This window comes from Shewanella sp. 553 (assembly GCF_059338375.1).
Genome location: NZ_CM181701.1, coordinates 3,285,782 through 3,516,467 on the forward strand (window position 1 = coordinate 3,285,782; position 230,686 = coordinate 3,516,467).

Below are 230,686 nucleotides of genomic sequence, written 5' to 3' on the forward strand. Positions count from 1 at the left end.
TAAAAATACCGAACCGACTATGAAAGATTTTGTGTACGCTCCGCCCACCACACCTTGGCTAGATGTGGTGCATCAAGATAAAGACATCATCGTGATCAATAAACCCTCTGGGCTGCTCTCAGTCCCGGGGCGCGATCCCGCCTATCATGACAGCATCTTTGCCCGCGTACTCAGCCAACACCCTAACGCCCAGATAGTACATCGACTCGATATGGCGACCTCTGGCATTATCGTCGTTGCCCTGCGCCGCAGCGCCGAGCGTGAATTGAAACGCCAATTTAGGGACAGAGAAACTCATAAAATCTACTACGCGCGCGTCGCAGGCCATGTTAAAGCCCAAAGCGGCACCGTTGAACTGCCACTGATCTGCGATTGGCCAAATCGCCCCAAGCAGAAAGTCGATCACCGATTAGGTAAGCCCTCGACCACCCATTTCGAGGTGATAAGCCGCGCGAAACGCTCAACCTTGGTTAAGCTCACTCCTATTACTGGCCGCTCTCACCAATTGCGAGTACATATGATGGCCTTGGGACACCCCATTCTTGGCGACAATTTTTATGCCGATGCATTAGCCAAACGACTCGCTCCCAGATTACTGCTGCATGCCCAATCGCTAACCATTAACCACCCTTACAGCGGTGAGCCGATGACCTTTAGCACTGACATCCCTTTTGCAACGCCTAGCGAACAGCAATAGTGACTCATGGCACCCTAACTAGGCTGTTGTTAACTATTGAAATTGGCATTAATTGAGCTAAAAAGTTAGCCGTTACGCAAAAAATATCGTAGATTAGCAAACAATATTAATCATAGAGCGGTATTGACTAGTGGATAGTTCATTTCAACGTGATCAATTAGATAATCAAATTCTGTCGGCATTAATGCAAGAGGCTCGCACCCCTTTTGCCGAGCTTGCTAAGCGATTTGGTGTCAGTGCTGGCACCATTCATGTGCGAGTAGAGAAGATGAAGCAAGCGGGCATCATCACTGGCGCACAGATCACCGTCAACCCTAAGGCGCTCGGCTACGATGTGTGCTGTTTTATCGGCATTAACCTAAAGAGCGCCGGTGACTACCCTGCCGCCATCGCTAAGCTTAATGCGTTAGAAGAGGTGACCGAAGCCTATTACACCACAGGCAACTACAGTATTTTTGTCAAAGTGATGTGTCAGTCTATCGATGGTTTGCAGCATGTGCTGATTAACCGCATTCAATCTATTGATGAAATCCAATCCACCGAAACCTTAATTAGCCTACAAAACCCGATTATTCGCGCCGTTAAGCCATAAGGCTTACCAACAACGTAGCAGCGATGCCCACGATACCTAGTACCAACATCTGGCATCGCTAGCGCCTAAAACCCATGACGCTTTATACCTCAAATTCCTATGATTCAAAAGCCTAAGACCTATGCGTTACAGCTCAAATACATGGGTCATCACTTTATACAGCTCGGTGCCTTGATAAACCGAGGCCGAAGCAAAATGCAAAATCGGCACGCAGGCTTGCGATAAGCATAAAGGGGTTAATGCAGAGCTATTGCCATACTGATCCACCCGCAAAATAGTCGCTAAAGGCGAACCTGCGGCTAATGGCTCGCCTAACTTGGCCGTATACTCCACCATGCCACCCATGGGGGAATGGTATTTTTTATAGTCACGAAGATAACAGCCATATCGCGCCATTTTAGCGGGCATAATGGGGTCGGCAACCACACCGCGATGACTCAAATACGCCATGATCCCATCGGCATCGAGGCGTGCATCGGCGAGATCGATATGCTCTTGCGAGCCCAGCTCCAAGGTAAACGCAGAGACAGGTACCACTAATTCTCGCCCCTGCGCTGCTAGGTACTGACACAATTGCCACCATGGATAAAATATTGATTCATCCATTGCCCCACCAAACTCATTAGGCATAAATAGCGTGTGGGCTATCGAAAATAGCCTCGCGGCCTCACTATCATATTCGGGACAATACAGATGTTTGCAGGCCTTGGGCCCAGTGTGCAGATCCAACACGATATCCGCTTGATGCCCTAAATGTTGCAGAGTGACCGCTTGGCGATGCCCCGTCGTCACGCCCCACTCATGCTGTAGACGCTGCTGACAGCTATCAATCAACATGGCGCGATAAGCCGCCACCAAGGCGCTATCGTCTAACTCGGCATGCTGTCGATACCAAGCGGCCATATCGATATGATGATGTAAGTATTCGCGATTCCAATTCACCCCGGTTATCGGGTCAAAACGCCCAAGGGTAAACTCACCACTTTTTTGGTTAATCCCCAAAGGATTGGCGAGTGGCACCAAGGTGACACTGCCAAGCAACTCGCAGTTTTCCAGTTGCTGCATTAACTGGTAAATCACCGCATTGCCTTGTACCTCGGCGCCATGCACATTCGCCTGAATATAGACACTCGGCCCACGAATAACGGCTGGCGTAAACTGAAAAATGGGCAACTCGAGATCTTGCCCTGTCGCCAATTCGCCAATTTTCAACGTGCTACGGCTCGGTTTCATCGTTCGCCTTCAAACAGATTTTCATGTAGCGAGCGTACCACCTGCGCCGCCTCACTTTCGGCGACCAATACACATAAGTTGTGTGGGCTGGCCCCTTGGCAGATCATGCGCACATTATGTGGCTCTAGCACCTCAAACACTCGGCGGCACACCCCTGGTGTAGAGGCAATTTTATTACCCACTATCGCCACTAAGGCTAAATTATCTTCCACACGCACCCGGCAATGCTGCGACAGTTCTTGTAATAGCGCTTCGCTGAGCAAATGATTGCCAGCCGAATCTGAGCCCGTTTTATCTAAGGTCAGCGATACGTTAACTTCCGATGTTGTGATCAAATCGACACTTATTTTGTGCCTTGCTAGCGTAGCAAAGGTCTCCGCCAAGAAACCTTGCGCATGCAGCATCTGCAAACTGTGTAGATTCAGTAAGGTTTGATCGCGGCGCACGGCCACGGCGCGGTAAATAGGCTCATCACTCACTTGATGACGGATCCAAGTACCGCCACGTTCAGGCGCTTTGCTCGAACCCACAAACACCTGAATTTTTTGCCTTACCGCAGGTAAAATGGTCGCAGGATGTAGCACCTTAGCGCCAAACGTCGCCATTTCAGCAGCTTCATTAAAACTAATTTCAGCGATGGGCTGTGCATTGGGGGCCAAGCGCGGATCGGTAGTGTAAATCCCGGCCACATCGGTCCAAATTTCGACCGCTGATGCCCTAAGCGCCTCGGCCAATAACGCCGCCGAGTAATCGCTACCGCCGCGCCCTAAGGTCGTGGTGGCACCCTGCGCATCGGCACCAATAAAACCTTGAGTCACAATACGCTGCTCGGCCAGCAGCGGGGCTAAATGCGCCGCACATAAGGCTTCAACCTGCTCAACTTGAGGCTCGGCACGGCCAAAATGACTGTCGGTGCGCATCACTTGGCGCACATCAAAGGCTGACGCCACCTCACCTTTTTCACGCAGCACAGCAGCAAATAGCGCCGCAGAACATTGCTCTCCTTGCGCTAACAACTCGTCCATGGTCGCTTTGCAACGTTCACGGCTCAGTGACTCACTTAACATATCAATACGACTGAGCACGCTATCGAGGTGAGCGGCAACCTCAGCTGGACGACCGAGTCGGTCAAGGATTTGATATTGGATTGAGGCAATCTGCTTGAGCAGTTGTTGACGCTGCTCATCATCGAGTTGCGCTTGAGTCAACGCCACCAATAGGTTGGTGACGCCGCTTGAGGCACTCACGACCACAATACGTGTATTAGGATTGGCAATAATGATGTCGGCACAACGACTCATTGCTGGATAATCAGCAACGGATGTACCACCGAATTTAGCGACAACAATCGACATTAGCCCACCTCAACGAGATTGAAGCGGTTACAAGACACGACAAGAATAGATAACATGATAAACCTCCGAACTGACTTCGTTCGAAGAGCCTGGTGCAAAGATTACGCACCCCAAGACGGGAAATAGCGATCACCACCAGAAGCTCTCCACCAAAAAACAGGTGACAATCGACAGGATTCAGCCATATCGACCGATAAACAAACGAAACCAAACACTTGTCTATCTCGGCGTTAATCTCCATCATAAGCAATCGTCAGAGTTTGGCCTCTTCATGCTTACTACCTAGTTAACGCTCCTCTTCTGTATCTCAAGCGTATTGACGCAGTAAGATGGTTGAAAATTAGCAAATACCCGCCTAATAAGTCAACGATATTTATTCAATATGAGTAAATATTATTTCAAGGTCACTGCCACCTTAGTAAAACAAGATTAAGATTGAATATCGGGTAACTCATTGACTAGGCGCACCCGCGCCGAAAAAGCGCCTATGGTCAGCTCGGGATAACTAAGCAGGCAAGGCACCAATTGTAACTGGTCGCCCTCGACAAAATAGATCGCATTTTGGTTAAACTGTGTGCCCAATGCCACCGCTAATGGCTTTTCTATCGGGACAGCCCAGCTTTTTTCCATATGACGGCGATCATAAGAGGCCCCGATGATGGCGCGATAAGGACGCTTAAGTTCGATGATATGTCGCTGTAATTGACTATCTAACAGACGATTTTGAGGCGCTGACAACAGTTCGCCCCTGGGGTTGTACGCCGTAAGAATGGCAAAGGATAAAGCCGGAGAAAACCCTTGGGTCAATAGAAATTGGGTATGCTGATAACTGTGCCAAAAATGGTCATCTATACTACTCATTCGCCGAACATTCCTAAATTAGCGTACGATAATTATAGCTAAATCATCTTATCTGCCTAGAACAAACAGATTATATCTCTGTTAAATTATAATTAATGACCATAAAATCAAAAGATTAGCCATAAAAAATTGATTAACATCAAATCTAAGCGTAAATTTGTTAACATTTCATTTGTTAACAAATGACTAAAACGAGTACAATACGTCGGTTGATTCACTTCCACTCGTCAAGCATGAACAACTTTTGTTACGCCATGTCTAAATCACTGTAATGAAAAGTTGTCAATTTCCTATAGATATGAGCGATTTTGTCGCTTTTAATATTGAAACTTGAAAATTTCAATAGTTAAAGGAACTATTTCCTACTATTGTTAATCGTAGTGGATACAATTAGCGCATCTTTTTCAATAAAGAGATACGCATACTTTACTAATCATGAAGTGCGTTGCGGTTTCAGTCGTTTTAGTGAAAGCACCTACGTGACTCGGTAATTTTCAACACGACAAGTCAGGGCGCAACCCGCACAGCGCGCCTATGGTTAGCACAGATGTAAACAAATATTAGGTAGATAAATATGCAAAATCCGCACATTCTGATCGTAGAAGATGAAGCCGTTACCCGGAACACGCTAAGAAGTATTTTCGAGGCTGAAGGATATGTGGTAACTGAAGCCAATGACGGCGCAGAAATGCATAAAGCAATGCAAGAAAACAAGATCAATCTCGTCGTTATGGATATTAATCTTCCTGGCAAGAATGGTCTTTTGTTGGCTCGTGAACTTCGTGAAATAAACAATATCGGCTTAATCTTCCTAACGGGCCGTGATAACGAAGTTGACAAGATCTTGGGACTTGAAATTGGTGCAGATGATTATATCACTAAGCCATTCAACCCACGTGAGCTAACAATTCGTGCACGTAATTTGTTAACCCGTGTGAATAGCACAGGTGTAGAAACAGAAGAAAAGAGCGCGGTAGAATATTACCGTTTCAACGGCTGGAGCTTAGAAATTAACAGCCGTTCATTGGTTAGCCCACAGGGCGAGTCATACAAGCTTCCACGCAGTGAATTCCGTGCGATGCTTCACTTCGTTGAAAACCCAGGTAAGATCCTGACTCGTGCAGACTTACTGATGAAGATGACCGGCCGTGAGCTTAAGCCACATGACCGTACGGTTGACGTCACGATTCGTCGTATCCGTAAGCACTTTGAGAGCTTACCAGATACGCCAGAAATCATCGCGACAATCCACGGTGAAGGTTATCGCTTCTGTGGTAATTTAGAAGACGCATAAGCCTACGCTTATGTTATTCAATGAAAAAGCCAGTCTCACGACTGGCTTTTTTTGTGCTCGGAACACTTATGCCGCTGTGGGCTAGACTTCGAATCCAGCTCGATATCATTTCAATCCGGCCGAGTGGCTTTTGGATATGCTGATTTGAAGCTAAAACTTCATGGTTATCCATCGCCTGCCCTGCGATATCTGCAGCACATTTTTGGTTAGATCAGCGAAATCTAACTTAGTATTTATAGACGAAAAACAGGGATTATGAGTACGGTTGACCCTGTCCCAATATTTGCGATTAGCGTCATATTGCAGACCAAGTTACTCCGTAACTACGGTTTGCAACCAGTCCTGTAGCTGCTGTAATTCTTGGTTATTAAACATCACTAGACCAGCATGTGTCCTCCTCTGGGAAAAATGTAACTGCAGGTTTGGCGATTGTAAATGGCTAAAGTAACTTGCTGGAGCTATCGAATCTTGCTCTGATGCTATCAATAAAGTGGGTGTATTTGAACGGGTCAATAAAGGGGCTATTGCCGTATCTTGAAGAGTTATATTGCGTTGCTGCAAAACGGTATCTGTGATCTGGCGTAATTGCTGTTCGCCCAATATTCGGTAATACCATGAATATTCCTGTGCGACGTAATTCTTTAACCCGGTACTAAAGTCATGCATAGGCGCAATTAATACTTGTCCAGTAATGTTCTGTCGTCTTGCGCTAATTTGCGCAGCGACATTGGCGCCAAGTGAATGCCCCAATAAATACACAGGCCCAATTATTTGCTGCTCAGCAAGCAGTAGTTCGATTAACTGGCTAATAATTTTTGCGTCAAGCTTACCATCAATAGCGACCGGTCCTGTCGCTGCACCATGACCCTGTAAGTCTGGTACTATCACCTGAAAACCTAAACTGCGTAGAGCAAAAGCATTGATGATCATTGCACTTTTGTCAGCAGAAAAACCATGCAGTAATACCCAAGTGCCTTTGAAACGTTGCTGTGGAGGGTTTAGGTCTAGTCTGACCTCTTCTCGTTTTGATGAGACAACATGAAGATTAAAATAAGCTTTACTATAGAGGTTAACCCCCGGTGGCTCTGTCGTAGGATCGCCCTCAACAAATATCGGATCTGCAATAAGGTACTCGGTGCAAAAGGAGTGCTGAGGTAAACAAAAATTATCGATGGCAAAATCAAGTGCACTTACGAAGTTGTCCGTCCCATTTTCACGTAGAGAATACTGTTTATCTAACGCATTGTTTATTTTTGACTCTGCCAAAGTGGCACATCCTTGTAACAGTGCTAAACATAGTAACACTGTGGCTTTGATATAAAACATCCTGTTTTCCACGAGTAAGGTGAATATCGGCTGGAATAAGTGAATAATCAAACCAACCATTACAAAACAATAACATAATGTGGTTATGGCCTCGACTCAACCAATATATCGAATTTGGTGCCTTTGTTGGTGGCGCAGGGCTCTAACTCACAGAAGAAAAAGGAAAACAAGAAATTAAAAAGCTAAAACTGGCTAAAAAGGGCATCTGCAGTAAATAAGAATTAGTGATTCCTTTCCCCAAATAGCCCTGTTACTTATATCAAGCAACAGGGCTTGTTGTTCCAACGCAGCGCTAAAAATTACAGTTTATTGTTCATCTTACTGTTTCAGTTGTTTATCCAAGAAATCGGCCAGCGAGCGGTATAGATGCGTTCTCACTTTCTCGCCGCGCATCGAGTGCTTAGAGCCGGGATAGTCGATCATCTGAAACAGCTTGCCCTCATCTTGCAGCGCCTTATAAACCCGCGTGCTGTTTTCAAACAACACATTGTCATCGGCCATGCCATGATACATCAACAATCCCGACTGATAATCTTTGACATAAGGCAGTACACTGCTGGCTTCATAACCTTCGGCATTGCTGCCTGGGTGCGACAAATAACGCTCGGTATAGTGGGTATCATACAAGGCCCAGTCAGTTACCGGCGCTCCCGCAATCGCGGCTTTAAAATGTGTGGGCGCTTTAAATAGGCTCATTAAGGCCATATAACCGCCGTAGCTATGACCATAAATCGCAATATTGTCACCATCGACATAATTTAAACTACGCAAATAATCGACGCCCGCCTTTTGATCGTCAACTTCCGCTTGCCCAAGTTGCTTGTAGATCACATGTTCAAACTGAGTGCCCCTATGGGCCGAGCCACGATTATCGAGCTGAAACACGATAAAGCCTTGTTGTAGCAGGTACTGGGTAAAGTAGTCTTGTTCACTCCAACTATTGACTACCAACTGAGCGTGAGGGCCACCGTACACACGCACCACAACCGGATACTGCTGGGTGGCATCAAAGCCTGTGGGTTTAAAGAGACGATACTGCAAGGCTTGACCATCTTGCGCTTTTATCTGACCAAATTCAGGTAATTGCCATTGACCAAAGAAGGGATATAAGGGATGAGATTCATCGACGTTATTTTGCTCGACCCAAGCCAAGCGCTCCCCTTTAGCACCATGCAGACTCACCTGCGGCGGCTGCACTAGACTATTAAAGTAATCGAGGTAAATAGGCTGATTGTCGGCAAAAACTGGCCCATGCATACCCGCTCGGCGGCTAATTTGCTCTATTTCGCCTCCGGCTAAGGGCACGCGGTATAGGTGCTTTTCGATGACACTGCTTTTGCGGCCCGTAAAGTAGACCCAGCCAGCCTGCTCATCGACATATTCCACCTCATCGACTGCCCAAGCTCCTTTGGTAAGTTGCTTAATAAGCTTACCTTGCAGATCAAATAGGTACAGATGATTAAAGCCATCACGCTCCGAGGCCCAAACCAGTTGTGGCTGCTGTTTCAAGAAATGCAGATCATTGTTTAAATTAACCCAAGCCTTACTGCGATCTTTGATAACCGTTGTAGGTGCCGCGGTACCGTTTAAAGCGGCAATGCGTAGGTCTAAGGTCTGTTGATCGCGGCTTTGCCACTGAAATGACACATGCTGACTATCTGGCAGCCACTTAACTCGAGGCAGGTAACTATCTGGGGTTTGGCCGATATCAATCCAGCGTACGTTTTTATCTTCAATATTGACCACACCCAGCTCAATACTGACATTATTTTTGCCCGCATAAGGGTAACGTTGCTCGGTAAGCTTAATGCCATCGGCATAAATTTCGTTGCGAGTCACTAACTCGACAGCCGACTCGTCGATACGGGTAAAGGCAATAGCCGACTCATCGGGCGCCCACCAATAACCAGTCATGCGGTCCATCTCTTCTTGCGCAACAAACTCGGCCATCGCATTTTTAATCGCGCCACCACCATCTTGGGTTAATGCGGTTAATTGGCGAGTCTCGAGGTTAAGCACATACAAGTTTTGCTCGCGCACAAACGACACAAAATGCCCCTTAGGCGACAATCTGGCGTCGGTAATAAAGCCCTCACCGGTTGGCAACACTTCCACTTTGGCATCGGCAAGCGAGTAGTAATACAAAGCACCAGACGCTGGGATCAATATGGCTTGGCTGTCATCGGCCCAGAAATACTCCATGATCCCTTGACCATAAATGCGTTGACGCTCGCGGCGGGCCTTTTCTTCGTCCGACAGCTCGCCCCTTTTAAGGCGATCGGCATTGAGCAAGATATCTTGCTCGCCGGTGGCCACATCCATCTGCCATAGGTCATATAAGTATTGGTCGTCGACCCGCCCTGCAAGGTAAGTCACCCGTTGACCGTCGGGAGACAAGGTTAACCCCCGCGGACTACTGCCAGCCAATGCCGGCGAGGCATACAAGCGCTCGACCGTTAATGCTGCCTTACCACCTTGGGGTTGATTAAGCTCGGCTTGCGCCGCAGATACACTGTGAGATAAAAGCATAGGCACCACCATTAGCGCAGAACTAATCCATTTTTTTGTCATTATTATGTCCTGGATATAAAACGAGTTTGATTAACTAAGCTGTGATGCATTGTGCCTCAAAGTTGCACAAAATAAAAACGCTGCCACTTGGCCTCCGGCGTAATTAGCCGCTGAAAAAACGATTCATCTACGGTAGAATAGCCGCCAGAATTAAACCCTATAAAAACATGCTGACCTCAAATGTGAGCCTAGCTCGCTATGTCATAGGAAATAACATGCAAACTCTGGCGCAAAACCTCAGTTCACAAGGGATTGAAGCTCCTTTGTCTCAACTCATTCTGACCCTAGCTGACACCTCTAAAGCGATAAGCCATGCCGTGCGTCATGGCGCACTGGCCGGTGTACTCGGTGCCACCGAGCAAGAAAACGTCCAAGGCGAAACCCAAAAGAAGCTCGATGTGATCACCAATGACATGCTTAAAGACGCGCTAAAAGCCGATAGCACGGTACGCGGCTTAGCATCAGAAGAGGAAGATCATATTGTTGAGGTCGGCCAAAGTGGCGATTTTTTAGTGTGTTTCGACCCACTAGATGGCTCATCGAATATCGATATTAACTCACTGGTCGGCACCATTTTTTCGGTGCTACCCGCGCCAAAAGGTGAACTGAGTCAGCAAAGCTTCTTACAAAGTGGTCGCCATCAAGTGGCCGCAGGTTATGTATTGTATGGCCCATCGACCATGCTGGCCTTAACCACAGGTAAAGGGGTGCAGCTATTTACCCTCAACCCAGATACCAACGAATACTTGCTCACCAATGATGCCATGGCCATTAGCAAAGATACTGGCGAGTTTGCCATTAATATGTCAAACCAACGCTTCTGGGAAGCGCCAATGCAAACCTATATTAGCGATCTACTGCTAGGGGAAATCGGCCCACGTGAAAAGTCATTCAACATGCGCTGGATTGCCGCCATGGTGGGCGATGTGCACCGCGTATTGTGTCGCGGCGGACTCTTTACCTACCCAACTGACAATAAAAACCCAGACAAACCTTATAAACTGCGCTTGATGTATGAAGCCAACCCCATGTCATTTTTGGTCGAACAGGCAGGCGGTAAAGCCTCAACCGGCTATGAAAACATCATGGATATTGAGCCCAGCGACATTCATCAACGTGTCGCAGTGATTTTAGGCTCGGCTAACGAGGTCGATGCCTGCCTCGAATATCATGGCGTCGATTACAGCCAAGAGCCAAGCCTGTAGCCAATCAGCTAGCAGCACTCGCAACAAAAAAGTCGCCAAGGGCGACTTTTTTATTGCTTCTAACCATGACCTTTTGATGTAACGATGACTTGCTGAAAATATGTGCCAGCCATTATTAATCAACCTCAGATCGGTTTAACGTAACACTGAAATCACGTTGAATTCTGCTGATGTAATATTGAGTTGTGGCTTATTCTCTTTGAGTTGATAAGCCACTAAACCTCCTATCACATTAAGCATGAAACCATGTACGCTGCGGTGCCGCGTATGCTCTATTTGTGAGATGTTTTTTAGCTGGTCATTGATTGTTTCGATAATAAATCGTCTAGAAAGCATGGCTCTATCCCATAATGATAAAGCCTTTGCTTTCATGTTTTTACGCACGTTATTAACGATAGTTACCCCACGTTCTAATAGGTCGCCTGCTAACGCTTTGCCGATATACCCCTTATCAGCATAGAGTTTATCCATTGATTCAACGACCATACCTTTTACGGGTTTCGTGTCATGCACATTCGCAGGTGTTATTTTGGCTGCAACGATGCCGCCTCGATGGTTCACAATAAGATGAAGTTTAAAACCATAGAACCAGCCCATCGTGCCTTTTCCTCGGCTGGCGAGACCTGCTAGCGTTTTATGCCTTGGAATTCGTAAATTATGACAAACCTTAATGCTCGTTGAGTCAACGAATTCGATGCCTGTTGGGGCGCTTTTTAAAGAGGAAAAATAACTGCACATTGGAATGACTGTACTCGGCATGACTTCAAGAAATCGAGTGTAGCTGAGTAAGTTTGGAAAATCAGATTTGTAGAAACGAGCCAGATATCCTGTGTAAAAATTCTTGAAGTCACGATGATTAGACATATGGAAGGCAATGATAATTGTCATAATTTCACTCATCGTCATTCTGCCAGCGCGCTTACGCTTGCGGGTTCCATCAGTTAGACACTGTTGTTCCCATTGAGGAATAAAAGCATTACAAAAATCATCGACATCACAAAATACATCCACTAAATTATTCATATGCCCTCTGCGTGATTGATTAATCTTGGTCGAGAGATCTGATCACAAAGAGGGCTATTAGTTCAATTTCTTATCCCGAGTTCAGGTTAATCAGTCTCGGTATCAATACGTAGCACCACATGAAGGTGATTCGACATTACGGCAAATGCTGCCACATCAATGGCAAAAGCCGCTGCAAGCTCAAACAACAGCGATTCAATCCAACTGCGGCGATGATCATAATTTTTCCCCGAATAGGCATCATCACCACATAAAAGGCGCGCCTCACTACACGGCTACAACAATGATAATAGGGTGTGTCTTCAAGACTAATTTGGGTACGGCGAGGGCGTGGCATAACAACCTCCTTGTCTAATGCTCCTTCAAAGCTTAGTAGAAGGTCGTTTCTGATGCACATTAACTATGGGTGATGAGATGGACGCTCCCTAAATACGGCGTCAATGCGCCAAACTGATTTTGAACCATACAGTTACTTAAGGAGCGTCCACCATGAAAGTTAGCACTATTTCGATTGATTTGGCAAAGAATGTATTTCAACTATTGGGGATGGATAAACACGCCAAGCAAGTGTTCAGTAAGCGCTTAAATCGAAAACAGCTGAGCGAGTTTATGTCACAGCAACCTGCCTGCGATGTGGTCTTTGAGGCGTGTTTTTCTTCCCATTACTGGGGGCGTAAGTTTCTTGCCATGGGGCATAACGTTAAGCTCATCCCAGCGCAGCATGTCACCCCGTTTGTACGCGGTAGCAAGAATGACAAGAACGATGCCATGACGATTTATGAGGCAAGCCTCAGGCCTAACATTCGCTTTGTGCCGATTAAAACCGAAGCGCAGCAAGAGGTACTGATGCTGCACCGCGTCAGAGAGCGCTTAGTAAAACAAAGAACCGCCTGTACCAATCACATTCGTGGCGTGTTAGTCGATTTCGGTATTTGTTTTTCGCAAGGTCACAGTGCTTTTGAGCGAGCCATGTGGGATATCATCTGTGACGAAGCGCAACGACCACTGATAAAATTAATGGCCAATGATTTTTGGGAAGAATATCAAGCACTCACTAAGCGCCTTGAACGAATTAACTCATTATTAAAGCAGCTGGTCGAGCAAGACCCTAATGGTAAAATCCTATTGAGTATTCCAGGTGTTGGCCCGATTATCGCTTCAGCATTTGCTGCTGCCATTGGCGCAGACCAAGCCTTTAATAGCCCTAAAGAATTAGCGGTCTGGCTAGGGTTAACCCCAACACAATTCGCCTCAGGAAATAAGAGCGTCAATGGCAGCATCACCAAGCGCGGCGACGGCTACTTACGCAAACAACTTATTCATGGCGCCAGAACCGTAGTCAGCCATGCCAGCAAGAAAAGTGATGATTTAAATCAGTGGATAACCCAATTAAGAAGCCGTAAGAGCATTTGTACAACCGTAGTGGCTACTGCTCACAGACTTGCCAGGCTGATATGGATTTTATTGCACAAGCAAGTGCCTATGCGCCGCAATACGGCACTTATCAAGGCATAAGCCATGATGAAAATTAATCCCGTTGTCGCTATCTTGCAAAGCTCGGTCTGGCCAAGGGTAGTTAACCCGACTGGGTGATAAGAGCCGCAAGGTAGCACATTAAACACTCACCAAGGTTGTTGTTAACGATGAAGAAATGGCTCAGTCCAACCAGTGTAAGCCCGAACAGGCCAAGGATAGGATAAACCTAATCCGCATGGGTGTTTCACATTTTTAGGCGCAGTGGTACGGATTTCATTAGGGGCGGCACATTCAAAAGGATGCATGCACAGCCCGTATATATGGCAGTACAACCGCTTCTAGCAGTAAATGAGTCGCATCAAAAACAACGATAAAAGTGAGAATGTTGTACAAAAAACTAAGGCCAAAAAGCCTTCGGTGAGCAGAGTCTTGTCTTGACTCACCGGGAGCGTCCATATATGGCTATTTACTTACCCTACCTTTGGTGAGATAAAGCCTACCACTTTCAGCAGTTGGCTTCTTCTACGCCTCAATTAAGAGTGTCGCAGTTATTATCTGAAATCGGGAGTAATAATCTTTATTTACTTTACTATTTACTTGGCTCACCCTCAAGTGTTAACGTGAAACCAGCATCTCGGCAACATAAAAATGTCGCAATGATAATTTTACGTTAACCCAAAACAGATTATAAGGGAGAGTATATATGAAATGGTTAGCTATTATTTTGATGTTGACATCTTTTAATGCTATTAGCGCAATATCACCACCCGTCACAAATCCAGATATTACAGATGAATTTATTGAGCGGTGCACATCAACTTTCAAGCCGAGTAACACATTATGTTATAAATACTTTAATTATAAAAAAGAAAGTATTTATTTCGGCCAAAACAAAAAAAACTCCGTAACATTAAAATCAGTCACCCAAAATGTTGGAATTGGTGTAGTACTAAAAAGCTTGGGAATTGAATCGATTACTATTTCAAATAGAAATTACTCCGGTTCTTCGACCGACATCATTGAAAAAGAAGCCTATGAAAATATAATATCGTTACTAAACGCTCTAAATGACAATAACGTTTTCAATAGCAGCGGAATCTCTTTTACCCCAAAAACCATGACATCGTTTGGTGCTAGTAAAATAGTACTTGATTTAATTGGGTTAGCCTCTGACCTTACAACATTATCAACGTTTTTACCTGAGTTTGGTTTATTCGCTGACTCTCCCACTTATATCGCCATAGCATGTGATAATAATGACAGGGAATGTTTTTTAGTCGTTGAAACATCAGATGGAGAACCAACAAAAGTAATTACTGAGTCATCTCCTTATTCATCAAATGAGCCTTTTTTAGTTATCGGTGAAGAAGCACGAAAAGAAATTATGTCTTCAATTCTGAAACTTGCAGGTCCGAGCTGCACAGTATCTTCAGAGTCTAGTGAGGTACCCTGCCCAGCTGGAGCACCTAGCGATAGAGTATGTTATGTAATATCAGCTACCATGAATTGCGGTTAATAATTTAAACATTAACAAAAAAGCTCTGGCCAAATGCCAGTCAATTTAACTGACTGGCATTTTCCTTCAGGGTAACTGGTTTGAAATTCATCCAGATGCGACCACGAAAGAGCATTGCTCTATCTCTTTCCAACTCTCATTACCTAGTACAATCAAGCATTGATTAACCGTAGCTCGCTGACCTTCTGGATTGATGAGGAAGCCATCTCCACTTGGAATATCGTGAAAACGAGCCCCCCATTATAAAACAACAACATAATACGCTTTGGGTTCATGTTCAATCGCCGTGCTGTGATTTGGTTATTCTAGGTCAATACGATATGGCCGGAATATCGAGATATGACGACATCAAGCCCGTGAAAACAAGCAGCCCACTCGCTGAAAATATGTGCCAGCCATTATTAACGCCAGTAACCGTAGGCCGTTCCGGCGAGTGAAACGAGCAGCCTGATTACTCTTGTTATATACGCTCTTTCTTAATCAATGTTAACGCTTCTTCTTTTGTAATAACTTCATAAGGGCTATTAGGATGAGCATATAAGAACTGCGGTCCATCTTCCCGAGTAGTCAATTTAGCTTCAATTTTAATAAATGAGCCGATCGGGGTATTTTTACGCATACTAGATGAACATGAAACCCTCATATTCGTGTCCAAGCCTTGACCTTCTATCGGGTTTGCACGGACTGACTTGGATGAACCACCACCAACTCGTTTATGAGTTTGGATTACAAAAGTACGATAAGAACTCATATTACATCCTTTTATGTATAACGTCTTAGTATTTATACGTTGCGCTGTCTGCAAGGCATAAATAGCTTGTTGGACTTGGCCGCTGCCACATCCATGTATTTGGTATGCATGATGCTATAGGAGTTTGCTTTTCTGTGGTAGTCGTTTTTTTGAGCTTAGGTAAGGTAATCAATTGGTCTTCTTTAGTATTTTTATATTTCATTAACGCCTCTTCACGGCAAATACTCGTGATTCACCGTGCTTTTTAAACCATTCATGCCACTCAGGCCACAGGTCTTTGCCTCATTGATTTTCATAGCAAGGTCTTACTGAATCTACGGAGATTGATCGTGCTTTAAATTTGTGTTTTTCGTTCTGTTCTCTCGCAAACATTGGACGCAGCAAAAGCTTGTTAATTTGCAACTCATATCAAATGAAGTTAAATCGAAGAGGCGTTAGAGATAAGTGTAAACGCGGCTGCGGCCTTCGGTTTCAGGGATGAAACCGCAGAGCGGCCATGGATGGCGCACAGCGTGCCGCAGAAGTGTTTACACATTAGGTCGTTCCGTCACATCCATGTGATCACGACATTTGCGCATCCATGCACTGCACCTGCTGCAAGCAATTTCAAACAGTGAAGGTTCGCCCTTCAAACACTTTCAATAAATAAAAATGCAGCCAGCCGCTACTCAAGCAAACTAAAAAAAATGCCACACCTTCATTTCAAGGCCACCAAACTTTGGTATAAATCCCATGTTGAGCAGCCCCGCTCCATCAAGGATGGATATAAAAAAGCCACAGCGGGAGGGCTGTGGCTTTTAGCGGTGATATCCATACCACCTTTAGGTCAAACTGGAACGACGTTATTAACGATAAGTTTAGCTATTAGTTAATGTTTAACGGTTAATTTTTCTTTGAGTATTTCGCAGCTTCTTCACCTGCTAGACGACCAAAGGTGATGATGTCAGAGATGGCGTTACCACCTAAACGGTTAGCACCATGTACGCCGCCAGTCACTTCACCCGCACCGTATAGGCCTGGGATCACTTGCTTTTTAGCGTTCATCACTTCCGCTTTAGTATCAATCATCACGCCGCCCATGGTGTGGTGAACACCAGGGGTCACTTCGATTGCGTAGTAGTTACCTTCGTTGAGCGCACGAGGTAGGTTTGGACGCTCGAAATCAGCATCTTTGCCGCTAGTGACAAAGCTGTTGTAGCGCGCAACGGTTTCGGTCAATGCTTTACCATCGATGCCGACACCTTTGATATCGCCAAGTTTCACTAAGGTATCTGCCGTTGGTGCGACACCTAAACCAATATACTTATCGATTTTGCTCAGTGACTTACGTACAGAGTCATCGAAAATCAAGAACGCTGATTTACCGGTTTGAGCTAAGATAGCCGCCGATGCTTTATCACGAGTGGTGATTTCGTTGACGAAACGTTTACCTTCACGGTTAACTAAAATCGCGCCATTACCACGTACCGCTTCAGTCACCATCACGCCGCCTTTGACTGACAATGTTGGGTGAGCTTGGATATATTCGAGATCTTTCATCGCTGCGCCAGCATTACCGGCAACATCGATACCGTCACCGGTAGCGCCCGGTTGGTTAGTCGAGATAAAGCCTTTTAGCTTAGGATCTAGCTTAGATACGCGATCGTTATTTTTGGCAAAACCACCGGTTGCTAAAATCACCGCATCGGCTTTCACCCAGTAGTAACCCTTGTACATCCCTTTAACTAAGATGCCTTTGACCTTACCGCTATCATCTTTAAGAATTTCGATACCACGGGTGTTCATGCGTAAGTCGATATTACGCTCAACGGCGTTATCATAAAGCACTTGTACCACGTGAGCGCCCACGCCAGCACCGCCAGTAGGACGATGTGAACGGTTAACCGATGCGCCGCCCATACGGCCAACATCGCTAAGATCAGCGCCCATGGCGGTCATCCAATCGACAGAGCCTTTAGAGTGTGAACTTAAGATTTCCACCAACGCGGGATCGTTAATATCACGACCGCCTTTCATGGTGTCTTTGTACATCAGCTCAGGGCTGTCAACAATGTCTTTGGCTTTTTGTTGATCCGTCCATGCGGCGTTCATACCACCGGCGGCCAATTTGGCATTACCACCAATAACGGGCTCTTTTTCGATAAGAATGACTTTCGCGCCATTGTCGTGCGCCGATACCGCCGCAGAGAAACCTGCACCACCAGTCCCCACAACCACTACGTCAACGGTATCGCGAGGTGCGCTAGCAAGTGCCGCTTGACGATCAGATTTATCTTTAGCGAGTTCGGCAATAGTCGGTTCATCACGTTGCCATTTTTTCGCATAAGGCATGTCAAAGTCGAAGCTGTGGCAAGAGTCACAGTAGACCATAGATTTTTCATGCGCGCTGTGACAAGAGGTACAAGCAACATCGCCAGGGAAATGAGAGTCGTGAGCATTATAGTGCTCATGCTTAGTGGTTTCAGCCACTTCAGCCATGGTGCCGTGACACGCGACACACTGTTGGTTTTCATAGGTTAAGCTATCATTTGAAAGCTCACCATCTGGGGTATGGCAGCTGTCACACTCTTGGTTTTGAACATGGAACTCAGCTAGGTTATCTGCGGCAAGCGCATTACCCATAAATCCAGCAGTGCCCATAATGGTAGCCAAACAGGCTGCAAGTTGTAGTTTTTTCATCTTTACTCTCCTTTCCACACTCAACAGCGGTGACGCAGTCAGTCCAGAAACCTTTCATTATAATAATGATCCACGTGTCGCCCAATCGCATTGCGTGGTGGCCGACACTTATGTTGCTCCTAATCATCTTTGTCGATAAATCCAGCGACAGCAAGGTAGACACTCAGGTCTCCACAAGAAATGCCGCCTTAATCACAACACCTAAAATGCACTATGCAAAGTTGCATAACTTGCAAGTGAGATATGCAATTTTGCATAACTCATACAGAGCGAGATCACTCGGGCGATTGCCGCCAGTAAAAGGCGGCTAACGCTAATAGTTCACCGTTTACTAATTCGCGCAGTGCAGCACAGTTTATTAAGGCGTTATTCTCTACACTCAAGCCCATGAGACTGATACTACTTTGCCTAATATGCGCCTCGCTGCCGGTGCTCTCCCAAGAGAGCATAGTGTTTGGCGTACACTCTAATACCGCCCCTTTAGAATGGCGTAACAATGGCGTTGACCAAGGGTTTAACCTTGAGCTCATGGACAGAATTGGCCAGCTTACAGGCAAGCGCATCATAGTGCGGCGCAAAAGCTTCCAGCAGTTGGTCGCGGATGTGCACAACCCAGATAGTGATATCGATGTGATAGCCGTGGTCAGTCCGGTGAACTTTAGCCGTGAGCTAAATCAATCGGATCCTATCTATTCCACCCACGCCAAGGCTTATACCTTGCAAGGCAAAGCGTTTATCAATAACTGGAGCGATCTTGCTGGCAAGCGAGTCGCCATTAAAAAAGGCGCTTTTATCGATGTGTATCTGTCAGATCACCTGCAACAGTTTGAGCGTATTGATGTCGATCTGTATGAAACCGGTTTTCAACAATTGATGGATGATCAAGTCGATGTGGTGTTAGCCGAAAACTTTGTCGCCCGCCGACTACTGCCCTTTTACCCCTCGGTGAGAAGCTCCAGCGATGCACTGATCTACGGCGCCTTTAACTTTGTCTGTAATGGCAAAAAAACCGCGTTAATGCAGCAGATAAATGACGCTCTGCGTCAGCTTAAACTCTCGGGAGAATATGACACATTAGTCAACAAATGGTTTGGCACCGGGCGGGAAAAGGTCGATTTAACCTCGACCCAAAAACGCATGTTTTCTGTGGCCATTTTAGTGGCGCTTATCTCGGCAATCGGAATGGTTTACACCGGGTTTATCAGCGCGAGCCTACGCCGCCAAAAGAGGGCGCTTAAAGAAGAGTTAGAACAGCGCCGGCGCGCCGAAGCCGAGATATCGGTTATTTCAACTCAGTTTCAGTCGGTGCTCGATGGCATTCCCCATGGCGTCACCATCATAGATCAACACCTTAAGCGCCTGTGGAGTAACGATAACAATATCGAGCTGCTGGTTAATCAGCAATTTCACTACCTCGATGGCCAACCCTTTGACCTTAAACAGGCGATCAATAGCGTGCTGACCCAGCAGCGGTCACAAACGGCTGACATGCAGTACCAGCAAGAGTTTTGGCAATTGCAGATCCACCCGATCGCCAGCGATCAGGTGGTGATATTGCTCGAAGAGTCCACCGAGCAACATCGGTTGCGTCAGGCCAACGAAGAGGCCAGCCGCCTAGCCTCCCTAGGTGAGCTTTCAGCCGGCATTGCCCACGAAATCAATAACCCCACAGGGCTGATTGTGCATGCAATTTCACTGCTGAGCGCGGCAATAAAGGATCTAACACCTGCTGCAAGCCACTACCAAAAACACAACCCGTTTTGGCGCATTGCCGGACTGGCACCAAGCGATGCCATAGCCGAGTTGGGCCATAGCTGTCAAACGGTTGAAGAGGCCGCTACGCGCATCAGCCGTATTGTTAACGATCTTAAATGCTACGCCCTGCCAAACTTAGCCCAAGCACATCTGCCTATCGCCCTTAACGATGTGGTGCAGGTGGCGCTGCGCTTAACCAATAATCAGTGTAAGAGCTATCAAATCACCACCAACCTTTGTCCAGCAGATCCACTCATTAACGGCGATGCCCAGCAGCTGCACCAAGTGTTGATTAACCTTATTCAAAATGCCTGTCACGCCTGCGACCCTTACACTGGCGCTATCAGTATCGCCACCGAGGTTGATGCAGACCAAGTGCTGCTCACCGTGAGCGATAACGGCTGCGGCATGGACCGCGCCACCTTAAAACGCATCACAGAACCTTTCTTTACCACGCGCAGAAATAACGGCGGTTGCGGCCTAGGCTTGTCGGTCAGCAGCAGGATAATCAAACAACATCATGCGCAAATGCAGATCCAATCGAGTGTCGACCAAGGCACAAGCATCCGCTTAACGTTTGCGTTAGTACAACAGGATTAACCCCATGAAATTGGCCAGAAACATACTCTTAGTCGACGATGAAGCCTCATGGCTACGCACCTTAGCCGTCACCCTTAACCGCTTAGTGCCCGAAGCTGAAATCGACACCTGTGTCGATAGTCGTCAGGTGATCAATCGCCTACAGGTGGGCGATTACGCCTTAGTCTTACTGGACTTAACCATGCCTTTCGATTGTGGCGAAACGCTACTGGCGATGATCCGCAGCGAGTTTCCTAACACCCGGGTGATCATCGTCACCGGCGTCAATGAGGTCGATACTGCGGTGCGCTGCATTAAAAATGGCGCTTACGATTACTTTATCAAAACCGATAAGGTGGAAGAGTTGGCTCAATCGGTGCGCCGCGCGCTAGAAGTGGTGGGGCTGGAGCGTAACTACCTGCACATTAAAGAGCGTTTCTTAAGTCGCACCTTAGACAATCCACAGGCGTTTAATAATATTTTGACCTGCGAGCCGCAGATGCTCGATCAATTTCGCTATTTAGAGGCGGTCGCGTTTAGTCCTGAGCCTTTACTTATCTTTGGTCAAAGCGGTACCGGCAAGTGTGAATTTGCCCGCGCCTGCCACAGCCTCTACAGCCCACAAGCGCCATTTTTAACCATTAATCTGGCGGGGATCAGCGGTGAGGTATTCGCTCAAAAGATGTGTGGTCAACTGCACCACAATAGCGATGGCCAAATCGATGCCGTAGCCGGTTTGCTGCATCAAGTGGGCGATGGCGTACTCTACCTTAACGAGGTGGGCGCCCTGCCACTGGCGGCACAAATCACCTTATTGGATCTGCTTGAAACCAAGCAATATTATCCATTGGGCAGCGACAGTGCCTATCCGGTGCGATGCAAGTTTGTCGCCTCGACCCAAGATGATTTACTGAAATTACACCAAGCTGGGCAATTTCGTAGCGATCTGCTGTATCGTTTACGCGCCCATAAAATCAAGCTGCCGCCACTGGCCAACAGGCCGCTGGATATTTCGATGCTGATCAACCACTTTATTGCTCAGGCGGCCAGTGAAATGGCGCTGCCAATGCCGCAACAACCGGCCGACTTGGCCGCTAAACTGGCGAATTACAACTTTCCGGGCAATTTGCATGAACTTAAGGGGATGGTATTTGATGCGGTCAGCCGCAGTGATGGCGTCGCGCTGAATATCTCCCCCTTTATGGAGGCGATTAACGAGCATAAATCGCTGACACAAGCGCCATTAGATACGCTGGTTTTTCCTAAGGTGTTGCCTAGTTTAGCCCAGATGAATCAGGCGTTAATTGATGAAGCCATGAGCCGCACCGCCAATAATCAAACCGCGGCGGCGCAGTTACTGGGCATTAGCCAAAGCGCCCTCAGTCGGCGCTTAAAAGGCCATTAAGTCTCCATCATCATGAGTGGCTTGGCACCACTCATGATGATGTATCGCGACTTAAGCGGACTGACTTAAGCAGGCTTGAGCTGCGCCTCTTGCGCCTTAAGCTCCTCGGCTTGATGTTCTTTCTCTGTGGCATCGACTATGGTTAACACCGCCGCATCACCCACTACATTGCACGAGGTCAACACCATATCGATCACCCTGTCGAGCGCCGCTACTATCACAAAGGCTTCGAGTGGTAATCCCATCTGATGGATCAACACGCCAATCATCACCATGCCACCACCAGGTACACCGCCAGCGCCGACCGATAACAAAAAGATACTGAATAACAATGATGGCAACTGCTCCATCATGATGGGGGCACCAAAGGCATTAGCGACAAAGAAAATCGCAATGGTGACATAAATCGACACACCGGTCATATTCATGGTCGCCCCCAGGGGCACGCCAAAACCAGCGACTGCGGGCTTAACCCCCAGCTTTTCTGTTAAGGTGCGCATGGTCACCGGAATGGTGGCATTAGAGCTTGCGGTAGATAAGGAAAACAAAATTTGCTCTTGTGTCTTAGCCCGAAACGCCTTGGCCGACACCGAGGTAAACAGACTAACGGCAATAGGATAGACGGCAAAAATCCAGATCAAGAGCAGGGTAATGATCACCACCATATATTCCATCACGCTGACAAATAAGCTGGCCTCTAACGTGGCGCCTAACTTCAGCATCAAGGCAAACACCCCATAAGGTGCCAGCTTCATCACGACGCTAATCAGCTTCATCATCAACTTGTTGCCCTCTTGAAACCCTTGGTTTAACAAGGGAACGCCATCGCCCATCGACTTAATCACCCCACCGACTAATAGCGCCATAAAGATCACCTGTAGCATATTGCCCGAGGAAAACGCGCTAACGGGATTACTGGGGACGATATCGACAATCAGTTGCATCAAGTTAGGCAGCTCAGTCGTGGCTATCACAGCCTCAGTGCCTGAGGTCATATCGATGCCGGCACCGGGCTCAACAATCAAGGCCACCGCCAGTGCAGTAGAGATGGCGAGCAGCGTATTAATAATATAAAACCCAAAGGTTTTACCACCGAGGCGGCCAAAACTCTTCAGGTCGTCTAGCTCCAGTACACCACAAACAATGCTGACAAACACCAAAGGCACAACCATCAACATGATCATATTGACAAACATGGTACCGACACCGCTGGCGATGTTGACCACCCATGCGGTTAATTGGCTGGCATCAGCCAAACCGTATTGCAAAATAGTGCCGAGTATGACACCCGAAAAGAGCCCGATAAAGATGCGGGTAGAAAGTGATTTTGTCATCTGTTTGCCTATTAAATTTAGCGTATCTACTGCACGCTTTTATCTGTGTATCTCATCGATGGAGATTAAGATGTGAGGCGGGTACTCCCCTGCTTGTGCAGAGATAGTGGATCATGCTAGCAAGCTTTTCAATGGGCTTGGAAAAAAACCTCAAAAACAACAAGCGCATAACAAGATAAAATATAAATACTTAGCCCAATATTAACAAAGAGATATAGAGACTCAGCACCGACACGCGCAACCCAAACTTTTACATTGACCCATAAAAATAAACCTAACCACTTGATTTACAACTGGCAACACCAGTTTTTACCACTAAAAAATAAAACCGAAAAGGCGTATATATCTACAAAAGCAACACCAGGCAAACTAAACCACTACTAGCACAGCGTCACTAGTGAAATACACTAGCCAACGTCGCTGAAAAAAGCGCCGCCCCGTGCTGATAATAAGCAATAAAAAAACCATTAAATCAAAGTGTAAACACTTGATTTAATGGTTTTAAGGACGATTACTTTACTTAAAGGTTATAACTTTTTTGGTCAATAGCGGCTTAGACCCAAGGCGTTATCCTCAGCAGGCTAGGCCAACCAAAGCTCCACATCACGAATAATAAAGTTACCACTGTAAGTGGGGTGCGGCTCACCAATGGGCTCTAATTCAAAATAGCGTCTGTGCTCTTCTGGCAATCCTTCGTAACCGCAGATCACCTGATACAGCCAGCTCTCAGGATCCCACTCCAGCGTTTGCTGTTGATGGTATTGCAATGCCGATTGCCTTAAGCCTGAGTCGATCACCGCACAAAAATAATCATCGACCGCCAACTTGAGGGGGTTAGCGGCAATTTCAAAATCTTCAGCATCAACCAAGGCAAACGCCACATCATGCTCGCGCACTAAGGTGTCACGCTCGACACGGCTAATGGCTTTCACTTGCGCCACCAGCTGTAACAGCTCAGCCTCATAGCCGGTATTACTCACATCAACCGCTGCGGGGGCTAAGAGTGCTTCGGCGCGATTAAACAGAACTGGCAACTGCTTGTGGCTGACATGATCTGCCACCTGATAATCGGGATGTTGATCTGTGTATAACAACCAGCCCTTAAGTAAGCGTGTACGCCCTTGGATCTGCCTAAAACGTCCAAGCAACTCCAATAACCGCCCCTGCACCACACTGAGTTCTTGGGTGCAATCACTCAAGGTTTCTTGCAAGGTGGTGACCAGCAATTTACGCAGCTCACGAATATCACCGGCCAGCTCGCCAAGCTCGCTAAATTGGAACATCTCTAAGCCATTGAGCAGCTCACTGACTTGGCTTTGGGCCAATTCGTTTTCACGAATTTTGGCATTGATGGTGCCGACATAACCAAACTCATTATTAATCCGGCTCCACAATACCCGTATCGAATAACGCAACCCTTCGGCAAAGCTGTAAACGTGCTCACTCAGATCGGCTAAATAGGCTTCACTGGCGCTATAATCTACCGCATGGCGCGCCTCTTTATAGTGGCTCGCCAAGGTTTTGATGGTGGCAAGACCCGAGCCGACATTGGCATCGATTTGCCGATTACGCTCATCACTTAAAGTCTCTTCTAATAGCGCGCGCACTGACCGTTTGAGGCGTAAATCTTGCCCGGGTTCTGGTCGCCACAGGATCTCGGCTTTACGTAGCTTATCGATTGCTGCCGCGTTATCGCCCCCTTCGGCCACTGAGCCCGATAGGTACACGTCCATGATAAGTTCGCTATGCCGCCCCAGTAGCTTAAGTAGCGTTACCCCGGATTGGTGTAAGTTACTACTCATATCAGATTAAGTCCCTTTGGGTGGCAGTTTCGGCCTGAGCTTCAAGGCTTAAGCCTTCAGTCTCGTCGATAAAACGAATAACTTCATAGAGATAATCTAGTTTACCCGTGGCGATGTAGATCTGCTTTTCCACGTTAGGACGCAGCAGATACCCCAGCTCCACCAAGCGTTTAAATACCAACTTAATTTGTGCATCCACCTGAGTACTGCTAGAGCCAAATAAACGGTAGTGGCTGATCTTAGCCAGCTGCTCACGAAACGCGGGGGTATCTTCGATGCGCATCTGCAGTTCGCTTAAACGCACCGCCGCCCCTTCGCAAAGCGGCGCATCTTGACCACTGGCTTCTTGCACCAGCACCAGCCATTCGACCAAAGGGATCAATGCATTACAGATATCGCGAAACTGAGACGATATCACCTTGCGCTCAGTGTCACCGAGCTGCAAGTAACCACAGAAAAACACCTCGCCTTCACCGGCCGATGCCACTGTACGGTTAATGCGGTTAAGGTACTGCTCGACACTGTCGCGGGTTGTCGATGACTTTAACGCACGCCACGCTTCTTCGTTACTGGTGCGGCAGATAAATTCACCGCGCAGCAAACTTTCAATCAATGCGCCTTGGCCGACTAATACGGTTTGTGTGCTATTACTCATTTATCCCGTCTCCTTGGCAAAACGCTGGCTTAACTTGTCGGCAATAGGATTTAATTGCGGCTTCACGACCTGTAATTTCTTGGTCTGTTTATTGATGATATAGCGGTTAACAAATAGATTTAGCACCTCTGACTCAGGGTTAGGAAATGCCCCTAACACGCTGATATTGTTGTTTTCACAGGCATCAAAAATCTTTTTCACGTTACCGTGGTGTAAGGTGCCTAACTCATCGATAGGCCAATGGATGGTCACATCGGCACGGCCACGCAGTAAGCGGGTAAAAGCCAGCAAGAACTTACATAAAATCAGGTAGGCCATACCATGGCTCGACGACTCATTAAGCTGTCGGTCGGTGCGGATGATGAGGTCGCTGTTACCCTCTTTTAGGCGCAGCTCAATCTCTAATAACTTGGCGATGCCACCCGTTAATGCCGCGCGGCCAATAATGTCTAAGGCGCGGCGCATGCTGTTGGTGTAGTGCTCGTCGGGCAATTCGGCAAAGCCGTCGGCTTTCCATTGACGGAACGCCTTAACAAACACCTCAAGCTCTGGCCAAAACTCCAGCTCGCTGATGCGCGAGCGGATACGCACCGCCGACTCGCTCACCCCATCGAGGAACAGCTCTTCACCCACTTCGCGGGTAATACGCGCACTTTGCGAGGCAATACGGCGGTCGATATCGGCTAACACATCGTAAAAGGCGGTCAAATCGATACCAAAATTACGCCCTTGCTCACGCAGGCCCATCACGGCTTGGGGCACCATCACATTGAGCAGCTGCTCAAGTTGTGGCACGAGCTTACGATAATCGAGTAGGCGAATGCCTTTATCGTTAATAAAGCTCGACTCTTCGCGCGCACGATCCCAGATCTCCGACAGACTCGACCCGGACTTACTGGCGATCACCGAATCAAAATGTTCAATATATTGCTTCACCGATCCCAGCAATTGATCGCGGCGCAGTAACTGATCTTCACCTTGACGCAGGCGCTCAGCCAAGCTGCCTTGCAGTTCATCATTGCTTGCGGGCAATTTTAGCTCGGCCAGTTTACGCATCACGCTGCGCAATTTAGTGAGGTTTTCAGACGCTTCCACTTGAATCGCATCCGATTGCTTACGCTGGCTGTCGAGCTCCTGACGTCGCTGCTTGATCTCGTTGGCTTTGCGAGTCAACTGCTGCTCTAGCTCAGCGACCGCCATCTTGACCTTACTCAGCTCAGTTTGCAGCTTAGGCTTACGTGACAACCAGGTGTGCTGGTACCAGTCATCGAAGCGCAGCACTTCACTGCGACGCTGTTCGGCTTTGCTGATGTCACTTTCAAGCTGACGTATCTCCTGCTTGAGCTTAACAATTTTGCCTTCATCGACGCCGCGAGATTTAAGCTCATCTTTGTACCACTGCTCACAGGCTTTTTGCTCTGCTTTGGCGTCTTGACGGCGCTGGGCGATATTGTTTTTCACCTGGGCTAACTGGTTGTCTAAAACGCCGACCACCTCTTGCCAGTAGGCGTTTTTCTCCATGCGGGCTTCGAGCTCTAGCTCTTTTTGCGCCGCTATCCACTCTTGATGCCGGGCATTGAGCTGCTTAATCTCGCTGTCGATACGGCTAAGGCGTTTTTGTGCCTCGGCTTTACGGCCGCTCAACGCTTGATTGATTTTCTCTTGCTCGCTGCGTTTATCATCAAACAGGCGACGCAGATCGTCACGGCTATTCTTATAGGCAGTCTTGGCAAAGGTCAGCTCCCGGTTGAGCTCATCGAGTTCGGCGTTACACGCCACCAGATGCGCTTCGGCCTCGGTTTGCAGCGCCTTGGCCGCCGCCAAGGTCTCTTCGGCCTCACTGTAGCGGCTACGCAGCTCCTGCTCTGACGCGGCATAGTCAGGAATATCAATGGCTTTAAGATCTAGAGCGATACCACAAAAGCTCTCTTGCGGCTCGGTTATGGTTGGGTGTAAGTCGCTGCGATGCAGTAACTCAGGGTTAATCAGCTTACCAATATTGGCTTCCCACCCGTTGACCTCTTTGCGCAGGTATTCAAGCAGGGTGTGAGATTGGGGAAACAACACATGGTGCAACTCGTCGAGGGCAGTTTGACGCTCAATGACCCTCAGTCCCGCTTGGCGCAGGGCTTCGTTGGCTTGATCGCGTTTGGCTCTGAGCTTGCGCTCATGGCTGCTTAGGCGTTCGACCTTGGCATTGCACACCTCTTGTTCTTCGTCAGCTTGGGCGATCCGCTCATCGAACACGGCCAAGCTGAGCTTTTCCGCTTCGCTGTAGGTGACATTGTTAACCTGCATGGTCAACTCGGCGGCCGAGAGCTTTAACTGATAGGCTTGTTCGCTGTGTTTCGCGCGCCCCGCTTCCAGCTGCTCGCGCCATTGTTGCTCTAGTGCCGCTAACTCGTTACGGCCCTGCTCTTGCTGCTTGTCGCGGGCTTCGCGATGCTTATCTTGCTCTTTATCGAGCTGCTCTAATTCGCGGTTAAGGTTGTCACCAATTTTACTGCGACGGGCATTGTAAGCCGCCTCGACATCTTGGTGTTTTTCGGTTTGCAGCTTATGGCGCTCGGTTAAGTTATCTAAACTGGCGCGCCAGCTTGGCAGCTGGTCGAGATCCAATTTAGCCTGCTCTATATCGGCATCGAGAAAGGCACCGTGCTGATCTTCGATTGCGTCTAGCTCGGCTTCAAACTTAGTCACATCGCCCTTGGCGGCGGACAAGTCTTGATTGAGCTCGTCGCGCTGCTCGCGCCACTCCTCGTCGAGTTGGCGCAGCTGCTCCCCTAACGCCTTGGAGCGTTGCTGATTAAGCTCTTGGCGCTCAACCTCGGCGGTTTCATCTTTACTGTAACCACGCTTAAGGCCGCTCAGGCGCTGCTCGGCGCTGAGTAACTGATTAAACTCCTGTTCGAGCTTGTCGTACTCGGGGCGGATCTGCTCAAATCCTTGGATCAACTGGCTTTCACGGATCCAGGCTTCCACGCGCTGTGGATTGAGGCGCGAGCTGGGCGGATTGACCCCATCTTCCTCTAAGATGGCGGCGATCATCGATTTGATGGTCTCCATCTTGCCTTCTTTCGAGTGCACCGCTTTGGCCAGTTTTTCGATATGGCGCAGCGAGTGTTCCTGCTGACATAAGGAAAACTGCCGCGCATAGGCGCGCAGCTCACTGCGGTTACTGCCCGTGCTCAATAAGGTGCGATCGTTTTGTATGATGGCGCGATATTCTCGGGTGTTGAGTAAATTACTCACCGACACGCCGCTGCGTTTCATCTCGCGGCCCAGCTCTGCCATGTTGTGGCACAAAATCGAGTCGCCTTGCTGGGACTTCACATAGTCTGCCAGTTCAAATGCTTTGGCGATAAAACGGTAATTAACCCCTTTGCCATCACCCGCCGATGCCAGCACTGCTTGGCTGTAAAGGCCATCGTCACGCACATATTCATAGATGATGTAACTGGAATCGTGCGGCAGATACCAACGCTCGAAACTATCACGGGTTGAGGGCACGACTCGGCTCGGATATTCGCCATAAAATACTGGCACCAAACGCTGCAAGGTGGTTTTACCCGAGGCGTTGGTCCCACAAATATTGGTGTGTCCGTCGAGGGCGAGTTCAACAACGCCAGGTAGGTGCGTGTTTATCAGCACTATTCGATTCAAACTAGGCATCTTTTTCCTTAATGCAAACGGCGCTAGGGCGGTCATAGCGCGCATAAAAACCTCCCCACGCCAAGGCGTAACGGCAGGCAGCAACAATCTAATGGTCACTAAAGTAAATCAAAGCGACAGGCTTGGCAATCGAGCGGCGCTCGAGGCGCTTTTGGACGTTTAAAAAGCACGCTTACATCGCAAAACCAGCTTAATAATGCGTCAATAAGATGCAGTGAGACGACTTAACCGCGCCCACAAAAAAGCTCGCACTTGGCGAGCCCTTAATATAAAGCTAAAGCGGGTTACTTAACCGTTAAGCACCTTGGTAATCGATGCGCCGCGCTTCATAACGCGCCACCATGGCGTCCATATCTTGCTCTTCAATGGCGCGCAGGCCACTCAGCACTAAAGTTTTAACGCCGGTGCCCACTAACTTATCACCGCAGCGCAGCTCAAATTTAAGGGTAACATCGCCGCGCTTACCGTCTATCACTAAGGTTTGCTCCACCAGCGACAGTTCAATATGGTTAAAGTCCAATGTGACTAAGTCAAAGGCCATGCTTTCGTAGATCACTAATGGACGAGCGGGATTGATCATCACCCCTTGCTCGCGCATTAACGGCACTAATACATGGGTAAAGTTCAGCCCTGAGAAGGCCACATAGCTGCGAATAAAAGATTCGGTTTGCACATCACACAAGGTGCTGTCGCCGCTACGCTCGACGCTTAGATATTGTTTATCTTTATGGTCACGAATAGCAAAACGCTCGCCCACCTGAGGTGGAAACACCAAGGACACCCCATCGCCCACCATGCCTTCGAACTGAAAACGCATCTTTTGGCTCAAGCCATATTGACCAAGTACTAAGGCAAACAAGAGATCGCCAGGCACGCAAAAGCGTTTGGCTGCCACATCATGGATGGGGTTAAAGTCTTGTGCGACCTCTTTGGCAAAATCACTGGCTTGCTGGGCCGATACTGAAACACTTTGCTGTTCTTTTTTAAAATAAGGGCTTAGAAACATATGGGCTCGTTCAATCAGGGTTATCCAAAATGGGGGGCGCTAGTATATACCTGTTTACAAAAAACACTCACCCGATGACTTGAGCGGTGATAAACACGAGTCAACACCGAAGCTCTCAAACAAACTAACCGACTGTTATTAAATAAAAATAAATACCCCCTATTTAAAAAAATGCTTTGCGTCAGCCTTTTCGAGTGCGTAATTTATTGACTCGGACCAAAATCTTAATGATAACTATTTGCATTATCATGATTGATATGTAAAATTGCCCGCATTAAAACAACCCCAATACAACAACTGGGAAAATGATGATGAAGAAAACACTAATCGCAGCAACCTTATTTGGTATTTTTGCAAGCCAAGGTGCTAATGCATCGCAGGACACTCAAGAGCTACGCAAGATTATCGAGCAGCAACAAAAAGTGCTACAAGAATTAGAAAGCCGCTTAGAGCAGACAGAAAAGCGTGTAGAGCAAACTGCTGATGTCGTTGAAGAATCAAGCTCAGCTAAAAGCGCGACCACCATTGGGGGTTACGGTGAGCTGCATTACAACAACATCACTGACAATCAGTCGGGCAAAGATAAAAAAGAGTTCGACTTTCACCGCTTCGTACTGTTTGTCGGCCATGAATTTAATGCAAGCACTCGCTTTTTCTCTGAGCTAGAAGTGGAGCACTCTATCTCAGGTGACGGCCAAAAGGGTGAAGTTGAGCTAGAGCAAGCCTATATCGAACACGATTTCAGTGACGCGCTTACGGGTAAAGCGGGTTTATTCTTGATGCCTGTTGGTATCATCAACGAAACCCATGAGCCACCAGCCTTCTACGGTGTTGAGCGCAATCCGGTAGAAAAAGACATTTTACCCGCCACGTGGTGGGAAGCGGGTCTAAATCTCAACATTAAAGCCGCACCGGGCCTCGCATTTGATGCAGCCGTGACTTCGGGCCTTAATGTGGGTGACGACTATAAGATCCGTGGTGGACGCCAAAAGGTGTCGAAAGCCAAAGCAGAAGATCTGGCTTATACGGGTCGCGTGAAATACACCGCTATTCCTGGTCTTGAACTGGCGGCGACGGTGCAATATCAATCCGATCTAACCCAAGGTAAAGCGGATGTCGATACAGCATCAGCCACTTTGCTTACCGCTCATGCGATCTACAGCATCGACAAATTCACCGTTAAAGCACTGTACGCTCAGTGGGATATTGACGGACAAGAAGCCAAACTACTAGGACGTGACGAGCAGAAGGGTTACTACATCGAGCCTTCATACCGTATCAACGAAAGCTTTGGTGTGTTTGCTCGCTACAATGCATGGGACAACAATGCGGGTAACGGTGATGATACTGAAATCACCCAAACCAATATCGGTGTGAACTATTGGTTACACGAGAACGTGGTATTCAAGGCTGACTATGAAAAAGTGGGCGGCGCTAAAGACGCTGACGGCTTTAACTTAGGCGTTGGCTACCAGTTCTAAGCTACACCTACGTCATAAAACGGTGCGCATGCTGGGTTTGCGCACCGCTTTCCATTAAGGTCGTCACTTGCTGAGCTCAGCGAGTAAGACATTTGTCATAAGCGATGTTACATCAGGGCACCACATGATCACTTTTCGCATTATCGTCACACTACTATTTACCGCGCTATTACTGACGGCAAGCCATGGCGTACTAGCGAATAGTGTCTACCAAAGTAATGATGAATTTATCAGCCAAGCCCTTAATACACCGACGCCAAAAGCAAAAGTCTATTGGTTACAAGATGACGATAAACAGGTTATCGAGCAGATCTTAGCCCACAGATACAATAAAATGCGGGTACGCTACTGGCAGCAAGCCGATGAAACAGTCTGGATTTTAGATGAAATAGGCAAAGAGTCTCCCATTACTGTGGGTATCCATATTAAGCAGCAGGCTATCGCCAAAACAAAGGTGTTGGTATACCGTGAAAGTCGCGGTGACGAAGTAAGGCACGACTTTTTTACGAATCAATTTACCCAAGCCACGCTCAATGCAGATCATCAACTTGACCGTCATATCGATGGTATTACTGGCGCAACCCTATCGGTCAGGGCATTAACTAAATTATCCCGTATCGCCCTGTATCTCGATAGCAAGATCAACAGCTAATTTGACATGCATCTGGCAAATCGTAGGCCCCGAGCTCATTTACAGCGATATTTTTGTAGCGCCATTGTGTATTATGCTGCCTCAATGACATCACCTATAGCCATTTACCGCTAAGTTAGATAAAGATACTCCTTAATGACTCATAAGCCCCCTAAGCGCCGCCACACCTCAAGACTTCACCGGTTAGTCAAATTTTGTCGTCCTTGGCATCGACGCTTAGGCTGTGTTAGCGCGCTACTGGTTATCTTAGTGTCATTAACTGGCATATTAATCAACCATAGCCATCAACTCTCACTCGACAAGCACGGGGTTGAACAACAGTGGCTACTCGATCATTACGGCATAAAAGCGCCATCAAACAGCGAGGTTTTTTCACTCTCGCCATCACTTGCCAGTACCGATAACCTCTTATGGCTCGCAGGTGAACAAGTGTTAGAAGCTAACGGCCCCATTATCAGCGCCCTTGCATACCAAGGCATGCTCGTCGCCATCGATAGCGATACTCTCTACCTAGTATCAATGCAGGGTGAGCTGTTAGAAAAACAAGGCAGCGCAACGGGCTTGCCTGCCAATCTATCTGCCTTGGCTATCTCCCCAGGTACAGAACATAGCCAACTATGGCTTAACAGCAGTCACGGTCAATTTGTGGCTGATGCCGAGCTTATCTCATGGCAATCGGCGACGCCAACGCAGCCCCTGGCTTGGTCAAACACCCTTAATACAGCACAGAGCCACAATCTCATTGAGACCCTCACACTGCGCGCCCGCGCCAGCCACCTCTCTTGGGAGAGGGTACTGCTCGATATCCACAGTGGTCGCATTATTGGTATATCTGGGCCATGGTTAATGGATTTGGTGGCACTTAGCTTAATTTTTATGACCCTCTCGGGCCTTTACCTCTGGCAACAAGCCAAACCCAAAAAACGTCAGTCACATCGCTCGCACTAATGCACCAATAATCTTTCATTTTTCGCTCATGATTTGGTAGCTAAAATCCCTAAGCTGAGTTAGCTTTAGCGGCAGACAAATTCTGCACGGCAATTGGACCCTCTTGGCCTGCACTCTAGGTCTAGGCGATGCCGATTATCGGCATCTATCACCCTCTTTATGAGATTGAACATTCTATGTCTAATGTGGCGCCTACCCTGTCGGCTATCGACACTCAGTTGCATCAGCTTGTTAAAGATATTGATATTTTAGAAGCCGTTAAGCCGCTTAACTACCTGCAACAAAAACAGGCCTTCTTTGATAACCACTTCTCCATTGAGCCTCGCTTTATCTACGCCGACACCTCAATCGATCCGTTTAAACTCAAACGCGATCTGTTTAACCTGCCATTAGAGTCACTCGATGATCCCGATATCTACACCTTATATCTGGACATTGTTGACTCGTATGTGGATAAAATCGATCAGTTTAAATCTATCGGCAGCAGTGAGTTTTTGTATGACTCGCTGCGTTACTATGGCGAGCCCAGCGAAAAAGACTTGCGCAATGCCCAGTTCATTTTGCATCTGCCCGATCTTCAACAAGATGGCGATGAGCCGCAGCTCGACGCGCAGGCAATCGGCGAGTTGTTGCAACAGATGGCGCAGCAAGAAGACTACCAATGGCAGCTGCAGTTTGACGAGACCATGGTAGCCAACGCCTTAGTGTCTGGCACCACAGTGCGCATTAACAGCCATGCCCGCTTGAGTAAAACCGATGCACGAGCCTTAGCGCATCATGAGTTAGGGGTGCATTTAGTCACCTCCCTCAATGGTAAACATCAGCCACTGAAAATTTTGTCGCTGGGCTGTCCACTCAATACCATGACTCAGGAAGGCTTGGCGATTTTAAGCGAATACCTGTCAGGCAATCTTAGCGTTAAGCGCTTAAAAACCTTGGCGCTCAGAGTGATTGCGGTGCGGTCGATGATCGAAGATAAAAACTTTCGCACCACCTTCTTAATGCTTAAAGAAGATTACGGTGTCGAGCCCAACTTGGCTTACACCATTACCGCGCGAGTGTATCGAGGCGGCGGCTATACCAAAGATCACCTCTATCTCAAAGGCTTTAGCATGATCTTAAACGCCTATGAAAATGAGCCGCAGTTTAATCACCTATTGATGGGCAAAACCTCATTGGCTTATCTGCCCATGTTGTCGCGTTTAATTGCAAAAGGCATTTTATCGGCGCCAAAGTACATTACCCCCGCCTATAAAAATCCGGTGGCAAACAGCGCCGTGAACACCTTTATCACCCACGCCATTCGCTAATATTTGCCGCGTGCCATGCAGCTCATGCCCATACAAGAGTAAGGCCCATAAAAAAGGAGGACGCGAGTCCTCCTTTTTTATCATCGATACACGCTGTAACCCTTATCTGCCAGTCAATTTTTGCCACCAAGACAAGGGCTGACCACAGTTACGTATGGGGCGATAACTCTCACGCAGCGCAGGTAAGCCAACCACATTGGCGCAATCGGCCTCTTGTGCCACCCCGGTATCACGATCGAAATAGCCTTGTACCACGCCCTCAACGGGGGTGCGCCTTAAACTGATGGGCGCACGCTGGCGTAAAAACTCCTGATACACCGCCATAGCACCGCTGCTGCCATAGAGTCCAGTTTTACCATTATCGTCACGCCCAACCCAAACAGAGGCGACATTTCGCTCATCGAAACCGGCAAACCAAGAGTCACGAGAATCATTACTGGTACCGGTTTTACCCGCCAGTGTCACCCCAGGAAATGCACGCCCTAAGCGGCTGGCCGTCCCCGACTGCACCACTTGTGTCATGGCGTGTTGCACCAAGAAATCGCTGGCCACCGGGATAGCTTGATGGGTCTTAATGGGGCTGCCCGCTAAGGCCTGATTGTCCATATCGAGCACATGGGTCACCGCACTGAGCTGACGGTAACGCCCATTATCGGCCAAGGTTTGATACACCTGCGCCACCATCAAGGGCGAGCCATTAACCGCGCCCAATAACATTGAGGGATACTCAGATATTTTATCTGGCCAGCCCGCCTTATCTAAGGTGGTGGCCACCGCATCGGTACCGATAGCCATACCCAAGTTAACCGTGGGCACATTCATCGACTTTTTAAAAGCCGTTAACAAAGGCACCTGACCCGAAAACTGTTTATCGACGTTTTGCGGTGACCAGGTTTGGCCATGCTGGTTTGTTAGGGTGATCGGCTCATCTTTTAACGGCGTCGCCAAGGTGTACTTATCAGCTTGAGTCAAGGCGCTGGCGTATACGAAAGGCTTAATCAATGAGCCTATGGGGCGACGTATCTCGACCGCACGGTTAAAGCCATAATAACTTGGCACTTTATCACCTACCATGGCAGCAATACCTGCCGAATACTTATCGGTGACCACCATGCCCACTTGCAAGGCTTTGTCGCGTTTAGCCAGCTGCTTCATGGTCGACTCCACCGCCGTTTCGGCGGCTTCTTGCGCCATAGGATCTAACGTGGTGTACACCTTAATGCCCGATTGCTGCAACAGAGCATCGCCATAACGCTCGCTCAACTCATGGCGCACCACGGCAAAAAATGCCGGTAACTTTTGTTGCACCGATTTATCAAACTGGCGTAATCCCAGCGGCGAGTCGACCGCGACCTTATATTGCGCCACAGACAACTGCTGCGCCTCCATCAACAGCCGCAGCACCAGATCGCGCCGAGCTTGCGCCCGCTCAGGATAGCGCCACGGATTGTAATAAGATGGCCCTTTGATCACCGCCACTAAAAAGGCTTGCTGCGGCAGAGTCAGCTCGGCGATGGGCCGACCAAAATAGAACTGCGACGCCAGCCCCATGCCATGCACGGCTCGGGCCTTATCTTGCCCCATATACACTTCGTTAAGGTAGGCTTCTAAGATCTCATCCTTGTCATACCGAAAGTCGATAATGATCGCCATTAACGCCTCGCGCAGCTTACGCACAATTGAGCGCTCGCTTGACAGAAAGAAATTTTTCGCCAGCTGCTGGGTTAAGGTCGAGCCGCCTTGTACCGTGCGTCCCGCGCTCAGGTTAACTAATGCGGCACGTACAATCGCAAAGGGATTGACGCCGTGGTGCTCATAAAAACTGCGATCTTCCACCAAAATTAACGCATCGACAATCGCCTTAGGCATCTGCTCTGCATCAACAAAGAGGCGATCTTCGCCGTCTCCGGCGATCATTCTGTCCAGTAACACAGGTTCAAGGTGGAACACCGCCAGTTGACGATTATCGCTTTGACGCGCGACCGATTCGACCCCTAGGCTATCAAACGTTATCATCACTCGCTGCTCGGCCTGCGAGCCTTGTGGGTGCAGGAAAGGCCGGCGCCACAGATCGACCCGCGTGCTAGAGGCGGAAAACTCCCCCACCTGGCGCGGATTAGCCACCTTGCGGTAACCGAGTAACTTGAGCTCGGCGATCAATTGGCTATGGCTCACCGCCGCCCCAGGGTAGATCGCCATAGAGCGACTAAACACCTGCGCTGGCAGATGCCATTTTTGCCCTTCAAATTTACGCGCGATAATTTGATCTAAATAGATACTGTAAATAATCAACGCCGCCAGCAGTGCCAAGGATAGCTTCCACACGATGGACCAGATTTTTCGTCCCCAACCGGACGTGGTGCGCGGGGCTGACTTTGACGTATTGCGCGCCTTAGTTTTGGGGCTCGCCTTGGTCGAAGATCGAGCAGGCTTGGCGGCGCGCGGTTTCTTGGGTGTCTCTTTGCTTGTCATCTTAATCCCATAAAAAATAGCTAACGGTGGGTCATTAACCGTTACTTAATGTTTTTTTCTTGGTGAATTTGGTCGGCACCGTATTGGCCGGATCGTCAGGCCACAGGTGCTTAGGGTAACGCCCCTTCATCTCTTTTTTCACCTCAAGATAGGGGCCAGCCCAAAAATTGGCTAAATCGGCAGTCAGCGCCAACGGCCGCTGAGCAGGTGATAACAACGCCATGGTCACCACCAATTTACCTTGCGCCAAGGTCGGGCTTTGCGCCATGCCTAGCGCCTCTTGTAGACGTACGCTCAGTAGCGCGCGCCCCGACGGCTCATATTCTATATTGGCACGGGTGCCCGTAGCCATGGGCCAGTGTGTCGGTAAGTGCTGCGCCAAGGTTTGCTGCAGCTCCCAAGGTAAGAGGTTATGCAACAGGCTATAAAAGTCGAGCGCTTGCAGCTGCGTCAAGCGGCGCACATTATCCAGATAAGGCCCTAGCCAAGTGGGTAAGTCGGCTAACAATGCCTCATCATCCATCGCGGGCCAGTCGCCAGCAAGCTGATACTGGCGTGCCAAGGCCACCCGCTGACGCAGCTGAGTGACTTTGGCATCCAAGTTAAGCACTGCTAGCCCTTTGGCGCGGATTAAACCATAAATGGCCTGTTTAATCTGCGCCGCGTCCAACTGCGCTATCGGCTGCTGCTCAACCACAATCGCCCCAACTCGGCGCTGGCGAAGTGCATAAAAGCGCGCTTGGTTATCATCCCAGCCACAATCAATATGCTCTGTGACGAGCGACTTTAGGCTGTCGTTAAAGCTGGCAGGATCGAGCCGGCTGGCCAGATATACCCGGCCACTACTTTGGCCTTGTGACTCTTGAAAATCGGCCACCACCAGCCAAGGCGCACCACTGAGGCTGTCATCAGTATTGAGCGTCACCCCAACGCCTGCGGCTAATTGATAGCCGCTAACGCCTCTGGCTTTGGCGATTCGGTCTGGAAACGCCAAGGCCAGCAACACGCTAATATCATCGGGATGAGCCTGGCTGATGGCCTGAGCAAGATCCACTTTCCCCCGCCCTTGCCCATCAATACGCGCCAAATAACTGCGGGCTAACTGCGCACTCTCACCATGACGCGCATCGCCCAGATAGCCACTGATATCGGCGCCGCGACGAGCGCGGCTGCGTGACTCAATCACGCCCGCCAGCACTGCCGCTAAGGCCAGCAAAGGTGTACCGCTATTGGCCTGCTGCCACTGCTGCGCTGTTAACAACATATGCGCCAAACGCGGATGGCAACCTAACTGATACGCGGCGCGGCCATGAGCGGTGATTTTACGTTTTTCATCCACCAGCTGCAGTTGTGTTAATAGCGACCAAGCGACCGCTTCATTGGCAGCCGATGGCGGGCTGAGTAATGGCAATTGCGTTAACGCACTCACCCCCCAATAAGCACCGTCGAGCACCATGGAGGTCAAATCGCCGAGTACGATTTCAGGTTCATCGGCTTGCAGCAAGCGCCCTTGCTCCTCTTGGCCCCATAGCCGAATACAATGACCGGGGCACAATCGCCCAGCACGACCGGCGCGCTGGGCCGATGACGACTGGCTGATCCGCTTTAATGACAGCCGAGTCACGCCAGTCTTAGGATTAAAACTGGCTTGGCGTTTATAACCGCTATCCACCACCACGGTGATGCCCTCGATAGTTAAACTCGATTCGGCCACATTGGTCGACAGCACCACTTTACGCCGCCCATCCGTAGCCGGAGCGATGGCGCTATCTTGCTGCGCTGCAGGCAAACTGCCGTAGAGCGGCGCGATATGATACGCCTTAGAGTCGAGGCGGGTCGCCAGCTGCTGGGCTAAGCGATTAATTTCACCTTGGCCGGGTAAAAATGCCAGCAGCGATCCTTGTGGGTGTTGCTGCAAGGCGGTCACTATCACTTGTGCCATATGCACCAACCACTCTTGCTGAGCCCCCACCGCGCGGTATTCGATGCTCACAGGGTAGCTGCGCCCTTCACTTTCGAGGGTCACCGCATTGGGCATCAACTCATGCAATGGCAAACCCGCTAAGGTGGCCGACATTGCCATGATCTTAAGATCGTCACGAAACGAGGATTGTAACTCTAACGCCAAGGCTAAGCCTAAATCTGTGGTGAGGTGCCGCTCATGGATCTCATCAAAAATAATCAGTTCATAGCCACTCAGCTCAGGATCCTGCTGGATCATGCGAGTGAGCACCCCTTCGGTCACCACCTCAAGCCGAGTATTGGTGCTCACCTTAGATTCGCCGCGCACCCGAAAGCCGACGGTATTGCCTATGGTTTCACCGCGCTGCTGGGCAATAAAATGGGCCACATTACGCGCCGCCATTCGTCTTGGCTCTAACATCAATATCTTACCGCTAATTTGCGGCCAATCGAGCAGTGCCAACGGCAAGGCCGTCGACTTACCCGCGCCCGTGGGCGCTTGTAAAATCAGCTGCGATGAGCTGGCCAATGCGCTTTGCAAGGCAGGAAAAAGATGTTGAATGGGTAGTGAGTTCACAAGGGGCTATCTGTCGGCAAAAACTGCGGCAAGTGTACCCGTTATGGGCAAAAAAACAAAATGTACTAGCCCAAGATCAGGCTAGGTCACCATAGTGCAACGCTCGGTGCCAGCCCAGAGCTTCACCTGAGGTCAGCTTCATTAAGGGCGTTGGCTTACCAATGGCATACCCTTGGCCATAATCGACCCCCAGCTTGGCTAAATGCTTGCCTATCTCGATGGACTCGACAAATTCGGCGATCACCTCAAACTGCATGTCGCGCCCCAACTGGCATATGGCCGCCACAATGGCTTGGTCGGCTTTATCCTGACACAGATGACGGACAAACTGGCCATCAATTTTAACGTAATCAACATCGAGTAATTTGAGGTAGGCGAAACTGGAAAAGCCTGAGCCGAAATCATCCAGTGCCAATTTACAGCCCATGGGTTTGAGTAGGTTAATTAATTCGGTAGCCAAATCGAGCTGCTTTACCGCGGCGGTTTCGGTAATTTCAAAACAGAGTTTACGGGCTAATTCAGGCTCGGCTAACAAGCGCATCTCTAGCCAATGCATAAACTCGCGATCGCCAATGGAGAGGGCCGACAGGTTAACCGATACCATAGATAATTCATGCCATAAGGCTAGATGGTTCGCCCCCCAACGCAGCACATTGTCGATCACCCAGCGGTCAACTTTGGCGGCGAGGCTAAATCGTTCGGCGGCGGGTAAAAAGATAGCCGGTGACATCAGCTCACCGTTTTCACAGCGCATGCGCAGCAATATTTCAAAATGTAAACCGCTATTGTTTGCCTGTAGCATCTCAATGGGTTGGTAATATAGCTCAAATCTGTCGTTGGCCAGTGCGCCAATAATATCGACCGAGGCGCTCATGTCGGTATTGAGACGTTCCACCATAGGATCATCGCTGGCATACACATACCACCCGTTACGGCCACTCTCTTTCACGACCCGGCACGCCGCATTGGCACTGCGAAGTAAGTCTGAAATGTTCGCTTGAGCATCTTGGCTTTGTGCCAAACCAATACTGACACTGATGCTGTGTTTGCGCCCTTCCCAGCTAAACTCATGTTGGTTTAACGCCTGACAGATCCGCTCGGCCACTTGCTCGGCAATGTTGCGATCGATATTAGGCATAAAGATGCCAAACTCATCTCCACTGAGCCGCGCAACCACATCGCCTTTGCGCACGAGGCGGGTCAGTCTGGACGACACCTCGCACAGCAGTCTGTCGCCAGCCTGGTAGCCACTGACATTATTGACCACTTGAAAACGGTCGAGATTGATGAATGCAACAAAAGTACTGCGCTTGGGCGCACATGGCTCAGACTCGATATAGAGGGTTTCAAAATAGGCGCGATTGGGTAACCCCGTCAGGCCATCAAAATTGAATACTGCCTCCTGTTGCGGGGCTAACGTCTGCGACACGTCAATGGGTTCGACCATCATCAACAAGGTGCCATCTTCTGCCGATAAGGAGAGAAAGGTCACCTGCGCTTTGCCCTGACAGTGACTATTTTTCATCTGCAGTTCACAACTAGCCTGGGCTAATAAGCCATCGCGCACCAAGGCTAGGGTGGCATAACATTGGCTAACTTCTTGGGGCAATATTAGGCTGGTGATATCTTGCAGCATCTCAACCTTGAGCTCATTGGCGGCGCAACGATTAAAGCGGATCACCCGGTTATCAATACCAACATGCACGCAACAGATCGGCATACGGTACAAGTGCTCAAGGCATTGGAGCTCACTGCTCTTTACCGCTTGGTGTAAGCGGCACGCCTCTTTGGCATAACCCAGCATATTGCCCGCCATAGTGAGCGCATCGAGACTCGATTCACACCAGTGACCATCACTATGGTAGCGATAAGCCACAAAAATATAGTGATTACCCAGCACGGGGATCAGCAACACACTCCCCAGGCGCGATGCGATAAACTGCAGGCTATCGCGCTGTTCAATTTCACTGGATACATCTTGGATAATGGTCGGCTGAGAAAGGGATGCACAGGAGTGCAAGCGGCGGCGATTCGCGACTCGGTTTAGCAGTTTTTGCGCATCACGTTGGCTAAATAAGGTGTCATCATCTTGATGCATCGCCTCAATCTGCACGCTCAAACGGGCCGGAGTGAGTCGCAGCAGCAATAAGCCGTTGCAGCCAGTGATATGGGCAAGCTCCAACAGCGCCGCATCTAATTCATCGAGTAGATCATAATCCGACAGGGCTGTAGCAACCAGCTGCAGCAGTCGGTCTGACGATGTGAGACTCAACTGAGATTGACTTTGTAACATAGTAAGGTCGCTTCCTTATGACCGTTTAGTAAGCACACATAGTTTGAACATCAATATACTCCGAGCCATAAACAATAGGCTTACCGTAGCACAAACCGATATGTTACAACTGACTCGACTTCATTGTTTTGCATATCTGCATCACAGAAAATGAAATTAACTATTACAATTTAAATTCATGAGCTTAAAAAAGAACAGCCGCATTTTAAAGAGAATTTAAGACAGCTGAACTTGGAGTATTTCATTGGCATTGACAGGTCGTCAATGGTTAAACCACAGCTCAAACCAGTGCCATGTATTGGCTAGCAGTATTGGGTAAGATGATGAATTAAGATTCTTTGATACATAAGGAGCTAAATCATGCTCAGCAGACTGTTTATCGGCGTAAGCCCGGCCCCTAAGGACATTCAGCGATTAACATCACTGCAGCAACAGCTGCTAACCGATGGGCAAGCTGTGCCTCGCGCCAACCTGCATATGACCTTGGCCTTTCTCGGCCAAGTCCCCCCAGCGGCCACCACTCAATTAATTGATAAGCTCGACCAGTTAAGTGCGCAGCAAAAACTTCACTCATTTAGCGTCTGCCTGAATGCGCTCACCTTATGGCAAAAAGCTAAAGCCCTGTGCTTAGTGGGTCCGCTTGATGACCCTCATTTAGCCGCGCTGCAACAAGAGTGTCAACAGGTCGCCACAAGCCTTGGTCTGCATCACCAACAGCATCCCTTTACGCCGCACATCACCTTGTTTCGCAAAGCCAAACAATTTACCCCGCTGGCCGTCGAGCCCATCACACTTAATGCCAATACCCTGCATCTGTACCAGTCGGTGAGCGATAACGCCGGCGTGCACTACCCTATAATACAATCATGGCCGTTAGTGGAGCCTCAACCCTAACGACTACAAACGCGCACAAAAAAACGCGCCCATAGGGCGCGTTGTTATTTCATCAGCAAGTCAGAACATTAATCTTCTAATAACGCTGCAATGGTGAGCATGCCGTGGGTCGTCGCGCCCGCCGCCCATAGCTCATTGGCGCTATCGGCAAAGGCCGCAGCCAAATCCACATGCAACCATTTGGCCTCTGGCGATACAAATCGCCACAAGAAACCCGCCGCATTGGATGCACCGCCAGCGCCCCCCCCTTTCATAGGACGGCTGTTAGCAGTATCGGCATAGGCAGATGGACACATCTCTTTATGCCAGGGATCTAACGGTAGCGGCCACACTCGCTCCGCCACTGTCGATGCCTTAGTTTGCGTCTGTGCCAACAGATCACTATTAGGGGAGAAAATCGCATTGTAGTTGCTGCCGACCGCCATGACCGCTGCGCCCGTAAGCGTGGCGGCATCGATAATTAGAGGCGCGCCGGTTTCACTGGCCGCTTGCAGGCCGTCAGCCAGCACCAAACGCCCCTCGGCATCGGTGTTGACCACTTCTACCGAGACGCCATTTTTGTACGTCAAAATATCGCCTAACTTGTAGGCGTGACCGCTGATCAAATTCTCGGCGCAGCAGAGAAACAATTTTACCCGCTTATTCAGCCCAGATTTAATCGCCAGCCCCAATGCTGCCGTAACCGTGGCCGCGCCGCCCATATCGCACTTCATGCCCAGCATCCCTTCTGAGGCTTTAATACTGTAGCCCCCTGAATCGAAGGTGATCCCTTTACCCACTAATGCTGCCGACACTGGGGCATCGGCATCCAAGGGATTAAAGTCCAGCTCAAGTAAGGCGGGCGGGCGCTCACTGCCCCGGCCCACGGCATGAATACCTATCCACTTGTGTTGCAAAAGTGCTTCACCTTCGATGATGCGGTAACTCACCTTATCGCCGCCTACCTGGGTTAACCATTGAGCCGCTTCAGTTGCTAGCGTCACTGGTGCTAAGTTTTCTGGGGTTTCATTAATTAAATAGCGGGCAAAACTAGCGCTATCACGGCGATCATGTAGCGCCGCTTGCATGGTTGCATCGCCACTCCAGAGGATCTCACCCGCCCCTTTGGCGGTGGCAAACCCTTGCGCGAACGCCCACTGACTATTGAGATCCCAGTCGTCGCCACACAACTGCACCGCCGCTACCCCTTGGCCACGTAGTTTTCGGGCCGCTTGCTGTACTTGGCGCAGCTGATCGCCCGCCTGCAGATGGATATGGGCTTGCCCTTGGCTAAAGGTGACATCGGCGCTGCCCCAATGGGCTGCTGGGGCATCGTTGGTCAGGTAGATCTTCATCGTATCGCTCATTATTATTCCTTGTTACGACTGGGTTTATCGACGAGATGTTATGTTCACCGCCGTCATTTTCGCCCAGTATAACCACAAATGGCATCGGGTTTCTAATACCGATATCGGCCTTCATCGATTATGCAATATGTGACATTTCTGACGTTAATGCCAAGCCACGATAAAAATAAAAGCCATAGTCGCCATCGACCTGCTTTGATAGACTTTGCGCCCCGATGCTTAATGGATAAGGTCAGATAATGCTTTTTAGCCCCCCGCTTCAACAGGGCACCTTAATCAAACGTTATAAACGCTTCTTGGCCGACATTGAGCTGTGCGATGGCTCACAGATCACCATCCATTGTCCTAACACGGGCTCGATGCGCAACTGTCTGTTTCCTGGCGAAAAGGTGTGGTTTTCCACCTCAGATAACCCTAAACGTAAATACCCTAATACTTGGGAATTGGCGCAAACCGATGCCGGCCACCTTATTGGCATTAACACCGGCCGTGCCAACGCACTGGCCGCCGAGGCGATAAATGACGGGGTTATCACTGAGCTGCAAGGCTATGGCGAGTTACGCCGTGAAGTCAAATATGGCAGTGAAAACAGCCGCATCGATCTGCTGCTTGAGGACACCAACTTAGGCCGCTGCTATATAGAAGTCAAAAGTTGTACATTACTAGAGCAGCAACAAGGTTATTTTCCTGATGCCGTCAGTATTCGTGGCCAAAAACACCTGCGCGAGTTAATCGAGATGGTTCGTTTAGGTCATCGCGCCGTACTGCTATTTGTGGTGCAACACAGCGGCATTGATAGGGTCAGCGCGGCCCAGCATATCGACCCCGATTACGCCCAGCTGCTGAGTCAGGCTCATCAGGCAGGGGTTGAAATCTTGGCCTATTGCACCGAGATGTCCACCGAAGGACTGCACTTGGCTAAATCCTGCCCTGTTAGCGTATAAATCACCGTTAAAAGTTGAATAAAAAGCAAATAGAGGACATAGTCGAAAAATATCGAACTTTACGGCACAAAAAATTTGCGTGGCAAATAGGTTTCTGATATAGATATCGGCCTTTAAATGACAGCCGCCCTACAACGCAAATGATTAACAGGAGATGCGTTATGCCTGAAGGCACTAAAAAACTTGGCGTACTCGCTATCGCAGGAGTCGATCCTTACCAGGAGAAACCCGGTGAGGAGTACATGAATGACGCTCAACTGAATCACTTCAAAAAAATTCTCGATGCGTGGCGTGGCCAACTTCGTGAAGAAGTGGATCGCACCCTGACTCATATGCAAGACGAAGCCGCGAACTTCCCAGATCCTGTCGATCGTGCAGCTCAGGAAGAAGAGTTCAGCTTAGAGCTTCGTGCACGTGATAGAGAGCGCAAGCTGATTAAGAAGATTGAAAAGACGTTACAAAAAATCGAAGAAGATGATTTCGGTTTCTGTGACTCTTGCGGTATCGAAATTGGTATCCGCCGACTCGAAGCGCGTCCAACAGCCGATCAGTGCATCGACTGTAAGACGCTCGCCGAGATCAAAGAAAAGCAGATGGCAGGTTAATCTGACTTAAGATGAGCGGGGATTATCCCCGCTTTTTTGTCTCTTTCTTAAGTTAAATTGACTCAGTGCAAAGGCTGCATAGTGCATCTTAACACCTACATAGGTCGATTCGCCCCCTCCCCCTCTGGTCCACTTCATTTTGGCTCGCTGATTGCCGCACTTGGCAGTTATTTGCGCGCTCGTACTCAGCAGGGTCAATGGTTGGTGCGCATTGAAGATATCGATCCCCCACGAGAAGTGCCCGGCGCGAGCCAACAGATCTTACATACCCTTGAAGCTTACGGCTTACACTGGGATGGCAGCGTGCTGTATCAAAGTTCACGACTGGACGCCTACGAGGCGCAGTTACAGCAACTGTTGAGCCACAAAAAAGCCTATTACTGTCAATGTACTCGCAAGCAAATTCAAGCCATGGGTGCAGCCTATGATGGCCGCTGCGCGCGGCGCACACCGCGTCATGACCAAGGCGCTATCCGCATTTGTAATACTCACCCCGTGACGCAGTTTTATGATCAGTTACTTGGCGATATCCATGTCGACGCTGACTTTGCTGGCGAAGACTTTATTATTAAACGCCGCGATGGCCTGATGGCCTATCAGTTAGCCGTAGTGATGGACGATGCCTTACAAGGCATTACCGAGGTGGTTCGCGGCAGCGATCTATTAACCTCTAGTGCGCGCCAAAGTACCCTGTACAGCTTATTAGATCACCCCACACCCGACTGGCTGCATCTGCCACTGGCCTGCGCCGAACCGGGGCGAAAACTGTCAAAGCAAAATCATGCCCCCGCCATCGACACCCGCGCGCCTCAGGCCAGTATCAATGCGGCGCTGGTGTTTTTAGGCCAAGCGCAATGTGAAGTGGACGATGTGGATAAGATGCTCGCCCAAGCGGTGAGCCAATTCGATATGACACGGATCCCCAAACAAACTGAGATTTTACTGCCGGGCGCTCAAGGTGGGTAAACCTGACGCGCGACATCACACCGGCAATACGCCGCAAACGCCGCGGGTATACTCTTTAAGCCATAATTAAGTTATGATAGCGGCCTTATTTTAACCCTGATATCCAGATGCATGTTGAGGTGTCCTATTTTTCGCCGTATTAGTCAATTCTGTAAACAGCTTTTTGACGACAATCAAAACACCACAGAAACCACACAAGCGGGACTAAGCTTGGAGATCGTTGCGAGAAAGCACCACGCTATTTCACGCAAGCAGATTAGCGAAAACGCTATAAAGGTACTCTACCGATTGCACAAGGCAGGCTTTAAGGCCTACTTGGTGGGCGGCGGCGTGCGCGACATTTTATTAGGCTTAGAGCCGAAAGACTTTGATGTCGTCACCAATGCCACCCCTGAAGAGATTAAAAAGCTGTTTCGTAACTGCCGCTTAGTCGGCCGCAGATTCCGTCTAGCCCATATCGTGTTTGGCCGCGATGTCATTGAAGTCGCCACCTTACGTGGCCACCATGTCGACAGTACCGAACAGATCTCCAAAACCAATGCTGAAGGTCGTCTGCTGCGTGATAACGTCTATGGCAGCATAGATGAAGATGCCGAGCGCCGTGATTTTACCGTCAACGCCCTCTATTACGATATCAGTGACTTCTCTATTCACAGTTATGGCGGCGGCTTGCAAGACTTGCAATCGCGCACCCTACGCCTGATTGGCGACCCGCAAAAGCGCTACCGTGAAGATCCGGTGCGCATGCTGCGCGCAGTGCGTTTTGCCACCAAGCTGGGCATGACGATCGACAGCGCCGCAGCCGACCCTATCTATGAATTGGCCCCGCTACTGAAAGATATTCCCGCGGCGCGCATGTATGAAGAAGTACTGAAACTCTTCTTCCACGGTCACGCCCAAGATAACTATCACATGATGCGCGAATTTGGTTTATTTAAGCCGTTATTCCCCTTAGTTGAACAGATTCTGGTGGAAGATCCACAAGGGCCTGCCACTAAGATGATAGAAGCCATCATGCGAAACACAGATGATAGGGTCAACGCCGACAAGTCGGTGACCCCAGCCTTCTTCTACGCGGCCATGCTCTGGTATCCGCTGAGTCAGCGCGCCGATGATATCGCTTTAGAAAGCGGTCTCACCACCTATGATGCCTTTTATGCCGCCATGGGCGATGTGATGGAGCAGCAATGCCGCACCATTAGTATTCCGCGCCGCTTTAGCACCCCAGCGAAAGACATTTGGCAGCTGCAACTGCGTTTCGATCGTAATCAAGGCACTCGTGCCTTTAAGTTTATCGAACATCCTAAGTTCCGCGCCGCTTATGACTTACTGCTGCTGCGTGCTGAAGCCGAAGGTGGCAGCATCGCTAAATCGGCAGCCTGGTGGAAAAGCTTTGTTGAAGGCAGCGAAGAACAACGTAGTGTGATTGCGCGCAGCACCCATAAAGGTGGCAAGCATCGCAACACTAATCGTCGTCGCCGTAGCCCAAAGAAACCGGTTAAACCAGCAGAATAATGACTCGCGTCTATATCGCCTTGGGGGCCAACTTAGCGTCCCCTAAAGCTCAACTTGACCAAGCTTGCATCGCCCTTAAAGCCCTAGCAAGTGACGGTCAAGTGGCGGTTTCGCCCTATTACGCTAGCGCCGCCATGGGGGATATCCCCCAGCCCGATTACCTTAACGCCGTAGCGTGCTTCAACACCGCTTTGAGCCCTATCGCGCTTCTTGATGCCTTACAGGCTATCGAACAACAGCAGGGGCGAGTCCGTCATATCCGCTGGGGCGCACGCACCTTAGACTTAGATCTGCTGCTCTATGGCGAGCAACAGATTGACCTACCACGACTGACGGTACCCCACTACGGCATGAAACAACGCAGCTTTGTGTTAGTCCCGTTACACGATCTTGCGCCTGAGTTGGTGCTGCCTTGTGGTACCGCCGTGGCCAGCTTAATTGATGACACCCTCTTAGCTGAAGTGCAACAACTCGGCCCAGATCATTGAACTTAAGCCACAGTTAGCATATAAAGCACACTACTGTGGATATTGAATCCTTTTATTCATTAGATTTAAGACCATCATTATGTCCAAAATAACGAGCGCTACCTTGCTGAAATTTAAGCAAGAAGGAAAAAAATTCACCGCATTAACCGCCTACGATGCCAGCTTTGCGGCGGCTTTCGACAGTGAAGGGATCGATGTATTACTGGTCGGCGACTCCATGGGAATGGTGTTGCAAGGTCATGATGATACCCTGCCCGTGAGTGTTGAAGATATTGCCTACCACACACGCTGTGTGCGCCGCGGTATTAAGCGCGCGTTATTGATCGCCGACATGCCTTTTATGAGCTATGCCACTCCAGAACAAGCCATGACTAACGCCACGACGCTGATGCAGGCAGGTGCCAACATGGTCAAGGTTGAGGGTGGCCATTGGCTGCTAGAAACCGTGACTAAGCTGACCGAGCGCGGTATTCCTGTTTGTGCTCACTTAGGCCTTACACCACAGTCGGTGCACGTCTTTGGCGGCTTTAAGGTACAAGGACGCGATGCCAGTAACGCCCAGCGCATCTTAGATGAAGCCAAAGCACTACAAGCTGCTGGTGCCCAGCTACTGGTATTAGAATGCATTCCTGTTGCATTGGCGAAAACGATTACCGAAGCACTGACCATTCCCGTTATTGGTATTGGCGCAGGTGCTGACACCGATGGACAAATATTGGTGATGCACGATGTACTGGGGATCTCCAGCGGCTATATTCCACGCTTTTCGAAGAACTATTTGGCACAAACGGGCGAAATTCGTAGCGCTATTCGCACCTATATCGACGAAGTGGCTAACGGCACTTTCCCTAGCAGCGAACATACCTTTAGCTAACTCTAAAGGCATTAATACAGGTAGTCGTTAGATGTTTACCACCCAAGATATCGCTCAAGTCAGAGAGCAAATTCGTCTTTGGAAACGCCAAGGCGAAACCGTGGCCTTTGTGCCTACCATGGGCAATTTGCACTTAGGTCATATGACCTTAGTAAAGGAAGCGGCTCAGCGCGCCGACCATGTTGTGGTCTCTATCTTTGTTAACCCGCTGCAATTTGGCCAAAACGAAGATCTCGATGCCTATCCTCGCACCTTAGCCGCCGATCAGGCTGCCTTAGTAGAGGCTGGCGCCGAACTGTTGTTTACCCCCACACCTGCCATCATCTATCCCAAGGGAATGGAGTTGCAGACCTTTGTCGAAGTCCCCAAGATCTCTGATGAACTGTGTGGTGCCAGTCGTCCCGGCCATTTTCGCGGCGTCGCCACCATAGTGTGCAAGCTGTTTAATATCGTTCAGCCCGATATCGCCGTCTTTGGCAATAAAGACTTTCAACAGTTGATGGTGATAAAAACCATGGTTGAAGATCTGTCACTGCCCATTGAGATCGTCGGTATCGACACCATACGCGAGCCATCGGGATTGGCCATGAGCTCACGCAATGGCTATTTAAGCGCTGAACAAAAACAGCAAGCCGCTGCATTAAAACGGACAATGGACGCCATGGCTGAGGCCATATCCCAAGGACAAGCTGTGGAACAGGCAGCGAATGAGGCGACTCTGCAACTGACTCAAGCTGGCTTTAAGATCGATTACTTAAGCGTACGTAATGCAACCAATCTACATCCCATTGGCGCTGATGATAAGCAGTTGGTGATCTTAGCCGCGGCGTATATGGGCAGCACTCGCCTTATCGACAACCTCTGTTTCACGCGCAATTAATTCACAGCCTCCTGCGCCGGTAACAAAAGCTTAGGGTGCGGCGATAACGCCTCACCCTAACGTCACCCTGACGTCCAACCGTCTAATAAACCATCAAAACAGAGCGATAGAACATCGCTTTATTACCGATTGATATGATAAAAAATACCATCTCATCATAAATAACCGGATGACACTTGCAGGCTAAGCTGAGAAATTAAATCACCTGATTGCTCACTTTTCATCGCTAACGCCAGTCTTCAGTAGAGCCTGCTTTGATAATGTCATCATCACTAGTTACAGATGATTTATAGGCTAATGTGTTGAATTAAAATAAAATTAAATACAACAATCTAAAAACAATTGACAACAAAAAAACCACAGTGTGACCCAGATCACCACACGCCGATATTGCTTTATTCCTCGAATCATCCAAAAATGAAATTATTGGATCAGATATTTGCATTTATACGACACATTTCGCTTAAAAAACCAGCTCAAACACTATTTACCGCTAATAAAATGCCATTAACCGCTAATTTGTTATAAACAAGCCCCTACTAAATGTGATATTAATCACAGCCTAATTTAGGCGCGTCGGATGTATCTCACAGCCATCTAACCTAGACTAAAGTAATCGACACAATATGATCTAGATCATATTGGCTTTTATTGAATTAGCGTTTAGTACGCACCTAAGATTAATCGAGTGAGCTAAAATCACTGATGATCCACAAGGCAGCGCTGCACCTTTAGAAGTCAGCTCTAATATATCTAATATAAAAGTTAGCAATAACACAGTTACGACAGTAAGAGGCAATCATGACCCTACTTCAGCTACTCGCCAGTTTAACGCCTGTGATCAGCGTTATGCTATTTTTGGTACTTCTACGGATGCCAGCTTCACGCGCCATGCCCATCTCCATGGTCATGACAGGTTTAGCCGCCGTCTTTATTTGGCAAATGGATACCACCATTCTTGGTGCATCAGTCGTCGAAGGCTTGTTATCGGCGCTGACCCCACTGAGTATTATTTTCGGTGCGGTGTTCCTGCTTAACACCTTAAAATATTCCGGCGCGATGGATACCATTCGTGCCGGTTTTACTAATATCAGCGGCGATGCGCGAGTACAGGTGATCATCATCTGCTGGCTATTTGGCTCGTTTATTGAAGGTTCAGCGGGTTTCGGTACACCTGCGGCTATCGGTGCTCCCTTGCTAGTATTACTGGGCGTGCCACCGATTGCTTCGGCGGTAGTTGCGCTAATTGCCGACTCCACCAGTGTGTCGTTTGGTGCTATCGGCTTACCTGTACTGTTTGGTATGGAACAAGGCTTAATGTCAGGCGGGGTCAGTATGGCAGCTGAACAGATTGCCGAACATGGCGGTCACTTCGCAGACTATGCCCAGTTCATCGCCATGCACATGATCACTATCGATTTGATCACTGGTACCCTCATCCCATTAGTGTTGGTTTCGGTACTCACTGGCTTCTTTGGTCGTAACAAGTCATTTAAAGAAGGGCTGCAGATTTGGAAGTTTGCCCTATTTGCTGGCTTCGCGTTTACCATTCCAGCTTGGTTAATTAACTTCTTCGCTGGTCCTGAGTTCCCATCGGTTATCGGTGCGCTTGTGGGTATGGCACTGGTTATTCCGGTGGCGCGTAAAGGCTACTTACTGCCAAAAACGCCATGGAACGACTTTGCTGAAAATGACAGTCAAGACACCAACAAAGTTGAAACTAAGGTGCAGTTCTCACAAGTTGCAGCTTGGACGCCGTACATCATTATGGCGGCTCTGCTGGTTGTATCGCGTACTGTCGCACCAGTTAAAGCTTGGCTGGTCAGCTATAACATCAGCTGGACGGGTCTCATGGGCACCGAGCTTAAAGCTGGCTTCGCCACTTTATACGCCCCTGGCGCGTTTTTTATCTTGGTGTGCCTATTAGGCTTCGTGCTGTTTAAGATGAAGTCCTCTGCCATTAAGCAATCGATCACTGTGTCGTGCAGCTCTATGTTACCGACGATCATTTCACTCGGCGCCTCTGTGCCTATGGTGAAAATCTTCCTTAACTCTGGCGCCAACGACTCAGGTCTAGAATCTATGCCAGTAGCACTGGCCGATATGCTAGCAGGCTCAATGGGTGCGGTATGGGCTTGGATGTCACCTATCGTGGGTATTTTTGGTGCCTTCCTGTCTGGTTCTGCCACCTTCTCTAACATGATGTTCTCTGGCTTGCAGTACAGCGTCGCCGATAACATTGGCATGAACCATGCGATGGTACTGGCCCTACAAGGCATAGGGGCTAACGCAGGCAACATGATGTGTGTGATGAACGTGGTCGCGGCAGCAACCGTTGTTGGTATGGCTGGTAGAGAGTCGGAAATCATTCGTAAAACCATGCCTATCGCACTGGGTTATGCCTTAGTCGCTGGTACGATTGCGACCCTTTGGGGTGGTTTCTAAACATCAATTATCAGGTGGGCGAGCAAGTGATTGCTCGCCTTTTACCCGTTATAAATAAAGAGTAATGTTATGTCGATTAACTATTCAGCTGTTGTCGCAGACTTAAGAGCCAAGCTTGGCCAAGATGCCGTTACCGACGATGCTGTGCGTCGTTTTGCTTGGTCAACAGACGCGAGTTACTTCCGTATTGTGCCTGAAGTGGTTGTTCATGCCGAAACATTAGCAGATGCCAAACTCACTTTAGAAGTTGCTCGCCAGCATCAAGCCCCAGTCACCTTTCGCGCCGCGGGCACCAGCCTATCGGGCCAAGCTATCGGCGAAGGTATTTTATTGATCTTGGGCCACGATGGTTTTCGCAAAATTGAAGTCAGTGCCGACAGTAAACAGGTTTCACTTGGGGTGGCCGTTGTCGGCGCCGATGCCAACTTGGCGCTCAAGCCATTTAGCAAGAAGATTGGCCCAGATCCTGCGACACTGACCTCATGTAAAATTGGCGGTATCGTGGCAAATAATGCCTCTGGTATGTGTTGCGGCACTGCGCAGAACAGTTACCAAACGATTGCATCGGCCAAGCTGCTGTTTGCCGACGGCTCAGAGCTCGATACCGGTTGTGAAAAGTCCAAGGCCGCCTTTAGTGAAAACAATAAAGCGCTGCTTGATGCGCTCGTTGAGCTGGGCACCATGACCCGCAGCAACGAAGTGCTCGCTAATCGTATTCGTAAAAAATTCTCAATTAAAAACACTACCGGTTACAGCATCAATGCCTTAGTCGACTTTAGCGATCCATTCGATCTGATCAATCACTTGATTGTTGGTTCTGAAGGTACACTCGCGTTCGTTGAAGAGGTCACCTATAACACGGTTGATGAAGCGAAGTTTAAAGCCTCAGCCATGGCGGTCTTCTTCAATATGGAAGATGCAGCCAGTGCGATCCCACCGATCAATGGCGAAAGCGTTGCCGCGGCTGAACTGTTAGACTGGGCATCGATTAAAGCGGTCACCGGAAAAACCGGTATGCCCGAATGGCTCAGCGATCTGCCAGAAAATGCGGCGATTTTGCTTATCGAGTGTCGCTCGAATGATAAACAGACCCTTGAGCACTATACCAAAGATGTGATCGGCAAACTGGCGCACATTGAAACTGAACGCCCAATCACCTTCACCGACGATCCTGCCGTGTTTGGTCAATACTGGGCGATGCGTTCAGGACTGTTCCCCATTATTGGCGGTGAACGTCCTAAAGGCACGTCGGTTATCATCGAAGATATCGCTGTTGAGGTAGAGCACCTCGCGAATGTTGCTAAAGATCTGACCGAGCTGTTTCACAAGCATAATTACCCTGAAGGGGTGATCTATGGTCACGCGCTAGCGGGTAACTTCCACTTCATCATTACGCCTACCTTTGCTTCACAAGAGGATATCAATCGCTTCCACGCCTTTATGCAAGATGTGGCCGAGATGGTTATCGACAAATACGACGGTTCGATGAAAGCCGAGCACGGTACAGGTCGTGCGGTCGCCCCCTTTGTTGAGATGGAATGGGGCGCCGACGCTTACACCTTGATGAAGCGCATCAAGCACATTTTCGATCCACAAGGGCTACTTAACCCAGGTGTGATCCTCAATGATGATGCCAATGTGCACGTTAAAAACATCAAGCCTTGCCCTGTGGTCGATGATTTTGTCGATAAGTGTATCGAGTGTGGTTTCTGTGAAAAAACCTGCCCCACCTCGGCACTTAACTTTACGCCGCGTCAGCGTATCGCCACCTTGCGTGAAATTGCTCGCCTTGAACAATCTGGCGATAAACAAGCGGCCGAGGAGATGCGTGCTGCGGCCAAGTATGACGTAGTTGATACCTGCGCCGCTTGTCAGCTGTGTACCATTGCCTGCCCCGTTGATAACAGTATGGGCAACCTAGTGCGTAAGCTGCGTACGCCTTATATCACCACTACCGAGCAGAAGGTACTGGACTTCCAAGCCAAACATTTTGGCGTGGTTAACCAAGCGATCAGCACCGGCTTCAATGTACTCAACATCATCCACAAAGTGGCGGGTGACAACGTGACCAACGGCCTGATGAAGATGGGTCGTATGGTGTCTAAAGAGGTACCTTACTGGAACCCAGACTTTGCTAAGGGCGCCAATCTGCCTACGCCATCGCCTGCATCGCCAGATAAAGAAACTATTGTCTACTTCCCCGCTTGTGGCGGTCGCACCTTTGGCCCAACGCCGCTCGATCCTGACAATCGCACCCTACCGGATGTCGTCGTCACTCTGCTTGAGCGCGCCGGCTATAACGTGGTCACTCCAGACAATACCCGTCACCTGTGCTGCGGCCAGATGTGGGAGTCAAAAGGTGACTTTAAAAATGCCGATGCCAAACGCGATGAGCTGATCGATGCCCTGAGCGCATTGAGTGATAACGGTAAAGTGCCCGTGGTGGTTGATGCACTCTCTTGTACTTACCGCACCTTAACGGGTAACCCAAAAGTGGAGATCACCGATCTCGTCGAATTTATGCACGACAAGATCTTGCCTAAGCTCACCTTCACCAAGAAGGTTAACATCGCCCTGCACTTTGGCTGTAGCGCACGTAAGATGAAGCTTGAGCCTAAGATGCAAGCCTTGGCCGACGCCTGTAGCATGGGAGTTAAGTTGCCCGAAGGTATCGAGTGTTGTGGTTATGCCGGTGAGAAAGGCTTATACAAGCCAGAGATGAACGCCAGTGCGCTGCGCAACATCAAAAAGCTGATCCCTGTCGATATTAAAGAGGGCTACTACGCCAACCGTATGTGTGAAGTGGGTCTGTCACATCACAGCGGGATCTCTTATCGTCACTTGGCCTATCTGCTAGAAGAGTGTAGCCGTTAATCATAACGACTCAAGACGGTTTAGGTTTTAGATAACCACACCCAAGCAAACTCCGCGATGTAAGTCTTTACATCGCGGTTTTTTATGTCTGCCAAACAAGGGGCACATTGCCCTATCACCATCATTCATAATAAGTCGCGCGAACATCGCCACAATATCAACTTCATAACTTATTAACAGATGAAACACTGGTTTTCGACGCTAACTTACGCCATAGTGTGAGGGTTAAATGCTTGAATTGAGATGTGGCAGCGCTTAGATCATGCATGAGAGGCATGGCAAGCTACATTTGATCGGTGGCAGATAGAGGATATATCGCCAAATGGGAAAATTGTTATTTGTGGCAGCATTACTGGTTCTTGCCCAGCCTGCACACGCCACCAGTATTTATAAATGTATAAAAGACGATAAGATCGTCTTTAGTCAAATCTCCTGCCCAAAAGACTTTAATCAACATAAGCTGACCTATCAGCTAGGTGTCATTACAGAAACCAGCTCAGACACCAGGCATAAAACCCTCGATCCGCTACAGGCGTTACTCAAACAAAACACCATTTCTAAAGATAAGCTATTACAACTTATCGATAGCGAACTCTATCGCCTTAAACAGGAAAACAGCTACTACGATATCTTGCGCGCCAGTGAACGACAAAAAATCGATCGTAAACGCTACTGGCAAAAACAGGCCAAAGACGACCCTGAATTTTTAGCCCAGCTACAAGAGATGAACGCCCATTTTGATGGGTTGATCGACATGAATTTAGCCTCAATCAAGTTACTGACCCAGCACCAAACCAAAATCGAAGCCCAATCGACAGAGAATAAGGCGACGCAAACGGTCACTCATCCCCTGAACGCCAACCCTTAAGTGACAACATTATGCATCGGCTCACAGCAAGTGACGCCATTGAGAGCGCCCTCTCCACTCACCTCAGCCCAAAAAGGTAAACCATGCTCCATTGGCCCATATTGGTTAAACACCCAGACGATAATCAAATTCAACTAATTGAAGATATAGAGCAATGGCACGATGAGCTGCCCTTGCTCGATGCGACGTCGGTGGTGATTATCGACAGCCAAGGCCAGAGTTATCGCTGGCAAGCCCAGCCCTTAACGGCTGCGGGGGAATTTCATTTGAGTACGCCCCACAGCTTAGCGAGCATTGTCGACTGGGTGCGCTTGCATGCCAGCCAAAATGGTCACTGCTGCACCGCCAAGCTGGGGGCAAATAATATTAGCCGTGTGTTTGAGATACTGAAGTATTTAGAAGAGCGCTAGTGCCTCGGCAACTCACCAAGGCACTGCTATTTGATGCATTAGCTTCTTAAGCCAATACCACGGCTGATCAGGTAGTAAGCAACGGCCCATAGGGCACTACAGAACCCCACCATAATCGCAATCGACAGGGGAATGCTGATATCGGCATAACCCAAGAAACCATAGCGGAAGACGTTGATCATATAGACTACAGGGTTGAGCTGCGACACCCCCTGCCAAAAGTCAGGAAGCAAGGTCAAAGAGTAGAACACGCCGCCCAGATAGGTCAGCGGAGTCAGCACAAACGTGGGCACTATGCTAATGTCGTCGTAGGTCTTAGCAAAGACCGCGTTTATCAGCCCACCTAGCGCGAACAAGATGGCCGTTAGCAACACTGTCACCGCCACTAGCCCAGCATGGTGCAGGCTAATGTCGACAAAGAACATCGCCACTAAGGTGACAATCGTGCCCACACATAAACCGCGTGCCACGCCACCGCCCACGTAACCGGCAATCATCACATAATGGGGTACGGGCGCCACTATCAACTCTTCGAGGTTACGCTGAAATTTAGCGCTAAAAAACGATGAGGCCACATTAGAATAAGATGCGGTAATGACCGACATCATGATCAACCCTGGCGCGATAAACTCCATATAAGAGACACCGCCCATCTCACCGATGCGCTTACCGACTAAGTTACCAAAAATAAGGAAGTACAGAGTCATAGAGATCGCCGGCGGCACTAAGGTTTGTACCCAGATGCGAGTAAAACGGGTGATCTCTTTAATCAAGATACTCTTAAAGGCGGTAAAGTAGACCTGTTTCATGCTTAATCCTGCACTCATTTTGCCGCTCCTTTACCTTGTTCAACCAACTCCACAAATAACTCCTCTAAGCGATTGGCCTTATTACGCATCGACAACACTTGGATTTGCTGCGCGCTTAATTGCGCAAACACACTATTGATACTGTGCGCCTTCTCCACGTCCACCTCTAGGGTATGCGGGTCGACTAAGCGACAATTGATGCCGTCAAGCTGCGGCAAGGTGTCGAGGTTGTCGCGCAGATCAAACACAAAGGTTTCCATGTTTAAGCGGCTCAGCAAGGACTTCATGCTGGTGCACTCCACCAACACCCCTTTGTCGATAATGCCGATATTGCGGCACAGCATTTCCGCCTCTTCAAGGTAATGCGTGGTTAAAATAATGGTCACGCCTTGCTGATTAAGCTCAGTCAAAAAAGTCCACATCGAGCGACGTAGCTCAATATCAACCCCAGCGGTCGGCTCATCGAGGATCAACAATTTAGGCTCATGCATTAGGGCGCGCGCAATCATCAAGCGGCGCTTCATGCCACCCGACAAGGCGCGGGCTGGGCTGTTGCGCTTTTCCCACAGATCCAACTGACTAAGGTACTTCTTGGCACGCTCAAGCGCCACTTCACGTGACACGCCAAAATAACCGGCCTGATTGATCACAATCTGCTGCACGGTTTCAAACTGGTTAAAGTTAAACTCCTGAGGCACTAAGCCTATCGACATCTTGGCTAATTCAAGCTGAGTATCGATATCATGCTCAAACACCTTTACCTTACCCGAGCTTTTTTGCACTAAAGAACAGATAATGCCGATGGTGGTCGACTTACCCGCCCCGTTGGGGCCCAGTAGCGCAAAAAAGTCCCCCGCCTTTACCTTAAGGCTTATCCCTTTTACTGCTTCGACGCCGCCCTTGTAGGTTTTTCTCAGCGAGTCGATAACTAACGCATATGGCTCATTGCTCATGAGTAACTTCCGTAATGTTGCATTAAACACCAAACAAAAACTCCCGCACAGGGCAGGAGTTTGCAATCGTATCCGTTCGTGCGATTAATCGAGCGGCACCACTTTAGCAATATAAGGCAGATTACGATATTGCTCAGCGTAATCGATACCATAACCGACAATAAACTCATCAGGAATGGTAAAGCCGATAAAGTCGACCGGCACTTCCACTTCGCGGCGCTCTGGCTTATCCAGTAGGGTACAAAGTGCTAGGCTCTTAGGTGCGCGCAGCAGTAACAATTCGCGGACCTTATTTAAGGTATTACCAGAGTCGATAAGATCTTCGACGATCAATACATCGCGACCTTCGATATCCGACTGCACATCTTTAAGGATCTTCACATCCCGTGAACTGGTCATGGCATTGCCATAGCTAGATACCGACATAAAATCGATCTCCACATGACCCTTAATACGGCGACACAGATCCGCCATAAAGACCACAGACCCTTTTAGCAAACCCACCATTAATAGACGCTCACTGTCGGCGTAATGGGCATTAATTTGGTCTGCAAGGATATCCAGTTGTTGCTCAATCTCATCAGCCGAGATCATCACTTCGGTGGTGTGTTTCATACTACTCTCAAAATTGTCTTAATTGTCGCTATTGCTGGCACTGTGCTTATCATAGCCCCAACGCTTAGTTAACGCGTGGTCTACGCCCAGATGGTCTAAGATCCGGGCGACCATGAAGTCTACCAGATCTTGTACCGATTTGGGATCATGATAAAAGCCCGGCGCCGCAGGCATGATGGTCGCCCCCAGCTTAGACAGCGATAACATATGCTCTAAGTGTATGCTGCTAAAAGGAGTTTCCCTTGGCACTAAGAGCAACTGACCACGCTCTTTTATTACCACATCGGCAGCACGCTCGAGCAAACTGTTGCTCATCCCCGTTGCCACGGCCGCTAAAGTGCCCGTACTGCAAGGGCAGATCACCATCTGCTTAGGCGCAGCCGAGCCAGATGCCGGCGGCGAAAACCACTCCTCTTTGCCCAGCACATGCAGTTCACCATGAATATCAACGCCATTTTCCGCAAACAACGCCAGCAACTGCGCCTTGGCTTTATCGCCATTGGCACTGAGCTGCAAGCCATGTTCGGTCGCCAGCACCACCCGCGCCGCACTGGAGATCATCAAAAACACTTGGTAGTCGGCCACCAGCAAACATTCGAGTAACTTAAGCCCATAGGGCGCACCCGAGGCGCCCGTCCACGCTAAACTGATCGCCTTGGCCTTTCTTGGATAATTCATAACACTCTCTTTAACAGCGGTAACTCGAATAGTCGTCGGCGGTGATCGAACTCAGCACTCAAACGCCACTAGCGTTACGTATCGCTTAACTTAACTCTTCAAGTAACTTGCCATGCAGGCCGCCGAAGCCGCCGTTGCTCATCACTATAATGGTGTCACCGGATTTGGCTTCACTCGCCACCGCCTCGACCACATCCTCTATTTGATACAGTACCGCCACAGGCAATGTCGCCTTAGCCATCGCCGCCTCAACATCCCAATCGATATTATCGGCCTGATATAAAAACGCCGCATCGGCCAGCGCCATCGACGTCGCTAAGGTGTCTTTATGTACGCCACGTTTCATGGTGTTCGAACGTGGCTCTAACACCACTAGGATACGTCCCTCGCCCACTTTCGCCCGGCAACCTTGCAAGGTGGTGGCGATCGCCGTGGGATGATGGGCAAAATCATCAAAGATGTCTATGTCATTCACCCTGCCAATCAGCTCCATACGGCGCTTAGGCGGAGCGAACTTTTCAAGCGCCTCGATAGCCGCTTGCGGTTTTACGCCCACATGGCGCGCCGCCGCAATCGCCATGGTGGCGTTTTCAACATTATGCTGCCCAATCAACTGCCAATCTAAGATGCCTTGGGATTCTCCCTCGAAAAACAGCTCGAATCGGTGACCATCATCGCGTTGCAGCTCGGTATGCCAACCGGTATCGACCGAATTAACACTGTAGGTTTCCTGCTCACTCCAGCAGCCCATATCGATCACCTCACGCACCGCGGCGCTGTCGCTTGGCCAGATGATTTTGCCTTGGCCCGGCACGGTACGTATTACGTGATTAAACTGACGCTGGATCGCTTTTAAGTCATCAAAAATATCGGCGTGATCAAATTCAAGATTATTGATCACTAAGGTGCGCGGTTGGTAGTGGACAAACTTAGAGCGCTTATCGAAAAAGGCGCTGTCATATTCATCGGCTTCGACCACAAAAAAAGGCGAGCCACCCAAACGCGCCGATACACCAAAGTTTTGCGGCACGCCGCCAATTAAGAAGCCCGGCTCGTAGCCACACTCTTGTAAGATCCACGCCAGCATACTAGCGGTCGAGGTTTTACCATGGGTGCCCGATACCGCCAATACCCAACGCCCCGGCAAAATATGTTCGGCTAAAAACTGCGGCCCCGAGGTGTATTTCAAACCGCGATTAAGCACCGCCTCCACACACGGATTGCCCCGGCTCATGGCATTGCCAATCACCACGATATCGGGTGCATCATCTTCACTGTGCCCAAGCTGACTAGGATCAAAACCTTGGATAAGTTCAATGCCCTGCTCTTCGAGCTGAGTGCTCATAGGCGGATAGACGTTGGCATCGCTGCCGGTAACCTTATGGCCATTGGCTCTGGCAAGGAGTGCGAGGCCACCCATAAAGGTGCCGCAAATGCCTAAGATGTGTACATGCATGGGGTTGGCTCTGATGAGGAATAATCAGCTGGTATTCTAACGATTTGGGATGCCATTGTCAGTTAACAATGGTTTAAATTTAGGGCGTGTGGTCTTGCGACCAAGAGAGTTGTTTCAAACTGCGTTTGAATGGCTAGCGCCGAGAGTGCGGCCTTACGGCCGCATAACCACATCAACAATAAATCCATATTAAATTTTGATATCACCAAACTCGGGTTGTGGCTACAAAATTCCCCATCGAAGTTGCCGAAAGGCGTTGGAATAAATGGCGTAAGTCTGGGCTTGGATACCCGGCTAGCTTTCGGCTTTCCCTTAAAAAGAATGGATGTACCATCGGAAGCGTCAGTTATTTTCAAATAGCCGCGTAGGAAGAACAACTTCGTCTGGGGCGGCATGGGGAGATGCAAGAGGGGGATTACAGTTGATCCCCCCTCTTGCCCGGGTGTGGGTAGGAAACCCACGACTTACCTCGGTCGTAAGACCGCAAATTAATGTACTTCCTGATTAATCAGGGCAACCACTGTCCGCTTAAGCCAATCCATATGGGTACTAGGGTGATGTTTGGCAGTGAGCAGGTATAATCTTGGCCGAGACTGAGCAACATACAGTTGCTCGGTGTCAACGGCCGACAAACAGCACACATGCAATCCCGGTAGTAGGTGGCTTTGCTCATACACCCTGTTGTAAGGCACTATGCTGAGGGTTTTGTTATCGGCTAAATAACGGTAGAGATCATGAAACCCTAGGCTGGTTTGCATATTGTCACGTGGTGCAAGATGACACGCGCGTTTATGCTGACGGCAATAGGCCTCAAAAGGATCAAGCTCAGCCTTATCTATCTGATTAAATGCGCTTAAATAAGGGTAACTTGCAATATTGGCCAGGCTGATCTCCTGCTGTAATATGGGGTGATCTAGGCCGCATAAAAGATACAGGTGGGATAATGGTTTCAGCGGCATAACACTAAGTCGTTGATCTTGTTGTAGCGCACTGGCATTAGACTCACTCACAATCGCCATATCGATAAGGCCGTTGGCGGTGTCATCTAATACCGATTCTGAGCCACTGCGCAGTTCAAAACTTATCGGCAGGTGCTCTTCATTAATGGCCGCGCTCAGCTGCTGGGGAAAATGGGCAATTAAGAGATCGCTAACATAGATCACCATGGCCACCTGTGATTCAGCCGCATTAATCTGATTCAATTGATAAAGATGCTCAGAGCATTGCACCAACTCTTTCACAATAGGATATAACTGGCGGGTAAATTCGTTGGGCTCGAGACCATGTTTTTTTCTAATAAAAAGCGGATCATTAAACATCATCCGTGCATGCTGCAAACAACGACTGACCTTAGGGGCAGGTATATTCATATCGATGGCTACTGACGAGGCAGAATGCTTTTCATACAAATTAACTAATATATTGGCGCTGAGCATATCTAAACTATCTAGAGTTATATTTTTCATTTTAAAAATACCTCTACCGATTTAAAATACACCAAATTAAAGTATAGTTAATAACCTACATTCGACAATAACATTATGGGTAATTCATACATTAATTAAATCAGACATAGATCATATTTTTATATTTCATGCATTTACAATGAAAACGTAAGGCGCTAATTTTAAAAGACTAAAAATCAACGCCACCGCTAAACAATAGATATGCACTAATTGAGATTGGCATATCCACCTCACGATAATCTATAAGTTGAAATAATAGAAATTAACTATCAGATCATGCGCTAACTTTTAATAATTTGATTTCAATAATTATTGTAAATATTGTTCATAGGGTAATAATTAAATGGAAAGTTAAAAAGCTAAGCACCCTTGGAGGTTTATCATGAACGCCACCGCTACCGTTATTTTAAGTTATGCATTTATGTACTTTGTTTTATTTATTATTGTGCCTCTCGTTATCGTGACCTTCGTAATGACGTGCATTAAATTCTTTAGATCAAGTGATGTACAGATGGTTGATGCGGCCGTTAGCATTAAACCTCATCTGCTTGACCAAGAGTCTATGCAGTTTCTCAAAAGCTTAAAATCGATCGCGAGCAATCGCTACGATGTGCTGTACGGGGCGTCTCTGGTTAACGTGGTTGATATTGATGATTCAGTCAGAAACCACGAAGAGGTGCAAGACTTTATGGAACATTGCCACCTAGATTATGTGGTCGTCGACAACGAGTCTTCGGCGGTTAAACTGGTGATGAGCGATCCTAATAGCAGCTCACCAGAACAGATTAAGTTTATCGAAAAATGTTTAGATTACATTGGTGTGCAATTTATCAAGTTAGATAAACATAAGCAGTGTGATGAAATACTGCTGCGCAATGCGCTTGCCGCCTAATGGTTAACGTTATCTTAGCTATTATTGCCCAACCGAGCGTCAACCCGATACTTTGGCGCTCTCTCCTCCGCCCGAGGTCATGCTCACCCTAAGGTGTAAGGATACGGTATGTGCCACATCAGCCGTTACATCTCGATACTGCTTACATTTAGCGCCGCCGCATTAATTTGCTGTGTCCTGCCCATTACCAGCGTTAGTGCCGATACCGCCCAGGCCAACACGACCACGACCAACAGCGATACCTGCCTCAAATGCCATAAACGTAATGGCCAAATGCTCGGCCTGCATGGCAATTCTGGCCTAGCCATCCAGTGCCAAGACTGCCACGGTGAAAAAGGCAGTCATCCTAAAAAAGGCTCTATCATCAACCAATTTGGCATCGACAGCCCACAATCAGCCCAGCAACAAGCGACGATGTGTCTTACCTGTCATGATAATGAAACCTTGGCGGCTGCCGACTGGACTCACAACGTCCATGCTGTGCGGGTCAGTTGCGCTCAATGCCACCAGCTTCACCCAGAATCAGATCCTATGTTGTCGTTAAACCGTCAGCAACATAGCCAGTTATGTGTCACCTGCCATAAGGTCAATCCATAGGAGGCATGTTATGCAACGTTCAAAACGCCAGTTTCTTAAAGGATGTGGGGCACTGCTGGCCGGCGCCTCTGTTTATGGCATCACTCAATCTCCGTTAGCCGAGCATAGCGGCGATTCCCCTGAGGCCGATATTAAATACGCCATGGTGCACGATGAAAATGCCTGTATCGGCTGCAACGCTTGCGTTGAAGCCTGCCGTGAGGTCAATCAGGTGCCGGAGGGGGTTACCCGAGTCAAAATTGAGCGCCGTGGTCCTTTTGGTGAATATCCCAACCAGAGTTACCGCTTTAGCCGAGTCTCTTGCCAGCACTGCGAAGCCGCGCCTTGCGTCAGAGTATGCCCCACAGGTGCAGCTTATATCGACCAGCACACCGGCATTGTGGCAGTACATGAAGAGCGCTGCGTCGGTTGCCAGTACTGCATTGCCGCTTGCCCTTATCAGGTACGCTTTATTAACCCTGAGACACGCACCGCCGATAAGTGTGATTTTTGCCAGCAAACCCAGTTAAAGCAAGGGTTGCAACCCGCTTGCGTAATGGCGTGTCCCACCAAGGCATTGACCTTTGGCAACCTTAAGGAAGCCGATTCGGCCTTAGTTCAGCTGCTTAAAAGTAAACCCACCTACCGCGCCAAAGTGGACTTGGGCACCCGGCCTAAGTTGTTCCATATTCAAACCATCGATGGGGAGATAATGCTATGAGTGCTTTTCATTTCGAAGGCCTAGTATGGCATTGGCCTATTGCCATCTATCTGTTTTTAGCTGGCTTATCTGCTGGCGCTGTGTTTTTTGCCATCATGCTCAAACATTTTAAGTTAGCGGGCGAAGCCTACCATTCACCCTTTGTGCAAGCAGCGGCGATCATCGCTCCCTTGGCCGTGTTTGGCGGCTTGGGGATCTTGGTTATCGATTTAACCAAGCCACTGGATTTTTGGAAGATTTTGGTGTTTTACAATATCACCTCTGTGATGTCGATGGGGGTGCTGGTACTCATGGCCTATCAGGTCGTGCTGTTTGCTTGGATAGGCTGCATCTTTAACAAAGCAATCTTGCAATTATTGGGGGCTAGGTTGATGTGGCTGCAGCGCGGACTTCGCTGGCTAGTAGACAAAGAGGCGGCCATTACAGGTATCTTAGTGATCTTGTCGATATCCTTGGGCGCCTATACCGGCTTCTTGTTGTCGGCGCTAATAGGGTTCCCGCTACTGAATAATCCGGTATTACCCTTACTGTTTTTAATCTCGGGACTCTCCTCGGGTGCAGCGGCCACCTTACTGGGCGGCGTATTGCTGCGCGGTAATCCCAATGGGGTTGAGGTGCGCTTTATTCATGGTATTGAGATCCCGATGATCTTGGTGGAAATTGGCCTACTATTCACCTTCTTTGTCGGGCTGATTTTGTCGGGCGGTCAAAGCCAAGTGGCGGCGCTGAACGCTATCGGTTATGGCTTCTGGGGTTGGGTATTTTGGGCCGGGGTTATCGGTATCGGTTTAACCTTGCCACTGGCCTTTAATTTGTGGATGAAGGTATCGGCCGACCGTAAATTTACTTATGTGGCAGTCACGGCCAGCTTTAGTTTAATAGGCGTATTTTTACTGCGTAACTTTATTCTCTATACCGGGCAGATGACCATCGCCTAGGTGATACCATCAGCACTTGGCATAATCCTTATCTCGCCAGTACGCACCATGAGCAGATGCGTACTGGCGCTCATCTTTACCAAACAAGCATTGAACCCCAGTGCGCCGAGCACGTATACTGCTAACGAATAACACCTATGCTTAATGCGTTGATAAATGAACAAATATCATACTATTGCTGGCTTTTTTTTGCTGTATTGCTGCAATGCATTGAGCCTAGATCTGAGCCAATATGAGACCGATGTTGCCGCGTTACTGCGCGAGTATCAACACAACACTCCCCACTTAGCGCCATCGGTATTGGTGCTTAATCAGGCCGAGCAAGAGCACACCTACGTCGACTTTGAACGTGGGCTGATTGTGGTAGAAAGCGTGAATAAGGCCTCACTTAAACAGGCGGTGATTCAGGTGCTGCTGACTCAGATCGATCCCGAGGTGATCGACGCCAAAACCGCAAACGATTTTGGCCTCATCAATAGTAAGCAGAAGCCCTTTTTCTGGGGGCAGGTCCACGATCACGACGGTCAACCCATCGCCTTTCATTGGCGTGCGGCGCGCTTTGCCGACTATCTTATAAACCAGAATCTTAATCAGCAAGGCACTCGCTTGCGGGTGACCATTCGCATGGTTAACAATCACACCCAAATTGCTGGCGGTAAGTATATTGAGTTTGTGCGTCAGTCGGCGCGCACCTACGGGGTTAAGCCCGATCTGATCATGGCGATCATGGAGACCGAAAGCGCCTTTAATCCATTAGCCAAATCACGCTCCAACGCACTGGGGTTAATGCAGATAAAGGCGGCTACCGCTGGGCGGGATTATTTCAACTTAATCAAAGGCTACGCCCATACGCCGTCCGCGGCCTATTTATACCAACCACAAAAAAATATTGAGGTGGCGACGGGCTATTTACACCTGCTCTCTAGCCGTTACCTTAAAGGCATTGACGATCCACAGAAGCGCGAATACGCGGTGATATCAAGCTATAACGGTGGCACAGGTAATTTATGGAAGAGCCTTAATCCTCGCGGCGATCGGCGCCAAGCCTTAGCCCGCATCAATAACATGACTCGCAGCGAGTTTTATTGGTTTTTAACCCAGCGCCATATTCGACAAGAAAGCCGTAACTACCTAAAAAAAGTCACCAGCAAACGCCATAAATATCGCTTATAAGTGCTTAGGTTCGAGCGGTTTGGTTTACTATAGTTGATGCAATTGTGACCACTGGCGCAGTTTTATTTGCTCGCCAGTGGTATAACCAGTGCATTATGGAGGGGTTTAAGCGCATCGATTAGCGAACCGTGAACCTTTCGGTGACCTAAAGCTATCCTCAGGCACCGACAACACAAGGAGCCAAGCTATGAACAAACGGATCAGCCGCTTAGATTATTTTACCTTACAGGTCTTTATCGGCTTGGTTGAGCTTAAGAATGGCATTGCGGTTGCCGAAAAACTGCTGACGACTCAATCTAAAGTCAGTCGTTCATTGATGTGCATGCGTGAGGTGTTAGAAAACGAGCTCTTTATCCGTCAGCAGTATGGCTTCGAGCCCAACCATATTGCGCTGCGCCTCTACCCTATGGTGCAGACGATTCTTGAGCAATACGACAAAATTATTGCGACCACCATAGGCAAAACCTTAGAGCCATTTCAGTTGACGATAGCCACCTATGAGCAGTGGTCATTAATGGTGATGAACAACCTAAAGCACACCTGTCACTGCATTGAAGGTGGGGTCAATATTAATGTAGTGCCTTGGTCCGAAAACATCAGCCAGCGCTTGTGTCAGGGTAAAATTGATTGCACCATCTCCACCGAACCTATCCACCATCCCATGGTGAATAATATAAAGCTTGGCGATATCGATCATTTCTTTATGGTGACCAGAAGCGACCACCCGATCTTGAGCTCGACGCAACCTCTGATCGATCTATTCGACTACAACATCACCCTAGTCAACGCCAACCTACATGAGCAACAGCTGCATGCGATAGAGCAATATGCTCAGGCGCACAATATCGATGTTAATATTGTGCTGCGAAGCCCAAGCTTACGTATGTTAGTCGACCATACCAGCAGAAGTGATGATATCTGCTTGCTGTCATCAGTGATGTCACTGCCCTACTTTGAGCATCGCAGCGACGTGGGATTTATCGATGTCTCCCAGCTGTGGATGTCCACCAGCGGCCTACCTTGCGACAGTTATTATCTCCATTGTCATCAGAGGATCATCGAGCCGTTAGCTAACTGTTTAAAGACTATGCTTATCAATAAACTACACGATATGCAGGCGCGCTACCATCACAGTCATTCACAGCTCAATTACACCAACTTGACACCAGTGTGCAGCGATGGCTGTGGTTGTAGTAGTGGCTCCAGTGATGCGACCGGCGTGCTACCTTCATTTAAAACAGCTGCATTTACACCCGATGAGTCTATGTGAGCAGGCGTAAAGCCCCGATGAGCCTAAGGCGGTGTCAGGTGCATAAAATGCAACCAACAAAAAGGCAAGCTAGAAAGCTTGCCTTTTTATTACACGTCCACTAAAAGCCGTATTATCAGCACTTACATCAAGATATTGATAATCCTCCCATTAGCGCAACACCTTGCTTAAAAAGGCCTGTGTACGCGCCTCTTTAGGGGCACTAAACAGCGCCTGCGGTGAACTGTCTTCCACCACATAGCCACCGTCCATAAAAATAACCCTGTCGGATACATCTCGTGCAAAACCCATCTCATGGGTAACAATCACCATGGTCATCCCCGCTAATGCCAAGGACTTCATCACATCGAGCACATCGCCGACCATTTCAGGGTCGAGCGCCGAGGTGGGCTCATCAAATAGCATTAATTCTGGCTTCATCGCCAAGGCGCGAGCAATGGCCACCCGTTGCTTTTGGCCACCCGATAAGCTCGCTGGATAGGCATTGGCCTTATCTTGCAAGCCCACTTGTGCCAGCAACTCAAGCGCCTGACGGTCGGCCTCGGCTTGTTTCATCAAGCCGAGTTTTACCGGGGCTAGGGTAATGTTTTGCATCACGGTTTTATGGGGAAACAGATTAAAATTTTGAAACACCATCCCCACTTTTTGACGTAGCTTATCGATGCAGGCGCCTTTAGCCGTGATCGACTGACCATCGATAGCGATATCACCTTCGGTCGGCTGCTCCAGCAAGTTGATACAGCGTAAAAAAGTACTCTTACCACTGCCGCTTGGGCCAATGACGCTCACCACTTCGCCACGAGCGACATGCTGATTAATCCCTTTAAGCACCTGATTATCACCGAAGCTTTTATGTAAATTGCTTATTTTAATCACTTTGCTTTAGCCTCTTTTCAAATTTCGACAGCATAAAGGTGAAGCTGTACGTCAGTAGCAGATAGATTAATGCACAGGTAAATAGCGGCACGCTGTCTTCAAAGGTACGGCTACGAATGATCTCTCCGGCGCGCATCAAATCAACCCCGCCAATAAACCCTATGACCGCCGTCTCCTTCAATAGCACGATAAACTCATTGCCAAGGGCGGGTAAAATCTTCTTCACCGCCTGCGGCATAATCACCTCTTTCATGGTCATCCCTTGAGATAAGCCTAAGGAGCGCGCCGCCTCAGTTTGGCCTTTATCCACCGCTTCGATACCGGCGCGGATAATCTCAGAAATATAGGCGCCACTGTTAAGGCCAAAGGCGATAATGGCGGCGGTGACCTTGTCGACATCTAAAGAGGACAATACGATGAAGTAAAGGATCACTAACTGCACAACTACCGGTGTACCTCGAATAACGCCCACATATAGATCGGCAGGCCAACGCAGGTACCACTTTGATGACATCTTCATCATGGTGGTGGTGATACCCAATATTGCCCCTAAGATCATGGCGAAAAAGGTGACAATGAGGGTAACTTTTAGACCATTTAAAATCAGCAAGATACCGATTAAACCATCGTCGCCAATGGGCGTAAACAATGAAGCGTTAATTGCATCAATCATAGGGTGCTCACTTCATATGCTGGGCGATCAGAGCATCATACTGGCCATTGGCTTTCATATTGGCCAAGGTGGTGTTAATGCTGTTAAGGAGTTCAGGTTGCCCCTTGGCCACGGCAAACCCATAGAACTCAGGCTCGAAGTCGAGTGTGATCTGTTTTAGGTCTGGGTTTTTGGCGAGGTAATTGGCCGCTGGCTCACTGTCAAATAGCACCAGATCCACCTTACCGTTTTTAAGCTCCATAATGGCTTCAAAACCGGTATTAAAGGCGGTCACTTGTTGGGTATATTGCTTTGCCATAATGTCGGCAGTTGAACCCAATTGCACCGCAAAATGTTTATCTTGTAAGTCAGCGATACTATTGATGCCCATTTGATTTTTATTCACTAATACCACTTGGGTTGCTTCGTAGTAGGGCTGAGAAAAATTAACGCTTTGTTGCCGCTCAGGGGTGATGGTCATCCCCGAGGCGATAAAATCAATTTTACCTGAGTTTAAGGCCACAATTAGCGAATCAAACTTCATGTTTTCGACCTTTAAGGTCTTACCGGCGTCTTTAGCTATCTGACGTGCTAAATCAATATCAAACCCCTTGATTTCATCGCCACTAGTACCACCCACATATTCAAAAGGGGGGAAGGCTGCATTGGTACCAACCACTAATACATCATCACTTTTACCACATCCAGTTAACAACAAGGCTACAACCAAGCTAAAACTGCCTAATAACACGGATTTGCTCATTTTAAACTCTCTTTTTCGATAAAAACTGCACTGGCACAGACTATAAGCCCCCCCCCCTTTAAGTGTCAATAATTATGCCGTTTATTTGACTATAAATTCACTTTGGTACTATTGGCGCGATGCTTTACTCAATCCCTACAGCACCAACTAGCCCTATCGGCACGATTTTTAGCGATCCCAAGTGCAGGTGAATGTGATAGCATTTACGCTTACTGCGCCCTGCAATTGGCGCCCATAACTCGGAACGCGAAAAGCGCTCCTCTTTTCAAAGGAAGCCATTGTGAGCGAAGCTGGGATCCGTCTTAACAAGTACATCAGTGAAAGTGGTATTTGTTCTCGCCGAGAAGCCGATCGTTTTATCGAGCAAGGTAATGTTTTTATTAATGGCAAACGTGCTCAAATAGGCGATCAAGTCTCATTTGGCGATAAAGTGAAGGTTAATGGCCGTGATATTGAACCAAGAGACGCCGACGACTTGGTGTTTATCGCCTTAAATAAACCTGTCGGCATCGTCAGCACCACCGAAAGCACCGAGCGCGATAACATCGTCGACTTCGTTAACCATAGCGAGCGGGTATTTCCCATTGGCCGCTTAGATAAAGACTCTCAAGGGCTGATATTCCTAACCAACAATGGCGATCTGGTCAATAAGATTTTGCGTGCCGGCAACAATCACGACAAAGAATATGTGGTGACAGTGAACAAACCGATCACTGAGGCGTTTTTAACAGGTATGCGCGCTGGCGTGCCCATGCTTGGGGTGATAACCAAGAAGTGCAAGGTAGAGCAGATCTCTACTTTTGTATTTAAAATCGTATTGGTACAAGGCCTTAACCGCCAAATCCGCAGAATGTGTGAACATTTCAACTTTGAAGTAACCAAGCTTGAACGCCAAAGCATAATGAACGTTACGCTCAAAGGCTTACCTTTAGGCGAGTGGCGTGACTTAGATGAGGAGGAGCTGTCAACCCTGTTTAAGCTTATCGAACACTCCTCTTCTGAAGACAAAAAAGCACCTAAAAAAGCGGTCAAAAAGCCTGCCAAGAAACCCAATAAATCGCTACGGGACAAGATTGAAGGCCCTGAGCACTTTATGCAAAATCATGGTAAAAAGAAAAAACCAGCTGGCGCCAGTAAAGGTAAGCCATCGCACTCTAGACGCCCTAAGCGATAATATCATCTGCCAGTCTTAGTGTCTTTTACGCTGAAATCCCACCAGCCCTGTTACCCTCCAGCAGGGCTTTTTACTGCCATTGTTATCAAACTCATGACGCTAACGATCTGCTAATGGCATAAAATATAAATTAAATTAACCCCTTTTCAATTTTGCTCCGTGTATACCAGCAACCGGACTCAATAACAGTCCATCATAGTGTATTAAGCGTATCTTCACTTGGAGTTAAGTATGACAAAATTACCTTTAGCAAGGCTCATTACCAGCAGCATATTGGCCACAGCCCTTGGTTTTGCCAGCGCCACTGCCATGGCGAGCGGCATCGACTTTCCCCATATCGAAACCGTCGGCACCAGCCAAGTGATGATCAAGGCCGATATGGCCGAACTGGTAGTAGAAGTGGTCAGCGAAGCTAAGACTCCGGCAGAGGCTAAGGCGAATTCAGATAAGGCGGTCGCCGATTTTCTTGCCCGCCTGGCCGAAGCAGGCGTCGAGCGCCAGCATATCCACAGCGCCAACCTTTCGCTGCAAGCTAAACAGCAATATGACAGTGACACCCGCACCACCACCGAGGTGGGTTATCGCGCCAGTCGCCAAGTGACCGTGACCGTAGTTGAGCTCGCAAAGCTAAATAACCTTTTAGATACCGCACTTGAGCAGGGCATCAATCGGATTAATCACATTGCTTTTACGTCGAGTAAAACCGCCGAACTTATCGCACAAGCACGCCAGCAAGCGATAGCCGATGCCGAGCAAAAGGCCAAAGCCTTAGCCGCCGGATTCGGTGCAGAGTTAGATAGAGTGTGGCAGATCCGCTATATTGAGCAACGCCCAGTGCAGCCGGTGATGTATCGCATGGACGCTGCGCCAAAAGCCAGCATAGCCGAGAGTTACCAGCAGGCGCAAACCACTGTGAGCGACAGAGTCGAAGTGATCTATCGCTTAAAGTAAGCACGATTGACTAAATTGGCCGCCTCATCAAACACCGTTAAACCACCTCAGATGACGCGGCCAACGACTTTACTTTATCAACTCGAACCCAAAAAATATCACTCTACAAATCGATTAATCGTCTCGATTAAGCTTGAGCTTTTTTGCTAGCGGCTCAATGGCAGCCCCCTGCAGTACAATAGAAAACAGCACCATAAAGAACACCATATGCACCAACTCTATCGCGCCATCCACGCCAGCGGCCGCCGGAATTAATGCAAACACGATAGGAGTTGCTCCTTTGAGCCCAATCGATGAGATAAACAATCGTTTTTGCCAACTGGCCTGCCTAAAGGGCAAGTAACACAACTGCACCGCCAGTGGCCGTGCCACAAACATCAACAATGCCGCCGGCAGCAGTGACAAAGTAAATACCGACACTAAGGTTTGCGGGAACATCTGCAAGCCTAGGATGATAAACATCAGTGACTGGGCTAACCACGACATGCTGTTAAAGAAGTGACGCGTCACTTCGCCGCCGCGTTTGATGCCGTTGCCCATCACCACCCCTGCGACGTAGGACGCGATCAAAATATTGCCGCCCGCCAAATCACTGCCATAGGCAGCAATCACAAAGCAAGCCAAGACAAATACTGGGATCAGGCCATACTCTTGCAGCTGAATATGGTTAAGCGCCCACACCCCCAACTTAGCCACCACAAAGGCGATTAAGATCCCCAACAGAATTTGCAGCACTAACGTTTGGCCTATCTCCCATGCCGATATCGCCTCATTAGGCGCGAGGGCAATACCGGTTAAAATCATCACCATCACCAGTGCGACAGGATCGTTGGTGGCCGATTCGAACTCCAAAATACGATCGGTCTGCTGCTTTAATTTAAGTTTTTTCGCCTCAAGGATAGAAAACACCGCCGCCGCATCGGTAGATGACACCATAGCTGCAAACAACAGGCAGATAACAGGGCTCCAACTGGTGAGCGGATAGAGCATTAATGCCAACAATAAGGTCGTCAACACCACACCGCAGGTTGCTAATACACCGCCCTCTTTGTAGGCCAGCTTAATGCTATCGGTGGAAGTATTAATGCCGCCAACAAACACGATCACATTAAGTGCGATCGCACCAACCGTCGAGGTCACGGCCAAATTATCATACACAAAATTAAATTCGCCATTGCCCAAGGCTAAGCCCACCACCATAAAAATTAACAGGCTAGGTAAGCCTAAGGTTTTAGACGGGTGGTGTAATAAAATGCCGATGGCTATTAGCGCCGCAATGCCCAGTAGGATAATTTCGTAAGACATCGACATCCTTTTTTAATGGTTAGCAGGGTAACGTTAGTCGGCCGAGAGACCAATAATAGCTTTGTATAGGGGGAATGAGGTCACCTGGCTGATACAGCTCATGAGTATCAGCCAAGTGGAGGTTTATTGGCGATTAAGCCTGACGCCGTGATAAATAAGCCCGCGCTAATAAGACCACACCCACAATCAGAAAGGGCACGCTCAACATCTGGCCTGCACTAATGACCCAGTCTTGGGCATAGGCCGCCTGCTTTACCTTGATCTCTTCGATGATAAACCGCGCGCTAAACACCAGCACTAAAAATAGCCCAAAAATCGCCCCCTGCTTTTGCTTCATCTGGGTGGTGCGATAGATGAACCACAAGGTGATAAAGATGGTTAAATAAGCCAATGCTTCATATAGTTGCGCCGGATGGCGTGGCAGGCGATCGATACGCTCGAAAATAATGCCCCAAGGCTTATCGGTGACCACTCCTAAGATCTCTGAGTTAGCAAAATTAGCCATGCGCACAAAGAAGCCAAAGATGGCGGTGGCGATCGCTAAGCGATCGAGTAAAAACAGAAACGGCATTTTAGTCTTAGTATGGTAATAATACAGGGCTAAGATGGCGCCTAAGCCGCCGCCGTGACTGGCGAGGCCGCCTTCCCAAATCGCTAAAATTTTCTGCGGATGGGCAAAATAATAGCCCGGGTCGTAAAACAATACATGGGCGAGGCGAGCACCAACAATGATGCCTACAACACAGTAAATCAGCAGATTATCTAACGACTCTACATCTAAACCTTCACGCACATAAATGCGTTTCATCACCTGAAAACCACTGGCGATCGCCACGGCAAACAGCACGCCATACCAATGTATTTTGAGTCCCATGAACGAGATCATCACAGGATCGATATTCCAAACTATGTGCTCCAAACGCTTTACTCCATAAGGTGCAGGCCAAGTGACCCGCTTAAATAATCTGCCAGTAGGCATTTTCACGCGCTTGGCGCGCTTATTCAAGCTCATACTATGGATTAATCACGATAAATTAGCTAGATAACCTGAGTCTTACCAGCATAAAAAAGGGCTTAGTCACGAGTGCGACTAAACCCTTGATACCATGCGTTGCTGTGCTTGCAATCGCATTCGTTATCGGCTCACGCTTGAAGGGTAAGATACCGGCTAGTTATGGTCACGCCAGCTCCACTTATGCCTCAAACAAGCCCATTTTAATCATGGTCATTTGACTGGTATTATTTTGCCACAGCAGCAAACAACTGATTAAATTTCTCCAGTCCTTCAAGCATAATCTCATCGCTAATGGTTAATGCGGGCAAGAAACGGATCACGTTACCGTAAAAACCACAGGCCAGTAGCACTAAGCCATGCTCGGCGGCATTGGCGATAATGGCTTGAGTCAGAGCCGTATTGGGTTGCTCTTTATCACCATCGACAAACAGCTCCATGGCGATCATCGCGCCTTGATTGCGCACCTCGCCAATCAACTGCGGATAACGCTGTTGCAACGCACTCAAATGCTCGTTAAATGTCGCGCCAATGTGCGCCGCACGTTCAACTAAGTGTTCTTCGGCGATCACCTCTAGCACAGCCAGCGCCGCCACGCAGCCCACGGGCGAGCCACCATAAGTGCCACCAAGACCACCGGGAAGTGGCGCATCCATAATGTCACTCTTACCCACCACGGCCGCCAGAGGGAAGCCGCCGGCAATGCCTTTCGCCATGGTGATAAGATCCGGCTCCACCTGGGCATGCTCGAAGCTAAACATCTTGCCGGTGCGGCCAAAACCACTTTGAATTTCATCGGCAATTAATACAATGCCATGTTTATCACACAGCGCGCGCAGTGCCTGTAAAAATTCAGGTGGCGCAATATAAAACCCGCCCTCGCCCTGCACTGGCTCAACAATAATCGCTGCCACATCGCAAGGGGCGATATCGACCTTAAACAGGTTTTCAATCGCCTTAAGTGAATCTTTCACGCTCACATCATGCAGCGCCATTGGATAAGGCGCGTGGAAGATATCGCCGGCAAAGGGACCAAACTGATGCTTATACGGGCTGATTTTACCCGTTAACGCCATGGTTAAATTGGTGCGGCCATGAAAACCACCATTAAAGGCGATAACGCCGCGACGCCCCGTGTGCGCACGGGCGATTTTGACGCAGTTTTCCACGGCTTCGGCGCCAGTGGTCACAAAAATCGCTTTCTTATCACTCGGCCCCGGGGCGATAGCGGTCAGCTTTTCGGCCAGTTCAACCGCCGATTCATAAGGATTAACCATCACGCAGGTGTGGCTAAATTTATCCAGCTGCGCCTTAACGGCTTCGACTATTTTTGGATGGCTGTGGCCGGTATTACACACGGCGATGCCTGTGCCAAAATCGATATAACGTTTGCCTTCCACATCCCACAGCTCAGCATTGCTGGCACGTTCAACATAGGCGGCATAAGCGTTGCCCTGACCACGGGCGATGGCGTTCACTTTACGTGCTTGTAAATCTGCGTTGCTCATTTTGAAATCCTTTAATCTTATTGAGTTACTTATCCAGTCCGCCAAGGCACAGGTACTTAATTTCTAAATAATCATCGAGTCCATATTTTGACCCTTCACGGCCATTACCCGATTGTTTTACGCCGCCAAAAGGCGCAGCCGCATTAGAGATAATGCCTTCGTTGACGCCAACCATGCCATACTCAAGTCCCTCGGCGATGCGGAAAATACGGCCAATATCGCGGGCATAGAAATAAGCCGCTAAACCATATTCGGTATCGTTAGCCAGCGCCAAGGCTTGCGCTTCATCGTCGAAACTAATGATAGGTGTGACAGGGCCAAAAATTTCGTTACGCGCCAGCGCCATCTCATTAGTGACGCCGGTGACTATCATAGGCGCGAGAAAGCTTTCGCCTAACTCGCTGCGCCCACCGCCAGCAATCACTGTCGCGCCACTGGCCACAGTGTCGTCCACCAGCTTTAGCACATCATCGACCGCGGTTTTAGAGATCATCGGACCAACGGTGACCCCGTCGCTCAAGCCATCTCCGACCTGCAAACTCGCCACGGCGGCGCTGAATTTTTCGGTAAACTCGGCGGCCACCTTGCTTTGCACTAAGATGCGGTTGGTACATACACAGGTTTGACCCGCGTTGCGGTATTTCGACACTAAAGCGCCCTGCACGGCGGCGTCGATATCGGCATCATCGAATACGATAAAGGGCGCATTGCCACCCAGCTCCATCGACACTTTTTTCACACTGGTGGCGCACTGGGCCAGTAAAATTTTGCCCACCGCAGTGGAGCCGGTAAAGGTAAACTTAGCCACGTCGGGATGCTGGGTAAGTACCTTACCCATACCCGCAGCATCTTCACCCACCACAATATTAAACACCCCGGCTGGGATCCCGGCGCGCTCGGCCAGCTCAGCCATGGCGAGTGCCGACAAGGGAGTAGACGGCGAAGGGCGCGCCACAAAAGTACAGCCTGCCGCTAAGGCCGCTGCAGCCTTACGGGCGATCATCGCGTTGGGGAAGTTCCAGGGAGTGATCGAGGCCACCACACCAACTGGCTGCTTGATCACAATAATACGCTTGTCACTGGCTGGCGCCGGAATGGTGTCGCCGTAGACACGCTTGCCCTCTTCGGCAAACCAATCGATAAAGGCGGCGCCATAGGCAATTTCACCCTTGGCTTCTGCCAACGGCTTACCCTGCTCTAGGGTTAATATGCGCCCCAAATCGTCTTGATGTTGCATCATCAAGTTAAACCATTTACGCATCAGTGCGGCGCGCTCATTGGCGCTCTTTTTTGACCACGCTGGCAGGGCTTTTTTAGCGGCCACTATCGCCGCTTGGGTTTCATCACAGCCAGCATTAGCCACCTCGGCCACCACCTGTTGATTGGCGGGATTGACCACCGCAAAACGGTCGGCGCTATCGACCCAGTTACCGTCGATATATGAGGCGAGCTTGATTAACTGGCTATCTTTAATTCCCTGCATAAATACTCCAAATCAAAAGGGCTGAGCTTTTAGTCACTAATTTGTCTATTGAATAGCAAAAGCAACTCAGGTTAAATACAAAATAATCAACACAATGTTTTATGGCGGCAAAACTTATGAGCAAGCAATCGATCATCCCTAAGGCTGTCACCGAATATGACCTACGCTTGCTGCGCATTTTTCGCACCGTAGTGGAGAATGGCGGCTTTGCCGCAGCCGAAGCCGAACTGGGTGTCACCCGCTCGACCATTAGCGTGCATATGGCCAACCTTGAAAGCCGCATGAAACTGAAATTGTGCAGCCGAGGGCGTGGCGGATTTGCCCTGACCGAGGCGGGACAAGCCGTGTATCACGCCTGCATCGAACTGTTTGACTCACTCAATGATTTCTCTATGTTTGTCAATAATCTAGGCGAGGAGTTGATCGGCGAACTGGTGATCTTATGTGCCGATCAGTTAGATCACACCATGCAACAGAAACTGGCGCAGGTGGTGGCTTACATCCATGCGCGCCAACCCCAGCTACACCTGATTTTAGACGGCGAAGCGCTGCATCATATCGAGAAGTCGTTACTGCAAGATAAGGCCCATGTGGGCTTACTGCCCAGCTATCAGCAGATTGAAGGATTACACTACCGCACACTGTTTAGCGAGCCCATCTATCTGTGCTGCAGCGCTCAGCACCCCTACTTTGAACTCAGCGATAGCGAGATCAGCGCCGAAATGCTGTCAAAGACCGCCTCTATCCACCCTGGCGTCGATATTGACCCCGATGGGCGCGAACAATTAAAGCGCTTAAACTTGTCGGCAAAAGCGTATCAGTTTGATACTCGTAAAACCTTAATTCTATCGGGCTGCTATATTGGATACCTGCCGCTAAGCTATATCCAGCAAGAGCTAGAGACGGGGCAGATGAAGATAATTCACGGCGATGCCGCCAGTTATCCGTTTAATTTGTCGATGGTGTATAAGCACTCGGCGCGAGAAACGGCCAAGGTCGAGCTGTTGATGGCGGCGTTTAATGAAGTGTTTGGCCTAGATATGCCCAGTTAGAGCCTATCAAGTGGCAAACCCAGTGACGAGCGTGAGGCGATCGCCACTGGGTTGCGCTTAATCGGTCTCTTAATCGGTATGATGCATCCCCATCACATTAAACAGGCTCTTTAATGAGATGGGGAGTATAGGTGCAGATTAACTATTGCCCAGTACAAAGCTGTACTTAAGATAGAGGCGTAAATCATTGAGATCTTCGCCGTTATCCATATCGACTAAGGCATAGCGCGCACGGCAACTTAAACCCGGTAGCCACTTATCTAAACCATAGCTCACCGAAAAATCGGTCTGGTTAAAGTCACTACCAGCGCCTTCTGGTACATCATATTCACCATAATGGACATAGGCAGATAAGCCAGTCACCATCTTAGAAAAATCGTAACCCACCTTAAGGGCATATACCTCTTCATTGGCTCGACCCGCCTGATACACCTGCTGGATCACCGCCTTTTCATCACCCCAAGGGGCGAGTAAGGCATCATCACCGGTTTTGGCGTACATCAGGGTGACATCAAGCCCGGCATATTTTGCCCCAGCGTGCAAACCATATTGATAGGTATCTAGTGCACCAGCGGTTTCATCGCCCGATGACGCTTGGGTTAAATAGGTAGGTTTAAGGTACAACTTTCCCTCGCCAACAGGCGTAGACAGGTACAACCTTGCGTAAGTCTGATTAAACACATCCTCCATGTTGTAATGCCACACATCGGCCACGGCATTAACTTGTTCAAACGGTAGCTGATATTTAGCGCCTATGATGTACATAGGATTATCGGCCACATCAGAGGTGATCCCCTCACCAGCGCGCTTAGCCTGCAGCACATCATCGAGTGAGACAAATCCATTATCAGACCAGTTCATCGAATCGGTCACATAAAAAGCCGACAAAGTCAGATTATCGATACTGTTATTAATGGCTGAAAAACCGCGGTAAGTGCGCGGGATAGCGCGAATATCATGACGATTCAACCAAGGGGTATCCATCTCTTGCGCGCCTAGTTTAAAGCGGGTATTCCACCACTGGCCCTGCACAAAGTATTCCTGTAGACGGTTAACATCAGCATGATCGCCATTGGCATCGCGGGCCACTAAGCCATACACATTATTGTTATCGTTGATCCAAATCGGATTCGCCGAGGCAAAACTGGTGCCAAAGCTAATGCCATTAACGGCAGCGGTTTGGTAGTAAAATAATCCACCGATAGAGGTATCGTGCTTAGTGGTGGTGGCGTCATCAAAATCACGCGTAAAATCAAACAAGCGTAACTCGGCTTTCATTTGACCTTGACTAAACATCTGCTCGACGCTGCTATCGGCCATCGCCGGAATCGACATGGCAGTAAGAACTAAGAGTGATAGGTAGGATTTTTTCATTATTATACTTCCCATGATCCGTGGCGAGTAAGCGTGGTAGCTGTGAGCACCACGGCTGTTAGGGTGAGAGTTGCTCTTTTCATATTGACCTCAGGCTAAATTGCTCAAAACTGACGATGTAACAACATCGAAGTGGCGCTATTTCATACTGGCCGCAACTTTACGGTCATCAAGGCTGAAATAGCCGACCTTTTCGAACTTGTTGTTGCCATCCCCATATGCGAGATCACTAGCAAGATGGTTAAGTGGATCGCCTCAGTTAGATTTGAGGAAAATGCGATTTGAGAAAAAAGCGCCATAACCACATGGCGCTAAAAGGCTCAACTCACATGAAATCACTTAACCATGCTATCGATTGGGGCTTCCCCCTCACAACAACAAGCATACGTTAAATGTATGACATATGATTTTTGCTGTACATTTGCGTTAATCACATTTGTATAAAAGGTCACACAATTGTTTTTCCTGCAGACAGGCTCACGCTTTTACACAATAAACCCGCATTTTTGCCGATAGACTATTGCCTCACACTGCAAGGTAAATTAGGGAGATTCACACCGAAAATTAATGAGTTGGCTAAGATACTAAAGAGTTGCTATGGTATGATTTTTGGACTCGTCTGCACACGGAATTTATCTTGAACACTTTCAAACCAATCAAACAGATTAAGGTGTCTAACGAAGTTTTTCAGCAACTCAGAGATGCTATTTTTGATGGCCAATATCTGGCGGGCGCCAAACTCCCCTCGGAGCGAGAATTAATTGAAACCTTTCAAGTTAGCCGAACCGTGGTACGAGAGGCATTAAAAGGGTTAGAAGCGCGCGGGTTGGTCGATATAAAGCAGGGCGCTACCGGCGGTGCATTTGTCAAAAAGCAGACCTATGAACGCCTGAGTAATGACTGCAAAGACTTGTTTTTATTAGGACAGATGTCTTATGCCGAGATCTGCCAAGCCCGCTTAGCCATTGCCCCCATAGTGGCAGGATTAGCAGCGCAACATGGCACGGATGAGGCGCGCCAGCAACTGCAGCAATTGTCCCAACATTGCGAGCCCAGCGACCGAGTCAGCCAGGTGTACCATCAACTGGCCATGATGTGTAATAACCGATTTTTAACCGCTATTGATCAAGCGCTTATCCAGCTGATCGCCGATGTCGATAATCCAACCTCGATAAATAATTCGACAAGCCATCCTGACATGGGGGTGGCAGATGAGATACACACTTTAGTCGATGCGGTGCTAAGCTGTGATCCGTCAAGCGCCGAACAAGCAATGCGCGCCCATCTACAGGCTCATCTCAGCTGTCGGCAACCCGCTCCTCAATCAGACAGGGATAGATCGAGTGAATAACCCTGCTTAATAGCGTCGGTTCAACGCGCGGCTGCGCTTCTATTGAGTCCCGCCAGCAGGGGCAAAAGCGGTTAAGCTCAGTCGTCCCCTAAAAGTGCGCTAATAACTCGGCGCTAAAATCTTGCGCCCCAACCGTTAGCCCTAAACGCTCAATCTGTTGATTAATGCGGTTTAGCTCAGTCTCCACCTCGCCTAAGGTCAAGGTATTATCATCTAACAGATAGACAAGTTTTAAGCTGGTGTAATAAAAACTTAAAATAATCAGTGCATTGACATCATCCTTCTCTGCCGCGAGTTTAATGGCTTTGAGTTTTCGATAGATGCGATTATGTAGCGCCTTTAAACGCGACACATAATAGATCTCTTTAAAATAGGCATGGTGCCGCTGTCGATACAAGACCCCAGCGCACACAGCAAACCCAAACAGTACGCCTAAAAAATTAAGGTGGAAATTACCCGTCGATTCGCCTGTCGCCACTTCGACTTGGCCCCACAAACTGATCAACACCTGACCAATGAGTAACGACAAGATCGCAAGACAAGCAATAAACACTATGATCACGCGGTTTAAATGTTCACGGTAGGTGATCTTATCTATCTCGATTAGCTTCATCTGATTTCTCTGTAAATGCCCCTAGGTTATGAGAGTGCAAGATTACCACGGCACGGGCGCAAAATCGCACCATGACGCTATATTTAAAGGCCATTGATGCAGCCCACTCACTTACCCAGTAACACCCGAGTGCAATAGCGGCGCTAACAGATTTAACAGAAACAAAACAAATAGCAGTAAAAACATCTAGACGTCTAAATTGACAGACGTCTTTCAATCTCATATCCTCTTGCTAATTGAGATGACCCCTGTCGCATAACTGCGGTAGGTTCCAGCAAGGAGGGCATGGGAACTTGGGTCTGCATCCTGTTTTAACGACACGTACTCGCGAGCGAGACGTAAGAAGTGAGAGAAGCACATTGACTAGACCAACACATGAGCAACATGCCACCGCCTCTAATGAGCCACAGGCATCCTTTATTGCCCTACTGCCCCTGCTGGTATTTTTGGCGCTATTTATTGGCGCTGGCGTCTACTTTCAAAACCAAGGGGTAGACTTTGCCTTTTATCAAGTTCCCAGCGTCATTGCGATTTTACCCGCCATCATACTGGCGCTGCTGATCTCTAAGCAGAAGCTCAACCAAGGGATAGAGACCTTTATCGCCGGTATTGGTCACTCCAATATTATTGCCATGTGTTTAATCTATTTACTGGCGGGCGCATTTGCCTCAGTTGCCAAGGCCACTGGCGGCGTCGATGCCACCGTTGCTTTAGGGCTATCGTTAGTGCCCTCTAACCTATTACTACCAGGGTTTTTTGTGATTGCCGCCTTTATTGCTACCGCCATGGGCACCTCAATGGGCACCATCGCTGCAGTGGCTCCGATTGCGCTCGGCGTAGCAAATGAAGCTCAAATCGAGCTAGCGGTAATGGCGGGGGCGGTGATCTCCGGCGCGTTATTTGGTGATAACTTGTCGATTATTTCTGACACCACTATCGCCTCGACCCGCACCCAAGGCTGTCACATGAAAGACAAATTCAGAGAAAACCTGATTTTTGCCATTCCGGCGGCCATCATTACCATGATCTTATTTACCCTAGCTGGCCAAGGCCAAGCGGATGTTGCCCCACAAGAAATTGATGTTATTAATGTGATCCCTTACTTAACCATTTTAGTCTTGGCAGTCTCAGGGCTTAACGTGTTTGTGGTGTTAACCGTGGGCATACTGCTGGCAGGCGCGGTGGGCTTAGTCACTAGCGACTATGACTTCATCATCTTTGGTAAAGATATCTATGCCGGTTTCACCAACATGCAGGAGATCTTTATTCTGTCGATGTTAGTGGGTGGGCTTGCGGCCTTAATGCAGCAACAAGGCGGCTTAGCGTTTGTTAATAAACAGATTGAAAAATTGATCGCCCGTTTTTCCAAGCATAAAGGTGAAGCATCGACCCGCGCCTCTGAGCTGGGTATTGCGGGCATGGTTGCTCTGACCAACACCTGTGTGGCCAATAACACGGTTTCGATTGTGGTAACGGGTAATATCGCCAAAGACTTAGCCGAGAAACATCAAGTTACGCCTAAACGTGCGGCCAGTATCTTAGATATCTTTTCCTGCATAGTGCAGGGACTGATCCCTTATGGTGCACAGGCATTATTGATCGCCTCTATCTTTACCATCAGCCCCATTGAGGCTGTGAGTCACGCATGGTACTGCATGGTGCTGGCCGTGGTTGCTATCGCGATTGTGATTTTACGAAAACGCCACTAAGCCTAAGCTTGATACAAGCTGAATCAGGTGTTACAAACTTGATTAGAGTCGTGTATTAATAGTTAATTATGGTTTAGACTGTCGCCATAGGAATATAAGGCACATGCAAGCTATATCGTTGAGTAACCACTAATATTGACGATATCAAACATGCTTAGGCATGCGCCGAATGAATCAAAGGAGTGCAGCTACACTGCGCTCCTTTTTTATTTATCGCACTCCTAACTGGCGATGTTATGACGACATACAACCCAATTAATTACGATTTTCACCGCCTGGTGGTGTTTACTATTTTGGCTGGCACTGTTATCGCTATTCTAGGTATCTCGATCACCTTACTCGCTCAGTATCAACAAATTGGCAATTTAATTTTTAGCCAACTCCCCAGCAATCTCGGCAACTATATTCGCTCGCCACTGGCTTATATTTTTAATATGGGGCTGATCCTCACCGGCATCTGCATGTTACTGGCGATGTATGGTTTACAGCAGCTAGCGCTGAATCGATTTAGTTACGCCATCGCACTGGCTGGGTCAGCGGTAGGTATTAGCATCATACTTATGGGGATCTATCCGATTAATTACCTATTTGAACACAGGTTATTTTCGACCGTTTTTTTAATCAGTACCCTAAGCCTCTACTGCATTAGCCTACTGGGTCACATTCATCATAAAAACATCTGCCCAACCCCCTTGGTTATTGTCAGTCTGCTTGGGGTCTGTTGCGCGTCCGTACTGGCGGGCATGCTCAACTGGACTGACTTAAGTTTTGCTCCTTGCCCCCATGGCGAACAAGCCCCCTGTTTACTGACCTACTTGCTGTGGTGCCAAATCCACTTGGTACTCATCTGGTGCATCATACTGGCACTCAGCATCAAAACGCTGGCGAAAAAAAGCTATTACGAGTCAATATCGGCCAAATTGGCGATCACCTACTAGGCACTGGCTATTGAGTCGATTGCAGGATAAATAATATAGTTCGTTAATCTATTGAAGTATCTGACTATAATACCTTCTCCAATCCCGATTTAGATTAATCAGAGTCCGTCATGCGCTTAGCTCAATATATTGCCCTCACCGGTTTATGTTCTCGTCGCGGTGCAACCCGGCTTATCCGTGATAGCCAAATTACCATCGATGGCCGTTTAGCTAACCATATCGACAGCGTCACTCTTATCGACACTCCACAAGGCCAAACGGCGCAGCAACAAGTTTGTTATCAAGGCAAGCCTTTGCCAGCGGTGGAGCACAAGCAATATTGGATGCTCAACAAACAGGTCGGTACCGACTGCCGCCTGCTACCCCACGACCCATCTAGCCTATGGCATCTGCTGCCCAAGCAGCCACGCCTCTATCCTGTGGGGCGGCTAGATAAAGATTCGCGCGGCTTATTACTGCTGACCAACGATGGTGAATTGACGCAGCGATTAATGCACCCCGACTTTCACCATCGCAAACGTTATCAAGTGCGACTCAATAAAGCGTTCGATGAGCAATTTATCACCCAAATGGCAGCCGGGGTCAGCTATAAAAACCTCACTAGCTTGCCCTGCCAAGTGCGGCGTTTAGATGACACTCAGTTTGAGATAGTGCTTACCCAAGGGTTAAACCGCCAGATACGTCGTATGAGTCAGGCGCTCGGTTATCGGGTCATCGACCTTGAGCGTGTGGCCATTGAGTCTTTATCTCTTGGCGCCTTGCCGCCCGGGCAATTGCGCCCACTAACCAATGATGAATTAACCGCCTTGCAAGCCAGTATTGCATAAGCGGTTGGCCTTAGAATCAAGGGGTGGCATTTTTGAGTTTTGTGTGAGTCGCGTTTGGCAAGCCGAAATGGATTAATTAGGTTTGAGGGTCGTACATTCATGGTTGTTAATTGCCTGCCGCAGGCTTATGTGAAAGCACTCTTTTACTTCGATGAGTGCAGCATCAATTGACATTTTTGAGCAACAAAGTAATTTAACGTGTGTCCATTTTTATCGAGGTTGTATATGCACAAAGAACCACTAAGTCTGTTGATAGAAGAGGGACACCCTGCATACGAATGGGCTAAAAAACAATCGGACTCTGTTAGCGCTTTTGGTCATATAGGGACGCATATTGATTGCTACGAATCAGAACCAGCAGAAGCCAAATATGAGGTTGAAGCAGAGATTCTAGACTGTACGAATGGAATGCCTTCAACTAGCGATATTGAGCATCTAGATATTTCAAGTAAAGCATTAGTGCTGTTTACTGGGAATATCGAAAAAAATAGTTATGGAACACCCGACTATGGTGCTATGGATACTTCGGTCACAGCTAAAGTGCTTGATGCACTCCTAGAAAAATCCCCAGCATTTATCGTTATTGACAGCTACGGAATAGGCACACACGGTGATGAGCATATCAGGTTTGATAAAAGGTGTGAGTCAAAAGGCTGCTTCGTAATAGAGAATGTGAACTTATCTAAAATCACCGTTAGTACAATTAAAAAATTACAGATCGAGTTTGATAAATCATCACAATCAACGGGTAAAAGATGCGAAGTTATAGCACTTTGCGCCTAAAAATATGTCCCCATCTCAAAACCTCACTTTTTTGCTTTGCGTTGACTACGTGTTTGTGCCGCTGAGCCCTTCTATTTCAGGGATGAAATCGCATGTTTAACAAAAAAGCAGTGTGCCGAAGAAGTACCTGCACGAAGGCATGCAGCAAACCATTGGTTGCCAAGCGGGTTAACGCTACCATCAATAAATAAAACCCATTCAGCTAAACCCTACAAGCCAAAAAATGCCGATACTTTCATTCGAAGGCTAACGCTACTGGGTAACCAACAGCGTCACCTTAAAATAAATCAGCAAACGATTTCAGTTATACGCCAATTGGGTCGTATTAACATGCAAAAATGGGTTTATTTTAAGGAACGGTAATGCATTCAAGCATGACAAAATTTGCTATCGATGATGGCTCGACTAATGTGAAAATCAGCTGGATTGAAAACGGCGTAGTGCGCAGCGTGACTTCCCCCAACTCTTTTCGTAAAGACTGGAAAAGTGCCGCTTTGCTGAATGACCGCAAGGTCTTTAACTATCAAATCGCCTCGACCAAGTACACCTATGACGCCACATCAGATAAGGCGCTGTCGACCACTCACGTTGCCTTCCAATATGACGACTTAAACCTGCTATCGGTCCACCATGCGCTGCTGCAAACTGGCGTGAAACCGGGCCCAGTAAGCATTCTGGTCACACTGCCCATCACCGAGTACTACAAGGCCGATGACTGCCAGAAAAACGAAGAGAATATCGCCCGCAAGAAAGCTAACTTGATGCGAGAAATCAGCCTCAATAAAGGCGAGTTATTCACTATCGTCGATGTTGAAGTGCTACCTGAGAGCCTACCTGCCGTGCTAACCACTCTGATGGACTCAGGCGTCAATGAGTTTGCCAAATCCTTGGTGATTGATTGCGGCGGCACTACCTTAGATATGGGCGTCATTGTCGGCGAGTTCGACGATGTGTCGGCCGTGTATGGCAATGCCGAAATTGGTGTTTCTATGGTGACCAACGCGGCAAGAAAAGCGCTGTCAGCTGCAGACAGCGATGCCAGCTACTTGGTCGCCAATGAATTGATTAAGCGTCGCCATAACCGTGAATTTGTGGAAGAGGTGATTAACGACATCAGCAAAGTCGATTGGGTATTAGCGCGAATTGAGGACAAAATTGCCGAGCTCGGCGCCGCGGTTGCCTATGAGGCAAAAACCTTTACCCGTAATCCAAACCGGATCTATTTAGTCGGTGGCGGCGCTATGCTGATTGAAAGCGCGATCCGCAATGCCTACCCTTCGCTGGGCGATAAGATTGTGATGGTCAAAGATCCTCAAGAAGCATTATCGAGAGAGATCTGTTGCTACCACGCCGCTGAGCCTGCTGAAGCGGGTTAAAGGACCATTATGCGCATTCGATTCAATGTAGGACTTGAGCCTGAGATCCACGACGCCCACAGCTATGCCATAAAAGCCCTAAGGCGTTGGCAACAGCAGGAAAAAGCGCGTAATGATGAACCAGATATCGTGCAGCAGCGCCGCACCCAGTTTCATCGAGACCTGTATCTGTCAGGATTATTCCTGCATGAATTGGCGCCACAACTGCCATCGATGCTGAGCCAAACCCTGCTACAAGACAAGGTGAACTGTCACACCTTAGCCTGCCAACTTCACTCAGCTGGCCTCGCGTTAGACGCCAGCGAAGATAAGGGGCTATCTGAGCAGCAGTGGCAAAAGTTAACCGCAATGGTTGAGCGCGCAAACGTGCCACAGCCAACAAGCAACGTGGACTTTAGCGCTATTGAGCAGCAACTTGAGCAGTTACAACAGGGGCAAGAACAGTTAAGTCACCAGCTCAGTCAACTACCCGCGGTAGCAGAAACCGCGCAGCCACACGCCGAGTTGGCCACTCAGTTCAGTCAGCTTAAGCAAGGGCAAGAGCAGTTGATGGCACAGATAAAGGCGCTGCGCAGTCAATTAGCGCAAACGCCAGCGACACCCGCTGCCCCCGATGACGCACCGAGTCTCACGACTCAGCTTGAACGTGCCAGCCGAGTGAAATCAAAAGGGCTGTGGTAGGCCGTTTTATCACCCCACCTATGCGTAAAACTATCTATGCGTAAAAAGGGGCTTAAGTGATAACTTAAGCCCCTTTTTTAGTGGCGGCACATATTAACCACGCAGGGTTAATCGCCGGTGATTAATGCACAATTTCCATCTCTTCTAGCAGGTTATCGGCATTATCTAAGTATTTCATGACCCACAGCATATAACGGCTATCGACCTGGATAGAACGGTTGGTGTCAGGATCGTAGCCCCAATCACCAATGATGCTCTCATACACACCATCAAACAGCAGACCCACAAGCTCGGCGCGACCATTTAAGGTTGGCGAGCCAGAGTTGCCGCCAGTGGTGTCTAAGGTCGACAGGAAGTTAACCGGCACTGAGTCGATAGACTTCATATAGAAATCACCATACTGCTTTTGCTTAATTAGCTCTAACTGCTTCTTAGGGGCATCAAATGGTGACACGCCAGTGTCTTTAGCCAAAATGCCTTCGAGACGAGTAAAAGGCACCGCCTGTAAACCATCTTGTGGTGAATAGCCCTTCACATGGCCCACGGTAACACGCAAGCTTGAGTTGGCATCGGCGTAAACTGGCTTACCTAACTGCTTGTTATAAGCGATGATGGCGTCCATATATTGTGGCCGCACCTTCATCAGCTTACCAGCCAGCTGCTTCGATTTTTGCTCTTCAGCCATATCGGTGTCATACATAGCCACCGCAAGCTGAATAAAGGGATCGTTGGAGGCTTTAAAGTCGCTTACCGATTTGTCCATCCAGGCCAAACGCGTGGCTTGGTCGTCCAGTTGCGTGTTGGCGTACATCTTGTCTAACGTCTTGCTGAGCTTGGCGGCATCAAAGTTTTTATCGATACCAAAGGCTTTATCGAGTGCGGCAATATGCTCACTTTCTGGCAGCGCGGCGTAACGTTTAAGCAGGTCAAAGACCACGGCTTTATCGACACTGGCAGCGTAACGTCTGTCGATACGCTCCATGCCTGACTTAAAGCGGGTCATATCACGCTCTTGGTAACCTGGCTCACGTGCCATATCGTCAAGCTGCTTCTCATTGGCTAGGCGATAAAGTTGGCGCGCGGTGGGTAACATAGTGGTGTAACCTAAGTAACCCAAGATGATGTTACGCGCTTGGTGCTCTTGGCTTTGGGCGATCAGGCTGTCGAGCTCGGCAAGGGTCTTACCGTATTTGGCCTTACGCTCGCTATCTTGCGCAATCCACTTCCCGAGTTCGGCCTCACCGGCTTGACGATCGGCCAGCATGGTCGACTTACCGTAAAACTCGATCATTGAGGTGAAGTTTTTCGCGTAGTTGGCCAATCCAGCAATCAAGCTTTCATACTTGATGCGCTCATCGCTGCCCTCTGGCGCAGTCTCTTTGATGATCTCGATAAAGCGCTCACGCAGCATTTTGCCTTCAGGGTATGCCCATTCAAACTGATTTTGGACTTCGTTGGCAGTGCGGTAGCGATTGGTGCGACCCGGATAACCGGCCACCATCACAAAATCACCGTCACTGACGCCTTTGGCCGACACTTTCAAGAAGCTCTTTGGCTCGTAAGGCACGTTGTCTTGGCTAAAATCGGCAGGCTTGCCATCTTTAGCCACATAACCACGGTAAAAAGAGAAATCACCCGTGTGGCGTGGCCACATCCAGTTGTCGATATCGCCGCCATACTTACCCACGCTTGCCGCTGGGTTATAGACTAAGCGTACGTCGCGGATCTCCAATTGCTTAACCAGATAATATTCTAGCCCGCCATGAAAACTGTATACCTGACAGCGATAGCCCCCTTCGGCCTCACACTCGGCCACTAAGGCTTTTTCTTTGGCTTCAATCCCTTGATAGAAGGCGTTCCCCTCTTTCTCCGCCAAGCCCGCTTTAACCTTGTCAGTCACATCGGTCACCGCTTCAGTGACATAGATGCGTGAGCCGGGTGTGGCCGGTAATTCATCGGCAAAGGTTTTGGCTAAAAAGCCATCTTCGAGGAGGTTGTTCTCAGGGGTTGAGTTGTACTGAATTGAGCCATAGGCACAGTGATGGTTAGTCACGACCAGCCCTTTAGGAGAGACAAATGACGCCGTACAACCACCAAGACTTATCACGGCATTCATCGGAAATTCGGTCAGTTTAGAGATTGATTTGGCATCAATCTCAAGCCCTTTGGCTTTTAACTCATCCGCCATCGCGGGCAGCTGATGTGGCTGCCACATGCCCTCATCGGCTTGCGCGCCAAAGGCAGCGGCAAACGCCACTGTCATTAATAGTTTTTTCATTTTTTAAGTCCATTTTATCGTTATAGATATCGAGTGATTCAATTGTTGAGCAATACCCAGACAATAAAAAAGTCGGGCAATTACCCGACTTTATCACAAATGGCTAGTATACAAATAGCTTAGAAAATGACTAAAAAAGTAACGAGGTGTGTCGCTAAATAGGTCGTATAACACCCTTAAAAATAACCCACTTGGGCGGCGTCTAAGACTCATTTACCATGAGTTAAGTTATGCCGCCTTAAAGTGATGCTACAAGGTCACCCATAATTGCGAAGCAATGATCATCACCCCTAGCGCGCCCGCCACATATAAGGCTGGCGTACCGCCCATCACTTGGTAACCTCCCAATGCTAGCTTACGCTGACGCATGGCCATCAAGATGGGTAAAATAATGATCATCATCACCAATGGGATAGCCGCAAAGCCCAGTACTTTGACGAAGCCGTCGGGGTAGAAGATCGCACACAACAAAGGCGGAATAAAAGTTAATAACCAAGTCTGTAAGCGGCCACTCGCATTGCTTTTGGCCCGAGTTAACTCGGCAATAAAATCAAACAGGCTCATGGTGACCCCAAGGAACGAGGTGATCAGCGCCAAGTCGGCAAAGAAGGCGATGCTTTGGCTGACAATCGATGATTGCGCCAAGGCTTGCAGCGCATTGATCAGCTGAGGTAACGAGCCATCAAACCCACTAATTCTATCGCCACCCACGGTACCTAAGGTAACCGTCAGCCAAAATATATAGCAGGCCAGTGGAATGGTTGAGCCAATCAACAATACCTTACGCAGTTTAACGCTGTCGCCATCAAGGTAACCCACTAAAGTGGCAATACAGACGTGGAAACCAAACGAGGTAAACACCACAGGCACCGCCGCCATTAAGTAACCAGAAAAACTGCCCTGCTCGACGCCTTCAATAACGGCTGTTGCCGCCATGCTCGACAACGACACATCGGGCAACAAAAACAACACCACCAGCACTAATAACAGCACCATGGCAGAAAAAAGTACCCGCGAGATCTTATCGATCCAGGCGATCCCCACCGCAATCAGACCACCAAAAAACAGGGTAAACAGCATAATCGCAGTGTGTGAGTCGAGCTGTACGCCGAACAAACCATCGAGCTTAGAGACTAATAAGGAGGAGCCACCGAGCAAATAGACCATGGTCAACGCATAAAGCAGGCTTAAAAATGAGCCCCCTTGAACAAGTTGACCCACTTTACCTAAGGTTTTACCTGTGATGGCATGCACATTGTCACCCACCCCAGAGCGAAGATTAATTTCTAACATCAACAGCGATGTATAAGCCGATACGCCCCAAATCACCACCAATAAAGCCATGGCAGCCACGCTACCTAACGCCGCCGTCGCCAGAGGCAAAGCCAACATTCCCCCACCGATTGCCGTCCCTGCAACAATGGCTATAGAACCAAGCATTTTTGAATTCACAAGATTGTCCTGTTTTTAATTTTTATAAGAGTTGGAAGGTCAGATTTGAACGACAATTGAAAGAGGATTTTTAGCAACATGTAGCACCCACTGTAAGCCTCCCCATCGTCTAGTGCATCTGCACCTTACTGCGATATGGTTGGGCCCCAACAACTTAGCTAACATGATCATTTTTACCAGTATCTATTTAACTAAGCCGCTGAGGCGGTATAAATCGGTAAAAATATCGATAGGCTTTTTTCATCACTACCTTTATACAATTTTAATATGACTGCTAGCGACCATATCAGAGCCTAACCCAGCGCACAAGCCAACTTCAGCAACAAAAGCAAGTTTATACACCTAGGCAACATCCTTTAAACAACTGTAACGCAGCACCATTACAACAATACGACTTTTGGCAAAAAAACTGCCTGCCTGACTTGCCTAATCAACCTGGATCCGTATAATCTGCCGCCACTGCTTTAGGGGAGTAGCTAACGTGACTCGATAATGGGTCATGGGTGAGTATCAACATACTTGGCCTTATGCCATGGTGCTCACAGTAATAGGCATAGCCGATATCGGCTGGCATATTGCCCGGCAAGACCTAAGCACGGTTACCGCTCAAATTTAGGGGGCGGCGGACTGTGCTTGGATTTTTTGCCCCCTAAGGAACCCTCATGGAAGCTCTACTTGCGTCAACCTTCACCGTGGCAATTGCCGAAATTGGTGATAAAACTCAACTGCTAGCATTAATACTAGCCGCCCGCTTTAGAAATAAAACCGCCATCATTTTAGGCATCTTACTCGCGACTCTTGCCAATCACTTTGCTGCCGCGTGGCTGGGCCAATGGGCCATCAACTGGATCAGTCCAGATCTGGCGCGCTATATTGTCGCAGGCTCCTTTTTTGCCATCGCGCTGTGGGTATTAGTGCCCGATAAAGTCGACGCCGAAGAGAGCCGCTTCTATAAGATGGGTCCCTTTATTGCCACCTTTGTGCTGTTTTTCTTAGCCGAGATGGGCGATAAGACTCAGATAGCCACCATCGTACTGTCGGCTAAATATGACGCCCTCGCCTTGGTGGTTGTCGGCACCACGCTCGGCATGATGATTGCCAATGTGCCAGTGGTGATTGCCGGCCACTTTAGCGCCGACAAGCTGCCTATGGTCTGGATCCACCGTGGCTGCGCCGCACTCTTTGCCCTGTTGGGATTAGCCACTTTGCTATTTTAAGCGGTGAGCCAACAACATAATGAAAAAGCCAGTGGTATGGTATACGCCACTGGCTTTTTCATGCACTAAAACTTATAACCCTAAGGCCTGTTGCACTTGCTGACCATAACCACTGTCGGCTTGAGTAAAGTGCTGCACCATACGTTGCTGCACATCATCACTGGCCTGACTTAACGTAGCGGCAATATTGGCTACTAACCGCGCTTGTTCCGCCTCGGAGAAGATGCGATATAAGTTACCGGCCTGAGTATAATCGTCTTGATCATAACGACTATAACGTGCTGCCTCTCCTTCGAGTCGCAGTGGTGGCTCGGCGACTATCTTAGGCTCAGCTAAGCCTGCGGCCCTGCTATTAGGCCCATAGTTAACACTCGCATCGCCGCCAGTTTGACTGCCGCTAAAGGGACATCGAGTTCCTGCCATTGCACCACCACGTTGGTGATGATTGGCTTGCGTGGCATGGGGGCAGTTAACCGGCAACTGGTTATAGTTGGCGCCAATGCGATAACGCTGTGCATCTGCATAGGCAAACAAACGTGCTTGCAGCATCTTATCTGGCGATGCGCCCACACCTGGCACTAAGTTACTTGGAGCCAGTGCTACCTGCTCTACTTCGGCAAAGTAATTTTGAGGTAAACGATTAAGCTCTAATACGCCCACTTCAATAAGTGGGTAGTCACTATGTGGCCACACTTTAGTCAAATCAAACGGGTTAATGTGATAAGTGTTAGCATCGGCTTCAGGCATGATTTGTACATTAACAGTCCAGCGGGGGAAGTTGCCATCATTGATTGCCGCCACCATATCGCGTTGAGATGAATCGGGATCGATCCCCTTTAATATATCGGCTTGCTCAGTTGTGAGGTTGACCACCCCTTGTTGCGATTTAAAGTGGAACTTCACCCAAAAACGCTCGCCTTTAGCATTCCAAAACGAGAAGGTGTGCGAGCCATAACCGTGCATCTGGCGGTAGTTAGCAGGAATACCACGATCAGACATTAATATCGTTACCTGATGCATCGCCTCAGGGTTGAGTGACCAGAAGTCCCACATCGCCTGCGGATCTTTCAAATTGGTTTGTGGGTTGCGCTTTTGCGTGTGAATGAAATCGGGAAACTTAATGCCATCACGCAAGAAGAAGGTCGGTGTATTGTTGCCCACAATGTCATGGTTACCGCGCGTCGTATAAAAGCGCAGCCCAAATCCACGCGGGTCACGCTCAGCATCCGCCGATCCCATCTCACCACCAACGGTGGAGAAACGCATAAAAGTCTCGGTTTGTTTGCCCACACCATTAAAATGGTCGGCAATGGTGAAATCACTTAAATCTTTTGTCAGTGTAAAAGTGCCATACACTCCCGTCCCCTTAGCATGCACGATACGCTCAGGAATGCGTTCACGATTAAAGTGAGCTAACTTCTCGATTAAGTGCCAGTCTTGCAGTAACAGTGGGCCACGTTCACCTGCCGATAATGAGTTTTGGTCGTCTGTAACCGGGGCGCCATTTTGGCTAGTAAGCATGGCTGGTGTGTGAGCTGTCATCGCTTGGTTTATCATCTGTTTACTCCATTAAAATTAATATTATTTTTGCATCACTATCGGCTTTATGGCGCGACAAGTGGCTGCTGTACTATTGTTTGCATGCTGGCGACCATCACTATGAAGTGTGATTAACCCACTGTTCGATAAGATCGAAAATAGTTGTCATAGCTAATGCTCCTATATATTTGCCACTGCAATTACGATGTCGTCATCATAGGTTGACGACCAATTCAAATAAAGCGATTAAAATTGATAGTTGCAATCTGTTTATTGAATTAACAAGGCCGTATTAAGATTAACTAGAGGAGGTAGTCAGATTAAACAGGCTTAATTGAGACTAACTCAGCCTGTTTATCGCCAAGGGGAAAAACTAAAAAATCAGAGGAAAAATAAGCGTAAAATACGTAGCGGTTAAGTTGCTAGCGATAGCCATTTATCTGACTAATACAGGCCGCTACGTTACAGCTAATAAAGAAACAAGATGGGAGATCACTGGCGCTGCACAGGGCTCGGTGGCTTACGATAGAGCTTAACCAGATAATAAGCGTCAATCAGCACAATAAAGAAGTTCACTAAGGCGACGGGGTAAGCCTCAATGGCCACACCGTAGGCGACAAATAAGGCGGCGCCAATGAGATTCCACCAGCGTAGCTTTTTAATGTTCGCCATCATCAATGAGATGGCGACCACCACAGAGGCTAAGTAGCCAACCCATTCCCATATCGTTGCATTATCCATACGCACTCCATTGAGGTAACAGTCAATATCCTTATTATGGACACCATAAGCGTAAAGCGACAGCCATGATCCCTTGTCCTAGCAACACCTAGGCGAAGCTGGTGTAACCCACAACGGAACGACTACGCCTAAGCATAACAAGATCGGGCTAACGTTTAACCACCGCCGCCGTCATGCGTGAAATACAACAGAGTTCACCGGCGCTGTTATGGATCAGAATTTCCCACACCGAACTGCGTTTGCCCAAATGCACTGGCTTAGTGGTCGCGGTGAGAATCCCATTACGAGAGGCCTTAAGGTGGTTGGCATTGATCTCTTGCCCGACGCAGTAATACTGCTCAAAATCGACGGCAAAATTGGCTGCGTAACTGGCGACGGTTTCGGCTAAGGCGACATTGGCCCCGCCGTGCACTATCCCCAGCGGGTTATGAATTGCGGGGGTCGCAGCCATGGTGGCAATCATGTAGTCATCGCCTATCTCAGTAATGCTAATGCCCATAGTCTGCATCAAGGTGCCTTTGCCATGCATGCCGGCATCTAATTTGGCGCAATCTTCTAGGGTAATGGGTCTAAACCAAATGCTCATCTGATATTCCATTTCAATGATAATAAACGCTAGTCTACTGCGTCATTGCTAAAGTTTAAACCGCTAACCGAGCGGCTTATCATGTAAAAACTGCGCTTATCTCAAATACTTTGGCCTATTAAATAATGAACACCAACGGCAAGCCAGTAATCTCTGGGCACAAAAAAAGGCCTTGTCATAAGGCCTTTTTATGTTTGATAAGCTTAAGTGCTTAGCAGACGTCACTCGCAACTCAGTCTAAGTGACTAACCGCTTCTAGCGTCAGCTTAATCATCTCATTAAGGGTTTCTTGACGCTCTTCAGCGGTCAGGTGCAACCCTTGGCGAATATGATCGGTCACTGTCATCATCGCCAGTGCTTTAGCGCCATATTCGGTCGCAACGCCGTATAGACCCGCCGCTTCCATCTCGACACCTAAGATGCCATATTTTTCCATCAAGTCGTAACGTGACTCATCGCTGCTATAAAACAGATCAGACGAATATAAGTTGCCAACATGATAGTTAGCGCCTTGTTTTTTCGCGGCATCGACGGCAAGGCTCAACAAGTTGAAATCGGCAATCATGGCAAAATCTGTATTGGCAAAACGGCTACGATTGACAGCCGAGTCAGTGCTCGCCCCCATCGCCATGACCACATCCATCAGCTTAATATTGTCGCTGATAGCGCCACAAGAGCCGATACGAATGATATTTTCGACACCATATTCGGTGATCAGCTCTTTGGCATAGATAGAGATAGAAGGAATGCCCATGCCTGAGCCCATCACAGAAATTGGCTTGCCTTGATACTCGCCGGTATAACCCAACATGTTGCGTACATCGGTCACAAGCTTAGGGTTTTCGAGAAAGTTATCGGCAATGTATTTCGCACGTAGCGGATCGCCAGGCATTAATACCGTTTTCGCAAAAGCACCTGCTGGTGCGTTAATATGTGGGGTCATTTGTCTCTCCAATCAAAAAATGGCCTGCCGCGCAGCGGCAAGCACTCTGTTTTATTAACCCGCTAGACTATACAGAAGACCGGCAATCGTGCCGCTCATTAGGTTAGCAAGAGCCGCGGCGATAAGCGCCTTCATGCCCATAGCGCTGATATCGTGACGACGCTCAGGGCATAAGGCTGCCAAGCCACCAATCACCATGGCTAGCGAGCCAATGTTAGCGAAACCACATAGGGCAAAGCTGATAATAATTTGGGTTTTAACTGATAGGTCATCGGCTACTTTCAAGAAGTCGATGTAAGCAACAAACTCATTGATCACCATTTTTTGGCCGATAAATGATGCTGCTTGGATCGCCTCGCTCCAAGGCACCCCCATGATCCAGGCTAAAGGCGATAACACATAACCCAAGATAGCTTGCATGGTAAGATCATCATAACCAAACCAGCCGCCCATACCGCCAATCAAGCCATTGAGCAGCGCAATTAATCCAACAAACGCCATCAATAAGGCTGCAACGTTAAGTACCTGTTGCATCCCCATTGCCGCGCCACCAGCAGCGGCATCAAGCACGTTTGCAGGCTTATCTTCCTGGTCATCCATCACTTTTTTGATGTCGTTGATGGGCGTTTCTGTTTCTGGCCACATCAATTTGGCAAACAATAGGCCAGCAGGCGCCGTCATAAAGGCAGCAGTGAGCACATATTTGACATCAACCCCCATTTGGATATAACCAATCATGGTGCCACCAGCGACAGAAGCAAGGCCACCGGTCATCACAGCAAACAGCTCTGAGCGAGTCATACGCTTCACAAATGGACGCACCATAGAAGGCGCTTCAATGGGGCCGACGAAGATATTGGCGGTAGCCGACAACGACTCGGCGCGACTGCTGCCCAGCAGCTTAGATAAACCACCACCAATGAGGCCAATCACCAACTGCATGATGCCGAGATAGTAGAGCACGGCAATCAGTGAGCTGATAAACACCACAATGCAGAGCACATTAATAACGAAGATAAAGCCCACACCGAATTTGGCCAGATCGCCAAACACAAAGGTTAAGCCTTCGTTACCATAGTTAATCACGTGCATCACGCCATTTGAGGCGCTATCGAGTATGCTTTGACCAATAGGGGCGTACATCACAAACGCGCCAAAAGCGACTTGGAACGCTAGCGCACCCAGTACGGTACGAGGGTTAATGGCACGGCGGTGTTCTGAAAATAATACCGCCAAGCCCATTAAGGCGAGCATCCCCAACAAACTGATGAAAACTTCCATACATTTTTTACCAATAATTTTATTATGTGGTAGCAGTGTATCGAGCTATTTCAGTGTGACAAGCACCCTTCACCATAGAAAAAAACATTATCAAAAATAGGCGGCATTGATAACTAAAGACCGCGAAAAATGCGACCTTTCACCAGCAAACTTAAAACAAGCTGAAAACCAAACCAACACAAAGAAAACAAAAAAGGATCAGGTGAAACTCAAAAACAAACAATTACGCAGCAAGCTACGCTACGTTAACGCGGCTCTACGCCTCAGTAATTAGCGTCAAATGACGATCTAAAAACTCCATTTTGGTAAATTTATTACGTTACTTAGCTGCTTTTTAGACCACACACGACTAACATGCTTAACAGAGTAATAAGCAAGGCAGCAATTATCACTGATCAACACAACTCAAAATAGGCGGCGTTCACCTGCAACCAACGCAATAATTCGACCCGATTACGCGACTGGGTCTTACGAAAAATCGATGAAATATGGGCTTTCACTGTGTGTTCGCTGATAAATAGGTGGGTAGCGATCTCTTTATTGCGGGCTCCGCTGGAGACCAGTTCGATGATGGTGCGTTCACGCCCAGTGAGTTGTTGCAAAACGCTAATCGCCTCTTGCTGTAAAGATGGTTGGCCATGTTGAGGAGGAATAAAACGCCGCAATACTTTTGCCAGTAGCCCCTTGTCATACCACAACTGATGTTGCAGTAATTCATGTAGGCCGCTAAGTTGCACTTCTTGGCTATCGTCGCTAAACAGTAGCCCTTGTACGCCTAGTAACAAGGCCGCTTCGGTATTTATCCTGTTACGATTTACCCGATACAATGCCAGCGGCACATAAGGCAGTAAGCGCGGCACGATAAGAGGGATGCCCTGCTTATCGACCGCCGCACCTTGCTGGGCAATAAAATAGAAACTCTGGCATTGCGGATCCGGTTCAAGCTCATCGACCTGACGTGCAATACGTACTCTTAACCCCAGAGACTGTGCCCAAATGGCCAGCTCGCATGGGCTAGATAACTGATGCCAAAAGACTAGCTCGTCAATGTTGCTCATCAAATCCTCCTTGATTTAAATTGCGCCAATTCATACCGAGCAAACAATCATCTATTGCATGCATCGATGAAGTACAGCGGTTAACCACCACAGTTTTCGCTACCTTAGTGCAGCCCCGACCTAATGGCTCACTTCGGCTTAACCTGTGGTTTTAAGCTGTTGCAGCAGGCGATTATGCCAAGATGACAACAGTAACACACTGACTATCGCGCCTAATAGCGCCATCGCCATATCTGACTGGGTATCCCACACATAACCCTGAGTTCCAAGGAAGGCTTCGGCGTTTTCACCCGACAAGACCGCCACCCACCATTCGATAAGCTCATAAAATGCCGATAAGGCCAACGCAAAACAGCAGACTAAGAAGCCACACCAAGCCCCGGGCTTTAATACTTGATTACGCAGCAACACTTCTCTGGCCAACAAGGCTGGAATAAACCCTTGGGCAAAATGGCCGACTTTGTCATAATTATTGCGTTCACTTCCCATCAACTCGGCAACCCAGTCGAACAGCGGAACTTCGGCATAAGTGTAATGGCCGCCCACCATTAAAATCACCGCATGGATCAGAATCAAACCGTAAGCCAATGATGTTAATGGGAAGCGCTTACGCGTAAAATACAATACCGGCAGCGCGATCAGTGCTGGCAACACTTCTAAAAACCAGGTAAAGGTATCTTTGGGCTCAATCGCCGACCAGATGAAGACGGCGAAAAAAATCGTGAGCCAGATAATACTTTTATGCAAAATTGGAACTCCTTAGATGATATTGTTTTAATATCGAAATAATGACTTTAGCCATCTAGCCCTCCACACTGATTAAAAATAGTGCTATTTTGAGAGAGCTTTAGCTGTCAACAATCAAATAATTACCAAATATATAGCAACAACCGATAAAGAGGGTACTCAAATCATGGCGAAACACTCGCTAGACAAGGATAAAATTAAGATCCTACTGTTGGAAGGCGTCCATCAATCTGCGGTAGATGTGTTCAAACGCGCCGGCTACAGCAACATTGAATACCATAAGGCATCATTAGGAGAAGAGGAGTTATTGGCCTCGATTAAAGATGCGCATTTCGTCGGTATTCGCTCCCGTACCCAACTGACCGAAACCGTACTGAAGCACGCTGATAAATTAGTCAGCATTGGTTGCTTCTGTATCGGAACCAATCAAGTTGATCTCGCCACAGCCGAAAAACTGGGGATCCCGGTTTTTAACGCGCCTTTCTCTAACACGCGCAGCGTCGCGGAGTTGGTACTGGGTGAGATCATCATGCTATTACGTGGCATTCCACAGCGTAATGCGATTGCCCACCGTGGCGGCTGGCTTAAAAGCGCCGCGGGCAGCTATGAAGCCCGTGGTAAAACCTTAGGCGTTATCGGCTACGGCCACATTGGTACTCAGCTGGGCATTTTGGCCGAGACCTTAGGTATGCGCGTGGTATTCTTCGATATCGAAGATAAATTGCCACTGGGTAATGCACAGCAAATCCACTCACTTGAGCAGCTATTAGCCCTAGCCGATGTAGTGAGCCTGCATGTGCCAGAAACCCCACAGACCAAAGATATGATCGCCGAAGCAGAGCTTGCTTGTATGCGCCAAGGCAGCATATTGATCAACGCCTCGCGCGGCACGGTTGTCGATATTGATGCCCTAGCTCAAGCAATTCGTAGCGAGCGCCTTGCGGGAGCGGCTATCGACGTGTTCCCGGTTGAACCTAAATCGAATGATGATGAGTTTATCAGCCCACTGCGCGGTTTAGACAATGTGTTGTTAACCCCACACGTTGGCGGTAGCACCCAAGAAGCGCAAGAGAATATCGGCATCGAAGTGGCTGGCAAACTGGCCAAGTACTCAGATAACGGTTCAACCATGACCGCAGTTAACTTCCCTGAAGTATCGCTGGCTCAGCACAAAGATGCATCACGTCTGCTGCACATTCACCATAACCGTCCTGGTATCTTAATCAAGATTAACCAAGCGTTTGCAGAAAAAGGCATCAACATCGCCGCCCAGTACCTGCAAACCACGGCTGAAATTGGTTACGTGGTAATGGAAGTGAACTCAGATCAAGCCGACGAAGCACTCGAAGAGATGAAGGCGATTGAAGGCACCATCAGAGCACGCTTACTGCACTGATAGCCTTGAGTAACGCACTTAAATGAATAAAGCCCTATGATCAACATCATGGGGCTTTATTGTTTGCTGTAAGTTTCGCTTAACCACCTTTGCGCCAACGATGATTAACGGTACAATCGTGGCTCTTATTCGTTTATTTCTTGGACTATCTCATGACAGTGTCAACTTCTCAGCCAACCTGGCCTTTAAACGGACAATCCCCAGAGCTGTTTTTTTCGCATCTTAATCACCTAGGCTTAATTGCCGTTACGGGTGAGCAAGGCCGCAGCTTTATCCACGGCCAAGTCACCACAGATATTAGCTCGCTGGGCGCTGAACAATGGCGCTGGGGAGCTCACTGCGATCCAAAAGGTAAGATGCTGGCCAGCTTCAGAACCTTCACCATGGGTGATACCTTGATCATGATGATGCCTCGCGATACCTTGGCATTGGATCTGCCGCAACTGCAAAAATATGCGGTTTTTAGTAAGGCGGAGCTGAGTGATGCTAGTGCAGACTGGCTACTGCTTGGTGTCAGCGGCGAGCAAGCCACTGACTGGTTAAGCCAGCAATTTGGCGCGTTAAATAGCGAACTGACCCCAATCGATAATGGCGTGATTTTACATGATGCAGGCCGTCATATTGTCGTGCTAAAGCAGAGCGTAGCCGACACATTGCTAAGCCAGTTGCCGCAAGCCGTGTATGATGCCAGTGCATGGCAAGCGCTCGAAATCGCCGCGGGTTACCCCAACCTTGGCGCCGCACATCAAGGGCAATTTGTGCCACAAATGTGTAATCTGCAGGCCATCGACGGCATCAGCTTTAATAAAGGCTGTTACATGGGGCAAGAAACCATCGCCCGCATGAAATACCGTGGCGGTAATAAGCGTGCCTTGTATATTGTCAGTGGCACGGTATCTAGCCCATTAACGGCCGATAGCCAGCTTGAAATCGCCCTTGAAGATGCGCTTTATCGCCGCGCCGGCACCATTATTGAGTGGGTACAACGCGGCCAAGAGGTGCTAATGACGGCGGTATTGGCTAACGATACCCAGCTCGATGCCAAGTTACGTATCGCAGGCGATGAAGCCTCACAACTGATCTTGCAAGCACTTCCTTATTCGCTAGAAGAAGCCGAATAATTGCGAATGTCACTCAGTATAAAGATCAAAAAGGCGCATTAAGCGCCTTTTTTGTATCGGTTAAATCCAAGCGCTCTCTGCCGCTGGCCTTAAAGCTCCCACTCTCGCCACTGTGGAGCCATGGGCATTAGCCCATAACACAACATAGTGAATATCAACGCCCAAATGATAAAGCGCCGCCTTAGTGTTAGCTCTGTCACATTCGGTGCAAAAAGTTGGGCGAGAGTAATACGCCTCTACTACAATCCGCGGCCATGATGACAGTGACAGCCCTTGACGACTCACTCTCATTTAACCTCAGTGAGTGGAGTCTGTACATCATGCGTATCAGTGATATTAAGGCCGTTGCCGCAGCACTTAGCTTATGGACAGCATCAGTCTCTGCCGATACGCCGCTATCATTAGCCACCTTGAGTATGCCGCCGCTTGAATACCAAGAGGACGGTGTGGTTAAAGGGATCGCTAGCGACATAGTTAACACAGTCTTTGCCCGCATGGGGATCACCACCGACACCCAGCTCTACCCGTTTGCACGCGCCATGAAAATGGTCGAGCAGCAAAAAGTCGATGCCATTTTTTCTATCGTCAGTACACCGCAACGACAAACCCTGCTGACCTTTAGTGGCGAAAGTCTTATCGACGATGTGACGAGCTTATTTGTGAGGCATGATGCCGACATTGAGTTTAATGGCGACCTCAGCAGCCTCACTCACTACCGTTTTGGCGTACTGCGCGCTGCGCACTATGGCAAACGCTGGCAACAAGCCCTACACAGCGGTGTGATTACCAAGGTCGAGCGGGTGTCCGATCAGCGGCAAAATATCTTAAAACTCACCCATCATCGCATCGATATTATCATCGGGCCGCGGCTGTCGATATTGCATGAGCTTAATGTGTTGGGATTACAGCAGCAGGTGAAGATACTGCCTGTGCCAATAGAGGTGGTACCAACCTATCTCGCCTTTGCCAAAGGCAGAGTGCCATTGGCGATTCAATTGCAATTTACTGAGCAGCTGCGTCAACTCAAACAAGAAGACCAGTACCAGCGGATCATCGATAGCTATATCATAACTGCCCCAGCGCGCTAACCCCATCAGCACCTCGCATCGCCCATTAGATGCGCCATTCAATGCTCGCTCTCAAGCCAATGACTCAATTGACGCCAGAGTAAAAAATCCGTTGTGAAAGCTTCATTCAATGGCACTATAGACGGCCGATGGCATATCAAGGAGCGAACGTGTTAACAGACCCATTATTTTGGCTCGTTGCGATACCCGCCGTATTAATGACCGGCATCTCAAAATCTGGCTTTGCCGGCGGCGCGGGCGGACTGACGGTGCCGTTAATGGCCTTGGTAGTGAGCCCAGTGGCGGCCACGGCGGTGATGCTGCCACTGTTAATCTATATGGATATTTTAAGCGTTCGTTCGTGGTGGGGTAAACATAATGCTCGGCAGCTATCCATTTTACTGCCCGCGGCTATTGTCGGCATTGTCGTTGGCTATCTGCTGTTTGACCATTTAAACGAGCAATACCTGCGCCGTATTTTAGGCGGTATATCGCTGGGGTTTGGGCTGTATGGCTTGCTGCTCAGCGGCCGTTTTGCGCATAAACCGTCTGCCTTTATTGGTCGAATCTGTGGCACCATCGCCGGCTTTACCAGCTTTGTCGCCCACGCTGGCGGGCCACCGTTAAACGCCTATCTGCTGCCGCAGCGCTTAGTGAAAAACCAATACCTCGCCACGGCGGTAATGTTTTTTGCCGTGGTCAATGGGGTCAAGTTAATCCCTTATAGCCTGCTTGGACAAATCAACTTAACGAATTTGTGGGTGTCTATGCTGCTAGCTCCTATTGCTTGGCTAGGGGTGAAATTGGGATTACGCCTGCAACACAAGATCAGTGAACACCTATTTAAACAGATCATTTTAACCTTGATGGTGTTAGTCGGTGTGCGCCTGCTGTGGAGCACCTTGTAGGGCTAACCCACGGTGAACATCAGCATAGGCAAGTTAACGGCCCAACCCACGCATTAACGCAGAGGTTAATCGCCCAATAGATCCCGCAGTTGCTGCTCGGCAAGCTCAACGGCGCTCATTGGCTTATCTTCAGGCTTATCTTTAAGTTGCTCTTTAGGACGATCTTCTGACTTAGTGGGGATGGTCAACTCATCATTTAACAGCGCATCCAGTTGTGCCTGCGCCCGCGCCTTGGCGTTATCACTATCACTCTGGGCTGCACTTTGCTCAGCGGCGCAGGCCGTTATCGGCTTAAAATAATCGCAAAAATTGGCCCGCTCACGATCCGACAACCACTCGGCGCGCTCCTCACTGCACTCGCCTCGGCCGGCATCGCGAAAGAACACGCACATCTTACACACGTGCTGATCGGCATGACACGCCAAACACTCTTCACGCCGCGACATAGGTAGAATCACCGCCGTTAACGGCTGCTTGCATCGCCAACAGATAAATTGCTCAGACATGGTTACACCTTACTCATGCTACAGATTGAAAACATCACCCACTGCCAGCATAGAATCGACGCCGCAGCATTGCAACCTAAGCCTTAGGCTCCTTGCCCTATTCCACTATGCCTGCCGATATGTGATAAAATTAGCGCCTGTTTATTTTTACACTTACACAAAGGCAGCAGCATGAACCCAATTATTGCCATTTTAAAAGAACACAATGTTAGTGACGAAAAGATCAATGAGCTGTTTCAGACCTTGACCGAAAACCCACTCATGGCGATGGGCACCATAGGTCAGCTAGGTATCGCCCCCGAAAAGCTACAGCAGTTGATGGCGCTGGTGATGCAAAATCCCGCCTTGATCAAAGAAGCCGTAGACGAGCTAGGGCTCGACTTCACTAAAGTTGAAGCGGCCCAAAGCCCAGCTACAACAATAAGTCATTATCGGTTGCGCTTAACACTCAGCTTAAGCGCCAATGATGCCAAAAGGCTGCCTAGTTAGGCAGCCTTTGTTGTATAAATCAAAGTAACATCACTTGCAGCGCGCTAGCGAAGCAAGCCTATTTATCCTATTACTTAGCCCCGGGCTCGGCAAAACGAGTCATCCAGTCTTGTACTTGGTTGTACCAATAGATGGAGTTATTGGGTTTCATGATCCAGTGATTCTCATCGGGAAAATAGATCATCCGCGACTCAACGCCGCGGGTCTGCAGCGTTCTAAACAACTCGAAACCTTGCCCCACGGGTACGCGGTAATCGAGCTGACCATGGATAACCAAGGTGGGAGTGTTAAAGTTGGCTGCGCCATAATGAGGTGAAATCGCCTTGTATAGTTCTGGGTTATCCCAGTAATTGCCAAAACGAGGACTATGTACCGCAAAATCTGCCGCCAATTGCGAATACATGTTGTACACCGCGGCGTGGATTAACAAGGCCTTAAATGGATGCTCTTGCCCCAAAATAATCGACGTTAAATAACCGCCATAACTGGCGCCACCCGCCACTAACCGCTCATCATCTATCCACGGCTGCTGCTTAAACCACTCGGTTGCCTTGAGCACATCTTCGAGTGATTTGTTTTTCCAATCGGGATTAATACTGTCGGCAAAGTCTTGCCCAAAGCTGCTAGAGCCGTGGAAGTTAGGCCACGCGGTAACATAGCCCCAAGAGGCGAAGGTTTGCGCATTCCAGCGGTAATGAAAGCCATCAGAAATCGCATTATGAGGCCCACCATGAATTAACATCATCAGTGGATATTTTTTACTGCGATCAAACCCAGGTGGGTAATGCACCCACATCTGAATATCTTGATTATCATAGCCTTTATAAGTCACTGACTCATAGGTGCCCATATCGACATCGGCTAAGATGTCATCATTGAAATGATCCAGTCGGGTGCGGTGACCATTTTTAGGGTTGATGCTGACCAACTGCGCCGGAAACAGGAAGCTGTCGTTGGCCGCAACTAAGGTGCCGTCATTGGCAATCGCAGGCTGGCTAAAATTGGTGGCATCGGTAATGGCGTTAACCTTGCCATTGCTGGCATTGATGTAAAAAATGCGCCGCGTCGCCGCATCATCGATGGCAGCATAAAACCCTTTACTGTTTGGCGTCCAGACAAAGCGCGCCACCGAGCGATCCCAGTTCTCGGCTAACACTTTTTCCTTGCGCTGCTTAAGATCCAGCAAGATCAGCTTGGCAGTATCGGCATAAAACCCATTAATAGACTGGCGAGTAAACGCGAGCGTTTTGCCATCTGGGCTGAAGGTTGGATTGGTGTCGGGCGCTTGATTAGTAGCGGTAATATTGTCAGCTTTACCACTGCCAATTTTCGCGAGGAAAATATCGGTTTTAGGATCAACTTGGTTGTCCCAGCCATTGGCGTTAAAGGCTATCCAAGCTTCACTCACGTCAATATCGTAACTCGCCGCGCTTTGTGAGGAGCGTGGTAGTTGCTTATTTAACGGTTGAGTCACCGCCTCGACGCTACCGCCCTTGACGGCTATCCGAAAAACATGTGCCTCGCGGTCTTCATCAATCCAATGATCGAAGCTGGAATAGGGCAGCGCATTCCATTGCTGTGCAGAGACTTTATTCTCTTTATCTGCGGTTAATTGCTCAGCCATCTCTTGCCAGTTTTTACCGGGAAACACTGAGCTAATAAAGTAAAGGTGTTCGCCGACCCATTTAAGGCCATACACTCCCGTCGGCACCTCGGTCAAGCGCTGGGCTTCACCTGGGCCATCGAGTGGCAGCAAGTAGACTTGGCCTGCTTCATCTTTATCACGCTGACTGATGAAGGCGAGCGTGCTGCTGTCAGGCGAAAATACCGGCTCACTCACGCGCAGCCCTTTAGCCGTAATGGCACGCTGACTTTTACCGTCTTGATTAAACAACCACAGCTGAGTTGAGCCCTTATCTTCGGGCACATCGTACTGGGTCACTGGCGCAATAATGTATTGGCCATTTGGTGAAATCGTCGGGTTACCGATGCGGCTCAGTTGCCACAACACATCGACCGACAGGGGTTTGCTGGGCTCAGCAAACGCACTTACCACCGGCATCAAGATGCACAGTAGTAACATGGTGATTTTTTTCACGCATTATCTCCTTCAATTTGTTTTAATTTTATTGCTTGCGATCGATAACAAGATAGCAAAAATCACAAGCTTTTATCATTATGCTTATCACCTTGCATGATCGGGCTTAACGCTTAAGCCAAGCTTAAACGACCAACGTCGCCATTGAGAGGGGATAACGGCAACATGGCAGCCACGAGAACGAGGGCAAGGAAATCGCCAAAAACAATAACGCCCTAGCAAACATGCTAAGGCGTTATGCGATTAGGCGATCAACAACGCGCCGCCCCTGATATAACCTAAGCGGCCTTCCCCCTATGGGCCGACGCTCATCTGTTGATAATTAAAACGACCGTTATCTAGTGGCAGTTGTAACTCCTGCTTGGCAGAGAAATTCAGCTGGTTTAAGTCCACCTGCTTAATCGTGCTGTCATGCATGGTTTTATAAAACAGTAAGCCATTACTTTGATCGATTACCGAAGTCCACTGGGTGGCACTGGGTAAGTCTGGGATATGTGCAGGATCGTTAAACTCGCTACCAATTGGAATATCGAAGTTATTCAAAATATGAAAAGCCTGCGACACCGCGTGCTCGGCGCTGTTTAATCTGGGCACGCTATTAACGTAAAACGCCGCACGCACAAACCGCGATGGTGGAGAGACATCCCCAGGTAACCCCACAAAATTGGAGCCCACCCCAAAAGATTGCGCCGTGACATCATTAATTTTTTGCGCCGGGCTGCTACCAGGATGAAGGTTGATATAATTATTAAGATTAGTCACCTGCCAAGGATAATCGGGCGAGTTCGTCAGCACCTTAGCGATGTTTTTATGAATATTGATTTTGCCGTGATCCATGATTTCAATCACTATGCTATTGCCCTGCTTATCGGATACTCGCCAATGCGCGGTGGGAGATGGGTTGCCTTGCTCATCAAAATAGACGGTCACTATTTTTATATTAGCCAATGCCGCCTCGACCTCGGCCACGGTCTCAAATTGACTCAACATCCAGCGCACAAAATCCATGTCGGTGATGTTGTTTGCTGTCTGCTTGGGATCGAACTTGGCTAGTGAGCCATAATTTGGAAAATAGAATAATCCGGCCGCTAAGCCTTTTTCATTAACTCCTTCAGCGATAAAGCGGTCATCACTGACCGATATGCCCGCAAAGCCATATTGGCTCTGCCAACTTAAGCCCGTTGTTTGATTAGGCATCGTCGAGGTATAAAGGTGATTGCGCGGCGATACAATAAGCTTACTATTGAGATCGCTTTCGCCCCATTCGATGGTGCGAGCCTGTATGTGCTCATTGTTTGCGGTGGATAAGGTGATGCCCGTACACGCCCCCGCCTGATAACTCCATAGGGCGCTTAGCACTAAAGCAACTAATGATTTGTTCATAATGTGATCCCGTCAATTTGTTAAGCCAAAGATAAATTCCCTCAATCAAGCCCCATCGCGAGCCCACCTATGACGATGCCAATAAGCGCCAAAGCCGCTGCTCATGCAGCCTTAGCATAGCCCAAGACAAAAAAAGAGCCACTAGGCTCTTTAATTTACACGTGGTGACTAATGAACTCGGTCAATAAACCCCTTGTGCCTTCATGGCATCAGCCACTTTAACAAAACCAGCAACATTGGCGCCCAGTTCATAGTTAATATGGTCATCTTCACGACCGTAGCGCTCACAGGTATCGTGAATAGCGTACATAATGTCACACAGACGCATTTCGACCTCTTCACGGGTCCAACTCAATCGCAGCGCGTTTTGGCTCATCTCTAAGCCCGAGGTGGCAACCCCTCCCGCATTGGCCGCCTTGCCGGGAGCAAATAACACTTTGGCGTCGTGCAGCAAGGCGATGGCTTCAGCGGTGCTCGGCATATTGGCTCCTTCGGCCACCAGTTGCACACCGTTATCGATTAACAGTTGGGCATGCTCTGCGTTGAGTTCGTTTTGCGTTGCACAAGGCAGTGCGATCTCCGCAGCAAACTTCCATGGGCTGCCGCCAGTGACATATTCTAGCTCCATCTCATGGGCGTAATCTGCCAGCCGACCACGGCGCTGGTTTTTAACGTCCATCAACTTGGCGAGTTTCTCTGGGGTAAAACCATCGGGATCGACAACTACGCCACCGGAGTCAGACGCAGTGATCACCTTAGCCCCCATCTCCATTGCCTTTTCAATGGCGTACTGCGCCACGTTACCCGAGCCCGATACCAACACGGTTTTGCCTTCGAGTGTGGTCCCTTTGACTCTAAGCATGGCTTCGACAAAGTAAAGTAGGCCGTAACCCGTGGCCTCGGGACGGATAAGGCTGCCACCAAAAGACAACCCTTTGCCAGTAAACACACACTCTGCACTATTGGTCAGCTTTTTCATCATGCCGTTCATATAGCCCACTTCACGTGCACCGACGCCAATATCACCAGCGGGGACATCTGTGTCTGCCCCCAAGTAACGATGTAACTCAAGCATTAATGCCTGACAAAAACGCATGACTTCGGCTTCACTCTTGCCTTTGGGGTCAAAGTCGCTACCGCCCTTCCCCCCCCCCATGGGCAATGTAGTGAGGGCGTTTTTGAAGGTTTGCTCAAAAGCCAAAAACTTAAGCACTGACGGAGTGACAGAGGGATGAAAACGCATGCCGCCTTTAAAAGGGCCAATAGCCGAGCTGTGCTGCACCCTATAGGCACGGTTAATCTGTACCTTGCCTTGATCATCGACCCACGCAACCCGAAACTGGATCACCCGCTCGGGCTCAACCAAACGCTCTACAATTCCGGCATCTAAATATTCTGGGTGCGCCGCCAAAAAAGGCCAGATGGAGGTTAACACCTCTGTTACCGCCTGCAAAAACTCAGGTTGATTAGGGTTACGCTCGGCAACGGTTGACAGAAAATGTTCAAGAGTGATGTCAGCGCTCATTTTGGTGCTCCAAGGTACACAAAAAATTAAGATTGCAACGGCTTGGAATACCAACCCAAACCTACAGATTGTAGTGGCTAATATTTATAACAGGAATTGATGGTTAATAAATACAACACACTACTTATCCTGCGACTTTCCTCAAAAAAGTCGCACGCTCTGTCGCTTTACTAATAATTCTTCAATTAACTCCTGATAAAAATGATAAATCGCTAATCACCTCTACTTAATTAGCACTTTATTATCGCATCCACTGCATTAATTCGTTCGCGCTAACCACCCCAAATTGTCTTTTGACCAAGTTGCCCGAAGCATCAAACAGCAACAACTCAGCCTGGCCTGCGCGATGTTTGGCGATCAGTTGCTCGCCCTCTGGGGTTCCCGTTCTAGCCAAAAGAAACAATACGTTATCACCAAGATGAGCACGCGCTTCATTCATCTGCTCAGTCTGGCTATTGCTCGATGCAAGATTGGGATCATAGACAAACACCAATGCTGGCTTGCCTGTGCCTATCTGCTCATGGGTCGTCTTAAACCCTTTAGGCATAATGGTTAACAACAGCCAAAGCAGTGCCACGATAGAGGCGATAACCCCAATGACAACCCAAGGCTTACGGCTGGTCGATGGTAAATTCTGTGTATCCATGCTGGTCATGTCCTCTGTAAACGGTCAAATAGATAATTGAGCCATTAAGTGTAATCACACAACCTGAGGTGGAGATTAAAAGTGTGCAGCCTGGCAACCTCGCCCCCTTAAAAACAATAAAGCCCCGCTACCGTGGTTGCGGGGCTTTATACAAAAGGTTAGAAACTCAATTAACTCGCTTAACTTACCTTTGCAGGAACAAGAGCTGCTTTACCAAATTGCTGTTCCGCCATCGCTTTAGCCATCTTGGGCGCTTGCCATAGTGAAGGTAACAACACGAATGACACTGGCACAGCGGTGATCACGATAAAGGATTGTAAGGCGGAGATCCCACCTGAGCCCATTGAGATCAATGCGATAGCAACCAGCCCCATTAACATTCCCCAAAACGCACGCATGGCCCCACTCGGCTCGGTAGAGCCCGTCACTACCACACTAATGGTATAAGTCATCGAATCACCCGTAGTGACGATAAAAGTGGTGGTAAGGATCAAAAACAGTATCGCAGTGACTGATGGCATCGGCAGTTGTGAGGTTATCGCCAGCAAGGCCCCGGGTAAATTGCCGCCCTCAAATGCCGCAGAGATAATACCGGGCTCAGCCAATTCAAACGCCAGCCCCGAGCCCCCGACAATGCTAAACCAAAAGCAGGTGATCAACGGGGCAATAATCGAGATGGATAAGATCATTTGGCGAATGGTACGCCCACGAGAAATACGCGCAATGAAGATCGCCATCATAGGGCCATAACCAATAAACCAGCCCCAGAAAAACACCGTCCACCAACTAAGCCAGTTGCTATCACCTCGATAAAGCGACATAGGAACAAAGTTATTGACCATTCTGGCCACGCCCTGCATATAGCCATCAATAATAAAGCTGGTAGGGCCAAATAATAGAATAAAAATAATAAGCGCGGCGGCCAGCAAAATATTGTAACGGCTCACCAGTTGAATACCGCGGCTAAGACCACTTAACGCCGACAAGGTATACATAGCAATGGCAAACAGCACCACCAAACTTTGAGTGATGAGCGTATCTTGCACACCAAACAGCGCATTAAGGGCGTAACTAATTTGCAAGCCAAGAAAACCAATAGGGCCAATGGTGCCTGCCGCTACCGCAATAATACAAAAGGTGTCGGTTAAGGTGCCAATCCAACCATTAAGGGCTTTATCGCCAAAAATGGGATACAGCAAAGTACGCGGTTGCAGTGGCAAGCCCTTGTCATAATGCAGGTGCATCAAAACGATAGCCCCTAAGCTACCGAGGATCGCCCAAGCCAGGAACCCCCAATGAAGGAAGGATTGCGACAAGGCATTGATCGCCAGTCTGCGCCCTTGCGCTTCACCGTAAAAAGGCGGCGCGGAAACAAAATGAGCGATAGGCTCGGCGGCCGCCCAAAAAACGCCACCACCGGCTAATAGGGTGCATAGCACAATCGACAACCATTTAAAGGTATCCATTTCAGGCGTCGTGCGATTACCCAGCTTAACGTCGCCAGTTCGGGCAAACGCTAAATAGAGACCAATAATAAAGTTAGCCAGCAACAGCACTTGCCAAAAGGGGCCAAACCATTGAGTGACTTTTGAAAAGCCAGTTTGAACGACGCTGGACAGGGTCGGAGTATCGAAAACAGCAAGCAGAACGAAGAGTACAAGAAAGCCGCCACTTAACCAGAGTACAGGGCTGGAGAAGGCGTTTAGCGTAGTTGGTGTATCAGTTCGTTCGGGGGGATGGGCCGCAAGGTAGTTTTCATCTGTTGATTTACGGGCAACAGATTGTGTCAAATTTGACATTAAGAGTTCACTTTTATCATCGTCAGCTATTTAATGAGCCTGTTAAGCGCCACATAGTTTGAGCTGAGCCGGTGTGTTTTCCTCGTCTTTTGCAAAGCCAAGTTAATGACGTTGTAAAGGCTGAGGCTGCAAAAAAGGGCGGTATTCTAACACATTTCAGCGTGAAATAAAACCAAGGTGAGTAATAAGACAACAGCCCAACTCCATGTGCAGCAAGGGTTACAGCCTTGTTAACGGTTAGATGAAATCAAAATGCACAACGCCTTGGCTTTCTCCCAGTTATCGAGCGACTCACTTATTTTAGATACGATGATTTATGTTAGATGAGAGAGAAACCGATTAATTTACAGTAGCTTTTTTATACTAAGGCTATGTATTATAAAGCTCATTTTTATCAGACTGCTAGCTCTTACCTAACGAAAGAGTTAAGCAGAGAATGGATGCTATTGATAAATGATTCTAAAAACCAAATCACGGCAAAACGCGCAATCCCCCCAAGCGATTGCTGGCCAACAGCAAGAATACGCGAGTGCACAAAAGACAAGAAACCAACACATTACACGGCCAAGAATTCAGCTTCAGCCAGAAGATGATCTAAGGAACAGAACTTGAATAGCATGGAAAAAGGAACTCTCGTTCGCTGGAACAGTGAAAAAGGCTTCGGGTTTATCAAGCCAGATACAGCCAATGCTCAAGATGTGTTTATTCATATCTCGGCATTAAAGCAGATGGCGAGAAAGCCCGGTGTTGGCGACCAAATCAACTATTTCTCTGAGTTGCAGAGTGACGGCAAGATCAAGGCAATAAAAGCCAATATTGAAGGTGTGGCAATTGTCGCCGCCAGTCCAAACCTCCGCGATAACAAACGTAATGGCCACCACAATGACCAGTACAATAGCCAGCACAAACGTAAATCATCAAGCGGATTGCTGCTCCCGCTTTTAGTCGTACTCGGCCTTGGCATATTTGGCTTTAAAAAATACGAAGAGCTGACCGCAACGCCAGTACTCACCAACCAAGATGTCGAACAGATGCAGTTCAACCCAGTACAGAACTTCCGCTGTGAAGCAGGCAAAACCCATTGCAGCCACATGCGATCCTGTGATGAAGCGATGTTTTACAACAAGTACTGCCCCAATACCCAGATGGACGGCAACAATGATGGCGTCCCCTGCGAAAGGCAATGGTGTAATTAGTGGTGGTTAAAAACCACCCGTATTTTTTTACACAGAAAGCTTTACAGACTCGATGGTAGCAAAGCAATTTGCCTAACCATCATTTGCTAGCAGTCGTAAGCACAGGTCGGTGCTAATTTAGTACTTCTATCTTTACCATGCTCTAATTGACGTTCAGCATCTTGTACTGAAATCTTTTGGAAAAACACTTCCATAATTAGATTTAATCTTGCTTCTGCATTTCCAAATTTATCAATACCACCATACCTTACTGAATCGAAATCAAGTTCAGCCACTTTCCTTCCTTTACTATCAGTAACATCTAAGTTTACGTAACGCATGTAAGTTGCCATGTCCCACCACCAGTTAGCATTGAATTCAAACATCACTTGATCATCGTCTAACTGAGCATTTGGGCTTGCTGTTACCTTAGATACATTGTAACCATTATCGACCATCCAATTAGTAACAATGCTCCTAACTTTTGCGGTTTGATCAGGATCGTTTGTCATCACGATTTCTTTGTCAAAGTTAGGATCCATTTGCTTCAGCGTTGTTAGACCATTGCTTGAACACCCTGTAACAGCAATCAAAACCAAAGCCAGTATTATTTTTCTCATGTGAATGTCTCTTTAGGTTACGAGGGGGTTTACACCACCAAGTATATAATTATTCATCTATTTAGGTAGTTACAATGATAACCTGACTTCAACAATATACAAACGATTAGCTATCCCCATACAGGTATGGTCAAACTGTGTGTCGTGGCCAACTAAAATTGCCCACCACCTTAAAGTTTAACCAGAACAAAGGTTCTAGCTCATTGGGCGTCAACCCACCTTTATACCAATAGAGAGCGAAGCGCCACAACTTTTCATCAAACGAAGTTTGCAATAAGCACATAAAACAAAACCCCGATACGGTTAAAAGTATCGGGGTTTCTTTTTAGGTGTAATTCTTAGCGAACTAAGAACTCAGGCCTATGGAACAGATGTTCTAGCGCAGGAAAAATCGTTTTAGAGCAAGGCTTCTTGCCACGACGTTTAGTTCTCTTAAACGAGTGGCAAGATAACGCCGCTATAGACGATTTTAACCAGCTAGGATCACATCATGCCGCCCATACCGCCCATTCCACCCATTCCACCCATGCCGCCCATGTCAGCACCAGCGTCTTGTGGCAATTCGCCAACCATAGCTTCGGTGGTGATCATTAGGCCTGCGATAGATGACGCAAACTGTAGCGCACTACGAGTTACTTTAGTTGGGTCAAGAATACCCATCTCTAGCATGTCACCGTAAGTGTCGTTACCTGCGTTGTAACCGTAGTTACCAGTACCGTTTTTCACGTTGTTAGCCACAACTGACGCTTCTTCACCTGCGTTAGTCGCGATTTGACGTAGTGGCGCTTCCATAGCACGTAGGGCGATAACCACACCGTGTTTTTGGTCTTCGTTAGCCACTTCTACGTCGCCAATCTTGCTAGCAACACGTACTAGTGCAACACCACCACCTGCAACTACGCCTTCTTCAACAGCGGCGCGAGTCGCGTGTAGGGCATCTTCTACGCGGGCTTTTTTCTCTTTCATTTCAACTTCAGTGGCTGCGCCCACTTTGATCACTGCAACACCGCCGGCCAATTTAGCCATGCGCTCTTGTAGTTTCTCTTTGTCGTAGTCAGAAGTTGATTCTTCAGCTTGAACTTTAATTTGTGCTACGCGAGCTTGGATCTGCTCTTGCTCACCGTTACCGTCGATAATGGTGGTGTCATCTTTAGTGATAACAACGCGCTTAGCTGTACCTAGGTCTTCTAGGGTGGCTTTTTCAAGCTCTAGGCCAATCTCTTCAGCAATCACAGTACCGCCAGTTAGGATAGCGATATCTTGTAGCATTGCTTTACGACGGTCGCCAAAGCCTGGTGCTTTAACCGCAGCCACTTTAACGATACCGCGCATGTTGTTTACAACTAGTGTGGCTAGTGCTTCGCCTTCAACATCTTCTGCAACGATAAGCAGAGGCTTACCCGTTTTAGCTAGACCTTCAAGGATAGGTAGCAATTCACGGATGTTAGAGATCTTCTTATCAACCAACAAGATGTATGGGCTTTCTAGCTCTACACTGCCAGTTTCTGGCTTGTTGATGAAGTATGGAGATAGGTAGCCACGGTCGAACTGCATACCCTCAACGACGTCAAGTTCGTTTTCGAGTGCTTGACCTTCTTCAACAGTGATAACGCCTTCTTTACCTACGCGCTCCATCGCTGTTGCGATGATTTCACCGATTGACTCGTCAGAGTTAGCAGAGATGGTACCTACTTGTGCAATCGCTTTAGTGTCGCTGCACTCTTGAGATAGGTTTTTAAGCTCGGCAACGGCAGCGATAACTGCTTTGTCGATACCACGCTTAAGATCCATTGGGTTCATGCCCGCTGCAACGGCTTTTAGGCCTTCAGTGACAATCGCTTGCGCTAGTACTGTTGCAGTGGTGGTACCGTCACCGGCAGCATCGTTGGCTTTAGAAGCAACTTCTTTCACCATTTGTGCGCCCATGTTTTCGAACTTGTCTTCAAGTTCAATCTCTTTTGCTACTGACACACCGTCTTTAGTGATAAGTGGTGAACCGAAGCTCTTATCTAAAACAACGTTACGACCTTTAGGGCCTAGGGTAACTTTAACTGCGTTAGCTAGTACGTTTACGCCGGCTAGCATTTTTACGCGCGCGTCATTACCAAAAAGTACTTCTTTAGCTGCCATGTTAATATCCTTTAATAAAATTTTTGTTTAACTGGGATAGTGAGTAACTTAGTGGATTATTCCACTACAGCCATTAAATCTGCTTCAGATAGGATCAAGACTTCTTCGCCGTCGATCTTCTCTTTTTTCACGCCATAACCTTCGTTGAAAATAACTGTGTCGCCGACTTTTACGTCAAGTGGCTGAACAGTACCGTTTTCAAGAATTCGGCCATTGCCTACTGCAAGGACTACACCGCGAGTTGATTGCTCGGCTGCACTACCTGTGAGTACGATGCCACCGGCGGATTTTGCTTCAACTTCTGAACGCTTAACGATGACACGGTCATGTAATGGACGAATATTCATCTATGGACTCTCCTAATGATTTTCTTGCCCAACAAACGTTGGCGGTTTACAAATAAAGACGACACAAAGTAGTTATGCCGAGTGATGATTGGTTATATGGGGGTAGGTGTGACAAGATCCAAGGGCTTTACAAAAAAAAATCTGATTTTTTTAACTGGGTTTTATTAAAAATCGGTCAATCCTGCTAGAATTGCCCTCCTTCTGTAATCTAGGCAATCCACCGTAATGAGAGACAGACACGGGCTGCTCAGCCAGCCTATCGGTCGTGTACTGCTAAATATGAGCCTCCCGAACCTGATTGGTATCTTAACCATTCTGGGGTTTAGTCTGGTGGACACCTTTTTTATCAGCCAGTTAGGCACAGAAGCCCTAGCGGCGATCAGTTTTACCTTTCCGGTCACCTTAGTCATTTCCAGTATCGCCATCGGCATTGGTGCTGGGGTGTCGACCAATTTAGGCCGCCTAATTGGCAGCGGTAACAGCCATAAAGCCAAGGTGTTTTTGCACGATGCCTTAATGCTTACTTTCTGGTTAATCGCCGCGGTATCCTTAGTGGGCAGCCTGTGTATCGGGCCGCTGTTTACCTTGCTTGGCGCTAATGACTCCAGCCTACCGCTTATTCGCGACTATATGTTTTTGTGGTACTTAGGCGCACCACTGCTAGTGCTATTAATGGTGGGCAATCAAGGACTGCGCGCCACAGGTGATACCAAATCTCCGGCTAAAATAATGGCGCTGGCGGCATTAATCAACCTGATCCTCGATCCGCTGCTGATCTTCGGCCTAGGGCCATTTCCACGCTTAGAAATACAAGGCGCGGCGATTGCGACCTTAGTGTCGTGGATAGTGGCGCTGTCGCTATCGGGCTATCTACTTATCATCAAACGTAATTTGGTTGAATTTGCCGAGTTAAACATAGCTCGCATGCGCCTAAACTGGAAACAACTGGCGCATATTGCTCAGCCAGCGGCGCTGATGAACCTGCTTAACCCGGTCGCCAATGCGCTGATTATGGCGATGCTAGCGCGTATCGACCATAGCGCCGTGGCCGCCTTTGGCGCGGGCACGCGATTAGAGTCGGTACTGTTAATTGCGGTAATGGCACTGTCATCGAGCCTAGTACCGTTTGTGGCGCAAAACTTAGGCGCTGGCCAACGGGAGCGGGCACGTGAAGCGCTACTGTTATCGCTTAAATTTGTGCTGGTGTTTCAAACCTTACTCTATTTACCGCTGCTGTTTTTGGCCACTCCCATTGCGCAGTTGTTTAGCAGCGACCCACAAGTTATTGAATGGCTGACTTTTTATATTATCGCCCTGCCCGCCGCCTATGGCCCGCTGGGAATGGTCATTTTAACCGCCACCACGCTCAATGCCTACCACAGACCGATGAGCTCGCTGTTGCTTAACCTGTGCCGCCTATTTGTGTTGCTGCTACCCTTTGCGGCAGTAGGCTCTTATTTAGGTGGCGTAAAAGGGTTATTGCTGGCATTACCCATTACCAATGCCATCATGGGGATCGCCTGTTATATTTTGGCGCGCCAGATCACCGAACCCGTTAAAAGTCAGGCGAAAAATATTCCCACCCCAAATTAATGCTCAGTCAGCCTACTGGCTAGGAGATACAATGACGACAATCTGCGAGCAATGGTTTATCGAGCACGATTTTAGCGGCGAAGATTTACAAGCACAGCACTATCAAGATTGCCACTTCTATCGCTGCCGCTTTAACCATGCTGATCTTAGCGATTGCCTGTTTGAGCGCTGTCAGTTTGTGGAAAGTGGCGACCTACTTGGCTGTGATTTTAGTTACGCCACCCTGACCAATGCCAATTTTAAACAATGCAACTTAAGCATGAGTCTGTTTAGAGGCAGCCGCTGTTTTGGCGCTGAGTATCGTGACAGTAACCTGCAGGGAGCCGACTTTCATCGCGCCAGTTTTACCAATTACATCACCCAGAAAAGCTACTTCTGCAGTGGCTATATCACGGGCTGCAATCTGGCCTATAGCAATTTTGATGGTGTACTGCTCGAAGAGTGTGAGCTATTTGATAACCGCTGGCGCGGCGCGAATTTAAACGGCGCCTCGATGCGCGGCGCCGATTTGAGCGGTGGTGAGTTTTCTGCCGAGCAATGGGGCAGCTTTGATCTGCGCGGCGCTAATCTTACCCGCGTGGAGCTGGATGGCCTCGACCCCAGAATAGTGCCGCTAGAAGGGGTGATCATCAACCCATGCCAGCAAGAACAGTTGCTTGCGCCCTTTGGCCTGATCGTGACGGCTGATTAACAATGCTATATCCAAGATCATGTTTTAGATCAGAGGCTTGATGGCACCTTTGGTTTTGGCTTCGCGATCGCAGGCACCATTTGAATACACGCTTCTAACGCCGCCTCTAAACAGGTGTCCAAACTGTTCACACACAAGTTGCCGGTCACCGATAGGGTTTTCTCTTTACTAAACGGCACCTCGTTAAAAATGCGACCATTGGGGTAGCGAAACAGAATTGAATTGTGCTTGGGTAACTCTTCTGGCGATCAGTCGTGTCAGACCCGTATTGATGGCGGCTATCACTACGATGCTGGGGATGATACCTCTATTATCGCACGCCTTCTTCGGTTCGATGGCGATCACCATTATCTTTGGTCTTGGCTTTGCGTCTGTGTTAACACTAATCGTATTACCAGTGACCTACACCTTGTTATTTGGCATCGTCTACCCAGAAAATAACGGGAGGTCGCTAACACAAAATTAATCCTAACAACCCTTCCCAGCGCGCCCAGTTCGATAGGAACTGGGCTTCCTATAACGGCAAGCAAAATTTACGATGACGATACACAACTCACGAGTGTCATTCATTAACCCCACTCCAGCTTCAGAGAGCTATACTTAAAACGTATCGTTACCAAGGCTACTGGAGGATGTTATGTGTAGTGATCGCCCCCTCAAATTTCGCCTAGCACTCACCGCTGTCGTATCTGTGTTCGTATTAGGCTGTGAACGTCCTGTCAGTTTTTCATCTCAGGTTCAACCTATTTTGAACAACGCTTGTATTAGCTGCCACTCAGGCTCAGGTGAAGGCGTAACCCAAACTAAGCTGGCACTAGACAACTATGAATCAGTCATGCAAGGCACAAAGCTTGGCCCTGTTGTCGTGCCTGGAAGTGCCGTATCCAGTTCGCTCTATTTAGTCATTAACCACCTTGTCGATACTAAAATCCAGATGCCACCCCACCATGACAACAAGTTGGCCCAAGGAGAAGGTAGAGCATTAACAACGGAGCAAATTGAGGTTATTAAAAATTGGATAGATCAAGGAGCCAATAACAACTAACTTCAAATCTAGGCCACTGATAACACCTAATACCTATTCGTATCAAGTGGCCTATCTTCGCTCGACAATACTGCACTATCTTCAGCTCTTGCTTTAGGGTAGATTCGGCATGTCCGCGCCAATAAGGAATCATGATGAAATCTGTATTACTCCTGATATTAACCTTAAGCATTAATGTGGCGTGGGGGTGTGAAGGTAGCTTGCAGCACCAACAACAGACACAACAACAGCTTGGGATCATGGTGCAATCGATTGCGAACGCAATAGACTCGCCCTCTTTGACATCGGTTGAAACCCTTGTTCGCTATGGTACAGATTCGCGCTATTATGTGATGATCCGCGGCTGGATAGTACAAGAGCTAACGGGTGTAGAAAGCCAACTGGCGGCGCAGGGTGACAATGCCGATCCTATGCTAGTGAACAAAGCCAAACACTTAAAAATCAGCCTTAGACGTATCGACTTAGAATAGTTAACCTGAGCTCGGGTTAGTTAATCCCCCCAAAAAAGAGAACAACATGAATAACGCTGTTATTGCCGCCCTAATGTCAGCCTTTGTCTGCCCTGGCAGTGGCCACTTTTATTTAAAGCGCTATAACACAGGCACACTGCTGTCCGTTGTGAGCTTATCTGGGCTGGTGTATCTGCTTTACCGCGCCGTTGAGCGGGCACAAGCCATAAGTGATCGCATTTTATCGGGAGAACTACCGCTGGATTTTGGGGTGATTTTTCAAGAGATAAATCAAGCCGGTGCCCATGGTGACGATATAGCTATTACCTTGGCGACCCTCGCCTTTGTCATAAGCTGGTTTATAGGCGTGATTGACGCATATCGCATCGGAAAAAACCTGCCCCAAGCTAAATAAGTCGCTAACGAGCAAGTAATAGCATTCAATCACCAACACTCGTTGGGTGCCCCTCTTTAGATGAGGTGATCACCCAACACATTATGTGAATAGTGGTTTATTTGGTCGCTTCAGTCTTAGAAAAATCATGAGGGGTTGAGATACTCGGCGCATCGCAATCTTTACAGGGCTGGTTATCGGCAAAGTCATAATCGGCGTACGCGGCGGTGGTCTTCGAAAAATCATGCCGACTGGTGCGCTTAAGAGAAAAGCTAACCTTTGCCGGCGAATTTTTAGCAAAGTCATAATCAGGCTTTGCCGCTGTGGTTGCAAATTCGGGGCGCTGCGCTAACGCACAACAAGAGAATAACGACGCCGCAATGACAAGTCCTTTAGCCAGTGGTAATCGCATGACACGCTCCATTTTTGATTAACAAAAAGTAAATGAAGTCAACATGCTACCAGCAAACCCAAAAACAAACAAATAATCAACAAATCAGCAAAATCTGTCCACTTAACCACCGTCACGCCAAGGCGATGAGTATCAAGGTATCCAGACTAACTTGGGCAAGGCGCTCAGATCGAGGCAATTCGCATACGCGGCAATGGCCGACTCGATAGGCGCCGACTCACCCAGCTGTTGCAGGGTAGCGAGCAACACTTTTTGCGCCTCTGATTCACCGTGTACCAGCACCACAGATGGCGACCCCGAAAAGTGGCGATACCAGTTAAGCAGTTCGGCTTGATCCGCATGGGCCGATAAGCCGCCGATGGTATGTAACTTGGCTTTAACGGGCACGGGATTGCCGTGTATCGTCAGGCTATCGGCACCATCGACCAACAAACGCCCTGGCGTACCCATGGCTTGATAACCACAGATGATCACATCACACAGGCTGTTAGCTAAATTATGGGCTAGATGACAGCGAATACGCCCACCATTACACATGCCACTGCCGGCAATAATAATTAAGCCTTCGTGGATCTCATTTAGCTCCATCGACTCCTCGGTGCTGTCGATAAAATCGACATTAGACAACAGGGGATGCTGCCCCGGAGAAAGGCGAGTAAAACGTTTAAAGTCCTCATCCATTAAGTTGTAGTTTTCGACATAGACTCGAGTCGCCTTTATAGCCATCGGGCTGTCTAAGCAGATACGCCAGCGTGATAGATCCCATTCTTTAGCGTACAAATGGAACAGATATAGCAGCTCTTGCGCACGCCCCACCGAAAACGCAGGCAGTAAAATATTGCCACGACTACGCCTAATGGTGCTGGCAAATATCGCCTTGAGTTCCTCTAGAGTATCAGGCCAACTCCGGTGTAGGCGATCACCATAGGTGCTTTCCATTAAGACTAAATCGGCGCTGTCGATAAAGCTGGGATCATGCAAAATAGGCATGCCGGCGCGACCTAAATCGCCACTGAATACCAGTTTTTTTTCCTCAGCTGCCTGCCCTACCCACAGCTCGACAATGGCTGAGCCTAAAATATGGCCTGCATCAGCTAAACTGATGCGCACATGGGGTGCCACCTCACAAGGCTCGCCATAATCTAGCGCCACAAATTGCTGCATCACCAAGGCGACATCCTCCTCGGTAAACAAGGGCTCAATGGGATCGAGTTGATTTTTAGCACGGCGTTTATTAATGCGCTCGGCATCGCGAAATTGCAGCATCGCCGCATCTCTGAGCATGATGTCACACAGCTCTACCGTGGCCTTGTGGGTAAAGATAGGGCCTTTGAAGCCGGACTTAACTAATAAAGGCAGGCGACCAGAATGGTCAATATGGGCGTGGCTTAATACGACGGCGTGGATCTGGCTGGCATCGAAGGCAAAGGGGTCATGGTTACGCAGCGAATCTTGCTTGCCCCCTTGGATCATACCGCAATCGAGTAACACTTGGCGTCCATCGATGGTGAGTAGGTGGCAAGAGCCGGTTACCTCTTGGGTCGCACCTAAAAACTCTAGTGTCATCTGCATAACAATCCCTTAAATAGCGAGTACTTAGGAAGAAGTGAGGCGGTGACACGCTATGTTGCCGCCCTTATTGATATGCTTAAAGTATAGCTGGCAAGCGGCACAATAATGTATGCAGCATAGTTAAAATAACAGGCTTTGGCATAGCTGGGCCCATACCGGTTTTAAGGAGCAGTCAGCCAAGACAAAGCCCTGAATTGCATATACGGCTCGAACATAAGAGATCGCAAGTGAGTCACTAAGGCTCAAACTGAGTCAACCACTGCTTAAAAAGCAGGTTCAATGCGGTACGTTCTTGGGGAGATAAACCTTGCATCAATTGCTGCTGCAGTGCCACATGGGCCTCTATGGCAATATCGATGAGATTGAGCCCCGCATCGGTAAGCGCCACCGTCACACTGCGGCGATCTTGCTGGCTATGAACTCGGCTGATCAGCCCTTTGCGCTCAAGCTTATCGAGTCGATTTGTCATGGCACCAGAGGTGAGCATCATGGAGTCTAATAATGCCGACGGCGTGAGGCTAAAAGGTGCCCCGCTGCGACGCAAGGTAGCCAGCACATCAAACTCGCCTTGGGTTAAGCCAAAGCCTTTGTGACAGGCGGTTATCTGTGCCTCTAGGTGTTTATATAAGCGCATCATACGCCCTATAATGGCCATGGGCATGGTCTCTAACTGCGGTTTTTCACAGGCCCATTGTGCTACGACTTTGTCGACGCCGTCGGTAACAATATTATTCATCTTTGGCTCCCAAGGTATTGCTTATTATCAGGGTTCGCACGGCAGCAGTGGAGGCAAAATCAGCCGTAACGATAGCGATTGTTGCCAAGATAACCACAAAACTAACTTAACGCAAAGATATTTAACGGTAAGGTACTTTACAAGCGAACCGTTTAGTCGCACACTAATATCTTAACGTAAAGATACTTTAACTGGAGATAATGATGAATGTGCTGCTTGCGATGATCCCAGCGTTTTTCTGGGGCACCACTTATGCGGTTACCCAATTTAGCCTGCCAGATTGGCCGCCGCTATTATTGGGTGCGATACGTGCATTGCCAGCGGGGCTTATCTTACTGGCGATAAAACCTAGCCTACCGCAAAGGCAAGATTGGATTATTTTGTTCAAGCTGGGTCTGATCAATATTGCGCTGTTTTTCAGCTTAATCTTCGTGATGGCACTCACTTTGCCTTCGGCCATTTCAGGGGTGGGCATGGTCAGTGTTCCGGTATTTGCCATGCTGTTTCACTGGGTGGTCAATAAACACCGTCCCAGTAAAATACAGGCCTTGTTTGGCTCAATCTTAATTGGCTTAGCCTGGCTGCTATTTGACCCTAACGCCATTAACTTAAACCCTATCGGCCTTGGGGCTATGCTCGCGGCAATTAGCTGTATTGTGGTGGGGAGCACCATCACTAAGGCGCTGGGCGGACGCATTCATTGGTGGACCATTTTAACCTGGCAACTACTATTGGGCGGCGTAATACTCTCTTTGATCACCGCGGTGCATGCGTTTATGGTGCCCCAAAGCTATGTCTTAGCGCTGAGCCAACTGACCAGCAATAATGTGCTGGGACTCGTTTGGATAGTGTTACTCAATACCGTACTGGGTTACAGCATGTATGTCTGGTTGCTGCAACGCATGAGCGTAGTCGATTTTACCTTTGGCGGCATTGCCAATCCGATAGCGGGGATTGTGGCGGGTATGTTTTTGCTGGGCGAGCGCTTTACCCCGTACCAATATCTATTGATGCTGGGGATGATTGTGGCCTCTTTGATGCCGCAGATCATCTATTTGGTGCGTAGTCGAGTGAAGGCTAAACCTGATAAAAGTTAAATTTTACCAATATTTAGGTATGTTTTGCGGTTAACAACACTCGTTAAACACGTTAGAATCTGCCTCTTTCGTATGAGTTAAAGGAATAATAATTAATGAAAATCAGTGCACGCAACACACTCTCAGGCAAAATCAAATCGATCGATGTAGGCTCTGTTAACAATGAAGTGGTGATCGAGTTGGCACCGGGTGTTGAGATCACATCTGTGGTCACTAAGCGATCTTGCGAGCAATTGGGCCTAATCGTTGGCGGTGAGGCTTATGCCGTGATCAAGGCGAGCAACGTTATGGTTGCTGTTGACTAACGCTTTAGTCGATCACGCTTCAGTCAGTGATGTTGGTGAATAAACCTTAAGCTTATTCACTAACATCAACCACAGCGGCAGACTCAAGTTATGCCACTGTTTTGACCGTAAGTCGCCAAAGCTCCTGATATAGCAGTACAAATATGCCAGCACCTGCATAGCAGCGCGGGTTAATTGTAACCCAGGACGAAACACACCTCCTCTTCGTTGTCACCCTCATGCCCTTCTGGCATCGCAGGTAAAAACTGACACTGCTGCGCACTAAAGCCCTCTGTTTGCGTGTCTAGCGGGTAAAATCTGTTATTACGTTCATTTTCCATGATGCATACCAATATTGTCATAACTCAATTAGAAGATGCCTAACGCTAATTAAGCATTTGGCAGCACAATAAAACCAACAGGGCGTTTTATTTATCAAACACCTTAAGTCGATTAAAGGCGTGTTCAGTTCGACTGTCAAGCCTATTTATTGGTCATATCAATAGACCGCAAATAATTACCCACCAGCAAAAATCCAACCCAAAATACTGATTAACAACAATATACCGTAAGCATGCTGACATAAAATCGATAAACCACAGCCATAAATCCGGCGTAAAAAAGTCAAAATTAATATCACTTTCTGCTAAATAACATCGACAGCAGGCGCTCAATAAAACAAACAGTCGTTTGAATCGCTGAGTTCATCACCTGCGCATACCCCATAAGACAAGCACTGGTGCAGCACATAATTAAGCGGACCCTTCCCTGCATCCACGCTAACTGCGACACCTTGTCGCACTCTGGCCATTTCCCTTTGTCAGCCTCTATGCCCACTGACACAATGCCGCCACAACGATAAATAACCAGTGAATATCAACATTATATGATCACCTTACGACACTCTTATTTAGCCCTCGCCATTAGCAGTTTGTTGGCAACTCCGGTAGCGGCAAACCAAGCGGCGTTTGAGATTATTGAAGTCAGTGGCCGTCACCTACAAGATGACAGCACCATCTCCCGTGAAGCTAACGTGCCAGTTGCCGACATTAGTAGTTTGTTGAGCAAGCTGCCCGGCGCGGCCGTCAATGGCAACGGGCCATTGACAGGTATTGCCCAGTATCGCGGCCTATTTGGCGATAGGGTCAATACCCAGGTTAACGGCGTCACACTGGCAGGAGCTGGGCCTAACGCCATGGATACCCCTTTGAGCTATGCGAGCCTAGTCAATAGTGAACGGCTGGAGATGAGTCGTGGTATTGCCCCGGTGTCGGCTGGTACCAATACCCTTGGGGGCAGCGTTAAGGTAATTGAATCACAGGCGCGCTTCGATGAGTTCAGCGGTAAAGTCGCCGCCCGATATCAACATAATGGTGAACAAGCGCACCTTGGGGCGAAAACCAACTTCGGCGCTGAGCAGCAGGCGCTACTGCTGTATGGCGATGTTATGCAAGCCAATGCTAATCAACAAACCGGCGCGGGTATCGATATCGCCCCAACCACCTACGATAAGGCGATTGTGGGCGGCCAATATCGCTTTAACCTTAGCGATAAGGGCTTTGACGATGAGTCGATAGCCATCGGCTATCAACATCTCGAAACCACCAATGCCGGAACCCCAGCCTTGCCTATGGATATCGATTTTATCCGCACCGACAGGGTCAAACTGGAAGGGCAACACCTAATCAAGGATTGGCACATCAACTGGCATCTCGCTTACAGCGATGCGCGTCATGGCATGGACAACTTTAGCGAGCGGGTGAAAAATGACACCGCCAGTGCCCGCTATAACAATGCCGACAGCAAAAGTATCGACAGCTCAGTGTCGATGGCCACAGCCGCTTGGCTATTCGGCCTCGATACGCAATGGAGCCAGCATGACTCGGTGATCACCGATCCCACCAAGCCGATGTTTAAGGTCGATAACTTCAATGGCGTTACCGATAACACCATCAGCGCCTTTGCCCAGTGGCAACAAGATATCGAGCAGTGGAACTGGCAACTGGGATTACGAGTCAAGCACTACCAAACCGATGCCGATGAGGTTGATCACTCTATGGCGGCGAATATGCCTGCCATCAAGGTGTTGATGGACAGATACAATGCAGCCGATCGCTCTCACGCGCAAACCGGTGTCGATCTAGTGGTTAATGGCCGCTATCAAGTGGATGAGTCGCTGAGCTGGATTGTTGCAACGGCGCGTAAGCAAGACAGTGCCAGCTATCAGCAGCGTTATTTATGGGTGCCGATGCAATCAACAGGTGGACTCGCCGATGGGCGTACCTATGTCGGCCAGATGGATTTATCCTTAGAAACCGCCTATCAATTGGAGCTTGGCGCCGACTATCAAGACAACCGTCTGCAACTGAGTCCAAGGCTATTTTGGCAACGTATCGATGATTATATTCAAGGGGTTAATGCCACCGATAAGGCGGTGATCATGGCCGCGCAGATGATGGGTGACAGCCACCCATTGCAATTTGCCAACGTCGATGCCCAGCTCTACGGTATGGACATTAGCGCCCGCTACCAGCTCAATGACCAGCTTCAGCTCGATATGTTAGCCAGCTATGTTAGGGGTGAGCGCCGCGATATCGACGATAACCTGTATCGCATCGCCCCGCCAACCATCACGGTTGGCCTAAACTACCAACGAGGAGCATGGTTGGCTCGCGTTGAGGCGCAAGGAGTAAGCGCGCAACATAAGGTGTCTAGCACCCAGCAGGAGCTGCAAACCTCTGGTTATGGTTTAGTCAACTTATCGCTGGCTTATGATGCCGATCTCTGGCTGGTTAAAGCGGGCGTAAACAACCTGTTTGACACCGAGTACCAAGAACACCTTGGTGGCTATAACCGAGTAGCCAACAGTCAGTTGGCACTGGGTGAACGCATGCCCGGCACAGGGATCAACGCTTGGCTGATAGGTGAATATCGCTTCTAAGAGGCCAATGCTAGCGACCAGTAATCGCTAGAGCCTGCACTTTTTTAACATCGTTATTATCATTTTAGGGACCATTCCACTGCACTTCCCTTCCCCGACATCGCAAGATGAAGGGGATTATTTTGCGTGAGGACAAATCACCAACTTCAGCCAGCCTTACAAGATGCCGCGCACCAGCGGGGAGAGGATCAGCTGTTCACCGGCTTTTTGAGTAACTTACGTTGCAAGGTACGTCGATGCATGCCTAGCTGTCTCGCCGTGGCCGACACATTGCCCTTGTTGGCCGTGAGCACCTGCTGAATATGTTCCCACTCCACCCGTTTCGTGCTCAAAGGCGCTTCATCGACCCCCTCATCGGTGAGCAATGACGCGCAATTATTGAGTACATTCAGTAAGGTTTGGGTGTCCGTTGGCTTGGCTAAATAGTTATCGGCGCCTAAGCGAATAGCTTCCACTGCGGTAGCGATACTGGCGTACCCCGTTAACAACACCATCACCACATCGGGTAAGGAGCGCCTTAACGGCAAGATTAAGGCCAAACCATTGTCTTCGGCCAATTTCATATCGAGCAAGATATGACTAGGTTTAAACTCGCGGGCACACAACAGGGCCTCGGTCGCATCATGAGACTGGCGACATTCAAACTCATGCTTACTCATGCGCCGTGCTAAAATGGCCGCCAAGCTGCGGTCATCTTCGATAATTAATAAGCGTTTCATTGCGCCTCCGGTAGCGGAAGATACACCTGAGCGACAGCCCCGCCATCAAGATGGCTGCCAAAAATCAAGCGGCCACCGAGGCGCTCAAAACTGGCATGACTGAGCAGCAAAGCCACGCCCATCCCTTTGGGTTTATCGATAATCTTATGCCCTAATTGGGTGAGCAACGAGCTGGGGATCCCGGGGCCAAAGTCACGTACCGCCACCACAAGTTCATCACATTGGTATTGCAGTGATAGCGCAACGCGCGCTGGGCCACCTACCTCTTCGCTGGCTCGCGCGCCATTTTCTATTAATGCCAGCAGCGCTGGCAGCAAGCTGGCATCGGCGCGCAGTTGCTCGTCGCCGCGACAATCTAAGGTTGAGATGCTCAGTTCGATACTGGGTAACAGTAAGCGCACTTGTTGTTGTAAGCTTTCAATTAACGTATTGATTGAGATGTAGTTAAATTCACCAGCACGTATCGACTCGGTCGCCAAACGAAGCTCGGCTAGGGTGGTATCACACACATTAAGCGCCGCTTGCATCTCATCAAGTGTCACCTGGCTGCCAGTGGATTCTTCATCTAATTCGTCGACCAACAGCCGCAGACTCGCCAGAGGTGTGGCGAGCTGGTGCGCCATTTGCGCCGAGGCGGTACCCAGTGCCAGCAGCCGCTCTTGGCGCAGCTGCGCCTCTCGCATATAGGCCAGCTCGGCATCTTGGCGCCGCAAACGTTTAGCCAAAAATGCCACACTGGTGGTGAGTACCAGTGAAGAGATCACAAAATTAAACCACATCCCCAAGTAGTGTGAGCTCATGTCCATACCATGGTGCTGCATCTCCCCCTGAGGCAGAGTGAATAACATGGCGCTATACGCTAAGGTCGATAATAAGGCCAGCGCCCAAGGCGCCCATTTGGGTAATAAGACCGCGGCTATCGCGATGGGGAGCAGCAATAGCGAGATAAAGGCATTGGTCGCACCACCGGAAAAATAGAGCCAAGTGATCCACAGTAAGGTGTCGATAAGTAAAGCGATAAACAGCCCTGCATCACTATTAAACAATTGTTTTCTTAGGTAGAAGGTAAAGCCGAGGTAGAGCCCCTCAATGATCAACGCCAAATTAAGCGCCGGACTGTGCAGCGATAATCCAAAGGTGTCGGCCAAAGCGAAGGTTAAACATAGTTTGAGTACGAGACCCATCAGTCGCAGCAGCGCCAGTTGATCGGCGGCGCGGTATCGTGAACTGGCTAGAGAGGGCACTTGAGTTCCTTAGCTGAGGTGGCCGCTGCGCGGCGACATTGCATCAATCCGTAAGGGCTATTTTAACGCGTTTAGGCCACTTATCGCACCGTTTATCCTCAAAGATGTGAGCTTAACAGCCCCCTTCACGGCCAAAAAACACCTCATATCAGCGAGCCGCATCAAGCGGGCTAGGCATTCACCCGTTAAAGCTAACTTAAGCGGGCTCACTACCGGGTTTAAGCATAGGGCAGTCGGCGCCGAGCACCATTTTGATGGCATTAGGCACTACCTCAAAACGAATGTCAGTGGTGGTGATCGGCTCGCCATCGAGGTTAATTGGCATAGGTGACTTTGCGCGCCAACGGGCCGCCGTGTTTTGAGCATATATTGCATATTGATTATCGTCTTTGGGTTGACGAAACTCATCAATCACCTGTGATAAGGCCTCTAGCGGAAAATCATGCAGGGCGACTAAATCGAGTAAACCATCGTTAATATAGGCATTGGGCGCTAACACCTGCCCGCCGCCCGCCTGACGGCCGTTACACACGGCGCCCAGTAACAACTGCTGTGAAGCGCTCTGACCATCAATAATAAATTCACCTTCATAGGGTTTAAAACTCAGCGCTTGGATCAGCCCAGATAAGGTATAGGCTCCGCCACCGAGAAAGTTTTTTAACGCCGCTGGCGTCGTCGAAGTCACCTGCGCACCAAAACCACCACTGGCGATATTGATCAAATGGGTATCGTTAGCTTTAATCGCATCGATCCAAAAGGCATCGGCGCTTAATGCCAGTTGCAGCGCGGCCTCTGGTTCATCAGGAATGGCGCAGGCGGCGGCAAAATCATTGGCGGTGCCTAAAGGCAAAATCGCCAGTGCTGGACGTGAGGTTTTAGGGTGGGTTAACAGCGCATCGACCACCTCATTGACCGTGCCATCACCACCGGCAGCCACCAGTCGCTGGCAATTATCACCAATGGCGTCATCGACTAAGCGTGCCATATCGCCGGCCTCATAAGTCACGCGCACCTCAATATCATGCTGCTTGCGTAAGTTATCTATCGCCAATCGCAATGGCGCTAACTGGGCTTTTTTACCATTTAATAAGATACGGATCTTCACTTTGGCCTCCACCACTTACCTATAAGCACTCATAGTATGATGCCCAATTTAACGAAAAGATAAAACACGCCAGCTAAACATGTACGGTGAAACAAGGTTAATGTTAAACATTTGCTGGGTTGCTACTGACGCGATATTCTCAAGCCTCTATCCGATATTAGGCCCGCCCTGAAATAAGGAGCCACTAATGCAAGTGCTGACACAATTCGATATTAAGCCGCTGAGTTACGCCCTATTATTAGCCTTACTTAGCGGGTGCGCCACCGTCCCAGTTGAATCTAGCGGGCCAGTCGCATCAAGTGAGCCAATTGAACCGAGTGAGCTAAGCCAAAACAAGAATACTGGCCCCAGCTACGATTGCACCAGCCCTTCATTAAGCAGCATCGAGAACCTGATCTGCCACGATGCCACGCTGGCAGCGATGGATAGACAATTGGCCCGCATTTACGCTCAGGCATTAGCTAAAGCGCAAAATCAACACCCTCCGGTGCTCAAAGCCGAGCAACGCGGCTTTATCAAAGGTCGTAATGATTGCTGGAAAGGCACCGATAAAAAACAATGTGTTATCGACAACTACCAGACTCGCATGGTAGAACTACAGGCAAGATATCGCCTAGTTGAGTCTACCGGACCGGTATTTTATCGCTGTGATAATATCCCAGCCAAAGAGGTGGTGATCACCTATTTTGACACCGAGCCCAATAGTTTAATTGCCGAGTTTGGTGACAGCACCTCCTTGATGACGATTCAGCCCAGCGGCAGCGGGACTCGCTACCAAGGCCGTAATGAACAATTTTGGGAGCATCATGGTCAAGCCAGCATCACATGGGGCTACAAAGCCACCCCGATGCAGTGCACCCTGATAAAATAATGCGATTAACGAAACAACACCCTAACCCCCATAAGAGGTGAAATGCACACATCTAAAGGTCATAATCGATTGAGGCCAGCTTAACATGGCTGTCACGCTCCCCTTACTCTTGGCCGGTCCGATGCTGCGCCACTGCGATAGTGATAATGTTTGTTTACTGTTTGTGGCCAGCAAGCCCTTATCCGCACTGACGCTGACATTGGCTGAGGTGGAATATCCACTTGGGGCCGACGAGGTTACTCAATTTAAGTTGGGCGAACACGCCTATCAATATGTTATCCACCTCTGCAGACCTGAGCTCAATCCCAGCGAACAGCTGATTGAATATGGGGTTTCCACCCCTGCCGATGGCAACCTATTTGGTGCGGTTGAGCAGCTATATTATCCGCAGCAGCAGGCGCCGCAATTTGTGGTAAAACCTACAATAGATAAGCTATTACACGGCTCTTGTCGCAACCCCCATCACCATAGTGGTGACAGCTTAGTGGCTGCCGATACTTTGATGGCCGCAGACAACAGCGTGACCTCGCGACCCGCACTGTTGATGCTCAGTGGCGATCAAGTCTATCTCGATGATATCGCAGGCCCCATGTTATATGCCATCGGCAAGACCATCGAGCTGCTGGGGCTGCGCGATGAGCAGTTCCAGCAAGCTTCGCTGACTGACAGCAAGCACATAAGCTACCAGCCGGCGTCTATGTATCAACGCCACAAAAACATATTACCGCGCACCGAATATCCTGCGGCGACCGCCATCAGCCGTTGGTATATTAATCACCCCATTTTCACCTCGTCGATCGCCGAAAATCACCTCACAAGTTTGGCCGAAGTGATCGCTATCTATCTGCTGTCTTGGTCACCCGAACTGTGGGCGTTAATGGATATTCCTAAGCAGGTTAACGGCTTGTCGCCAGCCAATAGCGCTAGATGGCAACGAGAATGGCTTCACCTACTCGAGTTTAAAGCCGGCTTGACTCAGGTCAGGCGCTTGCTGGCACACCTGCCCACTTATATGATCTTCGATGACCATGACATTACCGACGACTGGAACCTCACCGCCAAATGGGAGCAAGCAGCCTATGGCCACCCCTTCTCTAAGCGGATCATCGGCAACGGCTTAATTGGCTACACCCTGTTTCAGGGAATAGGCAATCAACCGGATAAATTTAAAGCCAACATCGTGCCTCAATTGAGTGCATTTTTAGCCTCTCCCACAGAGAGTCAACACGATGCGCTCATCGATACACTACTGCACTTTGACCAATGGCATTACCACCTCAATACCAGCCCTAAACTCATGGTACTCGATACCCGTACCCAACGCTGGCGCAGCGAATCAAACCTAGCCAAGCCTTCAGGCTTAATGGACTGGGAAGCCCTGATGGAGATGCAGCAGCAACTGGTGGGGCAAGACAAGGTGATTATCGTCTCGGCGGCACCGATCTTCGGGGTTAAATTGATTGAAGCCGTACAACGCAGCGCCACCTGGATAGGTGCGTCGCTGCTGGTCGATGCCGAAAACTGGATGGCCCACCCAGGCACTGCCAACACCTTGCTGAGCATCTTTTTGCACCGTAAAACACCCGAGCAGTTTGTGATCTTATCGGGCGATGTGCACTACTCTTTTGCCTACGATATTGGCATTCGCTTTCGCTCTATGAGCCCTAATATTTATCAAATCACCTGCAGCGGCATTAAAAATCAGTTTCCTGAGAAGCTATTGCCCCTGTTTGATAAATTAAATGGTTGGTTGTATGGCCACTTTTCACCTTTAAACTGGTTGACGAAACGCAAACGCATGTCGATTCGCGGTAGGCGTCCTAATGGCGTTAACAGCCAACGACTGGTGAATAAAAGCGGCATAGGCATAGTGACATTTACTGATAATGGCGCACCAGAGCGTATTAGCGTGTTGCATGCCGACATGAGCGAAACCGAATTTAAACCACCACGGCAGACAAAATAAACCGATTGCCGCGCCGCACCTAACAGCCCTGTGACCTTGTTATCACCCTCTGATAATGGGTTCACTAAAGGGTAAATCGGCCAATTGAATATCGATATGCCGACCACTAATAGGATCGCTAAATTGCAGCCGCTGGGCCAACAACTTTAACGGCTGAGCAAAGTTATCCGCCGCCTTGGGCAATAAAGTGGGGTAACATCTGTCATTACAAATGGCCATGCCTAAGCTGTGCATATGCACTCTAAGCTGATGGGTTTTGCCCGTAATGGGCGACAGTTCAAATCGACCCATCCCCTTTTGCACCTCAACTAAGGCCACTTCTGAATGGCTATTGGCCTCGCCATCAGTCACCTGCATCATAAATGACGGCTCACTTTTCTCCAGACGATTTTTTACCGTCCAGCGCAAGGGGCTCGCTAACTTACCATCGCAATATTGGCGTGCCAATGCTGGGGTTAAGGGCGCTAAGGCTTGATAGGTTTTAGTGATCGCGCCATCACGGAATAGGCCATGGTAGGCGTCGCGATACTCTGGCTGCTTAATCAACAGCACTATGCCTGCCGTAGCCCTATCGAGCCGGTGAGCTGGGACTAACTGCGGCACATGGGTAGCGATGCGCAGCCGATTGACTAGACATTCATTAATAAACTGCCCACTGGGATGCAACGCTAAAAAGTGCGGTTTATGGGCGATGATAATACGTTCATCTTGATACAGTATCGACTCGCTAAAGGGGATACGGGGCTCTTGGGCCACCTCGCGATAATAATACACACGTTGCTTGGGGCGATAGACGCTATCGAGTTCGATAGGTTGACCATCTTGCCAATGCACCTTCCCTTGACGCACCCGTGATTGCCATTCTTGTGGGGAAACTTGCGAAAAACGCGCGATTAAGAACGCCACCACAGTAGCGGGCGCCAAAGGATGATCAGGAAGTACGATATATGAGGCTTGGGATGCGCGAACCATGATGCTGGCCAATAAATCAAAATGGGCGTCATAATAACAAAGATAGCGCCAAGGGGCGCTATCTAAGCCAAGTAGCGATTAAAAGTTATGGTTGGCATGAGATTTAATCAGCTCAAGCACAAAGTCCATGGTTTTATGGCAATCGGGCTGATTAACGAGCACTTGCTTGTCACGGTTATACAGAGGCAGTACCTCTAACCAACGCTGACTCACCCAGCTGGCGTCTTCGAGATGCAGATCTGAGTACAGTTCAAACAAAGTTGGATTGACGCGATAAAACTGCTCTAATGCCGCGCTGATCAACTCAAATTCACCTTCAATAGGCTCCTGCTGCCAATTATGGCAGCCTAAGGTACGCGCTATCCAGTTGCCGTCTTTGCGCTGGCTGGCCGATAAAATTTTTACTCTTTGTTGGCCTTCTAGCACCACACCTAAACTGCCATCATCGAGAAGATTAAAGTCGATGATCTCACATTGTGTGGCGATGGTGTAACAAGGGGGGGTACTATCGATTTTCGCCATACCAAAGACTAAGGGATAGTGACCTTTGAGTACCTCAGCTATCAGACTTAATCCAGATGGGCCAGCCACTCGGATCTCGACTCTGCCAGCGGGTAATAACAGTTCATCACGGATGATAAGTGCCATTTCTTGCGTTAACATAGCAGCCTCCTTCCCCTTGGTCGACATTTGCAAAACCGAGCATAATGAAGGCAGCAAGCTATTGACTAGGAGCAATAATAATAAAGTGTAGCAGCTGTTTTCATTACTGCTTTATACGTCATTATTGCATTGGCTAGACCATGCCAATCTCACTATTTCTTCCGTTAATAATTAGACCTGACTTGTCCATATTTGGTTTCATCCCCCCTTCAAACTAATCATTAAAATGGCTCAAGATACTGCATAATATCACCACTTTTCAAAATCTTATCAAAGTCATCGGCTAACACGTCACTGGCCGCTAAAACCTGCTGCCAATACCGAATTCGCTCATCACTGGGCAGGCGAGCAAAGTCATTTCTGTCGGGCAATTTACCATAGGGTAGTTGACGAATGTAAGACTCACTCGGCACTAAGATCAGCGCATTATGGTAGTTTTGCCGAGCACGGCGCCAAGGCAAAGATTTGTCAAACCACCCTGGTAATATCTGGCTATAAAAATGGGGGTACAAGGTTAATCCCTCACCATCTTCTATCGCCAAATCAAAATGATAATCTGTGATGCCGCCATCATAATAATGTCCTTGCGGCGCGCCGTCGATTTGAGTTACTGGCGCCAATACCCAGGGAATCGACCCTGTGGCCTGCAGCACTTGTGCTAAGTTGGTCGCGGTCAATGCGAGGTGCTCAGTGGGAAGATCGGTTAAGTGTAAAAAGGGCGATCGCGCCGCCGCGTTACCAAAGATCATGCGCTGAAAATGCAGCCCTAAGGTCTTGCGACTAACCAGATTACTCAGCGCCGTGGTCGCAAGACCAGTCCCTAGGGCCAATCGACTGGGCAGGCGATTTAAATGCCGCGCCTTACAGGCGATAACATGGCTTTTTATCATCGGATTATCGACAATATCTTGCCCGGCCTTATCGCCTAAAATCGCTTTGATAATGGTTTGTATCTGGCGGGATACCTCAACAGGCGTCGGCTTAACATCATAACGCTGCTCAATATAATGTTGTTCGAGCCGAGCATAGGCCGCGAGCGGGTCCTGCTGCGCCATGCAGGCCAGACGCCACGCCCCCGACGAAGCGCCTAGGGTGTATAGCGGTGTCTGTCTGGTCTTAAAAAATTGCGTGAACAGGGTTTTGTCTAGCCCTGCAATCCCAATCCATTTGGGGCCGCCAGACGCCGCTAGCACACGAGTAAACAGCGCGGGATCAAGCCCATGTTCGGCAATCGTGCTATAGGCGCTGGGCCCGGCTAAAAACCGTAATTGAGACAAGTTATTTTCCTTGTTTAATGTCATCAACTCACTCCTTATCCTAAGGAGCCTATGAAGTTGGCTATGATAATAAAATATCGCGGCAGTGGGCAGCCAGCATTTATCTAAAATGGCCTGTAAATAAGAGATAGAATATAGGCGACTATTAACAGCCCATAAGCTAAGCCTTATGCTAACCACTTGCAAAACAAGAGATTATCGTTACGAGTAAACCCTTTGTGCTAAGGGGACGTATTACCATGGCATGATAAACCATCAGCGCAGCAACAAAAAAGGAAGCGACCCAAGTGACAGCCAAGCACGAGCCCACAACCTCATTCACCGCCGGCCTAAACAGATGTTGTTTTTAACCCAGCGCGTCAGTATGCCCGCCAGAATCACAGGCTTACTGGCGTTACTTAGTCTGTTCACTCTGGGCTGCCAGCCCAGGCAAGATGCCGATGCCATATGGCAAGATTACAGCAAGCGGCTCGAGACCGTGCTCAATCAGCCCTACCCAAGCGCACCATTGACTCTCATGGCCTTACCCAAGACTGCTGCTTATCAAGCAGACCCCAAAACCCTCTCTATTTTACAAACACTTAAGCTTAATCACTGCGCGCTTGGCCAACTGATTGCCGAGCGCAATAGCGCTTTAGGTAAAGTGGCACCGGCGAGTCAGCAGCTGATCTACCATATTCGTTTTATCCAACTTGCCCCCAAGTGCATTGAAACATTAAGCGATGTTGACCTCATCGACACACTGACATTAGGGCTTGAACAAAAACAGCAACAGGCACTCACAGTGTTTAGGCAGATGCTAACGCGCGATATCAGCGTTAAGAAAAGGCTGTTTATCGGTTACGACTCACTGACCCTAAATAAAATGCATAGCGGACGAGTGGAGTTTGAAAGTGCACTGAGCCAGCTCAACAACATCAAAGAGCAGATCATCGCTCACTCGTGGCAACAGATCGAGATAGATAATTTAGAGCAAACACTTGCGATTTTTCATCGCCAACCACTGCTCAACCAATATCTGCGCTCACTTGCATTGAGCGTATCTCAACTAACCGCAATCAATGACTACCTATTTAACTATCAAACGCTCGCCGCCTGCCGCCTTGGCCACGCCAATCGGCAACAAGAGATATTGCAAAACTTGTTTCATAAATATTACCTAGGGCAAACCCAGGCTTATCTATCCCAATTAAACCAACTGCATTACCGCTTAAGTCAGCCGATGCAACGCCTGTTTGATGGCAGTGTTTATCAAGGCTACATCGAGCATCATTTCTCCGAACAGCGCCATGCCCTGCCCGCACAACTCAAGCAGCAGATGCGCCGACATGTGCAGTGGTGGCAAGATTTTAGGGCCTCGTGCGATATCCCACCGCCCGAGCCACAACAAACGCTATCCCACTAATAGCCAAGCTTGCTAAACTAGCGCTTCAATTAACTTGTTTGCGTAACCGTCATGATAGTAGATAGCCTAAATAACATTGCCCTGTACGCCTCACTGAGCCCAAGATTGGCCAAAGCGCTGCAACACTTAGTCGAGACCGACTTTACTCAAGCCGAGGTGGGCACCTATGAGCTCGAGGGCAAAGATCTGTTTGTCATCGTTAATGACTATGAAACGACCCCTAGAGAACAAGAATCTTTTGAGGTGCACCGCCGTTACATCGACGTGCAGTATGTGGTCAGTGGTGAAGAGGAGTTTGGCTATCTACCACTGGCGGATCAGACTCCATCAAAACCCTACTTCGACAAACATGATTACGCCCAGTTTGATTATGAGTCCAATAAAGCTAATGCTGCCTTTATCCCCTTAAAAGCGGGGATGTTTGCGCTGTTTTTTCCGCAAGATATTCATATGCCGGGCACGCTAGCCACACCTAAAGCGGTAAGGAAAGTGGTTATAAAAGTCGGTATTTAATCTCGCCGCGACAGGCATAAACAGGGGCAAGCATTGCCCGCTGACCTAAAATAAAGCCACAAAAAAGGGCACAGATGATGCGATCCTGTGCCCTTATTATCGAGATCCCATAAGGCTGATTATGAGTCTTCGGGTAAGCCTATATGCATATGGCCCGACTTATAGTCTATGGTTAACACAAAGTGTTTCAGTACATCATAGCCCACCAACCCCTTGATGTTTTTACCCTTGATACGAGACGATCCACTGTTGCTGCGACCCGAGACCGATTCTGTTTGCCCTTCTCCTGGTACTGTCACTAAGACATTTTCAACTGTGTATGGACCAAACTTCATCTTAGGCAACCGAAAGCTATCGACCAGAGCAACGCTATTGGCACCACCTGTGACCCCCGACTGAGAACCGTAAAGTTCAAGCCAGTTATTGTCCGTTACTAACATGCGCTTTAAAAATAGTCCGCCTGCATTACCGGTATCGAGGACAAGCCAAGGGTTTTCATCGGCATCACCATTAAGCTCAACTCGAACAATGGGTTGCCCCGCGCCTCTGTCGATCTGCATCGGAATATTTTCGAGTTTAGCTAAATCCACACTGCCTCTTTCGAATAATCTCATCCGGCTATTGGGGTAATCAATCTGAAAGATAAACTTATCTAACAGACCCGCACCGAGTAACAACTGCACCTCATGATGGCCAATGCGCAGGCTCGCTAACTGATCAAACTCGATGGTTGCCCCAAACAAGGTCACAGGGACATTATTATAAAGTTGGCGTTTCTCAGTGCTGAACACCCCTTGAATATTAATCTTGCCGCCTTTATCGAACTCAAAACCATGGCGATTAATAAAGCTTGTGTTAATCGCATTGACTTGAGCACCACTATCCAAAATGGCGCGACCTTCTATGCCATTAATGCTCACTGGCAAATTGATATGACCATTGATAAGTTCAAAATCAACCCATTCGGTGACGGCAAAGATATTAAAAGAGGCGGTAAAACAGAAAATACAAAATAGTCGTCGAAGTGAGACGTACATCAATCATCCTTAATTTAGTATAGTTATTAACCAGACAACCTATTCAATAATCCTAGATATGTCAATGCTATAACTCATAGAGACTATCCCTATGCTTAGCTTTGTAAACTCCTAGATTATTCGGACTTAAACTTCACCACTTTAGCTTCACGCCTAAATTCCTCCCTTAGTGGAAACAGTAGATATCATTAGCCGCTATCAGAAAATTTAAATACTTTAGTAGACTTGTCACGTTTAACATCACACCGGATACAATCAAAAGGTCACCCTTTTTAAAATAAACTGAATTCGTATTTATAACGACAAAAATGGTCTGACACAATTCAATTCAGCACTACCAAAAAGAAACCCAATTAAAAAACCTTATTAATAAAAATAAAAATAAAAATCTCAAGCAGACAAATTAAAATCCAAAATCCATATCGAATATAGTGATAACATAAAAATGTAAATATGACCGATATAAAACCCACTTATTTCTCGTCAAACAAATCCAATGTTCATCTAAGCCACAGACTAACTAATAGACTAAAATCAAGTTAAACTAAAAATACAGAAAAATACAAACAACCATTAATGTATCCCTCCACTGCAACCCTTAAATATGTAACCCAAAATATCAATCACTTATAGTATCCATCTGGGGGGGGGAATGCAGGCACTAAAAGATGCCTCACTAGATCATGTTCTTTAAGCTGCAAATTGGGTTCACGCAGGTAGACTTAAGATCTACGGAAAATGGATCTTAGATATTCAATCATCAACTATCTTGCGTTGAGTCTTAGTTCTCATAAATACACTATGAAATATATCACACGGTGTAACGGCTCGTATTGAACCCGATGATTTTACAGTTATGTTATTAGCACATGGCGAATATTTAAAACGTGACTTATGAATAAATTCAATTTCTGCTCATTGCTCTATTTTTTAATTATGGTTATATCATCAAGTGCAATAGCGAGTGATATAGGATTTAAGACATATAACATATATGGCAAAACCATGGGAAATAATTATCGGATAACTTGGGATTCCGATAACACCACACCAGAACAAGTCTATCTCCTGCGAAAAAAGATAGAGTTACGACTAGAAGAAATTAACGCTTCTATGTCCACGTGGCGACAAGATTCTGAAATATCAAAAATTAATGCCTACTCAGGCAATGATGCAATACAGATATCTCCACCACTAGCTGAAGTACTAGCAAAAGCTATTGCTATCGCAAAAATGACTGACGGTGCGCTTGATATCACCATCGCGCCTCTAGTTGAACTTTGGGGGTTTGGACCATCAAGCCACCCTCGCCAAATACCAAGCGCTAACGAAATAAAGCAAGTGTTGCAATATACAGGCCTGGATAACATCACATTAGCCAGCACAACGCTGACAAAACGCGATCCACGCACTCGACTGGATCTCTCTTCGATAGCTAAAGGTTACGGCGTCGACGAAATAGCAAGACTATTGCGCCAAGAGGGGATTGAGCACTTTTTAGTGGATATCGGCGGTGAGCTGGTGACTAATGGAAAACGTTTCGATGGCCAATTGTGGCAAGTTGCAGTGGATAAGCCTGAATTAAACAGTCGTGATCAGGTTGCCACCCTTTCTATTAGTGATAAAGCCATTGCGACCTCTGGCGACTATCGCAATTTTTTTGAACAAAACAACATTCAATTTTCTCACATTATTAACCCCAAAACAGGTCGTTCTGTGCAACGGCAAGTAATATCGGCCACCGTCATCGCTGACGACTGTGCCACCGCTGATGCACTTGCTACTGCGACGGTTGTCATGGGAGTTAAGCCTGCATTAGCCATGGCAGAAAGGTTCGGGCTTCCCCTGATGTTAATTGAAAATCATGCTGGCGAAATCACATTTCATCACAGTAAAGCGTTCCAAGCATATCTCAACTAAAACTTAATATTTTAAATAAAAACAATGTAGTAGGTGGTAACAATGAAAAAGAAACTATTAGCGACATTAATCTGTTCATCTTTGGTTCTAATGACGGGTTGTAATGACGATACTGTCGAAAAAACAAGCCAAGATGTATTAGATAAATTAGCACAACTAGAAGCAACGAATAGCGAATTAACCACTCAAAATGATCAGCTTAACGATGCCCAAATCAAGCTAGCCAAAGAGAAAGCCGATCTACAATTAGCGATAGGCGAACTCAAAGATAATATGTTACAACCCTATGATTTTTCTACTCAATGCGCAGAGATTGACGTAGCATTCGATTATATAGACCCTAATACTAAAGAAGCCGAACTGGTGCTAAAAGCCAACGTCGGTGTTGCAGGTGATGAATGCCTTTCTTGCCATACCTATGACGGCACTGGTGAGTCAGGGGTCACGCCGCCTCATAGCGACTATGGCGATTGTGCTGGCTGCCACGCGCCACATTCAGCCCCTCCAGCAGACTTAGTAGGCAACCCAACGGATCCCACCTACACACAGCCCATATTTAAACCTGGCGCTATCGATGGCAAAACCGGCGCTTCAGGCCTTTCATATTACACAACTGGTTCCTTCCTAAACGCTAAATGGTTAGAAGATGCGGTGAACACCAAAATACATAATTACCGCTGGACCGAGGCGACAGAAGCGAACACCGGGGCAACCACATTAGCGCAAGCCTGTGTGATGGAAAACCGTGAACATATGAAAGAGATGTACCCGAATGACGGTAAGGCTTATGTAATTGAAACTGCAGATAATTACTTAGGTTCTAAACTCGTTGCTACGGTAAACAAATATGTTGAAAATGGTGTAACCATTGAAACGCCTAATGTGGCGACATTTGGGTGGGGATTGAAAAATATTAATGGCGATTATTTCAGCTCTGTATTTATCGGTAAAAACAACACCTGTTACAACGCCATCATGAATGGTAATGCCCGCTTATCCTACTACCAATATGATGAGACTCAATTTGCCAAAACAGGCTTTGACGAAGATAGCCGTAATCGCGGCGCCCGCTTAATCGTTACAACAGATTATACTCGTACCGGTTTATTTGCTGCCGATTGGGCTACACCTGTTCCGGGTGCCGGTATCGGCGAAACCTTTGATCCAAAAGATATAGATTGGAACCAAGTCGGTGCTTGTAACATTACATTCAAGGTCGAAAAAATCATTCCTCTGGGCTAAAAATTAGCGTTTAGCACTCAAATAAGGGGCTTACTACTGGGTAAGCCCTTTTACCATCTAACCTAAGTCGCGCACCTTTAAACAGCACTTATTTTCAACCGTTATGTGAGTTGCATCCTCGAAATAAACTGAGGGTACATTAGAATTGGCTAAGGATTTCTTATATGGCTTTTATTACATAATGATTAATGAGATAAGCCGGTTAGACTACTTCACTTTAAACGTTTTGGTCGCGTTATGTGACCATAAAAGTGTCACTGTTGCGGCGGTCAGGCTAAACGTATCTCAATCTAAAGTGAGTCGTTCGTTAACTTGTTTGCGCGAAATTTTTGGCGATCCTCTGTTTGTCAGACAACGCTATGGCATGGAGCCAAACCATCTTGCAGAAACCATCTATCCCTTGGCGAAATCAGTAGTCTCACAATATCAAACTCTTGCTCGCACGGCTCAGAATAACCGCTTGTGTAAACGTGAAATTAATATCGCAGTACAGGAACACCTAAGCTCTATGGTGATGGATTGCCTTCATCATAGCCGCGCCGCAACTCAAGCAAACCTGACGTTTAATCTTCACCCTTGGACTGGCGATGTACAACACCAGATTAACCAATCTAAGCTAGATTACTCGATTGCAATTAACCCAACTCATAACGATAAAGTAGAGCTTCATCAAATTGGTCAAATACACAACTTTTACCTAGTCGCTAAGAAAGGTCACCCCATCTTTGAGCACCCTTTAAGCATTGAGATATTATTTTCCCACCCTGTTGCACTATTTTATTACTCCATGAATGGCCCTAAAAACCATAAATTGGAAACCCTCTCGAGCGAATTAAAGCTCCCCTTATCTGTATCAATGAAAACCACAAGCCTTAACCTGTTACTAGAGCATATTGAAAAAACCGAATGCATCGGTTTACTGGCATCATTTATGGTCACGGAGGCAATAGAGAAAAGAGGCACCATAGACTATGTCGATTTAACCGATTTTTGGAAAGATAAAGTCAACCACTCAGCCAAACGTCCTCAATACAATATTTATCTGCAGAGCCAAAAGGATGCAGATCCCGCCTTTACTAATGCATTGGTCGATAACTTGAGAACCCATATTTAATTAAAAGCAAGGACATAATCCTAGCCAGCTATAATCACCTTAACCATATCTAGCAAAGAGATTAATTAAACTTACACACCAAAAACATTAACACTAGCTAATATTTGTTGAGGTATTTTTCTAGCAAGCTAAATAATGACTCTTTATATAAACGTAATAATGAAGTGCTGAAGTTCAAATGGGGGTCTGCAATCACTTCATTAATAGAGTCTTCAACATAAAACATATAAGCCGCAATGTCTCGCCACTCTTGTTGGTTCCCTTTTGCCTTATAACGTTTAAAATGCTTCAGAACGAAAAGAGTATGAAATTCAAGTTGATGATGCTCTAACTCTTCAAATTCTGGATAAGTCCGCCAAACCGCTTGTAAGGCAGATAATTTTGAGCTCTGATCGGGAAGATTCCAGTCAGTTAATAAACGGGAAAAAAAATCACGCCAAGGCAATGCTAATAATTCAGGTTCTGAATCGAACCGCTCATAAACTGCGGTATATTCCTCCATCCAATTTCGGGCAATATAGTACAAAATGGATTCTTTATTAGGAAAAAACTGATAAATCGACGATACGTCTATGCCAGCTTCAATAGCGATTAAATTGGTGTTGAGATGACGTATCCCTTTCTTATTGATAACAGCCAGTGTCGTCGCACATATTTTTTGTACTAGTTTCTTTGAGCGCAATTGTTTGGGCTCTTTTTTGAGCTGGAACGGCTCGGGTATGGGCATCATAAGCTGAGAATTCGACAATGACAGTTCACAAAATAATACCACGTGAACAAAATAGAATGAATAAAACCCGCCGTTGTTATTTTACAGTAATTACTGTAGCTTAAAATATCAGTAATTACTGTAAAAAATGGAGTTTATATGTACATAGGTAGAAAAATCCTAGGAGTAGGCGCGTTGTTAAGCATGGTTAGTGCTTGTAGCTCTTTCCAAGAACAGAGCCCAGCGACACTATTTCATAACGGTACGATTTATACCTCAAATGCTAAGCAAGAGACCGTCGAAGCCATGGTCGTACGCGGAAACGAAATTGTTTTTGTTGGTGAGTACGAAGAGGCGAAAAGGGTTGCCACGGGTAATACGAATACCGTTAACTTAGAAGGGCAGATGATTTTGCCTGGACTGCATGATACACACTTGCACCCACTATTAGCTTTAGAAGCAGAAACATGCGCATTGCCAGAGAAAAATGAATATAAATTGGCACAAGTTATCAGCGATATAAAGAGTTGCTTAAGTAACCTAGGGGATAATGCTCCAGCCGCAGGAGAATGGATAACGGTCACCCAGTTCAATGGTTACGGAGCTGACAAGGCAAGTTATTTAGGTGGTTTTCCAGATATAGCTACAGGTCTAGACAGTATTTCAAATTCACATAAACTGATTTTGATTGGTGCTGATGGACACGCTTACGCCGTTAATCATTACGCCTTAAAAAATGCAGCCGAACTTGACGGCGTTCACTACGCTGTCACCGAAGAAACACTGTCATCGAGCCTGAAAGACTACGCCAATCTTATTCCGTTAAATGAACAAGGCAAACCTGTTGGGCAGTTAAAAAGTCAGGCAGCATGGGACTTATTCGCCTACGAGACCACGACAGCGGCAGAATTTCTGCAACGACAAGATGAAATTAATAATTATTTTGTTGCTAATGGTATTACGTCAGGCATGGAAGCTTGGGCACATCAGCGTGATGTGACGGTTTACAGTGCGATGGCGCAACAAAATACTTTATTACCACGTATTAGCTTGAGTATGGTAGTACAAAAAGGCAGACATAAGGGGGCTGATGGCAAGGTCGATCTTACTAAGGTAATGAGCGATGTAGCCGATGCTAGAGCTAAAGCAAAAGGTTCTAGTCGTCTCAAGGTTGACTCTGTCAAGCTTATGGTTGATGGCGTAATTGAAGCCCCAACACAAACGGCAGCGGTATTTAAACCGTACCTAAATGTAGATATCGCGAAGAACGGTGATACCCATTATTACGATGCAGCCCATGATAAAATTAATCGTGGCTTGCTAGAAATGGAGGCTGATGAAATCAATCGTCTGGTGATGGAGATTGATAAAGCCGGTTATAACGCACATTTTCACGCAATAGGTGATCGTGCGGTAGATATTGCGCTAACAGCAGTTGAAAATGCCCGAGCAGCCAACCCAACATCAACTGCTCCACACAATATTGCACACCTACAGTTAGTCCGTCCTGAAGATGTTGCACGCTTCGGTCAATCTGGCGTATTTGCCACCCCTACACCGGCATGGTTTGCGCCATGGCACTCCTATGATGTTTCTGTCATACCTTACATGGACAAAATCAAGAATACCTATGATTTAGAGGATTTTTATCGCCAAGACAGCGCTTTTATTAATAAGTTTTACCCTGTGGAAAGCATTCGTAAAAACGGTGGCATCATCTCAATTGGTAGTGATGCACCTATCGACTTTAAGGGTCCGCGTCCGTTTACCAATATTATGTACGGTTTGCTTCGTGGAGAATGGATTCCCGATCCGGCAAATGTGCCAGAAGAAATGTTAGGCGAGGATGATTATCGATGGGTCGTCATGAACAAAGAAGAGCGCATGAGTATTCGTGATTTAATTGATGCATACACCATTAATGGCGCCAAGGCATTACAGCAGGATAAATTAGTTGGCTCATTGGAAATTGGAAAGCTTGCTGATTTTATTATTATTAATCAAGATATTATAGCAATGGCAGAATCCATTACCCTTGATGAAAAAGGTAATGAGGATACTGAAACCGCTTATTTAATTTGTGATATTGCCTATGATGAAGAGTTTTGTGGTACAGAAGTGGTTGCCACATATATCGATGGAACAATGGTTTATCACAAAGATTGATAAAAATAACTGAATAACCATGATGAAGGGTGAATCATATTCCCCCTTCATCATGATTCCATTGCTCGTTGACTTAGGCTTAATCCAAGGCTTCTAACTCCTATTGCCCTTTAGCGCGCTATTTTGATACAACCAGCGATACAGGGTCGGCAACACCAGCAGTGTCAGGGCGGTCGAGCTAAATAGGCCGCCAATGATCACTACGGCCAGCGGCTGTTGAATTTCGCTGCCTACGCCGCTAGAGAGCAGAATAGGAATGAGGCCTAACGCGGATGTCAGCGCCGTCATCAGTACCGGACGAAGCCGCCCGACAGTGCCTTCGTACACGCAGGCATAAAGCGGCTCACCCGCTGCGCGGCGCTGATTAATCGCATCCACCAATACCACACCATTAAGCACCGCCACCCCAAACAGGGTAATAAACCCAATCGAGCTTGGCACCGACAGATAAGTGCCGCTGAGATAGAGCGCGACAATACCGCCAATCAAGGCCAGGGGGACATTGGCCATAATCAGCGCGACCTGCTTAATAGAGCCAAATGAGAAGTAGAGCAGCAAGGCGATCAACCCAATAGAGATAGGCACCACCAGCATCAACTTTTGCTGCGCGCGCTGCTGGTTTTCATACTGCCCACCCACCACGACGGTGTAGCCTGGTGGCAACTCGGCTTGGGGCACGATGGCATAAATATCATCGACCACAGACCCCATATCGCGTCCCGATATGTTAGCTTGTACCACGACGCGGCGCTGCACATCATCGCGGCGGATATTGGGCGGCGCCATCTCAACCAACACATCGGCCACTTCGCCAAGTCGCACGGTCGCACCATTCGCCCCATTAAGCAGCAGATCCCGCAGCGCATCAGGCGCACTACGGTACTCGGCGGCCAAACGCACATTGATATCATATCTGGCGTTACCATCGATCACCTGCCCAGCACTCGCGCCGCCCACTCCTTGGCTCACTAGGCTCATCACCTCATCGACACTGATGCCATAACGGGCTAACACGTCACGCTTAGGACGCACCACCAACTGCGCCTCACCAGAGACTTGCTCCAGCGACACATCGACCGCGCCGGGGATCTGCATCACCAAATCACTCAGTTGCTGCCCTTTTTGCGACAATACCGCTAAATCTGGGCCGAATAGCTTGATAGCAAGTTGCGCCTTCACCCCAGACAACAACTCATCTACGCGAGTGGCAATAGGCTGTGAGAAGGTAAACAGCAGACCCGGATAGACACTCAACTTTTGCTCCATTAGCCGCTGTAGGGCAAAGCGATCGCTCGCCGATTGCCACTCCTCCAGCGGCTTGAGACCAATATAGATCTCAATATTACTCACAGGCTCAGGGTCGCCGCCGAGCTCCGCCGCGCCAATGCGGCTTAGCGCATATTCCACCTCAGGAAATTGCATTAAGATTTTTTCAAGCTTAGGCGCGACCTCAAGCGAAGTGCCAAGGCTGGCGGTGGGTGCTAAGGTAACGCGCAGATTGATGGTGCCCTCCTCTAATTCGGGCACAAACTCTGTGCCTAGCCTAGGCAGCAGCGCCATGCTTAAGGCAAACATCAGTATCGCGGTTAATCCCACCACTTTAGGGCGCGCCATGGTGACGGTGAGCAGCTTGCGATAGAGGGATTCAATCGGTTTAAGCAACACGCTTTGTCTCAGTTTCACCCCCCGTTTGAACACTCCCGGTTGAAACAAGATTACTGCCAGTGCTGGCACCACAATCAAGGCCACCAACAAGGCCGATATCATCGCTAAGATGATGCTGACCGCCATCGGCTGAAACAGCTTGCCCTCAACCCCTTCTAAGGCAAACAGCGGCGCAAACACCACAATAATAATGGCGGTCGCAAAAAAGATAGGCCGACACACCTCTTTTGCCGCCAACATGACTCTAATGGCAATACCGCTACCCGCGCCTTCACTATCCCGGCCTTTACTAAGATCGTCTTGATTGGCATGGTACGGATCACGCTCACCTCCTGCTCTAGCCTGTGCTTTAGCTAAATGACCTCTATCTGGCTGGGTAAGATGTTTAAAGATGTTTTCCACCATCACCACCGAGCCATCGACCAGCATACCAATCGCCACGGCGAGGCCGCCTAGCGACATTAAATTGGCCGACATGCCAAAGTAAGCCATCACCATCAGCGCCAGACCAATCGACACAGGAATAGACAACAACACCAGCAAGGTAGCGCGCAGATTGACCAGAAACAGCGCTAAAATCACCACAATAAACACGAAGGCCATTAGCAGGGCATCGCGCACTGTGGTGACCGCTTGCGCCACTAAATCTGCCTGATCGTAAAACACCTCAAACGACACGCCATCGGGCAAAGCTTGCTCGATTAGCGCGCGTCGCGAGGCAATATCATCTATGGTCGCCTTGGTATTGGCTCCCATGCGTTTTAACACCACGCCAGCCACCACTTCGCCTAAGTGTTGCGCTTGCCCAGCGTCATCGCGGCGCGTCATGGTGACCGCCCCCACCCGTATTTCACTGCCGTAATCCACTTTGGCAATATCACTTACTCGAACTGGGGTTCCCGCCACTTCGGTCAGGGGGATTTGCGCAATGGCTTTGAGACCCGCATCGCCCGCGGGCAACATACCGTAACCGCGCACCACCAGTTGCTCTTGGCCTTGTGCCATAAACCAGCCACCGGCATTGCGGTTGTTGCTCTCAAGCGCAGCGGTTACCTGTGCCATATCAAGGCCGTAACTGCGCAGTTTGTTGGGCTCTATCTGCACTTGATATTGCCGCACTTCACCGCCAAAGGAGAGCACATCGGTCACCCCAGCCACGGGCATCATCAGCAGCTTCACTAAGTAATCATTCAGGCTTCTCAGCTCATAGGCATCGATGCCAGAACCGGGTTCGGCGCGTAAAATATATTGATAAATTTGCCCTAATCCCGAGGTGTTGGGGCCAATTTCGGGCACTCCGACTCCGCTAGGGATCATCTCTCTGGCCGCTTGCAACTGCTCAAACACTTGCTGGCGAGCAAAATAGATATCCGTGCCTTCATCAAACACCACAGTCACAATAGACAAGCCCGTACGCGACAATGAGCGCACCTCTGTGACCGCAGGCAAGGCGTACATCGCCGACTCGACGGGGTAACTTATTAGCTTTTCCACCTCTTCGGCGGCTAAGCCTTCAGCTGCGGTATTGACCGTCACCTGCACATTGGTCACATCGGGAAAGGCGTCGAGATTGAGCTTAGGCAGTACCACCACACTGGCGACAATGGTCCCTAGCAGGGCCAACACCACCAGCAGACGATTGGCTATCGCCGTATCGATTAATTTTTGTAGCATAGCGAGGATCCCTTAATGATTGTGGATATCAAAGCCCGACTTGGCCTGTTCGGACGCTAAGAAAAAGGCCCCCGAAATCACCACCTGAGTCTCAGGACTTAAGCCACGCACTAAGTTCATGCCCCGTTGACGCTCAACCACCTCAACTTCTCGCGCCTCGAACCCCTCATCAGTGGCGACAAACACTTGCCAGTCACCATCACCGCCCCGGGTCAACGCTGCATCGGGCAGCACCACGCCGGTAACGCTATTGTCGGCCAGATAAATTTCGGCAAATTGCCCGGCATGCAGTACATGACCAGGATTATCGAACGCCACCAAAATTTGCTCGGTGCGCGTGACGCTATTGAGCTCATGGGAGCGGCCGATGATCTGCGCCTCTATGCTATGGGGGCCCACTTTCACCAGCACACTGCTGCCCACCGTCACTTTTTCAGCCTGAGTCGGTGTCACTTGAGCCTCAACCCAGAGGTGTGACTCATCGGTAAGCTGCATCAAGGCGGTGCCGCCAGCAAAAACTTGACCTAACATGGCCACATCTTGCTGTACTCGCCCCGCTATTGGCGCTAACAGTTGGTAGCGGCCAATGGTGTCTGGACGAGATGCAAGCGCCTTAATTTGACCATCCGTCATTTTTAACGCTTCAAGGGTCGCCCGCTTAAGCTCGGCGTCCACCTGCGCCTGCAAGCGACGGCTGGCACTGACGGCGCTTGGGCTCATGCGCTGTACCCGGCTCCACTCAGCGGCGGCATTGATATACTCCGCCTGCGCCTTGGCCACGGCGGCGCCGCCTAGGGTCAAAATGGGCTGCCCTTGCTGCACTTCTTGCCCTGGCACTACATGCCGCTTAAGCACCCGCACCTCAAGTTGTGGCGCCAAGGTGATAGTGCGATTACGGTCCACCACTAAGGTGGCCGTTGCCACCGCCTCTAAACTAAAACTTTGTTTAGAGAGCGATACCACCTTAATGCCGGCAAGCTCTCGCTGGGCGGCGCTAAGCACAATCCCATCGCTATGCTCGGCTTCATCCTCATCATGACCATGGGCGTTATCGGCCTCGCGATGCTCTGGCAGCTCGCTTTGGTGGTCGTGCCCCACTTCGCGGGCGTCATGTGGGCGCTCGAGGTCGCTGGCTGCGCCGTGATCATGGCTGTCACTGGCAAACCCGCTGGCTGACAAGCCTAATAGTGTGGTAATTGATAGTAACTGTGCGGCCTTTATTAGCCTTGCGCTTAGCGTCACGCCTTGGATCGTATTGATTTGCTTATTCATGTTATGTCGTCCTAAATTCACTTAGATGCTTGGGCGTGCGCGGGCAGACTCAACTGCGCAGTTAAATAGTGCTCTAACTGGCCGCTAGCCCCCATCCAATCTAGCCAAGATTGATACAAGGCCGACTCCAATGACAAACCAGCCAGATAACTACTGGCCAGTTGACGCTGGCTCTGCAGGTAATCACTGGTGCTAATGTCACCGGCCTGCCATTGCTGACCTAACGCATCGGCAATACCGGCACTGGAGCTCAGCACCAATTGGCGCCACTGCTGATAACGTTGTTGTAATCGCGCAAAGCTGAGTTGAAATAGCTGCTGCTGTTGGCTAATGACACGCACTTTAGCCAGGTAATTTTGCTCCGCCACAACGACCTCACTGCTGGCAACAGCATGGGTGTCGCGGTAGTTATTGCGCAGGCGCAATGGCACCGACAGGCCCAAAGTAAACTTATTGTCGTCACCTTCGCGTTCGGCGCCAAAGCTGATGGTGGGATCGGCGGCGGTATCGGCCTTCACTTGCTCTGCCGCCCATTTGGCGAGCATCACTTGTTGATATGCCCCCTTGAGTGCTGGCAGCTCGGGCGTGACCTCTGAGCGGATGACATAAGGCGTGTCATCGACGCTGAGCGCAGTAATAAAGTCATTAAAGGCAACTGAGGTGGTGCCCACGAGCATCAACACCTTAGCGTCGGCCGCTATGGCATCTTGCTCTACCATGGCATGCTCTGCGGCGCGGCTCGCCAGTTCAAGCTGAATAAGTTGATGTTCAGCTTGTGACAACAAGCCTGCCTGCAACTGCTGCTTGGCAATAGTGAGTTGCCGCTTAGCCGCATCGAGCTGCTGCAGTTGAAAGTGCAAGATCTTGCTCTGCCGTCTTTGCTCCACAATCGCCAAGAGCAGTTCGGCTAACATCTGACTGCGACTTAGTGCAACGTCAGAGCGCAATATTTCAGCTTGCAACATGGCGGTGCGCGTTGCGGCGCCGCGTTTATCGCCCCAATCTAAGGTTTGGCTTACCCCTATGCCATAGGTCTGATCTACGCCGTCTTCATAGCTGACATCTAACGCGGGGTTATAAACAGCGTTGTCGGCCGCCAACATCATTAACTCAGCCTGCTTGAGCTTGGCTTGCTGCGCCTTGATCTGTGGCAGTTGATTAAATTGTTGTAACAACTCTGGTAACCAAGCCTGAAAAGGGGGTGTACTGCTATTGATTTGCGCCAACGCGGGCGCAAAACTTGGTGCCCCACTGGACAGGGCATGCACGACTGGGCCACTACAGCTGGCCAAAAGTAGCGCCGCGATAATACTTTTTTGCATCGCAATTCCTAGTATTGAACATTCGATCCAGCCACCGCGCCATATGGCGTCCATCCACGCAAGGTCAAAGCGGGGCAGCTAAATAGGGTGTCAATCTCCATCACATTAAGCGTCACAGCGTTAATGAGTTGAATATGATCCGATAAAACGCCATAGCATAAGCCGCGGCCTTATTGCTAAGACGGCCATGAGCTACAGAAGAATATGGGCTAACAGAATTACACTATGGGGGGGCGGTAAGCGGCTTGTTGCTCGGGTGGGAAGTAATGGTGAGCTAAGTTCTTTGGCGCATCAGACACAGGCAGCGATGGCACAATAATCACTTGCGACAATAAGGTCGCATGACCACCGTGGCACTGGCAATCTAGGCAGAGGTCGAAAGTTTGGGTCTCGGTTTTGCTGATCTGATGTTGATGGTGGGCCGTGGATTGATGCTTGTCTAGCTCAGGTGAATCGAACGCACATTGGCAATCGACACATTGGGATAGGCTGATCACCTGGGCAGTAAACTGCAGATGGGGGTGGTTTTCACTCTCCTCCTGATGATCCCCTAAGTGCAACTGATGGACGCCAAAGTTAGCCACTGCAAACTGCAGCGCCACGATAGCGATCATCATTAATGCGATCTTTTGGATAACGAGGTGGAAGAAACGACTCACAGACACCCTTAAAAAATAAAGCTAAAAAATCAAATGAATAGCTATTTGACAGGCATTGTAATGATTTGTTCAACGCTGACAATACCTCACATAACTAAAGTATTGTCGGCGTCACATTTGCTATGGATAACGCGGTATTAAGCGATTATTTAAAGACGCAGTGCTTGGCGTAATCGGCAGCTTCATTAGCGGTCCAATCGCCTTTGGGCTTATCTTCCATCTGCTTACACCATTTTTCGCTACCCACTTCTGGCGCGCAGCCTGACAATAGTGTCAGAGTAAACAGCGCTAATGTTGCGCACTTAAGGACTGGAGATTTAATGGCTAACATAGGATTTCCTTCAATATTCGCTATAACGCTGTGTTGCGCTCGGGCTTATTTCCAACAGCCAGTGTAGCCTAAATTGTTTATTGGGTTAATGGGCAACTTAATTTGGCTGTTATCCATTCAATAGCCAATGGCTTTTGCTCGAGCGGATACCACGCGACCTCGCCTTGCATAAATGGCCCCATTAGACGCACGGCATTACCAAACCAATCAGGGCCGCCCACTAAAACTAGCGCATCGAACCTAGGTAGTTGAACCTCACCGACACCTGATAATGACTGGCTCTCCCAGCCTTCGAGCAGTACGTCGGCTTCGATATACAGACAGACTTTACCTGACTCGGCTTGGTATTTTTCAATGATGGGGGCGATTAACTGGCAATAATCTTTTGTCGATAACCGACCGCTAGCAAATAAACTGATCACCCCATTGGTGATATCAGCGATTTGACATAACATATTGGGACTCCGCGACGGTGCAAGAATGAGTTGACCATTTTGCCTTATTTGGTCAGTGCAATGATACCTGTCTATATCAAATAATCACCATTAAAGAGCCTGCATGATAAAAATCAGCAATCGAATTGAACTACAAGACCATGAACTTGAGTGGCAATTTATCCGCTCCAGTGGCGCTGGAGGCCAACATCTCAATAAAGTCTCTACCGCTGCCCAGCTTATTTTCGATATTCGCCAATCCTCGCTCCCCGAACTGTATCAGCAACGCTTACTGGCTAAAGCTGATCATCGTATTACCAAAAGCGGCAAAATCATCATTAAGTGTCAAGCTAGCCGCAGCCAAGATGCTAATCGTCAAACCGCACTGGAACAATTTATCAGCTTGGTCGCCAGCGTTGGACATACCGCTAAAAAGCGTATCGCCACCAAGCCCACCAAAGGCAGCCAGAAACGGCGTATCGAGGCCAAAAAACAGCGCGGTGCCACCAAGGCCCTGCGCCAAGAGAAGCCTCGAGATTAAGCGTACGCTTGCCGTTGACGGCGCTTTACCAAGTCACAATGTGATCGCAAATCGCTTCGAGTAGGTAGGGATCGTGGGAGATCACCAACACGCCTAAGTTACGCTTATTTGCCGTAGCTAATAAGTGCTGCCAAAACTCGGCTTGGGTGATGGTATCCAGATGTGCCGTTACCTCATCACAGATAATAAACTGCGTGGTGGGCACTAATACCCGGATCAAATTAAAACGTTGTAGCTGACCACCGGATAACTGATTTGGCCGTCTTGTTAACCAAGAGGGCTCCAGACCATAATCCTTAAGCAGTGGCAGGTAATCGTCACATTGCCAGCTCTCATCTAACGCGGTTTTAAGGGTTAATCTGGGATTAAACGCAAACTCCCCCTGCTGGATAAGCCACTGCACCGGATTAGGTTTACCCCGCGCGCGCCTTGGCAATGAGTGCAGCTCAGCTTGCATAGGTATTATCCCCGCAAGCATGCTCGCTAAAGTGGATTTGCCCACACCACTGGGGCCTGATACCCCCACTATTTCGCCGCGCTTAAGCTCGATGTCTGGAAATGTGATTAACTGCTCGCCTCGACGCACATAGCCTTTATGCAACCGCAACACGTTCAGGCTCCCAATGTTCTGGCAGTGACGTCCAAAAGCGGTGCGTATACTCATCACACGCCCCTGCACGAATATGCGCTGGGGTGGTCATTTCCACGGCGCACCCATCGCGCAGCACTAACACTCTGTCGGCAATAGGCAATAATTGCCTCAAATTATGGCTAATCACCATGACGCCCAGTTGTTCATCGCGAGCAAGCATCGCTAAATGTTGATATATCGCCTTTGCCGCTTCGACGTCGAGTCCGCAGCAGGGCTCATCGGCAATCATAATCTCGCTCGATTGCCAGCAAGCCTGCGCCATTAAGGCACGCTTTGCCATACCGCCAGAGAGCTGGTGCCGATAACACTCAGTAATATTGCCGCCAAGCTTAAAATAGTGTCGACGCGTCGAGGCGCGTTTGCCTAATCGCTGCGCGGCATAACGCAATTGTGACCCGATTAATCGCAACGGATCTAACACAGAGGCCGACTGCGCCGCCAATGCGCGCCGAGCGCCTTGCTGACTGGTAACCTTGCCACCTAATTTAAAGCCGGGCGGAACCTGCCCCATCAACGCCTGTGCCAATAAACTTTTACCGCTACCGCTCGCGCCTATCACGCCAAGCACCTCACCTTGCTTGAGCGAAAAGCTTAACGGCGACAATAGAGAGACAGCATCGGATTGAATACTAAGCCCTTCGACAGTTAACATTTAACCCCTCCTTCAAGGTGAGTTTGCGGCCCCTGACGTAAACCGAGCAGCAGACGCTGCGCAACATAAGACAAGAGCAGCAAGCAACTGAGCAAGAGTAAACCGGGGCACAGGGCAAACCACCAATGTCCGGTTAACGCATATTGCGATGCCTGAGCTAACAAGGCGCCCATGGATGGCGAGTCAGGATTAAGACCAAAACCTAAAAAGGTCAACGCCGCCATATGGGTGAGCGCATGAGGAAACAGCAGCAAGCCGCCTATCCACCACTGAGGCAAGATATGCGGCAACATGTGACGCCGTAATCTTTGCCAAGGTGAAGTACCAAACTGTTTCGCTAACTGATAATAGGGGGCTGACTGCACCTGTTTCATTTCAAAACGCAGTAATCGCGTGAGTTTAGGCCAGTGACTTAATGCAACCGCCACCACTAAGCCGAACTCTGCACCGCCAAAGGCTAACGATAAGAGAATTAATAGCAAGAGGTGGGGGAGTGACATAAACAGATCCACCAGCAGATCGACCATCCACGCGGCGGCGCGATGTAACATGGCAAGCATCGCCATCATCAACGACAACACACTGCTCAGCAATACCGCAAGCCCGCCCACATACAGGCTCTGCACCAGCGCCTGTTGACTGCGACTAAACAGATCTCTGCCGAGCCAGTCGGTGCCAAACAGATGTTGTAGTGAAGGCGCTTGATATTTATTGAGTAAATCGAGCTCTGCCCCCTGCCAAGGCCAAAGCAAGGCCAGCCCAACTAACCCGCATAGTAAGGCAAGCGCGGCCATAAAACTGGGCTGACGCAGTAGATCACGCATCCCCAGCCTCCTGAATAAAGTAGCGTGATAACACAGTGGCAATAAGGTTACCGCTAAAGACCATCAATGCCGAAATTAAGGTGCAGCCCATGAGTAAGTCGGTGTCACTGGCTAAACCTGCCTTCACAATACTGGCGCCTAATCCGGGAAAACTAAACACAGTTTCGGCGATCAGCGAGCCACCAAACAGCTCTGCAAAGGTCGCAAATTGCAACACGATTGCCGGTAATAGACTGTTACGGATCACATGAAAGCGCACCACCTTAAACAGGCTATCCCCATGCGCCAGAGAATACTGCACATAATCAGACTGCAGCACGTCAATCACCTTCTCTCGGGTGTGCAACACTATTGGCGCCATGCTCACCACCGTCAGGGTAGCGACAGGCAATAGCAGATGATGCAACATACTGAACACAGATTGCTCAGAAAAAGTCATACCAATTGGCGCAGCACAGCACACGGGGGTGAGCTGTAAGGCAATTGAAAATAGGCTGATAAACAGCATGGCTAACCAAAAAGAGGGCATGCATACCATCAACCATGAAAACCGCTGCACCGCCTTATCGAGCCAACTGTCTTGATAAATACCCGCAACTAACCCCAGCAGATAACCGAGTACCAATGATCCTACCCAGCTAAGACCAATGAGCAGTAGCGATAGGGGTAAATGGGTGGCGATAACGCTTGATACGGGCTGCTGATAAAGGGTAGAAAAGCCGAGATAGCCTCGCGCTAACCCAGATAACCAATGCAGTAGACGCTGCCCCACACTTTGATCCAGTGACAACTGCTGGGCGAGCAAGGTCTTTTGTGGCTCAGAAATGCCAAAGACATTGCCGCCTAAATAGGCGTTCAGCGGATCTATCGGTGTCCAGCTCAGCAGAAGATAGGCCAGTAATACCACCAAAATCAGCAGTAATACCAGCCGAAAACCAGCACTTAAGATGGCATAGCTATGGGTGGGCATCAGTTGGGGCATTGCCAGCGCCAATGTTCGATATTATTGGCTAATGGCCAGCCGTGACCATGGGCCTCAATCCCGGGCGAATCCAGATCAAGACAGACATTGGCCGCATAAAGATGTTTAAGGTTAACCAGCCAAGTCCAAGGTTTATCTTGGGCAATGAATTGCTGCGCGCTTTGCCAATACGGCAATGAGGCTTGCCACGAAGGGGCATGCTGGGCCTCATCTAATGCGTTATCCACTTCAGGATTACTGTAATAGCCTGAATTAAAATAGCCTTGGCCTCGATATTGACTGTGATGCACGCCCCTCACTTCGGTTGCCGAGTGGCTTCCAAAACCAAATAACACCGGCTGTTGATGCATCTGTTTATAGATGGCCTCCCAACTTTTACCGACGGGAGTGATTTGGATGCCGAGCGGTTTGACCATTTGCGCCACCGCCAAGGCTAATTGTTGGCGCACGGTGTCGCCTGCCAAATAATAAAGCGTCATCGACGCCTTAACGCCATCGCGCTGGCGTATACCACCTTGTAATTGCCATCCACTTTTCTCAAGCAGTGCAACGGCTGCCTCGCGATCGACTTGAGGTTCGTGGGCTTGAGCAACTGGCCCCCAAGGCAAGCCATCGGCAATCGAATAAGCCGGCGTCGCATGGCCCTCTAGCAGTTGCTCAACTAACACCTGACGATCAATGACTAAGTCGATAGCGGTGCGGATTGCCAGATCTGAGCTAACATCATTGCCTATGTTATTGCCCTGCTTAGGCAGCATAGGCCAAGCAATGCCGCGGTTATCGACACTGTCAATACGCCATAGCCGATATGTCGGCGGCAGTAACTGCGCATAGCGCGGCGCTATCGCGCCAAGGTCTAGCTGACCGACGCGCAGCCGAGAGTAGCGGCTATCTTCATCACTAAAAATGACCACCACTTTTTTAAATTGCAGCTTTTGGCCGTAATAATATGGATTGGGAACCATGATGAGCTGTTGATTGCGATCCCAGCGAACAAACTTAAGCGGCCCCGAGCCAACAGGTGCTAAACCATATTGGGGACCATAACTTGCTTTAGGCACAATCGCTAAACTGACAAAGTTATCGATAAAAGTGATGTCGGCCTGCTGCAGGTGAAACCTGAGCTCTCCATCTGATACCACCTCAACCATCTCTAGATTAGTGAGATCGTGTATTGAGGCAATTTGCTTAGCAGTATCGAAGGTAAACTTAATATCTTCAGCCGTAAGCTTTGTGCCATCGCTAAAGTTAACCCCTTTTCGTAGCGAGACTTGCCAGGTTAAGCGATCGGCTGATAAGGTCCACGATGTCGCTAAGTCGCCCACCAGCTCAAGTTGTTTATTGCGCCGCAACAGTGTCGACTGAAACAGCGGCCGGTTATATTTACCCCAGCCTAAGATAGGATCGAATCCCGCGTCGGGCTCGGCCCCTAAGGCGAGTGTCAATACCCTCTCAGTGGCAGCCACTTCCCTATCCGTCGCGGCCACTGACTGGCAAGCGAAGCAACCACACAACAGCAGCAAAATTAACCGTCTCATAAACATTCAGCTCAAGCGCGTAATACTATTAAAATATTCGTCATACTAGCCGGTATTTGTCTAAAAATCAGCCTAAAAACAGCTCTTTAATACTATCGTTGACTTAGATCAATTTTATATTTTTGCTTCCTTTTTATATCTGTAGGATACTCACTGTAATTAAGCTTAATAGAATTTAACTTATGCCTAACGACACGATCCGCTTTACCGTTTCCATGCCTAAATCTCAATTTGAAGAAATTGAAGAAGATCAATTAGAGCGCGGATATCTTTCTCGTTCTGAATATATAAGAGATCTATTTCGCGATAGGCTGGTTGATAAACAGTGGAATAATAGCAAAGAAGATGTGGTGGGCGTGCTCACCCTCGTATTTGATCATCACCAAAGAGGACTAACTGAAAAACTGCTTGAGATACAGCACAATAATTTAATTCATGTTTTATGTAGTACTCATGTTCATATTGACCACCATAACTGCCTAGAAACCATTATTATCAAAGGACAAGCCAGTGAACTCAATAGCATAGTGAATCGAATCGCTGTGCTTAAAGGCGTCAAGGTGGCACGCTTAAGCCGCACGGGTATCGTTTAACCCGCCTTATATTTAAGCCTAAAGTATTACATTCCCATTAATACCTTAGCCATCTTTAAATGGCTAAGTATGACTAATACAACCCACCTTTAATGCCCATCGACCAAGCTTAGCCAGTGGTAACCACTATAATTCATCAAGCATATTCAAGCCTAATATCAATCCCTTTTCACCCATTAATAAATGATTCAGCCATTTAATTAAGCGCATTATATTGCCAGCGATATTCACACCGCACGAGTAATACTTTTATAATATTTTTCATACTATCGCCGATATAATTGATCTAGCTCGCAAAATTATCCCCACTCAAACATATAATACACACCGTTAACTTAGGTCACAAAAACATAACCGCGTACCCAAAAGGAATGAGTAATGTATTTGAAAACATGGGGATTAGCTTTAACGTTATTAGCTGTAAACAACGCCGCTTTCGCTGATGATATCGAAAAAATCACCGTTCACGGTGTGCAATATCAAGATGACGGCACCTACCAAAATGTTACCCTGGGTAGCGATGTCACCATTATCAGTAGTGAGATGATCCAAGCCGCTGGGGCGGTCGATATCAACAAGGTCCTCAGCCAGTTTGTACCGGGTTTATTCGCTAACGGCCCAGCGGGTCGCCATACCGATACCGACTATGCATTGCAAGGCAGTCGCCCGCAAGACATCCTCTGGTTACTTGACGGTAATCGACTCAATAATCGGCTTTATGGCTCAACCTATACCGACAGTATTAACCCCATGATGATTGAGCGCATCGAAGTGATTAAGGGGGCCCAAAGCGTGATCCACGGCTCGGAAGCCATTGCGGGGATCATCAATATCATCACCAAAAGCTATCAACATGATGATCGCGGTGAAGTTAGCTTAGTGGCTGATACGCTGCCCAGTTATGATCTATCAGCGTTCGTCAGCAGCGAAATCAATAATCTCCAAATTAGCTTAGCCGCCAGTTCAAGCCAGTCAGAAGGCTACGCACTTTGGCCCGATGAGGAATACTCACCAACGGCGGCCTTAGACAAAGAGCGGGGTTATCGTATGAATAACCTCAATGCAAAAATTAAATGGTCTATCAGCGATGCCCAGCAACTGACTATTTTTGCTCAATATAATGACGGCTTACTCGAACGTCCTTTAGCTTACAACGCTATTTTGAGTGAAAATGATCGCAAACAGACGCTCGCCTATGCCGATTGGCAACTCCAAGTGTCAGACCAATTGCTATTACAAACCAAGTTAAGCTACCAACACTGGGACTCTCACTATAGTGAAATCACCAAAGAGGCTGACGGCAAGGTCGATGTTCCCTACTGGGATCAATATTGGGGCTTTAAAGATTACGGCGCGATCGTCTCCGCTAACTATCACACCCAAGATGGGAGTCAGTGGATTATGGGAGGTCAGTATGAACAATTTGAAGGCGCTGACGAGGTTATGCACTTCACCACGCCAACTGACCGTACCTATGCACTATTTGGCCAATACCAACCTAAGTTAAGCAGCCTGCCCGATACCCAACTATCACTGGGAGCACGAGTCAATAAACTGGTCAATGACGAATCTATCTGGGTTGGCAGTATCGCATTAACTCACGATATAACGTCACAATTACAACTGAAGGCCAATCTTGGCAATGGTTATCGCCAGCCAACCGCTTCAGAACTCTATCAACAGCTGGGTACCTTGGGGAATCCTGACTTAGTAGCAGAAACCAGTGAAAGTATTAATATTGGGGTTAATTATCAAGGTGATATCTCATTAACCGTCGATAGTTTTTGGCGCAATATTGATAACCTCATAGAGCAACGCGCGCTCAGTGACACCCAGTTTACCTACAGCAACCTTAATGGCCGTGTCGAAAGCTATGGGATAGATATTCACTTGGTCAAAGCCTTTTCAGCGAAATGGTTAATGGAACTCAGCGGTGGCTATGCCCATGCCGAGCGCAAAGATAATGGCCAGCAAATTGAACGCGTGCCTAAATACACCGGGTTTGCCAAGCTAAACTACGAGATGAACGATGATGTGACGCTGTGGGTGAGCGGCCAATATGTCGGAGAGTTCTTAGATTATGGCCTCACTGCCGGTGACTATATGCTTACCAATATTGGCCTGCAAACCTGGTTATCAGCCAAACAAAACCAGCAATTGCAGTTCACCATTGACAACCTATTTGATAGCGAAGTGCCGCAGAGTATTTTTAAACACGGCCACCGAGCAGAATACCCCATTGAAACCATGGGCGCACCGCGCACATTGCAGCTGCAATATAAATACTTTTTTTAACATAGCGCGGCGCTATATTTAGCCGACGCACCAAATACCTAAGACAGAGAAGCCCATCGTTTCTCTGTCTTATTTCTCTGTCTTATCAGTTAATCACGAGTCATTGCCAGCCTCGTTGTTCGCCTCGACTAAATAAGGGGGAGATAAGGGTTACCCCTCCACAACCAATAGCAGTAACCGCTACTCTTTGTCGCAGCATAGGCGATAATGCTTGATGCAAACATCGGCCTCTACCCAGGCTGATGATGAAATTTAAATTGCGGCGACAAAATAGCGCTAAATTATGCTAACTTGCAGTTATCTATTAAAAATGAGCATCTGCGCGCCGCGCTGCAGCTCACTCCTAAAGGTATGTTGCATGAGTAGTCAGGCGAAAATATTGTTAGTCAATGGCCCTAATCTAAACCTGTTAGGTCGTCGAGAACCCGGCCATTATGGTCATCACACTTTAAGCCAGATTGTCGAACAGTTAACCCAAATGGCCCAAGCGGAAGCGGTGGAACTGCAACATATTCAATCCAATGCCGAACATGAACTGATCGATGCCATTCATGCCAGCGATGCCCAGTTCATTATTATCAATCCGGCGGCCTTTACCCACACCAGTGTCGCGCTTAGAGACGCACTACTGGGAGTGGCTATCCCCTTTATCGAGGTGCACCTGTCGAATGTGCATGCCCGCGAACCGTTTCGACATCACTCCTACTTTTCAGATAAAGCCGTTGGGGTGATCTGTGGCTTAGGTGAAATGGGTTATCAATTTGCACTGCGCTCGGCCATCAGCCGTATCAAAGCAGCTCACTAATGCTCAAGAGACAAGCGTATGGATATTCGTAAAATTAAAAAACTGATCGCCTTGGTGCAAGCCTCTGATATCTCGGAGCTGGAAATTAAAAATGCCGAAGAGTCAATTCGTATTTGCCGCGACCTGAGCTACACCAATACCGTAGCGGCCAAAGCATTTGGCCAAACCGCCGATGACTCTGAAGATATAACCAACCCAGAGTCGACTAAGTCACTCGACTATGCCGAGGAAGATCTGCTGGTGTCCCCTATGGTAGGCACCTTCTATTTATCGCCTTCGCCAGACGCCAAGCCTTTAGTCAAAGTGGGACAAAGGGTCGAGCAAGGTGACGCCGTCTGCATTATTGAGGCAATGAAAATGATGAACCAAATACAAGCCCAACATGCTGGCGTAGTGAAGGCAATTTTATGCAACAGCGGTGACGCCGTTGAGTTTGATCAACCCTTAATGGTTATCGAGTAAGCTCTGCCATGGCAGCATCGCGCCCGTTTAACAAAGTGCTTATCGCCAATCGCGGTGAAATCGCCGTAAGGATCATCCGCGCCTGCCAGCAATTGGGTATCGCCACAGTGAGCGTTCACTCACGCGCCGACAAAGACGCCTTGCATGTCACCCTTGCCGATGAAAGCCTGTGTATTGGCGCCGCACCATCGAGCCAAAGTTATCTAAGCAGCCAAGCAATACTGGTCGCTGCCGCACTCACCCATGCCGATGCTATCCATCCTGGTTATGGCTTCTTATCCGAAAGCGCCACCTTTGCCGAGCAAGTGACCGCCAGTGGCTTTGTGTTTATCGGCCCACGCAGTGACACTATCCGCCTAATGGGGGATAAGGTCAGTGCCATTGCCGCCATGAAAGCGGCAGGATTACCGACGATTCCCGGCTCTGATGGCCTGTTGGGCGATGATGCGTCCGCCAATTTGGCTCTGGCCTACGCTATTGGCTATCCGGTTATGGTCAAAGCCACCGCCGGTGGTGGCGGAAAAGGGATGCGCATCGTTAACGATGCCAGCGCGCTGCTAAGCACCATAGCCTTAACTCAAGGTGAGGCCGAAGCCACGTTTGGCAATGCCGGCGTCTACCTAGAGAAATACTTAAGCCAGCCGCGCCATATCGAGGTGCAAGTCATATGCGATAAGCAGGGCAATGCGCTGTTTTTAGGCGAACGTGACTGCTCGATGCAACGTGCCCAGCAAAAGGTGATAGAGGAAGCGCCGGCATTAGGGTTAACCGATGAGCAGCGCGATATTATCGGTCAACGCTGTATTAAGGCTTGCCAAGCCATAGGCTATGAGGGCGTTGGCACCATAGAGTTTCTTTACCAAGAGGGTGAGTTTTTCTTTATGGAGATGAATACCCGCTTGCAGGTAGAACATACGGTAACAGAGATGGTGACTCATCTCGACTTGGTCGCCGAGCAGCTGCGTATCGCCGCAGATCAGCCTCTTTGCATGCGCCAAGCACAAATACAATGCCATGGTCATGCTATTGAGTGTCGTATTAACGCCGAAGATCCTGTTAACTTTATCCCATCACCCGGCACCATCACAGCACTGACCCTTCCTGGCGGCCTTGGGGTTCGTTGGGACTCGCACCTTTATCAAGGCTATCAAGTGCCACCCTATTACGATGCCATGATAGGTAAGCTCATCACTTGGGGGAGCTCACGCAACTGCGCCATTGCCCGTATGCGCGTTGCCTTAAATGAACTGATTATCCAAGGGATTAACACGAATATCCCCTTGCTCAAGCGGATACTGGCCGACGATGGCTTTGCCCAAGGCGCGCAGCCCATCGATTATTTAGAGCACTCACTGCTGGCGACTCTGCCGACCAATAAAGCCGACCGCTAGGGGCGATATATAGCTCTTTTCCCCGACCATATTTACGCCGTTCGATTAAGGTACTGCTCAATATCCACCGTATCGATTTGACTCGGGTCGAGAAATTTATTCGCGTAGTCAAGGTAAACACCACTGGTTAAAAACAGCTCAAATAGGTCTCTGTCGACATGATCATCCAACACCATTTTATGCAAAATATCGATGGCCACACTGAGGGGTTTAGCCTTTTTATAGGGTCTATCGGCGGCCGTTAAGGCTTCAAAAATATCGGCTAACACTAAAATGCGCTCAGGGGTGGATAGCTGCTCAGCCGTCAACTTGCGCGGATAGCCAGTGCCTTTAAGTGTTTCGTGGTGAGTCGAGGCATAGCGCGGCACCCGCGCCAGTTCAGGAGGAAAAGGTAAGTTCTCTAACATCTTAATGGTACTGGTAATGTGCTCATTAATCTTGAAGCGATCTTCAGCAGTTAAGGTACCTCGTGAAATGGCTAAATTGTGTAACTCACCTTGGTTATACAGATGCTCAGGGATCGTCATCTTTATGCCAAATTTTTCATCGAAGTGCACCGGAAAATCGCGGCGAATAATATGCTGCGGTTTATCACTTAATAGTTGCTCAGTTGCAGGCAGAGAGGCTGGCAAGTCGGGATAGTTAAGCTCTTCTATGGGGGACAGCCCCAGCCTGTCGTCGAAATGGCGTACCCAAGTAATTTTGGCCAGTTGCAGTAATCTATCGATATGAGCTTGGTCCATGAATTCGCCCCCTACATTGGCATTGGCGATAAACTCAAAATCTTGGCTGAGTGTTTGCCACTTGCTATCTAATTCTGCCTGCAGGTGCTCTTTGTGCTCAGGTTGCTGCGCTAGCTGTTGGTGGTAACTGATTTGAGCATCACGCCACAATACCTCAAAGCGCATGCGCACCTCGTGAATACGGTTATAGATCACCTCTAACTTACTGCCCTTATCGACAATATGCTCTGGTGTGGTGATCTTGCCGCAATCATGTAACCAAGCCGCTATTCTAAACTCAATGTGCTCATCTTCATTCTTAAACCCAAACGTCTTAAAAGGCGGCAGTGTCGAGGCAGAAGCCTGCTCTGCCAGCATTAACCCAAGTTCAGGTACTCGATTACAATGCCCGGCGGTATAGGGAGATTTATCATCAATAGCCTGCGCGATAAGCTTAATAAATGATTCCATTAAGTGCTTTTGATTATATTCATGCAACTTAATCGACTCAGACATATCCACCATAGAGCTGGCCAACTCATCAATTTCAACAATATAACTATTAACCTTAGTGACCTCACTGTATTGGCGGTTTTTCACTTTGAGGTTTTCAAGTTCTAACTGTTTAATGGGATTGATAATGGGAGAAGCAAAGAGCCATGATAATGGCAGCACTAACAGCATGCATATGCCGGTGATCAGAATAGACTTTTTCACCCGTTCATGACTCGTCGATAGCAACACGGGTTTAGGCACCACGATAGCAAAATATTCCGTTGCTGCGCCGCGGTTATTCATTGGGGTTACATAAACATACTTGTTTTCGCCATTGAGCGAATACTGGGTTAACTGCCGATGTGCGTCTGGATTATTAGCAATATCTATCAAAACCTTATAAGGAACAACCCCCTGAGATAATAAGGGTGAAAGCCGTGGCCCTTCACCGAACCATTTTTGCCGTAACGCGTTTACCTGCTCAGGCGTAATATTTGCCAATGCTAAGTTGATTATACCCAGCAACATCTCTTTACCTGGGTGCACCACAATACTTAAGCCGGTATCAACCCTCGCCGGCGAAAAATCGAGTTGCTCATGAAATTGGATGCCATCAATAAAGAAAAGCTTAGCGGTATAATGCAGTACTATGCTGTTATCTAATGCGGCAAACACCTCCCCTTGGGCTACGGCCTGCAAGACCGCCCGAGTTGAGTCATACTCAACCACCTCAAGCTGAGGAAAATGACGCGTTATAATAGGGATAATTGACCAACCACGGGGAATCGCGACCTTACGCCCTTCGAGTTGACTAATGTGATGAATCACCTTGGATTCGGGACGAGTCACGACGGCAAAAGGTAAGGGCAAAAACGATTGACTAAATAACCCTAAATCATGATTTTCTGGAGTATTTAATACCGAGTGCAATAGATCGAGTTCACCCTGTTTGAATTTTTCAGCAAACTCAGTCCAGCTAAATCCATTAGTGTACTCAATTCGCAGCCCAGTCATTTGTGCCACTAAGTTGAGCATATCTATGCTGTATCCTCGCGGCTCACCCGCAAGTGCAAAATCGATTGGCGGCCAATCAGTTTCATTCGATGCTCTCAATACTGGCGAGCGCGCAATAAAGGCTTTTTGCTCCTCAGAGAGGACTAATGGCGGCGCTGCTGGGAGTTTAAATTCGGCTACAGAAGTTTGGTTAGAGGCGATAAGCTCGCCACTGCCTTGATAAACAAACACCTCTTGTTTTTTGTCTAGCCCATGGCTCTGCCCTTGAAGGACAAGATGATCTTCTAGGCTAGATAACGCAATATCCACCCCTAAGACAGCATCACTCCCCGCTAACTTAATGGAATAACTCACCCCTGGAGCTTGCAAATTTTGAAATAAGTACGGCTCAGTTTTATATACCTGCTTATGGTCGGCGTTGATATACCAAGGGCGATTGGTCGCATCATAATCACTCACATCCCTATGGCTGACTCTAAGGTTAAACTCGGCATCGAAATAAGCGATTTCACGCACGCGCGTGCCATCATCACCAGCTTCAATCTTGATTAAAGCCCAACGATCGGAGTGACCCGCGTTTAACTGTTTGCCAACAATAGGATGCGCATTAAGATTGATAAGCTCGTATAAATTACCGTTTTCTAATCCAATGTAGATAGCACAGATAAAGGACGAGGTTTGCATCACTTGAGAAAATACGTTGAGTGCCTCGGCAGACAAGCCATCGTCTGCCTGCAACGGCGAGAAATTTGACAAGAGCTTAGTCGTATTGACCATCCTGCGGTCTAAATACGCCAAGTGGTCACTGGTGCTACTCGCACTGCTATTGTAGAGTTTAAGCGCCGACTCAGTAGCCAGACGCTCACTAAAATAGTACTGCAATCCAATCGCAATCACGGCGGTAAATAGGGTCGCTAATACAAAAATGCCGACGACGGTTACACGTATAGTAAATCGATAAGGTTTTGTGCCCTGCGCTGCCATGAGCGAATCCTTTTTCTTCGGGGAGGCTAAACGTCGAATGCATTTAGGATAGTATAACAAACCAGTAACAAGTCAATTTGTTATCTGTACTGCGCACATGCAATTTAACCCCGTGCCTCACGAAGAAATACAGCAAAAATAACAGTAATAACTGGGGCTATAGCACATAGCTGTTATCAGCATAAACGCTGATAACTCGGTGACAAACTATAAGTAAAAGTCTGCGCCAGCAGATTGCCGTGGGTATAGGCGAAACATCGACTCACCTCAGTAAGTCATCAGCTCAGGCACACATTCGATGGGGAGGACGAGGAGTCAGGCAGAGCCACCAACCCGAGAGCAGACTCAGGTTGGCACACACCACAGTCAGGCGCTTTTTATGTCGTTTAACTGCGATTTACTACGGGCAATTTTAACTAAATGATAGATATTAATGCAGGCAACAAAGGCATTCATACCTGCAACCGGCCATGCCGATATGTAAGTGCCGTAGATCACAAACAGCGAACAGCCAGCAAAATTAAGCGTTCTTAGCCAAACAATGTCTTTCATCATTAAGGATATTGCCACCATTAATGATGCAGAATAGCCAATTAATTCAATTGTGTTTGATACTTCCATAAGGCACCTTCTTAAGGCCCTATACCATCCGTAAGCGAACTGGGGGATCCATGCCCCTAAAGCAAGTTAAATTAACGTTATCAATTACTGCAGCTATATTAGCAAAACCATTCGCAATGTGTAATAAAAATACGTTATTTAATGAGGTGGGTCATGTTTTCAGTATATTTTGCCACCAATGATAGAAACATTACACCAACTGACATGAAAGCTGGTTTTATCGGCAATTGCGTGATTGATAACGCTTTTCTTTTTAAGAATCCCTTATATACTGGCTGGTACTAATATCTTGCTGATTTATCCTAGCAAAATGCCTTCCTACAGGAGTATGACTTATGGAATACAACACCTCAGAACTTTGTGACACTTACATTGATATGGTCGATGTCGTCGAACCCATGTTCAGCAACTACGGTGGTTGTAGCTCTTTTGGTGGTTCAATTAGCACCATCAAATGCTTCGAAGACAATGGTTTGATTGCAGAAGTATTGCAGCAAGATGGGGAAGGTAAAGTGCTGCTGGTTGATGGTGGTGGTTCATTACGCCGCGCACTGCTCGATGCTTCAATTGCAGAAATTGCGGTCGCCAATAACTGGGAAGGTATTGTTATTTACGGTTCGGTGCGTGATGTTGATGCGCTGGAAGATCTCGATATCGGCATCCAAGCTATCGCCTCAATACCCGTTGGCGCCGATGGTCATGGTGTGGGCGAGCTCGAAGTGCCGGTTAACTTTGGTGGCGTGACCTTCTTACCAGCCGATCACCTGTATGCTGACAACACGGGGATTATTTTGTCGCCAGAGCCATTAGATATCGATTAACGCTCTTACAGACAAATTCAATGCCCCATTCGCAATGGCGATATACTTAAGATCAGCGCAAGCAAAATAGCCAGTAACCGCACTGATGCTAACAATAAAAAAGGATGATGACCGACTAGGCCATCATCCTTTTTTGATTTAATTATTAATATACTTAGTCACAACCACCATATGGGTTAACGCGATAGGTTAACCCATATAACATGACCATTAACTAATGTAGCTTTGCCCCGCGTAGACCACGAAATGCCGTAAGGCCAACACCCCCAGAATCGTGCTACAAGATACGGTAATTAAAAATGCCTTGCTGTGTCGCCACGCCTTAGGGGCGAAGGTGCTGGCAAGCACGGGCACACCCAGCCCTAAACCGACTACCCCAACCCAAAAAACGCTTGCCCAAGTCCCAGTGGTGATTGCCGCCGTCGCCGCCTGTGCGGCAGGACCGGAAAAGTTAAGCCCGACAAACAGTAGCACTAAACAAAGTGCCTCATTAAACGCCACGGGATACTCGATACGGTGCACCTGCTCGATACAGTCAGACTCTTTCTTACTGAAAAACAGCGTGGCCACCAAGATATTACCAGCCGAACCGACCGAGAGCGCCGAAGCTAAGAACAGCGCTGGTAACACGGCGGTGTTGAGGATCGGATAGCTGATCATCGCCGACAGTAAAAATCCGGTGTAGACCCCGACACCGAGTGCCAGCGCAAAAATCAGCTTATTCAAACTGCCTTCAACCTGACGGCAGACCGACAAGATGCCCGCTAACCAAGGAGCGTAATGCAGCACCTGCTTTTCAAACACTAACGCGGCAAACACAAACACCAAAGGAATGTAAATCAGCAGGGCGATAACCCCCCATGCCATCACAGACGTTAAGTTGTAATTGAGTAAGATATGATAAAATTCAAACGGTTTCGTCAAATCCAGCACCAATAACGCCATGCCCAAACAGATAGCCACTGGCCCTATCACCGCCGCGGCCTTGATCACAGGCAAGCCATCAGTGGGGAGCCCTCGGCTCTGCTTGTACCATTTAAGCCCTATCGCCACCAACATAGAACCTGCCGATAAGCCTGCCATAAACAGGTAGACCGCGATTATCCAGTTCCAGACGACTGGATCATATTGCTCCATGGAGCCCCAAATATTGTTCATGCTTTAATCCCCCCTTTACGGCTAGGAATGCGATAGACCCTTGGCTCTGTGCCAAGATTCACCTTTTGCTGATAATGCGGCTTAGTGTCTAACACCTTGCGAACCTCTGAGTTCAGATCATTGGCATCGCCAAACACTAAGGCTTGGGTTGGGCAAACACTGACACAGGCAGGGTCTTCACCACGAGCAAGGCGCGTCTCCTTACAAAAATCACACTTGTCTGGCACCCGAGTTTCCGGATTAATAAAGCGCACCTTGTAGGGGCAAGCGGCAACACAATAGAGGCAGCCGACACACTTGTTTTCATTTATCGAGACAATGCCATCGGCGTTAACGTAGGCCGCGCCCGTAGGACACACCTTGACGCATGGCGCGTTTTCACACTGCTCACAAGAGACGCGATTGTATTTAAAATGCAGGTGAGGAAAGTTACCGTAAGGCCCCTCGATGCGCACCTGAAGCCGGGTCACCGACTCAGGCACATTATTTTCACTGCGGCAGGCCACATTACAGGCTTGGCAGCCAATGCACTTATTTTCATCGTGCACAAGAACATAACGTTTAGTCATAATGAACTCCGATTACAGCTTGGCAATTTTGACCCCGGTGGTATGCAAATTCATACCTGTAACCGGAGAAGTAACGTGAGGAAGTAGGTTGCCACAATGCACACCTTTACCTGTGGCGCGGGCCAGTTCTTTGTTTTTAGAACCACAACCCATATAGGCAAACACGGTATCGGGACGAATACCCGGCGTGACCAAGGCATGCCCCTCTTCGCTACCGGTCGCGTTATAGATGCGAATCGCGTCACCATTGGCAATGTTCAATAAGCCCGCCGTGATGGGATGGATCCATACCGCATTATCCGACATTAGATTAGCCAGCATAGGGACATTTTGCGTGCCCGCATTGGTGTGCACCGCGACTTTTCCTTGGATGAAAAACAGCTCGTCGGCCTTCTTCATGGTCACTTCGCGGTAGCGGATAACCCCCCTCCCTGGCGCCATTTGCTCCACTTTATCTGAGCTCAATTCAATCTTGCCAGACGGGGTTTTAAAGCTTAGCTGGCTGGCATAAGTGCCATCATCATCGACCGCTTTAGCATTGGGGTAGGTATCGGTAAAGGTCTTGATCATCTCCCGCTCACGCAGCATCAACGGCTTACCATAGCTGACCCAGCCATCACGTTTAATGGTGTTGAGCAGCGCCGCATCTTTATCGACTTGAAACAGCTGCAAGGTTTCCATGTTATCCCAAGGGAAGTACTGCCCTTGCCCGAGTTGATTGGCTAACTCCTTCCAAATCATCCAGCTGGGTTTAGTGTCGCCTATGGTGTCGACCACACGTTGACGCACATAGTAAGCAGGGTTTTTACCCGACTTATCGACAATCTCCTCATCACGCTCAAGGTAGGTCGATTCAGGCAGGAAGATATCGGCATAAGCGGCGCTTTCACTGATATAGATATCGCAGGCGACGATAAAATCGAGCTTTTGCATGGTCTCAACAATGCGTGCTCTGTCTGTCATGGTCTGCATCGGATTGGTACGGCTCATCACCCAGCCATGCAACTGATAAGGCTTGGCCTCTAATGTTGCATCTAAAATCGTTTGGTAGATCCCCCCCGATGACCACAACAAGGCATATTGTTCATCGACCATATCGATACGCTTGGCATCGATTGAGGGCATACCCTCTACCCCAGGTTTCGCTAAGGTCGGCGCCACTTTTTCACCGGCAAACTTATTGTACTTAGAGGCTTTCTTCCCAAAATAAAGCCCCCCTTTACGCTCGATATTACCGATTAACACGTTGGCGGCATAAAGGGCGCGGCGCATCTCAAACTCTTCGGTGGTAAATGAAGAGCGGTGGCCAAAGTCCACCACGGCATGAGGTGCTGCGGCGGCGTATTCGTGAGTGATACGGCGAATATCTTCAGCGGGCACATCACTGACCGATTCGGCCCACTCAGGCGTGTAGGCTTTAACTTCTTGCGCAAACGCGTCGAAACCAGCAACGTACTGGGCGACAAAAGCCTTATCATACAGCTCATCTTCGATAAGGGTGTGGCAAATCGCCAACGCTACCGCAACGTCGGTGCCAGGTTTAATGGCGTACCACTCATCGGCTTTATCGGCCACTATCGAGAAGCGAGGCTCAAACACCACCAGCTTAGCGCCCTTCTCCATTTGTGCATTCATCATGCCCCGCGTTTCAGACATATTGATGCCTTCATACAGGTTATGACCAAAGTTAATGATGTATTTAGAGTTACTTAAATCACGTTTGACTTTGCCACCAAAAATCGCCTTGGCAGCCACCACATAACCGGCCGGACACGTAGAGGCGTGAGTAAAGGTGTTTGGGCTACCGAAAGCCTTAGCCAGATGGAAAAGGTGACCCGAAAGTGAGCCAGATTTAGAGGAAAATGCCACCGATTCGGCGCCGTGCTGGGCTTTTATCTTATTGAGATTTTCGGCAATGATGGCATAAGCTTCATCCCATTCGATTTCGGCCCATTTGCCTTCGCCGCGCTCACCTACCCGCTTGAGCGGTTTAACGATACGTTGCTTGTCGTACAGCTGACTATGGCCTGCGCCGCCACGAGCACAGACTGCGCCACCAAAGGATTTGGCTTTCTTGTTGCCCAATATGGAGACGTTTTTACCATTCACGACTCGCGCCGAAATGGGGCATCTTGTCGAGCACATCTCACAGATACTGGCGACCGATTCTGCACTGCCGCTTAACCCCGTTTGCCCTAGCGCTGCTAATGAGCCCGGCAACGTCGCAAATACGCAACCTGCGGTCCCAGCACCAGCCCCTTTAATAAAGGTACGCCGATCAAGTTTCATGATTTTTCTCCCAATTAACAATGATACCGACAGACCTGAGCTGGTAGCTCATCCCGATTAATTACGTGGGACAACACCATCAAATGTCACTCGGTTTTCACCATTGTTACCAAGGGAGGAGTGGTTGCACATTGTGGTATACCACATATCGATCCACTGACAGGTCAGTTTGTGATCGACTTCATGGTCGATAATTTCACCAACACACAGCACTGATTTTGTATAGTGTGGTAAACCACATATCGAATCGCACTCGTGCAACTCATACATATAAAAGTAATATAAAACAATTAATTACTATGTTTTCTTTTTATCTAAAGCAGATGAGTCACTAACCGTTAAATCTGCACCGCTTGTTGGCACCCTCTACGCTTTAGTGCAATTTTAGCCACGCAGCCGCTATGGCCGTCGTCGCGATTTTCTAATGTAAAGCCACCGTTATGCTCTTTTATCACCTCACTGCAGATGGCTAACCCCAAGCCTAATCCTTCGGTTTTGGTGGTAAAGAACGTTGCCATCACGGTGGCGGCATTTTGCGCCAGTCCAGGGCCATTGTCGGTCACTAGCACATCCACTTGATGTTCATGAAATTGCAGCTTAATCATGATGTGGCCCCGCTCAGTCTGATCTGGGCGCTCGGCAATGGCATCGATACTGTTTTTAATCAGGTTAATCAATACTTGCAGCAGACCGACGCGATCGGCGCTAATAAAAAACGGCTCACCGCTGGTCTCTTTGACCACCTCGATATCGCGGCGCATCAACTCTAAACGCAGCAGAGACAGGCTCTCATCCACCAGAGTGAGAATATTCACATCATCCATTACCGCCTCTTTGCGTTTGAGTAGACCCCGGATCCGGTGCACCACTTCCCCTGCACGAGTGGACTGCTTATGAATTTTTTGCAGCAAGTCTATGGTGGCTTCCGCCTCCGTCAATTGCCCGCCTTGCATGCGCATGATGCCGCCCTCGCTATAACTGGTGATGGCGGCAATAGGTTGGTTGATCTCATGGGCCAGCCCCGCGCCAATTTCGCCAATCATCGAGGCGCTTTGCAGCCGCTCTAACGCAATAGCTTGCTGCTTTAACTGCCGCTCGGTGCTGACCAATGACTCACTTTTTTGGTGAAAGCGGTACTCGATCCACAAGTGATATACCGTTGCCACTAAAAAAATGACCACAGCTAAGATGCCCCAATGGCGATTTTCATTGAGCCAAGTTTGCAGGGCGTTTAAACGGCTTTTTTCCTGCGAGATCACATGTAAGTCACCATACAGTTGGATAACGGTTAGCTGACTAATGGGCGACGTCCAGCCCATGAGTTGGCCGCTAACGGCGGCTGGATGATCGGCAGGCAATGCCATTAATGCCTGACTAATTTGTTGGCTAAGATTAATGTCGACACTTTCATTGGCCGCAAACGACCAGTTAGGATAAAGCTTAGTGCTGCACTGGCAGTCATACCCTTCGGGGCGACTCGGGTTAAGCACTCTAAAATCGGCAGGATTTAACAAGCCGCGCGCCACCATATCCTCAAGCGTACACAAGGGGGTAATGGCGGCATCGACATGACCGTCTCTCACTTGATACAACAAGGGATCGAGCGGAAAGCCAACAAACTTAACTTGGCCAAAATAGTGGTCAGCATCCATGCCCAATTTATGCATTAATCCCGCGGTCGCCTGATAACCGCCTAATGCATGGGGATCGCTGGCTGCAATGATTTTATCTTTTAAATCATACAAGGTGCGGTAATCACTTTCGGCTTTCACCACGATGGCCGAGCCGATAGCCGTGGTGCTACCGTTATGCCGCCGAGAACGCATGGTGGCTAACCAAGACAGCGGATACTGGTTCGACAGATACAGATATTGCCCTGGGTTGGTGATAATAAACTGGATCTGCCCTAGCTCCATAGCAAGATTTAAGGCTTCAAAATTACCCGGAAATACATGAAATTGCGTGCCGGGTACCTGTTGATTTAAATAGGTCATCATGGGCGTCCAGCGCTCCATGGCTTGTTGATGCCCCCAGTTAGCCAACACGCCGACATATAGCTGTTGTGGCTGGGCAACAACACGAGCTGAATAACACAATAAACCACTCAATAAACAACACACAGCCAATGCATGCAGTAGGTGTTTATACACACAATGCTCCTCAATCGATACGCTTAGCACAGCTTACGGTATCGATAACGGATCGCCACGTGATGCGCCTCATGCTTTACCTAAAATAGTTGGCTAAATGGCCGCATCTGCGATATCAATCATAGTCATCGCCGCCAAATAGTTATCAAAGCTCAATAAAGGAACCGCCGTGCCAACATCTCCCTTGAATCCAGTGTATCTTGTCGACGATGATGAGGCGGTCATCGATGCGATCAGCTTTTTAATGGTGGGTTATGGCTATGAGATAACCAGCTTTAACGCTGGCGATGACTTTCTGTCCAGTGTCGATCTGACCCAGCCCGGCTGCGTGATTTTAGATGCCAAAATGCCCTCAATGAGCGGGCCACAGGTGCAGCGTTTATTGCACCAAGCTAAAAGCCCACTGGCAGTGATCTTTCTCACCGGCCATGGTGATGTGCCGATGGCGGTCGATGCTTTTAAAAATGGGGCGTTTGACTTTTTCCAAAAGCCCGTCCAAGGCGCAGCGTTATCCGAGTCTATCGCTAAAGGGTTACACTACAGTGAGCGCCAACATTGGAAGCTTCGCCACCAAAAGCTTATCGACACTTTGTCTGAGCGAGAAACCCAAATTTTCAAATTAGTTATCGCCGGCCACACCAATAAACAGATGGCCAACCAGCTGTGCGTCGCACTGCGAACCATCGAAGTGCACCGAGCAAAAATGATGAGCAAATTGGGGGCCAATAATGTTGCCGAGCTGCTCAAATTGGCGCCGCTCCTCAATAGCCCTAGCGACAACGACTAAGTCCAACGCTCCAAGCCACTAGCCTCACGACAATAAACCATGACACCGCCAATAAACGATGACGCCAAGGTCTACAGCCACTCTGGGGTTTTCTCCTGCATTTATGCACAATTGCCAGCCGCTAGGTTTGTGGGCCACAATAGGCCAATTGAGTCATTAATAATGAGATAGGCCCATGCCAACACTGCTCCCCTTTACCCACCAAATATGCAGCGTCTTCACCCATGTTCGTGAAGGCGAAACCAAGCTGGGACAAGCCTTACATTGCTACGATGGCAACACACCATTAAACACCGCATTAGCCGATGCTAAACAACAAGGCGTGCGATTTGTCATCTTAGGGATAGGTGAAGATATTGGCCCGCGGGCCAACCTTGGTCGTGGCGGTGCGGTTGATGCGTTTGAAGCAACCATGAGCCAATGGTGTAATCTGCAATCAAATCAATTTTTCGACGCTAAGCAGTGCATGGTGCTTGGGCAAGTTAATACTCACGATTTGCAACTGCCCGCGAGCGCAACCACCCAAACATTAAGAGCCCATGTCGAGCGCCTCGATGAACGGGTTATCCATATCGTCAGCAGCATCATTGCCGCCGGATTAGAGCCTATCGTGATTGGTGGCGGCCATAACAACGCCTACGGGCTTTTAATGGCAAGCAAACAAGTGATGAAGCGCCCTATCGCCGCCGTCAACCTCGACCCTCATGCTGACTTTCGCCCCAGAGAAGGCCGCCACAGCGGTAATGGTTTCAGTTACGCCGCAGCCAGTGGTGCGCTGGGTTACTACCATGTACTGGGCATGCATGAGCTCAAAAATAGCCAACAAACCTTAGACCAACTCAGCGCCTTTGGCGGCAAGTGGCATACCCTGCAAGCCATCTGGGTGCGACAAGAGCTGAGCCTCAAACAGGCCATCGATGAGATAGTCACTCAACTTAACGACAGTGGTTCACCGGTGGCGGTTGAGTTAGATATGGATGCCATCATTAATATGCCCAGCAGCGCCTCAACCGCGGCGGGAATTCCGTTACTGGACGCCCTCTATTACGTTAATCAAATAGGGCTGCGCACCAACGCCTGTTACTTGCATTTGGCCGAAGCCGCCCCTAGTTGTCATAGCGCGGGCAGCGATGCGGGACGCAGAGAAACTGGTCAGAGTATTAGCGAACTGATCTATGCCTACATGCAAGGACGTATAGCTAGACAACCCATAGGGTAATTGGCTCAGGGGAATTTGGCTTATCGCTAATATTATGATGTAATGCGGCGTCCAATTTTTCAAACTCTGCGCCAACGCGCATTTTTATTAAATCGGCACATGGATTATTAACCTCGATCACAGAGTCGCAGATGAATGATTCTGCAATGAGCATCATTCACTTACACTCGCCATAACAGTAGCGAAGCACAGGAATACAATAAATGTCAGAGGGCTCACCCAACAATACCCATTTCGGTTATAAGACGGTAGAAGCAGAGAAAAAAGCGGATTTAGTGGCCGATGTTTTTCACTCAGTTGCAGCCAAATACGACATTATGAATGATGTCATGTCCTTTGGTATTCATCGTCTTTGGAAACGTTTAACCATAGAGAGTGCGGGTGCACGTCCGGGTATGAAAGTGTTGGATCTTGCTGGGGGCACGGGCGATCTTACCGCCAAGTTCTCCCACATTGTGGGTAATAAAGGCCAGGTTATCCTTGCCGATATTAACGAGTCAATGCTCAAGGTCGGCCGTGACAAGCTACGTAATCGTGGCGTTGTGGGTAACGTAAACTACGTGCAAGCCAATGCCGAAGCATTACCGTTTCCTGACAACCATTTTGATATTATTACCATCGCTTTTGGCCTACGTAATGTAACCGATAAAGATGCGGCCATCCGTTCTATGCTGCGGGTATTAAAACCAGGTGGAAAACTGTTAGTTCTTGAGTTTTCTAAACCTAAACATGATGTTATGCGTAAGATATATGATCTGTATAGCTTTAAAATTTTACCTAAGATGGGCGATTTGATCACTAAAGATGCGGGTAGCTATGAGTACTTAGCCGAGTCAATCCGTATGCACCCAGCTCAAGAAACCCTAAAGGCCATGATGATCGACGCCGGTTTCGAACAGGTTGAATACACCAACATGACCGACGGTATTGTGGCGCTGCACAAGGGCTATAAGTTTTAATCTTTCCCCTTTTGCTTCAGCCGACTAGGTAACGCATGAAACGTGACATTGTATTGCTGCTTAGCGCTGCAATTGAAACCGCACTACAGCAAACCGTTAAACAGTCCCCGCAAGCGTATGCCAAACAGCATACGCTGCATGGCAAGGTGCTGTGCATACAGTTGACCCAACTGAGCTGGCCCATTTACCTGCTATTTGCCAAAGAGATCCAAGTCTTTAGTCAATATGATGGTGAGATCACCACTCAGGTTGAAGTTGATATCACCACCCTGTATCGCCTCACCGAAGGGGCTAATCTCACCGAACTGATTAAACAAGATAAACTCAAACTCGAAGGCGATCTCAATCTACTGCAGAGCTTTAGCCACTTTATGCAACAAGTGGAGTTTGATTTTGCTGAGCCCCTATCAAAATGGATTGGCGATGCGCCCACCCATATGCTGCAACAAGGCGCCAAACAACTCAAACAAGGGTTAGAGGAGGTATTTAATAAGAGCCGCGACCATGTCGGCGAGCTCGTTGTCGAAGAGTATCGCCTCAGTCCACACAAAATCGAATTTATCCATTTTAGTGATAGAATCGATGAACTTAAAGACGATACAGACGCCTTAAGTCAAAGGATCGAACGACTCATAACCAGGACTCACAAGACAAAATGACAGTCAAAAGCATTCGGCGCGCATACCAAGTCATTAACATTGCACTCAATTACGGCCTAGATGAGCTTATCCCATCAAAGCTAAAGCCTTGGTATTTTAGACTGCTGCGCGGCAGCTTTTTCTGGTTACGCAACAAACATAAAGACAAGGTCGGTGGTGAACGCCTCAAACTGGCTATGCAAGAGCTGGGGCCGGTTTACATTAAATTTGGCCAGATGCTGTCAACTCGACGCGATCTGCTTAGCGACGAGTGGGCCGAAGAGCTGGCGATGCTGCAAGATCGCGTGCCGCCGTTTGACTCAGCTATCGCTAAAGCCCAAATAGAGACAGAACTGGGCGTTCCCATTGACACCTACTTTGACGATTTTGATGATGTGCCTTTGGCATCGGCGTCGATTTCTCAGGTACACACCGCCAAATTAAAATCCAGCGGCGCCGAAGTGGTACTCAAGGTACTCAGGCCCAATGTGGAAACGCAAGTGCATGCGGATCTTCAATTAATGAGCCAGTGCGCTCAGTTTTTAGAAGCCCTGTTAGGCCAAGGTAATCGCTTACGGCCGGCCGAAGTAGTAGAGGATTATCACACCACAATTGAAGGCGAATTAAATCTAAAACTTGAAGCACTTAACGCCATAAAGCTACGCAATAACTTTCTCAATTCTGGTTCACTGTATGTGCCCTTTATGTATGAAGAGTTTTGCTTTACCCGCTTAATCGTGATGGAACGCATCTATGGTATTCCGGTATCAGACAAGGCCGCATTAGAAGCCCAAGGCACCAACCTTAAGTTACTGGCCGAACGCGGCGTTGAGCTGTTTTTTACCCAAGTGTTTCGCGATAACTTTTTCCACGCCGATATGCATCCTGGCAATATATTTATCAGCACAGAGCACCCGGAAGATCCTTTCTATATCGGGCTTGACTGCGGCATCATGGGCACCCTGACCGAGCAAGATAAACGTTATTTAGCCGAGAACTTTCTCGCCTTCTTTAACCGCGATTACACCCGGATTGCCCAACTCTATATCGAATCAGGCTGGGTATCAGCCGACACAGATATCGTCGCCTTTGAGCAAGCGATTAAAGTGGTGTGTGAGCCGATGTTTAATAAGCCACTGGATGAGATCTCCTTTGGCCATGTGCTGCTGGAGCTATTTAGAACCGCCCGTCGCTTCGACATGGTGGTACAGCCACAACTAGTACTGCTTGAAAAAACTTTACTGTATATTGAAGGGCTTGGGCGCCAACTCTATCCGCAATTGGATTTATGGAAAACCGCTAAGCCGTTTCTTGAAGGCTGGATGGCCGAGCAGATTGGTCCCATTGGCATGGCGAAAAAAATCAAGAAAGAGTTCCCCTACTGGGCTGATAAATTACCTGAACTGCCTGAGCTGATTTACGACAACCTAAAAATGGGTAAAAACTTCGTTAACAGCCAAAATTTACTGCTAGAACGCTATTTAAAACAGCAGCAAAAAGTCCATAAAAGTAACTACCTTTTAGTGACATCGGCAATTTTAGTGATCTGCGGCACTATTTTGTTTGCACAAAACGCTACACTATGGGCCTCTTATGGGTCTGTCGGGATCGGTGCCATACTATGGTTATTCGGATGGCGATCTAGACCAAAGAATCGCAAATTTTAGCTAGCACTAAATAACCAAAGGTTCATAATAGAACCCGTCTTACAAAAGCGTTAAATTAAAGAGGAAAGTTACATGGGTGGCATTAGTATTTGGCAACTCCTTATCATTGCTTTAATCGTAGTTTTGCTGTTCGGCACTAAGAAATTACGCTCACTAGGTGGTGACTTAGGTGGCGCAGTGAAAGGCTTCAAGAACGCCATGTCTTCTGAAGAAGAAAAGAAAGCACTCGAAGACAAAGCAACTGCAGAAAAAACCGCTCAGGCTGACGAAAAAAAGACTGAGTCCAAGGACAAAGAACAGGCGTAATTCCTTATGTTCGACGGTATCGGCTTTATGGAGTTACTGTTGATCGGTATTTTGGGGCTAGTGGTTCTTGGCCCTGAAAGACTCCCGGTTGCAGTACGTTCAATTAGTGGCTGGATCCGTGCCATGAAACGCATGGCCAATTCAGTAAAAGATGAGCTTGAGCAAGAGCTTAAAATAGAGCAATTGCATTCAGACTTGAAAAAGGCTGAAAGCCAAGGGCTAAAAAATCTTTCGCCTGAATTACAGGATTCAATCGATCAATTAAAAGAAGCAGCCCAATCTGTTAATCGTCCTTATAAGGTAGAAGAGACACCGAGCAGCACCGACAGTGCTAACAGTGACTCAACCCCGAAGACGACAGGTACAGCCAAAGGCAGCACTTCAACAGATAAATCTGACGGGTAGTCCATGTCGCAACAGCAGCCGTTAATTAGCCACTTGCTTGAGTTACGTAACAAGTTACTTAAAGCCATTGGTAGTGTGCTTTTTGTGTTTATTTGCCTAGTCTACTGGGCAAACGATATTTATCATTATATGGCAACCCCGCTGATGGATGTGCTACCAGACACCAGTAGCATGATCGCAACAGATGTGGCCGCGCCCTTCTTCGCCCCTTTTAAACTAACTTTAGTGTTGGCATTCTTTATCGCCATTCCCTATGTGCTATTTCAGATCTGGTCATTTATTGCCCCAGGCTTGTACAAGCACGAAAAACGGCTAATGGTGCCGCTGCTCACCAGCAGTACATTATTGTTTTATTTAGGCATAGCATTTACCTATTACGTTGTATTCCCAGTGGTATTTGGTTTCTTTACCAGCGTTGCCCCTGAGGGTGTACAAGTCGCTACCGATATCAGTAGCTATCTGAGTTTTGTACTTAAGCTATTTTTTGCCTTTGGTTTAGCATTTGAAATTCCTATTGCGGTGATCTTACTCTGTTGGGCTGGGGTGACCACACCAGAAGAGCTCAAAACCAAACGTCCCTACATTGTGGTGGGTGCCTTTATCATAGGTATGTTACTGACACCACCCGACATTATTTCGCAAACCATGTTAGCGATTCCGATGTTAATATTGTTTGAAGGGGGATTGCTTGCGGCCCGTTTCTACAGTAAAAAGGACACTGAAGAAGACGATGAGCAAACACAAACGGATTAATCTAGCCATAGCCCTTAGTTAATGGCTTACACGAACAGCTATCCAATTCGGGTAGCTGTTCGTTTTTGAGAGACTCGTTTACTTAACACCAATAATAAAAAGGAGTTTTTCATGACCTCTTGCTTTACTAAAGGTTTACGCTGGATAACGCTTTCAAGCCTACTGCTTTCTCTTCACGCCGTTGCTGGTATCGAACAACAGCTCGCTCAATGCGCTGTCAAAACCGATAAACTTGAGCGACTCATGTGTTATGACGCTCTTGCTGCAACAGCGATGAATCGCAATGCGCAACAAGTCACCACGGATCTAAGCGCAGCCACTCCCCCTATCGTAGCGGCAGCCCCTCTGGTTGCTTCGTCTACCACGGAATCGGCACAAGCTAAAGAGTCAACCCAAGAAAACTTTGGTAAAATCGTCAAACAAGAGCAGATAGATGCCATGTGGCTTACGGTCACACAGGTCGATAAAGACCCCTATGGCGCCTTGAGACTGAGCTTCGAAAATGGCCAACAATGGAAGCAGATCGACAGCCGGCGCTTTCGAATATCTAGCGGCGATAAAGTACAAATTGAACGCGCGGCACTGGGATCCTTTTTGCTTGGCAAAGAGGGCAGCAATACCACTATTAGGGTTAAACGTATTAACTAATGCCAAGTCATATAGATATCGCTGTTAACTTAGTTGGCAGTGCATTACAAAATGATATCGATAACGTGATACACGCTGCGGCCGCCCAAGGGGTGTCGCCGCTCATTGTCATTGGTAGTAGTCTAGATGAAAGCCAGCAAGCCATTGATTGCGCGCAGCGCTACCCTGAGGCGCTATTTGCTACGGCTGGGGTGCATCCACACCATGCTAGCGAGTGGGACGCTAACAGCTCTGCTCGCTTAGGCCAGCTTGCGCAACATCCGGCCGTCGTGGCCATCGGTGAGTGTGGTTTAGACTATAATCGCGATTTCTCGCCGCGCCCAATGCAACGCAGCGCCTTTGCCCAGCAATTGGCGATGGCAGTTGATCTCAATATGCCAGTATTAATGCATGAACGCGATGCCCACCAAGATTTTGTCACCATCCTTAAAGAGTATCGTCCTCAGCTCAAAGGCGCCTTATTGCACTGCTTTACGGGTGATAGGCATAGCCTAGAACGCTATATTGAACTCGACCTGCATCTTGGTATCACGGGTTGGGTTTGTGATGAACGACGCGGCGCAGAGTTGGCCTCCTTGGTTGGCGATATTCCAGCAGATCGTATCATGGTCGAAACCGACAGCCCTTACCTGCTGCCACGCAGTATGCGCCCCAAACCTAAGTCGAGTAAAAATAAGCCGCAGTATCTGCCCTATATTAGTCAATATATTGCTCAACTTAGAGGCCAAACCGCCAATGAGTTCGCGGCCCAAGCCTACGCTAATAGTTGTGCATTTTTTGCTTTACAGGCGAACTATGAAGCATTTTAGTTCGTTGTTCATCATCTTCATTTTATCCAGCCTCTCAAGTAGCAGCTTCGCCCACCAACTGCTGCCCGTCGAGAATGACGATGTCATCGACCTATCGCCATGCATCTATTACATGCAAGAGGACAATCACACTAAAATCGATGACATCAAAGAGCTAAACTCAACATCCTGGGGGAGAATAGCTCCACTTTTAAATCAGGCACTCACCAACAAACCTTTTTGGATTAAGTTCAGTTTATACAATGCCACAGGTGAAAAAATCCAGCGTTACTTAACCCTAGGTAATCCGCATTTAGATAAGATTCGTCTGTATCATCAGCCTCACGGCGAGCAGATGCTCCTACTAGAAATGGGTGATGCTTACCCCTTTTCTTTACGCCCTATGGTGCATAACCAGTTTATTTATCCGTTTGATTTGCTCCCCAACCAAGTGCATACCTTTTACCTACGCATCGAGACTCAAGGCAGCGCGAGTATCCCGCTCGCTCTTAAATCCCCCAACGGCATGATCAGAACCACCGAAAGCCAGTCCTTGTATCAGGGGTTACAGCTTGGCGCCTTGCTTGCCATTGGCCTGCTTAGCCTATTTATTGCCGTTATATCACGCTCGCCCAGTTACAGCCTCTATGCGGGTTATGTATTGACAGCGACACTTCTGGTCGCAACGCTGCATGGTCTGCCTGCACGTTATATGTGGCCCGACTGGCCAACGATACAAGAGGAGCTCATCCCGCTACTAATCCCTATCGGCCTGACCTTTATTTTGCTTTTTTCAGAAAGAGTGCTGCAACTGAAAAACAATAATTTATTAATGCTAAAGCTATGTCGCTACAGTGCCACTGGCGCAGTGCTACTGACGTTACTGGTGCCCTTTATCAGTTACCCGTTCGCCTTAACACTGGATATTATCGCTGTGCTTACCATAAGCCTGTTACTAATGGTGATAGCCGTTAAGCTCAGTCTGCAAGGCCATAAATTGGCCAAGCTCTACACCTTTGCGTGGTCGGGCACCTTAATCGGATCATTCGTTACTGCCATGATGTATTTAGGATTGGTGAATCTGCCTGTCTTGCCGCAAACGCCAATGATGATAGGGCTTAACTTTGAAATCCTCTTTATGACCGCGGTCCTAGCGCTGCGCTACAATGATGAGCGAAAGACTAAGCTCAAAATACAACAACAAGCATTACAACAATCCAAGCGCATTCGCCAAGCTAGGGAAGAAGCCATTCAAATGGAGGCTAATAGCCATGAAAAACTCGAGCAGATGGTACAAGAGCGCACCTTAGAGCTGGAAATTGCCCTACGCGAGCTTAATGAAGCTAATCAAAAGTTGACCGAGCAAAACACCGTCGACAGCCTCACTGGGGTGAAGAATCGCGCCACATTTGAAAAGCGTTTACAAGCTGAGGGGCGCCTGAGTCGTCGCCAGCAAACGCCGCTCACCATCTTAATGATCGATATCGACCGCTTTAAAGCCATTAACGACACTTATGGCCACCTTGTTGGCGACCAAGCGCTGAAGCAAATAGCCCAAGCGTTAAAGCAAAAATTAAGGCGTCCAAGTGATCTGGTATCACGTTTTGGCGGTGAAGAGTTTGCTATGATACTGCCCAACACCTCTATTGAAGGCGCCGAAAAAGTCGCTGAATCAATAAGAGAAACCGTATTTCAACTGCCACTGAGTTGGGGGACCAATGCAATTCCGCTAACCATTAGTATTGGTGTTTATGCCGAGGTGATTGTCGATGACCAACAGATCAACACCTTGGTCGAACGAGCCGATAAGGCACTTTACCATGCTAAAAATAGCGGCCGTAATCGCGTCTGTGTCTATACGGTAGATATCGAACAGTAGAAAATACTTAGCTTTATCGGTGACGACTTGGCACAATCGCCAACTCAAATCCTACAATTCATTTAAGTCTGTAACCCTAAATTAGGAGTCGAATGTGAACATCATTACCAGTGCTTTTCCTCAGCGCAGAATGCGCCGCATGCGTAAACATGATTTTAGTCGCCGTTTAATGGCCGAAAACCAACTTTCGGTTAACGACTTAATCTACCCAATGTTCGTACTCGAGGGCAATAACCGCACCGAAAAAGTAGAATCCATGCCAGGTGTTGAGCGCTACTCCATTGATTTGCTACTTAAAGAAGCTGAAGAACTGGTTAAGCTAGGCATTCCACTTGTGGCGCTGTTCCCTGTGACACCCGCTGAGAAAAAAACCTTAATGGCGGAAGAAGCCTATAACGCCGATGCGCTAGCCCAACGCGCCGTACGTGCACTAAAAGAAGCGTTTCCACAATTGGGTGTGATGACCGACGTTGCCCTCGACCCATTTACCACCCACGGACAAGACGGCATCATAGATGATGAAGGTTATATTCTTAACGATATCACCACCGAGATCTTAGTTAAGCAGGCACTTTCACATGCCGAAGCTGGTGCAGATATCGTTGCGCCATCGGATATGATGGATGGCCGCATTGGCGCTATCCGTAAGGCACTTGAAGAAGCCGGTCACGTTAATACCCAAATCATGGCCTACTCGGCTAAATACTCATCAAACTACTATGGCCCATTCCGTGACGCCGTTGGCTCGGCAGGCAACCTAAAGGGTGGCAACAAACACAGCTACCAGATGGATCCCGCTAACAGTGATGAAGCGCTTCATGAAGTCGCCCTCGATATTCAAGAAGGTGCCGATATGGTGATGGTTAAACCTGGCATGCCATACCTTGATATCGTCACTCGCGTTAAGCGTGAGCTCGCAGTGCCGACCTTCGCTTACCAAGTGAGTGGTGAATATGCCATGCATATGGCAGCCATTGAAAATGGTTGGTTAGCCGAAAAAGCCATCGTGATGGAATCACTACTTTGCTTTAAACGCGCAGGCGCCGATGGCATTTTAACTTATTTCGCTAAACGTGCCGCTCAGTGGCTAAAAGAAGGCGATAACAGCTGATAAGCTCAGTGTCGATAATGTAAAAAGCCAGTTGCTTATACCAACTGGCTTTTTTGTGCCTGCTCGAATTCAGATTATTTTAGTGGATTGATCTATGGCGGGAAATATCGGCTGCAGTGTTAATTGCTCGCCACAGTCAGCCGAGCCTCATCATGTAACTGCTCGACTTTCAAGATGCAGGGTGCCCTGAGAGTGTAATCTTGCTGACGGTACTTGTATGGGGTATCAAACCAATGAATATAGAGACGCACATTACTGTGGGTGTTGAGGCGATTATGGCTATATAAGCCACGATAGCAACGAGTGCTAGGTAGATGGCCTGAGTGATACAGTTTGATGGTACGTTTATCGAGATGAATTTCGCGGTAATCTATTTCATGTTTCGCCAAATATGGAAAATGATACTCGCCGTAATTTAGCTCTCCATTGACCACTTCAATTTGCTGCCCTTGCAGCAAAAGCTGTTGTAACGCCATCGCATCTGAGCGGCTAAAATAGCATAGTGTGATCAAGCCACTGCTAAGAGATAGCACCACAACCCAAGACCCCACTCCGCGGCGTTTAAATAAAGAGATCCCCAACCAAAACAGCACTAGCCCTACAGCCGAAAGGAGCAACGCTAGCTCATAGGTTTGCCACTGCCCCACCTCAAATGCAACGTCGGTGTTAAGCATGAAAATCTCCTGCATAACCTCATCGTCACTATCACATCCAACAACAATTTATACTCATGTGTAGCTGATGATTTCAACAAATATCTCTTCACCTAAGCTTAGACCACCCCGTTGCGACTGCCGCTGCACATGCTATTTTTTTTCTGCGAACCACTCTTAAAATGAATCATTACACGCATAACTACTTCTTATACCAATCAAATACCGCCCCATAAAAAAAAGCCATTACAGGTATCCCTATAATGACTCATTCAGTTATGTCGGCGGTCGTCAGCACCATGTATTTAAATCAAATAATCGACACCCAATGCCATAAACAGGCTTAACCCAGCCCAATTGTTATTTAAAAAGGCTTTAAAACAGGGGGCGCGCTCGCGACCATAAATTAACTTTTGCTGGTACAGACTAAAGCCAACAAAGGTGATGATGCCTAAGCCAAAAACCAAACCACGCTGGGCACTTAAGCCCGCCATAATAAAACAACCAAGGGCGGCTAATTGAAATAAACCAATCATCTGACGATCGAAACGGCCAAATAAAATCGCCGTCGATTTAATACCGACTTTCAAATCATCATCACGATCGACCATGGCATACATGGTGTCGTAGGCAACGGTCCAACACCAATTGGCCGCAAATAACCACCAGGCTTCTGCTGGCACCTCGCCGGTTTGCGCCGCATAGGCCATGGGAATTGACCAACTCCACACAATACCAAGGAACATCTGCGGCATGTTGGTAAAGCGCTTGGTAAAGGGGTAGATGATGGTCAAAATAATCCCTACCACCGACAGTTGCACCACTAATGGATTAAGCATCAGCACTAGCCCAAACGCCAACAAGCCTGATGCCACAAATAGCCACAGCGCTTCTTTTACCGACACCTCACCACTGACTAAAGGTCGTGATTTAGTGCGCTCGACATAAGAGTCGACATGACGATCAGCATAATCATTGATGATGCAGCCACACGCACGCATCACTACCACGCCAATAATAAAAATAATCAGTACTTTAGTATCTGGCATACCACCAGCCGCCAGTACAAGGGCCATTAAACAAGGCCATAGCAGCAACAAGGTACCGATGGGCCGATCCATGCGTGCAAGACGCAAATAGGCGTTAATTTTATCCCGTAAGTTCATCTGATGAGGCTCCCTTAAACACCGCTTGGCCTGTGATCTGAGGTCAATATGGCTGACATTATGACTGACATACGACCACTTTCAAGCCATTTGTACCACCCATGGCTATACCTTTTCTAAGCGAGCAAAGGCAATTTTAAGCCGTTTACGGCCGACATCGTCAAAGTTCACTTCAATAACCGCTTGCTCGCCGTTGCCCTCAAGATCAATAACCTTGCCTTCACCAAACTTAAAATGCACCACCCGTTGACCAATACTAAAACCAGATTCATGGCCAGCAACGGCTCTTACAGGGCGGTTGCGACTCTCGCTAATGGCATTATTAATCCGGTTACTAAACCGATTAGTCGGCGCAGTTACCTGTGCCTTTAAGCGAATTTCTTGCACATATTCACTGGGGATCTCTTTGATAAACCGTGATGGTCTGGCAAAGTTTTCTCGGCCATAGATGCGCCGCGATTCGGCATAGGTAATATAGAGCTGCTTCATGGCGCGGGTCATGCCCACATAACAGAGGCGGCGCTCTTCATCGAGCCTGTCACCCTCATCCATCGCCATTTGGCTAGGGAAAATCCCCTCTTCAACGCCCGCCATAAACACCAGTGGAAACTCAAGCCCTTTGGCCGAATGCAGCGTCATTAATTGCACCGCATCGGTAAAGGCATCGGCTTGGCCTTCGCCCGCTTCGAGCGCCGCATGGGACAAGAAGGCGTTGAGTTCGCCCATATCTTCCAGATCTTCTGGCATCACAAAGGTGCGCGCCGCAGTTACCAACTCATCCAAGTTTTCCACTCGAGCACGAGCCTTCTCACCCTTTTCGGCTTCATACATGGCTTTGAGGCCAGACGCTTGGATCACATGATCTGTCATACGGTGCAAAGATTGCGACTCGGTATCTTGTTGCAAGTTAACGATAAGATCCATAAAGCCACGCACCGCATTCGCCGCTCGGCCACTGAGCAACTTTTCGTCGAGCACCGACAAGCAGGTCTGCCATAGGGTTAACTCTTGCTGGCGCGCCGTTGAGCGTAAAATATCCAGAGTGCGCCCGCCGATGCCACGAGTGGGCGTGTTAATGACACGTTCAAAAGCGGCATCATCATTTTTGTTACTGATGAGGCGCAGATACCCCATGGCATCTTTAATCTCTTGGCGTTCGAAGAAGCGCAAACCGCCATAAATACGGTAAGCCATGCCTTTATGCAGCAAGGCTTCCTCAAGCACCCGTGATTGGGCGTTAGAGCGATAAAGGATCGCGCAATCGCTTAAATTGCCGCCCATATCTTGCCAGTCCATGATACGGCCCACAATAAAACGCGCCTCATCCATTTCGTTAAAGGCGCAGTAAAGCCCAATTTGCTCACCGGCTTTATCTTCGGTCCACAGCTTTTTACCGAGTCTATCGGGGTTGTTGGCGATCAGCTCGTTCGAGGCGTTCAAAATATTGGCGCTGGAGCGGTAGTTCTGCTCTAGGCGTATGGTTTTCGCGTCGGGAAAATCGTCTAAGAACTTATGCAGATTTTCGACCTGCGCGCCGCGCCAGCCATAAATGGACTGATCATCATCACCAACAATCATCACATTGGCGCTGTTACCCGCCAGCACGCGGATCCACGCATATTGGATAGCGTTGGTATCTTGGAATTCGTCCACAAGAATATTTTTAAAACGCGCTTGATAGTGCTCTAAAATATGCGGTTTATTGAGCCACAGCTCATGAGCTCGCAGCAAGATCTCGGCAAAATCCACCAGCCCAGCGCGGTCGCAAGACTCTTGGTATACCTGATAGATCTTCAGCAGATTTTGCTCGATAGGAAAACCTGTGGTATCGATATGCTTAGGGCGTAAACCTTGATCTTTTTTACCATTGATATAGCCCTGGGCTTGACGCGGAGGGTACTGTTTTTCATCAAGGTTAAGGCTTTTCAAAATACGTTTAATCAAGCGCAACTGATCGTCAGAATCAAGAATTTGGAAGCTTTGAGGCAAGTTAGCGTCTTGATAATGGGTGCGCAGCAAACGATGCGCTAGGCCGTGGAAGGTGCCTATCCACATGCGGCCCATATTACTGCCACTCACCTTCTCTACCCGCTCACGCATCTCGGCGGCGGCTTTGTTGGTAAAGGTGACCGCAAGAATAGAATAGGGGCTCTGCTGCTCATGATGCATCAACCAAGCGATGCGGTGGGTCAATACGCGTGTTTTACCACTGCCCGCGCCCGCTAACACCAACATGCTAGATTGTGGTGCGCTAACGGCTTCGCGCTGCTTATCGTTTAAGCCGTCAAGTAAAGAAGATACGTCCATTCTTGCCTCCAAAAAATCAAGCAGGCAGTATAACAGGAGCCAGCGCCTAGGTCATACGCTGCGTGGCTTTTAACGCACCCTAGTGTGGACATAAAAAAACCGGCGCAATGGCACCGGTTTTGCCGTTCAATGGGCTACTTAATCTTTACTCTCTTCCAGCCCCATGCTGTCCATCCAATGCTCAAAGTCCATCATATTGCCCGGCAGCACTATCTTGCTAGCATTCTGGCTTAAACCATCAAACTGCTGCAGATACTGAGCACCAAGCTGCATACGCACCACGTTTTTCCCCCCGGGCGCTGAGATCACCTGGGCGATACGCTCAATCGACTCGGCAGTTGCCTTGGCGATGGCTAAGATCTCTTCTGCTTTACCCTCGGCTTCATTTATGCGGCGCTGCATTTCACCTTCTGAATGGTTAATGGTTTCCGCTTTAATCCCCTCAGAGCGATTAATTTTACTCTGTTTATCACCTTCACTTTTTGCCAACAGGGCACGGCGCTCACGCTCGGCGTTGACCTGCATCTCCATGGCATTCTTCACGGTTTCTGGCGGGGTAATATTTTTGATCTCATAGCGGTGCACCCGAATTCCCCATGTAGCGCCCGCTTGATCTAACACCTCGACCACTTTAGCGCTAATCACATCACGCTCTTCAAAAGTGCGGTCTAAATCTAAGGTACCTATCACAGAACGCGTGGTGGTTTGCGCAAGCTGAATGGCGGCGTAGCGATAATCTGTCACCCCATAACTGGCCTTTACCGGATCGATTACCGAGATATAGATAACCCCATCGACTTCCACATTGACTTCATCGCTAGAGAAACACTCTTGCGGCGGTACATCTATGGTCTCCTCCTTAAGATCATGGACATACGCCACCTTATCGACAAAGGGCACTAAGGCATGAAAGCCGGCATCCAGCGTCGAGTGATACTTACCTAAGCGTTCAACCACACATGCCGACTTTGTCGGCACCAAGCGAATAGATTGAAATAACTTGATCACGAAAATCGCAAAAATTAATCCCCAAATCCCCATGACAATTAAGTCTGTATCGATACCTGCAATCATGAGCGTTCTCCTTTTGCTTGCCCAACTGCTTGGGTCACTTGTTCCATCCCTTCGAAGAAACCTTCCAGTTTCGCCAGCTCGGCGGGCACCACTGAGATATCGGCTTTATTAAGTATTTTGCCAACCTGCACAATAAATTGCTCTTTAAGCTGCATATTCATCGCTTCGTTGCCTCCCTCTAACGCAAGGGCTTGAGACACCTGGGTCATGGCCTCGGCTTTGGCTCTGGCAATAATGGCTATCTCTTGCGCCGTGCCTTGGGCTTCATTGATGCGTTTCTGTTTTTGACCTTCAGAAATATTAATCGCTTCTTGACGCTCACCTTGAGACAGATTAATCATCGCGGCTTTTTCGGCATTGGCTAAGGTTATCTCGGCGCGCTTACGGCGCTCGGCTTCCATCTGTTTTTCGAGGGTGTGGATCACTTTAAAGGAGGGGGTGATATTTTTAATTTCATAACGCAGCACCTTGATCCCCCAAGGATCGGACGCCTTATCTATCTCTCGCACGATTGATTCATTGAGGCTGTCACGCTCAGAAAAAGTCTGACTTAAACTTAACTTACCGATCTCTGAACGCATGGTGGTCTGGGCTAAGTTGACTGCGGCGCGGCGATAATCTTCGATGCCATAACTGGCCAGTTTCCCGTCCATCACCTTGAGATACACCAGCCCATCGACTTCTAGCTGGGTATTATCTTTTGAAATACAGCTTTGCGGTGGTACATCGAGCACTTGTTCGCGGGTGTCATGCTTGTATGCGACTCGATCGAAGAAAGGAATTAGAAAATGAAAGCCGGGTTGCAACACCACCCTAAATTTGCCCAAACGTTCAATCACATTGACTTCACGCATCGGCACGATCAACAGTAATTTGTATAAAATAAAAAAAACAAATAACACCACTAAGGTAAATACAAACATAGATTCCATCCTTTTACATAGCGTATCGCTATTATTCTGATATTGGTTCAACTACCAAGGCGATATTATCACGACATATCACTCTCACTTTTGCGCCGACAGGGATCTCGCTACCATCGCCTAGCGCTGGCCATTCACTCCCCTGAAATACAACTCTCCCGCGGTTCTGTGCCGGGCCAATCACCGTTTTAACTACCGCGGTTTGATTATATAAATCCATCTCCTCATCGGTATTATCAATATGTGAATCACCGCCGACCAACTTTTGCGTGACGTGGCGAAAGCCTAACAGCAACACCATGGAGGCAATAAACCACAAGGTCAGCGCTTGCACTAGCCCTTCTACCCAGCCAATGGCTAACGCTCCGGCCACCACTACACAGGCTGCCCCCAGTAAAATAACAATGCCACCGGGCAAAACAATCTCAGCTAACATCAGCACTATGCCAATCATTAGCCATACCATTATCGGATTTGACAACACCATATTTCCCCCTGAAATAAGCGCATTAAATATTGACTATAACAGCTCTTATCACCGCGCGCGACATATTATGTCACGCATCTGGTCTGTAAATCGTGGCCTTAACCACAGAGTCCATAATTATTAGCCTTGCGCATTGTTTAGTGTTTTGGCCACATCGATAAATCATTTATACTTGCCGCCGCTGTGGGGTTGTGACCATTTAACCTAACCACCACAACTCAAATAATATAACGACTGTTTTAAATTACGTCCGAATAAAAACTCAAAATAAGGTGAAGATTGATGAAAAAGAATTGGCTTGCCCTTGCTCTCTTAGTAGCACAACCCGCTATGGCTGATGAGCTAGTACAGTGGTGGGATCTGAGTGTAACGGCATTGCACGGTAATGACTATGATCTTGCTGCATCGGACAAACAAACAACCGTGACTGTCGAAACCGCAGGCGCTTGGATCTATGGTGATTGGTTTGCATTCCAAGATATCACCTACTTTCACGGCTCAAACCTGTCTGAAGACGACACCACGTATGGTGAAATTTCAACACGTTTAAGTGCAAGTAAGATCAGCGGTCAAGCAATTGGCTTTGGTCCAATAACCGATCTATCTTGGGCATTTATGCTTGAAGAAGGTAAAGGCCCAGTTACCAGTTTCTTGTATGGTATCGGTATGGACCTTAATGTGCCTTACTTTAGTTATTTCAACATTAACACCTACCGTCGTGACGCGATCAGCAGCGGTAACCTAAGCGATGGTTGGCAAGTGACTCCCACCTTTAGAATGGATTTCCCAGTAGGTAACAGCAACATCGTATTCGACGGTTATATCGATTGGGTCTTTTCTGCCGATAACCAAGGTTATGAAGAGAACTTCCACTTTAACCCACAGGTTAAATACGACCTTGGCGCCGCGATCTTCGGCGAACACAAGAAAAACCAACTATTTGTCGGTGTTGAGTATGACTACTGGCAAAATAAATATGGCGTTAAAGGCGTAGATCAAAATACCTATTCAGTGATCGCCAAATATCACTTCTAAGCCTAAGATGAGGTAAGCCTTGTGCGGTTAACCTACCGCTAACGAGCTGACCAAACAGTACATAGCAAAAAGGCGCTACTCAGCGCCTTTTATATACCTGTGAAACCATGAATCGCTAGTAAAAATGCATGCCAGCTATCACGCCACAACTAATATCAGCCGTTATGCCAACAACTTCTTCGCTGTAGCAACCACAATCGACACTGCACTGGTTTCAGTCCTCTTCATAGTGATTTCATCAGGGATTTCTTGCTGAGTGCGGTTAACAATAACACCCGCAATACAGCCTGCTCGCCACCCTTGGCTGGCGCACATGGTAAATAGTGTCGCCGACTCCATCTCATAGTTGAGTACGCCCATCGCTTGCCACTCTTTCATTGAGCCCGCAAAACGACTGGTAACGCGGCCACTGACAGTGTCATAACGCTCTTGACCTGGATAGAAAGTATCGGAAGAAGCCGTTATACCTATGTGTGGCTCGATGCCCGCTTCACGCGTAGCTGCAACCAACGCAGTAGTGCATTCGAAATCAGCTACCGCAGGAAACTCCATGGGGGCAAAGTGTAAGCTCGCGCCGTCAAGACGAACCGAAGCTTGGGTAACAATCACATCACCAACATTAACATGGGACTGGATAGCACCTGTAGTACCGACACGTAGGAAGGTATCAACGCCGAGTTGCGCCAGCTCTTCTACCGCAATAGAGGTTGATGGGCCACCAATACCCGTTGAACAAATAACGACTGGCTTACCATCGATATAAGCGAGATAACTGGTATATTCACGGTGGCTAGCAAGAAATGTAGGTTGGTCCATTAGCTCAGCAATTCGCTTAACACGCTCAGGATCGCCCGGGACGATGGCAAGTGTTGCACCTTGCAACATCTCTTTGGTCAGGCCTAAATGAAATACATCTGACATTATGAAAACCTCTTTCAGTTTTGATTATAAAATTCTGCTAAATCGGACTTTAACCTAGTATGCATGCCAGTAAGGTTAACTTGATCACACTTTGCTTGCTAGCAGTTCGATCTTTTGCCGTAATCGATTTACCAAACAACTTACCTTGGAGCAACAGCAAATATAGCAGTTGGCAGCCACCTTTCCAGCATTCTTGCAGATTTAACCACCAGTGAATGAATGGGTTGGAAAACTACAACTACAACAACTAAGCTATTAATTTAAAATGAAAAATGTACCAATAAAAAACAGTACCGATAAATATCAATCAAAGATGATAGTGCCGCTTGCGGTAATAAGATGGGGAGCAGTGGCTAACGGTAGGAGGCAGTGGCTTGTACATAACAAGGCAAAGTGATTGATTCAGCATACACTACCAAGGACGCTAAAGAACCGTGACGGTTTACTGATTAGGCCAATCAATGCCTTAGTTGCTAATGGTTTGGCGAGCATTAACACGTAAGGCTCGCCACTGTTTCTGTATCGCTAACATTGAGGGATTATCAATCGCAACACCTATAAATAATAGTCTTTTAGCGGGGGGAAACCGTTAAAACACACCGCCGAATAGGTGGTGGTATAGGCGCCAGCGCTGAGCCAATAGAGACGATCGCCAATGGCTAAATCACTGGGCAAGCCATAATGGTAATGCTCATACATGATATCGGCACTGTCACAGGTTGGCCCTGCAATCACACACTTATCCAGTTCGCCCTGACGCTCACAATAGATAGGAAATTTTATCGCCTCATCCATGGTTTCAATCAAGCCAGAAAATTTGCCAACATCGGTAAAGACCCAACGCTCTAATGCGGTATGCGACTTCTTACTGATCAACACCACCTCCGACACTAATACCCCTGCATTAGACAACAGAGAGCGGCCGGGCTCTAAGATGATTTCAGGCAAGTTATTGCCAAAATCTTCCTGCAGAAAGTGGGTTATCTGCTCGGCATAAGTTTCCAACGGATTGGTCTTATCGATATAGTTAGCCGGGAAGCCACCACCAAGATTAATCATCTTGAGGATAATACCGTGCTCCTCACTGAGGCGATCGAAGATGCTTTTGACTTTACCAATCGCCGAATCCCATGCGCCAATGTCACGTTGCTGCGACCCCACATGAAACGAGATCCCGTAGGGGTCAAGCCCCAATGCCTTAGCCAGCACGAGCAGATCATAGGCCATCTCATTTTGACAACCAAATTTACGTGATAAAGGCCAGTCGGCGGTATGAGTGCCCTCAGTTAAAATTCGCACATAAACGCGCGCCCCCGGCGCCTCTTCGGCTAACATCCGTAGATCGGCTTCTGAGTCTGAGGCAAACATACGTACACCACGAGCAAAAAACGCCCGCACATCGGCGCGCTTCTTGATGGTATTGCCATAGCTGACCCTATCGCAGCCCACACCAAGCTCAGTGACCATATCGAGCTCGTAAATTGAGGCAATATCAAAATTGGCTCCTTGGTCACGCAGCAGGGTTAACACTTGCGGCGCGGGATTGGCCTTAACGGCATAGTAAATACTGGCGTAGGGAAAGTTATCCACCATCGCCTGATATTGCTTGGCAACAATCTGAGTATCAATGACCACAAATGGTGTGGGCTTATCTTGGGCAAACGATTTAATACGCTCAAATGTCTCAGAGTCATAATAATCATTAACATCAATAGATTGAAATTGGCTCATGGCGCCAGTATCTCCATAGCAGCATAAAATAGTGTGAGTTAAGCTGATTAAAAATCATCCGCAGTAAACGCTATTTTACCCGTAATAGCAATGAGTTTTAATGCCAAAAAGATAACTTTTTATGCAGCAAGAGATGGTAATAAATGAGGAGATAAAACTCAGGCTAATAACGCCATGGGCAAACGAGCAGCAGCGCCAAACAGGCCATGATGGAGATATGAGCGGCGCAGCGTTAGTCTTATCCAACGCTGCGCGCAACATCAAGATAACCGAGGCAAGATGTGATGAACTATTTTATCGCAGCCACTAGCGCTTCAGGCGTATCCACCTGAGTCATGGCAACAATCTTGAGCTGTTGCAGATGCATAACCGTGGCAGTGTCTTTATTACCCAGCCATTGCTGCGTGACTTGCCCCTCTCGGTCTAAGGCGATTTGAAAAGGCAGCTCCTGCATTTGTGGTATGGCGACAAACTTGGCGATAAGTGATGGCATGCCACTAATATCGGCGACATAAACTAAGCCTTCTGGTTGCTCCGCCTGTGGTAGCGACTCTAGCGCCGCCTTAATGATGTCACCCCCCTTCATGCCTCGGCTAAACAGCACGATGCGAGTGCTTTGATCTACCATCAAGGTTTGCTCGTGCTGATCTTGTAGCTCCACCGCCTTAAGGTTGTCTCCCACCACAAGAGTCACCGCTTGGGCACTCATCGATGCCAGCAAGGTTAACGCTAATAGCAACGCTTTCATATCACTCCTTAATTAAACTATTTATCAATTTGTCCTCGTTGAACTATAACTTAACCCAATCCCCAACTTAGAAAATGATGCCCATAGCTTGAGCTCAATCACGCATTAAGCCGATTGAGTGATTTAAGCAGATAGTGATTATCAAACTCTTGAAAATTAAGTAACCTTAACGATTATTTGTTGCCACAGTGTCAGGAACAACCTTATGAATGAGAATGGTTTAGAGCAGGAGCTTGCTCAGCTGCAGAATGTCTACAACATGTTGACCGAATTTCTGGTCAAATACAGTTTTCAACTCGTTGGTGCACTGCTGGTCTTTCTGATTGGGCTGTGGGTGGCTAACAAGGTATCTAACTTAGTCGCTAAGCAATTTGAAAAACATCATATCGATATCACCCTAAGCAACTTTGTCTCTAACTTAGTGCGGATCATCATAGTGGTGATGGTGGGGATCATTGCACTGGGCAAGCTAGGGATCAGTATCACCCCCATGGTCGCCGCCATCGGCGCGGCATCCTTAGGCGCTGGGCTGGCCTTGCAAGGCATGCTCGCCAATTACGCTGCTGGCGTCACTATTATTGTGACTCGCCCTTTTGTGGTAGGTAATACGATTGAAATTAAAGGGGTCAGTGGTGTCGTCAAGAGCATCCATCTTGGCTTAACCCTGCTGACCAATGAAGAGGGTGAGGTGATCAGTATTCCCAACAAACATATTGTCGGTGAAATACTGCATAACTCGTTTGAAAACAAATTGGTTAATAACCACTTTAATATCAACTACAACAGTGACGTAGACCAAGTCATTGCCATCATACGTCAGGTGTTAGAGCGCAGCGAACATGTTAGCCAGCAGGCCGCACCACAAATCGGCATCAATGGTTTTAATAGCATAGGGCTAGAGATCGGTGTGCGTTATTGGGTTCCAACTGCCCATTACCACCAAAAGAAATACCAAGTAAATCTGGCTTTAATTCATGCTCTGCAGCAGGCCGGTATTGAAATTCCCTGCCCGGTTCGTGAGATCCATATAGAAAAGTAAACCAAGCCCTAGCATTGCCTGTACGCTAATCGCTGGCCTTACAGGCCTCGCTGCCATTCATGCCGCAGTGGTATAGCCCTGTAATGCCTGTTCGACCTGAGCGAGTAGCATGGCTTTATCTTTGCCTAATACCCCTTTGAGCACCACATCATTTGAGGTGACCTTTATCCATAATTATCCATCAAATTCGGGCAGCCCTGACCGTAAGCTTAAGCTAATTTGATACTGAACGTTGCACCCATGCAGAACAAAACCGCAGTAAAAAGTGTTGTTGCGAAGATATAGATGTGCGAATCCATAAACCGGTTTCATAGCAAGATCCTCACTCCTAAACTGTGGTACAGCACTCTGATTTGAGCTGAAAAATATTTCAGAATATTAATGAAACATGGTGCCAAAAAGCGAAAGCCAGTAGCAGGCGAGATAATTTAAAGTAAGAGGTGATAAATGGAAAATGGGAAGTGTAAAATCAGACAACTACTTGTATAACAATTAGTTGCCTTCATTTAAAAAGGCCTTCATTCAAAAAAATAGCCAACACGTTAATTTACAGACAAATATTAACCTTTTATGTAAAGTAACATATTGTTTGTCAGAGTTTTCAAGGACCTCATCAGTGCGATTAGTAAGCACTCAACATCACGTCGTTATAACGTTAAAAAACCTATAACAGCTATAAGCCATTATAGGTTTTTTTAAATATGAATGCTAATAATTACCTTAATAATTAATTACAAAAAGTATTTAACCGTTAATCCAACAGAGCTAATATCATGCTGTTCTAGACCATAGTATATGTAACCCAGTCCTGCACTCATATTATCAGAGAGCTGATAACCTAGCTCAATACCGAAGTAGAGATCAGTACCATTCTCTTCACGGTTAATCGTTGCCAAGCCTTGGCTATGAGTCTTGTTGTCGCTTTTCCACACCAATAAGCCTGAGCTAGCACCTAAATACCACTGGTCGTTAATAAAGTACTGATACCCAACAGCCGCAGAGATACCAGCTGCGGCTATGGGTTGGACTTTTGAAACAGCGTGCTGAAATGCATTTCCATCCAATGTCATACCATCAATACTGGCAGAGAAATCACCTAGGTTTTGATAACTAACATCCACAAACCAATTTTTATTGACCTGATAAACAACGCCCAGTTTCCAGCTAATATCAGAGTCATCTAAAGCTGTTACTTGTGCATCAAGCGAGCCCAAGGCTTTATTCAACTCACCTTTAGATACATGTGCAGTTGCTTGGCCAACACTCGCCGTTAGCCCCCACTCAGCCTTAGCGGGCAGAACCATAAGGCTAGCCATTAGTATAGTTGTACCTAATAACTTGATAGATTTCATCCGTCTTACGAGTGCTAAAGGCAATAGCAATAAGGTGAATAACGGCATACTACCACCACTTGATTTTGATTCATTAACGACAGTAACGCTTTCAAAGGCATCAACACTCACACTAACCTTGGCACTAGCTTCGCCTCCTTTATTATCAGAAATGGTATAAGTGACGGTATCTGTGCCATCAAATCCTATTGCCGGCGTATATTGAATAGAGTTATTCACAATCGCAGTACTGCCGTGTATCGCTGACGCAGACGTAATCGTTAACGTGTCGCCGTCTTCATCGGTATCATTTTTCAGTACATCAATCGTGATAGCGGTTCTATCATCCGTCGAGGCAATGTCATCATTAGCAACTGGGATCCGATTAGCAATAACGTTAACACTCACCTGCGCACTTGTTGTGCCACCGTTACCGTCTGAAATTACATAGGTAATGGTTTCCATACCTGCATAGTCTCGTTTTGGCATGTAGCTAAGTGATGAATTCGCTAACACCACTACCGTACCAAAGTTTGCACTTGCACTTAGCACGAGCAGTTCATCACCATCAATGTCACTGTCATTGGCTAATACGTCAATATCAACCGCTTCGTTCCACAGCATCGTAATTGCATCGTTTTCAGCAACGGGTGTGGTATTAGTGCTTAAGTAAACGGCTACACCACCTGGGTCAGCAATGCTGCTGTTGGCAACACCGTCGTTATCATTCGGGCCACCATCAACAATTTGTAACTGCACACACCAGTGACCTTCCGTTAAGCCTTCTTGCCACTGCTCACTCCCTGGAGGTGGACAAAATCCAGGCTCACCAAGGGTTGAATACAGTATGTTGTCAGCGTCTTCAACAAAATTCCCCCAGCCAGCTGCATCAGTGTACTTACGATAGATGGCATTGAGTGGAATCGGCTGGCGCTGTGGTAATACAAGTTTGTATTCTTGTCCTGGTTTTTCTAAACCAACAACAATGTAATCAAAGATACCACCAACTATTTTAGCTTCCCCATCTTCACCGACAGCTTGAACGGTTTCTTCATGGGTTAACAATAAGCTGCCGCTTTGCGTTGCAGGTGCGGCCGAGCCTTTACGTAAACATACACCTGATTCACCTTCGACTAAGAAGGTGACTTGCGTGCTGATCATCTCAGGCATCACATTACACACACTGATAGCATCTAAGTAATCAGCAATTCCGTCACCGTCACTGTCAGCAAAGCCTTCTTGTGAATCAGGAATTAAATCACCATCTGTATCAATTTCAGTTAATACAGGTAGCGCGCTTACCACGTTTAGATAGATGTCAGCCTGTGTCGTTAATCCTGGCTCACCCGAGTCTTCAACCAGTGCTGTTAACTTATGAATACCAACCGATAAGTCTGCCGCATCAAACGATATAGTCTCAGACACTGTCCCATTAATTAGCGCACTTAACTCATCTGACGTACTTGACCATAGGAGTGTATGGCTATCTGCAATGTTGTTATCGCTAATGGCTGCACTAACGGTTACCTCACCATCAGATCGCGACAATAACATACGGTTTTCGTTTTGCTGTTTAGCCGTGAGCATCACCTCTGGTGCAATATTGCCTTCAGATAATGTGATCTTTTGTACAGAATCTGGAGAAATGTTCACGGTATCAGACAGGCTAATCACTATGGTTTCACCGCTATCGGCGACGCCATCGCCATAGGTCTCAAAAGTAATACTCGCTGTGTTGGTTTCGCCAATTTCGACTTCACCAGATATTAAGCTATGGTCAGCACCTTCAACCGCGTCACCTGACACAGTAAACGGTACCACCACTGGGTAAGTCGGTGACGTGCCGTTTAAGTAAAAGTTCACCGTTACCGTGCTACCTTCCACAACGGTTTGGTCTTTACCAATAGAAATCAGCGGATGGACCTGAACACCTTGTGCTGAAATTGACTGATTACCGTCAGCATCGGTAGCCTGCCAGTAAGCTTTACTTATACCAGGAGAAAACATTACACGATTATCGACCAGCGATACTGGTAATGGGTTACCGTTCGCATCAAGCGCGGTTGCTACGCCTAAATCAACTTTAGTATATAACGCCGTGGCATTAACGACTCGATCTTCCGGTAGGGTAAGCGTTGGCGCGATGTCATCAAACAAGCCATTAATGATAAGCGTGACTGTTGCGGTACTAGTGCCATCATTACCATCAGATATGAGGTAAGTTAAGGTGAGTGACCCTATAAAACCTGGGGGGGCAGTAAAGACAAGCTGGCCATTTTCAACCACCACGCTACCAATATCAGCATTGCCCGATACAACACTTAACGTATCACCATCAATGTCACTGTCATTGGCTAAAACATCTAGGACATATCTGTTCTGACCGTTTTTATCAAACTCAATGGCGTCATCTTCAGCCAATGGCGCATCGTTTACTGCATCAATGGTGATACCGACTGTTACAGGCTCTGACTCGCCACCTTCTTTATCAATTACAGAAAAGGTAAAGCTATCGCTACCATTAAAGTCAGCAGTGGGGGTATAGGTTAAGTTAGGTGCAGTACCCGATAGGCTACCATGTGAAGGTGTACCGACAAGATAACGGGCAATGGTGCCGTCACGGTCAGAGCCTGACAAGGTCATACCCACACTGCCATCTTCTTCAAGCGATACAGATTGTGCGCTCGCCGTCGGTAAGTCATTTACCGACGATACCGTAATCGATACCGTTGCAGCAGAAGAGACGCCGCCATCATTATCTATCACTCTAAAGGTAAAGCTATCGTCACCATTATAATCAGCTTTCGGGGTGTAGGTTAAATTAGGTACATTACCCGATAGGCTACCATGTGAAGCTGTACCGACAACATAAAGGGCAATAGTGCCGTCGCTATCAGTCCCCTTTAAGGTCATCGCTTTCGCCGTATCTTCAACTAAAGAAACAGTCTGAGATATCGCCGTTGGCAGCACATTAACGTTTTGTATGATGACATTGACAGTAATTGTATCAATACCACCATCACCATCACTGACTCTCACGTTAAAGCGGTCACTACCATCGTGATTGGTATTTGGAGTATAGCTAATCGCTTTTGAAGTACCTGTACCAGAAACACTAGCGGTACCATTGGTAGCATTTGAGCTAATTGACCAAGTTAATGTATCGTTGTTTCGATCGGTAGCGTTTAGCGTTAACACAAAGGCTGTTGGGTTTGCGTTTTCACTCATAGTTACCGACACTGAGGTTCCTTCGGTAATAACGGGTGCAAATTTAGGAGCTTCGGTGATAGTGACTTCAACAGGCATAATCACATTTGCCTTTCCGTCGCTAACATTTACACTAAAGTTATAGGTACGATCCTTACCATCGTCGTCTGGGATATCATAATCAGGTGCATTTTGAAAAGTAAGAGCACCATTACTTGAGTTTATATTAAACTTCGCTGAATCTACCCCACCAGAAATACTATAGGTTAAAGTGTCGCTATCCATATCTACGGCATTAACACTGCCTACTACAGTGTTCTTTTCTTCGACACTAAAATCAGCTTTACTCTTTAACCAAAAAACACCACCGCCAACTCTGTCGACTACCGCAATATCTAGGCGCTTATCACCATCAAAGTCAACAGCATCGACAGCATTTATTAGCTCAAAAGCTGAGCTTACACGCTGTTTTGTAAAACTGCCTGAACCGTTATTTTCATACCAAATGACATCGCCATCTGAACCCACTAAAATATCGATATCGCCGTCGCCATCGATATCAGCCACATTCCCCTGCGAACCATTATCGATAATAGGATCACCTGGGTTGATCAAATGCTCGGTGAACGAACCCGCACCATTATTTTCAAACCAATATAATTCAGTTTTAGAAATAGCAAATATATCGTTGGTACTATCACCATTAAAGTCAGCAGTTTGAAGTGAAGGTAAATCAAATGCTTCTGTGGTATAAGGATTTAATCCCGCTTGAAACGTGCCATCGCCATTACCCTTTAACCAGAAATTACGCCCAGCTGTCTCACCTATGTCACCAGCAATAATATCAGGTATATCATCGCCAGAAACATCAGCAACCGTTATCTCAAATAACGCATAATTAAGGCCATTATAGACTCGACTTTGGGTGAAATTACCAGCACCATCATTTAGATAAACATATATACGGTCGCCATTATTTTGAGACGCTAAAACAATATCCAAACCATTGATACCATCTAGATCACTGAGACTGATAGACTGAGCACCATTTGGTAATTCGATATCTGTTGGCAGTGTCGTACGTGTAAAAGCGGGGGTCGGCGTCGCGCCATTGTTGGTGTATAAATACACAGCGTCGTTCTTAAAATCTGCCACAACAAAGTCGAGACCTGGTTTACCGTCTAATTCACCAGCGGCGACTTCCCGTAAATCAGCATCACTTACGCCTAATGGAGACACGACTGTTGCAAATTTACCATTGCCATCATTTAGATATACATTAACAGCATTGCCATACAATGACGTTACAATAAAATCAGGGAGATCATCTTGGTTAAAGTCTGCGAGATCGCTACGGTAACCGTTTGCAAATGAAGCAATTTTATCTTCACTCCAATGCTGCCACACTGGGTTGTTATTGGCGTATGCCATACTGGTAACGGCAAATAAAAGTAAAGCAAAGGCATTATATGCAAGCAATTTAACACCGGATTTCAACCTGAATTTTCCCAGATTAAATAAGGAGCTGATTGCCGAAATATGCTTAATACAAACCGAAGGTTTAATATTAGCAATGGTTTGAGCGGTGGTTCTCATAAAAATTATTACCTATCAATACGTAGAAGTACTATATGTAATCCGTTAATAAGTCGCGATACGCGACATATTGCCAACCATTTGCCTACAAGAGGAACATCCACTGTTAACCATTTATTTGCAATAAAACAACAGGCCATTAACAACACACATAAATAGGTGATGAGTATAATTAAATAAAAAAGAAAATGAGAGATATAATATCTTTTTTTTAACTTATTTAGTTAAATCAACACTAAATTAAACCACACTCCTACAGACCCACAGCAAGTAGTGGTCAAAAAACAAACATCAATTCCATTATTCACTACCACAGGTGTTCCCGAATAGATAATTGAGTGCTTTGGCAAGCATCTAAAAATCGGTTTCCGCTCTTATCTAAATTACAGAGCCCGCAAAACAAAAAACTGCTTTGTTACTTTTAAATACATCCTAAATTTACGCTAAATAAAGTTAATAAAGTTATCCATTTTAAATTTATCATTTGCCTAAATTTACAGCTATATTGTTCATCTTTGCTTCTCAACTTACGATAACAACCTGACTGAAAATATTCGATATATTAGATATATTTAAGTAGTAGCGGTAGAGAAAACGACTGAACGTCACTTACACAATATTAAATGAGATAAGACTGTTACCGATAAATCTAGCGGACTTGCTGATCAAATCAGAGTTAGGTCATAGCTTACCACTGCCACGATGAGAGCTAGATTGGCCAGCTTACTCATCGCTATTAGTACCACCATTATAAGTTCGCAAGCTCACTGACTGCTCAACAGTTGTTTTAAAGCAATACATCGCTGTTTCAGTAATAGAAGATTGAGGGGTGACCTTTTAGCCATATGCTTACACTTTTTGAGATGGGCTAATCGCTGTAGCCTCAAAAACGGGATAAAATGTGAGCGATTTCATAATTACTCAACCTAGTCGCATGATCTTGCACCGACTTTGATCTCGTGCAATTTTTACACAGCCAATTCACTTTAGACTGCTCAAATCGACCCATTGGTCGATAGTGATAACCGCCATGATAAGGGGTTGCACGGGATTAATTGGCTGCATCAGCCTTCATACGTAAAGATAATAACATGCAAATAGCACAACAACTGCAAGACAGGCGAAGGACTAGCCTGCATCATGATGAGCATTGGAACTCTATGAGCGCAGAGCAAAAAATGGCCCTTTATAACCTGCTTCGGTTTGGTTATCGACTGTTGTTTGTTCGCCATTTGCCTTCGGGTCCGTTAGCGATTATCGCGCAGCAGCACCAACTATCGACCATAGATAGCCGCGGTGAAGTTGACGACAATCCAAGGATCCGACTTCGAGACTAAGGCTTATTATTCAATATGCCTTTAGCGCCTATGGCGTTTATCTCAAAAAAAGGAGCACCATCAAGGTGCTCCTTTTTTATGGCTGGCCATTATGCTGGCGGCTTAGCTTAATAGCATATCGACATGTGGTATACCGTCTTCGAGATACACATCCGAGACAGGGGTGAATCCCATGCGTTGATAAAAACCACTGAGATACTGCTGCGCACCGATTTGGATATTGGCCTGCGGCCATTGCGCTTGGGCAATGGCTATCGCCCTGTGCATTAGTGACTCGGCAAGCCCGGCTCCACGCGCGCTACTTGCGACCACCACTCGGCCAATACTGCTATCGGCATAACTCACGCCCGGCGCTAAAATACGGGCATAAGCCACCAGCGCGCCATGTTCATCAACCCCTAACAGATGGCGAGTCTGGGCCAGTGTGTCTTTGCCATCGAGCTCGGGATAAGGGCAATGCTGCTCTACCACAAACACATCGACCCTGAGCTTAATTAGCTCATATAACTGCGTAACATTGAGCTGTGAAAACCCATAATCTTGCCACTGCACCACTGACTCCAACCACTTGATTAAATGATTAGACAGTCTACCCATTATCAACCTAATGGAGCAATCATATTTATCGCGTCATCGACTCGAAGATAGTCGTTACTAAGGCTCAACTTGGTTTTTTTAGGGGGGTTATCATCGCCAACCCCCAGCCACCATTCATCATGCCGCCAAGAGCAAACAACCTAGCAATAGTGATACTTAGCGCTGTTTTGATAAATTCATTATCCAAGTCTGCAAAAATGCCAATAAAACTGCTAACATTGGGCCAATTTTTTTAGCTTAAAGAGATAGATCAAGATGGGAAGAGCATACCAAAATCGCAAAGAATCTATGGCCAAAACGGCTGGGCAAAAAACTAGACTCTACTCTCGCTACGGCAAAGAGCTCTATGTTTGCGCAAAAAATGGTGGTTTCGATCCAGATGGCAACTTAGCACTGCGTCAAATGATCGCTAAGGCTAAAAAAGATCAGGTTCCGGCTCACGTGATAGATCGTGCCATCGAAAAAGCCCGTGGCGGCGGCGGTGAGGACTATGAAACAGCTCGCTATGAAGGCTTCGGCCCGGGTGGTGCCATGGTCATCGTCGACTGTTTAACCGATAACGGCAAACGTACCTTCACCGAGGTGAGACAAGCCTTTGTTAAAAATGACGCCAAGTTAGGCGGCCCTGGCACGGTTGGTCATATGTTTGATCACCAAGCGGTATTTGTCTTTAAAGGTGACGATGAAGAAGCCATTTTAGAGCTGCTGATGATGGCAGATGTGGATGTGAGCGATATTGAAGTCGAAGACGGCATGGTCAGTGTTTTTGCTCCGCATACCGAATTTTTCAAGGCCAAAACCGCCTTAAACGAAGCACTACCCGATATCGAATTTGAAGTGGAAGAGATCACTTTCGTGCCGCAAACCATGACCGAGGTGACCGATCCTGAAGTGATCGCGCAATTCGAGAAGTTTCTAGCGGCGCTAGAAGATTGTGACGACGTGCAAAACGTCTACCACAATGCGGAATTTGCAAACTAACTGGTTGATTTATTAAATAGCGACGGCGGCTTTAATTTGAGCAACTCAATTCAAAGCCGCTTGATTTTTTCACCACCTACAGTAGTTAACCCACAAGCTGTTTTCAGCAAAGACTCATCACTCTTAATGGGTAAATAATCTATCCATATTACCCCTAACTAAATTAATTCTGGTTCATATCTCCCTATTGTTAATGTCTCAGACTTAAGACTGACAACGAAGTGTGTCTATAATGTATCTATATACGTCGTTCACTTCGCCTAGCGGCGTGAATTAACTCTTTTACACTCACTCTACACATGATGAACAGGTGATCTATGAAGTATTCTACATCGTTAATGGCCATCGCACTGACCAGCGTCCTCACCGCTTGTGGCGGCAGCGATAGCAATGACACCCCTGATGCACCCCTGTCAGGCAGCTTCAGTCTAGGGGTATCGGATAATCCTGCCGATGCCCAAATTGTCAATATCGCCTTTAAACAGGTCGTGCTCAAAGGTAATGGGCAGTCACTGTCGTTTGATGTATCAGATAACGGCGACCTCAAAATGGTCGACTTACTTACCGTTCAAGGCCAAGAGATGGCCACATTAGTCAGTGGCCAATCGGTTCCCGTCGGTGAATACCAAATGTGTATTTACATGAAAAACAGTCAAGTCGCCGATACCAATAGCTCCTACGTGAAAACCATGGACGGGACTGACGCAGGGCTAGTCACCAATAGTAATGGTAGTTGCGGTGGCGTAGGTGCCGATGACCCCGATACTGGCCGACTGTTTTTTAATAAGGCTTTTACTATCGCCGCCGGTAATAATCTGTTTGTTGCCGAGTTTAACTTAGCTAAAGGCATACAAGCTCCTCATGGCAATAAGGCATACTGGACACTCAAACCTACCTCGGTGCAACTGGTTAATAATGCCGAGGTGGGCGCCATTAGCGGTCAAATTAGTCTCGATACTGTGACAGCATGTGAAACCGATGCTGGGGGCTCAGAGTTTAGCCAAGCAGTCTATCTATACCCAGCAGAAACTGCACTGACTGACATGGTCGATTTCCGCCCAGATGCCGATATCACGCCACCTCAAGTGGCACCAATTGCCTCCTCACGAGTGCAACCAATACTGGATGACACCGAAACGCTTATCGGTTACCAATATGAGTTTGGCTTTGTCGCTGCAGACACTTACAGCTTGGGTTACACCTGTTTAGCCCAACATGATGATCCAGAATCAAGCAACGACGCAGACGACCCACAAGCTCCTTTCGTAATTCATGCCGATGAACAGAATGTCAGCGTTACCAAGGCTGCGGTAACCGAACGCAATATCCCTATGGATTTTGTCCCAGCCAACTAATTTAAGCGCTCAGCTTTACCCCACAAAAAAGGCACTCATTGAGTGCCTTTTTAATTATCTCCTGCGAGTAAGATTCAGGTGAAGCTTTAAATTAAGTTCTATGAGCAACAATCACGGCGCCACCAATTTTTAGGCAACTTTTCCAGCAACACCTTCAACATTAAGATTGCTAGCACAACGCCAGAGGTATAGACAATAGGCGCTGGCAACAGGCTGTGCTGCTCACCCACTTGCGGCATCACCTCAAAGCCAAAGGTATCGACAAGATAATTTACTATCACCCCAGAGACTAAGGCGACACCGAGTACGCCGCCCAAATAACCATACAAGGCGCGCTTACCCAGCTCTTTAGTGACCACGCCCAAGGTGGCGATATTCGTCGCAGGGCCTGCGAGCATAAACACCAATACCGCGCCGGGTGACACCCCGGCAAGTAATAGTCCTGCAGCAATCGGCGTCGATGCCGTAGCGCAGATATACATAGGCACAGAGATCAGTACCATCACCAGCATGGCAAGCAGGCCATCACCCCATTTCGCCATAAAATCGCCAGGGACATAAGTTTGTACCAAGGCCGCAAAGAACAAGCCAACCAGCAGCCAGATGGTGGTATCACGCACTAAGTCGGTTGCGGCATAATGCAGCCCTTTGCCCATTCTGGCGATCACCGAGGTGCCTTTTAGGTCACTGGCCATATCTTGGGTCGATTCGCAGCAACTGTCAGCTTCAGGGGCTTTGTTTGCCGTGCTGCAACAGCTCGATGCAGACTCGACTTTAACGGTAGCCTTATCACGACAACAGCTGGCGCTGGCAGCGACTGGCTTAAGGCGAGCCACTTGCGTCGTGCCTTGAGGCGACATTGCCATCATGCGCCTACTTTCACCTAATGGGCGCATGACGAGCGACTTATCCCCTTGGCTAGCACCACCGCCACTTTTTACGGGCGTTGCGGCTTTGCTACTGCAACAAGACGCCACCACGACCTCGGCTTTATTACTGCTACAGCAGCTCGCGGTTGCCGCGTCCTTGTCTGACACTGAGGTTGCAGGCGCTACTTGGTCATCATCGCGGCCAACTAACAAGCCTGCCACAATGGCGCTGGCAATAGCGGCAATCGGTCTGACAATCGCCATAAATGGCCCAAGCAAGACATAAGATACGCTGACAGAATCGATACCCGTTTCTGGGGTCGAGACTAAAAATGAGGTGGTCGCCGCTTTTGACGCGCCAGAGCGACGCAGCCCTACTGCGGCAGGGATCACGCCACAAGAACATAAGGGTAAAGGCGCGCCCAGCACCGCCGCCTTAACGGTGGTTTTAAAGCCATGGCCACCGAGCTGCTGTTGCATCCACGCCATGGGCACAAACATCTTTAACATACCCGCCAACACTAATCCCAGTAGCAACCAAGGGGCTGACTCTAAAAACAGATCGATAAAATGACTTAATAACATAACTAGCCCTTACGCTTACAGCTTGCTTTATTTGGGTTATCTTGATGCTGATGAGTATGGTTTTCAGGCTTTACTTCAGCAGAGTTTGATTCTAGCGCTTCTAATATTGAACAATGTTCGGCACTTTCAGGGCCGCCACAACAGGCATCGGACAAGCGCTTAAGCGACACCTGAAAATGATTAAGCTCGGCGATTTTTGCGCTCACCTGAGCTAACTTGATATCCACCATCCCTTTGACATCGGCGCACGCCCAATTGGACTTATCCAAGTCAATCGACAACAGCTCAGCGATTTCCGCCAGCGTGAACCCCACCGCTTTGGCCCGCAAGATAAAACGTAACCGCTCAGCGTCTTGTTCGGTGTACATGCGATAACCCGCTTCGGTTCGCATCGAAGGCGATAACAAACCATGTTTTTCATAAAACCGCAGGGTGTCGGCCTTCACCTCACACTGCTTTGCTAGTTCACCTATTCGATACATGCTTCATCCAAATCGCTTGGGATCATAGTCAATACCCCTGAGTATAAACCTTAGAGTTAAATCTAAGGTCAAGGGTTATTATGCGTATTTACAATCAAGATGCTTGTTCGCTTACGCGTATTGTGAAATCGTGCAGAAAAAAACAGCATGGCACACCATTTTACGATAAAATACGCGCGCCGCGATGGACAGTAACAATAGATTGAGGGACTTTTGGAAAGCAGAGCAAGGCACTAACTAAAGCCTTGTATTGTTTTCCGAAAGATCCTTAAAAATAACTACTGGACCCTGTACCCAAAATGAATAATGCCAGACCTATTCGTCGCGCGCTGTTAAGCGTTTCTGATAAAACCGGAATCCTCGAGTTTGCCAAAGCCTTGCATGCTCAAGGTGTTGAGCTGCTCTCTACTGGCGGCACCGCTGCCCTACTTGCAGACAACGGTGTGCCTGTCATTGAAGTCTCTGACTACACAGGTCATGCAGAGATCATGGACGGGCGCGTAAAAACCTTGCACCCCAAAGTGCACGGCGGCATCTTAGCACGCCGTGGTATCGATGAGCTGGTCATGGAACAAAATGCCATCAAGCCCATCGACTTAGTTGCCGTTAACCTCTACCCCTTTGCCAATACCGTTGCCCAAGAAGGCTGCACCCTAGCCGATGCGGTAGAAAATATCGATATTGGCGGCCCCACCATGGTGCGCTCGACCGCTAAAAACCACAAAGACACCACGATTGTTGTCAACGCGTGCGACTACGACCGCGTGATTGCCGAGATGCAAGTCAATAACGGTAGCACCACGCTTGAAACCCGTTTCGATTTAGCCATCGCCGCATTTGAGCACACCGCGGCCTATGACGGCATGATTGCCAACTACTTCGGTACTATGGTGCCAGCCCACAGCACCGATGAGTGCCACGCTGATTCTAAGTTCCCGCGCACTTACAACACCCAACTGGTGAAGAAACAAGATCTTCGCTATGGCGAGAACAGCCATCAGAGCGCGGCGTTCTATGTGGATCTGAATATCGACGAAGCTTCAGTCGCTAGCGCAGTACAGCTACAAGGTAAGGCGCTGTCCTACAACAATATCGCCGACACCGACGCGGCTCTTGAGTGCGTTAAAGAGTTTGACGAACCCGCCTGCGTTATCGTTAAGCACGCTAACCCATGCGGCGTGGCGATTGGTAGCGATCTGCTCGATGCTTATAACCGCGCGTATCAAACCGACCCAACCTCAGCCTTTGGTGGCATTATCGCCTTTAATGGCGAGCTCGACGCCGCCACCGCGAGCGCGATTGTTGAACGTCAGTTTGTGGAAGTGATCATCGCCCCAAGCGTGAGCCAAGCCGCACGTGAGGTGGTTGCCGCTAAAGCCAATGTGCGCCTGCTAGAGTGCGGCCAGTGGAACACTAAGACCACCAGCCTAGACTACAAGCGTGTCAACGGTGGTTTGCTGCTGCAAGACCGTGACCAAGGCATGGTGAGCCAAGCCGATGTTAAGGTTGTTTCGAAGCGTCAGCCGACCGAAGCGGAAATGAAAGATCTGATGTTCTGCTGGAAAGTGGCTAAGTTTGTTAAATCGAACGCCATTGTCTATGCCAAAAACAGCATGACCATTGGTGTAGGCGCCGGCCAAATGAGCCGCGTCTACAGCGCTAAAGTGGCGGGTATTAAAGCCGCCGACGAAAACCTCGAAGTGGTAGGCTCTGTCATGGCATCGGATGCGTTTTTCCCCTTCCGCGATGGTATTGATGCCGCAGCAGCCGCAGGGATCAGCTGTATCATCCAGCCAGGCGGGTCGATTCGTGATGAAGAGATCATCAACGCTGCCGATGAGCACGGCATGGCGATGGTGTTTACAGGTATGCGTCACTTCCGTCATTAATTTGTTGGCGCGAATTAAGTTAAAAACGACTTAATTCGCGGATTAACCACATTCATTTTTAACGTTTAGCGCAAGCCATTTTCTCTAGGTCAAAGCAAGCAGGCGCACTGTTATAGGTAAGGATATACCCATACACAGGCATGCTTGATACAGAGAGAGGAAATGGCGCAGCTATAAAAGGTAAAGACATGAAAGTATTGATTATTGGTGGCGGCGGACGTGAACATGCATTAGCGTGGAAAGCCGCTCAATCAGCACACGTTGACACCGTCTTCGTTGCACCAGGTAACGCAGGCACGGCTTTAGAGCCTAAACTAGAAAACGTCGCCATTAACGTTGAAGAGATTAGCGCACTAGTCGAGTTTGCTCAGTCCAATAACATTGAGCTCACCATCGTTGGCCCAGAAGTCCCCTTGTCTTTGGGGGTTGTCGATGCCTTTAACGAAGCGGGTTTAGCGATTTTTGGCCCCACGAAAGGCGCAGCGCAGCTCGAATCCTCTAAAGCCTTCACGAAAGATTTCTTAGCCCGCCACAACATTCCAACTGCGGCCTATGCCAACTTTACCGAGATTGAACCCGCCAAAGCGTATGTGGCTAACGTCACCGCCAATACTGGCTACCCAATCGTCATCAAGGCCGATGGTTTAGCGGCAGGTAAAGGGGTGATTATCGCCCAAGACCAAAACGAAGCCGATGCCGCCATTGAAGATATGCTCGCAGGCAATATGTTTGGTGAAGCAGGCTCACGTGTCGTTATCGAAGAGTTTTTAAAGGGGGAAGAAGCCAGCTTTATCGTGATGGTCGATGGGCAAAACATTCTGGCTATGGCCACCAGCCAAGATCATAAGGCCCGTGACAATGGCGATTATGGCCCGAACACTGGCGGTATGGGTGCCTATTCTCCCGCGCCGGTGGTGACCCAAGCGGTGCACGACTGGACCATCGCTAATGTTATCCGTCCAACCGTCGATGGCATGGCCGCTGAAGGCAATGTCTACACAGGTTTCCTTTATGCAGGCCTAATGATCTCACCCGATGGCAGCGCTAAGGTGCTTGAATACAACTGCCGTTTTGGCGATCCAGAAACTCAACCTATCATGATGCGCCTTAAATCAGATTTAGTTGAGCTTTGCTTAGCCGCTACCCGTGGTGAACTAAACCAAGTGACTGCCGAGTTTGATGCGCGCGCCGCCGTTGGCGTAGTCATGGCTGCCGGTGGTTACCCCGATGCGTACCGTAAGCATGATGTCATTGAAGGCTTAAGCCTTGGTGATAATAACGCCAAAGTGTTCCATGCCGGCACTTGTATGCAAGAGGGAAAAGTGGTCACCAATGGGGGGCGCGTGCTATGCGCTACCGCACTGGGCAATACCGTTACCGAGGCACAACGTGCTGCATACGCCTTAGTGGATACCATCCATTGGGACGATGTGTATTTTCGTACCGATATTGCTTATCGCGCCATTGCTCGCGAAAGCTAACCCTAAGCTAGCATAATAAAAAACCGGCCATGGCCGGTTTTTTATTATCCACTCGCTCGCTGATAAACAATTAACAAACGTGAACTAGTTCACACATGAATATTGTTACTAAGTGCACTATATTCACTTGAGCGTTTTCAACTAAATCAGGGAAGCATGATGACATATACAATTGGCGATCTTATCTATAATGGCGAAAGAGCTGGCGTACATCACTGGAACACCCTTGCTGGTACGGCCTTTTATTGGCATCCTGACTGGCTACATATTGCAGAAGACATGACAGGCTTAAGGTCGACCACACCAGTGGTCGCGAGCGATGATGATGCGGCCACCCAAGCCGATGCCGAGCGCGCCATCATCAAACATTTAAACGAGCAGGAGTAAATCCCTCTCTCACGTGAGCGATAAAAAGGTTAATGGCCCGCGGCGATCGCTTTTTTGGCAATCTTATCGATAAGCTTAGGCGCGAATAGACGCAGCCAACGACCGACTCGCCCGCGCATTGAGGTGATCATCATACGTCTACGCTGAGCAATGGCAGGTAACATCATCTGCGCACATTGCTCGGCGCTAATAATTTTAGACTCCTGCATTGGGCTACGCCCCAGTGGCGCGCCTTGGCCATCGAGTGCCCGCTTATGGATTTCTGACACCACAAAATCGGGACAAATCACAGTCACCGCCACATTGTCATCGGCTAACTCAATACGCAGTGAGTCAAAAAAGCCCATCACCGCATGCTTAGATGCACTGTAACCACTGCGGGTTGGCACGCCCGTCAAGCCTGCCACAGAAGAGATCACCACCACTTGCCCTTGGCTGGCTTTTAAATGGGGTAACGCACTGTGGGTTAAATAGGCGGGGCCGAGATAATTGACCGTCATCACCTTGGCAAGAATGGTCAAATTCTCTAACTCATCGAAGCGTGACCACATAGTCATGCCCGCATTGTTAACCACAATATCGAGATGACCAAAATGGCTAATGGCACTATCGACGATATGTTGGCAACGGTCGGGTGAGCTAATATCGGCGCTGATCACCAAGGGGGTGTGATGACTCATCTGGGCTAACTCTTGTGCCAGTGAATCAAGCCGGGCTTGATTGCGGGCGGTTAATACTAATTTACACCCCAATGGCGCCATGGCTTTGGCCAATGCACGCCCTATTCCTTCAGAGGCGCCGGTAATGATCACCACTTTATCTGTCAATCCTTGCATCTTTGCTCTCCCTACCCGTTAACCACTTAAGCGACATAGACTTAAGCTCACACAGATAGCAGCAAAGCACAAGCATCACACCTTAACGCCCCTGTGCTGCGGCCTCTTGGATTAGCTGTAATTGTGGGTGCGAATCAAGATAGGTCTCTAGGCTCTGAGGCCGGCCAATGGCATAACCTTGCGCATAGTTAATGCCGATAGACTCTAGCCTGTCGATGATCGCTTCATTTTCGACAAACTCGGCGACCGTCTCTATGCCCATGACTCGGCACACATCATGAATCGATTTGACGATGGCATAATCTTTGGCATTTGTGGCCAACGTTTTGATAAAGCAGCCGTCGATTTTCACATAGTTCACCGGCAGCTCGCGCAGATAACCATAGGAGGCGAAGCCGGTACCAAAATCGTCGAGCGCAAATGCAAAGCCTTGTTTGCGTAGGCGGTTCAGCATTTCCATCGCCCGATCGCGATTTTGAATCGCGCTGGTTTCAGTGATCTCAAAGCAGATGCAACGGCTCGGTATAGCAAAATGCTGCAGCTGCGCGATGATATAATCGACCATGCCTTCGGCGCCTAAACTGTTGCCCGATAGATTGATAGATAAACAGTGATCATGCCATAGCGCTTCGTGGGAAGATAACCACAAGAAGGTTTTGCGGATCACCTCTTTATCAACCTCAGTCATCAACTTAAAGCGCTCTGCGGCCTCAATAAACTGCGCTGGCGGCAAGATCCGCCCACAAGGCTCTTGGATCCGCAGCAGGATCTCCATGCGTTTATGTTGGCCGTTGCCATTAATGCCTTTAATCGGCTGATAATAGAGAATTAACTCATTATGTTCGATCGCCTGGGCTATTCTTACCGCCCACTTGGGTGCATTACGCTGGTAGGTTAATTCTTTATCTTTGTTGTCATAAAAATGCACCTGATTACTGCCTTTACGTTTAGCCGCAATGCAGGCAATATCGGCATCTTTGAGCAACTCAAGCGGTAAAATATAGGGCGAGTGTGCCACCGCGACCCCAGCACTTATCCCCACGCGATATTGGCATCCTTGATGCTCCATCACCTGTTTGGCCACATTATCCATAATGCGCTTCACTTGCTGGGCCACATGCAGAAGGGTGTTATCTTTAAGGGCCAAGCCAAATTCATCGCCGCCCAGTCGCGCCAGTAAGGCATGGCCAGTCAGACTCGATTGTATTGCCTTGGCAACCATCTTAAGCATGACATCGCCTTGGTTATGACCACAGGAATCGTTGATCAACTTAAATTGCTCAAGATCGAAATAGCACATTGCCAGTACCTTGGCATCATCGGCAAAGTTCACTAAGCGTTCTTCAAAGGCGCTACGATTTAATAACGCGGTCACACCATCAAAGTTAGCTCTGCGCCTTAATTGATGTTTCAGCAACTCCTCTTGGGTGATGTCCCTCAGCACAATCACTGTGCCAATCACCTGATTTTGCGGATCGCGCAAAGTGTTAATGCTACGCTCCATAATCTTGCTCTTGTCATTACAAGATTTAACCTTGCTCAGTAAGGGTTGACTCACACCACTTTGCATTAATTTAAACAAGGTATTACTAATCTGTTTATCCGACTTAAACAGCTGCTCGATGCTCACCCCGACAGCGGCGCTAGACTCACACTGCAGTAAGCGCTCAGCCTGTGGATTAAGATAAATCGCCTTGGCCGACACGTCGGTTAAAATCACCGCCTCGGCAATCGCCTCTAAGGTGGTTTTTGAGCGCTCTTTTTGCTGAAAAATACGGGCCATCAAATGATTGACCTGCTCGGCGATCCCCGTCAACTCCTCGCAGCCATCACCTCGCAGCGGCACATAAGCCTTAGCAGCAGGATCGATACTGGCTAATTCGGTTAACAGGCGCCGAAAAGGGCTCACTAAGCCGATCCTAAGCCATAAAAATCCCACCAAGAATAGTAGACCGCTCAAGCCGATGACACCATAAAGCAACAGGGTCGGTTGTTGAGGAATATCGGTAAATACGCCCTCGGAAAGGGTTATTGATAAATGCAGAGAGTCATCATCAAGTAGGCCGGGCACGTCCAGTTGGTGTGACAGGGTGGCATAGTTTGGTATAAGACCAGTGGCTTTGCCACGCCCAAGTTGCAGGTGACTCAAGCCATCGTTAACTTGATAGCGGTTTAACAGACTAACATCAACCCCTCTCACAAAGACGATAGATAAGCTCGGATCAACCGGAGCCACACTGACAATAAAGCCCTTATCCGCTTGTAAATAAAACCCCGTCTTCGCCTGAGTTAGCTCAAACAATGAGGCGGGTAATATACTGGAGTCGAAATGCGATATCGCAGCCACGCTCGCGGCAAAGGCAGTTGCTTTATCCTGCTCTAAATAAAACAGACTACGATGCTCGGCTAGTCCACTATTAAGCCAAGCTTGCTCAAAACGCTGGCGACTAGCATGATCCAATGCCGAAATGGGTACACCATAAATCTGGGTAAATAATGCTAAACGCTTAAGCTCAGTATCGATAAGTCTGGCGATGTTGTTAAATTCAGCATCGATGGAGGCACGCTTAAGTTGCTCGACACGATTATCAAACCATAAATTAAGAGAAAAAGTGATGGCGATGATGGCGGGTAAGCAAAATCCTACAACAAAAACCACTAATTTTTTGCTAATACGCATCGGTCTACAACCATCCTGTGTTTATTCATCATCGCATCAATACCAATGCGGCAGGCAAAATACCCTATTTAGCCAATGGATTAAATAGCTTTTCGCACTGCCAATCCAAAAGTATTCATAACGACAGTATTGGTATAAAACTGTTGCCTTAAAGCATAGAACTCATCTCAACACACATAGGCAAAGAGTGATGCTGTTTACGCTAACGTATTGATGCTTGCCATCTCTCCTGACTAAGACGGGATAACCAAGCTCAATGAGCCTGTTAAAATTAAAAAAGCCCGTTAAACGGGCTTTTTTAATTAGACTCACCTCAAGTACAGACTACTTATGGTATTGAGGAGACAGTGCATGCACCGACTTGATGAACGAACCCGCATGCTCTGGATCGACATGCTGGTGAATACCATGTCCTAGGTTAAATACATGGCCAGTGCCTTCGCCGTAAGAGGCCAAGATTTGATCCACTTCTTGATGGATACGCTCAGGAGTACCATACAGCACAGAAGGATCCATGTTGCCTTGCAGGGCAACTTTATCACCCACGCGGCGACGTGCATCACCGATATCCACAGTCCAGTCGAGACCTAATGCGTCACAGCCAGTTTCAGCCATCGCTTCTAGCCACAAACCACCGCCCTTGGTGAATAGGGTCACAGGCACTTGACGACCATCAGCATGACGCGTTAGTCCGTCAACAATCTTTTGCATATAGCGCAGTGAGAATTCACGGTAAGCATGATGTGATAATGCGCCGCCCCACGAATCGAAAATCATTAATGACTGAGCACCATTAGCCACTTGCGCATTCAGGTATAAGGTAACTGAATCGGCAAGCTTATCGAGCAGCATATGCAGTGTGGCAGGCTCTTCGTAGGCCATTTTTTTGATTTTTTCGAACGCCTTGCTTGAACCACCTTCAACCATATAAGTCGCTAGGGTCCAAGGCGAACCAGCAAAACCAATCAACGGCACTTCACCTTTAAGCTCACGACGAATCGTGCTTACGGCATTCATCACATAACCCAGTTCATCTTCTGGATCGGGAATGCACAGCTTTTTAATGGCATCTATGGTATCGGTAGGACGTTCGAAACGTGGGCCTTCGCCCGCTTCAAAATAGAGACCAAGCCCCATAGCATCAGGCACAGTCAAAATATCAGAGAACAAGATCGCGGCATCTAAGTCGTAACGACGAAGCGGCTGAAGAGTGACCTCGCAGGCCAAATCTTGGTTCTTGCAAAGAGACATAAAGTCACCAGCTTCGGCGCGGGTCGCTTTATATTCTGGAAGATAACGACCAGCTTGACGCATCATCCAAACAGGAGTTCTATCAACAGGTTGTTTTAGTAAGGCACGTAAATAACGATCATTTTTTAATTCTGCCATGAGGCTCTATTCCTACGCTTATTGATTTCCGCTGGGACAGTAGTTTAGCATTTACGTGAATAAAGTAACCTCCATCAGTACATTTATGTGACAAACGCCGCTTGATTATAATTTTATCGTCTACCTGTTTGTTTTTACGACAGACTATTAATGGATAATGAGGCAAAGGTTCCTAATTCGTTAGAAAAACGTTGCACCACATCAAAGCCTTTGATATAAAAAGTCTGCGCTAGCAAGAACAATCAAGAAGCTCGTCGCATCGAGCCCGCAATACCTTTACTCGCCCAGCGATAGGATTCTATCGCTGGGCATTTTATTTTCAGCACCACAGTGGCTCACCCATTCGTTTTACATATACAACCAGCAGATTAGACCAGACGTACCTTGGCTCTGTTTACACCAAAAAAGAGTTGATCAAAGCAGTGGTTGTCACCTACATTAGAAGTTACAGGACAATGTGGATGGGGAACGTCATGCTAAAGCAATTGGAAAGAGCCGAACAAAAATGGAGAGGCTCCAACACACTGATTGACCAATGGCTCAATCATCGACGTAAGTTACTGATCCAATACTGCCAAGTTGCGGGGTTGCCTCCCTATGAATCTCACGATAAGTCACTTCCTAGCTTTCAATCAGTAAAAGACTTTTGCGATCTTTTAGTCGATTATGTTTCCGAAGGTCACTTTGAGGTTTACGATCGCCTTGTTAGCGCCTGTGACAACAATGGGCAATCGAGCCAAAGCCTAACTCATGAGGTGATGCCAAAGATCAGTGAGACGACCGATCTAGCGCTCGACTTTAGTGACAAATACACCGAAGCCGATGATGACAAAATTCTGTATCAACTCGACCATGATTTATCATCCCTTGGTGACGCTATGGAAACCCGTTTTCAACTAGAAGACCAACTATTAGAAGCACTGCATCGCAAATCTGCATAAGCAGGCATTTAAGTGATAAGTCACATTTAAACAGCATTTTACTCACATTAAAAAAGGCCAGCTAATTAGCTGGCCTTTTTGCTGTTTACCTAATCGAATCGATTAACTTAAACCGCAGATTGGAAGATCACTTCGCCTGCTTTCTGAGTGTAAGATTCAATCTTATCGAAATTCAAGTAACGATAAGTATCTGATGCTGTCGCATCGAGCTCTTTAGCATAATCTTGATATTCAGTGACGCTTGGTAGACGACCCAGTAATGCCGCCACCGCCGCTAGCTCAGCCGAGGCTAAGTAAACGTTAGCCCCCGTACCTAAACGGTTAGGGAAGTTACGCGTAGAGGTTGAAACCACAGTTGCGCCTTCGGCTACACGTGCCTGGTTACCCATACACAATGAACAGCCAGGGATCTCGATACGCGCACCGACACGACCGAAGATAGCGTAGTAACCTTCTTCAGTGAGCTGGTCTCTGTCCATCTTAGTTGGCGGCGCGATCCATAGACGTGTTGGCAAGGTCGTTGCAAACTTGTCTAGCATCTTACCGGTTGCGCGGAAGTGACCAATGTTAGTCATACAAGAACCAACGAAGACTTCGTCAATCTTAGTATCGGCAACCGATGACAATAGCACTGCGTCATCTGGATCGTTTGGCGCACACAAAATAGGCTCTTTGATCTCATTCAAATCGATTTCGATCACTTCAGCGTATTCAGCGTCGCTGTCGGCTTCCATCAACTCTGGGTTCGCAATCCACTCTTGCATCGCAGTAATACGGCGCTCGATAGTACGACGGTCACCATAGCCTTCGGCGATCATCCACTTTAACATGACGATGTTAGAGTTGAGATATTCGATGATAGGCTCTTTATCTAGCTTGATGGTACACCCTGCAGCACTACGCTCGGCTGAGGCATCAGATAGCTCAAACGCTTGCTCAACTTTCAGCTTTTCAAGGCCTTCAATCTCCAGTACTCGACCAGAGAAAGCATTAATTTTACCTTTCTTCTCAACGGTCAGTAAGCCCATTTCGATAGCTTTGAGCGGAATAGCATGTACCAAGTCACGCAATGTGATACCGGGCTGCATCTCACCTTTAAAGCGTACCAATACAGATTCAGGCATATCCAGCGGCATAACACCTGTCGCGGCAGCAAACGCCACTAGACCGGAACCTGCTGGGAATGAGATACCGATTGGGAAACGCGTATGCGAGTCACCACCCGTACCAACCGTATCAGGCAGTAGCATGCGGTTTAACCACGAATGGATAACCCCGTCACCTGGACGCAGTGACACACCGCCACGGTTCATGATGAAATCAGGTAGCGTGTGATGCGTGTTCACGTCAACTGGCTTTGGATAAGCCGCGGTGTGACAGAAAGACTGCATGGTCAAATCGGCGCTAAAGCCAAGACAAGCCAAATCTTTTAGCTCATCACGGGTCATAGGGCCGGTCGTGTCTTGAGAACCGACAGAGGTCATCTTAGGTTCGCAGTATTGGTTTGGACGCACACCAGCAACACCACACGCCTTACCGACCATCTTCTGCGCTAGGGTGTAACCCTTGCCAGAATCAACCACATCTTGTGGACGAACAAAAATATCTGATGCAGGTAACCCTAGTGTTTCACGTGCACGATCAGTCAGGCCACGGCCGATGATCAATGGAATACGTCCACCAGCACGCACTTCATCTAACAAGACTTCGGTTTTCAGTTTGAATTCTGAAATCACTTCGTCAGTGCCGTGACGCTTAACCACACCTTGATATGGGTAGATATCAATCACATCACCCATGTTCATTTCGTTAACATCAAGCTCGATAGGCAAAGCGCCAGCATCTTCCATGGTGTTAAAGAAAATTGGGGCAATTTTACCGCCTAGACAGAAACCGCCAGCGCGTTTGTTAGGCACATAAGGAATATCATCGCCCATAAACCACAATACTGAGTTAGTAGCTGATTTACGTGAAGAGCCGGTACCGACAACATCACCCACGTACACGAGTGGATGACCTTTCTCTTTAAGGCTTGCGATCTCTTTGATTGGACCCACAACACCTGGCTCATCGGGTACGATACCGTCACGGGCATTTTTTAGCATAGCTAAAGCGTGCAATGGAATATCAGGACGAGACCAGGCATCTGGCGCGGGAGACAAGTCGTCGGTGTTGGTTTCACCGGTCACTTTGAATACGGTCAGGGTCACTTTTTCAGCTAGCTTCGGACGGTTCAAGAACCACTCGGCATTCGCCCAAGACTCAACCACTTGCTTAGCATGAGCGTTACCCGCTTGCATCTTCTCAACGACATCGTGATACGCATCAAACATCAGTAGGGTATTTGATAAGGCTTTCGCCGCTAACGGTGCCTGGGCATCGTTGTCCAGCTGAGCAATCAGTGGCTCAATGTTGTAGCCGCCTTGCATAGTGCCAAGCAGTTCAACAGCGCGCGCTGAAGATAGGATAGGTGAAGTCACCTCACCTTTGGCAAGTGCATCAAGAAAGCCTGCTTTGACGTATGCAGCTTCATCGACACCGGGTGGAATTCGATTTTCTAGCAGGTCAAGAATAAATTCTTGCTCACCCGCTGGCGGATTTTTGACTAATTCGATTAACTCGGCCACTTGATGGGCATCTAGTGGCTTAGGGACTACGCCCTCTGCAGCACGTTCTGCGACGTGTTTACGATATGCTTCTAGCACGGCAACATTCCTCTTTGTTTGGCGTTCTAACAGCGAAACTGCACGTCTTCAATTTTGAAGTAACATTTTGAAGTTAACAGTCAAGCAGGCTTAACCCGTATTTCCGGCCGCATTATACTACAGCTTTGCAAAAGTATGAATCAGATCACACTCTTAGAAGTGAGAAATTACCGGGATTCTCTAGGGCGCAAGGCAATTTATCTCAGTGATAAAACAAATGAAATTAGACAATAGTTTGAAACAAGCAATAACTAGTTGATAAACATTAATTTTGGTGCTTAACAATAATTTATTATAAACGCACTAAAAAGCGCATTTATGCGCAAAAATATTTTAAAAAACTTCACCTTATCGGTCGTATTTACCCCAGAAATACGCATAATATTCCATCGACAATGCGTAAATAACCATCAGGAATGGCTCAATGACCCACAAAAGAGTAGCTGCGGTGATCTTCGACATGGACGGGGTATTAATCGACTCTGAACCCAGCTGGCAAGCGGCTGAAATCAATGTATTTAGCCAATTAGGGTTGCCAATTTGCCTACAAGATACGCTACAAACCACCGGATTGCGTATCGACCAAGTGGTCGACTATTGGTATCGACGCCACCCTTGGCCAAATTATGATAATCAAGCCACGGCCAACGCCATTGTGCAGCAAGTCGCGGCAGAAATATTGCGCAGCGGTGAGGCCATGTGTGGCGCCATATCGGCACTGCAAGCCTGCCAAGATAAGCAATTAAAAATTGGCTTAGCCACCTCTTCATCATCGCCACTCATCGAAGCCGTACTGCAAAAACTGGATATAGGCCATTATTTTAATGCCATCTGCAGCGCCGAGTCGCTCACCTTTGGTAAACCGCATCCCGAGGTCTATCTTAATTGCGCAGCCGCTTTACAGGTCACACCCCAAGCGTGTATCGCCATTGAGGATTCCTTTAATGGCCTTATCGCCGCCAGAGCGGCCAATATGCATACTGTGGTGGTTCCGGCAAGCCATGAGGCCGAGCACGCTAAGTGGGCTGCAGCGCACCGTAAACTGGATGACTTAACTCAGTTAAATCACTATTTAACCCAGCTCATGTTTACCCAATAGCGCTAATCACCAGTGAATAAACGTAATGCCTGCTGCCGATTCAGCCATGAAGTAAAAAAGCCGACATCCAGTGATGTCGGCTTTTACTCGTAATCCAATCACTCGGCTTACATAGGTGGTTGCAATCAAGGCCCAGTGAATATGCTTTAATTCAGGGTTACCAATTTTTACCTAAAAAGAGAAATACCGATTTTTCACCGTCATCGGCCCAACCAAAACCAAAGGCCGCCGGCCCCATCGAGGTATCGGTACCAAAGTACAGACTGCCGCCATAGATTAACTCATTCATATTAACATCATCACGTACTAGCCACACATTACCGGCTTCAATACTGGTCCCTAAATAGAGCGGGTAATCCGTCATCCCCAACATATCGCGGCCCAGATCGTATTGGTAAACAAAGGCGCCAAACACCTTATGTGGGCCAACCAACGCATTTTTATGATAGCCAGATAAATTAAGGAAGCCCCCTAACTCTGAAACGTGCACACTAAATTGATCATCATTATCGACCGTTGCAAACGAAGCCATCCCCACCACGGCATGATTATTAAAACTTAAAGCGCCGCGCCAGCTGCCCTCAAATTGAAAAGAAATATCGGATGGATTGGTCGCAATCTCCTGCGGGCTCTCATCTTTACGATAATAGAAATCAAGCGTTATACGATTGCCCGAGGTGGGAAAGTTAATACTGTTAAGATCATCGAAGCCAAACTTAAGGTAAGCCCCATAGGACTGATAATCTAAATCCCCCGGTAAGAATCCATTTTCCAAATAGCCATTCTGCGCAGTCAAGCCTAACTCTACCGCTCCATGATTGACATAATTAAAACCAAGCCCTAGATCGGCAGCATAATTTGTTTGCCCTAAACGCAACACTCGATTGTTTTCTTCGTAAAAATCCCAATCTTTGCGCTGATAAGAGAGTTCGGTGCGGGCAAAAAAACGTTGATCAGAATCGAGCGGCAAATAAAATTCGGTGGAGAGTAGCTTCTCAAACCCGAGACGTAATTCGTTACGCCACTCACCGCCATATTGAGTAAGATCGGTTATGGTGTAAGCCACATCCAATGACACCACTGAATCGAGACTGAAATCATCTTCCCAACTGAAACCGAGCTGAAAATAATTGGGTCCCCAAGATTTAGCTTGAGTGTTGAGCACGAGTATCCTACCAGCATCAGTATCAATAAATTCGGCATTGACTCGCTCAAATTTATCTAATGCATAAATATTTTTAATTCCTTGTTCTAGCGTATTTTTATCAACAACATCCCCTATCTCAACCCCTAAGGTTTCCCGCAATAGTTTGGCACTGACTTTAGAGTTATTTTCAAAGCGCAATTCAACTACAGGTTGCAGCATATTATTGTTCCAACTTAATCGCTGGACATCTTTTTTTGCTTGATAATCAAGGTAGGATGCTTGACTGACAGATAAGGCTTTGAGTCTATCGAGTTGCGCCAATACTGCCGCATCACCTAAGCTATAAGCTTCAGGCATGATAGTGAAATCTGTGGTACTCAACTCACCCACATCTGGGCGTATCAAAATATCTTGCTCAGTCAGCAGCTGCTTTTGACGTTCGGTGCTGGCGTTGGTCAACATGGTCGATAGCTGATTCAATACCGCGACCGTGCTAGCCAACTGATCGCGCTTAACCAAAGAAGAGCCAATATCAACCGCAATCACAATATCGGCCCCCATCGCCTTAACCACATCGACAGGCATATTGTTGGCGATACCGCCATCAACCACCATCTTGCCATTGTATTGCGCCGCTTGCAGTGCACCGGGCACCGTTGCCGAGGCTTGCATCGCATCAACCAGGCTACCGTGATCCATCACCACGGGCAGGCTAGTTTCTAAATCGGTTGCAACCGCACGATACGGGATCGCCAGCTGATCAAAACTACTAAATTGATGAACTAAATCGGTAGAGCGTTGCAGTAATATCGACATGGTTTGGCCGCGGAGCAAACCATTAGGCGTTTTTATCTCTTTGTCGCTGTATCCCACATTAATAGGAATATTAAACCTGTCTCTGTGTTGCTTATCACGGTAACTCAACGCCTCTCGCGGAATAGTATCAGAATAGCCATCACTCCAATTTTCGCCCATCATGATGGCTTCAATCTCGTTAGCACTGTAGCCCAGCGCATACATACCGCCGACATAGGCTCCAATACTGGTACCGGCGATAAAATCAACAGGGATCCGCTGCTCTTCCAGCACTTTAAGCACCGCCACGTGAGCAGCACCTTTGGCACCGCCGCCACTAAGCACTAGGCCCACCTTGGGGCGAACATCGTCAGCAAGGGCACTAACGCCATAAAACAATGTTATAGATAGCAGCAAAAAACGCATCATATGAGGTCTTTATTTAAGTGATTGATACAAAGAAATACAGTCTAGCAAACATCTTAACAAACTAAAAAGTTTGCTTTTTATTCAATCACATTACTGGCCGACATCGGTATGCTGTTGCGCATTGAGATACGCCTCAAACTCTGGCACCGCCATGGGTTTGGCAAAATAGTAGCCTTGAATAATGTAACAACCTCGACTGAAGACCTGCTCAAGCTGCGCCTTAGTCTCAACGCCCTCGGCCACAACCGTTAACTTAAGGTTGCGCGCCAACTCAATAATACTACTAGCAATGGCCTGATCGGCCTCATTATTGGCGATATCGATTAAGAAACAGCGGTCGATTTTTAAGGTGCTAACATCGAAACTACGTAAATAAGCCAGCGATGAGTAACCCGTACCAAAGTCGTCAATGGCCACATCAATGCCTAAAATACGCAAGGCTTGTAGGTGCTCTTTGGCGATATGAAGCTCTTTCATCAACACCCCTTCGGTGATCTCCAACCCTAACATTTGCGCTGGCATCCCAGATGTTTGCAATGCCTGTTCAATCCCTTGAATGAAGTCTGGCTGCCTAAAATGCACCGCAGAAATATTGACTGACAGTTGCAATGCATCGCCGTAACGTTTGGCCCATTGAGCCCCTTGCATACAGGCCTGCTTTAGCACCCAGCGATCGATATCAATAATCAAACCACAAGACTCGGCGACCTTAATAAAGATATCGGGACTAATATACCCCTCCTGCGGATGACGCCAACGCAGCAGTGCCTCCATGCCAACCACTGTATCATCTTTTAACATATCGATTTGCGGTTGGTAGTGCAGCTCAAACTCCTCTCGAGCAATAGCTTTATGCAGGTCCGCCTCAAGCTTAAGATGGTATAAGGATTCTGCATTGCGCTTTGCAGAGTAATATTGGAAATTGCCCCGCCCCACCTCTTTAGCATGGTACATCGCCTGATCGGCATTTTTAATCAAGGTCTCCGCCTGCTTGGCATCATCGGGCCAGAGACTCACGCCGATGCTGGTGGAGATAAAAAACTCACGACCAAAGAGTTCAAACGGCAGCTCAATTTGACGGATTAACGATTCGCATAGATGGTTTATCGCATCTATATCGTTAATGTTACGCAATAAAATCAGGAACTCATCACCACCAAAACGACACAAAATATGCTCATCAGACACACAAGATTGCAGTCGCTTAGCCGCCTCAACCAGAAGAGCATCGCCCATGCTATGACCATAGGAGTCATTCACACTTTTAAAACGATCGAGATCGAGAAAGATCAGCGCCAACGTCTGGTTATTGGCTTCGGCGCGCTGAATACTTTTATCCAATCGAGTGGAAAATAACGAGCGATTGGGCAGCCCAGTCAACACATCATAGTTAGCTAACTGTCGCAGTGACGCCTCTGTCTGCTTGCGCTCTGAGATGTCGGAGAACACGGCCACATAATGGGTAATCCCTCCATCTTCATTGGTCATCGTCGATAAATTTAACCATACCGGGCACATTTTTTCAGCGGGGGTACAGAAACTATGCTCGCCAGTCCAGGTGTGGTCATGCTCAAGTAAAAGACGAATATCATTATTAGCAGCGTCCATATTTGCAGTTGAGCCATGATGGTGCAGCAATTGAGAGAAGGCACAA

General features: G+C 48.1%; 190 protein-coding genes, 5 pseudogenes and 1 riboswitch (1 of these 196 only partly in view). Of the genes and pseudogenes, 95 read left to right on the forward strand and 100 right to left on the reverse strand.

Translation table 11 applies throughout. The features are described 5' to 3' along the window. The first annotated feature begins 19 nt into the window (after nucleotides 1-19). On the forward strand, nucleotides 20-697 hold the full coding sequence (rluA, locus tag AC5YBZ_RS14565; protein WP_494520907.1) for a bifunctional tRNA pseudouridine(32) synthase/23S rRNA pseudouridine(746) synthase RluA: 678 nt from the start codon (nucleotides 20-22) through the stop codon (nucleotides 695-697). Between the two features lie 130 nt (nucleotides 698-827). After that, nucleotides 828-1,289: a transcriptional regulator AsnC gene (gene asnC / locus AC5YBZ_RS14570; RefSeq protein ID WP_110457221.1), complete on the forward strand. Its 462-nt coding sequence runs from the start codon at nucleotides 828-830 to the stop codon at nucleotides 1,287-1,289. Between the two features lie 126 nt (nucleotides 1,290-1,415). Here the strand turns inward: asnC and AC5YBZ_RS14575 are convergent, their stop codons facing one another. The 3 genes from AC5YBZ_RS14575 to AC5YBZ_RS14585 all read right to left on the reverse strand — a co-directional run bounded on the left by AC5YBZ_RS14575 (nucleotide 1,416) and on the right by AC5YBZ_RS14585 (nucleotide 4,738). Then, nucleotides 1,416-2,522 (reverse strand): succinylglutamate desuccinylase/aspartoacylase family protein, encoded by a 1,107-nt coding sequence (locus AC5YBZ_RS14575; RefSeq protein WP_494543113.1) that lies wholly within the window; start codon nucleotides 2,520-2,522, stop codon nucleotides 1,416-1,418. Then, nucleotides 2,519-3,877, reverse strand: a complete 1,359-nt coding sequence (gene lysC / locus AC5YBZ_RS14580) for a lysine-sensitive aspartokinase 3 (RefSeq protein ID WP_494543114.1) — start codon at nucleotides 3,875-3,877, stop codon at nucleotides 2,519-2,521. Before lysC ends, AC5YBZ_RS14575 begins: the two co-directional genes overlap by 4 nt. A 131-nt stretch (nucleotides 3,878-4,008) precedes the next feature. Continuing rightward, nucleotides 4,009-4,185: riboswitch (Lysine riboswitch) on the reverse strand. A 121-nt stretch (nucleotides 4,186-4,306) separates the two neighbouring features. Beyond that, nucleotides 4,307-4,738: a DUF3293 domain-containing protein gene (locus tag AC5YBZ_RS14585; RefSeq protein ID WP_494523926.1), complete on the reverse strand. Its 432-nt coding sequence runs from the start codon at nucleotides 4,736-4,738 to the stop codon at nucleotides 4,307-4,309. A 574-nt stretch (nucleotides 4,739-5,312) separates the two neighbouring features. On the opposite strand from AC5YBZ_RS14585, the gene arcA reads away from it, so the two are divergent. Then, a complete protein-coding gene (gene arcA, locus AC5YBZ_RS14590) occupies nucleotides 5,313-6,032 on the forward strand; it encodes a two-component system response regulator ArcA (RefSeq protein ID WP_110457217.1) in 720 nt (239 codons plus the stop codon). A gap of 312 nt (nucleotides 6,033-6,344) precedes the next feature. Here arcA and AC5YBZ_RS14595 read toward each other — a convergent pair whose 3' ends face one another. Both AC5YBZ_RS14595 and AC5YBZ_RS14600 read right to left on the reverse strand, forming a co-directional pair. Beyond that, complete coding sequence (locus tag AC5YBZ_RS14595) at nucleotides 6,345-7,358, reverse strand: alpha/beta hydrolase (RefSeq protein ID WP_494543115.1); 1,014 nt, start codon at nucleotides 7,356-7,358, stop codon at nucleotides 6,345-6,347. A 318-nt stretch (nucleotides 7,359-7,676) separates the two neighbouring features. Beyond that, a complete protein-coding gene (locus AC5YBZ_RS14600) occupies nucleotides 7,677-9,929 on the reverse strand; it encodes a S9 family peptidase (RefSeq protein WP_494543116.1) in 2,253 nt (750 codons plus the stop codon). A gap of 167 nt (nucleotides 9,930-10,096) precedes the next feature. Between AC5YBZ_RS14600 and AC5YBZ_RS14605 the strand changes: the two genes are divergently transcribed. Further along, complete coding sequence (locus AC5YBZ_RS14605; protein ID WP_494523929.1) at nucleotides 10,097-11,134, forward strand: class 1 fructose-bisphosphatase; 1,038 nt, start codon at nucleotides 10,097-10,099, stop codon at nucleotides 11,132-11,134. A 135-nt stretch (nucleotides 11,135-11,269) separates the two neighbouring features. On the opposite strand, the gene AC5YBZ_RS14610 is transcribed toward AC5YBZ_RS14605, so the two are convergent. Beyond that, nucleotides 11,270-12,157: an IS982 family transposase gene (locus AC5YBZ_RS14610; protein WP_475514295.1), complete on the reverse strand. Its 888-nt coding sequence runs from the start codon at nucleotides 12,155-12,157 to the stop codon at nucleotides 11,270-11,272. Nucleotides 12,158-12,249: 92 nt separating this feature from the next. Further along, a pseudogene (locus AC5YBZ_RS14615) lies at nucleotides 12,250-12,494 on the reverse strand (transposase); the annotation flags it as partial. Nucleotides 12,495-12,646: 152 nt separating this feature from the next. Between AC5YBZ_RS14615 and AC5YBZ_RS14620 the strand changes: the two are divergent. Both AC5YBZ_RS14620 and AC5YBZ_RS14625 read left to right on the forward strand, forming a co-directional pair. After that, a pseudogene (locus AC5YBZ_RS14620) lies at nucleotides 12,647-13,689 on the forward strand (IS110 family RNA-guided transposase). A 647-nt stretch (nucleotides 13,690-14,336) separates the two neighbouring features. Next, nucleotides 14,337-15,149: a hypothetical protein gene (locus AC5YBZ_RS14625; protein WP_494520900.1), complete on the forward strand. Its 813-nt coding sequence runs from the start codon at nucleotides 14,337-14,339 to the stop codon at nucleotides 15,147-15,149. A gap of 460 nt (nucleotides 15,150-15,609) precedes the next feature. Here the strand turns inward: AC5YBZ_RS14625 and AC5YBZ_RS14630 are convergent, their stop codons facing one another. Continuing rightward, nucleotides 15,610-15,900 carry a hypothetical protein gene (locus AC5YBZ_RS14630; RefSeq protein ID WP_494523930.1) on the reverse strand — a complete coding sequence of 97 codons (291 nt, stop codon included), beginning with the start codon at nucleotides 15,898-15,900 and terminating at the stop codon, nucleotides 15,610-15,612. An 882-nt stretch (nucleotides 15,901-16,782) separates the two neighbouring features. Then, complete coding sequence (locus AC5YBZ_RS14635) at nucleotides 16,783-18,579, reverse strand: flavocytochrome c (RefSeq protein WP_494520898.1); 1,797 nt, start codon at nucleotides 18,577-18,579, stop codon at nucleotides 16,783-16,785. A 387-nt stretch (nucleotides 18,580-18,966) separates the two neighbouring features. Here AC5YBZ_RS14635 and AC5YBZ_RS14640 point away from each other — a divergent pair, with 387 nt between their 5' ends. Next, on the forward strand, nucleotides 18,967-20,934 hold the full coding sequence (locus tag AC5YBZ_RS14640; RefSeq protein WP_494543117.1) for an ATP-binding protein: 1,968 nt from the start codon (nucleotides 18,967-18,969) through the stop codon (nucleotides 20,932-20,934). Nucleotides 20,935-20,938: 4 nt separating this feature from the next. Beyond that, entirely contained in the window at nucleotides 20,939-22,318 is a 1,380-nt protein-coding gene (locus AC5YBZ_RS14645; protein ID WP_494520896.1) for a sigma-54-dependent transcriptional regulator, read from the forward strand. Nucleotides 22,319-22,383: 65 nt separating this feature from the next. Here the strand turns inward: AC5YBZ_RS14645 and AC5YBZ_RS14650 are convergent, their stop codons facing one another. The 5 genes from AC5YBZ_RS14650 to AC5YBZ_RS14670 all read right to left on the reverse strand — a co-directional run bounded on the left by AC5YBZ_RS14650 (nucleotide 22,384) and on the right by AC5YBZ_RS14670 (nucleotide 30,787). Then, on the reverse strand, nucleotides 22,384-23,652 hold the full coding sequence (locus AC5YBZ_RS14650) for a dicarboxylate/amino acid:cation symporter (RefSeq protein ID WP_494520895.1): 1,269 nt from the start codon (nucleotides 23,650-23,652) through the stop codon (nucleotides 22,384-22,386). Nucleotides 23,653-24,233: 581 nt separating this feature from the next. After that, complete coding sequence (locus AC5YBZ_RS14655; protein WP_475514872.1) at nucleotides 24,234-25,454, reverse strand: phosphoenolpyruvate carboxylase; 1,221 nt, start codon at nucleotides 25,452-25,454, stop codon at nucleotides 24,234-24,236. 1 nt (nucleotide 25,455) lies between these two features. Further along, entirely contained in the window at nucleotides 25,456-26,109 is a 654-nt protein-coding gene (locus AC5YBZ_RS14660; protein WP_475514873.1) for a hypothetical protein, read from the reverse strand. Then, nucleotides 26,110-29,781, reverse strand: coding sequence for an ATP-binding protein (locus AC5YBZ_RS14665; RefSeq protein WP_475517046.1), 3,672 nt, complete (start codon nucleotides 29,779-29,781; stop codon nucleotides 26,110-26,112). 295 nt (nucleotides 29,782-30,076) lie between these two features. After that, nucleotides 30,077-30,787 carry a DUF3581 domain-containing protein gene (locus AC5YBZ_RS14670; protein WP_475514874.1) on the reverse strand — a complete coding sequence of 237 codons (711 nt, stop codon included), beginning with the start codon at nucleotides 30,785-30,787 and terminating at the stop codon, nucleotides 30,077-30,079. A gap of 305 nt (nucleotides 30,788-31,092) precedes the next feature. Between AC5YBZ_RS14670 and AC5YBZ_RS14675 the strand changes: the two genes are divergently transcribed. The 4 genes from AC5YBZ_RS14675 (at nucleotide 31,093) to AC5YBZ_RS14690 (ending at nucleotide 35,178) form a co-directional block, all read left to right on the forward strand. Next, nucleotides 31,093-32,268, forward strand: a complete 1,176-nt coding sequence (locus tag AC5YBZ_RS14675; RefSeq protein WP_494543118.1) for a porin — start codon at nucleotides 31,093-31,095, stop codon at nucleotides 32,266-32,268. A 124-nt stretch (nucleotides 32,269-32,392) separates the two neighbouring features. Beyond that, complete coding sequence (locus tag AC5YBZ_RS14680; RefSeq protein ID WP_494520893.1) at nucleotides 32,393-32,920, forward strand: FMN-binding protein; 528 nt, start codon at nucleotides 32,393-32,395, stop codon at nucleotides 32,918-32,920. A gap of 135 nt (nucleotides 32,921-33,055) precedes the next feature. After that, nucleotides 33,056-33,868, forward strand: a complete 813-nt coding sequence (locus AC5YBZ_RS14685) for a PepSY-associated TM helix domain-containing protein (protein ID WP_494543119.1) — start codon at nucleotides 33,056-33,058, stop codon at nucleotides 33,866-33,868. Nucleotides 33,869-33,996: 128 nt separating this feature from the next. Next, nucleotides 33,997-35,178 carry a flavohemoglobin expression-modulating QEGLA motif protein gene (locus AC5YBZ_RS14690; protein ID WP_494520891.1) on the forward strand — a complete coding sequence of 394 codons (1,182 nt, stop codon included), beginning with the start codon at nucleotides 33,997-33,999 and terminating at the stop codon, nucleotides 35,176-35,178. 102 nt (nucleotides 35,179-35,280) lie between these two features. Here the strand turns inward: AC5YBZ_RS14690 and mrcB are convergent, their stop codons facing one another. Then, nucleotides 35,281-37,503 carry a penicillin-binding protein 1B gene (gene mrcB, locus AC5YBZ_RS14695; RefSeq protein ID WP_494520890.1) on the reverse strand — a complete coding sequence of 741 codons (2,223 nt, stop codon included), beginning with the start codon at nucleotides 37,501-37,503 and terminating at the stop codon, nucleotides 35,281-35,283. Between the two features lies 1 nt (nucleotide 37,504). Between mrcB and AC5YBZ_RS14700 the strand changes: the two genes are divergently transcribed. After that, nucleotides 37,505-37,663: a hypothetical protein gene (locus AC5YBZ_RS14700; protein WP_494520889.1), complete on the forward strand. Its 159-nt coding sequence runs from the start codon at nucleotides 37,505-37,507 to the stop codon at nucleotides 37,661-37,663. Between the two features lie 21 nt (nucleotides 37,664-37,684). Here the strand turns inward: AC5YBZ_RS14700 and hrpB are convergent, their stop codons facing one another. Further along, nucleotides 37,685-40,189, reverse strand: a complete 2,505-nt coding sequence (gene hrpB / locus AC5YBZ_RS14705; protein ID WP_494523937.1) for an ATP-dependent helicase HrpB — start codon at nucleotides 40,187-40,189, stop codon at nucleotides 37,685-37,687. 76 nt (nucleotides 40,190-40,265) lie between these two features. Beyond that, nucleotides 40,266-42,482 (reverse strand): putative bifunctional diguanylate cyclase/phosphodiesterase, encoded by a 2,217-nt coding sequence (locus tag AC5YBZ_RS14710; RefSeq protein ID WP_494520887.1) that lies wholly within the window; start codon nucleotides 42,480-42,482, stop codon nucleotides 40,266-40,268. A gap of 360 nt (nucleotides 42,483-42,842) precedes the next feature. Here AC5YBZ_RS14710 and thpR point away from each other — a divergent pair, with 360 nt between their 5' ends. Then, a complete protein-coding gene (gene thpR, locus AC5YBZ_RS14715; protein ID WP_494520886.1) occupies nucleotides 42,843-43,376 on the forward strand; it encodes an RNA 2',3'-cyclic phosphodiesterase in 534 nt (177 codons plus the stop codon). 68 nt (nucleotides 43,377-43,444) lie between these two features. Here thpR and pepB read toward each other — a convergent pair whose 3' ends face one another. After that, nucleotides 43,445-44,722: an aminopeptidase PepB gene (pepB, locus tag AC5YBZ_RS14720; protein WP_494520885.1), complete on the reverse strand. Its 1,278-nt coding sequence runs from the start codon at nucleotides 44,720-44,722 to the stop codon at nucleotides 43,445-43,447. A gap of 239 nt (nucleotides 44,723-44,961) precedes the next feature. Between pepB and sfsA the strand changes: the two genes are divergently transcribed. The 11 genes from sfsA to AC5YBZ_RS14775 all read left to right on the forward strand — a co-directional run bounded on the left by sfsA (nucleotide 44,962) and on the right by AC5YBZ_RS14775 (nucleotide 57,591). Beyond that, the gene (gene sfsA, locus AC5YBZ_RS14725; RefSeq protein ID WP_494520884.1) at nucleotides 44,962-45,666 is read left to right on the forward strand and encodes a DNA/RNA nuclease SfsA; all 705 of its coding nucleotides are present in this window, start codon (nucleotides 44,962-44,964) and stop codon (nucleotides 45,664-45,666) included. A gap of 161 nt (nucleotides 45,667-45,827) precedes the next feature. Beyond that, on the forward strand, nucleotides 45,828-46,271 hold the full coding sequence (dksA, locus tag AC5YBZ_RS14730) for an RNA polymerase-binding protein DksA (RefSeq protein WP_110455887.1): 444 nt from the start codon (nucleotides 45,828-45,830) through the stop codon (nucleotides 46,269-46,271). A gap of 78 nt (nucleotides 46,272-46,349) precedes the next feature. After that, complete coding sequence (gene gluQRS, locus AC5YBZ_RS14735) at nucleotides 46,350-47,237, forward strand: tRNA glutamyl-Q(34) synthetase GluQRS (protein WP_494543732.1); 888 nt, start codon at nucleotides 46,350-46,352, stop codon at nucleotides 47,235-47,237. A gap of 111 nt (nucleotides 47,238-47,348) precedes the next feature. Then, a complete protein-coding gene (pcnB, locus tag AC5YBZ_RS14740) occupies nucleotides 47,349-48,752 on the forward strand; it encodes a polynucleotide adenylyltransferase PcnB (protein WP_475514883.1) in 1,404 nt (467 codons plus the stop codon). Continuing rightward, nucleotides 48,752-49,240: a 2-amino-4-hydroxy-6-hydroxymethyldihydropteridine diphosphokinase gene (folK, locus tag AC5YBZ_RS14745; protein ID WP_475514884.1), complete on the forward strand. Its 489-nt coding sequence runs from the start codon at nucleotides 48,752-48,754 to the stop codon at nucleotides 49,238-49,240. The genes pcnB and folK overlap by 1 nt, the downstream gene beginning before the upstream one ends. 79 nt (nucleotides 49,241-49,319) lie before the next feature. Then, nucleotides 49,320-50,114, forward strand: a complete 795-nt coding sequence (panB, locus tag AC5YBZ_RS14750; protein WP_494543120.1) for a 3-methyl-2-oxobutanoate hydroxymethyltransferase — start codon at nucleotides 49,320-49,322, stop codon at nucleotides 50,112-50,114. Nucleotides 50,115-50,145: 31 nt separating this feature from the next. Beyond that, complete coding sequence (gene panC, locus AC5YBZ_RS14755; RefSeq protein WP_494520883.1) at nucleotides 50,146-50,994, forward strand: pantoate--beta-alanine ligase; 849 nt, start codon at nucleotides 50,146-50,148, stop codon at nucleotides 50,992-50,994. Nucleotides 50,995-51,795: 801 nt separating this feature from the next. Continuing rightward, on the forward strand, nucleotides 51,796-53,439 hold the full coding sequence (locus AC5YBZ_RS14760; protein ID WP_475514887.1) for an L-lactate permease: 1,644 nt from the start codon (nucleotides 51,796-51,798) through the stop codon (nucleotides 53,437-53,439). A gap of 69 nt (nucleotides 53,440-53,508) precedes the next feature. Continuing rightward, nucleotides 53,509-56,313 carry an FAD-binding and (Fe-S)-binding domain-containing protein gene (locus AC5YBZ_RS14765; protein WP_494520882.1) on the forward strand — a complete coding sequence of 935 codons (2,805 nt, stop codon included), beginning with the start codon at nucleotides 53,509-53,511 and terminating at the stop codon, nucleotides 56,311-56,313. Between the two features lie 322 nt (nucleotides 56,314-56,635). After that, nucleotides 56,636-57,181 (forward strand): DUF4124 domain-containing protein, encoded by a 546-nt coding sequence (locus AC5YBZ_RS14770; protein WP_494520881.1) that lies wholly within the window; start codon nucleotides 56,636-56,638, stop codon nucleotides 57,179-57,181. Between the two features lie 83 nt (nucleotides 57,182-57,264). Further along, on the forward strand, nucleotides 57,265-57,591 hold the full coding sequence (locus AC5YBZ_RS14775) for a DUF4144 family protein (protein WP_494520880.1): 327 nt from the start codon (nucleotides 57,265-57,267) through the stop codon (nucleotides 57,589-57,591). 38 nt (nucleotides 57,592-57,629) lie between these two features. Here AC5YBZ_RS14775 and AC5YBZ_RS14780 read toward each other — a convergent pair whose 3' ends face one another. The 6 genes from AC5YBZ_RS14780 to AC5YBZ_RS14805 form a co-directional block, all read right to left on the reverse strand. After that, the gene (locus tag AC5YBZ_RS14780) at nucleotides 57,630-58,400 is read right to left on the reverse strand and encodes an ABC transporter permease (RefSeq protein ID WP_475517048.1); all 771 of its coding nucleotides are present in this window, start codon (nucleotides 58,398-58,400) and stop codon (nucleotides 57,630-57,632) included. Nucleotides 58,401-58,414: 14 nt separating this feature from the next. Then, nucleotides 58,415-59,353: an ABC transporter ATP-binding protein gene (locus AC5YBZ_RS14785; protein ID WP_475514891.1), complete on the reverse strand. Its 939-nt coding sequence runs from the start codon at nucleotides 59,351-59,353 to the stop codon at nucleotides 58,415-58,417. Nucleotides 59,354-59,437: 84 nt separating this feature from the next. Then, nucleotides 59,438-59,968, reverse strand: a complete 531-nt coding sequence (gene hpt / locus AC5YBZ_RS14790) for a hypoxanthine phosphoribosyltransferase (protein ID WP_475514892.1) — start codon at nucleotides 59,966-59,968, stop codon at nucleotides 59,438-59,440. A gap of 18 nt (nucleotides 59,969-59,986) precedes the next feature. After that, nucleotides 59,987-60,646, reverse strand: a complete 660-nt coding sequence (locus AC5YBZ_RS14795) for a flavin prenyltransferase UbiX (protein ID WP_475514893.1) — start codon at nucleotides 60,644-60,646, stop codon at nucleotides 59,987-59,989. Nucleotides 60,647-60,731: 85 nt separating this feature from the next. After that, on the reverse strand, nucleotides 60,732-62,102 hold the full coding sequence (gene mpl / locus AC5YBZ_RS14800; RefSeq protein WP_494543121.1) for a UDP-N-acetylmuramate:L-alanyl-gamma-D-glutamyl-meso-diaminopimelate ligase: 1,371 nt from the start codon (nucleotides 62,100-62,102) through the stop codon (nucleotides 60,732-60,734). Between the two features lie 488 nt (nucleotides 62,103-62,590). After that, complete coding sequence (locus AC5YBZ_RS14805) at nucleotides 62,591-63,568, reverse strand: LysR family transcriptional regulator (protein ID WP_494520878.1); 978 nt, start codon at nucleotides 63,566-63,568, stop codon at nucleotides 62,591-62,593. A 382-nt stretch (nucleotides 63,569-63,950) separates the two neighbouring features. Here AC5YBZ_RS14805 and AC5YBZ_RS14810 point away from each other — a divergent pair, with 382 nt between their 5' ends. The 6 genes from AC5YBZ_RS14810 to AC5YBZ_RS14835 all read left to right on the forward strand — a co-directional run bounded on the left by AC5YBZ_RS14810 (nucleotide 63,951) and on the right by AC5YBZ_RS14835 (nucleotide 69,138). Continuing rightward, on the forward strand, nucleotides 63,951-64,460 hold the full coding sequence (locus AC5YBZ_RS14810) for a DUF2726 domain-containing protein (protein WP_494520877.1): 510 nt from the start codon (nucleotides 63,951-63,953) through the stop codon (nucleotides 64,458-64,460). A 108-nt stretch (nucleotides 64,461-64,568) separates the two neighbouring features. Next, nucleotides 64,569-65,057 (forward strand): cytochrome c3 family protein, encoded by a 489-nt coding sequence (locus AC5YBZ_RS14815; RefSeq protein WP_494520876.1) that lies wholly within the window; start codon nucleotides 64,569-64,571, stop codon nucleotides 65,055-65,057. Between the two features lie 10 nt (nucleotides 65,058-65,067). Continuing rightward, nucleotides 65,068-65,757 (forward strand): 4Fe-4S dicluster domain-containing protein, encoded by a 690-nt coding sequence (locus AC5YBZ_RS14820; RefSeq protein WP_494520875.1) that lies wholly within the window; start codon nucleotides 65,068-65,070, stop codon nucleotides 65,755-65,757. Beyond that, nucleotides 65,754-66,695 carry a cytochrome c nitrite reductase subunit NrfD gene (nrfD, locus tag AC5YBZ_RS14825; RefSeq protein ID WP_494543122.1) on the forward strand — a complete coding sequence of 314 codons (942 nt, stop codon included), beginning with the start codon at nucleotides 65,754-65,756 and terminating at the stop codon, nucleotides 66,693-66,695. The genes AC5YBZ_RS14820 and nrfD (AC5YBZ_RS14825) overlap by 4 nt, the downstream gene beginning before the upstream one ends. 156 nt (nucleotides 66,696-66,851) lie before the next feature. After that, a complete protein-coding gene (locus tag AC5YBZ_RS14830; protein WP_494523943.1) occupies nucleotides 66,852-67,868 on the forward strand; it encodes a murein transglycosylase domain-containing protein in 1,017 nt (338 codons plus the stop codon). A 187-nt stretch (nucleotides 67,869-68,055) separates the two neighbouring features. Beyond that, on the forward strand, nucleotides 68,056-69,138 hold the full coding sequence (locus AC5YBZ_RS14835) for a LysR substrate-binding domain-containing protein (protein ID WP_494543123.1): 1,083 nt from the start codon (nucleotides 68,056-68,058) through the stop codon (nucleotides 69,136-69,138). Nucleotides 69,139-69,288: 150 nt separating this feature from the next. On the opposite strand, the gene AC5YBZ_RS14840 is transcribed toward AC5YBZ_RS14835, so the two are convergent. Genes AC5YBZ_RS14840 through AC5YBZ_RS14850 form a run of 3 tightly spaced genes read right to left on the reverse strand, consistent with a single transcriptional unit; the run spans nucleotide 69,289 to nucleotide 71,429 of the window. After that, entirely contained in the window at nucleotides 69,289-70,014 is a 726-nt protein-coding gene (locus AC5YBZ_RS14840) for an amino acid ABC transporter ATP-binding protein (protein ID WP_494520871.1), read from the reverse strand. Beyond that, a complete protein-coding gene (locus AC5YBZ_RS14845) occupies nucleotides 70,007-70,687 on the reverse strand; it encodes an amino acid ABC transporter permease (protein ID WP_494520870.1) in 681 nt (226 codons plus the stop codon). Before AC5YBZ_RS14845 ends, AC5YBZ_RS14840 begins: the two co-directional genes overlap by 8 nt. A 7-nt stretch (nucleotides 70,688-70,694) precedes the next feature. Continuing rightward, entirely contained in the window at nucleotides 70,695-71,429 is a 735-nt protein-coding gene (locus AC5YBZ_RS14850) for a basic amino acid ABC transporter substrate-binding protein (protein ID WP_494520869.1), read from the reverse strand. A 280-nt stretch (nucleotides 71,430-71,709) separates the two neighbouring features. On the opposite strand from AC5YBZ_RS14850, the gene rluF reads away from it, so the two are divergent. Next, on the forward strand, nucleotides 71,710-72,603 hold the full coding sequence (gene rluF, locus AC5YBZ_RS14855) for a 23S rRNA pseudouridine(2604) synthase RluF (protein WP_494520868.1): 894 nt from the start codon (nucleotides 71,710-71,712) through the stop codon (nucleotides 72,601-72,603). A 231-nt stretch (nucleotides 72,604-72,834) separates the two neighbouring features. Further along, entirely contained in the window at nucleotides 72,835-73,554 is a 720-nt protein-coding gene (locus tag AC5YBZ_RS14860) for an oxidative stress defense protein (RefSeq protein WP_494520867.1), read from the forward strand. A 114-nt stretch (nucleotides 73,555-73,668) separates the two neighbouring features. Here the strand turns inward: AC5YBZ_RS14860 and AC5YBZ_RS14865 are convergent, their stop codons facing one another. The 4 genes from AC5YBZ_RS14865 to AC5YBZ_RS14880 form a co-directional block, all read right to left on the reverse strand. Continuing rightward, the gene (locus AC5YBZ_RS14865) at nucleotides 73,669-74,859 is read right to left on the reverse strand and encodes a potassium/proton antiporter (RefSeq protein WP_494520866.1); all 1,191 of its coding nucleotides are present in this window, start codon (nucleotides 74,857-74,859) and stop codon (nucleotides 73,669-73,671) included. 133 nt (nucleotides 74,860-74,992) lie between these two features. After that, entirely contained in the window at nucleotides 74,993-75,778 is a 786-nt protein-coding gene (gene lgt, locus AC5YBZ_RS14870; protein ID WP_494523945.1) for a prolipoprotein diacylglyceryl transferase, read from the reverse strand. A gap of 320 nt (nucleotides 75,779-76,098) precedes the next feature. Then, entirely contained in the window at nucleotides 76,099-77,379 is a 1,281-nt protein-coding gene (gene gabT / locus AC5YBZ_RS14875) for a 4-aminobutyrate--2-oxoglutarate transaminase (protein ID WP_494520864.1), read from the reverse strand. A gap of 25 nt (nucleotides 77,380-77,404) precedes the next feature. Next, a complete protein-coding gene (locus AC5YBZ_RS14880) occupies nucleotides 77,405-78,862 on the reverse strand; it encodes an NAD-dependent succinate-semialdehyde dehydrogenase (RefSeq protein WP_494543124.1) in 1,458 nt (485 codons plus the stop codon). A 116-nt stretch (nucleotides 78,863-78,978) separates the two neighbouring features. On the opposite strand from AC5YBZ_RS14880, the gene AC5YBZ_RS14885 reads away from it, so the two are divergent. Then, nucleotides 78,979-79,914, forward strand: a complete 936-nt coding sequence (locus AC5YBZ_RS14885) for a LysR family transcriptional regulator (RefSeq protein WP_494520862.1) — start codon at nucleotides 78,979-78,981, stop codon at nucleotides 79,912-79,914. A gap of 138 nt (nucleotides 79,915-80,052) precedes the next feature. Here the strand turns inward: AC5YBZ_RS14885 and AC5YBZ_RS14890 are convergent, their stop codons facing one another. After that, on the reverse strand, nucleotides 80,053-81,288 hold the full coding sequence (locus AC5YBZ_RS14890; protein WP_494520861.1) for an OprD family outer membrane porin: 1,236 nt from the start codon (nucleotides 81,286-81,288) through the stop codon (nucleotides 80,053-80,055). 637 nt (nucleotides 81,289-81,925) lie between these two features. Here AC5YBZ_RS14890 and AC5YBZ_RS14895 point away from each other — a divergent pair. Beyond that, the gene (locus tag AC5YBZ_RS14895; protein ID WP_494520860.1) at nucleotides 81,926-82,639 is read left to right on the forward strand and encodes a FadR/GntR family transcriptional regulator; all 714 of its coding nucleotides are present in this window, start codon (nucleotides 81,926-81,928) and stop codon (nucleotides 82,637-82,639) included. An 88-nt stretch (nucleotides 82,640-82,727) separates the two neighbouring features. On the opposite strand, the gene AC5YBZ_RS14900 is transcribed toward AC5YBZ_RS14895, so the two are convergent. After that, nucleotides 82,728-83,252, reverse strand: a complete 525-nt coding sequence (locus AC5YBZ_RS14900) for a DUF3087 domain-containing protein (protein WP_494520859.1) — start codon at nucleotides 83,250-83,252, stop codon at nucleotides 82,728-82,730. A gap of 299 nt (nucleotides 83,253-83,551) precedes the next feature. Here AC5YBZ_RS14900 and AC5YBZ_RS14905 point away from each other — a divergent pair, with 299 nt between their 5' ends. The 6 genes from AC5YBZ_RS14905 (at nucleotide 83,552) to AC5YBZ_RS14930 (ending at nucleotide 89,566) form a co-directional block, all read left to right on the forward strand. Continuing rightward, on the forward strand, nucleotides 83,552-84,961 hold the full coding sequence (locus tag AC5YBZ_RS14905; protein WP_494524833.1) for a Na+/H+ antiporter NhaC family protein: 1,410 nt from the start codon (nucleotides 83,552-83,554) through the stop codon (nucleotides 84,959-84,961). Nucleotides 84,962-85,197: 236 nt separating this feature from the next. Further along, the gene (locus tag AC5YBZ_RS14910) at nucleotides 85,198-85,899 is read left to right on the forward strand and encodes a DUF998 domain-containing protein (protein WP_494543125.1); all 702 of its coding nucleotides are present in this window, start codon (nucleotides 85,198-85,200) and stop codon (nucleotides 85,897-85,899) included. 110 nt (nucleotides 85,900-86,009) lie between these two features. Beyond that, nucleotides 86,010-86,726, forward strand: coding sequence for a pseudouridine synthase (locus AC5YBZ_RS14915; RefSeq protein ID WP_494543126.1), 717 nt, complete (start codon nucleotides 86,010-86,012; stop codon nucleotides 86,724-86,726). Nucleotides 86,727-86,951: 225 nt separating this feature from the next. After that, a complete protein-coding gene (locus tag AC5YBZ_RS14920) occupies nucleotides 86,952-87,509 on the forward strand; it encodes a cyclase family protein (RefSeq protein ID WP_494520856.1) in 558 nt (185 codons plus the stop codon). Between the two features lie 362 nt (nucleotides 87,510-87,871). After that, on the forward strand, nucleotides 87,872-88,885 hold the full coding sequence (gene parM, locus AC5YBZ_RS14925; protein WP_494523950.1) for a plasmid segregation protein ParM domain-containing protein: 1,014 nt from the start codon (nucleotides 87,872-87,874) through the stop codon (nucleotides 88,883-88,885). 9 nt (nucleotides 88,886-88,894) lie between these two features. After that, complete coding sequence (locus tag AC5YBZ_RS14930) at nucleotides 88,895-89,566, forward strand: hypothetical protein (protein ID WP_494543127.1); 672 nt, start codon at nucleotides 88,895-88,897, stop codon at nucleotides 89,564-89,566. A 121-nt stretch (nucleotides 89,567-89,687) separates the two neighbouring features. Here AC5YBZ_RS14930 and AC5YBZ_RS14935 read toward each other — a convergent pair whose 3' ends face one another. Further along, nucleotides 89,688-91,844 carry a S46 family peptidase gene (locus AC5YBZ_RS14935; protein WP_494520853.1) on the reverse strand — a complete coding sequence of 719 codons (2,157 nt, stop codon included), beginning with the start codon at nucleotides 91,842-91,844 and terminating at the stop codon, nucleotides 89,688-89,690. Nucleotides 91,845-92,093: 249 nt separating this feature from the next. Beyond that, nucleotides 92,094-93,296 (reverse strand): aromatic amino acid transport family protein, encoded by a 1,203-nt coding sequence (locus tag AC5YBZ_RS14940; RefSeq protein ID WP_475514922.1) that lies wholly within the window; start codon nucleotides 93,294-93,296, stop codon nucleotides 92,094-92,096. A gap of 662 nt (nucleotides 93,297-93,958) precedes the next feature. On the opposite strand from AC5YBZ_RS14940, the gene AC5YBZ_RS14945 reads away from it, so the two are divergent. Next, nucleotides 93,959-94,513 (forward strand): TMEM165/GDT1 family protein, encoded by a 555-nt coding sequence (locus tag AC5YBZ_RS14945; protein WP_494520852.1) that lies wholly within the window; start codon nucleotides 93,959-93,961, stop codon nucleotides 94,511-94,513. Between the two features lie 72 nt (nucleotides 94,514-94,585). Here the strand turns inward: AC5YBZ_RS14945 and katB are convergent, their stop codons facing one another. The 7 genes from katB to AC5YBZ_RS14980 form a co-directional block, all read right to left on the reverse strand. Then, entirely contained in the window at nucleotides 94,586-96,034 is a 1,449-nt protein-coding gene (gene katB / locus AC5YBZ_RS14950; protein WP_494521577.1) for a catalase KatB, read from the reverse strand. A 510-nt stretch (nucleotides 96,035-96,544) separates the two neighbouring features. Then, the gene (locus AC5YBZ_RS14955) at nucleotides 96,545-96,793 is read right to left on the reverse strand and encodes a YgjV family protein (RefSeq protein WP_494520851.1); all 249 of its coding nucleotides are present in this window, start codon (nucleotides 96,791-96,793) and stop codon (nucleotides 96,545-96,547) included. Between the two features lie 148 nt (nucleotides 96,794-96,941). Continuing rightward, nucleotides 96,942-97,379 carry a PaaI family thioesterase gene (locus AC5YBZ_RS14960; protein ID WP_494520850.1) on the reverse strand — a complete coding sequence of 146 codons (438 nt, stop codon included), beginning with the start codon at nucleotides 97,377-97,379 and terminating at the stop codon, nucleotides 96,942-96,944. Between the two features lie 232 nt (nucleotides 97,380-97,611). Further along, entirely contained in the window at nucleotides 97,612-98,322 is a 711-nt protein-coding gene (deoD, locus tag AC5YBZ_RS14965) for a purine-nucleoside phosphorylase (RefSeq protein WP_494520849.1), read from the reverse strand. Between the two features lie 54 nt (nucleotides 98,323-98,376). Continuing rightward, complete coding sequence (locus tag AC5YBZ_RS14970; protein ID WP_494520848.1) at nucleotides 98,377-99,603, reverse strand: NupC/NupG family nucleoside CNT transporter; 1,227 nt, start codon at nucleotides 99,601-99,603, stop codon at nucleotides 98,377-98,379. Between the two features lie 395 nt (nucleotides 99,604-99,998). Beyond that, complete coding sequence (locus tag AC5YBZ_RS14975) at nucleotides 99,999-100,661, reverse strand: helix-turn-helix transcriptional regulator (protein ID WP_494520847.1); 663 nt, start codon at nucleotides 100,659-100,661, stop codon at nucleotides 99,999-100,001. A 138-nt stretch (nucleotides 100,662-100,799) separates the two neighbouring features. Then, complete coding sequence (locus AC5YBZ_RS14980) at nucleotides 100,800-101,408, reverse strand: DUF2238 domain-containing protein (protein WP_494520846.1); 609 nt, start codon at nucleotides 101,406-101,408, stop codon at nucleotides 100,800-100,802. A 166-nt stretch (nucleotides 101,409-101,574) separates the two neighbouring features. Here AC5YBZ_RS14980 and serA point away from each other — a divergent pair, with 166 nt between their 5' ends. From serA to AC5YBZ_RS15000, 4 genes are all read left to right on the forward strand, one after another. Next, a complete protein-coding gene (gene serA, locus AC5YBZ_RS14985) occupies nucleotides 101,575-102,804 on the forward strand; it encodes a phosphoglycerate dehydrogenase (protein WP_475514929.1) in 1,230 nt (409 codons plus the stop codon). Nucleotides 102,805-102,956: 152 nt separating this feature from the next. Further along, nucleotides 102,957-103,925 carry a tRNA-modifying protein YgfZ gene (ygfZ, locus tag AC5YBZ_RS14990; RefSeq protein ID WP_494523953.1) on the forward strand — a complete coding sequence of 323 codons (969 nt, stop codon included), beginning with the start codon at nucleotides 102,957-102,959 and terminating at the stop codon, nucleotides 103,923-103,925. A gap of 254 nt (nucleotides 103,926-104,179) precedes the next feature. After that, on the forward strand, nucleotides 104,180-105,013 hold the full coding sequence (locus tag AC5YBZ_RS14995) for a substrate-binding periplasmic protein (protein ID WP_494523954.1): 834 nt from the start codon (nucleotides 104,180-104,182) through the stop codon (nucleotides 105,011-105,013). A gap of 149 nt (nucleotides 105,014-105,162) precedes the next feature. After that, nucleotides 105,163-105,900 carry a sulfite exporter TauE/SafE family protein gene (locus tag AC5YBZ_RS15000; protein ID WP_494520843.1) on the forward strand — a complete coding sequence of 246 codons (738 nt, stop codon included), beginning with the start codon at nucleotides 105,163-105,165 and terminating at the stop codon, nucleotides 105,898-105,900. Nucleotides 105,901-105,965: 65 nt separating this feature from the next. Here the strand turns inward: AC5YBZ_RS15000 and AC5YBZ_RS15005 are convergent, their stop codons facing one another. Next, entirely contained in the window at nucleotides 105,966-106,406 is a 441-nt protein-coding gene (locus AC5YBZ_RS15005; RefSeq protein WP_494520842.1) for a hypothetical protein, read from the reverse strand. Between the two features lie 171 nt (nucleotides 106,407-106,577). Here AC5YBZ_RS15005 and AC5YBZ_RS15010 point away from each other — a divergent pair. Next, nucleotides 106,578-106,830, forward strand: a pseudogene (locus tag AC5YBZ_RS15010) (DUF2999 family protein). A 135-nt stretch (nucleotides 106,831-106,965) separates the two neighbouring features. On the opposite strand, the gene AC5YBZ_RS15015 reads toward AC5YBZ_RS15010, so the two are convergent. From AC5YBZ_RS15015 to AC5YBZ_RS15035, 5 genes are all read right to left on the reverse strand, one after another. Next, on the reverse strand, nucleotides 106,966-108,993 hold the full coding sequence (locus tag AC5YBZ_RS15015) for a S9 family peptidase (protein ID WP_494523955.1): 2,028 nt from the start codon (nucleotides 108,991-108,993) through the stop codon (nucleotides 106,966-106,968). Nucleotides 108,994-109,287: 294 nt separating this feature from the next. Further along, complete coding sequence (locus AC5YBZ_RS15020) at nucleotides 109,288-110,376, reverse strand: linear amide C-N hydrolase (protein ID WP_494520839.1); 1,089 nt, start codon at nucleotides 110,374-110,376, stop codon at nucleotides 109,288-109,290. 181 nt (nucleotides 110,377-110,557) lie between these two features. Next, nucleotides 110,558-111,901 (reverse strand): NADP-specific glutamate dehydrogenase, encoded by a 1,344-nt coding sequence (gene gdhA, locus AC5YBZ_RS15025; RefSeq protein WP_494520838.1) that lies wholly within the window; start codon nucleotides 111,899-111,901, stop codon nucleotides 110,558-110,560. Between the two features lie 241 nt (nucleotides 111,902-112,142). Continuing rightward, nucleotides 112,143-112,547 (reverse strand): hypothetical protein, encoded by a 405-nt coding sequence (locus AC5YBZ_RS15030; protein ID WP_494520837.1) that lies wholly within the window; start codon nucleotides 112,545-112,547, stop codon nucleotides 112,143-112,145. 179 nt (nucleotides 112,548-112,726) lie between these two features. After that, complete coding sequence (locus AC5YBZ_RS15035; RefSeq protein WP_494520836.1) at nucleotides 112,727-114,346, reverse strand: BCCT family transporter; 1,620 nt, start codon at nucleotides 114,344-114,346, stop codon at nucleotides 112,727-112,729. Nucleotides 114,347-114,963: 617 nt separating this feature from the next. Between AC5YBZ_RS15035 and AC5YBZ_RS15040 the strand changes: the two genes are divergently transcribed. Then, nucleotides 114,964-115,542, forward strand: a complete 579-nt coding sequence (locus AC5YBZ_RS15040) for an excalibur calcium-binding domain-containing protein (protein ID WP_494520835.1) — start codon at nucleotides 114,964-114,966, stop codon at nucleotides 115,540-115,542. Nucleotides 115,543-115,628: 86 nt separating this feature from the next. Here the strand turns inward: AC5YBZ_RS15040 and AC5YBZ_RS15045 are convergent, their stop codons facing one another. The 3 genes from AC5YBZ_RS15045 to AC5YBZ_RS15055 all read right to left on the reverse strand — a co-directional run bounded on the left by AC5YBZ_RS15045 (nucleotide 115,629) and on the right by AC5YBZ_RS15055 (nucleotide 118,618). Beyond that, on the reverse strand, nucleotides 115,629-116,141 hold the full coding sequence (locus tag AC5YBZ_RS15045; RefSeq protein WP_494520834.1) for an Sbal_3080 family lipoprotein: 513 nt from the start codon (nucleotides 116,139-116,141) through the stop codon (nucleotides 115,629-115,631). Between the two features lie 483 nt (nucleotides 116,142-116,624). Beyond that, nucleotides 116,625-118,271, reverse strand: coding sequence for a chaperonin GroEL (gene groL, locus AC5YBZ_RS15050; protein WP_494520833.1), 1,647 nt, complete (start codon nucleotides 118,269-118,271; stop codon nucleotides 116,625-116,627). A gap of 56 nt (nucleotides 118,272-118,327) precedes the next feature. Beyond that, nucleotides 118,328-118,618, reverse strand: coding sequence for a co-chaperone GroES (locus tag AC5YBZ_RS15055; protein ID WP_110457094.1), 291 nt, complete (start codon nucleotides 118,616-118,618; stop codon nucleotides 118,328-118,330). Nucleotides 118,619-118,843: 225 nt separating this feature from the next. Here AC5YBZ_RS15055 and AC5YBZ_RS15060 point away from each other — a divergent pair, with 225 nt between their 5' ends. The 6 genes and pseudogenes from AC5YBZ_RS15060 to AC5YBZ_RS15085 all read left to right on the forward strand — a co-directional run bounded on the left by AC5YBZ_RS15060 (nucleotide 118,844) and on the right by AC5YBZ_RS15085 (nucleotide 122,811). Then, nucleotides 118,844-120,211, forward strand: coding sequence for an MATE family efflux transporter (locus tag AC5YBZ_RS15060; protein WP_494520832.1), 1,368 nt, complete (start codon nucleotides 118,844-118,846; stop codon nucleotides 120,209-120,211). A gap of 31 nt (nucleotides 120,212-120,242) precedes the next feature. Next, on the forward strand, nucleotides 120,243-120,902 hold the full coding sequence (locus AC5YBZ_RS15065) for a Qnr family pentapeptide repeat protein (RefSeq protein ID WP_494543128.1): 660 nt from the start codon (nucleotides 120,243-120,245) through the stop codon (nucleotides 120,900-120,902). A gap of 244 nt (nucleotides 120,903-121,146) precedes the next feature. After that, nucleotides 121,147-121,368 (forward strand): annotated as a pseudogene (locus AC5YBZ_RS15070) (efflux RND transporter permease subunit); the annotation flags it as partial. A 171-nt stretch (nucleotides 121,369-121,539) separates the two neighbouring features. Further along, nucleotides 121,540-121,947: a c-type cytochrome domain-containing protein gene (locus AC5YBZ_RS15075; RefSeq protein ID WP_475514948.1), complete on the forward strand. Its 408-nt coding sequence runs from the start codon at nucleotides 121,540-121,542 to the stop codon at nucleotides 121,945-121,947. 134 nt (nucleotides 121,948-122,081) lie between these two features. Further along, nucleotides 122,082-122,417, forward strand: a complete 336-nt coding sequence (locus AC5YBZ_RS15080) for a hypothetical protein (protein WP_494520830.1) — start codon at nucleotides 122,082-122,084, stop codon at nucleotides 122,415-122,417. 46 nt (nucleotides 122,418-122,463) lie between these two features. After that, the gene (locus AC5YBZ_RS15085) at nucleotides 122,464-122,811 is read left to right on the forward strand and encodes a hypothetical protein (protein ID WP_475514950.1); all 348 of its coding nucleotides are present in this window, start codon (nucleotides 122,464-122,466) and stop codon (nucleotides 122,809-122,811) included. Between the two features lie 97 nt (nucleotides 122,812-122,908). Here the strand turns inward: AC5YBZ_RS15085 and AC5YBZ_RS15090 are convergent, their stop codons facing one another. The 3 genes from AC5YBZ_RS15090 to AC5YBZ_RS15100 form a co-directional block, all read right to left on the reverse strand. Further along, nucleotides 122,909-123,202 (reverse strand): hypothetical protein, encoded by a 294-nt coding sequence (locus tag AC5YBZ_RS15090; RefSeq protein ID WP_494520829.1) that lies wholly within the window; start codon nucleotides 123,200-123,202, stop codon nucleotides 122,909-122,911. Between the two features lie 132 nt (nucleotides 123,203-123,334). Continuing rightward, nucleotides 123,335-124,774 carry an MBL fold metallo-hydrolase RNA specificity domain-containing protein gene (locus AC5YBZ_RS15095; RefSeq protein WP_494523959.1) on the reverse strand — a complete coding sequence of 480 codons (1,440 nt, stop codon included), beginning with the start codon at nucleotides 124,772-124,774 and terminating at the stop codon, nucleotides 123,335-123,337. Nucleotides 124,775-125,009: 235 nt separating this feature from the next. Continuing rightward, nucleotides 125,010-125,510 carry a MarR family winged helix-turn-helix transcriptional regulator gene (locus AC5YBZ_RS15100; protein WP_475514953.1) on the reverse strand — a complete coding sequence of 167 codons (501 nt, stop codon included), beginning with the start codon at nucleotides 125,508-125,510 and terminating at the stop codon, nucleotides 125,010-125,012. Between the two features lie 203 nt (nucleotides 125,511-125,713). Between AC5YBZ_RS15100 and AC5YBZ_RS15105 the strand changes: the two genes are divergently transcribed. Beyond that, the gene (locus AC5YBZ_RS15105) at nucleotides 125,714-126,607 is read left to right on the forward strand and encodes a DMT family transporter (RefSeq protein ID WP_494524834.1); all 894 of its coding nucleotides are present in this window, start codon (nucleotides 125,714-125,716) and stop codon (nucleotides 126,605-126,607) included. A gap of 95 nt (nucleotides 126,608-126,702) precedes the next feature. Then, complete coding sequence (locus AC5YBZ_RS15110) at nucleotides 126,703-126,912, forward strand: TOBE domain-containing protein (RefSeq protein WP_475514954.1); 210 nt, start codon at nucleotides 126,703-126,705, stop codon at nucleotides 126,910-126,912. Nucleotides 126,913-127,082: 170 nt separating this feature from the next. Here AC5YBZ_RS15110 and AC5YBZ_RS15115 read toward each other — a convergent pair whose 3' ends face one another. Continuing rightward, the gene (locus AC5YBZ_RS15115) at nucleotides 127,083-127,232 is read right to left on the reverse strand and encodes a hypothetical protein (RefSeq protein ID WP_475514955.1); all 150 of its coding nucleotides are present in this window, start codon (nucleotides 127,230-127,232) and stop codon (nucleotides 127,083-127,085) included. Nucleotides 127,233-127,777: 545 nt separating this feature from the next. On the opposite strand from AC5YBZ_RS15115, the gene AC5YBZ_RS15120 reads away from it, so the two are divergent. After that, entirely contained in the window at nucleotides 127,778-129,832 is a 2,055-nt protein-coding gene (locus AC5YBZ_RS15120) for a TonB-dependent receptor (protein WP_494543129.1), read from the forward strand. Between the two features lie 188 nt (nucleotides 129,833-130,020). Here the strand turns inward: AC5YBZ_RS15120 and AC5YBZ_RS15125 are convergent, their stop codons facing one another. The 3 genes from AC5YBZ_RS15125 to yegS all read right to left on the reverse strand — a co-directional run bounded on the left by AC5YBZ_RS15125 (nucleotide 130,021) and on the right by yegS (nucleotide 132,900). After that, entirely contained in the window at nucleotides 130,021-130,551 is a 531-nt protein-coding gene (locus AC5YBZ_RS15125) for a response regulator transcription factor (protein WP_475514957.1), read from the reverse strand. Continuing rightward, nucleotides 130,548-131,795 (reverse strand): sensor histidine kinase, encoded by a 1,248-nt coding sequence (locus AC5YBZ_RS15130; RefSeq protein WP_475514958.1) that lies wholly within the window; start codon nucleotides 131,793-131,795, stop codon nucleotides 130,548-130,550. The genes AC5YBZ_RS15125 and AC5YBZ_RS15130 overlap by 4 nt, the downstream gene beginning before the upstream one ends. A 196-nt stretch (nucleotides 131,796-131,991) precedes the next feature. Next, nucleotides 131,992-132,900 carry a lipid kinase YegS gene (yegS, locus tag AC5YBZ_RS15135; protein WP_494523960.1) on the reverse strand — a complete coding sequence of 303 codons (909 nt, stop codon included), beginning with the start codon at nucleotides 132,898-132,900 and terminating at the stop codon, nucleotides 131,992-131,994. A gap of 187 nt (nucleotides 132,901-133,087) precedes the next feature. On the opposite strand from yegS, the gene AC5YBZ_RS15140 reads away from it, so the two are divergent. Further along, entirely contained in the window at nucleotides 133,088-133,771 is a 684-nt protein-coding gene (locus AC5YBZ_RS15140; protein WP_494523961.1) for an MliC family protein, read from the forward strand. 85 nt (nucleotides 133,772-133,856) lie between these two features. Next, on the forward strand, nucleotides 133,857-135,737 hold the full coding sequence (locus AC5YBZ_RS15145; protein ID WP_494543130.1) for an alkaline phosphatase D family protein: 1,881 nt from the start codon (nucleotides 133,857-133,859) through the stop codon (nucleotides 135,735-135,737). Between the two features lie 42 nt (nucleotides 135,738-135,779). On the opposite strand, the gene AC5YBZ_RS15150 is transcribed toward AC5YBZ_RS15145, so the two are convergent. The 3 genes from AC5YBZ_RS15150 to AC5YBZ_RS15160 all read right to left on the reverse strand — a co-directional run bounded on the left by AC5YBZ_RS15150 (nucleotide 135,780) and on the right by AC5YBZ_RS15160 (nucleotide 138,649). Continuing rightward, nucleotides 135,780-136,709, reverse strand: coding sequence for a pseudouridine synthase (locus tag AC5YBZ_RS15150; RefSeq protein WP_494543131.1), 930 nt, complete (start codon nucleotides 136,707-136,709; stop codon nucleotides 135,780-135,782). 78 nt (nucleotides 136,710-136,787) lie between these two features. Next, on the reverse strand, nucleotides 136,788-137,372 hold the full coding sequence (locus AC5YBZ_RS15155) for an LON peptidase substrate-binding domain-containing protein (protein ID WP_494543132.1): 585 nt from the start codon (nucleotides 137,370-137,372) through the stop codon (nucleotides 136,788-136,790). A 221-nt stretch (nucleotides 137,373-137,593) separates the two neighbouring features. After that, the gene (locus tag AC5YBZ_RS15160) at nucleotides 137,594-138,649 is read right to left on the reverse strand and encodes a patatin-like phospholipase family protein (RefSeq protein WP_494543733.1); all 1,056 of its coding nucleotides are present in this window, start codon (nucleotides 138,647-138,649) and stop codon (nucleotides 137,594-137,596) included. Between the two features lie 244 nt (nucleotides 138,650-138,893). Between AC5YBZ_RS15160 and AC5YBZ_RS15165 the strand changes: the two genes are divergently transcribed. Next, entirely contained in the window at nucleotides 138,894-140,054 is a 1,161-nt protein-coding gene (locus AC5YBZ_RS15165; RefSeq protein ID WP_494543133.1) for a DUF3080 family protein, read from the forward strand. 51 nt (nucleotides 140,055-140,105) lie between these two features. After that, nucleotides 140,106-140,567, forward strand: coding sequence for a NanQ anomerase/TabA/YiaL family protein (locus AC5YBZ_RS15170; RefSeq protein ID WP_475514965.1), 462 nt, complete (start codon nucleotides 140,106-140,108; stop codon nucleotides 140,565-140,567). A 119-nt stretch (nucleotides 140,568-140,686) separates the two neighbouring features. Here the strand turns inward: AC5YBZ_RS15170 and AC5YBZ_RS15175 are convergent, their stop codons facing one another. Continuing rightward, complete coding sequence (locus AC5YBZ_RS15175) at nucleotides 140,687-141,604, reverse strand: aspartyl protease family protein (protein ID WP_494543134.1); 918 nt, start codon at nucleotides 141,602-141,604, stop codon at nucleotides 140,687-140,689. 894 nt (nucleotides 141,605-142,498) lie between these two features. Between AC5YBZ_RS15175 and AC5YBZ_RS15180 the strand changes: the two genes are divergently transcribed. The 3 genes from AC5YBZ_RS15180 to AC5YBZ_RS15190 all read left to right on the forward strand — a co-directional run bounded on the left by AC5YBZ_RS15180 (nucleotide 142,499) and on the right by AC5YBZ_RS15190 (nucleotide 145,880). Continuing rightward, nucleotides 142,499-143,524: an FAD:protein FMN transferase gene (locus AC5YBZ_RS15180; RefSeq protein WP_494543135.1), complete on the forward strand. Its 1,026-nt coding sequence runs from the start codon at nucleotides 142,499-142,501 to the stop codon at nucleotides 143,522-143,524. 42 nt (nucleotides 143,525-143,566) lie between these two features. After that, complete coding sequence (locus AC5YBZ_RS15185) at nucleotides 143,567-144,766, forward strand: hypothetical protein (RefSeq protein WP_494520809.1); 1,200 nt, start codon at nucleotides 143,567-143,569, stop codon at nucleotides 144,764-144,766. Nucleotides 144,767-144,947: 181 nt separating this feature from the next. Further along, nucleotides 144,948-145,880 carry a LysR family transcriptional regulator gene (locus AC5YBZ_RS15190; RefSeq protein ID WP_494523966.1) on the forward strand — a complete coding sequence of 311 codons (933 nt, stop codon included), beginning with the start codon at nucleotides 144,948-144,950 and terminating at the stop codon, nucleotides 145,878-145,880. Between the two features lie 97 nt (nucleotides 145,881-145,977). Here the strand turns inward: AC5YBZ_RS15190 and AC5YBZ_RS15195 are convergent, their stop codons facing one another. Further along, on the reverse strand, nucleotides 145,978-146,610 hold the full coding sequence (locus AC5YBZ_RS15195) for a TetR/AcrR family transcriptional regulator (protein WP_494523967.1): 633 nt from the start codon (nucleotides 146,608-146,610) through the stop codon (nucleotides 145,978-145,980). Between the two features lie 138 nt (nucleotides 146,611-146,748). Here AC5YBZ_RS15195 and AC5YBZ_RS15200 point away from each other — a divergent pair, with 138 nt between their 5' ends. Next, complete coding sequence (locus AC5YBZ_RS15200; RefSeq protein WP_494523968.1) at nucleotides 146,749-148,755, forward strand: amidohydrolase; 2,007 nt, start codon at nucleotides 146,749-146,751, stop codon at nucleotides 148,753-148,755. Nucleotides 148,756-148,848: 93 nt separating this feature from the next. Here AC5YBZ_RS15200 and AC5YBZ_RS15205 read toward each other — a convergent pair whose 3' ends face one another. From AC5YBZ_RS15205 to AC5YBZ_RS15230, 6 genes are all read right to left on the reverse strand, one after another. Continuing rightward, nucleotides 148,849-152,094: an efflux RND transporter permease subunit gene (locus tag AC5YBZ_RS15205; RefSeq protein ID WP_494543136.1), complete on the reverse strand. Its 3,246-nt coding sequence runs from the start codon at nucleotides 152,092-152,094 to the stop codon at nucleotides 148,849-148,851. Between the two features lie 12 nt (nucleotides 152,095-152,106). After that, nucleotides 152,107-153,366, reverse strand: coding sequence for an efflux RND transporter periplasmic adaptor subunit (locus AC5YBZ_RS15210; protein WP_494523970.1), 1,260 nt, complete (start codon nucleotides 153,364-153,366; stop codon nucleotides 152,107-152,109). Between the two features lie 17 nt (nucleotides 153,367-153,383). Next, nucleotides 153,384-154,688 (reverse strand): TolC family protein, encoded by a 1,305-nt coding sequence (locus AC5YBZ_RS15215; RefSeq protein WP_494543137.1) that lies wholly within the window; start codon nucleotides 154,686-154,688, stop codon nucleotides 153,384-153,386. A gap of 218 nt (nucleotides 154,689-154,906) precedes the next feature. Beyond that, nucleotides 154,907-155,302, reverse strand: coding sequence for a hypothetical protein (locus AC5YBZ_RS15220; protein WP_494521573.1), 396 nt, complete (start codon nucleotides 155,300-155,302; stop codon nucleotides 154,907-154,909). A 190-nt stretch (nucleotides 155,303-155,492) separates the two neighbouring features. Next, complete coding sequence (locus AC5YBZ_RS15225) at nucleotides 155,493-155,678, reverse strand: DUF3012 domain-containing protein (protein ID WP_475514970.1); 186 nt, start codon at nucleotides 155,676-155,678, stop codon at nucleotides 155,493-155,495. Nucleotides 155,679-155,755: 77 nt separating this feature from the next. After that, on the reverse strand, nucleotides 155,756-156,133 hold the full coding sequence (locus AC5YBZ_RS15230) for a SpoIIAA family protein (protein WP_110457071.1): 378 nt from the start codon (nucleotides 156,131-156,133) through the stop codon (nucleotides 155,756-155,758). A 103-nt stretch (nucleotides 156,134-156,236) separates the two neighbouring features. Here AC5YBZ_RS15230 and arfB point away from each other — a divergent pair, with 103 nt between their 5' ends. Beyond that, nucleotides 156,237-156,653 (forward strand): alternative ribosome rescue aminoacyl-tRNA hydrolase ArfB, encoded by a 417-nt coding sequence (gene arfB / locus AC5YBZ_RS15235; protein WP_494523972.1) that lies wholly within the window; start codon nucleotides 156,237-156,239, stop codon nucleotides 156,651-156,653. A gap of 25 nt (nucleotides 156,654-156,678) precedes the next feature. On the opposite strand, the gene AC5YBZ_RS15240 is transcribed toward arfB, so the two are convergent. The 5 genes from AC5YBZ_RS15240 to AC5YBZ_RS15260 are packed head-to-tail and all read right to left on the reverse strand — an operon-like array spanning nucleotide 156,679 to nucleotide 161,301. Then, nucleotides 156,679-157,263, reverse strand: coding sequence for an ATP-binding cassette domain-containing protein (locus AC5YBZ_RS15240; protein ID WP_494543138.1), 585 nt, complete (start codon nucleotides 157,261-157,263; stop codon nucleotides 156,679-156,681). Continuing rightward, nucleotides 157,247-157,957, reverse strand: coding sequence for an ATP-binding cassette domain-containing protein (locus AC5YBZ_RS15245; RefSeq protein WP_494543139.1), 711 nt, complete (start codon nucleotides 157,955-157,957; stop codon nucleotides 157,247-157,249). Before AC5YBZ_RS15245 ends, AC5YBZ_RS15240 begins: the two co-directional genes overlap by 17 nt. Then, nucleotides 157,951-158,781: an ABC transporter permease gene (locus AC5YBZ_RS15250; RefSeq protein WP_494543140.1), complete on the reverse strand. Its 831-nt coding sequence runs from the start codon at nucleotides 158,779-158,781 to the stop codon at nucleotides 157,951-157,953. Before AC5YBZ_RS15250 ends, AC5YBZ_RS15245 begins: the two co-directional genes overlap by 7 nt. Beyond that, entirely contained in the window at nucleotides 158,774-159,763 is a 990-nt protein-coding gene (locus tag AC5YBZ_RS15255) for an ABC transporter permease (RefSeq protein WP_494543141.1), read from the reverse strand. Before AC5YBZ_RS15255 ends, AC5YBZ_RS15250 begins: the two co-directional genes overlap by 8 nt. Further along, nucleotides 159,751-161,301, reverse strand: a complete 1,551-nt coding sequence (locus tag AC5YBZ_RS15260; RefSeq protein ID WP_494543142.1) for an ABC transporter substrate-binding protein — start codon at nucleotides 161,299-161,301, stop codon at nucleotides 159,751-159,753. Before AC5YBZ_RS15260 ends, AC5YBZ_RS15255 begins: the two co-directional genes overlap by 13 nt. A gap of 182 nt (nucleotides 161,302-161,483) precedes the next feature. Between AC5YBZ_RS15260 and nikR the strand changes: the two genes are divergently transcribed. The 5 genes from nikR (at nucleotide 161,484) to accC (ending at nucleotide 166,847) form a co-directional block, all read left to right on the forward strand. Beyond that, nucleotides 161,484-161,894 carry a nickel-responsive transcriptional regulator NikR gene (gene nikR, locus AC5YBZ_RS15265; protein WP_475514977.1) on the forward strand — a complete coding sequence of 137 codons (411 nt, stop codon included), beginning with the start codon at nucleotides 161,484-161,486 and terminating at the stop codon, nucleotides 161,892-161,894. A 378-nt stretch (nucleotides 161,895-162,272) separates the two neighbouring features. Beyond that, on the forward strand, nucleotides 162,273-164,189 hold the full coding sequence (locus tag AC5YBZ_RS15270) for a TonB-dependent receptor plug domain-containing protein (RefSeq protein ID WP_494543143.1): 1,917 nt from the start codon (nucleotides 162,273-162,275) through the stop codon (nucleotides 164,187-164,189). Nucleotides 164,190-164,547: 358 nt separating this feature from the next. Beyond that, on the forward strand, nucleotides 164,548-164,994 hold the full coding sequence (aroQ, locus tag AC5YBZ_RS15275; RefSeq protein WP_494543144.1) for a type II 3-dehydroquinate dehydratase: 447 nt from the start codon (nucleotides 164,548-164,550) through the stop codon (nucleotides 164,992-164,994). An 18-nt stretch (nucleotides 164,995-165,012) separates the two neighbouring features. Next, complete coding sequence (accB, locus tag AC5YBZ_RS15280) at nucleotides 165,013-165,456, forward strand: acetyl-CoA carboxylase biotin carboxyl carrier protein (protein ID WP_494523977.1); 444 nt, start codon at nucleotides 165,013-165,015, stop codon at nucleotides 165,454-165,456. A gap of 8 nt (nucleotides 165,457-165,464) precedes the next feature. Then, nucleotides 165,465-166,847 (forward strand): acetyl-CoA carboxylase biotin carboxylase subunit, encoded by a 1,383-nt coding sequence (gene accC, locus AC5YBZ_RS15285; protein ID WP_494543145.1) that lies wholly within the window; start codon nucleotides 165,465-165,467, stop codon nucleotides 166,845-166,847. A 32-nt stretch (nucleotides 166,848-166,879) separates the two neighbouring features. On the opposite strand, the gene AC5YBZ_RS15290 is transcribed toward accC, so the two are convergent. Together AC5YBZ_RS15290 and AC5YBZ_RS15295 are read right to left on the reverse strand one after the other, a co-directional pair. Next, nucleotides 166,880-170,062 (reverse strand): HD domain-containing phosphohydrolase, encoded by a 3,183-nt coding sequence (locus AC5YBZ_RS15290; protein WP_494543146.1) that lies wholly within the window; start codon nucleotides 170,060-170,062, stop codon nucleotides 166,880-166,882. Nucleotides 170,063-170,428: 366 nt separating this feature from the next. Continuing rightward, a complete protein-coding gene (locus AC5YBZ_RS15295; RefSeq protein ID WP_494520796.1) occupies nucleotides 170,429-170,683 on the reverse strand; it encodes a YgjV family protein in 255 nt (84 codons plus the stop codon). Nucleotides 170,684-171,018: 335 nt separating this feature from the next. Between AC5YBZ_RS15295 and rraA the strand changes: the two genes are divergently transcribed. Beyond that, nucleotides 171,019-171,504: a ribonuclease E activity regulator RraA gene (rraA, locus tag AC5YBZ_RS15300; RefSeq protein WP_110457059.1), complete on the forward strand. Its 486-nt coding sequence runs from the start codon at nucleotides 171,019-171,021 to the stop codon at nucleotides 171,502-171,504. Nucleotides 171,505-171,714: 210 nt separating this feature from the next. Here rraA and nrfD (AC5YBZ_RS15305) read toward each other — a convergent pair whose 3' ends face one another. From nrfD (AC5YBZ_RS15305) to AC5YBZ_RS15320, 4 genes are all read right to left on the reverse strand, one after another. Next, nucleotides 171,715-172,662 (reverse strand): NrfD/PsrC family molybdoenzyme membrane anchor subunit, encoded by a 948-nt coding sequence (gene nrfD, locus AC5YBZ_RS15305; RefSeq protein WP_475514985.1) that lies wholly within the window; start codon nucleotides 172,660-172,662, stop codon nucleotides 171,715-171,717. Next, a complete protein-coding gene (locus tag AC5YBZ_RS15310) occupies nucleotides 172,659-173,231 on the reverse strand; it encodes a 4Fe-4S dicluster domain-containing protein (RefSeq protein ID WP_110457057.1) in 573 nt (190 codons plus the stop codon). Before AC5YBZ_RS15310 ends, nrfD (AC5YBZ_RS15305) begins: the two co-directional genes overlap by 4 nt. A 12-nt stretch (nucleotides 173,232-173,243) precedes the next feature. Continuing rightward, on the reverse strand, nucleotides 173,244-175,520 hold the full coding sequence (gene phsA, locus AC5YBZ_RS15315) for a thiosulfate reductase PhsA (protein ID WP_494523981.1): 2,277 nt from the start codon (nucleotides 175,518-175,520) through the stop codon (nucleotides 173,244-173,246). Nucleotides 175,521-175,858: 338 nt separating this feature from the next. Further along, a complete protein-coding gene (locus AC5YBZ_RS15320) occupies nucleotides 175,859-177,670 on the reverse strand; it encodes a sensor histidine kinase (protein ID WP_494543147.1) in 1,812 nt (603 codons plus the stop codon). Between the two features lie 169 nt (nucleotides 177,671-177,839). On the opposite strand from AC5YBZ_RS15320, the gene AC5YBZ_RS15325 reads away from it, so the two are divergent. The 12 genes from AC5YBZ_RS15325 to hemB all read left to right on the forward strand — a co-directional run bounded on the left by AC5YBZ_RS15325 (nucleotide 177,840) and on the right by hemB (nucleotide 188,830). After that, entirely contained in the window at nucleotides 177,840-178,457 is a 618-nt protein-coding gene (locus tag AC5YBZ_RS15325) for a response regulator transcription factor (RefSeq protein WP_494523983.1), read from the forward strand. 175 nt (nucleotides 178,458-178,632) lie between these two features. Further along, a complete protein-coding gene (locus AC5YBZ_RS15330) occupies nucleotides 178,633-179,676 on the forward strand; it encodes a formimidoylglutamase (RefSeq protein WP_475514989.1) in 1,044 nt (347 codons plus the stop codon). A 203-nt stretch (nucleotides 179,677-179,879) separates the two neighbouring features. Beyond that, nucleotides 179,880-180,635, forward strand: coding sequence for a bifunctional demethylmenaquinone methyltransferase/2-methoxy-6-polyprenyl-1,4-benzoquinol methylase UbiE (gene ubiE / locus AC5YBZ_RS15335; RefSeq protein WP_494543148.1), 756 nt, complete (start codon nucleotides 179,880-179,882; stop codon nucleotides 180,633-180,635). Nucleotides 180,636-180,670: 35 nt separating this feature from the next. Further along, nucleotides 180,671-181,294, forward strand: coding sequence for a ubiquinone biosynthesis accessory factor UbiJ (locus AC5YBZ_RS15340; protein WP_494543149.1), 624 nt, complete (start codon nucleotides 180,671-180,673; stop codon nucleotides 181,292-181,294). Then, a complete protein-coding gene (gene ubiB / locus AC5YBZ_RS15345; protein WP_494543150.1) occupies nucleotides 181,291-182,940 on the forward strand; it encodes a ubiquinone biosynthesis regulatory protein kinase UbiB in 1,650 nt (549 codons plus the stop codon). The genes AC5YBZ_RS15340 and ubiB overlap by 4 nt, the downstream gene beginning before the upstream one ends. A 72-nt stretch (nucleotides 182,941-183,012) precedes the next feature. Continuing rightward, entirely contained in the window at nucleotides 183,013-183,246 is a 234-nt protein-coding gene (gene tatA / locus AC5YBZ_RS15350; RefSeq protein WP_494520789.1) for a Sec-independent protein translocase subunit TatA, read from the forward strand. Nucleotides 183,247-183,252: 6 nt separating this feature from the next. Then, nucleotides 183,253-183,651 (forward strand): Sec-independent protein translocase protein TatB, encoded by a 399-nt coding sequence (gene tatB, locus AC5YBZ_RS15355; RefSeq protein ID WP_494520788.1) that lies wholly within the window; start codon nucleotides 183,253-183,255, stop codon nucleotides 183,649-183,651. Nucleotides 183,652-183,654: 3 nt separating this feature from the next. After that, nucleotides 183,655-184,404 carry a twin-arginine translocase subunit TatC gene (tatC, locus tag AC5YBZ_RS15360; RefSeq protein WP_494520787.1) on the forward strand — a complete coding sequence of 250 codons (750 nt, stop codon included), beginning with the start codon at nucleotides 183,655-183,657 and terminating at the stop codon, nucleotides 184,402-184,404. A gap of 111 nt (nucleotides 184,405-184,515) precedes the next feature. Further along, nucleotides 184,516-185,052 carry a hypothetical protein gene (locus tag AC5YBZ_RS15365; protein WP_494543151.1) on the forward strand — a complete coding sequence of 179 codons (537 nt, stop codon included), beginning with the start codon at nucleotides 184,516-184,518 and terminating at the stop codon, nucleotides 185,050-185,052. Beyond that, a complete protein-coding gene (locus AC5YBZ_RS15370; protein ID WP_494520785.1) occupies nucleotides 185,052-185,861 on the forward strand; it encodes a TatD family hydrolase in 810 nt (269 codons plus the stop codon). Before AC5YBZ_RS15365 ends, AC5YBZ_RS15370 begins: the two co-directional genes overlap by 1 nt. Next, nucleotides 185,848-187,719, forward strand: a complete 1,872-nt coding sequence (locus AC5YBZ_RS15375) for a sensor domain-containing diguanylate cyclase (protein ID WP_494543152.1) — start codon at nucleotides 185,848-185,850, stop codon at nucleotides 187,717-187,719. The genes AC5YBZ_RS15370 and AC5YBZ_RS15375 overlap by 14 nt, the downstream gene beginning before the upstream one ends. Nucleotides 187,720-187,813: 94 nt before the next feature. Continuing rightward, complete coding sequence (gene hemB / locus AC5YBZ_RS15380) at nucleotides 187,814-188,830, forward strand: porphobilinogen synthase (protein ID WP_494520783.1); 1,017 nt, start codon at nucleotides 187,814-187,816, stop codon at nucleotides 188,828-188,830. Nucleotides 188,831-188,949: 119 nt separating this feature from the next. Here the strand turns inward: hemB and AC5YBZ_RS15385 are convergent, their stop codons facing one another. The 6 genes from AC5YBZ_RS15385 to AC5YBZ_RS15410 form a co-directional block, all read right to left on the reverse strand. Further along, a complete protein-coding gene (locus AC5YBZ_RS15385) occupies nucleotides 188,950-189,504 on the reverse strand; it encodes a hypothetical protein (RefSeq protein ID WP_494523988.1) in 555 nt (184 codons plus the stop codon). 284 nt (nucleotides 189,505-189,788) lie between these two features. Further along, complete coding sequence (gene ubiA / locus AC5YBZ_RS15390) at nucleotides 189,789-190,649, reverse strand: 4-hydroxybenzoate octaprenyltransferase (protein ID WP_494520781.1); 861 nt, start codon at nucleotides 190,647-190,649, stop codon at nucleotides 189,789-189,791. Between the two features lie 105 nt (nucleotides 190,650-190,754). Beyond that, nucleotides 190,755-192,956: a DNA helicase II gene (gene uvrD / locus AC5YBZ_RS15395; protein ID WP_494520780.1), complete on the reverse strand. Its 2,202-nt coding sequence runs from the start codon at nucleotides 192,954-192,956 to the stop codon at nucleotides 190,755-190,757. Between the two features lie 138 nt (nucleotides 192,957-193,094). Then, entirely contained in the window at nucleotides 193,095-194,030 is a 936-nt protein-coding gene (locus tag AC5YBZ_RS15400; protein ID WP_110457041.1) for an SPFH domain-containing protein, read from the reverse strand. After that, nucleotides 194,027-194,953 (reverse strand): SPFH domain-containing protein, encoded by a 927-nt coding sequence (locus tag AC5YBZ_RS15405; RefSeq protein WP_110457040.1) that lies wholly within the window; start codon nucleotides 194,951-194,953, stop codon nucleotides 194,027-194,029. Before AC5YBZ_RS15405 ends, AC5YBZ_RS15400 begins: the two co-directional genes overlap by 4 nt. Before the next feature lie 31 nt (nucleotides 194,954-194,984). Beyond that, on the reverse strand, nucleotides 194,985-195,440 hold the full coding sequence (locus tag AC5YBZ_RS15410; RefSeq protein WP_494520779.1) for an NfeD family protein: 456 nt from the start codon (nucleotides 195,438-195,440) through the stop codon (nucleotides 194,985-194,987). 282 nt (nucleotides 195,441-195,722) lie between these two features. On the opposite strand from AC5YBZ_RS15410, the gene AC5YBZ_RS15415 reads away from it, so the two are divergent. Next, nucleotides 195,723-196,475 (forward strand): outer membrane protein OmpK, encoded by a 753-nt coding sequence (locus AC5YBZ_RS15415; RefSeq protein ID WP_475515005.1) that lies wholly within the window; start codon nucleotides 195,723-195,725, stop codon nucleotides 196,473-196,475. Nucleotides 196,476-196,637: 162 nt separating this feature from the next. Here the strand turns inward: AC5YBZ_RS15415 and udp are convergent, their stop codons facing one another. Beyond that, nucleotides 196,638-197,396, reverse strand: coding sequence for a uridine phosphorylase (gene udp, locus AC5YBZ_RS15420; RefSeq protein WP_475515006.1), 759 nt, complete (start codon nucleotides 197,394-197,396; stop codon nucleotides 196,638-196,640). A gap of 555 nt (nucleotides 197,397-197,951) precedes the next feature. Continuing rightward, entirely contained in the window at nucleotides 197,952-199,127 is a 1,176-nt protein-coding gene (locus AC5YBZ_RS15425) for a type III PLP-dependent enzyme (protein ID WP_494543153.1), read from the reverse strand. 121 nt (nucleotides 199,128-199,248) lie between these two features. Between AC5YBZ_RS15425 and AC5YBZ_RS15430 the strand changes: the two genes are divergently transcribed. Beyond that, a complete protein-coding gene (locus AC5YBZ_RS15430) occupies nucleotides 199,249-199,437 on the forward strand; it encodes a hypothetical protein (RefSeq protein WP_494523989.1) in 189 nt (62 codons plus the stop codon). Here the strand turns inward: AC5YBZ_RS15430 and AC5YBZ_RS15435 are convergent. After that, entirely contained in the window at nucleotides 199,417-199,875 is a 459-nt protein-coding gene (locus tag AC5YBZ_RS15435; RefSeq protein WP_494543154.1) for a hypothetical protein, read from the reverse strand. The two genes, AC5YBZ_RS15430 and AC5YBZ_RS15435, sit on opposite strands and share 21 nt — an antisense overlap. 205 nt (nucleotides 199,876-200,080) lie before the next feature. Between AC5YBZ_RS15435 and AC5YBZ_RS15440 the strand changes: the two genes are divergently transcribed. Next, nucleotides 200,081-200,914 carry a mechanosensitive ion channel family protein gene (locus AC5YBZ_RS15440; RefSeq protein ID WP_494543155.1) on the forward strand — a complete coding sequence of 278 codons (834 nt, stop codon included), beginning with the start codon at nucleotides 200,081-200,083 and terminating at the stop codon, nucleotides 200,912-200,914. 38 nt (nucleotides 200,915-200,952) lie between these two features. On the opposite strand, the pseudogene AC5YBZ_RS15445 reads toward AC5YBZ_RS15440, so the two are convergent. Together AC5YBZ_RS15445 and AC5YBZ_RS15450 are read right to left on the reverse strand one after the other, a co-directional pair. Then, nucleotides 200,953-201,070, reverse strand: a pseudogene (locus AC5YBZ_RS15445) (radical SAM protein); the annotation flags it as partial. Between the two features lie 575 nt (nucleotides 201,071-201,645). Then, nucleotides 201,646-206,949 (reverse strand): Ig-like domain-containing protein, encoded by a 5,304-nt coding sequence (locus tag AC5YBZ_RS15450; RefSeq protein WP_494543156.1) that lies wholly within the window; start codon nucleotides 206,947-206,949, stop codon nucleotides 201,646-201,648. 1,190 nt (nucleotides 206,950-208,139) lie between these two features. On the opposite strand from AC5YBZ_RS15450, the gene AC5YBZ_RS15455 reads away from it, so the two are divergent. Further along, nucleotides 208,140-208,385, forward strand: coding sequence for a hypothetical protein (locus tag AC5YBZ_RS15455; RefSeq protein ID WP_110457033.1), 246 nt, complete (start codon nucleotides 208,140-208,142; stop codon nucleotides 208,383-208,385). Nucleotides 208,386-208,487: 102 nt separating this feature from the next. Here the strand turns inward: AC5YBZ_RS15455 and AC5YBZ_RS15460 are convergent, their stop codons facing one another. Then, nucleotides 208,488-208,937 carry a GNAT family N-acetyltransferase gene (locus AC5YBZ_RS15460; RefSeq protein ID WP_475517052.1) on the reverse strand — a complete coding sequence of 150 codons (450 nt, stop codon included), beginning with the start codon at nucleotides 208,935-208,937 and terminating at the stop codon, nucleotides 208,488-208,490. 300 nt (nucleotides 208,938-209,237) lie between these two features. Between AC5YBZ_RS15460 and AC5YBZ_RS15465 the strand changes: the two genes are divergently transcribed. Together AC5YBZ_RS15465 and AC5YBZ_RS15470 are read left to right on the forward strand one after the other, a co-directional pair. Beyond that, on the forward strand, nucleotides 209,238-209,963 hold the full coding sequence (locus AC5YBZ_RS15465) for a YebC/PmpR family DNA-binding transcriptional regulator (protein WP_494520773.1): 726 nt from the start codon (nucleotides 209,238-209,240) through the stop codon (nucleotides 209,961-209,963). Nucleotides 209,964-210,280: 317 nt separating this feature from the next. Next, nucleotides 210,281-211,318 carry a DUF4382 domain-containing protein gene (locus tag AC5YBZ_RS15470; protein WP_475515015.1) on the forward strand — a complete coding sequence of 346 codons (1,038 nt, stop codon included), beginning with the start codon at nucleotides 210,281-210,283 and terminating at the stop codon, nucleotides 211,316-211,318. A 98-nt stretch (nucleotides 211,319-211,416) separates the two neighbouring features. Here AC5YBZ_RS15470 and AC5YBZ_RS15475 read toward each other — a convergent pair whose 3' ends face one another. Together AC5YBZ_RS15475 and zntR are read right to left on the reverse strand one after the other, a co-directional pair. Then, on the reverse strand, nucleotides 211,417-212,772 hold the full coding sequence (locus tag AC5YBZ_RS15475; protein WP_494523992.1) for an SO_0444 family Cu/Zn efflux transporter: 1,356 nt from the start codon (nucleotides 212,770-212,772) through the stop codon (nucleotides 211,417-211,419). Between the two features lie 2 nt (nucleotides 212,773-212,774). Continuing rightward, nucleotides 212,775-213,254 (reverse strand): Zn(2+)-responsive transcriptional regulator, encoded by a 480-nt coding sequence (zntR, locus tag AC5YBZ_RS15480; RefSeq protein WP_475515017.1) that lies wholly within the window; start codon nucleotides 213,252-213,254, stop codon nucleotides 212,775-212,777. 299 nt (nucleotides 213,255-213,553) lie between these two features. On the opposite strand from zntR, the gene purH reads away from it, so the two are divergent. From purH to AC5YBZ_RS15495, 3 genes are all read left to right on the forward strand, one after another. Continuing rightward, nucleotides 213,554-215,143, forward strand: a complete 1,590-nt coding sequence (gene purH / locus AC5YBZ_RS15485) for a bifunctional phosphoribosylaminoimidazolecarboxamide formyltransferase/IMP cyclohydrolase (protein ID WP_494520771.1) — start codon at nucleotides 213,554-213,556, stop codon at nucleotides 215,141-215,143. A gap of 188 nt (nucleotides 215,144-215,331) precedes the next feature. Next, nucleotides 215,332-216,624: a phosphoribosylamine--glycine ligase gene (purD, locus tag AC5YBZ_RS15490; protein WP_494520770.1), complete on the forward strand. Its 1,293-nt coding sequence runs from the start codon at nucleotides 215,332-215,334 to the stop codon at nucleotides 216,622-216,624. A 159-nt stretch (nucleotides 216,625-216,783) separates the two neighbouring features. Continuing rightward, the gene (locus AC5YBZ_RS15495; RefSeq protein ID WP_475517053.1) at nucleotides 216,784-217,011 is read left to right on the forward strand and encodes a hypothetical protein; all 228 of its coding nucleotides are present in this window, start codon (nucleotides 216,784-216,786) and stop codon (nucleotides 217,009-217,011) included. 29 nt (nucleotides 217,012-217,040) lie between these two features. Here the strand turns inward: AC5YBZ_RS15495 and AC5YBZ_RS15500 are convergent, their stop codons facing one another. The 3 genes from AC5YBZ_RS15500 to hemE all read right to left on the reverse strand — a co-directional run bounded on the left by AC5YBZ_RS15500 (nucleotide 217,041) and on the right by hemE (nucleotide 221,916). Next, entirely contained in the window at nucleotides 217,041-217,847 is an 807-nt protein-coding gene (locus tag AC5YBZ_RS15500; RefSeq protein ID WP_494523993.1) for an SDR family oxidoreductase, read from the reverse strand. 82 nt (nucleotides 217,848-217,929) lie between these two features. After that, nucleotides 217,930-220,527 carry a putative bifunctional diguanylate cyclase/phosphodiesterase gene (locus AC5YBZ_RS15505; RefSeq protein ID WP_494520769.1) on the reverse strand — a complete coding sequence of 866 codons (2,598 nt, stop codon included), beginning with the start codon at nucleotides 220,525-220,527 and terminating at the stop codon, nucleotides 217,930-217,932. A 324-nt stretch (nucleotides 220,528-220,851) separates the two neighbouring features. Next, complete coding sequence (hemE, locus tag AC5YBZ_RS15510) at nucleotides 220,852-221,916, reverse strand: uroporphyrinogen decarboxylase (RefSeq protein ID WP_494520768.1); 1,065 nt, start codon at nucleotides 221,914-221,916, stop codon at nucleotides 220,852-220,854. A gap of 473 nt (nucleotides 221,917-222,389) precedes the next feature. On the opposite strand from hemE, the gene rsd reads away from it, so the two are divergent. Beyond that, complete coding sequence (gene rsd / locus AC5YBZ_RS15515; RefSeq protein ID WP_494543157.1) at nucleotides 222,390-222,857, forward strand: sigma D regulator; 468 nt, start codon at nucleotides 222,390-222,392, stop codon at nucleotides 222,855-222,857. Between the two features lie 107 nt (nucleotides 222,858-222,964). Here the strand turns inward: rsd and acnB are convergent, their stop codons facing one another. Further along, nucleotides 222,965-225,562: a bifunctional aconitate hydratase 2/2-methylisocitrate dehydratase gene (gene acnB / locus AC5YBZ_RS15520; RefSeq protein ID WP_475515022.1), complete on the reverse strand. Its 2,598-nt coding sequence runs from the start codon at nucleotides 225,560-225,562 to the stop codon at nucleotides 222,965-222,967. 424 nt (nucleotides 225,563-225,986) lie between these two features. Here acnB and hxpB point away from each other — a divergent pair, with 424 nt between their 5' ends. Continuing rightward, on the forward strand, nucleotides 225,987-226,661 hold the full coding sequence (gene hxpB / locus AC5YBZ_RS15525; RefSeq protein WP_475515023.1) for a hexitol phosphatase HxpB: 675 nt from the start codon (nucleotides 225,987-225,989) through the stop codon (nucleotides 226,659-226,661). 157 nt (nucleotides 226,662-226,818) lie between these two features. On the opposite strand, the gene AC5YBZ_RS15530 is transcribed toward hxpB, so the two are convergent. Further along, nucleotides 226,819-229,032: a patatin-like phospholipase family protein gene (locus AC5YBZ_RS15530; protein WP_494520766.1), complete on the reverse strand. Its 2,214-nt coding sequence runs from the start codon at nucleotides 229,030-229,032 to the stop codon at nucleotides 226,819-226,821. Nucleotides 229,033-229,122: 90 nt separating this feature from the next. Continuing rightward, nucleotides 229,123-230,686 carry the end of an EAL domain-containing protein gene (locus tag AC5YBZ_RS15535; RefSeq protein WP_494543158.1) on the reverse strand. 2,924 nt of this gene lie beyond the right edge of the window, so only the last 1,564 of its 4,488 coding nucleotides appear in the window; the start codon falls outside the window, past its right edge; it ends in the stop codon at nucleotides 229,123-229,125.

What these genes read in the sequence shown, in the direction of transcription:
- AC5YBZ_RS15245 (WP_494543139.1), bottom strand. Translation starts at nt 157,957, where the DNA reads ATGTTAACTGTCGAAGGGCTTAGTATTCAATCCGATGCTGTCTCTCTA.
- AC5YBZ_RS15185 (WP_494520809.1), top strand. Translation starts at nt 143,567, where the DNA reads ATGAAAAAGAAACTATTAGCGACATTAATCTGTTCATCTTTGGTTCTA.
- AC5YBZ_RS15085 (WP_475514950.1), top strand. Translation starts at nt 122,464, where the DNA reads ATGAATAACGCTGTTATTGCCGCCCTAATGTCAGCCTTTGTCTGCCCT.
- AC5YBZ_RS15430 (WP_494523989.1), top strand. Translation starts at nt 199,249, where the DNA reads ATGCAGCAAGAGATGGTAATAAATGAGGAGATAAAACTCAGGCTAATA.
- ygfZ (WP_494523953.1), top strand. Translation starts at nt 102,957, where the DNA reads ATGACAGTGTCAACTTCTCAGCCAACCTGGCCTTTAAACGGACAATCC.
- AC5YBZ_RS15145 (WP_494543130.1), top strand. Translation starts at nt 133,857, where the DNA reads ATGGCTGTCACGCTCCCCTTACTCTTGGCCGGTCCGATGCTGCGCCAC.
- AC5YBZ_RS14600 (WP_494543116.1), bottom strand. Translation starts at nt 9,929, where the DNA reads ATGACAAAAAAATGGATTAGTTCTGCGCTAATGGTGGTGCCTATGCTT.
- tatC (WP_494520787.1), top strand. Translation starts at nt 183,655, where the DNA reads ATGTCGCAACAGCAGCCGTTAATTAGCCACTTGCTTGAGTTACGTAAC.
- AC5YBZ_RS14665 (WP_475517046.1), bottom strand. Translation starts at nt 29,781, where the DNA reads ATGCCTAGTTTGAATCGAATAGTGCTGATAAACACGCACCTACCTGGC.
- deoD (WP_494520849.1), bottom strand. Translation starts at nt 98,322, where the DNA reads ATGACCCCACATATTAACGCACCAGCAGGTGCTTTTGCGAAAACGGTA.
- AC5YBZ_RS14975 (WP_494520847.1), bottom strand. Translation starts at nt 100,661, where the DNA reads ATGAGCAACATTGACGAGCTAGTCTTTTGGCATCAGTTATCTAGCCCA.
- gabT (WP_494520864.1), bottom strand. Translation starts at nt 77,379, where the DNA reads ATGAGCAACGCAGATTTACAAGCACGTAAAGTGAACGCCATCGCCCGT.
- AC5YBZ_RS15505 (WP_494520769.1), bottom strand. Translation starts at nt 220,527, where the DNA reads ATGCGTATTAGCAAAAAATTAGTGGTTTTTGTTGTAGGATTTTGCTTA.
- arfB (WP_494523972.1), top strand. Translation starts at nt 156,237, where the DNA reads ATGATAAAAATCAGCAATCGAATTGAACTACAAGACCATGAACTTGAG.
- AC5YBZ_RS15080 (WP_494520830.1), top strand. Translation starts at nt 122,082, where the DNA reads ATGAAATCTGTATTACTCCTGATATTAACCTTAAGCATTAATGTGGCG.
- AC5YBZ_RS14795 (WP_475514893.1), bottom strand. Translation starts at nt 60,646, where the DNA reads ATGAATTATCCAAGAAAGGCCAAGGCGATCAGTTTAGCGTGGACGGGC.
- AC5YBZ_RS15410 (WP_494520779.1), bottom strand. Translation starts at nt 195,440, where the DNA reads ATGGTGTTGTCAAATCCGATAATGGTATGGCTAATGATTGGCATAGTG.
- AC5YBZ_RS15455 (WP_110457033.1), top strand. Translation starts at nt 208,140, where the DNA reads ATGCAAATAGCACAACAACTGCAAGACAGGCGAAGGACTAGCCTGCAT.
- AC5YBZ_RS14970 (WP_494520848.1), bottom strand. Translation starts at nt 99,603, where the DNA reads ATGGAAGTTTTCATCAGTTTGTTGGGGATGCTCGCCTTAATGGGCTTG.
- AC5YBZ_RS15470 (WP_475515015.1), top strand. Translation starts at nt 210,281, where the DNA reads ATGAAGTATTCTACATCGTTAATGGCCATCGCACTGACCAGCGTCCTC.
- nikR (WP_475514977.1), top strand. Translation starts at nt 161,484, where the DNA reads ATGCCTAACGACACGATCCGCTTTACCGTTTCCATGCCTAAATCTCAA.
- AC5YBZ_RS15165 (WP_494543133.1), top strand. Translation starts at nt 138,894, where the DNA reads ATGATAAACCATCAGCGCAGCAACAAAAAAGGAAGCGACCCAAGTGAC.
- AC5YBZ_RS14765 (WP_494520882.1), top strand. Translation starts at nt 53,509, where the DNA reads ATGTCGATTAACTATTCAGCTGTTGTCGCAGACTTAAGAGCCAAGCTT.
- AC5YBZ_RS15100 (WP_475514953.1), bottom strand. Translation starts at nt 125,510, where the DNA reads ATGAATAATATTGTTACCGACGGCGTCGACAAAGTCGTAGCACAATGG.
- AC5YBZ_RS15055 (WP_110457094.1), bottom strand. Translation starts at nt 118,618, where the DNA reads ATGAATATTCGTCCATTACATGACCGTGTCATCGTTAAGCGTTCAGAA.
- AC5YBZ_RS15385 (WP_494523988.1), bottom strand. Translation starts at nt 189,504, where the DNA reads ATGCTTAACACCGACGTTGCATTTGAGGTGGGGCAGTGGCAAACCTAT.
- AC5YBZ_RS14660 (WP_475514873.1), bottom strand. Translation starts at nt 26,109, where the DNA reads ATGAGTAATAGCACACAAACCGTATTAGTCGGCCAAGGCGCATTGATT.
- AC5YBZ_RS15040 (WP_494520835.1), top strand. Translation starts at nt 114,964, where the DNA reads ATGGAAAAAGGAACTCTCGTTCGCTGGAACAGTGAAAAAGGCTTCGGG.
- parM (WP_494523950.1), top strand. Translation starts at nt 87,872, where the DNA reads ATGCATTCAAGCATGACAAAATTTGCTATCGATGATGGCTCGACTAAT.
- AC5YBZ_RS15180 (WP_494543135.1), top strand. Translation starts at nt 142,499, where the DNA reads ATGAATAAATTCAATTTCTGCTCATTGCTCTATTTTTTAATTATGGTT.
- accB (WP_494523977.1), top strand. Translation starts at nt 165,013, where the DNA reads ATGGATATTCGTAAAATTAAAAAACTGATCGCCTTGGTGCAAGCCTCT.
- thpR (WP_494520886.1), top strand. Translation starts at nt 42,843, where the DNA reads ATGCTCAGCAGACTGTTTATCGGCGTAAGCCCGGCCCCTAAGGACATT.
- AC5YBZ_RS14700 (WP_494520889.1), top strand. Translation starts at nt 37,505, where the DNA reads ATGGACCAGATTTTTCGTCCCCAACCGGACGTGGTGCGCGGGGCTGAC.
- AC5YBZ_RS14930 (WP_494543127.1), top strand. Translation starts at nt 88,895, where the DNA reads ATGCGCATTCGATTCAATGTAGGACTTGAGCCTGAGATCCACGACGCC.
- AC5YBZ_RS14645 (WP_494520896.1), top strand. Translation starts at nt 20,939, where the DNA reads ATGAAATTGGCCAGAAACATACTCTTAGTCGACGATGAAGCCTCATGG.
- AC5YBZ_RS14910 (WP_494543125.1), top strand. Translation starts at nt 85,198, where the DNA reads ATGACGACATACAACCCAATTAATTACGATTTTCACCGCCTGGTGGTG.
- AC5YBZ_RS15225 (WP_475514970.1), bottom strand. Translation starts at nt 155,678, where the DNA reads ATGTTAGCCATTAAATCTCCAGTCCTTAAGTGCGCAACATTAGCGCTG.
- AC5YBZ_RS14650 (WP_494520895.1), bottom strand. Translation starts at nt 23,652, where the DNA reads ATGACAAAATCACTTTCTACCCGCATCTTTATCGGGCTCTTTTCGGGT.
- AC5YBZ_RS15150 (WP_494543131.1), bottom strand. Translation starts at nt 136,709, where the DNA reads ATGGTTCGCGCATCCCAAGCCTCATATATCGTACTTCCTGATCATCCT.
- AC5YBZ_RS15465 (WP_494520773.1), top strand. Translation starts at nt 209,238, where the DNA reads ATGGGAAGAGCATACCAAAATCGCAAAGAATCTATGGCCAAAACGGCT.
- tatA (WP_494520789.1), top strand. Translation starts at nt 183,013, where the DNA reads ATGGGTGGCATTAGTATTTGGCAACTCCTTATCATTGCTTTAATCGTA.
- AC5YBZ_RS15415 (WP_475515005.1), top strand. Translation starts at nt 195,723, where the DNA reads ATGAAAAAGAATTGGCTTGCCCTTGCTCTCTTAGTAGCACAACCCGCT.
- nrfD (WP_475514985.1), bottom strand. Translation starts at nt 172,662, where the DNA reads ATGAACAATATTTGGGGCTCCATGGAGCAATATGATCCAGTCGTCTGG.
- AC5YBZ_RS15255 (WP_494543141.1), bottom strand. Translation starts at nt 159,763, where the DNA reads ATGCCCCAACTGATGCCCACCCATAGCTATGCCATCTTAAGTGCTGGT.
- AC5YBZ_RS15090 (WP_494520829.1), bottom strand. Translation starts at nt 123,202, where the DNA reads ATGCGATTACCACTGGCTAAAGGACTTGTCATTGCGGCGTCGTTATTC.
- AC5YBZ_RS14900 (WP_494520859.1), bottom strand. Translation starts at nt 83,252, where the DNA reads ATGAAGCTAATCGAGATAGATAAGATCACCTACCGTGAACATTTAAAC.
- purD (WP_494520770.1), top strand. Translation starts at nt 215,332, where the DNA reads ATGAAAGTATTGATTATTGGTGGCGGCGGACGTGAACATGCATTAGCG.
- hemE (WP_494520768.1), bottom strand. Translation starts at nt 221,916, where the DNA reads ATGGCAGAATTAAAAAATGATCGTTATTTACGTGCCTTACTAAAACAA.
- AC5YBZ_RS14995 (WP_494523954.1), top strand. Translation starts at nt 104,180, where the DNA reads ATGATGACAGTGACAGCCCTTGACGACTCACTCTCATTTAACCTCAGT.
- AC5YBZ_RS14860 (WP_494520867.1), top strand. Translation starts at nt 72,835, where the DNA reads ATGACAAAATTACCTTTAGCAAGGCTCATTACCAGCAGCATATTGGCC.
- AC5YBZ_RS15375 (WP_494543152.1), top strand. Translation starts at nt 185,848, where the DNA reads ATGAAGCATTTTAGTTCGTTGTTCATCATCTTCATTTTATCCAGCCTC.
- AC5YBZ_RS14670 (WP_475514874.1), bottom strand. Translation starts at nt 30,787, where the DNA reads ATGTTTCTAAGCCCTTATTTTAAAAAAGAACAGCAAAGTGTTTCAGTA.
- AC5YBZ_RS15060 (WP_494520832.1), top strand. Translation starts at nt 118,844, where the DNA reads ATGAGAGACAGACACGGGCTGCTCAGCCAGCCTATCGGTCGTGTACTG.
- AC5YBZ_RS15215 (WP_494543137.1), bottom strand. Translation starts at nt 154,688, where the DNA reads ATGCAAAAAAGTATTATCGCGGCGCTACTTTTGGCCAGCTGTAGTGGC.
- ubiA (WP_494520781.1), bottom strand. Translation starts at nt 190,649, where the DNA reads ATGAACTTACGGGATAAAATTAACGCCTATTTGCGTCTTGCACGCATG.
- AC5YBZ_RS15405 (WP_110457040.1), bottom strand. Translation starts at nt 194,953, where the DNA reads ATGTTTGTATTTACCTTAGTGGTGTTATTTGTTTTTTTTATTTTATAC.
- panC (WP_494520883.1), top strand. Translation starts at nt 50,146, where the DNA reads ATGTTTACCACCCAAGATATCGCTCAAGTCAGAGAGCAAATTCGTCTT.
- rraA (WP_110457059.1), top strand. Translation starts at nt 171,019, where the DNA reads ATGGAATACAACACCTCAGAACTTTGTGACACTTACATTGATATGGTC.
- AC5YBZ_RS15400 (WP_110457041.1), bottom strand. Translation starts at nt 194,030, where the DNA reads ATGATTGCAGGTATCGATACAGACTTAATTGTCATGGGGATTTGGGGA.
- phsA (WP_494523981.1), bottom strand. Translation starts at nt 175,520, where the DNA reads ATGAAACTTGATCGGCGTACCTTTATTAAAGGGGCTGGTGCTGGGACC.
- hpt (WP_475514892.1), bottom strand. Translation starts at nt 59,968, where the DNA reads ATGAAACACACCACCGAAGTGATGATCTCGGCTGATGAGATTGAGCAA.
- AC5YBZ_RS15330 (WP_475514989.1), top strand. Translation starts at nt 178,633, where the DNA reads ATGCCAACACTGCTCCCCTTTACCCACCAAATATGCAGCGTCTTCACC.
- AC5YBZ_RS15370 (WP_494520785.1), top strand. Translation starts at nt 185,052, where the DNA reads ATGCCAAGTCATATAGATATCGCTGTTAACTTAGTTGGCAGTGCATTA.
- AC5YBZ_RS15260 (WP_494543142.1), bottom strand. Translation starts at nt 161,301, where the DNA reads ATGAGACGGTTAATTTTGCTGCTGTTGTGTGGTTGCTTCGCTTGCCAG.
- AC5YBZ_RS14605 (WP_494523929.1), top strand. Translation starts at nt 10,097, where the DNA reads ATGCTGACCTCAAATGTGAGCCTAGCTCGCTATGTCATAGGAAATAAC.
- AC5YBZ_RS14915 (WP_494543126.1), top strand. Translation starts at nt 86,010, where the DNA reads ATGCGCTTAGCTCAATATATTGCCCTCACCGGTTTATGTTCTCGTCGC.
- AC5YBZ_RS15295 (WP_494520796.1), bottom strand. Translation starts at nt 170,683, where the DNA reads ATGGAAGTATCAAACACAATTGAATTAATTGGCTATTCTGCATCATTA.
- AC5YBZ_RS15250 (WP_494543140.1), bottom strand. Translation starts at nt 158,781, where the DNA reads ATGCGTGATCTACTGCGTCAGCCCAGTTTTATGGCCGCGCTTGCCTTA.
- purH (WP_494520771.1), top strand. Translation starts at nt 213,554, where the DNA reads ATGAATAATGCCAGACCTATTCGTCGCGCGCTGTTAAGCGTTTCTGAT.
- gdhA (WP_494520838.1), bottom strand. Translation starts at nt 111,901, where the DNA reads ATGAGCGCTGACATCACTCTTGAACATTTTCTGTCAACCGTTGCCGAG.
- AC5YBZ_RS15035 (WP_494520836.1), bottom strand. Translation starts at nt 114,346, where the DNA reads ATGTCAAATTTGACACAATCTGTTGCCCGTAAATCAACAGATGAAAAC.
- dksA (WP_110455887.1), top strand. Translation starts at nt 45,828, where the DNA reads ATGCCTGAAGGCACTAAAAAACTTGGCGTACTCGCTATCGCAGGAGTC.
- katB (WP_494521577.1), bottom strand. Translation starts at nt 96,034, where the DNA reads ATGCTTACTAGCCAAAATGGCGCCCCGGTTACAGACGACCAAAACTCA.
- AC5YBZ_RS14685 (WP_494543119.1), top strand. Translation starts at nt 33,056, where the DNA reads ATGACTCATAAGCCCCCTAAGCGCCGCCACACCTCAAGACTTCACCGG.
- AC5YBZ_RS14770 (WP_494520881.1), top strand. Translation starts at nt 56,636, where the DNA reads ATGGGAAAATTGTTATTTGTGGCAGCATTACTGGTTCTTGCCCAGCCT.
- AC5YBZ_RS14850 (WP_494520869.1), bottom strand. Translation starts at nt 71,429, where the DNA reads ATGAGCAAATCCGTGTTATTAGGCAGTTTTAGCTTGGTTGTAGCCTTG.
- AC5YBZ_RS14820 (WP_494520875.1), top strand. Translation starts at nt 65,068, where the DNA reads ATGCAACGTTCAAAACGCCAGTTTCTTAAAGGATGTGGGGCACTGCTG.
- arcA (WP_110457217.1), top strand. Translation starts at nt 5,313, where the DNA reads ATGCAAAATCCGCACATTCTGATCGTAGAAGATGAAGCCGTTACCCGG.
- AC5YBZ_RS15440 (WP_494543155.1), top strand. Translation starts at nt 200,081, where the DNA reads ATGAATGAGAATGGTTTAGAGCAGGAGCTTGCTCAGCTGCAGAATGTC.
- AC5YBZ_RS14780 (WP_475517048.1), bottom strand. Translation starts at nt 58,400, where the DNA reads ATGAAACAGGTCTACTTTACCGCCTTTAAGAGTATCTTGATTAAAGAG.
- AC5YBZ_RS15120 (WP_494543129.1), top strand. Translation starts at nt 127,778, where the DNA reads ATGATCACCTTACGACACTCTTATTTAGCCCTCGCCATTAGCAGTTTG.
- AC5YBZ_RS14785 (WP_475514891.1), bottom strand. Translation starts at nt 59,353, where the DNA reads ATGAGCAATGAGCCATATGCGTTAGTTATCGACTCGCTGAGAAAAACC.
- AC5YBZ_RS14865 (WP_494520866.1), bottom strand. Translation starts at nt 74,859, where the DNA reads ATGTCTTACGAAATTATCCTACTGGGCATTGCGGCGCTAATAGCCATC.
- AC5YBZ_RS15075 (WP_475514948.1), top strand. Translation starts at nt 121,540, where the DNA reads ATGTGTAGTGATCGCCCCCTCAAATTTCGCCTAGCACTCACCGCTGTC.
- AC5YBZ_RS15425 (WP_494543153.1), bottom strand. Translation starts at nt 199,127, where the DNA reads ATGAGCCAATTTCAATCTATTGATGTTAATGATTATTATGACTCTGAG.
- zntR (WP_475515017.1), bottom strand. Translation starts at nt 213,254, where the DNA reads ATGTATCGAATAGGTGAACTAGCAAAGCAGTGTGAGGTGAAGGCCGAC.
- AC5YBZ_RS14805 (WP_494520878.1), bottom strand. Translation starts at nt 63,568, where the DNA reads ATGAAAAATATAACTCTAGATAGTTTAGATATGCTCAGCGCCAATATA.
- folK (WP_475514884.1), top strand. Translation starts at nt 48,752, where the DNA reads ATGACTCGCGTCTATATCGCCTTGGGGGCCAACTTAGCGTCCCCTAAA.
- AC5YBZ_RS14920 (WP_494520856.1), top strand. Translation starts at nt 86,952, where the DNA reads ATGCACAAAGAACCACTAAGTCTGTTGATAGAAGAGGGACACCCTGCA.
- AC5YBZ_RS15500 (WP_494523993.1), bottom strand. Translation starts at nt 217,847, where the DNA reads ATGCAAGGATTGACAGATAAAGTGGTGATCATTACCGGCGCCTCTGAA.
- sfsA (WP_494520884.1), top strand. Translation starts at nt 44,962, where the DNA reads ATGCTTTTTAGCCCCCCGCTTCAACAGGGCACCTTAATCAAACGTTAT.
- AC5YBZ_RS14810 (WP_494520877.1), top strand. Translation starts at nt 63,951, where the DNA reads ATGAACGCCACCGCTACCGTTATTTTAAGTTATGCATTTATGTACTTT.
- AC5YBZ_RS15310 (WP_110457057.1), bottom strand. Translation starts at nt 173,231, where the DNA reads ATGACTAAACGTTATGTTCTTGTGCACGATGAAAATAAGTGCATTGGC.
- AC5YBZ_RS14575 (WP_494543113.1), bottom strand. Translation starts at nt 2,522, where the DNA reads ATGAAACCGAGCCGTAGCACGTTGAAAATTGGCGAATTGGCGACAGGG.
- AC5YBZ_RS14655 (WP_475514872.1), bottom strand. Translation starts at nt 25,454, where the DNA reads ATGAGTAGTAACTTACACCAATCCGGGGTAACGCTACTTAAGCTACTG.
- pcnB (WP_475514883.1), top strand. Translation starts at nt 47,349, where the DNA reads ATGTTGAGGTGTCCTATTTTTCGCCGTATTAGTCAATTCTGTAAACAG.
- AC5YBZ_RS14675 (WP_494543118.1), top strand. Translation starts at nt 31,093, where the DNA reads ATGATGATGAAGAAAACACTAATCGCAGCAACCTTATTTGGTATTTTT.
- accC (WP_494543145.1), top strand. Translation starts at nt 165,465, where the DNA reads ATGGCAGCATCGCGCCCGTTTAACAAAGTGCTTATCGCCAATCGCGGT.
- AC5YBZ_RS14845 (WP_494520870.1), bottom strand. Translation starts at nt 70,687, where the DNA reads ATGATTGATGCAATTAACGCTTCATTGTTTACGCCCATTGGCGACGAT.
- uvrD (WP_494520780.1), bottom strand. Translation starts at nt 192,956, where the DNA reads ATGGACGTATCTTCTTTACTTGACGGCTTAAACGATAAGCAGCGCGAA.
- AC5YBZ_RS14710 (WP_494520887.1), bottom strand. Translation starts at nt 42,482, where the DNA reads ATGTTACAAAGTCAATCTCAGTTGAGTCTCACATCGTCAGACCGACTG.
- AC5YBZ_RS14835 (WP_494543123.1), top strand. Translation starts at nt 68,056, where the DNA reads ATGAACAAACGGATCAGCCGCTTAGATTATTTTACCTTACAGGTCTTT.
- rsd (WP_494543157.1), top strand. Translation starts at nt 222,390, where the DNA reads ATGCTAAAGCAATTGGAAAGAGCCGAACAAAAATGGAGAGGCTCCAAC.
- AC5YBZ_RS15435 (WP_494543154.1), bottom strand. Translation starts at nt 199,875, where the DNA reads ATGAAAGCGTTGCTATTAGCGTTAACCTTGCTGGCATCGATGAGTGCC.
- AC5YBZ_RS14890 (WP_494520861.1), bottom strand. Translation starts at nt 81,288, where the DNA reads ATGAAAAAATCCTACCTATCACTCTTAGTTCTTACTGCCATGTCGATT.
- AC5YBZ_RS15065 (WP_494543128.1), top strand. Translation starts at nt 120,243, where the DNA reads ATGACGACAATCTGCGAGCAATGGTTTATCGAGCACGATTTTAGCGGC.
- AC5YBZ_RS14640 (WP_494543117.1), top strand. Translation starts at nt 18,967, where the DNA reads ATGAGACTGATACTACTTTGCCTAATATGCGCCTCGCTGCCGGTGCTC.
- AC5YBZ_RS14945 (WP_494520852.1), top strand. Translation starts at nt 93,959, where the DNA reads ATGGAAGCTCTACTTGCGTCAACCTTCACCGTGGCAATTGCCGAAATT.
- AC5YBZ_RS14830 (WP_494523943.1), top strand. Translation starts at nt 66,852, where the DNA reads ATGAACAAATATCATACTATTGCTGGCTTTTTTTTGCTGTATTGCTGC.
- AC5YBZ_RS14815 (WP_494520876.1), top strand. Translation starts at nt 64,569, where the DNA reads ATGTGCCACATCAGCCGTTACATCTCGATACTGCTTACATTTAGCGCC.
- AC5YBZ_RS14885 (WP_494520862.1), top strand. Translation starts at nt 78,979, where the DNA reads ATGAGCAAGCAATCGATCATCCCTAAGGCTGTCACCGAATATGACCTA.
- AC5YBZ_RS15365 (WP_494543151.1), top strand. Translation starts at nt 184,516, where the DNA reads ATGACCTCTTGCTTTACTAAAGGTTTACGCTGGATAACGCTTTCAAGC.
- AC5YBZ_RS15210 (WP_494523970.1), bottom strand. Translation starts at nt 153,366, where the DNA reads ATGAATAAGCAAATCAATACGATCCAAGGCGTGACGCTAAGCGCAAGG.
- AC5YBZ_RS15340 (WP_494543149.1), top strand. Translation starts at nt 180,671, where the DNA reads ATGAAACGTGACATTGTATTGCTGCTTAGCGCTGCAATTGAAACCGCA.
- AC5YBZ_RS15020 (WP_494520839.1), bottom strand. Translation starts at nt 110,376, where the DNA reads ATGAACAAATCATTAGTTGCTTTAGTGCTAAGCGCCCTATGGAGTTAT.
- AC5YBZ_RS15045 (WP_494520834.1), bottom strand. Translation starts at nt 116,141, where the DNA reads ATGAGAAAAATAATACTGGCTTTGGTTTTGATTGCTGTTACAGGGTGT.
- AC5YBZ_RS14955 (WP_494520851.1), bottom strand. Translation starts at nt 96,793, where the DNA reads ATGGATAATGCAACGATATGGGAATGGGTTGGCTACTTAGCCTCTGTG.
- AC5YBZ_RS15115 (WP_475514955.1), bottom strand. Translation starts at nt 127,232, where the DNA reads ATGGAAAATGAACGTAATAACAGATTTTACCCGCTAGACACGCAAACA.
- AC5YBZ_RS14880 (WP_494543124.1), bottom strand. Translation starts at nt 78,862, where the DNA reads ATGCAGGGAATTAAAGATAGCCAGTTAATCAAGCTCGCCTCATATATC.
- AC5YBZ_RS14585 (WP_494523926.1), bottom strand. Translation starts at nt 4,738, where the DNA reads ATGAGTAGTATAGATGACCATTTTTGGCACAGTTATCAGCATACCCAA.
- groL (WP_494520833.1), bottom strand. Translation starts at nt 118,271, where the DNA reads ATGGCAGCTAAAGAAGTACTTTTTGGTAATGACGCGCGCGTAAAAATG.
- ubiB (WP_494543150.1), top strand. Translation starts at nt 181,291, where the DNA reads ATGACAGTCAAAAGCATTCGGCGCGCATACCAAGTCATTAACATTGCA.
- AC5YBZ_RS14635 (WP_494520898.1), bottom strand. Translation starts at nt 18,579, where the DNA reads ATGAAAAAACTACAACTTGCAGCCTGTTTGGCTACCATTATGGGCACT.
- lysC (WP_494543114.1), bottom strand. Translation starts at nt 3,877, where the DNA reads ATGTCGATTGTTGTCGCTAAATTCGGTGGTACATCCGTTGCTGATTAT.
- AC5YBZ_RS15475 (WP_494523992.1), bottom strand. Translation starts at nt 212,772, where the DNA reads ATGTTATTAAGTCATTTTATCGATCTGTTTTTAGAGTCAGCCCCTTGG.
- AC5YBZ_RS15175 (WP_494543134.1), bottom strand. Translation starts at nt 141,604, where the DNA reads ATGTACGTCTCACTTCGACGACTATTTTGTATTTTCTGTTTTACCGCC.
- AC5YBZ_RS15110 (WP_475514954.1), top strand. Translation starts at nt 126,703, where the DNA reads ATGAAAATCAGTGCACGCAACACACTCTCAGGCAAAATCAAATCGATC.
- AC5YBZ_RS14760 (WP_475514887.1), top strand. Translation starts at nt 51,796, where the DNA reads ATGACCCTACTTCAGCTACTCGCCAGTTTAACGCCTGTGATCAGCGTT.
- rluA (WP_494520907.1), top strand. Translation starts at nt 20, where the DNA reads ATGAAAGATTTTGTGTACGCTCCGCCCACCACACCTTGGCTAGATGTG.
- AC5YBZ_RS15290 (WP_494543146.1), bottom strand. Translation starts at nt 170,062, where the DNA reads ATGGCAGCGCAGGGCACAAAACCTTATCGATTTACTATACGTGTAACC.
- panB (WP_494543120.1), top strand. Translation starts at nt 49,320, where the DNA reads ATGTCCAAAATAACGAGCGCTACCTTGCTGAAATTTAAGCAAGAAGGA.
- ubiE (WP_494543148.1), top strand. Translation starts at nt 179,880, where the DNA reads ATGTCAGAGGGCTCACCCAACAATACCCATTTCGGTTATAAGACGGTA.
- serA (WP_475514929.1), top strand. Translation starts at nt 101,575, where the DNA reads ATGGCGAAACACTCGCTAGACAAGGATAAAATTAAGATCCTACTGTTG.
- AC5YBZ_RS15220 (WP_494521573.1), bottom strand. Translation starts at nt 155,302, where the DNA reads ATGATCGCTATCGTGGCGCTGCAGTTTGCAGTGGCTAACTTTGGCGTC.
- AC5YBZ_RS14960 (WP_494520850.1), bottom strand. Translation starts at nt 97,379, where the DNA reads ATGAGCATTTGGTTTAGACCCATTACCCTAGAAGATTGCGCCAAATTA.
- AC5YBZ_RS15170 (WP_475514965.1), top strand. Translation starts at nt 140,106, where the DNA reads ATGATAGTAGATAGCCTAAATAACATTGCCCTGTACGCCTCACTGAGC.
- AC5YBZ_RS15205 (WP_494543136.1), bottom strand. Translation starts at nt 152,094, where the DNA reads ATGCTACAAAAATTAATCGATACGGCGATAGCCAATCGTCTGCTGGTG.
- AC5YBZ_RS15125 (WP_475514957.1), bottom strand. Translation starts at nt 130,551, where the DNA reads ATGAAACGCTTATTAATTATCGAAGATGACCGCAGCTTGGCGGCCATT.
- AC5YBZ_RS15195 (WP_494523967.1), bottom strand. Translation starts at nt 146,610, where the DNA reads ATGATGCCCATACCCGAGCCGTTCCAGCTCAAAAAAGAGCCCAAACAA.
- AC5YBZ_RS14625 (WP_494520900.1), top strand. Translation starts at nt 14,337, where the DNA reads ATGAAATGGTTAGCTATTATTTTGATGTTGACATCTTTTAATGCTATT.
- AC5YBZ_RS14775 (WP_494520880.1), top strand. Translation starts at nt 57,265, where the DNA reads ATGCTCCATTGGCCCATATTGGTTAAACACCCAGACGATAATCAAATT.
- AC5YBZ_RS14630 (WP_494523930.1), bottom strand. Translation starts at nt 15,900, where the DNA reads ATGAGTTCTTATCGTACTTTTGTAATCCAAACTCATAAACGAGTTGGT.
- AC5YBZ_RS15530 (WP_494520766.1), bottom strand. Translation starts at nt 229,032, where the DNA reads ATGATGCGTTTTTTGCTGCTATCTATAACATTGTTTTATGGCGTTAGT.
- AC5YBZ_RS15230 (WP_110457071.1), bottom strand. Translation starts at nt 156,133, where the DNA reads ATGTTATGTCAAATCGCTGATATCACCAATGGGGTGATCAGTTTATTT.
- AC5YBZ_RS15200 (WP_494523968.1), top strand. Translation starts at nt 146,749, where the DNA reads ATGTACATAGGTAGAAAAATCCTAGGAGTAGGCGCGTTGTTAAGCATG.
- AC5YBZ_RS15105 (WP_494524834.1), top strand. Translation starts at nt 125,714, where the DNA reads ATGAATGTGCTGCTTGCGATGATCCCAGCGTTTTTCTGGGGCACCACT.
- pepB (WP_494520885.1), bottom strand. Translation starts at nt 44,722, where the DNA reads ATGAGCGATACGATGAAGATCTACCTGACCAACGATGCCCCAGCAGCC.
- AC5YBZ_RS15155 (WP_494543132.1), bottom strand. Translation starts at nt 137,372, where the DNA reads ATGTTAACGCAAGAAATGGCACTTATCATCCGTGATGAACTGTTATTA.
- AC5YBZ_RS14935 (WP_494520853.1), bottom strand. Translation starts at nt 91,844, where the DNA reads ATGAAAAAACTATTAATGACAGTGGCGTTTGCCGCTGCCTTTGGCGCG.
- AC5YBZ_RS15095 (WP_494523959.1), bottom strand. Translation starts at nt 124,774, where the DNA reads ATGCAGATGACACTAGAGTTTTTAGGTGCGACCCAAGAGGTAACCGGC.
- aroQ (WP_494543144.1), top strand. Translation starts at nt 164,548, where the DNA reads ATGAGTAGTCAGGCGAAAATATTGTTAGTCAATGGCCCTAATCTAAAC.
- AC5YBZ_RS15190 (WP_494523966.1), top strand. Translation starts at nt 144,948, where the DNA reads ATGATTAATGAGATAAGCCGGTTAGACTACTTCACTTTAAACGTTTTG.
- tatB (WP_494520788.1), top strand. Translation starts at nt 183,253, where the DNA reads ATGTTCGACGGTATCGGCTTTATGGAGTTACTGTTGATCGGTATTTTG.
- AC5YBZ_RS15140 (WP_494523961.1), top strand. Translation starts at nt 133,088, where the DNA reads ATGCAAGTGCTGACACAATTCGATATTAAGCCGCTGAGTTACGCCCTA.
- udp (WP_475515006.1), bottom strand. Translation starts at nt 197,396, where the DNA reads ATGTCAGATGTATTTCATTTAGGCCTGACCAAAGAGATGTTGCAAGGT.
- AC5YBZ_RS14595 (WP_494543115.1), bottom strand. Translation starts at nt 7,358, where the DNA reads ATGTTTTATATCAAAGCCACAGTGTTACTATGTTTAGCACTGTTACAA.
- nrfD (WP_494543122.1), top strand. Translation starts at nt 65,754, where the DNA reads ATGAGTGCTTTTCATTTCGAAGGCCTAGTATGGCATTGGCCTATTGCC.
- AC5YBZ_RS15005 (WP_494520842.1), bottom strand. Translation starts at nt 106,406, where the DNA reads ATGTCTGAGCAATTTATCTGTTGGCGATGCAAGCAGCCGTTAACGGCG.
- AC5YBZ_RS15270 (WP_494543143.1), top strand. Translation starts at nt 162,273, where the DNA reads ATGTATTTGAAAACATGGGGATTAGCTTTAACGTTATTAGCTGTAAAC.
- AC5YBZ_RS15030 (WP_494520837.1), bottom strand. Translation starts at nt 112,547, where the DNA reads ATGGATACACAGAATTTACCATCGACCAGCCGTAAGCCTTGGGTTGTC.
- AC5YBZ_RS14680 (WP_494520893.1), top strand. Translation starts at nt 32,393, where the DNA reads ATGATCACTTTTCGCATTATCGTCACACTACTATTTACCGCGCTATTA.
- hxpB (WP_475515023.1), top strand. Translation starts at nt 225,987, where the DNA reads ATGACCCACAAAAGAGTAGCTGCGGTGATCTTCGACATGGACGGGGTA.
- AC5YBZ_RS14690 (WP_494520891.1), top strand. Translation starts at nt 33,997, where the DNA reads ATGCCGATTATCGGCATCTATCACCCTCTTTATGAGATTGAACATTCT.
- AC5YBZ_RS15495 (WP_475517053.1), top strand. Translation starts at nt 216,784, where the DNA reads ATGACATATACAATTGGCGATCTTATCTATAATGGCGAAAGAGCTGGC.
- AC5YBZ_RS14610 (WP_475514295.1), bottom strand. Translation starts at nt 12,157, where the DNA reads ATGAATAATTTAGTGGATGTATTTTGTGATGTCGATGATTTTTGTAAT.
- mpl (WP_494543121.1), bottom strand. Translation starts at nt 62,102, where the DNA reads ATGCATGTACACATCTTAGGCATTTGCGGCACCTTTATGGGTGGCCTC.